The organism is Nocardia sp. CA-084685 (assembly GCF_050955785.1).
Classification (GTDB): domain Bacteria; phylum Actinomycetota; class Actinomycetes; order Mycobacteriales; family Mycobacteriaceae; genus Nocardia.
In genome coordinates this window covers 6948343-7179028 of record NZ_CP192094.1, presented here as the reverse complement: position 1 = coordinate 7179028, position 230686 = coordinate 6948343, and the positions used below count along the sequence as shown (strand labels likewise).

Below are 230686 nucleotides of genomic sequence, written 5' to 3'. Positions count from 1 at the left end.
GCGATTATGCGCCCATCGACTGAAGGCAAGACTCCCGGTCAGAAAGCTGATTTCGACAGATCGCTGGCAGTTGGCGCGGGCACAGCTATTCTGGAGCGACAGTTTTACCGCAACGGATTTCGGCGGCCCCACCCCCTGTCAGTGTTGTTCTGTTGGAGGCTCGAGGCACCTATGTCGATCTTCGAAAATACGCAAAGACGCGACCCCAAACGGTATCTGTGGATACTGGGACTGATCGCTCCCACCTGCTCGGTACTTCCCTCACAACTGGTGGTCCATACGGGCCTCGAAATATTCTGGTGGATCGGCCCGATCATTGTGCTCGTGGTGATCCCGCTGTTGGACTGGGCGATAGGGAACGACGGGAGCAATCCGCGCGACGAGGATTACGAGTCCTTGTCCAACGATCGCTACTACCGGTGGTGCACTTACCTTTTCCTGCCGCTACAGTTCGTCGGCCTGCTCATCGCGGGATACCTGTGGGCCAGACCGGCGCTGAGCGTATCGGACAAGCTGGGTTTGGCCGTGACGCTCGGGTTCGTATCGGGCATCGGAATCAACGCCGCCCACGAACTCGGCCATCGAGTCGAGCGCCTCGAACGGTGGCTGGCGAAAATCGCGCTGGCGCAATCGGGATATGGGCACTTTTTCGTCGAGCACACCCGCGGCCATCACGTGCGCGTCGCGACGCCGGAAGATCCGGCCAGCGCCCGATTCGGCGAATCGCTGTGGGAGTTCCTGCCGCGCAGTATGTTCGGCGGCTTCCGCTCGGCCATCGCTTTGGAGCGCGAACGCCTGTCCCGCAGGGGAAAGCGGTGGTTCAGCTGGGACAATCATCTGCTGCAGGCATGGTCGATGAGTGTCGCGCTGTTCGGCACACTGATCCTGGTCTTCGGGCCTGCGGTGATCCCATTTCTGGCACTGCAGGCGCTGATCGGCGCGGGGCTGCTCGAGACGGTGAACTACGTCGAGCACTACGGCCTGCTTCGTCAGCGTGGTCCCAATGGCAACTACGTGCGCTGTTCCCCGCGTGACAGCTGGAACAGTGACCGTCTGGTGACGAACCTATTCCTGTTCCACCTACAACGTCACAGCGACCACCATGCGAATCCGGGCCGGCGCTATCAGACCCTGCGCAGCTCTGAGCAGGCGCCACAGCTACCTGCTGGCTACGCAAGCATGATCCTGATGGCCATCGTCCCGCCGATCTGGCGCGCGGTCATGGACCGTCGTGTGCTGGCCCACTACGGCGGAGATCTCGAGCTCGTCAACACCAAAACCCGAACCAGACGGCATCTCCTCTCGCTCCGCCGGATACGTCCAGTGACCGCCACATCGGCGGAGCTGACTACTCGCCCGTAGCGGTGCGGTTGCCTATTGTCGGGCGAGGACAGCGGAGTCGAACCATTGTCAATCGAACAGATCGTGAGTCGTGAGCATCTCATCCAGCACCCTTGTCCCCGGGTCCGTTCCGAGTCCGGCTTCGGCCGGTCGCCGAGCCGAGGCTATCCACCGCTTTCTCGTCAAACCCGCCGATGCGGGCATCGCCGGTTCGGTCGACGGCGGCAAGCTACTCGAATGGATCGACAAAGTCGCCTATGCGGCGGCAGCTCAGTGGAGCGGTTGCTACTGCGTTACCGCCTATGTCGGCAATATTCATCTCGACCGTCCGATCGCCGTCGGTGAGCTGGTCGAACTGCATGCGAATCTCGTGCACACCGGGCGCACCAGCATGCATATTCTCGTCAGCGTCTATTCGACCGACCCCACGCGACGCAAGCCGGTGCAGACGGCGCAGTGCCTGACGATCTTCGTCGCGATCGATGACAATCGGCGGACTGTCGAAGTGCCGCAATGGAATCCGACGTCGATTCTGGAACTGGAGCGGCATCGGCAAGCGCGAGCGCGGGTTTCGGTTCGCAAGCGCATCGAGGAGGCCATGGCCGCGCAGCAGTACACGGCGGCGGGTACGGCGCCGAGGTCGATTTTGCGATTCCTGGCCGCGCCTTCGGATATCAATTGGGGCGGTAAGGTGCACGGCGGCCGCACCATGCAGTGGATCGATGAGGCGGCGTATATCTGTGGTGCCGATTGGGTTGGGCAGCATGTGATTACGTCGTATTTCGGCGGGATCCGGTTCTACCGACCGATTGTCATCGGACATATTGTCGAGGTGAGCGCACGGCTGATTCACACCGGGCCGCGCAGTATGCATGTCAGCGTGCATGTGACGTCGACGGATACGCATTCCGATGAACCGGCGCTCGCCGCGCACGGTCTCGCGGTTGTCGTCGCCGTCGATGAGAACGGTAAGGCGCGACCGGTGCGCCAATGGGTTCCGGTTTCCGCCGAAGATGAGGCGCTCGATGCGCACGCGCGGCATCTCATCGAATTGCGTGCCGAGGTGGAGCGGTTCACGCAGGCCAGTGATGTGCCCGCGGACGCCGAACCCAACCATTTCCGGGTGCCGATGCCGTGAGCCGATTGCGGTGGTCCGGCCCACCGGGGCCGCACACGGGCTAGTTGTGTTGGTTGTTGGGGTTCATCGGGCTGTTCGGGTTGGCCGGGTTCCTCGATCAGCTGCTGCCGAAGGTCCCACGGGGGAACAGATGGCGGGGGAATCGCCATGGGTCGTTCCAGCGGCCGGGGAGATCGCAGTCGTCCCAACGACCGGGACTGTGGTTCCAGTCGTCGAAGAAGCCGGGGCAGTCGCAATCCCAATCGTTGTCGTGTGGGTGCCGCACCTCGGTCACGCCGGGTTCGCTGGTGGCCGGGTCAGCCGAGGCGGGAACGGCGAGTGCGGTCAATGGAACCGCCGCGAGGGCGCCGGCCATGGCGACCCGGGTCAATCGGCGGGGAGTCGTTCTCGAGAACACCGTGGATCCTTTCTATCTGCGCGTCCGCGAAGACGCCGTCGTTGCTCGTCGGATAGCCCGGCGACGCAACGATTTGCACGTCCACAGTCGGCCGCACCCGGTCGAATGGCAATGGTGCGAGCACGATTTCAGGAAGATTCATCCTTTGGTATGACGAATCCCCCAGACGGTGGATCTCGGCCTCAGGGATGGACCGGAAATCCGCTGGTTCTAGACTGTTACCGATGAGTAAGTTCTTTGGCTCGGTCGACGAGGTGACATGGCGGCTCACCGACGCCGGATACCTGCCCTCCACCGACATCGCCACCGCGGTGTTCCTCGCCGGCCACCTGGGCAAGCCCCTGCTGATCGAGGGTCCGGCGGGTGTCGGCAAGACCGAGCTGGCCAAGGCGATCGCCACCGCCACCACCTCCGACCTCGTACGCCTGCAGTGCTACGAGGGCATCGATGAGGCTCGCGCGCTCTACGAGTGGAATCACGCCAAGCAATTGCTGCGCATCACCGCCACGGACAACGAGGGCTGGGACAGCACCCGCGACCACGTCTTCACCGAAGAATTCCTGCTGCAGCGTCCGCTACTGGCGGCTATCCGGAATCCGCATCCGACAGTGCTGCTCATCGACGAACTCGACAAGGCCGATATCGAACTCGAGGGACTACTACTCGAGGTCCTGGGTGACTATCAGGTCAGCATTCCCGAACTCGGCACCGTGACCGCCGTCCGCAAGCCTTTCGTCCTAATCACCTCGAACGCCAACCGCGACCTCTCCGAAGCGTTGAAACGCCGCTGCCTCTACCTCCACATCGACTATCCGACAGCGGATTTGGAGCGCGCGATCGTCCGCATGAAGGTCCCCGAGCTCGACCGAACCCTGGATGAGCCGGTAGTGCGAACCGTCGCCGCGCTGCGCGAACTCAGTCTCCGCAAACCTCCCTCGATCGCCGAAACCGTCGACTGGGCAAGAACTCTCGTAGCCCTGGGTGCCCGAAACCTCACCGGCACCATCGTCCGATCCACCCTCGGCGTACTACTCAAATACCAAGCCGACCACCGCATAGCCATCGATCGCCTCCAGCTTCCCGCGGTCGATCCAAGCGAACGCAGACCGTCATGATCGCGGCTGTTTCCACTCGGATCGAACCTCCTTGCTCCGCATGCGGATACCGGCGGGGTATGCGATGCGTCGAACAGGCATGCGTCGGCCATCAACTGCCGCAGCGCTTCTCGGAGCCCCTTGCGGGAACCGGTGGCGATCGCGGAGCCACGCAAGCGGTACGGCTGGCAGCCAAGGTGGTTCGATGCGCCGACGGTCTCGGCTCGGCGCGTGCAGTGGGGAAGCGTTGTGCGCATCGAACATGTGGTGCGGCGGTATATCGACTGCCGCAACACTTCTCGGTATCGGCCCTTTTTGTGTCCACTCACAACGAGGGCGGAAAGCCGACAAAGCCCGCGCCTGTCGATGGCGGAGGTGACGAGTGGTGACGTCATCTGGGCGGCGCAGCTCTGAGCAGGCCATCGACACGATGACCGATCGCCTGGTCGAGTTCGTCGGATTGCTGCGCGACCACGGAATTTCTGCTGGCCCGAGCGAAACCATCGACGCCGCCGAGGCAATGCTCGCGCTCGGTCTACACGACCGGAACCGCCTGCGCTCCGGCATGGCCGCCTGCCTTCTGCGACGCAACGGCCAGCGCGCCGTCTTCGACCAGCTCTTCGACATCTACTTCTTGACTGCCGAGCAACCGGCAACTTCCTCGGCTTCCGTCGACGATCTGCGCGACCGCTTAGTGGACGCACTCGCTCGAGAAGACCGCGCCGCCGTCACCGAACTCGCCCGGCAGGCCCTCACCACACTGGGCGGCTACGGGGGCGTCGGCACCGGCGAGCCCTCGCGCCCGGTCACCACCGCATCGGGCGCGGGCTGGTCATCCTATCTGACCATGAAATCCTTACGGCCGGAACAACTTTCCGACCGCATTGTCGAGCGCATGGGCACCGATCTCGACACCGCCGTCCGCACCATCGAAGCCGACCGCCGCCTGCGCGAATTCCGCGCCGCCGTCCAAACCGAGGCGCGCCTGCGGTCCGCCCAACTCCGCGGCACCGAGTACATCGCCCGCCGTGGCGTCGAATCCAGTACCGACCAGGTCGACTTTCTCGGTGCTCGCGCCCAAGACCTCGCCGAAATGCGCCGCCTGGTAAACCCTTTGGCCCGCAAGCTCGCCACCCGCCTTGCCGCTCGTCGCCGCAAAGCGGTTCGCGGCCAGATTGATATGCGTCGAACTCTGCGGCGCTCGATGGCGACCGGGGGTGTGCCGATCGATCCGGTCCTGCGCGCCCGCAAACATGGTCGCCCCGATCTCGTCGTGCTGGCCGACTTATCCGGCTCCGTAACGGGTTTCGCCGAATTCACCCTGCAACTCGTCCAGGCGCTACAAGACCAATTCAGCAAGGTCCGCAGCTTCGGCTTCATCGATACCTGCGACGAAATCACCGGTTTCTTCACTCCCGGCGAACCCCCTGCCGCTGGCGCGGCCGCTCGAATAGTCCGTGATTCCAATGTCGCTCGCTTCGGCAGCAGCAACTATGGCGAGGCCTTCCAAGGTTTCGTCGACAACTATCTCGACGCCCTCGGCCCGCGTACCTCGTTGTTGATTCTCGGCGATGCCCGCACGAACCGCACCGACCCGAATCTGCCCGCTCTGCAAACAATGGCGGACCGAGCCAGACACGCTTACTGGCTCAACCCCGAACCTGCCCGCTCCTGGTCCACCGGCGACTCCGCCGCGCATGTGTATGCCGACCTCATCACCATGCACGAATGCCGCAATGTGAAACAGCTCGCCGAGGTGATCGGTCGGCTGCTGCCGGCTTGAAGGCTCCGTTCGACGAGCGGACCGCGCGATCCATCGCCCGGCCCCCGCCGTGTTGTATGCGGCGGACCAGGGACCCGGCCCAACAGCTCCGAGCCGACCGCGCCGTTATCTGGCGTGATGACGGTGTCAGCGGAGGATCGGCATAACCGTGTCGACGACGGATTCCGGTGTCGGCAGTGCCGCGACCACGTCGGGTGGGCTCAGTTGACGTTGCAGCGCACGTTGATGCGCCGCACCAACCAAGAGCACAGCGACAGCCCGCAGATTCACCGAGGCGGGCACCCGCTGGTCGGCATGCGGCATTGACAGATGCGCGACAACCGCGTCGACCGCACGGTGCGGCCCGATATCCAACTCCTGGCTGCGCTGCGCGAACTTCGCGCGCAACTCCACATCCGACTGCACCGCGGCCATCACCGGAATGGCATCCAAGAAGAACTCCTCCAATGCCTCGACAAGTACCACCAGCCCCGCCCGCAACTCGGGCCGCTCCTCGACCTCCCCGAGCACATCCTTGACCGGTCGCAAATGCCGCTGAATCACCGCCTGCAACAACCCCATTCGATCCCCGAAGTGATAGAAGATGCTCGACTCGGCCACTCCCGCCCGCTTCGCAACCTCCTTCGTGGACAACCGAGCCACCCCCGCCTCCAACAGGATCTCCTGCGCCGTGACCACAACCGACTCCCGCACCCCCGTCGAAGGCCGCCCCCGCCGCCCCCGCGCACCATCCGCAGCCGTCACCACCGCAACCTCCGCTCCGCACCGGTCAATCCCTTGCAGTATGCCGCACGCGGACGTATTTTCTGAGTATCAACTCAGTAATTATCCGACCAGCGGAGCCCATCCCATGACCAGCACCAAAACCCCCACCACCCAATCCCGCATCCAACGCATCGGCGACACCGTCGTCCGCTTCATCCTCCGCTCCCCACTACACCCCCTACTCAGCAAAAAGCTCCTCATCATCACCGTCTCCGGCCGCAAAACCGGCCGCGAGTACGCCAACCCCGTCGGCTACGCCGAATACGAAGGTCACCTCCTGATCGGCACCGCCGCCACCTGGCGCCACAACCTCATCCCCAACACCCCCGTCCGAATCCTCCTGCGCGGCACCAACCTCCAAGCCACGCACGAAGTAATCACCGACGAACCCCGAGCCGCCACGCTCTACCGCGAAATCCTTACCCAAAACCCAACCCACGGTCGCTTCGCGAAGATCCACCTGGACCCCGACGGCACAGTCAACTCCGCCGACCTCCGCGCTGCGCTTTCTCGAGGCACCGCCATAGTTCGCCTACGCCCCCTATAACCAGGCGAGCCGATGCGGTTGGGCTGGAGTGGGTGTTGGTAATACTCGACCCGCGTTAGTGGTGCCGACGAACTCGATCGAACCGGGCCTACTACTGCATGACGGGGAGGGCGGTCAGCGGCCAGTGTGTTTGTGCTGCCAGGCGGCCAGGGCGAGGCTGGCTACGCCTAGCAGTAGGAGAAGGACGCCGGAAGTCATTAAGCGGGTGGAGATTTGGGAGAGGCGGGTGGAGCAGGAGCGGTTTCGGCGGGTCAACAATGATTGGTACAACGGGAATCTCGTTGATCCGAGTGAAGTGGACCCTGGGGTTTACAACCGTGCTGTTCATCCAGGAGCGGCGTCGTGGTTCAAGGCGGCGGCTGTGGGGATGATCGAGCGGGTGGAGGGATATCTCGCGATCCTTGACGCGCACGGCGTGCGGTGGGTGCGGTTGGATTCCGATGCGCCAGGGAAGATCCTCTACGAGGATTCCAATCAGGTGGTGGCGGTGCAGCATGCCGGCGCCGAAATCCTCTAACTCGCCGGATCAAGACCACCGGGAACTGGTGGGGGCCCTACTCGGGCGATGCCGCCAAGGATTCCCCGTGATCGTCGGTCCAGTTGGGCGGGAGCCCAGTGTGGGGCGGGGTCAGCGGCGGACTTCGGCTATGGGCACTGGTCGGTTTTGGTGTCGGGAAAGTTCGCATGCCTCGGCGATGTAGAACGCTTCGAGTGCGTCGGTGGGTGTGCAGGGGTTGGCGAGTTCGCCGGATACCACGGAGAGGAACGCGGCGAGTTCCTCGGTGTATGCCCGACGGAACCGTTCCATGAATCCGGGGTAGGCGGGGAGACCTGAAGGGACGTAGTCGGGTTCGACAGACGTCAGAGGGGCTCGGTCGTCCAATCCAACGACAGCATTCCCGAGGGAGCCGAGCGCTTCCAGGCGGACGTCGTAGCCCGCGCCGTTGTAGCGGCTGAGTGAGACTGTTGCCAGGGTGTCGTCGTCCAGCCGTAGCTGGACTGCGGCGGTGTCTACATCGCCAGCGGCGGTGAAGAATTGGGCGCCTCGGTTGGTGCCGGTGGCGTAGACCTCGACTACTTCGCGGCCGGTTACCCAGCGGACTATGTCGAAATCGTGAACCCCGCAGTCGCGGAACAAACCTCCGGAACGCGGAATGTATTCGGCCGGTGGGGGCGACGGATCCAGTGTGGTAGCCCGCAGGCTGTGCAGCCAGCCGAGGGAACCGGAGGTGATGGCGGCTCGGGCGGCGCGGTAGCCCGCGTCGAAACGGCGTTGGAAGCCGATTTGGACTGGGACGGTCGAGTTTTCGAGGCGGGTGATGACGTCGAGGGTGCCTTGGATATCGGCGGCTACCGGCTTTTCGCAGAAGACGGGGATGCCCGCGTCGACAGCGCGGGTGATGAGTGCGGGGTGGGAGTCGGTGGCGGTGGCGATGATCAGGCCGTCGAGTGGGGCGGCGAAGAGTGTGTCGATGTCGGGGACGGCTTGAACGCCGAGTTTGGTGGCGGCGGCGTGGGCGCGTTCGGCGTCGGCATCGGCGACGATGACGGTCTCGACGCCGGGTAGGTGTTTGAGTGTTTCGGCATGGGAGGTACCGATCCGGCCGGTGCCTGCCAGGCCCAGCGTGACGGTGTGTGCTGATGTCATCCGCTCTCCTCCTGGTGAAACGCGGTGGCTATAGAAAAGCGTCAGTTGCGCGGTGCTGCGGTCGTCGCGCGAACGACCAATGAGGGTTCCAAGCGACGGCGCACTGGGTCGGTACGGCCGTCGCGGAGGCGTTCGATCAACGCCTCGATTGCCAAGCGGCCCATCTGAGTTCGCGGCTGATCGACGGTGGTAAGGGAAACGTGGCGCAGTGCGGCCAATGAGGTGTTGTCGTAACCGACGACCGAAACATCGTGCGGCACCGAAAGTCCGGCCTCTTCCAGTGCCGACATCGCGCCGACGGCATTGAAGTCGTTGCCGCACACCAGTGCGGTGGGGAAGTTATCCCGAGAGAACAGATTCAGCAGTTTCTGGACCGCCGTGATGCCTCCCGAGTCGGTGTGCTCGCTGGCGATGATCATGGGCTCCAACCCTTTTCGGGCCATCGCGGCACGGTAGCCGCGACGGCGCGCGGCGGAGGTGAAGGCCCCACCGCCGTCGAGATGCACGATTCGGCGGTGGCCGAGCGAGACCAGATGATCCACGGCCAGTGCGGCGCCGATCTCACCGTCATCATTGACGGTATCGACGTCCGCAATGGTCGAGCTGCGCGAGATGAGCACGATCGGGCACTTGTCGGCGGCGTCGCGAATGGCCGCCACCGGTAGTACGGGTGAGAGCAAGATTATTCCGCCGGGGCGGAAGGACAGCAGGCTCTCCAGCGCGGTGCGCTCGCGCGCGGCACTGCGGCGTCCGGTGTTGAGGACCAGTTCCAGGCCCGCGTCCTGCGCGGCCGCGTCCATACCCTCCACGACATCGGCGAAGAACGCATTGCGCAGGTCGGAGACCATGACGCCGATGATGTTGGAGGTCCGGCTGGCCAGCGACCGCGCCATGATGTGCGGCTGATAGCCGAGATCCTTCGCGGCCGCGAGCACCGCGCGACGACGATGTTCGCTGACCTTGGGGGAGTTGCGCATGACAAGGGAGACCAGCGCGCGGGACACCCCGGCACGGGCGGCGACGTCCTCCATGGTCGGTCGCGCCATCTCGCCTCCGTTCCGCATCCCACCGTGCTCCTGCAGTGTCGGACGTTACAAGGTCGGATAGCGCTTATCAATAGAGCGCTCTAATCCGACATTTTCCCCACGGCTAACGTCGGCTATTTGCCGTGGAAGAACGAATTTTCGCAGGTAATGGCGATGAAACAGCGACCGATGCAGTACTTGACACACTATGACCTACGTTACATAGTTGGAGCGCTCCAATAGCGCCAGACACCGAAGGTCGGAGAGCCCGGATGACCCAACCTCGCTATCCGCTACGCATCGCCGCTGCACCGATCTCGTGGGGCGTCTGTGAAGTCCCCGGTTGGGGTCATGTGCTCGACGCGCGGACCGTTCTCGCGGAGATGTCCGCCCTCGGCATCTCCGCGACGGAACTCGGCCCACCCGGTTACCTACCGCGGCATCCAGCCGAATTGTGCGCGCTACTCAATGATTTCGGCATCACCGCGGTCGGTGGCTTCCTCGCCCTCCCACTGCACAGCGACCCGGAACAGGCAATCGAGACCGCCCGCGAGAACGCCGCGCTATTCGCAGCGACGGGTGCCGACGTGATCATCCTCGCGGCCGCGACCGGACTCGCCGGATATGACACGCGCCCAATACTTTCCGGTAGCGAATGGCGGACTCTGATCGAAACCGCCTCCGCTGTCCGGGATGTCGCCGCCGAATTCGGATTGCGCACCACCCTGCATCCCCACATCGGCACCTACGTCGAGAGTGAAGCCGAAGTTGACAGGCTCCTAGCCGATTCCGACCTGGACCTCTGTCTGGATACCGGCCACTTGCTCATCGGCGGCACCGATCCGGTGCGCCTCGCACAGCGCCATCCGGATCGAATCGGACATATCCATCTCAAGGATGTGCGCAACGCCATCGCCGACCGAGTACGCGGCGGCGCAATGGAATACAGCGAGGCCGTACGTCGCGGCATCTACGTCCCGCTCGGCGACGGCGATATCGACATCGAGGCCCTGGTGCGCAGCGTGCAGGCCGCGGGCTATCGCGGCTGGTATGTCATCGAACAGGACACGGCATTGCGCCCGGAGGATTCGGCCGAACTGCCGAGCCGCGACGCCGCCCGCAGTCTGATCCACCTTGCGGGCATAGCTTCCGCGCTGGGCTCAGTTCGAATCTAGATGGGAAGTGATGACGACGATGTCGCTGAAAATAGGCACGGCGTGGTGGCGGCGATCCCGCCGCATGCTGCCGTGGCTGGCCGCGGCCACCCTCCTCGCCGCGTGTACGGGTCCGGGTGCGGACGTTCCCGCGCCGACCCAATCCCCGGTCGCGCAAGGCAAATTGAGGTCGGTCGCGGTGGTGACCCACGGCAGCCCCGGCGACGCCTTCTGGAATGTCGTCAAGAACGGCGCGGAGGCCGCTGGCAAGGATCTCGGTGTCCGCGTCGAATACAACTCCTCGGGTGATCCGGGTCAGCAGGCCGAACTCGTCGATAACGCGGTCGCGCAGGGCGTGGACGGTCTCGTCGTATCAATGGCGAACCCTGAAGCTCTGCGACCCTCGATCGAAAAGGCGGTTGCCGCAGGTATTCCAGTAGTGACCATCAATTCAGGCGAGAGCGAGAGCGCCGAGTTCGGCGCGATCGGCCATGTGGGACAGAGCGAAACGCTGGCCGGACAGGCCGCGGGCAAGCGCCTCGCCGAAGCAGGCCGCAAGAAGTTGCTGTGCGTCATCCACGAGGCGGGCAATATCGGTGCCAATCAGCGCTGTGACGGCGCGACCAAGGCCTTCGGCAATGGCACCACGCTGCAGGTGGATATCAACAATCCCACCGACGCGCAGTCCCGCATCAAAGGCGCTTTGCAGGCCGACAGGTCCATCGACGCCGTGCTGACGCTGAATTCACAGGTCGCCGCCCGCGCGGTGGACGCGGTGAAGGAATCACAATCGTCCGCGACGGTCGCGACCTTCGACCTGAATACCGATGTGGTCGAGGCGCTCAGGGCCGGCAAGCTGCTGTTCGCGGTGGACCAGCAGCAGTACGAGCAGGGCTATCTCCCTGTCGTGCTGCTGCAGTTGTATCGGACGAATCTGAACTCGGTCGGTGGTGGCGCACCGGTGCAGACGGGCCCCGCCTTCGTCGACAAGAACAACGTCGAAGCCGTCGCGGCCCGTGTGGCACTGGGCATGCGCTGAGGGAGTGGATGAAATGATTATTGCCACAAAAGCTTCCGAGGTCGCTCCGAGCGCACCGTCCGACCGGCCGTCGCTGTTGCAGCGAATGGTCGTGCGCCCCGAGATAGGCGCATTGCTCGGCGCCGCATTGGTCTTCGTATTCTTCTCGATCATCACCGACCGCTTCCTCAGTTCACTGGGTGTCGCGACCTGGTTGGACGATTCGTCCACGCTGGGCATCATGGCGGTCGCGGTCGCGCTGTTGATGATCGGCGGCGAATTCGACCTCTCGGCCGGGGTCATGACCGCTTCCACCGCACTGGTCACCGCATTACTCGCGGTGCACGCAGGGTGGAATATCTGGCTCGCGCTGTTGATTTCACTGCTGTTCGCGCTCGCAGTCGGTGCCTTCAACGGCTGGCTCGTGATGCGAACGGGGTTACCGAGCTTCATCGTTACCCTCGGCACTTTCCTTGCGCTGCAAGGCCTCAACCTCGGCGTGACCCGCCTGGTCACCGGAACCGTCCAGATCTCGGGCATTCGAAGTGCCGCCGGATACAACTCGGCGGGCTGGGTCTTCGCATCGACATTGGATATAGGTGATACGCACTTGCAGGCGTCGGTCGTCTGGTGGGTGGTGCTGACCGCGATAGCCGCACTTGTCTTGGTGCGCACCAAGTTCGGCAACTGGATCTTCGCGGTGGGCGGTGCGCTGCCGAGCGCGCGGGCCGTCGGCGTCCCCGCCGATCGGACCAAGATCCTGCTCTTCATGACCACCGCCTTCGCCGGATGGGTTGTCGGATCGTGCAGCATCCTGCGGTTCTCCAGCGTGCAAGCGAATCAGGGCGTCGGGCTGGAACTGCACTACATCATCGCGGCCGTGGTCGGCGGCTGCCTGCTGACCGGTGGATTCGGTTCGGCGATCGGCGCCGCGATCGGTGCGCTGATCTTCGGCATGGCGCGGCAGGGCATCGTTTTCGCGGGGTGGGACAGCGACTGGTTCATGCTGTTCCTCGGCGTGCTGCTGCTGGCCGCGGTGTTGGTCAACAACATATTCAAGAAGCGAGCCGAAAGGGTACGCCGATGAACACAGCATCGCACCGCGATTCGATGGAGGGTGGTGGTCGGGTGACGGGTGGGCCAGCCCTGATCGAAGCGATCGATATCGGCAAGAGCTATGGCGGTGTCGTCGCCCTGCGTGAGGTCTCGACCGTGGTGCATGCGGGCCAGGTCACCTGCATCCTCGGCGATAACGGTGCGGGCAAATCGACCCTGATCAAGGTGCTCGCCGGAGTGCATCAGCACGACCGCGGTGAACTGAAGTTGGACGGCCAGCCGACCCGGTTGTCCTCGCCCCGCGAGGCTTTGGACCATGGCATCGCCACCGTCTACCAGGATCTCGCCGTGGTGCCGCTGATGAGCGTCTGGCGCAACTTCGTACTCGGCTCCGAGCCGACTGTCGGTTACGGTCCGTTGCGACTGCTCGACCGGCGCAAGGGCCGCGATATCGCACGAGAGGCGCTGGCGGATATGGGGATCGAGATCCGCGATATGGAACAGCCGGTCGGCACGCTGTCGGGCGGACAACGCCAGTGCATCGCGATCGCCAGGGCGGTGCACTACGGGGCCAAGGTGCTCATCCTCGACGAACCGACCGCCGCCCTCGGCGTGAAACAGGCCGGTGTCGTACTGAAGTACGTTGTGCAGGCCCGGGATCGCGGGCTAGGAGTCGTCCTCATCACGCACAACCCACACCACGCCTATCCGGTCGGCGATCGCTTCCTACTGCTCAAACGCGGTTCGACGCTCGGCTCGTACGAGAAGTCGGAGATCGACCTGCCGGAGCTGACCAGGCAAATGGCCGGTGGCGCCGAATTGGACGCACTGCAGCACGAATTGCAGCGCGTGGTGACGCCGTGAGGCTGACAACTGCGCAGGCACTGGTCGGCTGGCTGGTCGCCCAGCATTCGGAGACCTTCGATGGTCGCGAAGTACCCCTCTTCCCAGCTGTTTTCGCGATATTCGGGCACGGCAATGTGCTCGGCCTCGGCACCGCGCTGTCCGAGCGTCGCGATGAAATCCCGGTCTGGCGTGGACATACGGAGCAGGGCATGGCGTTGGCGGCCATCGGCTTGGCCAAGGCGACTCATCGCCGCCAGGTCGGAATCGCGACGTCTTCGATCGGTCCCGGCGCGCTGAATATGGTGACCGCCGCCGGCGTGGCACATGCGAATCGCCTTCCACTGCTGTTGCTTCCGGGGGATACCTTCACCAACCGGGCACCGGATCCGGTACTGCAACAGGTCGAACACTTCGGTGACCCAACCATCACCGTCAATGACGCGTTCCGGGCGGTCAGTCGATATTTCGACCGCATCACCCGACCGGAACAACTGATTGCCACGCTGCCGCAAGCGGCCAGGGTGCTGACCGATGCGGCCGATGTCGGCCCGGTGACCTTGGCATTGCCACAGGACGTCCAAGCCGAGACCTATGACTTTCCCGATGCGCTTTTCGAACCGGTCGTACACCGAATCATGCGTTCGCGCCCCGACTCTCGGGCGCTGACCGAGGCAGCACGGGCACTTCGCTCGGCGCGACGTCCACTGCTGGTCCTCGGCGGCGGCGTGCGCTACTCGGGAGCGGGTCGGCTGGTCCTCGAATTCGCTGAGCGGCATGGCATTCCGATCACCGAGACGACCGCTGGTCGCACACTCGTACCGCACGACCACCAGTTGTATGCCGGTCCGCTCGGCATTACCGGCTCGGCATCGGCCAATGCCGCTGCCGCACAGGCGGATCTGGTGTTGGCCATCGGCACCCGACTTCAGGACTTCACCACCGCCTCCTGGACCGTCTTCGCTTCCGACGTCCGGCTGATCACCGTCAATACGGCCCGATTCGACGCCGTGAAGCACGGCGCACTCGCCGTTGTGGGTGATGCTGATGCGACAGTGCGGGAATTGGCTGCGCTACTGACGAATTGGCGTGTCGATGCCGAATGGTCCGAGCACGCGGAAGGACTCCGAACCACCTGGGATACCCACGTCGACAAGCTGCGCGCCCCGACACCGGGTATCCCGACCTACGCCCAAATCGTGGGCGTTGTCAATGAATTGAGCGCGCCCGACGACTACGTCATGACGGCGGCAGGCGGTATGCCCAGCGAGCTGATCGGCGGATGGCGGGCCACCGGCACTGTGCCGACCATGGACGTCGAGTATGGGTTCTCCTGCATGGGTTATGAACTCGCGGGCGCTTGGGGTGCGGCCATGGCGCACGTGCACGGCCTGGTCACCACATTGCTCGGCGACGGCTCCTATCTGATGCTCAACTCCGAGCTGTTCTCCGCGGCCTTCGCTGGCCACCGGTTCGTCGCGGTGGTCTGTGATAACGACGGCTACGCGGTGATCGCCCGACTCCAAGAGGGGCACGGCGGCGACCCCTTCAACAACTTCTACGCCGACTGCCGCACCAACCATGTGCGTCCGCCCCGCGCTGACTTCGCCAGCCACGCAAGAGCATTGGGCTGCGCAGTCTTCACCGCGGCGGATCTGACCGAATTCCGCGGCGCGTACGCGCGGGCCAGGGCAGCGGCCCTGAGCGAGTCCCGCCCGGCCGTTGTGGTCGTGCGCACCCAGCCGTCCGCTTGGACCGATGCGGGCGCGTGGTGGGAGGTCGGTGTGCCGGAGCACCTGGCGGGCCGCGCGGCCTACGACGAGGCGAAAGCGGCGCAGTTGCGTTACCTGAACAGAGCCGAATCAGCGGAGTAGCTGTTCGTGCCTGCGGCCCGAAATTTCCTCGTATGACGACCGCGTGGCACACTTGGTCACGGCCGCATAACTGAAAACCGACCGCTTAGTGCACATTCGGGCCCGAACTGATGCATTTTCTTTGCGAATTCTTAGGTCCGGTCCGCGGCCTGTCACGAGCGTGGTTGCTGGGATTTCAGCGGAGCCCCATGGGTAGCCGAAAGTGTGCGCTGACCGGCCGATCTATGTTCCGTGTCCGCTGTTGATCAGGGTAGCCAGCCCTTCGCAACCGATGTTGCGTTCGCGGCCACATCGCTGCGCCAACGTCGATTTGCTCACAACTACCGCTGCTGGATGTGGCCGAATTCGTCGGATGATGGCATTGTTGATCGCGAGATCGGGCTCATCGAAGTGATTTGCTCGGCTCATCAACAGGAAGTAAGAAGTAAAGAACATGGCTCAAGGCAGTGTGAAGTGGTTCAACAGCGAGAAGGGCTTCGGCTTTATCGCTCAAGACGGAGGCGGCCCTGACGTCTTCGTGCATTACTCGGCCGTTTCCGGCTCGGGTTTCCGGTCCCTCGAAGAGGGCCAGCGCGTGGAGTTCGAGATCGGCCAGGGCCAGAAGGGTCCGCAGGCCCAGGACGTCCGCGCTATCTGATTCAGCGTGACTTAGGAGGCTCGCACCCGGCAGGGGGTGCGGGCCTCTCGTCGTTTCAGGGGATAATTCAGGCGCTCTTGGTGAAGGTGACATGGGTGACCGCGGGGGAGTGCGCCGAACTGATCTCATAGCCCGACAGCGTGCCGAGATCCTCGTAGAGCCGCTCGCCCGCACCGAGCAGAATCGGGACGACCGCGAGATGCATCTCGTCCACTAGACCGGCGCGCAGGAATTGCCGGATCGCCGACGAGCCGCCCGCGAGCCGTACATCCTGACCGTCCGCGGCCTTGAATGCTTGACGCAGAACCTCTTCCGGCGGTTCGTTCACGAAATGGAACGTCGTGCCACCTTCCATCGGCAGTGACGGCCGCGTGTGATGGGTCATCACGAAGGTGTCGTGGTGGTAGGGCGGGTTGTCGCCCCACCAACCCTTCCATTCGTGATCGGTCCACGGACCGCGGATCGGGCCGAACATGTTGCGCCCCATGATGGTTGCGCCGATGTCAGCATCGCCCGCGATCATGAAATCGTTGTCGATGCCCGTCTCGCCGGTATCGGTGCCGTCCCACTGGTGTGCGTAGCGTGTGGCCCACACCCAGTCGTGCAGCCGCAATCCACCCTCGCCGAGTGGGTTCTCGGGTCCCTGATTCGGTCCGGCGACGTAGCCGTCGAGTGAGATCGCGATGTTGTGTACGCGCAACCTGGCCATGATTCCCTCTTTCGGATCTGCTTGCATTTTGCAATCGCTTGTGGACAGCATAGATGCAACTGGTTGTAGAATGCAAGCAGAAATATCGACGGAAGGAGCGCCGCATGCGTGACGAGGGACGTTCGGGCTGCCCGATCAACGCGACCATCGAGGTGATCGGTGATCGGTGGACGCTGCTGGTGCTGCGTGACGTGATGTTCGGCAATCGCCGCCACTTCCGTGAACTGCTTGCCGGATCGGAGGAGGGGATCGCATCCAACATTTTGTCCGACCGGCTCAAGCGTCTGGTCGCGGCCGGACTGCTCAGTCGCGAGGACACGCGTCCCGGCCAGAAGGCCGAGTACCGGCTCACCGAGCCCGCGATCCAACTGGTGCCGATCATGGCTCAGTTGGGCGCATGGGGGCTCCGGCATCGCCCTACGACGAAGCACCTGCGCGTACGCGCCGAACTCCTCGAGGAGGGTGGACCGCAGCTGTGGGCCGAGTTCATGGACGAACTGCGCGAGTCGCACCTCGGGATTCCGCGCCTTGATCCGGACGCCCCGACTGCCACCGACCGGTTGGCGCGCGCTTACGCCGCCGCGGTCGCCGAGGTGTGACGGGCCGACCAGCGGCCTCTCGATGACATCCGTTGTCCGCCAAGGCGACAGGTAAGCGACAGCTGATTCGCGCCCGATGTGTGACGATGAGCGCTGTGCCCGATTGGACCTATCACCCGTTGCGCCCGATGGCGAATGCCTTGCTCGGGGAGCGTCGCGCGCAACTTCTGGCACTGCGATTGCTGGCGGGTGTGATCGCACTGCCGGGCGGCGGGCGGGCGATCGAGCGCGTTTTCGACCATCCGCAGTTGCCCGCCGAATGGGCCGAGCGATTCGGTGCACGGGTTCCGGTCGAGGTCGCGCGGGACGCCATCCGGGTGCTGCCGGTGCAGGGCGCTGGCATCGTCGAGGTCGGGCCGGTGGGCCGCGACGATATCGCGGCCGTGCGTGCCGCCGCACTGGATCGCCGTTGCCGCGTCATCGCGCTGGTCGACGATCCGGAGGTGGGCGAGGCGCTGGAGTCGCACGTTGACCAGGTCATCGTCGGCGAACCTGTTGATCGGCACTACCTGACCGAACTCGATACCGCCGCGGCGGTGACGGCCCTGGCCGATCCAGCCGCCATCGTGCTCGCGACCCCCGGGGTGCTGATCGCGGCCGGACCCAGCTGGTTCAACCGCGTCATCGAGGCCGCGCAATCGACCGCACCACCGCCACCGACGCTGCGCGACGTGCCGCTGGACCCGCGCCGCTGGCCCGCCTGGTGTTGGGGCCTGCTGGTCGGCATTGGCCTGATCGTCGCCGGAATCGGCGCGGCGGCAATCACTTCGGGTCCGATACTGCTCTGGTACGACCGCGACTACCTCGGCACGGATGTGGGTGGGCGTATTCATCGGCGGCGTTGTCATCTCGACCGTCGGACTCACCTTCGTCTTCGTACCGACGGATCTGGGGTTCATGCATACCGATGCCGCCACGCTGGAAGCGGCTAACCCACACCTGCTCCCGTTCATCGCCCACGACCGCGCCGGATTCGGCGGCGCGCTGATGGCGACGGCGGTGGCGATCATAGGGCTCGGGCTGTGGGGCTGGCGACAGGGCGAGGCGTGGGTGTGGTGGACGCTGCTCGGTGCGGCCGTCGCGGGCTCGGCCAGCGCGCTGATGATCCACTTCTTCGTCCACTACACCGCGTTCATCCATCTGCTGCCGGTGTATTTCGGTAGCGCCATGCTTGCTCTGGCGTTGATCTTGGCGCGTCCGTATCTGGCGTATCGCGCCGATTAATACCTTTGGCTCGCGATATGGCGGCCATTCGCTCTGTCGGTCCGAATGTTGCCGGGGTCGTGCGGGCCCTATCTCGGATAGATCTCAGGCTGAATAAAGCATTCTCTTAGAGTTCTCTTAGAAATCTTCTTTTGCTGCGCTAACTATAGTTGGAAAACGCGCGTCCGACCTGCGCTAATGCCGATATGGCCTGATCAGAGACACGTTGGACGGTTGTCCAGGTCACAATTCAAAGCGATATGTAGTCTGCGTCACAATTCGGCAGAATTTCGTAACCGTGTTTATCCGGGCTCCGATGTGCCATGTGTCAGCCAGTTCGACTGGATTAGTTTCGACGAAGAGGAATTTCATGATCCCCGTTATCATCGACACCGGTTCCGCCGCCCTGAACGGGCTGTTCTCCACCGGTAGCGCTGCTCTGCACGGTATTCTCAACACCCTGTGGACGGGTTCTTTCGGCGGCTGATAGTGCTGTCTCGGTCGACTGATTCGACCGATGCCGCCGCCACCGTGACGGCGTGCGACGAGGGAAGGCCTCGCGCTAATGGTGCGTGGCCTTCCTTCATGTTGAGGCACCCGCCTACCGGGGGGTAGGCCGCGGCAGAATCCGGCCAACTAAGCTGGTGCGCGGTAATTGCCGACCCCTTTCCTTCCAGGAGTACCCCACAGTGAGCCAAGCAGGCCGTCCTGTTGTTCTGATCGCCGACAAGCTCGCCCAGTCGACCGTCGACGCGCTCGGTGACGGTGTCGAGGTCCGCTGGGTCGACGGCCCCGACCGTCCGGCGCTGCTGGCCGCGGTGCCCGAGGCGGATGCGCTACTCGTCCGCTCGGCGACCACCGTCGACGCCGAGGTGCTCGAGGCCGGGAAGAATCTGAAGATCGTCGCCCGCGCCGGCGTCGGCCTCGACAACGTCGATGTGCCCGCCGCTACTGAGCGCGGCGTCATGGTGGTCAACGCGCCCACTTCCAACATTCACACCGCCGCCGAGCACGCCGTCACGCTGCTCCTGGCCGCTGCCCGCCAGATCCCGGCCGCCGATTCCACCCTGCGCGAGCGGACCTGGCAGCGCAGCAAGTTCAACGGCGTCGAGATCTTCGACAAGACCGTCGGTGTGGTCGGCCTCGGTCGCATCGGCCAGCTGTTCGCCGCGCGTCTGGCCGCCTTCGAAACCAAGGTGATTGCCTACGACCCCTACGTCTCCCCGGCCCGCGCCGCCCAGCTCGGTATCGAACTGCTGAGCCTGGACGAGCTGCTCGAGCGCGCCGACCTGATCTCGGTGCACCTGCCGAAGACGCCGGAGACCAAGGGCATCATCGGCAAGGAAGCGATCGCCAAGACCAAGCCGGGCGTCATCATCGTCAATGCCGCACGCGGTGGGCTGGTCGATGAGCAGGCGCTCGCCGACGCCATCAAGTCCGGGCACGTGCGCGCCGCCGGTCTGGATGTATTCGACACCGAACCGTGCACCGACAGCCCGCTGTTCGATCTGCCGCAGGTCGTGGTGACCCCGCACCTGGGTGCATCCACCGCCGAGGCGCAGGACCGCGCTGGCACCGACGTCGCCAAGTCCGTACTGCTTGCCCTGGCCGGTGAGTTCGTGCCGGGCGCGGTGAACGTCACCGGTGGCGCCGTCGGCGACGAGGTCGCGCCGTGGCTCGAGATCGTGCGCAAGCAGGGGCACCTGCTCGGTGCGGTGTCCAACGAGCTGCCGGTCAGCGTCGAGGTGCAGGTGCGTGGCGAGCTGGCCGCCCAAGATGTCGCGGTGCTGGAGCTTTCGGCGCTGCGCGGCATCTTCTCCGCGCTGGTCGAGGACCAGGTCACCTTCGTCAACGCTCCCGCCCTGGCCAAGGAACGCGGCATCACCGCCGAGGTCACCAAGGTTTCGGAGAGCCCGAGCCACCGCAGCGTCGTCGACCTGCGCGCCGTCTTCGGCGACGGCAGCACCCTGAATGTGGCTGGCACGCTGACCGAACCGCAGCAGGTACAGAAGATCGTCAACATCAACGGCCGTAACTACGACATGCGCGCCGAGGGCCTGAACCTCGCCGTGCTGAACTACGACGACAAGCCGGGCGCGCTGGGCAAGATCGGCACCAAGCTCGGTGCGGCCGAAATCGACATCCTCGCCGCTCAGTTGAGCCAGGATGTCGACAAGGAGGGTGCGACCGTGGTTCTCCGTGTGGCCCGCGAAGTCCCCGCCGACGTCCAGGCCGCGATCGCCGAATCCGTCGGCGCCGCCAAGATCGTCCAAGTCGACCTCTTCTGACCGCTCTCGGCGCCGCGCACACCCCTATCCGTGCGCGGCGCCGTCACATGTGCCGTGCTCGAATTGTCACGCCGCGCACGTGATTGCCGGAAAACAGTGCGCGGCATGCGAAAACGTGCGCTGCGGCGTCGGCAGCGTTGAGGTGTGCGGGGCGAAGTACGGTGGCGGTTGGCATTACTGAACGGAGCATTGGTGTTATGAAGCTTGCTGTTATTGCTGGGGATGGGATCGGGCCCGAGGTGATCGCGGAGGCGCTCAAGGTGCTAGACGTGGTGCAGCCGGGGGTTGAGAAGACGCAATACGACCTGGGCGCCCGGCGCTATCACGCGACCGGTGAGATTCTGCCGGATTCGGTGCTGCCCGAGTTGAAGCAGCACGATGCGATCCTGCTCGGTGCGATCGGTGATCCATCGGTGCCCAGCGGCGTGCTCGAGCGCGGACTGCTACTGCGCACCCGGTTCGCGCTGGATCACCATGTGAACCTGCGTCCGTCGAAGCTGTACCCGGGCGTGACCAGCCCGCTCGCGGGCAATCCGGATATCGACTTCGTGGTCGTGCGCGAGGGCACCGAAGGCCCCTACACTGGCACCGGCGGAGCGATCCGGGTACAGACGCCGCACGAGGTCGCCACCGAGGTGAGCACCAATACCCGCTTCGGCATCGAGCGTGTCGTCCGCTACGCCTTCGCGAAGGCCCAGGCCCGGCGCAAGCACCTCACCTTGGTGCACAAGAACAATGTGCTGACCTTCGCCGGTTCGCTGTGGCAGCGCACGGTGAACGAGGTCGCGGCGGAGTTTCCGGAAGTGCAGACGGCCTACCAGCACATCGATGCCGCCACCATCCACATGGTCAACGATCCGGGCCGCTTCGATGTGATCGTCACCGACAACCTCTTCGGCGACATCATCACCGACCTCGCGGCCGCGGTCAGCGGTGGTATCGGCCTGGCGGCCAGCGGCAATATCGATGCCTCCGGCACCAATCCGAGCATGTTCGAACCGGTCCACGGCAGTGCCCCCGATATCGCGGGTCAGTCCAAGGCCGATCCGACCGCCGCGATTCTGTCGGTGTCGTTGCTGCTCAACCATCTCGGAAATACCGAAGGCGCCGCCCGCATCGAAGCGGCGGTCGCCAAGGATCTCGCGTCGCGCACGGGTGCGGCATCGACCGTCGAGATCGGAGATCGGATCGCCGCGGCGGTCTGAGGTGTTCTGTCCGGGGCCCGCGCTCGAGCGAGTTCGAGTGCGGGCCTTCCGGATTCGGAAGAACGTGAGGGAGTCCGATGACCGAGCGTCGGGGACCGTATACCGATGTGGATCTGCGTGCTTTGTCGGACGGCGGTAAGGGTTTCGAGCTCGAGGACGGCTGGTTGATCGCCGTCGCGGGCGGTGCGCGTCACGATTTCGTGGTGCAGCGACTCGGGCGGCTCATCGATATCGCGGCCGGAGGGGCCGCGGTGCATGTATTCATCGGTGGTGGTTGGGAAGTCAACACGCCCAGCGGCATTCGCAAGCCCGATATCGTGGTGCTTCCGAGAGATGTCGCGCGGGCTGCGGTTGTCGCCGAAACACCGAGACTGGTTTCCGGTGCGCAGGTGCTGCTCGCTGTGGAGGTCGTCGCGCCGGGCGATGGCAGCGAACGCACCGATCGGGTCAGGAAGGTGCGCGAGTACGCGGCCATCGACATTGCGCAATACTGGATAGTGGAGCATCATCCGGAGGTCCGGATCCACCGAATGTTGCTCGCGGACGGCGCCTTTCGCGCCCGTCCAGTGGTGACGGCAGGAGCCGTATTCAGTGCGGCGATCCGCGCCGATCCACCGTTCAGAGTGAGTTTCGATCCGGCCGTCTTGATCGACATCTGAACTATTCGTGTTCGGTCAGTGCGCCGCCGCCCGCCACGGCGGTGTCTCGAATCGACTCGTAGACGGCACCGGTGGTGCGGGCCACCCGCCGGGAAGATGCTGCGCGACAGGAGCGCTCGCTGAGCCAGGAGCTGCCCAGCCATGCGGAGGTGGCGGCCAATTCGGCGCGGCCGGTGGGCTTGTCGGTACCGGAGCGAACATCGGAGGTGTTACCCAGTTGAGTGACGGGTCGGCCAACCGTAGGCGGGCCAGGGCGGCGGCGGAAGCAGCGAACCTAATTGCGTGCGGCCAGGCCGAGAGAGAGTTGGCCAACCGAGTGGCTTTGAAGAATTCGGCGGCGTCTGCCAGCAGGGCGGTGCTGTTGGGATCGGCGCGTCGGGCGGGTGGGGGATGGGATTGGAGGCGTGGGGCGCGGTTATCTCCTCTGTTGTAAGGGAATTCGGGGTAGCGGGATCAGTGGTGCGGCAGGTCGGGTGGGTTGGGCATCCGGGGTGGGCCGGGTGGCATGGGTATGCGCGGTGGAGTGGGGAATCCAGTTGGCGGGGCGGGGAATCCGGGTGGAGTCGGGGGAACCTGCGGAGTCGGGGGAGCGGGTGGTGTCGGGGGAGCGGGTGGTGTCGGGGGTGTGAGGAACGGGCCCATCGGGGGCATCGGGCCGCTGAAGCGTTGGAAGGCCGCTTGGCGGGAGGTGCCGAGGAGGTCGCCGATCTCGGCCCAGGTGTGGCCTTCTTCGCGGGCCTGTCGGGCCAGGGTGTGCAGGATGTCGTCGACGAGTCGACTGAGATTTCGGGTCGCGGTGAGCGCCGCGAGCACCGGAACGCTGTCCTTGCCCTCCTCTGGACGTAGGACGCCCACGACCAGTTCCGCATTGGCGGACAACAACTTTCCGAGCATCGCCCGCTCGTCCTGCGGGTCGACGCGCTGCTTTTCATCGGACATATGTAAAGACTGACTTGACATGCGGGTAGCCTGTCAAGCCTCGGTTTACATCCTGGGTGGAGCAGGTGATCTTGCCGGTGCCGGCAAGCAGACCCGATCGGCGTGCGAGGTTCGCGAGTACGCCAGCAATAGTCCATCATCAACGTGTCGGCAGCCATCCCGAGTCGCAGTCCGCAGCGGAGGAGTATCCGGATACCGGCGGACAACTTGATTCCGGAGGCTTCCGGCCGACCGAGGGGCAGTGCCATTGGACGAAGACGTTCGAATCCATCTCTCGGTTCTCGACGGTGACGCCTACTCCTGAGTCGTCCGGCGACGTCCGCTCAGGCATCCAGGCGGACCAGCCTTCGGGGTCGGCTTCGATCCAGTCGCACTGCTCACGCTTGAGTCCCGGTTCGGGCGAGAAGGCTGTCTCGAGTGTCTGGCGCACATGCATCGCGCCCGCCGCGGCGAACCGTGACGGGCGCGAATTCCTAAGGGCTCGTTAGTCCGTTCGTCGATGAACAGGAACCAGTGGAACCGCTGCCATCGCCAGCACGGCGGCCAACAGATAGGCGGCAGAGAAGCCGCTCGCCGTGATCAACGCGCCGAAAACCGGTGGTATTGCGGCCATTGCGAGGTTCTGACCAGTGTTCTGGATACCGAGTCCACGTCCGCTCCAGAACGGTCCGGCGATCTCGGCGACCGCAGTGAAAGCCAAACCGTTATCGGAGACCGTGATGACCGACGCGGCGATCAGTAGCGGAATAGCCGCCCACCACACCTGCGTCCATGCGGCAAATGCCAAAGCGCCCATCGAGATAACGGCGGCGATGGCGACGGCGCGCAGCGGTCCCAGTCGGCTGCCGACGCGGTCGGACCAGGCGCCAGCGCCGATTCGCCCTAGGGCGCCGAGGAATTGGGTTCCGGTCACCAGAGCACCTGCTACGGGTAGTGACCAGCCAACGTCATTGTGCAACCACAATAATGCGAAAGTCCATACGGTCCCTTGGGGAATGCACAGCAGCACCGACACCGCATGGATGCGCCACAGCGTGGAATCGCCGAGATAAGGACTGGCCCGGTCCGCCGCGGCACCCGCGGGCCGTGGCGGATCGATGATTCCGATCAGACAGCCAAGGGCGGCAACCCCGGCCATCACCGCGGGCACCAGGATGGCCGCCGAGACACCGTGCGCGGCCGCGACAGCCGGAATGCTGAGCGCGCCGATTCCGACACCGATGGGTTGGGCGGTCTGTCGAATTCCCATGGCCAATCCGCGTCGCTGCGGTGGGAACCATCCGACGATCACCCGCCCGCTGGCGCCATTCGTACTCGCCGCGCCGACCCCGCCCAGGAACAGCAATGCGCCGAGCAGCACGTAATCGGAGACGGTAGCCGCCGCGATGCCCGCGCCGAACATCAGCAGCGGCCCGCTGACCAGTACCTTGTGCTCACCGATCCGGTCGACGACATATCCCCAGGCGATCAGCGTGCACACCAACCCGACGGTCGGCATGGCCACCAGCAGGCCCGCCGTGGCCAGCGGCATGCCATCGGCCGTCAGCGCGGGCAGGAGAAATGGCACCCCGTGGATGAAGACGGCACTGGAGGCCTGGGCGAATACGCCGAGGCCGAGCATCGACCACCGTCGCATGTCGCGCATCTGCGTCACGGTCGTAGCCACCGGTCTCACCTCGAAATCTCAAAATGTGGGAATGAGTTCTCATTGTGTGAACGTCGAGTCTCACCGTACACCCAGTGCGCAAGTGGATTCCGCTGTGGTTCTGTCGAACGGCTCGGATCGCGGGCCGTCGAACCGGCCGCCCAGAACGGTTCCGGACCGCTCGGTCGGGCGCGTTCGAGCAGGTCGAGGGTGGTCGATAGACTGCGGTGCATGCGTCTAGGTCGAATCGCCAGTCCCGATGGAGTCGCTTTCGTCAGCATCGAAGGGGAGGGGAGCGAGAGCGTCGCCAAGGAGATCGCGGAACATCCGTTCGGTACTCCGACATTCACCGGGCGGAGTTGGCCGCTGGCCGATGTGCGCCTGCTCGCGCCGATTCTGGCCAGCAAGGTGGTCTGCATCGGTAAGAACTACGCCGCGCACGCGGCCGAAATGGGCGGGGTCGCACCGGCGGATCCGGTGATCTTCATGAAGCCGAGCACCTCGATCATCGGCCCGAACGCGTCGATCGTATTGCCGCCCAGCTCATCCCAGGTCGACTACGAGGGCGAGCTGGCAATCGTCATCGGCCGCCCGTGCAAGGATGTGCCCGCAGCCCGCGCGCTCGATGTGGTGCTCGGCTACACCGTCGCCAACGATGTGACCGCGCGCGATCAGCAGAAGCACGACGGCCAGTGGACCCGAGGCAAAGGCTACGACACTTTCTGCCCGCTCGGACCGTGGATCGAAACCTCGCTGGACCCTTCGGATCTGGAGATCGTCACCGAAGTCGACGGCGAGGTCCGCCAGCGCAGTCGCACTTCGCTTCTGCTGCACGATATTCCGAAGTTCATCGAGTGGGTTACCACGGTGATGACGCTGCTGCCCGGCGATGTGCTGCTCACCGGCACCCCGGAGGGCGTCGGCCCGCTGCAGGCCGGGCAGAACGTCTCCGTGACCGTCGAGGGCATCGGAACCCTCACCAATCCTGTTGCCGCCAAGCGCTAGTCGAAAGAGAGCCATGACTGAAGTACGGGTCCGCTTCTGCCCGTCACCGACCGGAACGCCGCATGTCGGCCTGGTCCGGACGGCGCTGTTCAATTGGGCGTACGCCCGCCACACCGGCGGGAAGTTCGTCTTCCGCATCGAAGACACCGATGCCGCACGCGATTCCGAAGAATCCTACGGTGCCATCCTGGACGCGCTGCGCTGGCTCGGCCTCACCTGGGACGAGGGGCCAGAGGTCGGCGGGCCCTATGCGCCTTATCGGCAATCGCAGCGACGCGAGCTGCATATGGAGGTCGTGCGGAATTTGCTGGCCGCCGGTGAAGCCTATGAATCCTTCTCCACGCCCGAAGAAGTCGAGCAGCGCCACCGCGCGGCGGGCCGCGATCCGAAACTCGGTTACGACAACTACGACCGCGATCTCACCCCCGACGAGATCGCGGCCCATCGTGCCGCCGGACGCCCGGCGGTAATCCGGCTCCGAATGCCCGACGAAGACATCACCTGGCACGATCTCGTGCGCGGTGAAACCACCTTCAAAGCGGGTACCGTGCCCGATTTCGCACTCACTCGCGGTAATGGCGATCCGCTCTATACGCTGGTTAACCCGGTCGACGACGCATTGATGAAGATCACCCATGTGTTGCGCGGGGAGGACATTCTCTCGTCCACTCCACGTCAAATCGCGCTGTATGCGGCTATGCGCCGGATCGGCGTCGCGGAGTTCACTCCGGAGTTCGGTCATCTGCCGTTCGTGATGGGCCAGGGCAACAAGAAGTTGTCCAAGCGCGATCCGGAGTCGAATCTGTTCGTCCATCGGGATCGGGGATTCATCCCGGAGGGTTTGCTGAATTACCTGGCGCTACTCGGCTGGGGCATCGCGGAAGATCGCGATGTTTTCTCGATGGCGGAGATGGTAGCGGCCTTCGATATCTCGACGGTGAATTCGAATCCGGCCCGTTTCGATCAGAAGAAGGCCGACGCACTCAACGCCGAACACATCCGATTGCTGGAGCCGGGTGATTTCACGCACCGCTTGCGTGAGTTCCTCACCGAACACGGCCACATCGGCGCCGACATCGACGACAAGTTGTTCGCCGCGGCCGCCGAACTGGTACAGACCAGGATTGTGGTGTTGTCCGACGCGTGGGATCTGCTGAGTTTCTTGTTCGCGCCCGCGGAACAGTTCGCGATTGATCCGGCAGCGGGGTCGAAGAACCTCGGTTCCGAAGCGACGCCGGTATTGGATGCCGCCATTGCCGCGCTGGAGCCGCTGACGGCCTGGACCACCCCCGCTATCGAGGATGCGCTCAAAACTTCGCTGATCGATGATCTGGGGCTCAAACCGCGCAAGGCGTTCGCACCAGTGCGAGTGGCAGTGACGGGTTCGCATATCAGCCCGCCGCTGTACGAATCACTGGAGCTGCTCGGCCGCGAGACGAGTCTGGCACGGCTGCGTTCGGCGCGGGAGTGGACCGCGCCGGCCTGAAATTCCCGCTCTGACCGAAAAACAGGGCGTTGACCAGCCGATTTGTAGTAGACCGTATCCGGTTTGGTACTCTACTTCTCGGCTCGGAACAAGGCCTCGGGTCAGCCGGACACGAGGTCGAACGTCCTGGTCATTGGGGTATGGTGTAATTGGCAACACAGCTGATTCTGGTTCAGCCATTCTAGGTTCGAGTCCTGGTACCCCAGCGGAAATGTTGTTCTCCTCTCGGCGCGCGACCGAAAGTTGTTCAGCATCCGGCGATTTGGTCGCCGAGCTTCGGTCGGCTAAGCTAACCGAGCTTCCACTGATCGAAAGATCAACCGGAAAGATCACCCACTGAAATGTGGGCGATCTAGTCCTGGCCCCGTCGTCTAGCGGCCTAGGACGCCGCCCTCTCAAGGCGGTAGCGCGGGTTCGAATCCCGTCGGGGCTACGCAGAATGGGAGGCCCATGCTCATGGAGAGCATGGGCCTTTTCTGCTTCGCATTGTTTGTGGGGGTGAGACCCCCACACCCCCACCCGGAGGGCTTCGCCCCCGGACCCCCGAGTTTGGCCGGGGGCTTCGCCCCGGAATAGCAGGTCAGGGGTGCCGTTGGGTGGGTGTGGCCTTGTTTCCGCGGTGCTGGGGTGCGTTTGTCGTGGCGGCGACTGGTCGATCAGTGTTGTGAGGGGGATCCCAGGTTTTATCCGGAGGGCTTCGCCCCGGACCCTGAGTCTGGCGGGGGCTTCGCCCCGGAATAGCAGGTCAGGGGTGCCGTTGGGTGGGTGTGGCCTTGTTTCCGCGGTGCTGGGGTGCGTTTGTCGTGGCGGCGACTGGTCGATCAGTGTTGTGAGGGGGATCCCAGGTTTTATCCGGAGGGCTTCGCCCCGGACCCTGAGTCTGGCGGGGGCTTCGCCCCGGAATAGCAGGTCAGGGGTGCCGTTGGGTGGGTGTGGCCTTGTTTCCGCGGTGCTGGGGTGCGTTCGTCGTGGCGGCGACTGGTTCATCAGTGTTGTGAGGGGGATCCCAGGTTCCCTCCTGAGGGCTTCCAGCTGGCTGCCTGGAGGGCTTCGCGCTGGATCATCGGTGGGGTCGGAGTTTGCTGCGGAGCATGAGCTCAGGGATGAGTGTTGTGCGGATGTGGCGATGGTTCCTCGTTGCTGGGGCGCTTCGTCTGCTGGAGTGCAGGTTCATTGGCGTGCTGTCGAGCACGTGACCGAGTGGCGGTGGTCCGCGGGAGTGGCTCGAGGGTTTGACGATAGGAAAAAGGCCCTCCAGCGGTTTCGCTGAAGGGCCTTCTGGGGGTGTTCCTATCCGCTCTTGCGGCGGAACTCTCGTTTGTGGCTGGCGTTGCCGTGGGCGGCGGATGCCTTGGAGCGGCCGTCGAGGTGTTCGTTCGATTTGGCGTGGTGCTGGTTTTTGCGCTCCAGGGCTTCCTTGAACTTGCGTTTGACCTCTTCGGTGCTGGGTGCCGCCTTGCCGTTGGAACTTTCCGCTTCCGCCATGTCTGCTCCTCGTCGTCGCGGCCGGGTGGCGCGCCACGGGGCGTCGCCGCGCTGCCATTCTGGTCGAACACGATTGACGCTACTGTGCCGGGTGTGGCGTGTCAGGCGGATTTTTCCCGCGTGGCGCGATCAGTCGAGGGGTTGGGCGGTGGTGCCGCCCACCGGGAGTTGGGGGAGGCCGAGTTTGCGGTGGTCCCAGCTGCGCAGGCGATCCGGGATCACGCGGACCGCTATGCGCTTGTTGAGCATCTGCTCGACGAGTGGGCGGACTTCTTCGCTGTAGGGGCCGGTGTAGCGCTCCCAGACGCTCACGCCGACGGCGAAGAGCTTTTCCGGATCATCGATGATCTCGGCGTGCCCCTCGATGGAGACGCCGCGCAACTGGTCGTAGGTCTGGCCTGCTTCGACCATGCACGTTACGCGCGGGTCGCGGCGCAGGTTCACCGCTTTCTGTGATTTGGCTTTGGTCTCGAACCAGATCTCGCCGTCGATCAGGCCGTACCACATCGCGGTCAAGTGCGGTGCACCGCTCGGGCCGATGGTGGCCAGCGTCGCGATGCGGCTGCGCTGCAGGAATTCGGAAATCTCGGCGTCGGACATGACGATCTGCGCCCGTTGGTTTACTCCCATGCGCACCAACTCTAAAGGTTCGAAACTAGAACGCGTTACAGTCGCTTGTGTAGTGCGTCCGCGGCGGCGACCAGGTCGGCCGCCCAGCGTGCGCCTGGTCTGCGGCCCATGCGATCGATCGGTCCGGATACCGAGACGGCCGCGATGACATGCCCCGCGGCATCGCGCACCGGTGCGGAGACGCTGGCCACACCGCTGGCCCGCTCGGCGGCGCTCTGGGCCCAGCCGCGCTTGCGGACCTCGGCCAGTGCCCGCTCACCGAATACCGCATCGGCCAGGATGATGCGCTGCAGTTCCGTATCCGCCCAGGCGACCAGCACCTTCGCCGCCGAGCCCGCGGTGAGTGGCAGTCGCGCCCCGATCGGCACGGTGTCGCGCAGGCCGACCGGCGGTTCCAAGGCGGCGACGCAGACCCGCGCATTGCCGTCTCGGCAGTAGATCTGAACGCTCTCGCCGGTGATTTCACGCAGACGCGGGAGAATGGCCGCGGCAGCCTCGTGCAGTGGATCGGTGGCCCCGGCGGCGAGTTCGGTGAGTGCTGGTCCGGGCCGCCACAGGCCGTTGTTGTCGCGGGCGAGCAGGCGGTGTACTTCGAGCCCCACGGCGAGGCGATGGGCGGTGGCTCGGGGCAGGCCGGTGCGGGTGCATAGTTCGTTGAGACCGCATGGGTGCTCCGCGACGGCATATAACACTGACACCGCTTTGTCGAGGACGCCGATACCGCTATGCTGTCTCATAGAACGATATTAGCGTCTCGGATACTGAGAAAGCCACTTTGTGGTCCGCTCGCTCCGGACGCGTCGGAAACAGCCGAAAAACTTGTGCAGCCGTGCGCGCGCTCAGCCCGGATCGCGTACCTCGGTTGCTCGTCGGAAAGGTGATCGAGAATGGCCGAGCGCCGCACACTGGCCGAGAAGGTGTGGGAGCAGCATGTCGTCGCCCGCGGAGCGGGCGAGGGCGCCTCCCGGGAGCCGGATCTGATCTACATCGATCTGCACCTCGTACACGAGGTGACCAGCCCGCAGGCCTTCGATGGACTCCGCGCCGCGGGTCGTCCGGTGCGTCGCCCCGATCTCACCATCGCGACCGAGGACCACAACGTCCCGACGATCGATATCGATAAGCCGATCGCGGACCCTATTTCGCGCACCCAGGTCGAGACGCTGCGCCGCAATTGCGCGGAATTCGGTGTGCGATTGCATCCGATGGGGGATCTGGATCAGGGCATCGTGCACGTCGTCGGGCCGCAATTGGGTTTGACTCAGCCGGGGATGACAGTGGTGTGCGGCGATAGCCACACTTCCACGCACGGCGCGTTCGGCGCGCTGGCCATGGGCATCGGCACCAGCGAGGTCGAGCACGTCCTTGCCACGCAGACACTCTCGCTGCGCCCGTTCAAGACCATGGCGATCACCGTGGACGGCCAATTGCCGCCGGGTGTGACGAGTAAGGACCTGATTCTGGCGGTCATCGCCAAGATCGGTACCGGCGGCGGTCAGGGCTTTGTGCTCGAGTATCGCGGCGAGGCCATTCGCGCCATGTCCATGGAGGCGCGAATGACGATCTGCAACATGTCGATCGAGGCGGGCGCGCGGGCCGGCATGATCGCTCCTGACGAAACCACCTATGAATTCCTCAAAGGGCGCCCGCACGCGCCGCAGGGAGCCGACTGGAATGCCGCAGTGGCCGCCTGGGAGGCGCTGAAGACCGATGAGGGCGCCGTTTTCGATGCCGAGGTGCACATAGACGCCGCCTCGCTGACTCCGTTCGTCACCTGGGGCACCAACCCGGGGCAGGGTGCGCCGCTGGGCGAGCAGGTGCCCGATCCCGCGCGGATTACCGACGAGACGGCGCGCGAGTCCGCGGAGAAAGCGTTGCGATACATGGATTTGGAGCCGGGGACTCCACTTCGTGATGTATCGGTCGACACCGTATTCGTCGGATCGTGCACCAACGGGCGCATCGAGGATTTGCGTGCGGTGGCCGGGATTTTGAAGGGCCGCCGCGTCGCCGATGGGGTGCGAATGTTGGTTGTACCGGGTTCTATGCGGGTACGCGCCCAGGCGGAAAAAGAAGGACTGGGCGAGATTTTCACCGCGGCGGGCGCCGAATGGCGTCAGGCGGGCTGCTCGATGTGCTTGGGAATGAATCCCGATCAGCTCGCGCCGGGGCAGCGTTGTGCTTCGACTTCGAACCGTAACTTCGAGGGTCGGCAGGGCAAAGGTGGCCGTACACACCTGGTTTCCCCGCTCGTAGCGGCCGCTACGGCGGTCCGCGGCACCCTGTCCTCGCCTGCGGATCTGGACTGATCGGCGCGCGGACGCCGTTGTGTCCGCGCCGATTCGTTGTTCCACCCGCTGGCGACAGCTTGCAGGTCCCCGAAACGGGAGCCGTAGCCACTACTTGCAGGTCGCTCGAAACGATCAGCGCAAATCGTCTAATGACCCAGGAGAATCAGCAAATGGAAGCCTTCACCGTGCACAAGGGGATCGGAGTGCCGCTGCGCCGATCCAATGTCGACACCGATCAGATCATTCCGGCGGTCTACCTGAAGCGCGTGACGCGAACGGGATTCGAAGACGGACTGTTCGCAGCATGGAGATCGGATCCGGACTTCATTCTGAACACCGAACCGTATAACCGGGGCAGTGTCCTGGTAGCAGGGCCGGACTTCGGCACAGGATCCTCCCGCGAACACGCCGTATGGGCGCTGGCGGACTACGGCTTTCGCGTCGTCATCTCCGCGCGCTTCGCCGACATCTTCCGCGGCAATGCGGGTAAGGGCGGAGTGTTGGCCGCGCAGATGTCACAGAACGATGTCGAAATGCTCTGGAAGTTGCTCGAGGAACAGCCGGGTCTCGAATTGGTAGTAGATCTCGAGGCGCGCACGGTGACAGCCGGAACCGTCGTGTTGCCGTTCGATATTGATGACTACACGCGGTGGCGTCTGCTCGAAGGATTGGACGACATCGGGCTGACACTGCGGCGCAGTGACGTCATCGGCGAGTTCGAAAAGGCAAGGCCAAGTTGGAAACCCACAACCCTTCCAGCGCATATTTCGCAGGCGTAATCACCCGGTAGCGATAGCTGAGTTCGCCTTGGGGCGGTAGCTGGACGTGTGCTAAACCACATGAATTTTGGCGTGGCACATAGACTCTTGCCCAAAGTGGGTTTACCGTGGTACCTAGTCGGTCCGACGACGGGCCATTAGTCTGCGGAGGATTCAATGAACAAGGCGGAACTGATCGACGTTCTGACCGAAAAGTTGGGTACGGACAGGCGCACGGCCACCGCGGCAGTCGAGCATGTGGTCGACACCATCGTGCGCGCGGTGCACAAGGGTCAGAGCGTCACAATCACCGGATTCGGTGTGTTCGAACAGCGTAAGCGTGCGGCTCGCGTCGCGCGGAACCCGCGTACCGGCGAAACCGTGAAGGTGAAGCCCACTTCGGTGCCAGCGTTCCGTCCGGGCGCGCAGTTCAAAGCCGTTATTGCGGGTAAGCAGAAGCTGACCGCGAGCGGCCCTGCGGTAAAGCGCGGCGCGAATGCACCGGTGGCAGCCAAGAAGGCGGCCGCAAAGAAGACGGCGGCGAAGAAGACCGCCGCCAAGAAGACGACCGCTACCAAGGCGCCTGCGAAGAAGACAGCGGCCAAGAAGGCCCCGGCAAAGACGACGGCGCGCAAGGCAACTGCCACCAAGACGGCCGCGAAGAAGGCACCCGCCAAGAAGACCGCTGCCAAGAAGGCGACCCCGGCCAAGAAGTCGACGACCGCGGCCAAGAAGACCACCCCCACTGCCGCCAAGAAGACGGTCGCGAAGAAGGCGCCCGCGAAGAAGTCCGCGGCCAAGAAGGCTCCGGCTCGCCGCGCGCGCTGACGCTGAACGCGCAGTGCCGCCGAGTGATTCGGCTCCGCTAGGCGGAATCACCGGCATAACCGACTCGAAACGGCCCCGAGGTTCGCCCCGGGGCCGTTTCGGCTGTCCAGGTCTGGATTCGGTCCGCAGAAGCGACCGGATGACGGTTGTGCTCCCCCGCAGGGCGTCAGGACTTGACGATGGCGTCCGAGAGTGACCGGTCGAGGTGGTCGGCGGCGACCAGTCGACCAGAGACGAACGACAGCACCCACACACTGCCCTTGCGGTTGCGTGCGGACGGCAGCGTGATGCCGTCCCGATCGGCCCACCACCGCAGCAGATCGGGAATTACCTTGCCCTGACTGCACAGAACGCGCACCGCACGATCCGACACAAGCGACACGGCGCGCTGTCGAGCCTTGTCCGGCGCTGCGGCATAAGCGGTTTCGGAGAAATCCGGTTCGATGTTGATGGGTGCGCCGAGCTTGTCCGCCAGCGGTTCCACCGTCTGGACGCAGCGCTCCGGATCGGCCGAATATATCTCGGATGCACCGAATGCCAGCAGATTCGGGACCAACGCGTCGGCTTGTGCCCGACCGGCCCGCTCCAGCGGACGCTGCTCGTCCGGACCGTCGAATCGGTGCCTGCTGCCCGCTTTGGCATGCCGCACTACAAGCAGTGTGCTGGTGGCGGCAGGCAGCCGGGTGAAGGCGCGCATCACCTGTCGGTCCATCGGATACGACAACTGGTCCATCACCCGGTCCAAGGTGTGCCACGACAGCACATCGACCTCGGAATTGGCGCTGAATTCACCGCCGCGAACCTCCGCGGCCCAATAATCGACCCGCTTGAGTTTCCGGTGACCAGGAATTGGATAGGTGACATGCCCGAGGTAGCGGCCGAGCCGGCAGTCGAGGCCCGTTTCCTCGCGGACCTCACGCACGGCGGCGAGCACCGGCGTCTCGCCCGGATCGAGTTTGCCTTTCGGCAGCGACCAATCCTGGTACTTGGGGCGGTGCACCACGGCGATCTCGATGCTGCTGGATTCAGCGGCCGCTCTGCGCCACAGCACCGCACCCGCGGCGTGAATGTTGGCTGTTACCCGGGGATCCCAGAACGGTCCCCCGTCCATTTCGTATCCCGTCGCACTGCTCACTGCTGATCCGGTCTCCGCACTCGCATCATGAATTCCTGGTGGTCTCGCACTTCGATGCCGTTGCGATCGGCACCGTCGGGCGAGGCATGCCAGCTCCCGTCGGCTTGGAGTACCCAGCAGCGGGTCGTCGGATACAACGCCGAGTCGAATACCGACCCCAACTGCTCGCACAGCTTCGGATCCTTCACCTGCGCCATGACTTCCACACGCCGATCCAGATTCCGGTGCATCATGTCGGCGCTGCCGATCCAGTATTGGTCCTGAGCCTGGAAGTGCATGATCCGCGAATGCTCCAGGAATCGACCCAGAATCGAGCGCACCTCGATGTTCTCGCTCATTCCCTCGACACCGGGCCGCAGACCGCAGATGCCGCGCACCACGATCTGCACCGGTACATCGGCCTGAGAAGCTCGGTAGAGCGCGTCGATGACTTGCTCGTCGACAATTGCATTGGCCTTCATTCGGATTCGCGCCGGGATGCCCTGCTGTGCCAGCTCGATCTCGCGCTGGATCCGTTCGATGATTCCGGCGCGCACACCCTGCGGTGCGACAAGCAGGTTGCGGTAGTTCGCCTTTCGCGAGTAACCGGTCAGTGAATTGAAGAGATCGGTCAGATCGGCGCCGATTTCCGGTGCGGCGGTGAGCAACCCGACGTCCTCGTACAGACGCGCGGTCTTCGGATTGTAGTTGCCGGTGCCGATATGGCAGTAGCGGCGGATGGTCGAACCCTCGCGGCGCACCACCAGGCAGGTCTTGCAGTGCGTCTTGAGGCCGATGAGGCCGTAGACCACATGCACCCCGGCCTGCTCCAGCGCGCGGGCCCATTTGATGTTGGCCTGTTCGTCGAAGCGGGCCTTGATTTCGACCAGTGCGACGACCTGTTTACCCGCCTCGGCCGCGTCGATGAGCGCGTTCACGATCGGAGAGTCACCGGAGGTGCGGTACAGGGTCTGCTTGATCGCGAGCACCTGCGGGTCGGCGGCGGCCTGTTCGATGAAACGCTGCACGCTGGTGGAAAACGAGTCATAGGGGTGGTGCACCAGCACATCGCCCTCGCGCAGCGCCTGGAATACATTGCGAGGGGTTTCGCGCTCGCCGAACGCGGGCGGTGTCGCGGGCACATACGGTGCGTCCTTGAGATTGGGCCGGTCAACGCCGTACACCTGCCACAGGCAAGACAGGTCCAGCAGCCCGGGCACCTGAATCACATCATCTGGATCGACCTCGAGTTCGCGCAACAGCAGATCGAGCATGTGCTCGGTCATATCGTCGGAGACCTCTAGTCGAACCGGCGAACCGAAGCGGCGACGGGCGAGTTCGCGTTCCAGCGCCTGCAGCAGATCCTCGTCGCGATCCTCGTCGACCTCGAAATCAGCATTGCGGGTGATCCGGAACGAGTGGTGTTCGACGACCTTCATACCCGGGAACAGCAGCTCGAGGTGCGCGGCGATCAGTGCTTCCATCGGTAGGAAGGCCGCGACCGGGGAAGCGGAGTCGGTGCGCCGCACGCGAATGAAGCGGTCGACATTGTCGGGCACCTTGACGCGGGCGAAATGCTCACCGCCGGTGGAGGCATCCTTCACCGTCACCGCGAGGTTGAGACTCAGGCCGCTGATGTAGGGGAACGGGTGCGCCGGATCCACCGCGAGCGGGGTCAGTACCGGAAAGACCTGATCCTGGAAGTAGGCCGAGAGGCGTTGGCGCTCATCGTCGTCCAGGTCGGACCAGTCGATGACCGCGATACCCTCCGCGGTCAGCGCGGGCAGAACCGAGTCGAGGAAGACGCGGGCGTGGCGGTCCGCAATCTCCTGGGCGCGTGCCGCGATCAGCTCCAATTGTTCACTGGGCGAACGGCCGTCGGCCGAACGCACCGAAAGTCCGGTCTCCGCACGGCGTTTGAGGCCGGCGACGCGGACCATATAGAACTCGTCCAGATTCGAGGCGAAGATCGCAAGGAATTTCGCGCGCTCCAACAGCGGGAGCGACGCATCCTCGGCAAGCGCGAGCACCCGGGTGTTGAAGTCGAGCCAACTGAGTTCGCGGTTCAGGTAGCGATCACGTGGCAACCGCTGTGCGGCGGCATCCTCGGCTGGCGGTGTCGCGGCGGGCAGTGGGGTCGGCAGCACTTGTTGTTTGACGGTTTCGATATCGCTCATGCCGGCGCCTCGCTGGCACGCGGCAGCGACATGCGCGATGCACGCTGGCTCCGGAATCGCTTGCTTCGCTCACTCACGACAACGATCATCCCTTACGAAGCGGGCCCTGTGCAGCCCGACAGCATCATTGCCGTGTGTATCACGCCTGATGTGGCGACCGGCTAGCACACCCGGCGTACCCGTTCGTGAATGTGAATCGGCCAACCGATGTCGTGCAGGACGGCAGCTGTCGAATCGCCCGCGCCGAGTTCGACGGCGCGGTCCAGATCGTCGGCGGTATCGACGTCGAGCCGCAACCCGGGCCAGTCACCGGGCAGGTCGACCGCGCCCGCGGCGATATGTCGATGCGCCGAGCCGGGGCCGAAACGCGGATCCAGCGGTGCGGCAGTATCGCGGACCAACAGCGCGGCCGTGCCGCTGCCCGTGTGATCGACGACGACGGAGCGGACGCCCACCGGCGCGGTGGTCAGCATGTCCGAGAGTTCGTGTGGGCGCACGGCGGGCAGATCCGCCTGCAGGGCCAACAATTCGATCGGGCCGTGCCGGTGCCGCAATGCGGTGGCCGCGTCGGTAAGTGCGGTATTCAGGCCGTCCGGATCGCTCGCGTCGATGACCTCGCGCCGAGGTTCGGGATGGACCACCACGCCGAGCGTGCGCGCCAGCTCGGCGACGACCGGATCCGGGGTCACCACGGTGACCGATGCGATCCGCGCAACCGCGACGGCGGCGGAGACGGTGTCGGCGAGCATGGCGAGCACCAGCCGGGCCCGGTGTTCCGGGCGCAGCCGATCAGCCAGGCGGCTCTTGGCGCTATCGAGGCTCTTGACCGCGATCACGGCGTGCAACGCATGCATGGTGTTGATCCTTCCATGAGTGGTTCCATGGCATATTGGGCAGATGACGAGGGCGGCAGTGCTGGGCGCGGGATCATGGGGCACCGCGTTCGCGAAGGTGTTGGCGGACGCGGGAACCGACGTCACGATCTGGGCCAGGCGGCCCGAGGTGGCCAAGGCATTGGCCACCGAACATCGCAATCCGTTCTATCTGCCCGATGTGCAACTACCCAGCGTGGCCGCGACCCACGATCACACAGAGGCGCTCGACGGCGCCGATATCGTCGTGCTCGCGGTTCCGTCTCAATCACTGCGCGCGAATCTCGAGACGTGGCGGGACTCGATCGGACCGGATGCCGCGCTGCTGAGCCTGGCCAAGGGCATCGAGACCGGCACGCTGCTGCGGATGAGTCAGGTCATCGGTGCGGTGACCGGGGCCGACGAGAGCCGCATCGCGGTGCTGTCCGGCCCGAATCTGGCCAAGGAGATCGCCGCCGAGCAACCCGCGGCCACCGTGATCGCGTGCAGCGATGCCGCCCGTGCGGCATCGCTGCAGCAGGCGTGCGCCAACGGCTACTTCCGGCCCTACACCAATACCGATGTGATCGGCTGCGAGATCGGTGGCGCATGCAAGAACGTCATCGCGCTGGCCTGCGGCATCGCCTCGGGGATGGGGTTGGGCGACAACTCGATAGCAAGCCTGATCACGCGCGGGCTGGCCGAGATCATCCGACTCGGGGTCGCACTCGGCGCGGAGCCGGTCACCTTGGCGGGGTTGGCCGGGGTCGGCGATCTGGTCGCCACCTGCACTTCGCCGCTATCGCGCAACCGATCGTTCGGGCACGTGCTCGGGGCGGGCGGGTCCATGGAAGCGGCCCAGGAGGCCACCCATGGTCAGGTCGCCGAGGGTGTGAAGTCGTGCACATCGGTTCGTGCGCTCGCCGCCGCGCACGATGTCGAGATGCCACTCACCACCTCGGTGCACCAGGTGTGCCATGAGGGCCTTTCGGTGCGCGACGCGGTCGGCAATCTGCTGGGTCGGCGGATCAAACCGGAGTAGGGGCGAATCCGGGCGCGAGGTTGGTTCGGCATCCATAACGGGTACGGTTCGGTGCATGACGAACCGGATCAGGGTTGCTGTGGTGTTCGGCGGGCGCAGTAACGAGCACGCCGTCTCGTGTGTGTCGGCTGGCAGCGTGCTGCGCAACCTCGATCCGGAAAAGTACGAGGCCGTGCCCATCGGCATCACCCGTGACGGTGCCTGGGTGCTCGGTGGTTCCGAGGTGGCGGCGCTCGGGTTCAAGGACGATGCGCTGCCCGCGGTCGACAGCAGCGGCACCGCGTTGACGCTGGCTGCCGATCCGAGCCGGTCCGGCTCACTGGTCGCGCTCGATGACCCGAGTGCGGCGCTCGGATCGGTGGACGTGGTGTTCCCCATCCTGCACGGCCCGTTCGGCGAGGACGGCACGCTGCAGGGCATGCTCGAGCTAGCGGGGGTGCCCTATGTCGGGCCCGGCGTGCTGGCCAGCGCGGCGGGCATGGATAAGGAATTCACCAAGAAGCTACTCGCCGCGGAGGGGCTGCCGGTCGGGCGGCAGGTGGTGCTGCGGCGTGGGACCGACACGCTCGACGCGGACGATCGGGCGCTGCTGGGCCTACCGGTGTTCGTCAAACCGGCCCGTGGTGGTTCCTCGATCGGTATCACCAAGGTCACCGATTGGAGTGCGTTGGACGCGGCTATCGCGACGGCGCGCGAACACGATCCGAAGGTGATCGTGGAAGCGGGCATTGTCGGACGCGAGGTCGAATGCGGCGTGCTGGAATTCCCGGACGGGCGGGTGGCGGCCAGCGTGGTCGCCGAAATCCGGATGCCCGAGGCCGATGCCACGGTGCCGGAGTTCTACGACTTCGACACCAAATACCTCGACGATGTCTGCGAATTCGACGTTCCGGCGAAGCTGGACGACGATGTCTGCGACAGTGTCAGGGAACTCGCGGTGCGGGCATTCAAAGCGCTCGACTGCCAAGGGTTGGCGCGGGTGGACTTCTTCGTCACGGCGGACGGCCCGGTGATCAATGAGATCAATACAATGCCCGGATTCACCTCGATTTCCATGTATCCGCGGATGTGGGAGGCGACCGGAATCGACTACCGGGCCTTGGTTTCCACGCTGATCGAGACCGCGCTCGCACGGGGTACGGGGTTGCGCTAGAACCGCGTCCGGACTACTCGCCGAGCGTAGTGATTTGGCGGTCGAATCCGGTGTGGGCGACCACCATTCGACTGCACTCGACGAGCAGTCCGGACGCGGCGGCAGGTTGGTGCGGATGGGCGGGAGGTGTGGTTGGTCAGTTCGGCAGCGGTCCGGGATCGATGGGCCGGGTGGGGAGTTTCGCGGTGATCGTGTCCGAAACCCCTTGCAGCGGAGTGGGACCGGAGCCGTCGGGGACGGTCAGTGCGATATAGGTTTCGCGGTCGACGGCGAACCAGGTGCTGGCCTTGGCGGCCGCATCGCGGACCTCGAACCATTGCACGCCATTGACGATCTGCAAGGGCGATGCGCGGTTGAACTCCAACGGTCGTTCCAAACCGCAGCGCAATACGATGGCGTCGCCGCCGTCCTTGCGCTGCCAGGCCCGCGTCGCGGGGGGAGCCGGTTCCACCAGCGTGGATTTGGAGTAGTCGCCGAGATCGACGGGCAGCTCGGGCAGCAGGGCGGTGCACGCGGGTCCGTCGGCGGCGGGTGCCGGCACTGGTCCGAGGACCAGGGGTTCACGTTCGGTCGGCGCGCGGTGGGCCAGCACCGCGGCGACCAGAACGGCGACGACCAGCACGACCGGGAGTGCGACTGCGGTCGCGATGAGCGCGGGCGGGTAGCCGCCGGGTTCGGTTGCGGATTCAGCGCTCGCGGGCTCGGCATCAGCGTCACTGGCTGAGGCTGTTGCGGAGTCGGCGGGCTCGGCATCGGCATGACCGGCTGGGGCCGCTGCGGGCTCGGCATCGGCGGCTTCGGTGGCAATGGCTGAGGTTTTCGCGGGCTCGGTGGGCTCGGCGTTGTTGGCCGGGGCTGAGGCTGTTGTGGAGTCGGCGGGCTCGGCGTCCGCGGCATCGGTTGAAGCTGCTGCGGGCTCGGCATCGGCGACCGGGGAAGAGCTCTCGGCTCCGGGGCGATCGGCAGCGCTGTCCGCAGCCGAATCGGTCGTCCCGTTCGACAGCTCGGCCTTCGACGACTCCGCCTCCGACGAATCGCGGTCCGACGACTCCGCCGACATACTCACCGATCCTTCCTGTTCGCGCTGGTGCGGTCCGGTCACCTGCGGGATGGGTGCCGCGCACCGGCCTGGTAGTACTCGATTGCCCTGGAAAGGGTACCCTCGGGGCGATTTCAGCCAGCACGACGCCGGGAAGGGGCCAGGTCATCAGCGAAAGCACGCGGCCCAGGACAGTGCGTGAGCTGGGGGAGTTCGCACTGATCGAGCGGATCAACACAGGACGGGCGCAGGCGCCCGGTGTGCTGCTCGGCCCCGGTGACGACGCCGCCGTGGTGGCCGCGCCGGACGGTCGGTTCGTGGTCACCACCGACATGCTGGTCCAGGATCGACATTTCCGGCTCGGCTGGTCCGATCCGCGCGATATCGGGCGCAAGGCGATCGCACAGAACGCCGCCGATGTGGTCGCGATGGGAGCCGTCCCGACCGCGTTCGTCGTGGCTTTCGGCTGTCCGGCCGATACGCCCCTGGAGCTGGTGGACGGGCTCACCGACGGGATGTGGGCCGAGGCGGACCGCGCGGGCGGCTCCATCGCGGGCGGCGATGTCGTGCAAAGCCCGCAGTTGGTCATCTCGGTCACCGCCTTCGGCGATTTGGACGGCCGCGCGCCGATCACCAGAGCGGGTGCGCGCGTGGGGGATACGGTCGCGCTGGTTGGTCGCCTCGGCTGGTCCGCGGCCGGGTTGGCAGTGCTGACCGGCGGATTCGATCCGGCAGACGAACTCTTCGCCGAAGCTCTCGCGGCCCATCGGGTCCCACAGCCGCCCTATTCCGCCGTGCTGGCCGTGGTCGCCGATTTCGCTGCGGGAGTGGATAACTCGGGCGCGGCACCGGCGCAAGGAGTGCTCGGCTCGGAGCACATCGGGGTATCGGACCAGACGAATGCGACAGAGTTCGGGTCCGAAGGGATTATTGGATCTCCCACCGAGTTGCCCGCGATACCGACCGCGCTCACCGATATCTCGGACGGATTGCTCGCGGATCTGGGGCATATCGCCGAGGCATCCGGAGTCGCCATCGACGTCCACTCGAAATCATTGCGCGATCCCGCTCTAGCGACAATCGCGCGCGGTCTGGATGCCGATGCGACGCAATGGATTCTGACCGGCGGTGAGGATCACGCCTTTGTCGGAACCTGGCCCGCGCAGCGGGATCTGCCGCCCGGTTGGGTGCCGATCGGACGCGTGCTGGCAGGTCACGGCGTCACCGTCGACGGGGCGCGGCAGCCGGGCAAAGGGGGCTGGGAATCGTTCAGCGGGGTGGACTCGGCATCCGCGCCCGAGCCACGATAGGTTGTGCGGTCATGGGCGCGAAACCACTGACGGAAATCATGGATCCGGGTTGGGCGAAGGCTCTCGAACCGGTTGCGGCACAGATCTCGGCGATGGGCGAATTCCTGCGCGCGGAGAATGCGGCGGGGCGCGGTTATCTACCGGCCGGTGACAATGTGCTGCGCGCCTTCCAACGTCCGTTCGATGCGGTACGCGTATTGATCGTCGGCCAGGATCCGTATCCCACGCCGGGACATCCGATGGGCCTGAGTTTCTCTGTCGCCCCGGATGTTTCGCCGGTGCCGCGCAGCCTGGCCAATATCTTCGCCGAATACAGCAAGGACCTCGGCTACCAAACCCCGTCCAACGGCGACCTGAGCCCGTGGTCGGATCAGGGCGTGCTGCTGCTGAACCGAGTTCTGACGGTTTCGCCGGGCCAGCCCGCCTCGCACCGCGGCAAAGGCTGGGAAGCGGTGACCGACCAGGCGATTCGCGCGCTGGTGGCCCGGGACGAACCGCTGGTAGCGATCCTGTGGGGTCGTGACGCGCAGACACTGAAACCGCAGCTCACCGCGGCCGAGGTGCCCTATATCGAATCCGTGCACCCGTCGCCCCTGTCGGCCTCGCGCGGCTTTTTTGGTTCGCGACCCTTCTCACGAGTGAATGAACTACTCGACGAATTGGGTGCCGAGCCTGTTGACTGGCGCCTGCCCTAGATCCCGGGCGTCGAGGTTAAAAAACAGTAGAGGAGCACGATTTCATGCAGAACAAGACCGTTCGCGGCGCACTGCGCGGTACCACCGCCACGCTGGCCCTGTGCGCGGCCCTGGCCGGCGGCAGTGCGGCGGCGAATGCGGCCGGGTTGCCGCTCGAGCCCGCCACGGAGACCTCCGCGCCGAAGACCGCCGCTCCGGTCGGCGAGGAATTCACCTCCAATGGCTCCTCGACCATCTCGTCCTCGGTGAATGCCAAGGTCGCGTGCCTGCTGCAGAACACCATCAGCGCGCAGGGCAAGTGGGACTGCTGAGGTCCCATTGACCGGGGCTCGCATGAGCCCCAGCGGTAACTGTGCGATCCTCGGATCGTGAGTAATGCGAACAACCTTCTCGATCCGATCCGGCTGCGACTGCGCGGTTCGGATGGGATCGAGCTGGCCGCCGACCAGTTCGGCCCGGCGGACGGCCCGCTCGTCCTGTTTCTGCACGGTGGCGGTCAGACCAGACACTCGTGGAAGCAGACCGGTGCGAAGCTGGCCGCCGCTGGGATGCGGGTCGTCACACTGGACGCGCGCGGCCACGGCGACAGCGCGTGGTCGCCGAACGCCGACTACCGGCGCGCCACGATGGTCGCGGACCTCGTCGCGGTCCTCGAACAGTTGGCCGCCCCCGCCGTCGTGGTCGGCGCGAGTATGGGTGGGATGACCGGCTTGCTCACCACCGCGGATCCGGGCGGCGCCGCGATCACCGCTCTGGTGCTCGTCGATATCGTCGCCCGTCCCGAACCCGCCGGTGTCGCGCGGGTGATCGACTTCCTCGGCAAACATCGCGACGGCTTCGACAGCCTCGAGCAAGCCGCTGACGCGGTCGCCGAATATATGCCGCATCGGCCCAGGCCCAAGAACACCGATGGGCTGCTCCGCAATCTGCGACAGCGCGACGGTCGCTGGTACTGGCATTGGGATCCGGATATGCTCGGCGACCGCGTCGAGGACGCGAGCGAAATGGTGCAGCAGTTGGAGGCAGCCGCGCGGGCCCTCACCATTCCCGTGCTGCTGGTGCGCGGCATGCAGTCCGACGTGGTGACGCCGGAAGGTGCTGCGGAATTCCAGGCTCTGGTGCCGCATGCGCAGCTGGTCGAGATCGGCGGCGCGGCGCATACCGCGGCCGGCGACGACAATGATTCGTTCACCGACGCGGTCGCGAAATTCGTGCTCCAAGTGCGCGATTAACTACCGATTCCGGTAGTCGGGCTTGCGCTTTTCGACGAAGGCATCCACGCCCTCGCGCCCGGCCGGGCTGTTCGCCGCGGCACTGATGGCGTCGCGCTCGTAGTCGAGCTGATCGCTCAGCGTCGACGAATTCGACCGTGCCAGTAGCGATTTGATGCTCGCATAGGCCGATCGCGGTCCGGCGGCGAGGGCTCGGGCCACATTCAGTGCCTCGGCGCGCACCTGCTCGTCATCGACGAGTCGGCTCAGGATGCCGAGACGCACTGCCGTTTCGGCGTCGAGAATCGCATCGGTGAGCAGAATTTCGCGGGCGCGTCCGGCGCCGACGATCCGCGGCAGCGTCCAGGACATGCCGCCGTCCGGGCTCAGCGCGATGCCCGGATACGCCGGGCGCACCTTGGTACTGGGACCGCCGATCGCGATATCCGCCACGCACACCAGACTCATCCCGGCCCCGGCGGCCCAACCCTGCACCCCGGCGACGACGGGCACGATGGTCTCGTCGAGAGCGCGCACGAATTCGTGCAGATCGGTCGCGAGGCCGTAGATATGACCGGCGCGATCCTCGGCTGCCGCGAAGCCGCGCACATTGCCACCCGCGGAGAAGTTCGGTCCGGCGCCCGTCAACAGCACGGCCCCGATCTCGCGGCTCGCGGACCGCAGCGCCTCGGTGCCCGCGTTGATACCCGCGAAGTCCAGCGAAGTGCCGTTCGCGGCGGTCGAGATGGTGATTTGTAGGACGCCGTCGACGACGGTGACGTACTCGGTGTGCGTGGAAGTCATGGCCAGCACATTAGCTCCCCGCCTCGAGCCGACTCCCGGTCAGCGACGCACCATGCGGACTTCGACGGCGGGGGTGAAGGCCTCGATGCGGCTGGTGCCGTCGAGTTCGAACCCGTGTTTGCGGTAAAAGGCCTGGGCGCGGGGGTTCTTCTCGAAGACCCAGAGCGAGCACGGGATGTCGGGTGGGACGGCGGCGCGGATGAGGTCGTGGGCGACGCCGGTGCCGTACCAGGTGGCGCGGACGTAGAGGGCATTGAGTTCGGTTGGGGTGACCGGGGATTCGTCGCGTGACGGGCTCGCACACGAGAAGCCGATCACTTCGTCGTCGACGAGCGCGACATATACGCTGCCCGGATTGCGGACCCGGATGCGTTCCCATTGCTCCGCACGGCGTTCGACCTCGAACGCATCCAGAATGTGGTCGGGGACCAGGCCACGATAGGCCTCACGCCAGCAGGCGATATGGCATTCGGCCAGGCTGTGGACGTATTCGGTGGTGAGCGGGGCTATGCGCCAGGCGGGCTGGGTCATGCAGACCATCGTTGTCGAGGGAGGTCGTCGATGACCAGGGGCCGTGGATGACTACGCCCCGAGCACCTGATGGTGTCGGGGCGTATGTCGGTCTCTGGGGAATCAGCCGCGAACGACCTTGCCCGCCTTCAGGCAGGAGGTGCACACGTTCATGCGGCGGGTATTGCCCGGCGCGACCTGTGCGCGCACGGTCTGGATGTTCGGGTTCCAACGACGGTTGGTACGCCGGTGCGAGTGCGAGACCGACTTCCCGAAGCCGGGGCCCTTGGCGCAGACGTCGCAGACGGCAGCCATAGTCGCGAACTCCTTCATGTCATGTGGGGACTGCCGCACGTCGGCAGCATGTCCGGAAACAATGTCTTAATGCCCTGCCGACTTACGTCAGCCAGCGCGAACCCTCTCGGCCGCGCTAGGCAACCCTGCAAGGGTAGCTGTCGGCGTCCGGATCCACAAAACCGGGTCATGGAATGCCGACCCGTGGGCACACCAGATGGTAATGGATCGGTGTCGCCGATCGACTGTCGGTGTCGCCAGCTAACCTGGCCAACGGTGGCAGAGCCTCGAGCGATCTGCCAGCAGTCGCTTGGGTGCGGGTGGCATGGCGGTGTGAACGATCGCGGAGAGAGGTGGCGGTGCCCGGAGTGCGGGACATGATGGGCGATGACCCCGATGCTGGATTGCCTGCCGTCGCCGGTCCGAATGAACTCAACGGCACGGCATTGCTGCGCTGGGGCCGAATCTGCCTCGAAGTTCTGCAGCAGCGGCGCGAGGAGATCAACGCCCTCAACGTATTCCCCATCGCCGACGCGGACACCGGTACCAACATGCTCGCCACCATGCGAGCGGCGATGCAAACCGCGGATGCCGCCGTGATCTCGGCGCATGGATCCGAGCGGCCGGGTAGTTCTGCGGCTGCCGGTTTTGCTGCGGAGGCCGAGCGGTCCGGCGGTGCCGCGGTGTCGGATGCCCGGGCGGTCGGTGGTTACGCGGCGAATGCCGCAGCGGTCGGCAATGGCGCGAAACCGGTTGCGGGAGTGTTCGGCGGTGCCGCGATATCGGAGCCCTCGGCGGCGTCGCCAGGGAAGTTCGCGGACCGAGCCATCGCCACGAACGGTATCGATCGTCCCGGTCTGTCTGGATCCCCAGGGCGCGGGAGCTCGCGGAACGGCTCCAGCGCAGCACCGCAGGATGGAACTGCGGTGGGGTATCTCGAATCGCTCTCGACGCATGATGTGGCCGCGGCGATGGCGCGTGGAGCGACGCTCGGGGCGCGCGGGAATTCCGGGATCATCCTGTCGCAGGTACTGCGCGGGATTGCCGAGGCGGCGCGCGGTGGGCCGCTGACGGCGCAGACGTTGCCTGCCGCGCTGGCCACGGCATCGGCGCTGGTGCGGGAATCGCTGAGTGTGCCGGTCGAAGGGACCATCCTCACCGTCCTGGAGCGGGCAGCCGAATGCGCCGCGGCCTGCGCGCAGTCCACCGTGGCCGACGTTGCGGTCGCGGCGGCCGACGGTGCCGCCAAGGCGCTCGGTGATACACCCGCCCAGCTCGGCGTGCTGCGCGAGGCGGGGGTGGTCGATGCGGGCGCGCGCGGGTTGGTCGTACTGCTCGACAGTCTGGTCGTGGTGACCCTCGGTGCGACGCCCGCTCGGCCGGAATACGGGCGCGGCGAATTCCTATTCGCTGGTGCCCAGGCGGGTGCTGATCGTGGCACCGCCGCCGCGCAGGTTGATTCCGCTCGGCGAGCCGACGCCGAATCCCTGAACAGAGCCGAACCTCACTTCGAGGTGATGTACCTCCTCTCCGACACCGACGACCAACGAATCGCCCACCTTCGCAACCGCCTCGCCGACCTCGGCGACTCGGTCGTGGTCGTTGGCGACGGCGCGGGCTCGTGGTCCGCGCACGTCCACTGCGCCGATGCGGGTGCCGCCGTAGAAGCGGGTATCGCCACCGGCACCCTCAGCGCCATCCGCATCGAAAGCTTCATCACCGACGCAGCCCCGGCGGTGGCCGCGGATCGCACTGACGCTGCCGTACGGCCTGTTCGTGTTGGACGCGCGGCTGCGTCCCCGCCTGCTGCCGCCGACCGGCACCACGGTCCCGCAGACCGCGCCGTCCTGGCTGTCGCATCGGGGGACGGCGCGGCGGCGCTGTTCGAGGCCGGAGGTGCGGTGGTGCTCGGCGGTGACGGGCCGGTGACCAGTGCGGCACTGCTTGCCGCGATTCGACAGCTGCCGAACCGGGAGGTGTTGGTGCTGCCGAACGGCGCGCTGCCCGCGCACGAGCTGGTTGCGGTCGGCGTTGCGGCTCGTGACGCGCATCGGGACGTGTTGTTGTTGCCGAGCGGGTCGATGGTGCAGGGATTGGCGGCGCTCGCGGTGCACGATTGCGGGCGGATCGCGGTGGACGATGCGTTCGCGATGTCGGAGGCGGCGGCCGCGACGCGCTGGGGATCATTGCGTGCCGCCACCGGGCGAGCGCTCACCATGGTCGGCACCTGCGAGGCCGGTGATGGGCTGGGGCTGGTCGGTCATGATGTCGTGGTGATCGATCGGGATGCGCCGAGCGCGGGACGGACCCTGCTCGACCGGATGCTCGCCTTCGGCGGTGAGCTGGTCACCCTGCTCATGGGGGTGGGCGCCCCGGCCGAACTCGCGGACGAACTGGCCGCGCATATCGCGAACGGCTTCCCCGGCGTCGAGGTGAGCGTGTATTCCGGTGGGCAGCAGGCGGATCTGGTGCAGATAGGGGTGGAATAGGAGTATGGCGACACTCAGCGACCGGCTGGACCACCTGCTCGGCGTGAAGGCGGCCGAGCCCCTTGCCGATGCCTTCGACATGCACACCGTCGAGGATCTGTTGCGGCACTACCCATTACGCTATGCCACTCAGGGGCAGCCGCTCACCCAGGAGCAGCCCGAGGAGGGTGCGCACATCACCGTCATCGGCAGGGTGACGAAAACCGAACTGCGCCCGATGAAGAACCGCAGGGGCCGACTGCTCAAGGTCGCCCTCGACACCGGTTCGGTCGCCCCGATCGATATCACCTTCTTCAACGGCGACAAGGTGAGTTACCTTGTCCGCGAAGGGGTCCGGGCCATGATGTCGGGCACCGTGCACTGGTGGCGCCCGGACCGCTGGAACCTCGCACATCCCGATTATCTGATCCTGCCCGAGAAGGAAGAGGACTCGATCGAGAGCCTCACCTCGGTGCGTGGCGGCGGCGCCTTGCGCGGATTGGCGCAGAGCGCGAAAGGTAAAGGCGGAGTGGATGTCTCGTTCTTCGAACGTGAATACATTCCGGTGTATCCCGCGACCGCCAAGGTGCAGAGCTGGGATCTGCTCGCCTGTGTCCGGCAGGTGCTCGACCAACTCGATCCGATCGACGATCCACTGCCAAGTGACCTGCGCGAGGACCGCGGGCTGCTGAAGATCTCGGACGCGCTGCGCCTGATCCACCTGCCCGAACGCAAGTCCGATATCGAACAGGCCAGGCAGCGTTTGCGTTTCGATGAGGCGCTGGCGTTGCAACTGGTGCTCGCCGAGCGGCGACACGATGCGGAGGCGCGGACGGCCCGGCCGTGTCCCCCCCGATCCGACGGTATCGCAGCCGCTTTCGATACCCGCCTGCCCTTCGAACTGACCGATGGACAGCAAAAGGTGATCGCGGAGATCTCCGACGATCTCGCACGCAGCCATCCGATGCACCGGCTATTGCAGGGCGAAGTGGGTTCGGGCAAGACCATCGTCGCACTGCACGCCATGCTCCAGGTGGTCGACGCAGGTCAGCAATGCGCACTGCTCGCACCGACGGAAGTTCTTGCCGCCCAACACTATCGGTCACTGCGAACGATGCTCGGCGATCTCGGCACCGCGGGTGAACTCGGCGCCGCCGACAACGCGACAAAGGTGGTGCTGGTGACCGGCTCGATGTCGGCGGCGGCGAAGAAGGCCGCGCTACTGGATGCGGTCACCGGCGAGGCGGGCATCGTGATCGGCACCCATGCGCTCATCCAGGACGCGGTGGAGTTCTTCGATCTCGGCATGGTGATCGTCGACGAACAGCATCGGTTCGGTGTGGAACAGCGGGATGCGTTGCGCGCCAAGGCGAAAGCCGGTACCAGCCCGCATCTACTTGTGATGACCGCGACCCCGATCCCCCGCACCATCGCCATGACCACCCTCGGCGATCTGGAGACCTCGACCCTCACCCAGCTGCCCCGCGGCCGCTCGCCGATCGTGTCGAAGGTGGTGCCGCGCAAACAGCATCCGAACTGGGTCGACCGCGCCTGGGAGCGCATCCTCGAGGAGGTCGGCGCTGGACGGCAGGCCTATGTGGTGTGCTCGCGCATCGGCGACGACGAGGAGAATGGTAAGGGCCGCAACGGCAAGAAGTCCGGTAAGGCCGAGGAGAAGGAAGGTCCCACCACGGCCGCCGCGCTCGAGGTCTTCGACATGCTGCGCACCGGTCCGCTCGCGAGCGTGCGCGTCGGCCTGCTGCACGGCAGGCTCCCGACCGATGAAAAAGACCAGGTCATGCGCGCATTCAATGACGGCGACATCGACGTGCTCGTCTGCACCACGGTCGTCGAGGTCGGCGTCGACGTCCCGAATGCGACCGTCATGGTCATCGTGGACGCGGACCGCTTCGGTGTCAGTCAGCTACATCAGTTGCGCGGCCGCATCGGTCGCGGCAAGCATCCTGGCCTGTGCCTGCTGATCACCGACGCGGGCCCCACCGGCACCGCCATGGCGCGCCTCGACGCCGTCGCCGCGACCACCGACGGCTTCGAACTCGCCGTACTCGACCTGCGGCAACGCCGCGAAGGCGACGTCCTCGGCGCCGCCCAATCCGGCACCGCCCGCTCCCTGCGCCTGCTCTCCCTACTCGACGACCTCGAAGTCATCACCGCCGCCCAAGACCTCGCCCGCCAGGTAGTCGAATCCGATCCTGGCCTGCGCCGCCACCCGGGCCTGGCCACCATGATGCACGCCGCCGTAGACGCCGAACGCCTGGAGTACCTGGCGAAGTCTTGATCGAGAACGCGCTGGTGAAGCGGCCCTCTCGGCGTTTGCCTGCATGGCTATGAATTGCCCGGCTAGCGCAGGACTCGGGGGTAGGGGAGATCGGTGCTGGTGTATTCGGTGACTGCGAGGGGGCTGCCGATTTGAGGGAAGGCGCGCTGCGGGCAGGAGGGGCGCTCGCAGACCTTGCAGCCCGCGCCGATCGGCACCGCCGCGGCCGGACTATCGAGTTGTAGTCCGTTCGAGTACACCAATCTGTCGGCGTATTCGATATCGCAACCCAGGCCTATCGCGAAGTCCTTTGTCGCGGTGCCGAATCCGTGGGGGCCCGCCAGTGCGGTGCGCGCGATCCAGAGGTACCGGCGACCGTCCGGCATAGCCGCCATCTGGGTGAGGATGCGGCCGGGATTGGCGAAGGCCTCGTGCACCACCCACAGCGGACAGCTACCGCCGACCCGGGAGAAATGGAAGGCCGTGGCGGACTGGCGTTTCGAGATATTGCCCGCTCGGTCGGTGCGGACCAGAAAGAACGGAACGCCGCGCTGTCCCTGCCGCTGCAAGGTGCTCAACCGGTGGCAGATGGTTTCGAAGCCGACCTCGAAACGCAGGCTGAGCAGATCGACGTCGTAGCGCAGTTCCTCCGCCGACCGCAGAAAGCGGCCGTACGGCAGGACCAGTGCGCCCGCGAAGTAATTGGCCAATCCGATCCGCGCCAATGTCTTGGATTCGCCGGTGAGCGACGGTGTTTCGGCCAGTACGGCATCCAAATCCTTGCCGAACAGCAGAAAACCGAGGGTAGTGGCGATTTGAAATGCGCGCTGTCCGGGACGCAATCGCCGCGCCAGCGTCAGCGTGCGGCTGTCCGGATCGTAATGCCGTTTCGGGATGGACGGATCCGCGCCGTCGCCGCGCACCAGCACGGTGACTCCCGCGCGCTCCTCGGCCACCCTGGCGAGTTGCCGATCGAGCGACCCGATACTGAGACCGCACTCCTCGAAGAGCTGTTCGGCCGCATGATCGAGTTGCGCGATGTGATTGTGGTGGTCGTAGAAGAAATCCCGCACATCCTCATACGGCATGGGCACGCCGGGTGCGCCAGCAGGAGCGGCCACCCGTGCGGAGAGCAGATCGAGTTGATCGGTCGCGGCGCGCAATCGCCGATGCATCGCGACGACGATTCGAGAAACCTCCGGAAGTCGCGTCGCCAGCTCTTCCACCTCTGTCAGTGGCGCGCTGTCACCGCCCGCCGCATCCACCAGTACCTCGTGCAGATCCGAGACCAGCCGGGCATCGGAGTCGGCGGCGAAAAATTGCACGTCGAGGTCGAAGGTGGAGTTGAGCTTCAGCAGCACCGGAATGGTGAGCGGTCGCTGATCGCGCTCGAGCTGATTGAGGTAGCTGGGCGATAGATCCAGGGATTTCGCCAGTGCCGCCTGGGTCATCCGCCGTTCCTCGCGCAACCGTCTCAGTCGGGCGCCCGCGTACATCTTGCGCACCGCAAGATGGTAGCCCTCGCAATTCGCAATCATCGCAAAATGAAGGATTCTCGCCCGCAGAAATCTGCTTTTGCAAGGGATTTTGCCGAAGTTCAATCCTGCGTAGCGTGCGAAGAAGAGCCGCTGGCCCGCCTGGAACCGGAGGATGGATGAAGACCCACATCGTACGCGCTCGCGCCGCCGCCGCGGCCTTTCCACGCACAGAACATTTGGCCACCAGAATTGCCGAGGTCGCCGTCGATCCGGTCGAGGTGACCGCCGAAGTCAGCGCGATGATCGTGAATCGGATCATCGACAATGCCGCCGTCGCGGCGGCCGCCCTGGTCCGTCGCCCGGTGATGAATGCGCGGGCGCAGGCACTCGCACAGCCGTATGCACCGCGACCCGGCCGGTCGGGCGCCATCGTCTTCGGCGCGCCACGCCGGGTCTCGCCGGAGTGGGCCGCGTGGGCGAATGGCGTCGCGGTGCGTGAGCTGGACTTTCACGACACCTTCCTCGCCGCCGAGTACTCGCATCCGGGCGACAATATTCCGCCGATCCTCGCCGTCGCCCAGCACACCGGTCGCAGTGGCGCCGCGCTGATCCGTGGCCTGGCCACCGGTTACGAGATCCAGATCGACCTGGCGCGTGGAATCTGCCTGCACGAGCACAAGATCGATCACGTCGCACATTTGGGCCCATCGGCCGCTGCGGGCATCGGGACCTTGCTGGGCCTGCGGACCGAGACGATCTATCAGGCGATCGGGCAGGCGTTACACACCACCACCGCCACCCGCCAATCCCGCAAGGGCGAGATCTCGAGTTGGAAGGCGTATGCCCCGGCATTCGCTGGGAAGATGGCGGTCGAGGCGGTCGACCGGGCCATGCGCGGCGAGGGTGCACCCGCACCGATCTGGGAGGGTGCGGACGGTGTCATCGCCTGGCTGCTCGGTGGGCCGGACGCCGAATATCAAGTGCCGTTGCCGGGCCCGGGTGAGGCGAAGCGGGCGATCCTCGACAGCTACACCAAAGAGCATTCGGCCGAATATCAGAGCCAAGCGCCCATCGATCTCGCACGTCGGATGCGCGCGCGCATCGGTGATCTCGATCAGATCGCCACCATCGTGCTGCATACCAGCCACCACACGCACGTGGTCATCGGCACCGGTTCCGGTGATCCGCAGAAGTTCGACCCGCACGCCAGCCGCGAGACTCTCGACCATTCCGTTCCTTATATATTCGCGGTCGCGCTACAGGACGGCGGCTGGCATCACGAGCGGTCCTACGCACCCGAGCGCGCACGTCGGGCGGATACTGTCGCGCTGTGGCGCAAGATCTCGACGGTCGAGGATCCGGAATGGACGCGCCGTTATCACGCCACCGACCCGAACGAGAAGGCCTTCGGGGCCCGGGCGGTGGTGACGCTGAACAGCGGCGAGACGATTGGCGATGAACTCGCCGTCGCGGATGCGCATCCGCTGGGCGCGCGGCCGTTCGCGCGCGAGCAGTACATCGCTAAGTTCCGCTCGCTGGCCGAGGGCGTGATCGATCCTGCGGAGCAGGACCGGTTCCTCGACGCGGCGCAGCGCACAGCGGAGTTGGCCCCTGGCGAACTGGATCAGCTGACGTTCACCGTGTCGCCCGAGGTTATCGAGCGGGCACCGCAGGTGCGCGAGGGGATCTTCTGATGTCGGTCCTACTCCCCGCCCCAGATCAGCGCCTGCGCGGCGATCACATCGGTGCCGTTGAAGGTGACGGCCGGCGATCCGTGCAGCAGGTAGCCCCGGTCGAGCAAACCACTGATCCGTTCGCAGAAGGCGGCGTCGTCGACGCCGGTGATCAGTCGATAGCGCAGGGGACGATCCTCGGGCCCATTCCTCGTGGATTCGCTGCGCGATGCTGCACTCATGGGCTCAGCCTAGGACGGTGGCCGCGGTGACAGGACTGCTCGCCGCTGCCACGAGCCCGGCCGATAAGCGCCTGGCGCTGCGCGCCGGGTTGGTCTCCGGACAAATCCAGCGCTGGCCGGGAGCATTCAACCCTCTGGTGGCCAAGCTGATTCAGGAACTCGGCTTCGACGGCGTCTACGTCTCCGGCGCGGTGGTATCGGCCGAACTCGCACTGCCGGATATCGGCCTGACCACCCTCACCGAGGTGGCTGCGCGGGGACAGCAGATCGCGCGAGTAACCGACCTGCCGGTGCTGATCGATGCCGATACCGGCTTCGGCGAGCCGATGAATGCGGCACGCACGGTGACACTGTTGGAGGATGCTGGACTGGCGGGGTGCCATATCGAGGATCAGGTGAATCCGAAGCGCTGTGGTCATCTCGACGGCAAGGCCGTGGTCCCGGTCGATGAGATGGTCCGTCGTGTGCGTGCCGCGGTCTCGGCCCGACGCGACCCCAATTTCATCGTCTGCGCGCGTACCGATGCGCGGGAGACGCGGGGGCTGGCCGCGGCGATCGATCGCGCAAGGGCCTATGCCGACGAGGGGGCCGACCTCATCTTCACCGAGGCACTGGCCGATGCCTCCGAATTCGCGAAGTTCCGTGCGGCAGTGGATATTCCGTTGCTCGCGAATATGACCGAGTTCGGCAAGTCGGAGTTGCTGTCGGCTCGCACGTTGGCGGATCTCGGCTACAACGCCGTCATCTATCCGGTAACCACGCTGCGCCTGGCGATGTTCGCTGTCGAGCGCGGCCTGCGTGAAATCGCAGCCACCGGAACACAATCCGGGCTGGTAGGGCAGATGCAGCACCGGGCGCGGCTCTACGAATTGCTCGACTATCAGCAGTACAACGACTTCGATTCCGGAATCTTCGATTTCACCGTGAGTGAGTAAACGATGACTGAGATCAAAAAGGGTTTGGCCGGGGTGGTGGTCGATACCACCACCATCTCCAAGGTTGTACCCGAGACGAATTCGCTGACCTATCGCGGCTATGCCGTGCAGGATCTGGCGCGGCACTGCAGCTTCGAGGAGGTCGCATATCTGCTGTGGTACGGCGAACTTCCCGATGCCGCCCAACTCCAACTGCTGTGTCAACGTGAACGCGCACAGCGGCGCATCGATCGGTCGATACTGTCGCTCATTCAGACGATGCCGCAGAACTGTCATCCGATGGATGTGGTCCGGACCGTGGTCAGCTATCTCGGCGCGGAGGATGCGGAACTCGATGCCGCACAGGGTGATCGGGCATCGTTGGCGAAGGCGCTGCGGCTTGCCGCGGTGCTGCCCGCAGTTGTCGCCACTGACATGCGCCGCCGTCGTGGACTGGAACCTATTGCGCCACACTCCCATCTTGGTTTCGCCGAGAATTTTCTGAACATGTGCTTCGACAAAATGCCGGATCCGCGCGTCGTGCGTGCTTTCGAGACTTCACTGATCCTGTACGCGGAGCACAGTTTCAACGCCTCTACCTTCGCCGCGCGGGTGGTCACCTCGACCGGATCGGATATGTACAGCGCGATCACCGCCGCGATCGGTGCGCTCAAGGGGCCACTGCACGGCGGTGCGAATGAGGCTGTCATGCGCGCGATGCTCGAAATCGGCGAGCCCGAACGTGCTGCGGAGTGGTTGCGCGCCAAGTTGTCCGGCAAACAGAAGGTGATGGGGTTCGGACATCGCGTGTACACCAACGGCGACTCGCGGGTGCCGACTATGCGAGCAGCCCTGGACCAAGTCGTGCAGGTGACCGGCGGGCAGCGCTGGTCGCGCATGTACACCGCATTGGAGCAGGCCATGGCCGAGGCCACCGGCATCAACCCCAACCTCGACTTCCCGGCCGGACCCGCCTACTACCTGATGGGCTTCGATATCGAGATGTTCACGCCGATCTTCGTACTGAGTCGCATCACCGGCTGGACCGCCCACATCATCGAGCAGTCCGCCGCTAATGCCCTGATCCGCCCGCTATCCGAATATGTCGGAGTACCGCAACGCGAACTGCTGATCGCGGGCTGATCCTGGCGCAACCAAGCGATTGTTTGGTGTAATCGGTGCGATCGAATCGACCGATGTGCCCGATCGCATCGGCACAAGGAAGCGAGCGAACTTCAATGCCGAGCCCCGACGAAATCGTCACCGCCATGTGCCGTAGCTGGGCCGATCCCGACCCGGACCGGATCAGTGCCTTCTTCGCCGAAGACGCCGTCTACCACAACATTCCGATGGAACCCATCAACGGCCGCGCCGCTATCCGCGATTTCATCGCCGGGTTCCTCAACACCTTCGAATCCATTGAATTCGACGTCCACCACCAGGTTGCCGCCGGGAATATCGTCATGAACGAACGCACCGATATCCTGCGCGGCCTCGGCAAAGACACGCCGCTGCCGGTCGTGGGCGTCTTCGAAGTCGCCAACGGCGCCATCACTGCCTGGCGCGACTATTTCGATATGGCCGCCATCAACCGCGCCTTCGGAAACGAGCCCGCGGACCGATAACCGAGGAAACGGCGGAACCGAATCGGTCGCCCCTGCGTCGAATAGGACATCGGGGGTGATATCGATGGCGACGTATGAGGAGGGGTTACGCATGGATCGTTGCTCGGGATGTCATACGGTTTGGCGGCGGGGAGTGAGCGCGCGGTCGCGCATGCGGCCGATGGTGCGCAACGGTGAGAATTGTGAGCGGTACACGCCGCGCCGTCGGCTCCGGCCGTTCCCCGGGACCGAATCTCATTGACAGGCAGCCCGATAGCGCGGCGACCACACCGCGCTATCGGGCGGCGTGGTCGTGTGCGGATGTGGTCGATCGCGCGGTCGGGTGTTCGCATAGGACGACCTGGCCACTGTCGAGTTCGGCGTGGACACCGTTGGGCCAACAGCGGGACGGGCGCGAACCCTGGCGAGCGCGCCCGCCCTCCCGTTTCGAGAGGGCGAGCGCACTATCCGGCTAGCGCACCGCGGCCGCGGCTGTGACGAGATTGCGCAACGACGCCTCCACCTCGACCGGCCCACGCGTCTTCAATCCGCAGTCCGGATTGACCCAAAGTCGTTCGGCGGGAACGGCCTTCAGTGCGGCACGCAGGGCGGCGGTGATCTCCTCCACACTCGGCACCCGGGGTGAGTGGATGTCGTACACCCCCGGTCCGACACCGAGATCGAAGCCAGCGGCAGTCAAATCGTCGAGCACCTCCATATGCGAGCGCGCCGCCTCGATCGAGGTCACATCGGCATCCAATCCGGCGATCGCATCGATGACCTCACCGAATTCCGAATAGCAGAGATGGGTGTGGATCTGAGTGGCATCCGACACCCCGGAGGTTGCCAACCGAAACGCTTCGACCGACCAATCCAGGTACTCGCCCTGATCAGCCACACGCAGCGGCAGCAGCTCCCGCAGTGCGGGCTCGTCGACCTGGATGATCCGAATGCCCGCGGCCTGCAGATCGAGCGTCTCGTCCCGGATCGCCAACGCCACCTGACGTGCCGAATCCGCCAATGGTTGGTCATCGCGCACGAACGACCAAGCCAGAATCGTCACCGGGCCGGTCAGCATGCCCTTGACCGGCTTATCGGTCAACGATTGCGCGTAGCTTATCCAATCCACCGTCATCGGCGCGGGCCGCGCCACATCCCCGAACAGAATCGGCGGCCGCACGCAACGGGTGCCGTAGGACTGCACCCAACCCGCCTCGGTGGCGGCGAATCCGTCGAGCTGCTCGGCGAAGTACTGCACCATGTCATTGCGCTCCGGCTCGCCGTGCACCAGCACGTCCAGGCCGAGTTTCTCTTGTAGCGCAATGACATCCGCGATTTCGGACCGCATCCGTCGCACGTACTCGGCCTGGTCGATCTCGCCCTTGCGCAGTGCCGCACGCGCCAGTCGGATCGTCGAGGTCTGTGGATATGAGCCGATGGTCGTCGTCGGCAGCGATGGCAGCCCCAGCCGCTCGGCCTGCAACGTCCGCCGCTGGTCCGCGGGAGCCCGTCGAGTTGCCTCGGGACCCAGCGTGGCCAGCCGCGCCCGCACCTGCGAATTGTTCGAACGAGGATCGGTGCCCCTAGTCGCGAGAGCGGCACGGACCGTTGCCAATTCATCCCGGATCGCCTCGGGCCCCGCGCGCAGTCCGGTCGCGAGTGACCGCACCTCCGCGACCTTCTCCGTGCCGAACGCCAGCCACGAACGCAGCCGTTGGTCGAGGCCGGTTTCGCTCGCCAAGGTGTAAGGCACATGCAGCAACGAGCAGGAACTCGACACCGCAATGGATTTCGCACATCCCACCAGCGTGCCGAGCGTCGCCAAAGCACTGTCCAGATCGGCCCGCCAGACATTACGTCCGTCGACCACACCCGCCACCAGCAGTTTGTCCATCAGCTCGGGCACCATATCGGGGACTTCAGCCGTGAAATCCACTGCGATACCTTCGATTTCGGTCTCGGCCAAGGCGCTCAACGCCGCACCCGGCCTGCCGAAGTAGGTGGCAACGAGCAGTGCGGGACGATCCGTCGCGCGGGACAGCTCGGCGTAGCTGCGCCGTACGAGTTCCAACTCGTCAGCGCTCAGATCGGTGACCAAGATGGGTTCGTCGAGCTGCACCCACTCCGCGCCCGCCACGGCCAGCAGCCGCAACAGCTCCCGATAGAGCGGCACCAGCTCATCGAGGCGATCCAGTGCCGCACCGCCTGTCGCCTTGGCCAGCTTCAGGAAGGTGATAGGCCCGACCACCACCGGGCGCGCGGGCACCCCCAGTGCGAGCGCCTCCCGCAACTCATCGAGCACCTTCGATGGCTGCAGCGAGAACACCGTCTCCGGACCGATTTCCGGCACCAGATAGTGGTAGTTGGTATCGAACCACTTGGTCATTTCCAGCGGCTCGACGGTGTCGGTGCCGCGTGCCGCCGCGAAATAGCGATCCAGCGGATCGGCGATACCGGCGACCCGGGGCGGCAGCGCGCCGAGCAGCACGGCGGTATCGAGCACCTGGTCGTAATAGGAAAAGGTGCCGACTGGGATGGAATCCAGTCCGGCGCTGTGCAATTCGGTCAGCTGATCGCGGCGCAGGTCAGCGGCGATCGCGTGCAGTCGCGCCGCGTCGATTCGCCCGGCCCAGTAGGACTCGGTGGCGCGCTTGAGCTCACGGTGCGGCCCCACCCGCGGGAGACCGAGAACCGTCGCGGTGAACGGGTTATGTGTAACAGTCACGAATTTCTCCAGTGCTGAGATCGAAGACCATCGCCCTACGAGCTAGCGGAGACCGAGTGACGTGCCGGTGCACCGACGGAGCCCGACAATCACACCAGAGATCCGCGCGCCCAATCCACGAGGCGGTGGCCGCCGGATACGGCGTATCCGACACGGCTGGCAGGTCTTCGGACTTGCGGGCACGGGCCTTCTGGCCGACCCCGTACGGGGCTCACCTACTGGCCGTCGCTTCCCGGGCTGACCGAAGTCGCTACGGCTTGCCCAGTGCTGATGACGGCGGTCGTTCCTGCATACCGCTGCGGGACAGTCCCGGATTCTCACCGGGTTCCCTCTCATCCGCGCACCGGCTACCCGATCCGCGAACTCGACTCCGTAACGCGACGACGGGGCTCCATCTCGTCTACGCACGGCGAACCAGCTGCGTCGACCAGCATAGTCTGTTCAGCCATCCCTTTTGCGTGCGCCAGTAAGCACTGGCGTCTACCACGGAGCGAGATGCTTGCGCGACCGTTCGCGGTCCGTCTCGCGTTCGTGTCGTTGGAGCGCATGTACTCGCAGGCGCGGGACACAACCATCTGGTATGCGTGCAGTGGGTGCTGAATGCCCTGCTACCAGCAACCGCAACGGAGCGAGTCTTGCGAGCGATCGTTCGCGGTCCGTCTCGCGTTCGAGCCGTCGAAGCGCATGCGCCGGAGGCGCGAGTCTCGACGGCTCGGACGCGAGACACAGGGGGCCGCGAACACGCCGCGGCGAAGCCGCGGCCAAATAACACAGCTATGTGTCAGCGGTATGAACACAACTTCGCAAGCATGCTAGGACCGGTTGTGAAGATTCCTGCGAAAGTGACTTCCCTGTCAGTCCACGATTCCGGGACGGGTACCTTAGTTCAATGTTCTCGAAAGTCTTGGTTGCCAACCGTGGCGAGATCGCCATCCGCGCCTTCCGAGCGGCCTACGAACTCGGCATCGGGACGGTTGCGGTCTTCCCGTACGAGGATCGCAACTCGGTCCACCGGTTGAAGGCCGCGGAGTCCTACCAGATCGGCGAACAGGGGCACCCGGTCCGGGCGTACCTGTCGATCGAGGCGATCATCGAGGCGGCCAAGTCCGCGGGTGCCGACGCCATTTACCCCGGTTATGGCTTCCTGTCGGAGAACCCGGACCTCGCGGCGGCCTGCGCCCGCGCGGGCATCACTTTCATCGGTCCATCGGCCGAAGTGCTCGAACTGGCTGGTAACAAGGCCCGCGCGATCGAGGCGGCACGAGCGGCGGGGCTGCCGGTGCTGCGCTCCAGCGCCCCTTCCGCCGATGTGGACGAACTGCTGGCCGCATCCGAGGACCTGGAATATCCGATCTTCGTGAAGGCCGTCGCGGGCGGCGGTGGGCGCGGTATGCGCCGGGTCGCCGATCCGGCACAGTTGCGCGAATCGATCGAGGCCGCGTCCCGCGAGGCGGAGTCGGCCTTCGGTGACCCGACCGTCTTTCTGGAACAGGCCGTGGTCAACCCGCGCCACATCGAGGTGCAGATCCTGGCCGATCAGCACGGCAATGTCATGCACCTGTTCGAGCGGGACTGTTCGGTGCAGCGCCGCCATCAGAAGGTAATCGAGCTCGCGCCCGCCCCGAATCTGGATCCCGCACTGCGCGAGCGCATTTGCAACGATGCGGTGGCCTTCGCTCGCCAGATCGGCTACAGCTGCGCGGGCACTGTCGAATTCCTGCTCGACGAGCGCGGCAACCACGTCTTCATCGAGATGAACCCGCGTATCCAGGTCGAGCACACGGTGACCGAGGAGATCACCGATGTCGATCTGGTGCAGTCCCAGCTGCGCATCGCTGCGGGGGAGAGCCTCGAGCAGCTCGGCCTGAGCCAGGACAAGGTCGCCATTCGCGGTGCGGCCCTGCAGTGCCGGATCACCACCGAGGATCCGGCCAACGGGTTCCGCCCCGACACCGGCCGCATCACCGCTTACCGCACCCCCGGCGGCGCGGGTATTCGTCTCGATGGCGGCGCGAACCTGGGCGCGGAAATCGGCGCCTACTTCGACTCGATGCTGGTCAAGCTCACCTGCCGCGGCCGCGATCTGCCCGCCGCGGTGGCGCGCGCCAGCCGTGCGCTCGCGGAATTCCGCATCCGCGGCGTCACCACCAATATCGGGTTCCTGCTCGCGGTGCTGGATGATCCGGACTTCAGGGCGGGCCGGGTCACCACCTCGTTCATCGATGAACGCCGGCAGTTGCTGACCCTGCGCGGTTCAGCCGACCGCGGCACCAAGATCCTCAACTACCTCGCCGATATCACCGTCAACAAGCCGCACGGTGAGCGTCCGACGACGGTGTATCCGCACGACAAACTGCCCGCCATCGATCTGAGCGTGCCGCCGCCGGACGGTTCCCGTCAGCGGCTGCTGCGCTTGGGCCCCGAAGGCTTCGCGCAGGCGCTGCGTGAGCAGAAGGCCGTCGGGGTCACCGATACCACCTTCCGTGATGCGCATCAGTCGCTGCTGGCCACTCGGGTGCGCACCAATGGTCTGCTCGGTGTCGCCGGACATGTCGCGCGTCTGACACCGGAGCTGCTGTCCGTCGAGGCTTGGGGCGGCGCGACTTACGATGTGGCGCTGCGCTTCCTGTTCGAGGACCCGTGGGAGCGGCTGGCGGCACTGCGCGAGGCGGTACCGAATATCTGTCTGCAGATGCTGCTGCGCGGACGGAATACGGTCGGTTACACGCCGTACCCGGAGCAGGTGACGCGCGCGTTCGTGCAGGAGGCGACCGACACCGGTATCGACATCTTCCGTATCTTCGACGCGCTCAACAATGTCGATCAGATGCGCCCGGCCATCGATGCGGTGCGCGAAACCGGTACGGCCATCGCGGAAGTCGCGATGAGCTATACCGGCGATCTGTCCAACCCGGACGAAAACCTCTACACCCTCGACTACTATCTCAAGCTCGCCGAGCAGATCGTCGACGCGGGTGCGCATGTGCTGGCCATCAAGGATATGGCGGGTCTGTTGCGCGCCCCGGCTGCCGCGACCCTGGTTTCCGCGCTGCGCAGCAACTTCGACCTGCCGGTGCACGTGCACACCCACGACACTCCAGGCGGTCAGCTGGCCACCTACCTCGCCGCCTGGCAGGCCGGTGCGGACGCGGTCGACGGTGCGAGTGCCGCCATGGCCGGAACTACTTCTCAGCCAGCGCTTTCCGCGATCGTGGCGGCCGCGGCGCACAGCGAATACGACACCGGTCTCAACCTGCAGAACGTCTGTGATCTGGAGCCGTACTGGGAGGCGCTGCGAAAGGTATACGCGCCCTTCGAATCCGGGCTGCCCGCGCCGACCGGCCGGGTCTACACCCACGAGATTCCGGGCGGTCAGCTGTCGAATCTGCGTCAGCAAGCCATCGCGCTCGGTCTCGGTGACCGCTTCGAAGAGGTCGAGGCGAAATACGCTGCGGCAGACCGACTGCTGGGCCGTCTGGTCAAGGTCACTCCGTCCTCGAAGGTGGTCGGTGACCTCGCGCTCGCACTGGTCGGCACCGGTGTCGACATCGAAAGTTTCGCCGCCGATCCGGGCCGCTACGACATTCCGGATTCGGTAATCGGTTTCCTGCGTGGCGAACTCGGCAATCCGGCGGGCGGCTGGCCTGAGCCGTTCCGCAGTCGGGCGTTGGCCGGGCGCGGCGCGGCCAAGCCGGAGACCGCGCTGACCCCGGCGGACGAAGCCGGACTCGCCGGTTCCTCCGAAGAGCGCCGCGCCACGCTCAACCGGCTGCTGTTCCCCGGCCCAACCGCCGAATTCCTCGCCCACCGGGAAAAGTACGGCGACACCATGGGCCTGTCGGCAAACCAGTTCTTCTACGGATTGCGCCGCGGTGAGGAACACCGTGTGCAATTGGAGAAGGGCGTCACCCTGCTCATCGGACTGGAGGCCATCTCCGAACCCGATGAGCGCGGTATGCGCACGGTCATGTGCATCATGAACGGCCAACTGCGCCCGGTGGCCGTGCGCGACCGATCCATCGCCAGCGATATCCCGGCCGCTGAGAAGGCTGATAAGAACAACCAGAGCCATATCGCTGCCCCGTTCGCCGGTGTGGTGACACTTGCCGTGTCCGAAGGCGATTCGATCGCGGCGGGCGATACCGTCGGCACCATCGAGGCGATGAAGATGGAGGCAGCGATCACCGCGCCGCGCGGGGGCATCGTCGGGCGCGTCGCGATCGGCAAGGTACAGCAGGTCGAAGGCGGTGACCTGCTGGTCGAACTCACGGTGCGCGAGTCCGCGGCCGAATGACCCGGATCGTCGCGGGTACCGCGGGCGGGCGCCGGCTACGCGTCCCGCCCGCGGGCACCCGCCCCACCTCCGATCGGGTGCGCGAGGCCCTGTTCAGCGCCCTCGACGCCCGCATCGATTTCGACGGCCTCCGTGTACTCGACCTCTACGCCGGGTCCGGTGCACTGGGCCTGGAGGCCCTCTCCCGCGGCGCCACCCACGCCCTACTCATCGAGTTCGACCGCAAGGCCGCCGCCATCGTGCGCGGCAATATCGCCGACCTCGGTCTGCCGGGTGCCGAACTCCGCATCGGCTCCGTCGCCACCGTCCTGGCGGGCGGCGGCGCGGGAAAGTACGACGTGGTCTTCTCCGATCCGCCCTACGACGTCGACACCGCGACGGTCACCGCCGACCTACGCGCCCTCGCCGAACACGACTGGATGGCACCGGACGCCCTCGTCGTAGTCGAGCGTTCCATCCGCTCACCCGAGATCGTCTGGCCCGCAGGCTATATCCCCGCCAAGCCGCGCAAGTACGGCGAAACCCGCATCGAACTAGCCGAGTTCGCCCCGGAGTAACTCCGCCATCGCGGCATTCGAGGCCACGATCCGGCCTCCTGATACCGTCTGTCCATGGCAGAAGCGTTGTGCCCGGGCTCGTTCGACCCGGTGACCAATGGACATATCGACGTCTTCGCGCGGGCCGCAGCCCAGTTCGACGAGGTCGTGGTGACCGTCATGATCAATCCCAAGAAACAGGGGATGTTCAGCGTCGAGGAGCGCATGGAGATGCTGCGCGAGGCCACCGCGCACCTGCCCAATGTCCGGGTGGATTCCTGGCAGGGGCTGCTGGTGGATTTCGCCAAGCAGGAGGGCATCGGCGCGATCGTCAAGGGTCTGCGCGATGCTACCGACTTCGGCTACGAACTGCAGATGGCGCAGATGAACAAGAAGCTCAGCGGCGTCGACACCTTCTTCATCGCCCCCAACCCGGCCTTCAGCTTCCTGTCCAGCTCACTGGTCAAGGAAGTGGCGACCTACGGCGGCGATGTCACCGATATGCTTCCGGCCGCCGTCCACAAGCGCCTGCTCGATCGCCTCGCGGAACGCAAAGGCTGAACGCCCCAACGAAATCCGCCCCGGTTCCGAAGAACCGGGGCGGACTCGTGATAAAAGCTCAGAAGACCAACCCGCGCAGGGCGAGGAAGCGCATACCGCCCACCGCAGCGGTGATGGCCAGAATGGCCGCGGCCTGGAACGTACCGCCCATACCAGGCATCCACACCTCGAGCGCGGCGAGTGCGGCGGTGGTGATCCCGAGTCCGACCAGCGCGAGCCCACCACCCTCCCACTGTGCGGTGAACCAGCCGACCCGCCCCGCCGCGTGGAAGGTGAGTTGACGGTGCATTTCGTTGGCGATCACGGTGCTCACGACCGAGCCCGCGATATTGGCGACCAGGGGGCCGACGCCGTGCATCGCGAAGAACAGCAGGACATAGGCGACATTGCTGGAACCGCCGACCAAGGCGAAGCGGATCAGCTGAGCGAGCGCGCGGTCGCCACGCAGATACTGCATCAACTGGGCGAACCGAGCTGCAGTCGCCGACTGCAGCACCGGGTACGGTCCCACCCACGGCGTGTACAGACTGCTTGTCGGCAGAACCGCCGTCCGCGGTAGTTCCAGTACGGTCATTGTCTTTCCGATCCCACACGAGCCTTCGGTACGGACAACCGCGATGGTTATCGCAATCCGCCCGGTCGGCCTCCTCTATCTCCACAGTCCCGGTCAGGGCCTGCGATCCGCTTAAGAAGATCTTGTTTTTCGACCTTCATGGATAAATGTAGCACCAAGTGGAGGCATATCCTCCACTTGTTTTTGTGGCGTACGAGACACCTACACGACACACCGGTGGGTGACTCGGCAGGAGCCGTGACGAGGGGCACACTGGGCTGACGGCGGAGAGTTTCGCCGTAGGTCTGCAGGAGAGTGGGGTAGGAGCATGTATCGCGTATTCGAAGCCCTCGACGAGTTGGTCGCCATCGTCGAAGAAGCGCGCGGCATCCCGCCGACCCGCAGCTGCATCGTGCCGCGCGGGGACGTGCTCGAACTGCTCGACGACGTGCGCGATGCGTTGCCCGGCGAACTCGACGATGCCCAGGATGTGCTCGATCATCGCGACAAGATCGTCTCCGACGCTCGCGCCGCCGCCGAGAAGACCGTGACCACCGCCAATGACCAGGCTGACCAGACCATTGGATCGGCCCGCGAGGAAGCCGACCGCATTCTCGCCGACGCCAAGGCCCACGCCGATCGCATGGTCGCCGAGGCCAGCGCACATGCCGAGCACCTGGTGAATACCGCGCAGGCCGAGGCCGACCGCATCGTCGCCGACGGCAATGCCGAATTCGAGGCCGTCACCGGTCGCGCCCGTATCGAATCCGAGCGGATGATCGAGGCGGGTAAGGACTCCTATGACCGTTCGGTCGCCGAGGGCGTGGTCGAGCGCGATCGCTTGGTCGCGCAGACCGAAGTGGTGCGTGCCGCACATGCCGAATCAGCCAGATTGATCGACCGCGCGAACGAAGAGGCCGACCGGATGCGCGACGAATGCGACCACTATGTCGACAGCAGGCTCGCCGACTTCGAGGAGACCCTTAATTCCACCCTGCGGACCGTGCGCGGCGGACGTCACCAACTGCGCTCCGGTGCGGGCGCTCCCGACTACACGGCCGACTACCGCCGCTGACAGTTTGGGCGCTGGCCTTGCCCTCGCGTATTGTGGAGTGGTTGCCCATTTCCCCTCGAATGTGAAGTGAGTTCGTGATGTCCGCCCGTTCCGGTCCCGATTCGCGCCATCGTTCGGCCTCGCGTCGCGCGCCGGACGCCGGATTCGTGCTGGATGTCATCAGCCTGGGCCGTCGCCCCGGCACGATGAAGGAACTGCATCGCGTCGTCACCGCCGACGAGCGGGTCGGGCTGGACCTGATCGCCATTCCGGTGGGCGCCGAAGTGAATCTCGATCTGCGACTGCAAGCGGTGTCCGAGGGTGTGCTCGTCACCGGAACGGTCGCCGCGCCGACGGCGGGGGAGTGCGCGCGCTGCCTGGAACCGTTCACCGACACCGTGGAAATTCAGCTCACCGAACTGTTCGCCTACCCGGACAGTGCGACCGAGCAGACCACCGAGGACAACGAGATCTACCGCATCGTCGACGACAAGATCGACCTGGAACTGGTGATCACCGACGCGATCGGACTCGAACTCCCGCTGCAGCCGCTGTGCACTCCGGACTGCGCGGGCCTGTGCCCAGAATGCGGTGTCCGGATGGCGATTGCGGGTTCCGGCCATGGGCATGAGATACTTGACCCTCGCTGGGCCGGATTGGCGAAGTTCGCCGCCGAGTCGCCCGGCAATGGCAGCCCCGATTCGGGTGCAACCAACACAGACCATTAAGACCGAGACAGTGCTGCCGTACCGGCAAGCAATAGGACAAGAGGAGAAGTAGTCGTGGCCGTTCCCAAGCGCCGGATGTCCCGTTCCAACACCAGGTCGCGGCGCAGCCAGTGGAAGGCCACCGCGCCGACCCTGATCACGTGCCCGAACCGCGCCTGCGGCGAGAAGACGCTGCCGCATATCGCGTGCCCCTCCTGCGGCACCTACAAGGGCCGCCAGGTCACCGCTGCTGTCTGATCGTTCGACCTGTCGTATAGACGTGACCGCCAGCAAGGACGAACCCGGCGCGTCCGGAGAACATGCGAGCCTGCTCGCGGCGCTCGGCGTCGACGTGCGGGCCGATCTGCTGCGACTGGCGCTGACGCACCGGTCGTATGCGTATGAGAACGGCGGGCTGCCGACCAACGAGCGTCTGGAATTCCTCGGCGACTCGGTCCTCGGCCTGAGTATCACCGAGCGGCTCTACCACGAGCACCCGGACAAGTCCGAGGGCGAACTGGCCAAGCTGCGGGCGAGCGTGGTGAATATGCACGCGCTCGCCGAGGTGGCGCGCGGGCTCGGCGAGGGCGGCCTCGGCGTGCATCTGCTGCTCGGTAAGGGCGAAGAGCTCACCGGCGGCCGGGATAAGCCGAGCATTCTCGCCGATGGCATGGAGTCGCTGCTCGGCGCGGTCCATCTCGAGCACGGTATCGATACCGCGCGCGAGGTGGTGCTGCGCCTGTTCGCCGACCTGCTCGAGCGCGGCCCCCGGATGGGCGCCGGACTCGACTGGAAGACCAGTCTGCAGGAGCTCACTGCCGAACGTGGCCTCGGTGTGCCCAGCTATGAGATCACCTCGACGGGCCCCGACCACGATAAGGAATTCACCGCGACCACTGTGATCGGCGGTCGTCCGTACGGTCAGGGCGTCGGCCGCTCCAAGAAGGAAGCCGAGCAGAAGGCCGCGGGCGCCGCCTATCAGGCGCTGACCGACAGCATCTGATTTGCGGTGCCTGCGGCGCTGCGTGTGCACGGCCCCCTGGTGTCTCGCGTGCGAACGGCCGAGACTCGCGACTTCGTCGCATGCGCTTCGGGCACTCGGACGCGAGACGGGCCGCGAACGATGCTGGTAAGGCTCGCGCGCGGTGGTTGGCAGTGCGGTCCACCTCCTCATGTCGATTAGGAGTCCTCATGCCAGAGCTACCCGAGGTCGAGGTGGTCCGGCGCGGACTGGCCGCACATGTTGTCGGGCGGGTCGTCGAATCCGTCGCAGTGACCCATCCCAGGTCGGTGCGCCGTCATCTCGAGGGTGCGGACGATCTGACGGCCCGGCTGAAGGGGCTGCGGGTTGTCGCGGCCGAGCGACGTGGCAAATATCTGTGGCTCACCTTCGACGATCCGGATACCTCCCTGGTCGTCCATCTCGGCATGAGCGGGCAGATGCTGATTCGGCCCGCCGATGCTCCGGTGGAGAAGCACGCGCATATCCTCGCGACCCTCGACGACGGCACGCAATTGCGCTTCGTCGATCAACGCACATTCGGCGGCTGGGCGCTCGCACCGCTGGTCGAGGTCGACGGCACCTTCGTGCCAGAGCCCGTCGCGCATATCGCCCGGGATCCGCTCGACCCGCGCTACGACCCCGAGGCCGTGGTGGCCGTGGTGCGCGCCAAACAAACCGAGATCAAGCGGGTGCTGCTGGATCAGACCGTGATCTCCGGCGTCGGCAATATTTATGCCGACGAATCGCTGTGGCGGGCCGAGATCCACGGCAACCGGCTCGCATCCGGTCTGACCAGACCCGCCGTGCGCACGCTGCTCACGGCGGTCGGTGTGGTGATGGAAGAGGCGCTCGCGGCCGGTGGCACCTCGTTCGACGCGTTATATGTCAATGTCAACGGCGAATCCGGCTACTTCGAACGTTCGCTCGCGGTCTACGGTCGTGAGGACGAACCCTGCCGTCGCTGCGGTGCACCCATCCTGCGGGAAAAGTTCATGAATCGTTCTTCCTACTCCTGCCCGCGCTGCCAACCGAAGCCCCGTCGCCGTTAGAGTTGGCGAGCTACCGTTCTTTTAGGCGGTTCCGCCGAAGCCGACCGGCCGTGGAGGAAGGACTTATGCGCAAGCTCACCTACTACGTCGCTTCGACTATCGACGGGTTCATCGCCACCGAGGAGGGGTCGGTCGACTTCTTCCCGGTAGGTGGCGATCACGGCCCGGCGATCACCGCGCAGTACCCCGAGACCCTGCCGACGAAAGTGCGCGAGTCCCTCGGCATCGATCAGCGCAACCGCTACTTCGACACCGTGCTGATGGGTCGCAAGACTCACGATTTCGGCGTGCGGACCGGAACCTCCAGCCCGTATTCGCATCTGCGTCAATTCGTCGTATCGACGACGCTGCCCGAGAGCCCGGATCCGTCGGTTGAGCTCATCTCGGGCGATCCGCTCGCCACCGTGCGAGAGTTGAAGCGGGACAATGGACTCGGGATCTGGCTGTGTGGCGGCGGGGAATTGGCGCAGGTGTTGCTGCCGGAGATCGACCAGATCTTCCTGAAGCTGTATCCGGTAGTGCTCGGCCGTGGCCGTTCGCTGTTCGGTTCCGGTCCGCGCCTGCCCGAGGCGGCCCGCTTCCGGGTGATCACCAGCCGGGTGTTCGAGGACGGCGTCGCCTTCGTGAAGTACAGCCGGATTCGATAACTCCTGTGGCGGAAGGCGATTCGCGTGTCGCTACGGATCCGGGAAATGCGCCGGGTCCGGTGGAGGCGCTGCGCGAGATCGGCTTCTGGCTGGAACGCGCACGGGCGCAAACGCATCGGGTGAAGGCGTATCGTCGGGCCGCCGACATCGTTGCGCAGCTGTCCGAGGACGAGCGGGCGACCCATCGCGCGGCGCACACGTGGCAAGAACTCGCGGGGATCGGACCGAAGACCGCCGCCGTGATCGAGCAAGCGTATTCCGGTGCGGTACCGGACTATTTGAGCGAACTACGCAACGCCGCGCAGCCGATCGGGGCGCCGGGCAGGCCGATGCGGTCCCAGTTGCGCGGTGATCTGCACACCCACTCCGACTGGTCCGACGGCGGCAGTCCGATCGCGGAGATGATGGGCATCGCGGCCGCGCTCGGGCACGAATACTGTGCGCTGACCGATCATTCGCCGCGGTTGACCGTCGCCAATGGACTTTCGGCCGACCGGTTGCGGCGGCAGTTGGATGTGGTCGCGGAGCTGAACGAACGAGTCGCGCCATTCCGAATTCTTACCGGCATCGAGGTGGACATCCTCGATGACGGGACCTTGGATCAGCAGAGCGATCTGCTCGCCGAACTCGATATCGTTGTCGCCAGCGTACATTCGCATCTGCGTGCCGGCAGCGAGACCATGACCAAGCGCATGGTGTACGCGGTCGCGAATCCGAATGTGGATGTGCTCGGCCACTGCACCGGCAGACTGATCGCGGGGCAGCGCGGTCTGCGGCCGGAGTCGAGTTTCGATGCCGAACTCGTCTTCGAAGCGTGCCGGAGTTACGGGACGGCGGTGGAGATCAACAGCCGTCCCGAACGGCTCGATCCGCCGTCGCGACTGTTGCGGATGGCGGTCGAGATGGGGTGCTATTTTTCGATCGATACCGATGCGCATGCCCCTGGTCAGTTGGACTGGCTGGGTTACGGCTGCGAGCGCGCCGTCGCGAATGAGGTTGCGGTGGAACGGGTTATCAACACCTGGCCAGCGGAGAAGCTGCTCGCCTGGACGCGATCGGCCGCGGGGGACGTGGTTTGAGCGTCGCTTCGGCGCGAGCGGGCCGAACTGTCCGGAGGTGATTTCGGCAGACGCAGCTGAGCATCGGGTTAACTGTTGCCGAACACTCGTGCGGGGATCTGGGAGGATGCCCGATGACATTCGAGAATTGGTTGATACAGAGATCTTTTGGGGGTGGCGGTGGGCGGCTTTCCGATCGAAATCGTGCTCGGACTCATCGGTATCGCGGTGCCGATCGCCGCGTTTCTGTGGGAGTTCGTCTTCGTCGGACGTAAGGAACTCGGCTATCGGGTCCAGATGGATACGCCGGTCACCGGTGAGATCGAATCGGTCTTTCCCGGTGTGCTGCCGCAGCTGCGCCCGGCGCAAGACGGTGTGAGTCCGCCGCTGAAGGATCTGTCGGTGGTGCTGGTCCGCATCGAAAACAGCGGCGCGACACCGATCGACACGCATGACTACCAAGCGCCGGAGGCGGGCCGAATCGGCCTGCACCTGAACTTTTCACAGCGGCGGGTCATCGGTATGGCGGTGACCGAGTTGAGCGAACAGGGCCTGGCTGATTCGCTGGGCCGTGATTCGGGTATCGCGGTTCGCGAGGATACGGTCGGGCATATCGGTGCCATCGATCTGCCGAGAGTGCCGCTCAATCGCGGCGATCACTACAAGATCCTGGCCATCCTGCAACGGTCGGAGGGTACGGGAGAGTATCCGGATCCGGTGCTGAGCGGCGGTATCAAGGGTGGACGGATCATCGAAACCCAGAGTCGCACCGGCATTTCGCGAGTGATGGTGGCGCTCACGGCCTTCCTGGTCGCGGTGATCATCGTCCAGCTCCTGGTCTCCGTGCTCGCCCCCGATCCGACGCCATTGGATTGTGCCGCAGGAAAACTCACCGTAGTTGGCTCCTCCGCTTTCGAACCGGTCATTCGCGATGCGGCCGCTCAGTATGGGAAGCGTTGCACCGGAGCGGAATTCACCTTCGGCTTCGAGGGCACCGAACGTGGTCTCGACCGGCTCGCCGAGGAGGGCAAGGACGAATCCGATCTGATCACGATCAGCGACGGGCCAAAAGGTGATGGCTACCATCCGCTGCTGCACCGCCCGTTGGCGCTGTCGCTGTTCACCATGATCGTGCACAGAGATGTCGGTGTCACCAACCTGTCGGTCGGCCAGATCCAGGATCTGTATCAGGGCCGGATCACCAACTGGCGCGATGTCGGCGGTGCCGATCTGCCGGTCGTGCTCGTCAATCGGATCCCGGGATCGGGCACTCGAAATACGCTGGAGCGCAGGGTGCTCGGCGGTCCGCAGCCGGATAGGCCGCATGTCAGCTGCGTCGCGATCAAGGATGGCGCACCCGCGACGGCCAGATATTGTGATGTGCAGGTCACCAAAGACATGCACAGGGCAGTCAGCGATATCCCGGGTGCGATCGGCTACAGCGAGTCCTCCGAGGCGGTGAAGGCGGGAGCCACGCCCCTCACCATCAATGGCGTAACGCCGGGTCGTGACGCTGCCGTCAACCGCAGCTATCCCTTCTGGGGCGTCGAATACGCCTACAGTTACGGCGAACTCCCCGGCGATTCGCTAGGCGCGAGCTTCCTGCACTTCTTGACCGACCTGACCGGCAAGGATGTGCTGCGCGAGCACGGCAACGAGCCGTGCGGTGAGCTTCCCGATCGGGCCCGCTGCCTGCCGTCTTCGTGACGTTGTCACAAATGTCGCGGCTATCTCGTCCCACTCGGGTAAGCAATTTCGAGAGAGGACGACCCATGTCACGTATGAAGCTCGCCGAGGCGGCGCCGGAGATCTACCAGGCCTGGTACGCCGCCGAGCAGGCAATCCGGCGCGGACCACTGGATTCGACGGTGCGGGAACTGGTGAAGATCCGCGTTTCCCAGATGAACGGCTGCCTGTTCTGCATCGATATGCACACCACCGACGCGCGGATGGCGGGCGAGACCGAACAGCGGATCTACTACCTCAATGCCTGGCGTGAGTCGGTGAAGTTCACCGAGGCCGAACGAGCCGCCCTCGCCTACGCGGAGGCGGTCACCAGACTCGGTGAAAACGGTGTCAGTGATGAGATCTGGGCCGAGGTGGAGAAGAACTTCGACGAGGGTGCGCGGGCCGGTCTGGTCGCGGTCACCGCGATGATCAACCTGTGGAACCGGATCGGGGTGCCGCTGCGCATGCAGCCCGCCTCGGCGGCCGAGTCGTGAGTCATTCGGACGAGGGCATGATCGGTCTGCTGAAGTAGTCCTCGACCGGGACCGGACCGGTGTAGCGTCGGCAACCGCACTGCACCCATACGGGCCCGCCGTAGGTCTTGCGGACCAGCTCGGCATGGCAGGTGCCCGCCTCTGGATCGTGCAGCGACAGGTCGTGGCCACAGCCGCACCGGGCTACCGCGGTTCCAGCGGGCGAGCGCCTGCCGAACCGACCGACGGCCCAGCCGGCACCGGCGATTGCGGCCCCGACAGCAAGGGTGATGGGATCGAACATGCGCATATTATATGTATGCGTATAACGAGTCGGAAGGGCAATCGAGTACCGGATTCTTTCGCTAGCCGGTATCAATAGTCTGGTAAGCCCGCTTGGCAAGGCCGGATAATGGCCTATTTCATCCCAAAGGCTGAGATTTCAGACCGACTGCGTGGTTTGAGCAACCAGAAATAAGGTACGTCTATTGGCGGCCCCCCTGTTTACGCCAAACGGCGTGACCAGGCCAACCAAGCCTTCATGGACGGCGGTGCAGGCTCCAGTCTCCACCTCCGCCGCGGCGGCCAACACGTTCGGCGCCCAGTGCACCGAAGTGCTGGGTGGATGTGCACAAGGTTGTCCCTGGAAGGATGGTCATGAGCGCAGGTCTAATCGCGCCGAATTCGGCGCCCATTGCCGCTTCGGATTTGCTGTCTACCGATCACGTCGGTGAACGATTCCGCATTGCGATGGTTGTTCCGCCATACTTCGACGTACCGCCGAAGGCCTATGGCGGAGTCGAGGCCGTAGTCGCCGATTTGGTCGACGCATTGGTCGCACGCGGGCACGACGTGACATTGTTCGGCGCCGGTGAACCCGGTACCACGGCGAAATTCGTTCCGGTGTGGGATCGCGCATTACCCGAACGGCTCGGTGAGCCGTTTCCCGAGGTCGTGCACGCTCTGAAGGTGCGAAGGGCGATCGAACAGGTCGCCGCCACCTCCGGCGTGGATCTGGTGCACGACCACACCTTTGCCGGACCACTGAATGCCCCGGCGTATATGGGACTGGGCTTGCCAACCGTGGTGACCGTGCACGGCCCGGTCGACGAGGGCGACTGCTACCACTACTACCGTGAATTGGGCCAGGAAGTATCGCTGGTCGCCATCAGTGACCGGCAGCGCGAATTGGCGCCCGATCTGAATTGGGTCGGTCGCGTGCACAATGCACTGCAGGTCGACCAGTGGCCGTATCAAACCGAAAAAGGCGACTACGCGCTGTTTCTCGGCCGATTCACCGCGACCAAGGGCACGCATCTGGCATTAGAGGCCGCGCACGCGGCCGGTATTCCGCTGGTGCTCGCTGGCAAATGCAGTGAGGCCGCCGAGCGGGCGTATTTCGAGAAAAAAGTGCGCCCGCTGATCACCGAGCGTGATCACCTTTTCGGACTCGCGGATGCGCAGGCCAAGCGCAAACTGCTCGCGAATGCGCGCTGCCTGCTGTTCCCGATCGACTGGGAAGAGCCGTTCGGCATGGTGATGATCGAGGCGATGGTCTGCGGCACACCGGTTGTCGCGCTCCGCGGCGGCGCCGTTGCCGAGGTCGTCGTCGATGGCGTGACCGGCCGGATCTGTGATGATCCGTCCGAACTGCCCGCGGCGATTGCCGAAGCGAGCCAGCTGGATCCGGCCGCGTGCCGTGCGCACGTCGAGGCCAACTTCGGCGCTGGCACGCTGGGGCGCGGCTACGAGCAGGTCTATCACCAGCTCCTGCGTTCGCGGCGTCTTGCGCGCGCGGCACTGCTACTCGATGAGACGGTGCCGGTTCGTATTCCCGCCAGCGAACGCGTATGACCGCAGACGCAGGCGTCGCGTCGAATCCCGCACCGCTGAATTCCGGTGAGCCGACCGGTCTCGGCGGTTGCGGCAGTTCGGTGACCTTGGTCGAGGGCGGAACCTTCTGCCTGTCGAATCGGCTCGGTGATGTCGAACCGGGGCACCCGCACGGATTGTTCTTCCGCGACGCCCGCGTCATCTCCCGCTGGGAACTGCTGGTGGATGGCAAACCCGCCGAATCACTATCGGTACTCAGCCCGGAGGCGTTCGCCGCCAGATTCGTGCTGCGCCGGCCACCGCAGGCAGGACAGGCCGACAGCACCCTGCTCGTGGTGCGCGAACGTCTCATCGCCGATGGCATGCACGAGATTCTGACCCTGGAGAATATGGGCCGCGAGGCCACCGCGGCCACCTTGGAGCTGCATGTCGACGCGGATTTCGTTGATCTGTTCGCGGTCAAGGAGGGCCGTGTGGCGCACGGCCGCGCCGAAGTGACTGTGGCCGAAGGCGAGTTACTACTGCACGACCGCACCGATCGGATGCGCGGGCTCACGGTCTCGGCGACCGTCGAGCCCGCTGTGCTGCCCGGCACCCTGCTCTGGCGGGTGGTCGTGCTACCCGGCGAACGCTGGCAGACCGAGATCGTGGCCCAGCCGACCGTCGGCAATCAGCGTGTCCAGGCGCCATTGGCGCCGGGCGAACACCACGGGCTCAGCGCACCGAGCCGCAAGATGGCGGCATGGCGACACACCGCGACGAAAATTACTGCCGCGGATCCGGTGCTCACCCAGGTGCTCCGCCGCTCGGAAAGCGACCTGGGCGCCTTGCAGATTCACGACGAATCCGGCGAGGGCCGTCCGTTCGTTGCCGCGGGTGCGCCGTGGTTCATGACCCTGTTCGGCCGCGACAGTTTGCTCACCGCGTGGATGGCGCTTCCTTTGGAAGTGGATCTCGCGTTGGGCACACTGCAGCAGTTGGCCGAGGCGCAAGGTCAGTGCGTCGATCCGCTCACCGAGGAGGAGCCAGGACGGATCATGCACGAGATGCGGCGTGGCCCAGCCAGCGGGCATGTGCTCGGTGGCCATACCTATTACGGAACCGCCGACGCCACACCGCTTTTCATCATGTTGCTCGCGGAATGTCATCGGTGGGGTGCGGATCCGGAGGCGATCGAGGACCTGCTGCCCGCCGCCGACGCCGCGGTACGGTGGATCACCGATTACGGCGATCGCGACGGCGACGGTTTCATCGAATATCGCCGCGCCACCGATCGCGGCCTGGTCAACCAGGGTTGGAAGGACAGTTTCGACGGAATCAACGATGCCGCAGGGCATCTCGCTGAGGCGCCGATCGCGCTATGCGAAGTGCAGGGTTATGCGTATGCCGCACTGCTGTCCCGCGCGGAGTTGGCCGAGGCCTTCGACGATCAGCGCGCCGCGACCCGGCTGCGCGAGCGTGCCGCCGAACTACGCGGCAAATTCGCCGAACAGTTCTGGCTGCCGCAACAGGGGTGGTACGCCGTCGCACTCGACGGCCGCAAACGGCAGGTCGATGCGTTGACAAGCAATGTGGCGCATTGTCTTTGGACCGGCATCGCCAATGACGAGCACGCCGCCGAAATGGTTCGGCGCCTATCCGGACCCGAAATGGATACCGGCTTCGGGCTGCGCACACTCGCCTCGTCGATGGGCGCCTACAACCCGATGAGCTATCACTGTGGATCGGTCTGGCCGCACGATACCGCGATCGCCGTCGCGGGCTTGCTGCGCTACCGGCAGGTGCCGGGCGCGGTCGAGCTCGCTACCCGGCTGGCGGGCGGATTATTGGATGCGGCAACATCTTTCGGTGGTCGGCTGCCCGAGCTGTTCTGCGGATTCCCGCGCGATCAGTTCGCGGCACCGGTCCCGTATCCCACCTCCTGCTCACCGCAGGCGTGGGCCAGCGCGGCACCGCTATTGCTGGTGCGCTCCTTCCTCGGACTCGAGCCAGCCGCGCCGTCGCGCAGCCTCACTGTCAGACCGCAGCTGCCGCCGCAGTGGGGCACGGTCACACTGAGTGAGCTGCGGTTGGGTTCGGCGACGGTGGATCTCGAGGCCGAGGGAGATCAGGTCACCACGGCGCGGCTGCCCGATGATTGGCAGATCACGCGATGAACGGCGCTGAATCGGGTAGTCCATCACCGCAAGGACATTGGTTTGCTTCTCCACTGAATACCAACAGGCTGGAGGTGCACAATGCAGACATCACTGGATCGCCGGGATCTGTGGAGCACTCAGCACCGTGATTGCAGTGCCGAGCCCATGGATCTCGATCTCGACCTTGCGCGTTTCATCTGCAGTACGCATGCGGGCCATGGTCCGGACTGCCACCAGTATCTCGCCGCATCGGCGTATTGCTTCGCCCGCGTCGAGGACACCTGAACGAAATCGGCCGAGCGCCCATTCCTGGGGCATTCCTGCGGATTCGGCGGAGGCCGTCCAGGAATGAGCGCTCGGGTCACTGGCCTCGGAACGGGTACTGCGTGTCGAGATCGAGGTTCAGCTCGACCACATTGACGCGCGGTTCACCGAGGAAGCCGAGGGTGCGGCCGTCGGTGTGCGCATCGACAAGACCGCGTACCTGATCTTCGGAGATATTGCGGGCCTTCGCGATTCGCGCCACCTGAATGGCCGCGTACTCCGGCGATATGTGCGGGTCCAGACCACTGCCGCTGGCGGTGACCGCATCGGTCGGCACCGGGGTGTCTTTCGAGGCATCGCCGATGATCGGGACGATCCGGCCGACCGAATAGTCCTCACCTGGCTCGGCGCATTCAACCGTTACGCCCTTGTAGGTGGACCGGAACGGTTCGGCCGGGCACGCCTGGTTGACGCTTACCACCTGCACCGGATGCGAGACCTCACCGTCGGCGTCGCGCGGCCCGATCACCGAAAGCACCGCGCCGACGCCATCCTTCGTGCAGAACGGACGGCTGCCGTCGACCCCCTCCCGGTCGCCGACCGCCTTGCTGCGCGCGCATACGGTGGACAGCAGGCTCAACGTCACATTCGCAGGATCCGCGTCGATCGTGTCGACGATGCTCTCCGGGCCGAGATTGGAAGCAGCGGTGGCCAGCGGGTTATAGCCGTCGCCCGCTGCCGACGGACGGCTCTGGAAGTACTGCACCAGCGCATTGCCGTCCTTATCGGTGAACGATTGCCCGATGATGCCGCTGCCGACGACCTTGCCGTCGGACTCGATCAGCGAACCTTCCGCCTTATCGTGCAGACCGGGCAGCTGCGCAACCGCGAAAACCCCCAGCGGATAGACGATTCCGGTGATCGCGGTAAGCACAAGCAGCGCGCGTAGCGCGGCCAGATGCTGCCGGAACCAAGTTGACATACGCATATCAGGACATCCCGGGGAGGAGTTGGACGAGCAGGTCGATGAGCTTGATGCCGATGAACGGTGCGACAATGCCGCCGAGACCGTAGATCGTCAGGTTGCGGCTCAACAGTTTCGACGCATTGGTAGGCGTGTAGTTCACGCCCCGCAGTGCCAACGGGATCAACGCGATGATCACCAGTGCGTTGAAGATGACCGCCGACAGGATCGCTGACTGTGGGCTGGCCAGTCGCATGATGTTGAGGGCGTCGAGGCCGGGGAACAGTGTGATGAACAACGCGGGCAGGATCGCGAAGTATTTGGCGATGTCGTTGGCGATCGAGAAGGTGGTCAGGGCACCGCGGGTGATGAGCAGTTGCTTGCCGATTTCGACGATCTCGATGAGCTTGGTCGGATCCGAGTCCAGATCGACCATGTTCCCGGCTTCCTTGGCCGCCGAGGTGCCGGTGTTCATCGCGACACCCACGTCGGCCTGGGCGAGTGCGGGAGCGTCGTTGGTGCCGTCACCGGTCATCGCGACCAGTCGACCGCCATCCTGTTCCTTCTTGATCAGGGCCAGCTTGTCCTCGGGCGTCGCCTCGGCGAGGAAGTCGTCCACACCGGCCTCATCGGCGATCGCCTTGGCGGTCAACGGGTTATCGCCGGTGATCATGACAGTGCGGATGCCCATGCGGCGCATCTCGTCGAAACGCTCCCGCATGCCCTGCTTCACAACGTCTTTCAGGTGGATGACACCGAGTACCCGGGCCTTGCCGTCGTTGACCTCACCTACGACCAGTGGTGTGCCGCCGGATGCGGAGACGCCGTCCACGATCACGCCGATCTCGTTCGGTACATCGCCACCTTGTGCGCGGACCCATTCGACGACGGCGCTGGCGGCGCCTTTGCGCAGCTGATGACCCCTGGCCAAGTCCACGCCCGACATCCGGGTCTGCGCGGTGAACTCCACCCAGGTCGCGCCGGTCAGCTCGCCCGGTGTGCGCTCGCGCTTATTGAACGCCTGCTTGGCGTACACGACGATGGAGCGGCCCTCGGGGGTCTCGTCGGCCAAGCTGGACAGCTGCGCGGTATCGGCCAATTCGTCGGCCGCAACGCCAGGCACCGGAACGAATTCCGCGGCTTGGCGGTTACCGAGGGTGATGGTGCCGGTCTTGTCCAGCAGCAGGGTGTTGACATCGCCTGCGGCCTCGACGGCGCGGCCGGACATGGCAAGCACATTGCGCTGCACCAGGCGGTCCATACCCGCGATACCGATTGCCGAAAGCAGGGCGCCGATGGTGGTCGGGATCAGGCAGACCAGCAGCGAAACCATCACGATTCCGGTCACCCCGTGCAGGTCGAGTGCCGATGTATCGGCCACGCCAGGGTTATTGGATTTGGCGAAGATCGCCAGCGGCTGCAGGGTGACCACCGCGAACACGAAGATGATCGTGAGCGAGGCGAGCAGGATGTTCAGCGCGATCTCGTTCGGCGTCTTCTGCCGACTCGCGCCTTCGACGAGGGCGATCATCTTGTCGATGAAGCTCGCGCCCGGTTCCTGGGTGATCTTGACGACGATCCGGTCCGAGAGCACGGTGGTGCCACCGGTCACGGCCGATCGGTCACCGCCGGATTCCCGGATGACCGGGGCGGATTCACCGGTGATGGCCGACTCGTCCACCGAGGCAATGCCTTCCACGACATCGCCGTCGCCGGGGATGATCTGCCCTGCCTCTACGACGACATAGTCGCCGCGCTGGAGCGCGGGCGCGGCGACACTCTCCTCGACGACTCGCGCGCCGGGCGACCATTCGACCAGTCGACGAGCCATCGTGTCGGTCTTGGCTTTGCGCAGCGTATCGGCCTGAGCCTTACCGCGGCCCTCGGCGACCGCTTCGGCAAGGTTGGCGAAGATCACGGTGAGCCACAGCCACACCACGATCGCCCACGCGAAGAACGAGGGATCGGCGATCGCGAGGATCGAAGACCAGATGGCCCCGATCTCGACGATGAACATCACCGGGTTGCGCCACATGGTGCGCGGGTCGAGCTTGCGTGCGGCATCGGGTAGGGAGGTCAAGAGCATCTTCGGGTCGAGTGCGCCACGCGGGACGCGGCCACCTTTGTGCTCGGCCTGTTTCCTCGCCGCGTCGGAGATGTCGGCAGTGGTCACTTCGGTAGTGGGACTGGTCATTTCAGTGGATTCCTTCAGCGAGCGGCCCGAGTGCGAGTGCGGGCAGGAAGGTCAACGCGACCAGGATCACGGTGACGCCGACGACCATGCCGACGAACTGCGGCCGGTGTGTCGGCAATGTGCCGATCGACTCGGGGGTCTGCCCCTGCTGGGCGAGCGAACCGGCCAGCGCGAGCACGAAGATCATCGGCAGGAAGCGGCCGAACACCATAGCCAGGCCGAGGGCGGTGTTGTACCACTCGGTATTGCCGCTCAGACCCGCGAATGCGGAGCCGTTGTTGTTGGCGGCGGAGGTGAAGGCATACAACACTTCCGAGAGCCCGTGTGGCCCGGAGTTGAGCATGCCCGCGCGTTGTCCGGGCATTGCCATCGCGGCCGCTGTACCTACGAGCACGATGAGCGGGCTGATCAGGAAGTACGAAGCGGCGAGCTTGATTTCGCGCGGCGTGATCTTCTTGCCGAGGTATTCCGGTGTGCGGCCGACCATGAGACCCGCGACGAAGACGGTGATCACCGCGAGAATGAGCATGCCGTAGAGACCCGAACCGGTACCGCCGGGTGCGACTTCACCGAGCTGCATGTTGAACATCGTCATCAGGCCGCCGAGGCTGGTGTACGAGTCGTGGAAGGAGTCGACGGCACCGGTCGAGGTCAGCGTGGTCGCGGTGGCGAAGGTGGCGGAATCTGCGACGCCGAAGCGTGTTTCGATGCCCTCCATGGACGCGCCGATCGCGGTGGGCACGGTCCCGTGGTGCTGCAGCTGGAAGAAGTTCTGCAAGGTCACGCTGATCAGCGCGATCGTGCCCATCACCGCCACAATGGCGTAGCCCTGCTTCTTGCTGCCGACCATGCGACCGAAGGTGCGCGGCAGTGCGAAGCTGATCACCAGCAGCAGGAAGATCTCGAGCCAGTTGGTCCAGGTGGTCGGGTTCTCGAAGGGGTGTGCGGAGTTCGCGTTGTAGAAGCCGCCACCATTGGTGCCGAGCTCTTTGATGACTTCCTGGCTGGCCACGGGGCCGCCGGTGATGGTCTGCTCGGTGCCGTTCAGCGTCTGCGCGACCTGATCGTGCAGATGGAAGTTCTGAATCGCGCCGCCGGCGATGAGCACGATCGCGAAGATGAATGCGAACGGCAGCAGGATGCGAATGGTGCCGCGGACCAGATCCACCCAGAAGTTGCCGAGATCGCCGGTGTGGCGGCGCGCGAAGCCGCGCACCAGTGCGACCGCCACCGCGATACCGACGGCCGCCGAGACGAAGTTCTGCACCGCGAGACCGGCCATCTGCACAAGGTGCCCCTGTGTCGATTCGCCGGAGTAGTTCTGCCAGTTCGTATTCGTCACGAAGCTGATCGCGGTGTTCCAGGCCAGCGCCGGTGTCATCTCGGTGCCCGGATCGTTCAGGTGCAGCGGCAGCTTGCCCTGGATCAGCTGGAAGAAAAACAGGAAGAGGACGCTGACCGCGGAGAACGCCAGCACACTGCGGGCATACACGCCCCAGGTCTGCTCGACCTCGGGCTGCACGCCGATGGCCTTGTAGATCACCCGCTCGGCGCGGGAGTGTTTCTTGGCGTTGTAGACCCGGAACATGTAGTCGCCGAGCGGCACATGGACCAAGGCGAGCGCGATGATCAGGGACGCCAGGAGGGCGATCCCCGCTGTGGTCGTGTTCACCTAGAACCTCTCGGGGAAAAGCAGTGCCGCGACCATGTAGACAGCGACGAGAACGGCGAGAATCAAACCGATCAGGTTCGCGATCACAGCTTCTCCACCCCCCGCTGGATCAGGCCCAGCAGCGCGAAGATCGCCACGGTGAGCACCGTGAACACCACGACAGACATTTACACAACCTCCATTGGCGCTCCCCGCATGGAGCGCGACAGGGTGAGTCAAGCGGTCGTTCGAGCTGGTGCGGAGCCCGTTTACGGCTCCTTATCGCCCCTTGGACGAGCATTGACGCTTCGTTTACGCGGTGGTGCGGGCGGTGAAAGGATGCCGTCAAGGTAGGCGGCCAACCCGTCAACACACCGTAAAGATCCAGATAGGCCGCCGATACGGGAGTAGAAATTCATCGTCCGGCGTGCGGGGGATTCCAGCCCGACCGGGTTCCTATTGTTTCGGTGAAAGGATCGTCATGTCGGCTGTCACGGTCGCGGTGATCATCGGATTCATTTGTTGCGCGCTGATCATCCGCGCACTGGCGACGATGGGGCGGGATTCGGATATCACGACCGAACGGGTACGGATCTTCGGCGAAACGCCGTATCGCGCGATGATAGACGAGTGAAACGCGGCCAACTGCGCATCTACCTCGGTGCGGCACCGGGGGTCGGTAAGACCTACGCCATGTTGGGCGAGGCCCATCGCCGGCTCGAACGTGGCCGCGACGTGGTAGCCGCGGTAGTGGAGACACACGGCCGCGCCAAGACCACGGAACTACTGGCGGGCATCGAGCGGATTCCACCGCGCATGGTGGCCTATCGCGGCACGACGCTGCCCGAACTCGATGTCGAAGCGGTGCTGCGCCGCGCACCGGCGGTGGTGCTGGTCGACGAACTCGCCCACACCAACGCGCCCGGTAGCGCACACGCCAAGCGCTGGCAGGACGTCGAGGATTTGCTGGCCGCGGGCATCGATGTGATCTCGACGGTCAATGTGCAGCATCTGGAGAGCCTCAATGATGTGGTCGAGCAGATCACCGGCATCCAGCAGAAGGAAACCGTGCCCGACGCCGTGGTGCGCAGCGCCGACCAGGTCGAACTGGTCGACATCACGCCGGAGGCCTTGCGGCGCAGGCTCTCTCACGGCAACGTGTACGCCGCCGACAAGGTCGACGCGGCGCTGCGCAACTACTTCCGACCCGGCAATCTCACCGCCCTGCGCGAATTGGCGCTGCTGTGGCTGGCCGACCAGGTCGACGCCGCATTGGCGAAATACCGGGCCGACCACAAGATCACCGAGCTGTGGGAGGCGCGCGAACGTGTCGTCGTCGCGGTGACCGGCGGCCCCGAATCGGAGACCGTGGTGCGCCGGGCCAGTCGCATCGCCAGCAAATCCAGTGCCGACCTGGTCCTGTTGCATGTGGTGCGAGGCGACGGACTTGCCGGGGTATCGACGGAACGGCTGACGCGGCTGCGCGAATTCGCGGCGAGTCTGGATGCCTCGCTGCATACGGTCACCGGTGACGATGTGCCGAATACGCTGCTGGAATTCGCCCGCGAGGTGAACGCGACCCAGCTGGTGCTCGGCACGTCCCGGCGCTCGCGCTGGGCGCGGATGCTCGACGAGGGAATCGGCTCCGCCGTGGTGCAGGCATCCGGCAAGATCGATGTGCACATGGTTACCCACGAGGAGGCCAACCGTGGGCTGCGCCGCCATTCGCTGGTGCCGCGCCAGCCGATCCGCGCCTGGCTCGCGGCGGTGCTCGTGCCGGTGGCGGTCTCGGCCGTCTGTTCCGCCTTTCTGGACGGGTATCTGCAGCTCGGCGGGCTGAGCGCGGTGTTCTTCATCGGCGTCGTCGCAGTGGCGCTGCTGGGTGGCGTTGTGCCGGCGGCACTTTCGGCGCTGCTGTCGGGCATGTTGTTGAACTGGTTCTTCGTCGATCCGCGCTACAGCCTGACCATCGCCGAACCGGACAGTTTCGTCACGGTGGTGGTATTGCTGATCGTCGCGGTGGCGGTCGCCGCGCTGGTGGACGTGGCCGCCAAACAGACCAGGCAGGCGCGTCGGGCCTCACAGCAGGCCGAATTACTGACCCTGTTCGCCGGTGCCGTGCTGCACGGAGCGGATCTGCCCAAGCTGCTGGAACAGGTGCGCGAGACCTACGGGCTGCGCGCGGTCAGCATGCAGTGCGGTGACGAGGTGATCGCGGCGGTCGGCACAAATCCGCCGCAGCGGGCGTCGGAGGCCGAAACCGCGATTCAGGCGGGCGACGCGACGAGTTGGCTGCTGTTGGCCGGACGACCGCTGGCCGCGACCGACCGCCCGGTGCTCAACGCGGTCGCCAACCAGGCGGCCGGGCTGGTTCGCCAGTCCCGATTGGCCGAGGAGGCCAGCGCCGCCGCGGCACTGCTCGAGGCAGACCGGTTGCGCCGGGCGCTGCTGTCCGCGGTGAGTCACGATCTGCGCACACCGTTGGCCGGGGCCAAGGCCGCGGTTTCCAGCCTGCGCAGTGACGACATCGAGTTCTCGCCCGAGGACACCGTCGAATTGCTGGAAACCATCGAGGAATCGGTGGATCAGCTGACCGCACTGGTCGGCAATCTGCTCGACTCGTCGCGGCTGGCGGTCGGTGTGGTGCAGCCGCAGTTCCGACGGGTGTACATGGACGAGGTGGTGCACCAGGCGCTGGTGAGCGTCGGGATGGGTGCGCGCGGACTCCGGCGTGCGGCAATGGATCGGGTGAAGGTGGAGGTCGGCGAGGTTTCGGTGCGGGCGGACAGTGGCCTGCTCGAACGGGTGCTGGCCAATCTGATCGACAATGCGCTGCGGCATTCAACGCGTGATACACCCGTTCGGGTCACCGCGGAACGCGGTGGCGACTGGGTGTCGATCGCCGTGGTCGATGTCGGTCCCGGCGTTCCGCCGGGCACCGAGGAGCAACTATTCGAGCCGTTCCAGCGGCTCGGCGATCGCGACAACACCACGGGCGTCGGGCTCGGCCTGTCCGTGGTGCGCGGCTTCGTCGAGGCGATGGGCGGCACCGTGCACGCCGAACCGACACCGGGCGGAGGATTGACGATGATCGTTGACCTGCCCGCGGATGAAACCGAGGTGAGCAGCTGATGATGAGCACAACGACACCGCGGACCGCACAGGGAGTCGTGATGACCGACAAGAAGAAGGAAGCGCCGTCGACCAAGGTCCTTGTGGTCGATGACGAACCGCAGATCGTGCGCGCACTGCGCATCAATTTGTCGGTGCGCGGCTATGAGGTGATCACCGCGGGCACTGGTGCGGCGGCCTTGCGCGCCGCGGCCGATAAGCATCCCGATGTGGTCATCCTGGATCTTGGCCTGCCCGATATGGACGGCATCGAGGTATTGGCCGGACTGCGCGGCTGGTCCGTGGCCCCGGTGATCGTGCTCTCGGCGCGTACCGATTCGACCGACAAGGTGGAGGCGCTGGATGCGGGCGCGGACGACTATGTCACCAAGCCGTTCGGCATGGACGAGCTGCTCGCTCGGCTGCGGGCCGCGGTACGGCGCGGCGCGACCGATACCGATACCGTCGACCCGGTGGTGGTGACGTCCTCGTTCACCGTGGACCTGAGCGCGAAGCAGGTCACCAGGAACGGTGATCCGGTGCACCTGACCCCGACGGAGTGGGGCATGCTCGAGATGTTGGTGCGCAATCGCGGCAAACTCGTCGGGCGGCGCGAGCTGCTGCGTGAGGTATGGGGGCCGTCGTATGCCACTGAAACGCATTATCTGCGGGTGTATCTCGCACAATTGCGGCGCAAACTCGAGGTCGACCCGTCGAATCCGAAGCATCTGCTGACCGAGGCCGGAATGGGGTACCGCTTCCAGGAGTGATGTCTCGCAGATCACCGGCTCGAGTGGCCATTCGCGGAAGGGCTCGCGCTCGCGTGGCGTTGGCGGGGGTGAGTGTTCCGTTTCGAGAATGGCAGGATCAGACCATGGCTGACCAGACCCCCGCATCCGTGACGACGACCGAGCCGACCACCCTGTGGGTCGAGCGCACAGGGACGAGGGCGTACACCGGTCGCAGCTCGCGCGGTGCCGAGGTATTGATCGCATCGCAGGGCGTGCCCGGAGCGTTCACCCCGGGTGAACTGCTGAAAATCGCGCTGGCGGGCTGCTCCGGATTGAGCGCGGACTTCCCGCTCTCGCGCAAGCTCGGCGATACCTTCGACGCGACAATTCGAGTCTCCGGCGACGCCGACCGTGAGAACGAGGTGTACCCGCAGCTCGACGAGGTGTTCGAGCTGGACCTCAGCGAATTGGACGAGCAGGCACGCGAGCGACTGCTGGTCACCGTGCAGCGCGCCATCGACAAGGTCTGCACCGTCGGCCGGACGCTCAAGGCCGGTGCGAAGGTCACACTGACATTCGATATCGACGCCACCGACGCGTGATGCCGGAATCGGTTCGGCTCAGCGCATGGGTGCACGGCTACGTGCAGGGCGTCGGCTTCCGCTGGTGGACGCGCTCGCGGGCATTGGCACTCGGCCTGGTCGGACACGCCACCAACGCCCGCGACGGTCGGGTGCACGTGGTGGCAGAAGGGCCGCGACCCGCATGCGAAATGTTGCTGGATCTTCTTCGTTCCGGAGATACTCCTGGTCGGGTCGACCTCGTTGTGGAAAGCTGGGAGCCCGCGCGGGGAGATTTGTCCGGATTCGAGGAGCGGTAGTGGTTTCGACGACCGAGCGATGTGATCGTTGAGTACGGCAGGTCCGGGAGCGGGAGACGACGCGGGGCGGACTCAGCCCGATCCGGAGCCGGGGTCGTCGACGCCCGACGTGCCCGAGTCCGGCGGGTATGCGGAGTTTGAAAGCACGCCATCGCAACCGTTTTCACCGGGGAGTGGGGCCCGCTCGGAAGGTGCCGAGTCTGGTTCTGCAAGTCCTGGGTCTGACGCGGCGGGCGGCGGCTCTGGTTCGCAGGGCGGCGGGGCTGGTTCGCCGGGCGACGGGCCGGTTCAGCCTGGCGCCGAGCCGCGGCGGTTCAGTAGCCCGCCGCAAAGAGGCAGTATCCAGCGGCAAGAGCCCGGTATCACCCAGCCGCGTCCGCCGACGGTGGCGGAGGCGCGGGCGCGTGACAAGGCACGTAAGCACGCCGAGGAGGCACAGCGGGCCGCGACGGCCGCCGCCGAGCAAAAGAAGCGCACTCGCAAGCGCGTGCTCATCGGCGGTGTCGCCATTGTCGGTGTCGCGGGTTTGGTCGGGGGCGGTTATCTCGCATATCGCGCGCTCACCAAACCCGATCAGGTGACCGCCTATTGCACCGTGATCGATCAAAACGGTCAGGAGGTCACCGCGCCCGACGACGACTGCGAGGTCGCCTCGACCGCCGTCGGCTCCGGGACGACCGGCGCGTACACCGGCAGCAACGGGATCTTCATCTACAACGGGCACCAGTACCGCTACTACTACGGCGGCAACAACACCGTCGGCAAACCGCCGTCCGGTGGAACCACCGTGCAGCCCAAGGGTACTCAGATCTCGACCAAGAGCGGCAGCACCGTCACCCGCGGCGGTCTCGGGACCAGCAGCAAGAGCGGCGGAGGTTCGTAATGCGACGCGTGCGCGCTACACCGCGGCCCGGCTGGCAGCAGATCATCGAAGGCCAAGGCCTGGTCTACGGCTCGCCCGGCCGGGATGCGAGCGGTCTGCCCCGGCCGTACTGGGATGAATCGGTGCACTACGAGTTCGAGATGTCGGAAATCCTCGCGTTGGAGGCCGACGTCGAACTGCTGCATTCGATGTGTCTGAAAGCCGTCGAGCATGTCGTGCTCACCGAGCGGTACAAGGATTTCGGTCTGCCCGAATGGAGTTGGGGACCGATCGCCGAATCCTGGAAGCGTAACGACCCGTATGTCTATGGACGCTTCGATCTGCGCTATGACGCGCGCCGCCCGGCGAAGCTGTTGGAGTACAATGCCGATACGCCGACCTCGCTGTTGGAGGCGGCAATTGTGCAGTGGCACTGGCTCACCGCGCTCTATCCCGACGGCGATCAGTGGAATTCCCTGCACGAGAAGCTGGTCGAGCGCTGGACCGAGCTGCGCGACATCCTGCCGTCTGCACAACTGCATTTCACCTGGTCCGGTGCGGACGCCACCGGTGAGGACAATGTCACCACCGCGTATATGCAGGAGACCGCGGCAGAGGCCGGATTCGACACCATCGCTTTACCGATCGAGGAGGTCGGATTCGATAGCGAGCTGGAGCGTTTCGTCGATCTGGCCGAGGGGTCGATCGATGCGATTTTCAAGCTCTATCCGTGGGAATGGGTGCTCGACGACGATTTCGGTAAACGCGTGGTCGCGCGCCTGCCGCAGACCATGTGGGTCGAGCCGCTGTGGAAGACCCTGCTGAGCAATAAGGCGATACTCGCGATCCTGTGGGAGATGTATCCAGGGCACCCGAATCTGTTGCCGGCCTATCTCGATCAGCCCAATGAGCTCACCGAGTACATTCGCAAGCCGAAGCTCGGGCGCGAGGGCGCGAATATGACCATTGTCGGCGCGGGCCTGGAGACGGCCACCGGCGGCGTGTACGGCGAAGAGGGCTTCGTCTATCAATTGCTCGACCCGCTACCGGAATTCGACGATATGCGCCCGGTCCTGGGCGCCTGGATCGTCGGCGACAACGCGGCCGGACTCGGGATCCGCGAAACCGCCGGATTGATCACCGACGACGGCTCGGCCTTTGTCCCGCACCGCATTACGCAGTAACTACGCGACCTCACCTCGGAAGGATCACGATGACCGCAGTTGCCCTCGAATCGGGTTACTGGAACTCGCTCGGCACCGGCGTTGGAGCCATCGTCTGCTACGCCATTGTCGGCTTGGCCCTCATGCTCGTCGGCTTCTACGCCATCGATCTGACCACACCCGGCAAGCTGCGTGCGCTGGTCGCCGCGGGTAAGCCCAATGCCATCATCGTCACGGCCGCGGGCATGGTCAGCATGGCCTTCATCGTTGTCCTGGCGACCTACGCTTCGGCGGGCAAGCTTTCCGAGGGGCTCATCGCGGCCAGCGTCTATGGGCTGGTCGGCATTATCGCGCAGGTGATTTCGGTGCGGGTCATCGAGCGCGCACTCGGCATCGATATCGGCGCGGCGTTGGCATCCGATGTCTACACCACCGAGGTTCTCGTGGTGGCCGCCGCGCATTTCGCGCTCGGCCTGGTTGTCGCCTTCGCCATTCTGTAGATCCTGGGGGGGCGGTCCCGGAGGTCAGTTGTCGTAGGAGGCGACTCCTACCGGCCCGACCCCGAGACAGAGGTCGAGTCCTGTGGTGCGAGGACTGATTCGGAGCATGGAACCGCTCCCGACCACTCGAACGTAGACCGTGTTCAACCCTTCGCGAACCGGCGCGCCCACGGGCTCGCCGTGTTCGAAAGAGACGGTAATCCGTCCATCTTCATTTGCCAGATAGTTGAGCTGCACAGTCCATTCATGTTCGAGCATCGGCCCGTCCAGCGGAATATCGCTCGGCTGCGGGCCCCGAATCCGATACCCACAGCCACCCTCGGGTCCAGGCAGAACACTGCGATTCCACCAAACCGCCGCCGCCACGATCTCTCCACTATCGGTAATCATCCGCAGCCGCGGTGTCGAATCAGCAAACGTATTCGGCTCAGCGACCGGCGCAAGCACCCGACTGACCAGATTCTGCGGATAGGCCGTCGGATTCAACACATCCCACGGCACCTCCTGCTCCAGCAGCGGCACCGCATCCGCCCCCGCCAACGCCGCCTTCACATTCGTCACATACGTCTTGGTCGGATTAATCCGCCAAGACTTCACAAACGCCGCAGTAGACCAGAGACTGCTCACCAGAAACACCGCCCCCAATACCGCAGTGACCCGCGGACCAGGCACGAATACCGGTATGCGACTACCCATTCCGGGAATCCACCTGGTCATCCGGCCGCCGACCGCGAACAGCGCACGAGCACGGCCATGTATCGCGGGGAGCTGTCGACGCGAATCTGCGAGCCGCCCAGGAGTGTGGTCCTTCGGGGTGGTCGCATCGCATCGCGAGTCGGGAAGCACCGCGGCAGCGTGGCCGCGTGTACCCGCGAACAGCGCACGAACGCGGCCTTGTCCAACGGGGGCGCGGCGACGCGAACCAGCATCACGATCTCTGGGGCGCTGCCCACGCGCGAGATCGCGAAAGCCGGGAAGCATTTCAGCGGCGTGCGTATCAGGAAGCGAATCCGGAGCATGGTCGCGCGGTTGAGCACGCAATATCAGTGCACCCGCTGCGGTCGAAACCACTGCGATATCGGCGAAATAGCGCAGGGACTGCATCAGTTCGCCTGCGGTATTCGGTCCGCTGCGGGCCAAGGCGACCGGCAGTTGTGCGACGAGTACATATACCGCCGCTGTCAGCCATACCGGCCCCACACGAATCCGGGCACGCATGGAAAGCAATACGAGCGCACACAACGCGACCCACGCCGACACCACCGCCCAGCCTGGCGGATCCGCCCACGGCGTCGACGGGAGCCAGCGCTCCCAACTCCACGGTCCGCCGAACAGCGTTGGCACAATCCCCAATGACGTTGCGTCGGGCAATAAGTCACGCAACTCCGCCGGGCTGGTCTGCACCGCCGAAACGTCCACCACCGTCAGATATGCGGCAAGCCAACAGGCGATCACCACACCGGAGCCAGTCCACAGCGCCACCCCACGCCGCGCCACCACGCGCAGCGCGGATCCGAGACCGTCGACGTGCCGAACGAGCACGACTACGGCGAATGCCGCAAACGGAACGATCACCGACTTCTCGAAAAACAGCAGCGCCACCCCAAGCACCACGACCGCCGATACCGCATATCGCCGCCGCCCTGTCTCAACCAGCCGCACCGCATCACCGATCACCCAGGCGAGCGCGAATTGCAGCGGCAGCGCATTGAGCGCGGCGGCCCACCATGCGTATGCGGGCAGCGTCAGCGGGCAGAACAGATAGAACCCCAACGGCACGAGAATCGCCCAGCGGACCCCGGCGAGCACGACCAGCATCCGTACCACCGCCACCGACGCCACCAACTGCAGCACCACCAGCGATACCAGCGGCCCTGCCCACGTCAACGGGGCAACCCTGGTAACCACCCAAGCCGTAGCAAACGCCAACGGCATGAAATGCCCGTCATGGTTGTACAACAGCAAATCCGCGGACCACAGCGAATAACTTCCCGCCCGCCCCACCAAAATCAGATCATCCCAATAGAAAAACCCGCTCCCCGCCACCCACCCGCGAACTGCCAACTGCACCACCACGAGACACGCGGCCACCCCGAGCACAACCCGCCCCGCCCCAACCCTGCGCGCAGGCGCGACGTCGACCAAGTCCGGCACGGCGACGGTATCCATGTCACCCCACCGTAGTGTCACGCCCTGGCCGCGCGACAACTTCGCGCCGCGGACCGCGTGCTCTTTCGCGCCCGCGGTCGCGTTCTCCGGCGCCACGTACCGATTCACCGGGCGGAATGTGCGCGAGAGGTGAATCCGTGCGCGGAGCAGCTCGCGAGATTGCGGGCGGGCATAGCAGCCGCCGAGCATGCGCGCGTCGGCGGCTTTGGACTATCGGCGCGACGGGTCTGGCACGGTCATGCGCCGAGGGCTCGGGCCAGGTGTGGCCAGGAATCGTGGAGGTCGGTTTCGAACTGGCCCCAGGTGTGTGAGCCCTCGGGGCGGTTGACATGGATGGCGGGGAGTCCGAGCTCGCTGAGCCGGTCCGCGAACGCATCCGTGCAGGAGCTGGCGATGGCCTCGATGGGCGGGAAGCCGAGTCCGCCTTCATCGATCGCGCCTGGGGTGCCGGTGGCGGCCGAAAGGTAGATCGTCTTGCCCGCCAACGCACTCGCATTGGCGAACGCGTCGTGCGTTCGCCAAATCCCTTGGCCCAGCTCACCCCACATATTCACCGGATTCGCGCCGCCGCGGATCACCTGCGCGCTGACCATCGCCACCCCGAGCGCATCCGACGTCCACGGACATCCGCTGTAGGCCGCCACCGCGCTGTACACATCGCGCGCCTGGATCGCCAGATCCACCGCTGACCCCGCACTCATCGACACACCTGCGATCGCATTGCGTCCGGTGCTGCCGAGCCGGGTATCCATAACGGCAGGGAGTTCTCGCGAGAGATAGCTCTGCCAGCGGTTCCGGCCGACTGCCGGATCGTCGCTGATCCAGTCGGTGTACATGCTGTAGGCGCCGCCGATCGGCAGCACCACGTTGACATGTTTATCAGCGAAGAACTGCCGGACATCGGTATCGTCCCACCACGAAATGCCATCGGTGCCGCCACCGATCCCGGTGAGTAGATACAGCGTCGGCGCGGGACCGCCCGCGGCTCGAATCACCCTGTTGCTCACCACCCGGTCCATCGCGGGGGAATACACGTCGACTTGCGAGACCGAACCGTCCAGCGGTGTCTCGCCAACCACGTGCGGCGCCGCCACCGCAGGGGGAACGGATATGACAGAAATTGCGAAACCGGCCACCAGCGCACTCACGAGCGAGGCCAAATACCTTGAAGCCCTCACGATTCCGTAGTACCACCAGAGATCAATACGCAAACCCAATGCGTGCCAACACCTTCGAGATGCTCGCCGCGACCTGACTGGTTGTCAGTGAGTGTGTCGTCCGAAGCGGCCCGATTCGAAACCGGTCAGCATGCGGAAGGCGAGGACGGCGCCCCACGGGCCGATGACCCAAATCGGCCATGGGTAGGTGAATTCGCCGACACTGAGCGAGATCGCGGCCCAGATGGTGAGCACCAGGACACTCACTCCGAGCCATGAAGTACCCTCGATCTGCTGCCAGATCGGGAAGCGGCTCATCGAATTCTTTTGCACGGCAGACTCTTTCGGCAATTTCGGCAGATCCGAGAGCACGAGCTGCAGATCGTCGCGAACGCCGGTCTCATAGACGCGGGCGACGCGCTGATCGTATTCGGCGAGGTCGATTCGCCCGTCGGCCATATGTCGTCCGAGCAGCCGCACAACCTTCTCGCGCTCCGCATCGGAGGCCCGAGTACCAGGCGAGATTTCCATGTCCAGTTCCTAACGACTAGATCCATATTCCACATTGGAATGTGAAATCAGAATGCACCCTCCAATGTGGAATGTCAACCCTTGTGCGGAGGAAGTGGTCGTGCTCGGCGGAGTTCGGGCGTTGCCACCTCAGTGCGCTCGGCTACGCGGTGTGCAGCCTATGACCTGCGGTGACGCCGACCGGATTGCTCGTTTCGCCGCTGCGCCTGTTGTTCTCCCCGGTTCGGCTGATGTGGTTCGCCGGGGTGTACGCCGGATAGCAGGTGGCGGTGTGCACCGGAACTTTCGTCCCGGAGCATGCCGGTCGGCTGGCGGTAGTTCTGTTGTTCGCCGTACCGGGTGGCGGGTGGTTCTTCCCGGCGATCGCTAGACGGCTCCGACCGGCGCGGGTCCGCCGAGTTGCCGCGGCGGTCCTGTGTTGGTGCGCCTGGTTCGTCCCGGGGCGACTCGGTGCGGCGTCGGTTGGGTCTGCCCCGACTTGGGGACGGTTCGTCCCAGCTCTCACTCGAAGGCTCGGACTGACGGGGATCCACACCGGCTACATGGTGGGTGTACGTGGGTATGTGTGGTTCGTAAGGTGGCTGACCGTGGTGTTCGGTCGGTGCTGCGCTACGGCGGGCGGACGATGGCTCCACCCTGTCATCGGCCGATGATTCGTATCGGGATGCACGCGATCGCCTGATACGGCGTGCTGATGGATCGTCCCACTGGTCGCTTGGCGGTGCGTTCCACTGATCGCTCGATGCGTCGCCCCGATGGTCGTTCAGTGAGGTGTTCCAGTGATTGCTCGGTGTTGTGCCGTGTTGGGGGCTTTGGTGGTTGTCCCACTGGCTGCTCGGTGGTGTGTCCCAACGATCGCCCGCTGGTGCGTCCCAGCCGTCACTCGGTCTTATGCCCGCATGAGCCTCCGACTGTGCCTCCCGCCGATCGTTCGTTCTTCGGCGGGTATTCGACGGCTGGTCGCGGCGTCGGGTCGACGGTTCGTCGGAGCGTTCGGCTGGGTTCCGAGGATCTTGGGAGCGTTGGGATGCGGCGGCCCTGCGGCGGGTGGGCGGTGGAGGGTCTTGGTCGGATGATGGGTCGCGGCGGCCTGATCGGCTGGGCCGAGGCGGGTCCACGTGGTCGGGTGTATTGCGGCGCTTAGTCGCTAGCTGGTGTGCCCCAGTGGATTCGCGGGACGACGCGGTCGGATGATCGCGTTGGAGGGCCTCGGGATCGACCACCGGCAGCTCCCGGGTAATGCGGTCGGAGGTCTCGCCGCGTTCCCGGAAGGCGGCAACGATGCCTTGGTTGTGCAGCCAGGCGCCCGGGTCGTACCGGTCTCGGGGATCCAGCTCTGGAACCGCGTGTTCCAGGAGGTCGAGCAGGTCACCGCGGCCACCGCCGAGGGCGGCGCGAATGGCGGGGAAGGTGGTGGCGCGGAAGGCCCAGTCCCATTCGTAGGCCGGGTGGGTACCGCTGGAGTCGTGGCCGTGGAAGACCAGATCACCGGAGCGGGTGATACGAGCTCGCACCGATATGGCGTCGGATTCGATGAGGAAACCGCGGATGTCGGTGCGGGCGCGGGTGGCGGCGTGGTCGGCGGCCTTTATCTCGAACCAGGCCGTCGTGAGACCGGTAAGCGCGAGTACGGCGGCGAAGGCGACTTGGCCCCAGACATCGGACAGATCGTTTTTCCGACTGACCTCACACGCATACAGAAACACCAGGCTCCCCGCGACCAACGTCGCGATGCGCGTCAGCCGCAGCGCCGTCGGATGACGGATCAGACCGAGCGCGGTGCTGGTCTTGTCCGATGACATGCTGTGCACTCCAACTAACGGTCCGCTGGCGAATCAGACAGGATCGTATGCGCCCCGGCACGCCGGCGATACCGCAAGGACAAACCGGTCAGTCCGGGGAGTCGGGGTGCCCGCCGAGTCGAGGAAGACGAGTGATATCGCGCGGCTCGCATCGGCTGCTCCGCCCGCATCCCCAACCGCGTGGCCAGGGAGAACACCGGGCTCAGCACCAAAGGGCTCATCGATGTGAATCATCCTGGAAGCCAAGCGGTTGCTGATGCTCGTACCGGACTCGCTCGCCGAGATCGCTGCACGCCCGCCGCCCTCGCCACACGCGGAACGCCTGAGGTGCGAAGGCCGACAAGAGGTGCGAAACTGACACGCGGCCAGCAAATGTGGAGCACACCGAAATGCGGGACATCGGATGCGGAGTCGATAACCTACGCAGGGTGTCCGCCCGCTTACGGGGTAACCGATGCCAGACGGATACCATGGCTGGTCGCCCCGACGGGACGACCAATTGTCCGACAACCGCGCAGGGAAGGGTCGTCGAACTTGCACCTGAAGAGTCTGACGTTGAAGGGGTTCAAGTCCTTCGCGTCCGCGACGACCTTGCGTTTCGAGCCGGGCATCACCTGTGTGGTCGGCCCGAACGGTTCCGGTAAATCCAATGTCGTCGACGCACTCACCTGGGTAATGGGCGAGCAGGGTGCGAAGGCGCTGCGCGGCGGCAAGATGCAGGATGTCATTTTCGCCGGTACTTCCGGACGCGCGCCGCTCGGCCGCGCTGAGGTCACGCTGACCATCGACAACTCCGACGGTGCGCTGCCGATCGACTACGCCGAGGTTTCCATCACCCGGCGCATGTTCCGTGACGGCGCGGGCGAATACGAGATAAACGGCAGCTCGTGCCGCTTGATGGATGTGCAGGAACTGCTCAGCGACTCCGGCATCGGCCGGGAAATGCACGTCATCGTTGGGCAGGGGCAACTCTCGGCGATTCTGGAATCGCGTCCCGAGGACCGCCGCGCCTTCGTCGAAGAGGCCGCCGGTGTGCTCAAGCACCGCAAGCGCAAGGAGAAGGCGGTCCGCAAGCTGGAGGCGATGCAGGCCAATCTGGCCCGCCTCACCGACCTCACCACCGAGCTGCGCCGTCAGCTCAAACCGCTCGGCAGACAGGCCGAGGTTGCCCGGCGCGCCCAGACGGTACAGGCCGATCTGCGCGACGCGCGACTGCGGCTGGCCGCCGACGACCTGGTCACCCGGCGCAACGAGCTGGAAAGTCAGCAGAGCAAAGAAGCGTACGCGCGCGAACAGCAGATCACGGTGCAGACCGAACTCGATGCCGCCAATGCCGCACTCGCACAGCAGGAATTCCAGCTGTCCCGGCTGACCCCGAGCGCCGAGGCCGCCGCGCAGATCTGGTTCCAGCTGTCCGCGCTGGCCGAGCGGGTCAACGCCACCATCCGCATCGCGGGCGACCGAGCCCGCAACCTGCACACCGAAATACCCGTCGGCAGCGGTCGCGATCCGGAGCAGCTCGAGGCCGAGGCCGAACGCGTGGAGGCCGAGGAGGCCGAACTGCGCGAGGCCGTCGAAATCGCCGCCGAAACCCTGGAGGCCGCGCGCGAGGCACTCGCCGAACGCGAGCAGGCCGCCAAGGCTGCCGAGCAGGCACATCTGGCCGCGGTGCGCGCTATCGCGGACCGTCGTGAGGGTCTGGCGCGGTTGTCCGGCCAGGTCGAAAACCTGCGCACCCGATCGCAGTCGGTGGATGCGGAGATCACCCGGCTCACCGTCGCGATCGGCGAGGCCCGCCAGCGCGGTGCGGCAGCCCAGGCCGAATTCGAAACGGTCCAGGGCGAACTCGGGGAACTCGAGGCCGGTGAAGCCGGTCTGGACGCCCAGCACGAGCACGCGGTGCAGGCCCTCGAACTCGCCGATCAGCGCGTCACTGAACTGCGCGAACAGGATCGCGACGCCAGCAAGCGGGTGGCCTCGCTGAGCGCCCGCATCGAAGCGTTGGGCATGGGTTTGGCGCGCAGGGACGGCGCGGCCTGGCTGGTCGAGAATCGGGCACAGGGCCTGCTCGGGCCGCTCTCCGGGCTGATTCGGGTGCACGGCGGTTTCGAGGCCGCGGTCGCCGCGACCCTCGGCCCGCTCGCCGACGCCGTTGCCGCCGATACCGGAGATTCCGCACACGCCGCGGTCCGGGCGCTGAAGCAGGCCGATGGCGGCCGCGCCGCGCTCGTCTTCGATGCCGCGGCTGCGCCGATCACCTCCGATGGCGTACTGCCCGGCGGGGCGCGCTGGCTGGCCGACGTGGTCGACGCACCCGACAACGTGCGCGGCGCCATTACCGCGCTGACCGCCGGTGTCGCCGTGGTCGACGATCTCGCCGCCGCCACCGAATTGGTCCGCGCTCGGCCGGAACTGCGCGTGGTCACCCGCGACGGTGATCTCACCGGAACCGGGTGGGTGCTCGGCGGATCCGATCGCGCACCGAGTCAGCTGGAAATCCAGGCCGATATCGATACCGCCAAGGCCGATCTGGTCGCCGCCCAACGCCGGGCCGAGGAGCTGGAGGCGGCCCTGTCCGGTGCATTGGCGGAACAAACCGACCGCAAGGATGCCGTCGACCAGGCACTGCTCGCACTGCATGAATCCGATCAGGCCCTGGTCGTGATCTACGACCGTCTGGGGAGGCTCGGTGAGGTGGCGCGCACCGCCCAAGCCGATATCGACCGGCTCACCGGCCAGCGCGCGGAAACCGAGTCGGGTAGGGAAGAGGCGCTGTCGGCGCTGGCCGATCTCGAAGAACGGCTGCGTCGTACCGAACTCGAATCCGAGGTCGACGACGACGGCATGGGCGCGGCGGGCACCGAATCCGCCGGACGCGACCGGGAGGAAGCCGCCGCCGCATTGGCCGAGGCACGATCCATGGAAGTGGAGGCTCGCCTGACCGTGCGCACCGCCGAGGAACGCGCGGAATCGGTTCGCGGCAAAGCGGATTCGTTGCGCCGGGCGGCACGTGCCGAACGTGAGACCAGGGCTCGCGCCGAACGTGCACAGGCCGCGCGCAAGCAGGCCGCCGAAGTCGCCGCCGCGGTTGCCGAATCCGGTGCCAAGGTCGCCGCCGAACTGGAATCCGTTGTGGCGCAGGCCGGTGCGCGCCGCGACGAACTGGTGCGCCGCCGCACCGAATGTGCCACCCAGGTCGAACAGATCAAGGAGCGGGTCCGCGCGCTGACCACCCAACTGGCCCAACTCACCGACGCCGTGCACCGCGACGAGGTCGCCAAAGCCCAAGCGGCGCTGCGCATCGAGCAGATCGAGGCGACCATCGCCGAACAGTTCGGCATCGCACTGGCCGACTTGATCGCCGAATACGGTCCGGATGTGCCGATGCCGCCATCGGATCTGGAATGGCAGGAGTACGAACAGGCCAAGGAGCGCGGCGAACAGGTGACCGCGCCCGCACCGATGCCGTTCGACCGCAAGTCCCAGGAGCGCCGCGCCAAGCGTGCCGAGAAGGACCTTGCCACCCTCGGCAAGGTGAATCCTCTTGCGCTGGAAGAATTCGCGGCGCTCGAGGAGCGCTACAACTTCCTCGCCACTCAGCTGGAGGATGTCAAGAGTGCGCGCAAGGATCTGCTGGATGTGGTCGCGGAAGTCGATGCGCGCATCCTGCAGGTGTTCACCGAGGCGTACGAGGATGTCGAGCGCGAATTCGTCGGCGTCTTCGCGAAACTGTTTCCGGGCGGCGAGGGCAGGCTGGTGCTCACCGATCCATCGGACATGCTGACCACCGGTATCGAGGTGGAGGCGCGTCCGCCCGGCAAGAAGGTCAAACGACTGTCGCTGCTGTCCGGTGGCGAAAAGTCGCTTACCGCGGTTGCCCTGCTGGTGGCCATCTTCCGCGCCCGCCCCTCACCGTTCTACGTGATGGACGAGGTCGAGGCCGCGCTGGACGACACCAATCTGCGCCGCCTCATCGGTCTGTTCGAGCAGCTGCGCGAGAAGAGTCAGCTGATCGTCATCACCCACCAGAAGCCGACCATGGAGATCGCCGACGCCCTCTACGGCGTCAGCATGCGCGGTGACGGCATCACGCAGGTGATCAGTCAGCGGCTTCGCGGGGAGAACCTGGCTCCGGTCGGCGCGGCCAGCTGACGAACCCCTTGTGATCGTCGCCTTTTCGACCTGACTGCCATAGCGCACTCGTCCTCGGGATCCGCATCTGCGCGCCCAGTGCGGATCCCGACGACGTGGGTCAGTGTGCGGCGGCGAGCCGGTCGCGGTCCTGTTGGGCCTTGATCTGGGCGGCACCGGTTGTGTCGAGCCAGGATTCGAGGGTATTGAGGGCCGGGTAGATCTCCCGGAGCGCGGGGATGTCCGCGTGCCAGCCGCCGCCGGATTCGTGCAGCAGCCGCCAGGTGTTGCCGATCTGTTCGCCGAGGGCATCGGCTTCGGCCTCGGTGACCTCGTGGTAGCGCACCGGATATCCGGTGGCTCGGGTGATCGCGGCCAGGGCTGCGACGGGAGTGAGTGCGTCACCGGCCAATTCGAGGGTTCGGCCGTGGAAACGATCCGGGTCAGCGAAGGCGAGTGCGGCGAAGGCCGCGATATCGTCGATCGCGATCATCTGCACCGGCTTGTCCGCCGGGAACAGATGCTTTTGCACGCCGTCGACAATGCCGTCCACCGGACTGCCACGCAGGACATAGTTCTCCATGAAGCGCACCGGACGCAACAAGGTATAGCGCAGACCGCTGGCCGCGGTGGCCTCCTCGATACTGCCCTTTCCGGCCTGGCCCCAGGCGGCCTCATCGGTCATCGAAGCGACACCGGTGAATACGATCTGGTCGACGCTCGCACGTTTGGCCGCGTCGATCACCGCGAGGCCCCGGGTAGCTTCCAACTCCGCATTCCAACCATTCGGACCGAAAGCGGCAGGGGGCACCAGAAATACGCCACGCGCTCCGGCAACGGCCGCGTCGAGTGTTGCGGGAGTGTCGAAGTCACCGGTCACCAATTCGGCGCCGGCATCGGCCAATGCACGGGCCGCGGGGGCCTGTGGATCCCGGACCAGCGCGCGCACCGCGATACCGTCGGCCAGCAGTCGGCGCGCGGTCGCGCCGCCCTGCTTGCCGGTTGCGCCGGTGACCAGGATTGGGTTCTGCTGAAGGGACATACTCGCCTTCTCTGCTCGATACAATCGGGTCGGATAACCCGTATTTGGACGATATGGGTGCGATCGCCCGCTTGGCCAGGTCCAGGAAACGGAAGGCCGTAACGAAATGTCTGCTTCGCTGTCCGCTCCGGCGCCTGCCGCGGGCCCCGCGCGGGCCGATGCCCGCCGCAATCGCGCGCTGGTGCTGGCCGCCGCGCAGCGTGCCTTCGCCGAACAGGGCATCTCGGTCTCACTGGCCGAGGTCGCCCGCAGGGCCGGGGTGGGCGCGGGCACCGTCTATCGGCATTTCCCCACGAAAACCGATCTGCTGGAAGCGGTTATGCAACAGCGCGTCGACCGGCTCGCGACACTGGCCGCCGAATATCTCGACGCGCCGGATCCCGGTGCCGCATTCTTCGCGATCTGCACCGAGGTGGTCATCTCGTCCCCACGCAGCCAGGCGCTCTGCGATATGGTCCAGTCCGATGACGGCTGGCCGAAGGCGCTGCTACGCAGCGCGGGCGACCGCTTCCATCATGCGCTCGGCGCGCTGCTGACCGCCGCGCAGCGCCAGGGTGCGGTCCGTGCCGATATCGAAATCGGCGATGTACTGGACCTTTTCACGGGATGCGTCGCGATCCAACGACGTCAGCGCCCCGGCCGGCCGATGATCAAGGCGGTCGCGATCATGCTCGATGCGATGCGCGCGAACCCCGTAACGAAACCTGATTCCGAGCCCAAGCCTCGTAACGAAACGGGTCCTCGTAACGAAACTCCGCACTGTCCGATATGCGGTACCGAAATCCGTCCCACCGGCACCGGCCGCCCGGCCCGATACTGCTCGGCGGCCTGCCGTCAGAAGGCGCACCGTCAACGAACTACCCGCGCGGCGCTCACCGAGGCAGCCTCGCGGCGATAACACCACCGAATCGGCCCAGCGACCGACTGCCCGGGGCCGGACGTGGCTATTGGCATCGGTCGGCGACGGGGCTAGAGCAGATCGCTCACATCATCCGGTACGTCGACGGCGTATTTGCGCAAGATGTCCATCGAGATCACTTCCAGGGCGTTTTCATGGGTGGCCGCCAGCACCACGGGCGCGGCAACACCATCCTCGTGGGCGTGCAACCAGCGCACGGCCACCACACACCACCGGTCTCCCGGCTGCAGGCCCGGGAAGTTGTTCTCCGGACGCGGCGTACTCAGATCGTTGCCTATGGACGCCTGGTGTTCGAGAAATTCAGCCGTGACGACGGTGCACACGGTATGGCTGCCCAGATCCTCCGGCCCGGTACTGCAGCAGCCATCCCGGTAGAAGCCGGTGAGAGGATCGGTGCCGCACTCTTCCAGCGGCCCCCCAAGCACGTTTCGATCGGTCACGTCGCCGATACTATTGTCCCTTCGCGAGAAGTTCCGCAGGACAAGAAATCTCGGGGGTTGTGTGTCGGGTCCAGGACGCTGTGGTAAGGCGAAGGATCCGGTTCTGCAAGGATGGTCGGCGTGAGTTCCGAAGCCTGGATCCTGATCGCCGTTGTCGCCGCCTTGCTGGTGGTGGCGTTTGTCGCTGGATTCATCCTGTACAAGCGCCGACGCGTCACTCTGACGCCACCCGTCGCCGACAAAGAAGTGACCGACCGGTCGGGTGGATACGCGGCCTCCGGTGGCTTCAACTTCAGTCAGGGCGGCATGGCCACCGCGACACGCCCGGAGCCCGCACCGATCGAACGAACCGATACCGAGGGGCAACCCCATATCGGCGACGACGCGGCGATTCCACGTGACGCGCCGAAGCGTGGCATTACCAATGTGCCGCTGCCCGAGGGCGATGTCGAAACCGCGGAGTCCGCACCGGTCGAAACCGATTCCGCGGGCACGCCGGCCGAATCCGCAACGGCCACGGTCGATTCGGACACCGCGGTCGATTTGGACGAGGTAACCGCCGAACCCGGAACCGCCCCGCCCACCAGCACCGATGGCGCCCCGCGTGCGGACACCGCCACCTCCGCGGCCCCAGGAACCGCCGCGCCGACCGACACCGCCGCGCCGACGGAGACTGCTGCGCCGACGGAGACTGCTGCGCCGACGGAGACTGCTGCGCCAACGGACACCGCCGCGTCGACCGACACCGCCGCGCCGAGGGACACCGCCGCGCCAACGGACACCGCCGCGCCAACGGACACAAAACCGGCTCCTCCTGCGGACACCACCCCGCCCACTCCCGACAAAACCTCCGTAGAAACGGCCCGCGAACCTCGCGCCGCCGACGCGGCGACCACGCCCGCCCTCGAGGAAATCGAGCCGATCGCGGGCCGCCTGGTTCGCCTGCGCGGCCGCTTGTCCCGCTCGCAGAACGCCGTCGGCAAAAGCCTGCTCGGTCTGCTCGGCGGCGGCGACCTCGACGACGATTCCTGGGAAGAGGTAGAGGACACCCTGGTCCTCGCCGATCTGGGCACCGCGAGCACCACGGCGGTGGTGGAGCGGTTGCGCGAGGAGATGGCCGCACGCAGCGTCCGCAATACCGAACAGGCCCGCGCCGTACTGCGCGAGGTATTGATCGAGGCGCTACGTCCCGAACTCGACCGCTCGGTGCGTGCGCTCCCGCACGACGATCACCCGTCGATCCTGCTGGTCGTCGGCGTCAACGGCACCGGCAAGACCACCACGACCGGCAAACTCGCCCGCGTACTGGTCGCCGACGGCCGCCGGGTCCTGCTCGGCGCCGCCGACACCTTCCGGGCCGCCGCCGCCGACCAGTTACAGACCTGGGGTGAGCGGGTCGGTGCGGATACGGTTCGCGGCAAGGAGGGCGCGGATCCGGCCGCGGTCGCGTTCGATGCGGTCAGTGCGGGTATCGAGCGCGGCGTCGATGTCGTCATGATCGATACGGCCGGCCGGCTGCACACCAAGACCGGGCTGATGGACGAGCTCGGCAAGGTCAAGCGCGTTGTAGAGAAGAAGGCCGCCGTCGACGAGGTCCTGCTCGTCCTGGATGCCACCGTCGGGCAGAACGGCCTCATGCAGGCGCGGGTCTTCGCGGACGTCGTCGATATCACCGGCGTCGTGCTCACCAAGCTGGACGGAACTGCCAAGGGCGGCATCGTCTTCCAGGTGCAGCACGAACTCGGTGTTCCGGTGAAACTGGTCGGCCTCGGCGAGGGGGCCGACGACCTGGCGCCCTTCGAACCCGGCGCCTTCGTGGACGCGTTGCTCGGCTAGTTTCGCGCCTCGATCCTGCCTCTCGGAAACAGCTGTCGGTTTGCTCCGACCTGGATCGCACACCGGCGATGAAACCTCTGTGTACGCCAGGAAACGTCGTAGCAACACAACTGCCCCACGCGTTCACTTAGGCGAAACACGGCATCATCACGGATGAAACACCGAATGAGGACCCTTCTGTGCAGGTCCAATTGCCGGAGTCGGCTGGGCCCGAGATGAGGAGGACATTAAGGTGGCTTTTCCCCTTACCGGTGCACCGGACACCGGTGACACCGCATGGATGCTGGCCAGTTCAGCGCTCGTGTTGTTGATGACGCCCGGCCTGGCGTTTTTCTATGGCGGCATGGTCCGTTCCAAGAACGTGCTCAACATGATCATGATGAGCATCAGTGCCATGGGCTTGGTCGGCGTGCTGTGGTCGCTATACGGATACTCGACCGCGTTCGGTGACAACAAGTTCGGCGTGATCGGCGATCCGGCGCAGTTCTTCGGACTCAAGGGTCTGATCGGCGGCAATTCGGTTGCCGAGGTCAAGGACGCGAGCGGCGCTGTCACCACTGCGGCAGTGAACATCCCGCTCGCGGGCACGATCCCCGCGACCGTGTTCGTCGCGTTCCAGTTGATGTTCGCGATCATCACCGTTGCCCTCATCTCGGGTGCGGTCGCCGACCGCCTGAAGTTCGGCTCCTGGCTGCTGTTCGCCGGTATCTGGGCGACTGTCGTGTACTTCCCGGTCGCGCACTGGGTCTTCGACTTCGACGTCAAGGACACCGACGGCAATGTCGTGCACGAAGGCGGCTGGATCGCGAACAAACTGCTCGCGGTCGACTTCGCCGGTGGTACCGCGGTCCATATCAACGCCGGTGCGGCGGGCCTGGCCCTGGTGCTGGTGCTCGGCAAGCGCAAGGGCTGGCCGAAGACCCCGTTCCGGCCGCACAATCTGCCGTTCGTGATGCTGGGCGCGGGTCTGCTGTGGTTCGGCTGGTTCGGCTTCAACGCCGGTTCCGCGGTTTCCTCCGGTGGTCTGGCCGGTTCGACCTTCATCACCACCACCCTCGCGACCTGCGCGGCGATGCTGGCCTGGCTGCTGGTGGAGAAGATCCGCGATGGCAAGCCCACCTCGCTGGGTGCGGCCTCGGGTGTGGTGGCCGGTCTGGTCGCGATCACCCCGTCGTGCTCCTCGGTCAACGTGGTCGGCGCCCTGGTGATCGGCTTCGTGGCGGGTGCGCTCTGTGCGCTGGCGGTCGGCCTGAAGTTCAAGTTCGGCTTCGACGACTCACTCGATGTGGTGGGCGTGCACCTCGTCGGCGGCGTCATCGGCACCCTGATGGTGGGTCTGGTCGCCGCTCCGGAGGCGGGCGCTGGCAAGACCGGCCTGTTCTACGGCGGCGGGTTCGACCAACTGTGGCGTCAGGCCATCGGTGCCGGTGCGGTACTTGCGTTCTCCTTCATCGCGAGCCTGATCATTGCCTATATCGTGAAGTTCACCATTGGGCTGCGCGCCAGCGAGGAAGCCGAGTCGGTGGGCATGGACGAGTCCGAGCACGCTGAAACGGCATACGATTTCGCTGCTGTGGGTGGCACGGCACGTACCGCCGTCAAGGAGGCATGACGACATGAAACTGATCACCGCAATCGTCAAACCGTTCACTCTCGAGGACGTCAAATCCGGGCTCGAGCAGGCTGGTGTGCTGGGCATGACCGTCAGCGAGGTACAGGGCTACGGCCGCCAGAAGGGGCACACCGAGGTCTACCGCGGCGCGGAGTACTCGGTGGATTTCGTGCCGAAGGTTCGGGTCGAGGTTGTCGTGGACGATGCCTCCGTCGACAAGGTCGTCGAAGTGATCGTCGAGGCTTCCCGCACCGGCAAGATCGGTGACGGCAAGGTCTGGGTGACCCCGGTGGAGTCGATCATCCGAGTACGGACGGGCGAACGCGGTACCGACGCTCTCTGATCGGAAAATCGAAATCGAGCGGCGGCCCCGCTCCCACCGGATAGCCCGGTCGGGGCGGGGCCGTACGCATTTGGATGGACGGTGGGTTTGTGGGTAGTCACGAGCAAGACGGCAGACAGGTATCCGGGGATGCCGGCACGAACGTCTCCAATGGCGCGACCGACCTGGTCAGGGCACGCAATCAATTGCTCGAGGGCGGACTGCCCCGTAATCCGCGGCTGGACGCGGAATCCCTGCGTTCGGCGCTGGTCGATCTGTTCGAACTCTGGCTGAGCACCAAGGGCGCCGAGCTCGGCATCGGCCACGACAGCGGTCTGGCCGTGGTCGCCGTCGGCGGGCTCGGTCGCAAGGAGATGCTGCCGTACTCCGATCTGGATCTGGTGCTGCTGCACGATGACGTCGATCCCACGCGGGTGGCCGAGGTGGCCGATCAGCTCTGGTATCCCCTGTGGGATGCGCATATCAAGCTGGACCACAGCGTGCGCACCGTGCCGCAGGCATTGCGGGTGGCCTCCGACGATCTCATCGCGGCCCTCGGCATGCTCGAGGCCAGGCACATCGTCGGCGATATGGAGTTGAGCAATCTGCTGATCGGCGGGGTCCGGCGGGAGTGGCGGACCGGAATTCGATCGCGCTTCGACGAATTGATCGAACAGGCCGAGACCAGATGGCAGCGCAGCGGTGCGATCGCCCATCGCGCTGAACCCGATCTGAAGAACGGGCGCGGCGGGTTGCGCGATATCCAACTGCTCGACGCACTGGCCATCGCGCAGCTGACCGATGCCATGCCGGGGCTGGGACCGGATGTGCCCGGCGGTGGTCTGAAGCAGGCGCGGCGCCGTTTGCTGGATGTTCGCACGGAGCTGCATCGGGTGGCGGGCCGGGCCCGCGACCAACTGCGAGCCCAGGATGCCGACGAGATCGGCGCGGCCCTGCGCATCGGTGACCGTTTCGATCTGGCTCGCACACTGAGCGATTCGGCGCGGACGGTGAGTTATTCCGTCGATGTCGGTCTTCGTACCGCCGCCAATGCGCTACCGCGTCGTGGCCTCGCGCGACTGCGGCGCATGCCGGTTCGTCGACCACTCGATGAGGGGGTGGTCGAACACGCGGGGGAGGTCGTTTTGGCGCGGGACGCGCGGCCGCAGCGCGATCCCGGACTGATCCTGCGGGTGGCCGCGGCGTCGGCGCAGACCGGGCTGCCGATGTCCGCGACCACGCTGAATCGACTCTCCGAGGATGCGCCGGAACTGCGCGAACCCTGGCCCAAGGATGCGGTCAACGACCTGTTGATCCTGCTCGGAGCGGGTCGCGGCGTCATTGATGCGGTCGAGGCGCTGGACCGAACGGGCTTGTGGGGCAGGCTGCTTCCCGAATGGGGAGCGGTGCGCGACCTGCCGCCACGCGATGCCCTGCACACCTGGACCGTGGACCGGCACCTGATGGAGGCGGTCGCATACGCGAGCGCGTTGAGCACTCGCGTCGCCCGTCCCGACCTGCTGATGCTGGGTGCGCTGCTGCACGATATCGGCAAGGGCCGCGCCGGTGACCACAGCATTGTCGGCGCCGAACTGGCCACCCATATCGGACGGCGTCTCGGCCTGTGGCCATCGGATGTGCGGACGCTCAGCGCCATCGTGCGCCACCATCTGTTATTGCCCGACACCGCGACTCGGCGCGATCTGGCCGATCCCGATACCGTGCAATTCGTCGTCGATGCACTCGGCGGCGATGTGCAACTACTCGAATTGCTGCATACCTTGGCCGAGGCCGATTCGCTGGCCACCGGCCCCGGCGTGTGGGGCGATTGGAAGGCATCGCTGATCGGGGAACTCGTGCGCCGCTGCCGCCTGGTCATGGCGGGAGATCAGTTGCCCGAGCCGGCACCGATCGCACCGGAACTGCTGGCGAAGGCCGCCGCGGGCGGCGTACACGTCGATCTGCGGCCCGGCGAGGGCAAGTACACCTACACGGTCACGGTGATCGCACCGGATACGCCGGGACTGCTGTCGGATGCCGCCGGGGTGTTGGCGCTGCATTCGCTGCGGGTGCTCTCGGCGATCGTTGGCGGCGAAGGTTCCTCGGCCATCAATACTTTCGTGGTCTCCCCGAAGTTCGGCGATCCGCCGGACGGCGGATTGCTGCGACAGGAACTGATCCGCGCGACCGCGGGCGATCTGGATCTGTCCGCGTTGCTGGCGAAGCGGGAGCGCGAGGCGACCGGGGCTGGCCCGAGCCAGTACGCGCAGGCGCAGCCCCGGGTGATCTGGTCGGCGACATCGACCCCGGGCCAGGTTGTCCTCGAATTGCGTGCCGAGGACCGGATCGGCCTGCTCAGCCGGTTGGCCGCGGCGTTTGCCGAATGCGGTGCCGATGTGCGCTGGGCCAAGGTGGTGACCATGGGTTCCGCGGTGGTCGACGCCTTCGGCCTCGACCTCGGCGTCGACATTCCGGAACGGCGCGAAACCATCGAAAAGGCGGTTCTGGGCGTGGTCCCGCGGCCCGCCCCCAAACCCCCGGAGGGAGTCGGCCCACCCGGTGGCATTCGGTCTCCTGACCAGGATGATTGACATTTGCGCATGATTTGCTGAAAGCGTATGCGGCGGGCCCGCCGCACCCTACGATCAGAGCGTCTGGCTATCGCGAGCACGAGGGGAGCAGGTCGGTGGCAATTGAAGTCGTTTCCGCGTCGATGATGACGAGTGACGAAACCACGCATATGGCGCGCTGCGTCGGCGGTGATCGGTGGGTGGTCTCGTGGCTGCCCGGCCGGACACTGTCCGGACAGCAAGCTGTGACCGCTATGACGATTGCCACCACCGTTGCCACCCACGATGTGCCGACGGGTCCGGACTGGGTCATGCTCGACGACCTGGCCCTCGAGCTCGGTCTCACCGGTCGAGAGGCGGTTTTCATGGTTGCTCAGGAGAACCACGACTACCGCAAGACCACAAGACCGCGCCGCCGCGCGTTGGATTAACCGAGCACCGCTTGCGCACACATGTGGGCAGTCCCATTACCCTGGGGTATCAAGTGACGTCCCACGAGATCAGGAGCGCGATCGGTGTTCGAATCCCTGTCCGACCGGCTTACCGGTGCCCTCAAGGATCTTCGCGGTAAGGGGCGTCTGTCACCGGCCGACATCGACGCTACCTGTCGTGAGATCCGCCTCGCCCTGCTCGAAGCCGACGTCGCGTTGCCCGTGGTGCGCGGTTTCATCGCGAAGATCAAAGAGCGGGCCAAGGGTGCGGAGGTTTCCGCCGCTCTTAATCCGGCCCAGCAGGTAGTCAAGATCGTCAACGAGGAGCTCGTCGGCATCCTCGGCGGCGAAACCCGCAGGCTGACCCTCGCCAAGAATCCGCCGACGGTGATCATGCTCGCCGGTCTGCAGGGTTCCGGTAAGACCACCCTTGCGGGCAAGCTCGCGAAATGGCTGAAGGGGCAGGGCCATCAGCCGCTGCTGGTGGCCTGTGACCTGCAGCGCCCCGGCGCGGTCACCCAGCTCCAGGTGGTCGGTGAGCGCGCGGGCGCGCCCGTTTTCGCGCCGCATCCCGGCACCTCCATCGGCCGCGGCGAGAATCCGCTCGGCATTTCGGCGGCCGACCCGGTCGCGGTGGCCGAGGCCGGTGTCGAGGAGGCGCGCAGCAAGCAATATGACGTCGTCATCGTCGACACCGCCGGTCGCCTCGGTATCGACGCCGAGCTGATGGCGCAAGCCGCTGGCATTCGCGATGCGGTCAAGCCCGACGAGACGCTGTTCGTGCTCGACGCGATGATCGGTCAGGACGCGGTCAATACCGCGGAGGCCTTCCGCGACGGCGTCGGCTTCACCGGTGTCGTTCTCACCAAGCTCGACGGTGACGCTCGCGGTGGTGCGGCGCTGTCGGTCCGGAATGTGACCGGCTCACCGATCATGTTCGCCTCCACCGGTGAGAAGCTCGAGGACTTCGACGTCTTCCATCCCGACCGGATGGCCTCGCGCATCCTCGGCATGGGTGACGTACTGAGCCTCATCGAGCAGGCCGAACAGGTCTACGACCAGCAGCAGGCCGAGGAAGCCGCCCGCAAGATCGGCAGCGGCGAGATGACGCTCGAGGACTTCCTCGACCAGATGCTCGCCATCCGCAAGATGGGACCCATCGGCAATCTGCTCGGCATGCTGCCCGGTGCGGGCCAGATGAAGGATGTGCTGGCCCAGGTCGACGATAAACAGCTCGACCGGGTGCAGGCGATCATCCGCGGTATGACCCCGGCCGAACGCGCGAACCCGAAGATCATCAACGCATCTCGGCGGCTGCGCATCGCCAACGGCTCCGGCGTACAGGTCTCCGAGGTCAACCAACTCGTCGACCGCTTCTTCGAGGCGAAGAAGATGATGGCGATGATGGGCCGCCAGATGGGCCTGCCAGGTTCGCGCCGCGGCAATACGAAGAAGGGCAAGAAGGGCAAGAAGGGTGGGCGCGGACCGACGCCACCCAAGATGCGCGGAGGGTTCCCCGGTATGCCCGGTATGCCCGCCGGAATGCCGGATCTGTCCGGTATGCCCGCCGGACTGGACCAGTTGCCCCCCGGCCTCGAGGGTTTCGACCTGTCCAAGCTGAACTTCCCCAAGAAGTAGGCATCGCCAACTTTCGCGGTGTCGTTGCAGCGCAAGGCAACCAGCCGTCCGCCGTGCCGCGCTGATTCCATGCTTTGAACCGGGCGCCCTCCGCGCGTTGGGTGCCCGGCTGACTAACGCCAGTCGGGAGTGGTTGCCGGTGTGCGTGGGGCTATGTGCGCTCGAACTGGCACCCGGTCTTGGAATCGGGCACCGTCTACAACGGGTGCCGGGTTCGAACGCGGCAGGCCCGGATTGACATCGGCTGGGAGCCGTTGCCGGAGTGAGCGGGCCGGGTGATCGTCAAGGGGCGTGGGCAGTAGGTTGGACGGTGCCGATGAGGGTCGAGGAGGTTGCTGTGCATCTGCGGGGTGTGGTTCTCCCTGATGACGAGATGCGTGACCTGTGGGTACACGATGGGCTGGTGTCCTTCGAGCCCGTCGTGGGGGCCGAAACATTATGCGGCACAGGGTGGATCGTGCCCGGCCTCGTCGATGCGCACTGTCACGTCGGGATCCGGTACGGCGGGGGACACGAGGAGCGCGCGGGGGCTATTGCCCAGGCCGAGACCGAGCGGGACGCGGGGGCGTTGCTGCTGCGCGATGCGGGCTCACCCATCGATACGCGCTTCATCGACGAGCATGAGGAGCTGCCCCGGATCATCCGTGCGGGCCGCCATATCGCCCGGCCACGGCGGTATATCCGGGAACTCGGTATCGAACTCGACGATGAGCGTGATCTGCCGGAGATCGTCGCCGAACAGGCGCGATTCGGCGACGGCTGGGTGAAGATCGTCGGCGACTGGATCGACCGATCGGTGGGCGATCTGCGACCGCTGTGGAGCGATGCGATCCTGAAGGAGGCGATCGACGCCGCGCACGCCAATGGCGCACGGGTGACGGCGCACGTCTTCGGCGAGGACGCGCTGCCCGGCCTGATCAACGCGGGCATCGATTGCCTCGAACACGGCACCGGCCTCACCGACGAGACCATCGAGTTGATGGTCGAACACGGCACCGCGCTGGTCCCGACGCTGATCAATATCGACACCTTCCCCGAAATCGCCGACAGCGCAGGCAAATTCCCCATCTATGCCGCACATATGCGCGATCTGCACGCACGCGTCCGGCGCACGGTCGCCAATGCGCACGATGCGGGCGTTCCGATTTTCGCGGGCACCGATGCGGGCGGCTCCATCCGGCACGGTCGCATTGCCGACGAAATCGCCGCGCTGTCCGGAGCGGGGTTGTCGAAACACGACGCGCTCGGCGCGGCCTCCTGGAATGCCCGCACCTGGCTCGGCCGACCGGGCATCGAGGCCGGCGCGCCGGCGGATTTCGTTGTCTACCAGGAAGATCCGCGCATCAATCCGGCCGCGCTCGCCGAGCCGCAGTACGTCATCCTGCGCGGGCGCCTCGTTAAAACCCACAATCCCGTAACCGGCCACCGCTGACCAACCGCAGCGCGCGCAGGCTAGCGCTCATGCGAGGTCGGTGTGCGACCGACTCCCAGGTCAGGGCATTGATGTGGCCAAGATCGGGAGGGCGGGGCGGTGCGCGCGTAGGGTCGGGTTATGACCATTCGCCTCGGCTACCAGATGCCCAACTTCAGTTACGGCCAGCCCGTCAGCGAACTCTTTCCGACCGTGGTCGCGCAGGCCAGGGAGGCCGAATCCGCGGGTTTCGACACGGTCTTCGTGATGGATCACTTCTATCAGCTGCCCGGTCTCGGTGAGCCGAGTGAGCCGATGCTGGAGGCCTACACCACGCTGTCCGGAATCGCCGCGTCTACCGAACGAATTCAGTTGTCGGCGTTGGTAACCGGCAACACCTATCGCAATCCCGCACTGCTCGCCAAGACCGTCACCACCATGGATCTGGTGAGCGGCGGACGGGCCGTGCTCGGCATCGGCGCCGGTTGGTTCGAGCTCGAACATCAGTCCTACGGGTTCGAATTCGGCACCTTCACCGAGCGCTTCCAGCGGCTCGACGAGGCGCTGCGGATCATTACGCCCATGCTGCGTGGTGAGCACTCGACCTTCGACGGCAAGTGGTACCACACCGAAAACGCCATGAACGAGCCGCGGCTGCGCAACGACTTGCCGATCCTGCTCGGTGGTGGCGGCGAGAAGAAGACCTTCGCACTAGCCGCCCGCTTCGCCGACCACATAAACATCATCTGCAACGCCTCCGAGCTGCCCCGCAAGATCGAGGCACTGCACCAGCGCTGTGCCGAAAACGACCGTGATCCGAGCACTTTGGAGATCAGCTACCTCTGTTTCCTGATGATCGACGAAGACGGCGACCGTGCACGCAAACAACAGCAGGATTTGCTGCGCGGCATCGGCGTCGACCTGTCCACGCTCTCGGAGGACGAGCGCAAGCAGACCATCGCCGACCGCCAGTTCGTCGGCAGCCCGGCCGACGTCGCCGAGCAACTGCAGACCAGGGTCCTCGACCAAGGTGTGCAGGGCCTCATCGTCAACATGGTGACAAACGGCCACGAGCCGGGTGCGGTGGATCTCGCCGGTCGCACGCTCGCCCCGCTGGTCCGCTGAGCGGTTGACCTGAGCGCCCATTTCCTGGCCGAATCCCGGGCATCCCGCGAATCGTGCTCAGGATTGGGCGCTCACGCTAAAGCGATGCTCAGGTTAAAGTTGACTGATAACGGTCGCGGGCGACGGAGATCGGACGGATATGACGATGAGCGCCGAGGTTGCGATGATTCATCCCCTGGGGCCAATGACTGTGGAAGACTGGCTGGCCGAAGAGCAGCCGTCCGATGGATCTCGACTCGAACTCATTCTGGGGTACCTCCACATGACGCCAGCGCCCGGCGGTCCGCATCAGTATGCGTCGTTGGAATTGGCGATTGTGTTGCGCGACGCGCTACGGGCTGCGGGACGTACGGATTTGAATGTACTGCCAGCGGTGGCTGTGCGGATCAGCACGGCTTTCCGTACTGGGATCATTCCCGATATCGCTGTGGTGAATGTCGATTTCAACCACTCCAGCTTCGCGCCCGAGGACCTAGTGCTTGCCGTCGAGGTGTGGTCTCCGGGTAATACCCGTGAGGAGCGGGATACAAAGATCGCCGGATACGCGGCCGCACGTGTTCCGTATCTTTGGGTTGTGGAGTTGCCCGAGGACAAGCCAGCACGCTTCTGGGGCTATCGGCTCGGTGAGAGCGGATACCGCCAGGAGGTATACGCCGCGGCGGGCGAGACGGTCGTGGCTCCCGGACCCGTTCCGATCACCGTCGAAACGGCAGATCTGCGCTAGGGTGCGCCGGGTCGACGCCGTACATTCCGGGCCGGGGTCGTGCTGCTGCGCTACGAACCACGTGATCGTCAGCTCAGCAGGTTCGCGATCACCCCGATCACGCTGCGAATACCGCCGACAGTGGCGCGCGCGAGACCAGGCGTCAGCAATTCCATGGTCGCGTCACCGCCGACGTCGGCGGCTGTCTCGGCAACCACGCCCCGCTTGCGCCGACGCCGACTCCTGAAGATCCCCATGTTGTGATTATCCGAGGCAGGCGGTCGATCGTTTCCGGACGACGCGATTTCAGGAGCGGGGGACCGGTCTGGCAGAATGGACCATCGTCCTTCCTGGACAAGTGTCAGCCCGTCTCCGGTTACGCACCGCGCGGCGGTCACACACTCCAAGCGCAAAACCGGGCTCGCAGACCGTGCGGGTCGCTGAATTGCGCCGTGACCAACCACTGAAAGGCAGATCAGCACATGGCTGTTCGCATCAAGCTCACCCGTCTCGGCAAGATCCGCAACCCGCAGTACCGCGTGGTCATCGCCGATGCTCGCACCCGTCGTGACGGCCGTGCCATCGAGAACGTCGGCAAGTACCACCCGAAGGAAGAGCCGTCGCTGATCGAGATCAACTCCGAGCGCGTGCAGTACTGGCTGGGTGTCGGCGCGCAGCCGACCGAGGCAGTGCAGCGGCTGCTGGAGATCACCGGCGACTGGCAGAAGTTCAAGGGCCTGCCGGGCGCCGAGGGCACCCTCAAGGTGAAGCCGGCGAAGACGTCCAAGCTGGACCTGTTCAACGCCGCGCTGGCCGCCGCCGATAACGAGCCGGTCGCCGAGGCCGTCACCCCCAAGAAGAAGGCCGCCAAGAAGGACGAGGCCGCCGAGACCGAGGCTGCCGAATAATGTCGGCAGTCGTCGCCGATGCCGTGGAACATCTGGTTCGCGGCATTGTCGCCAATCCGGATGACGTCCGGGTCGAGCTGATCACCGGCCGCCGCGGACGCACCGTCGAGGTGCACGTCAACCCCGATGATCTGGGCAAGGTGATCGGTCGCGGTGGTCGTACCGCGACCGCGCTGCGCACCCTGGTCGCCGGCATCGGCGGCCGGGGCATCCGGGTCGACGTGGTCGATACCGACGCTTAATGGAACTCGTCGTGGGCCGGGTCGCCAAATCGCACGGTGTGCACGGCGAACTGGTGGTCGAGGTACGCACCGACGATCCCGACGCGCGTTTCGCACCCGGTGTGCGGCTGCGCGGGCGAGCGGCGCGATCCAACGAAGTCGGTGAGTTCACCGTGGAGTCGGCCCGAGAACATTCGGGCCGACTCCTCATGCAACTCGTCGGGATCTCCGACCGCACCGCCGCCGATGCGCTGCGCGGCACGCTGTTCGTCGTGGACAGTGCGGAGCTGCCGCCTTCGCAGGATCCGGACGAGTTCTACGACCACGAGTTGGAAGGCCTGACCGTCCAGCTCACCGATGGCACCGTTGTCGGCAGGGTTACCGAAGTGCTGCATTCGGCCGCGGGAGAACTGCTTTCGGTGCGCGCCGCCGATGACGGCAGGGAAATCCTCATCCCGTTCGTCACCGCGATCGTGCCGACGGTGTCGCTTGCGGATCAGCTGGTCGTCATCGATCCGCCCGAGGGTCTGCTCGATCCGGAGTAGCGAATCGCCGGAAAAGAGGACAGCATGAAACTCGATGTCGTCACGATATTTCCGGAGTATCTGGAGCCGCTGCGAACGGCATTGCTGGGCAAGGCCATCGACAAGGGCCTGATCTCGGTGGCCGTGCACGATCTGCGGCGCTGGACCCACGACGTGCACAAATCCGTCGATGATTCGCCCTACGGCGGCGGCCCTGGAATGGTCATGAAGCCGACGGTCTGGGGCGATGCCCTCGACGAGGTATGTCCCGACGATGCCCTGCTCGTGGTGCCGACGCCCGCCGGCGTGCCCTTCACCCAGGCCACCGCGCAACGTTGGGCGACCGAAAAACACCTGGTATTCGCTTGCGGTCGTTATGAAGGTATCGATCAACGCGTCTTCGACGATGCCGCCCGCCGGGTACGTGTCGAAGAGGTCAGCATCGGCGATTACGTCCTCATAGGCGGGGAAGCCGCAGTCCTTGTCATGGCTGAAGCCGTAGTCCGCCTACTTCCTGGCGTACTCGGCAATCAGCAATCCCACCAAGAGGATTCGTTCTCCGACGGACTGCTCGAGGGGCCGAGCTATACGCGCCCCGTCTCCTGGCGCGGCCTCGAAGTGCCGCCCATCTTGCTGTCCGGTGATCATGCGAAGGTCGCCGCGTGGCGGCGTGAACAGTCGCTTGCACGGACCCGCGAACGGCGTCCGGATCTGCTCGAGGAATAAAACTACAGACTCGACGCCCTATCGAATGTATCGTTAGTTAACGGCACATTAATCAACGGCGAACGGTAGGTGGCTATGGTGACAGCGGCTCGCTTCGGGACGGTGCGTCGAGCGGTGGTCTCGACTCTGATCGGTGGCGCGATGATGGTCCTATCGGACCTAGCCGCGCCCGAAATCGTCGAAGCCAGAGTCGCCGCCGATCGGGACACGCATGAGCCCGATGCTGGCCGTAGCCGCAACAGCGCAGGTCAGCGCGGCCGCAGCAGCAACCACGGGCAATACAAAGGCCGCAACGAGCGCCCATGCCAGTACACCCCCGAAGGCGTCTGCACCGGCGGGCGCTGACGAGGTTCGGTCATCATGTCGCGCACAGATTCGCACGCCGCGCATCGAATCGCCCGAGATTCCGTGCGCGGCGTGCGAATTCGTGCGCGGGAGCTCGCTGGTCAGGGCAGCAGGCCGAGGCGGCGGGCGGTGACGACAGCCTCGTGGCGGGAGTGCGCGTCGAGTTTGGTCATCGCGTTGCGCAGATAGCTTTTGACTGTTTCCGGGGAGAGCGAAAGGCGATGGGCGGCTTCGTGATTGGTGCAACCGAGCGCGATCTGGGACAGCACGTCTAGTTCCCGACGGGACAGGCGCGGGGCATCCTCGGGCGGGTCGCCGACCAGGAGTCGGGTGAGGCGTTCGCACACCGAGTGCAGGCGCTCGCGTAGGCGCGCGTCCTCGGCCGAGCGTGCCGCACCGCGCAGTTCGGCATTGATCTCACGCAGTTCCTCGGCGACCGCGGGTGCGGTCTCGGGCGCGGGAGTGGTCATTTCCAGCAGGCGCAGGCGACGGTCCACCTCGTCACGGATGGTGATCTCGGTGGCCAGGCGTCGGCTGGCCGCGACGACCAGGTCGGCGGTGCGATCGCCGAGCGGGGTGCCGCCGCGGTTTGCGGCGTACAGCACCGCGCGCGAGCGATCGTCGACTACCACGGGCACCGCGAGCACCGAGCGGATGCGTTCGCCGGAGACCGGGCCGTCGTAGTGGTGGGTGATATCGGAGGCGCTGCGGTAGTCGGCGACCGAGGCGGGACGGCGCATATCCATGACCCGTCCGCCCAGCCCGGAGGTGCGCAGCACGGTCAGTCCGCGCAGGCCATTGGTGACGGTGCCGACGAATTCGGTGAGCAGCAGCGCGTCGTCGTGCACTTCGCCGCCGAAAACCACCGGCACGCCCGCCTTATTCGCCACCCAGCGGATCTCGGCGCGCAGCGCATCGCCGTCGCGCGGGCGCAGCAGCGCGGTGGTGTGGGTCAAAAGACTCACCCCTTTTCGGGGGTAGTGCCGAACGTGATGTGACCCACATCCTATTGGAGATCGAGGTGGCGTGGATCACCGATGAGGAGAGGCGAGATGACCGTGGACCTGAACGCGCGCGTGCGCGAGCTACTGCAGACCTACGACGGACCCGATATCAGCGCGGCGGATATGCTGTGCGACCGGCACCCGGCCGATCGGGTCGCGTTCACCATTGTCGACGCCGACCTGACCTCGACGGACCTGACCTACGGTGAACTTCGCGAACGCTCCCAGCGCTGCGCCGTCGCCCTGGCCGACCTCGGCGTCCAACCCGGCGACCGTGTCGCCACGCTCATGTCGAAATCCGCCGACCTGGTGGTCGCGCTGCTCGGCATCTGGCGGCGCGGCGCGGTCCATGTCCCGCTGTTCACCGCTTTCGCCGCACCCGCCATCGCCTTCCGACTGGCCGCGAGCGGCGCGACGATCGTCATCGCCGACATCGATCAGGCGACAAAGCTGGTACCGAGTGACGACATCCCGGCTGATCCGCCATGGCGCGTCGTCATTGCCGGGGATGGTCCGGAATCCGCTCGCGTGCAGGTGCCCGATGCGAGTTCCACTCAGGCGACCACTGCGCCGATGCCCCCACTGCGTTTCGCGGATCTGCTTGCCACGCACTCCGTGGACGACCCGCGAGCGGCTGCCGTGGCCGTCGGCGGGGACGGGCTGTTGGTGCAGTTGTTCACCAGTGGCACGACGGGTACGCCGAAGGGGGTGCCGATTCCGGTGCGAGCGCTCGCGGCATTTCATGCCTATCAAGAGTTTTCACTGGAAGTGCGCCCAGACGACGTCTATTGGAATGCGGCGGATCCGGGTTGGGCGTACGGACTGTACTGGGCGATTCTGAGTCCGCTGGCCTCCGGTATCCGCAGCCTGCTGCTGCATGCCGCCTTCTCCGCGCCGCTGACCTGGCAAGTTCTCGAGCGATTCGGCGTCACCAACTTCACCGCCGCGCCGACGGTCTACCGTGCGTTGCGGGCCGACAGCGCCTGCGCCCCTACCGATCTTCAGTTGCGGCGGGCCTCGTCCGCGGGCGAACCGCTGACTCCGGATGTGGTGACTTGGTCGGTCGAAACCCTCGGCGTGGCGGTGCGCGACCACTACGGGCAGACCGAGCACGGCATGCTCATCTGCAATTCCTGGCACGACGCGCTGCGAGTAGAGGCTCCCGCGGGCTCGATGGGGCGGACAATGCCGGGTTGGCATTGCGCGGTGCTCGCCGACGATGCAGACGTCGAAGCGCCAATCGGTGAACTGGGCCGAGTCGCGATCGATACCGAACACAGCCCGCTGCTGTGGTTCCTCGGCTACCTCGACGCTCCGGAGCGCACTGCGCAGCGCTACACCGCCGACGGGCGCTGGTATCTGACCGGGGATGCCGGATCCCAGGATGCGGACGGTTTCTTCCACTTCTCCGCCCGCGACGACGATGTCATCATCATGGCCGGGTACCGCATCGGTCCGTTCGAGGTAGAAAGCGTGCTGGTGCTGGATGAGCGGGTGGTCGAGGCCGCGGTGGTCGGCATGCCCGACGAATTACGTGGTGAGGTGCTCGAAGCATTTGTGGTGTTGCGCAACGGTTTCGAAGGTAGCGCCGAACTCGAGACGGAATTGCAGACTCTGGTGAAACGCAAATTCGCCGCACACGCGTATCCACGAAAGGTGCATTTCGTGAACGCTTTACCCAAGACGCCCAGCGGCAAGGTGCAGCGGTTCATATTGCGACAGCAGGGGGTTCGGTGATGTCCGCACCCGCAAGTTACGCATCTGGCAGCGCGGAAACCCCGCTCCTCGGCGATACCATCGGCGATGACTTCGACCGCATGGCCGCAGCCTATGCGGACCGGGAAGCGTTGGTGGACTGCTCATCCGGCCGCCGCTGGACCTATCGCGAACTCGCGGCCGCGGTCGACCAACTTGCCACAGGATTGGCCGAGCGCGGTATCGTCAAGGGTGACCGGGTCGGTATTTGGGCTCCGAACTGCGCCGAATGGTTCCTCACCCAGTATGCGACCGCGAAACTCGGTGCGATTCTGGTCAATATCAATCCGGCCTACCGCACCAGCGAACTGGAATACGTGCTGCGCCAAGCCGGGGTGCGCACGCTGATCGCCGCGCCGGAATTCAAGACATCGAACTACGTCGCCATGATCGAGCAGGTCCGCCCGAATTGTCCTGGCCTGGAGCAAGTTCTGGTACTCGGCTCCCCTGAATGGGATGCGGTGGCACAGACCGCTATCGATGCCGAACGACTGACGGCGATCGCCGCGACACTGTCGATGGACGACCCGATCAATATCCAATACACCTCCGGCACAACGGGTTTTCCCAAGGGCGCGACGTTGAGCCACCACAACATCCTGAACAACGGCTACTTTGTCGGCGAACTCTGCGGCTATACCGAACAGGACCGGATCTGCGTGCCGGTCCCGTTCTACCATTGCTTCGGCATGGTTATGGGCAACCTGGCGAGCACCAGTCACGGTGCGGCCGTGGTGATTCCGGCTCCCGCATTCGATCCGATCGCAACCCTGGATGCGGTCGCGGCGGAGCGGTGTACCTCACTCTACGGCGTACCGACGATGTTCATCGCGCTACTCGCGGAACTGGATTCGGGTAAGGACGTCGACCTGTCCAGCCTGCGCACCGGCATCATGGCCGGATCGCCCTGCCCGGTCGAGGTGATGAAGCGGGTGATCGATCGCATGGGCATGCGCGAGGTGTGCATCTGCTACGGCATGACCGAAACCTCCCCCGTATCGACCCAGACCCGCCGCGATGACGGCATCGACCGCCGCACCGCGACGGTCGGCCGGGTCGGCCCCCATCTCGAGGTCAAAATCGTCGACCCCGCAACTGGTTTGACCGTGCCGCGCGGTGAACCCGGGGAACTGTGCACCCGCGGTTACTCGGTCATGCTCGGCTACTGGTCCGAACCCGAGAAGACCGCCGAGGCCATAGATGCCGCCCGCTGGATGCACACCGGCGATATCGGCGTCATGGATGACGACGGATACCTCGCCATCACCGGCCGGATCAAGGACATGGTGATCCGCGGCGGTGAGAACATCTACCCGCGCGAGATCGAAGAATTCCTCTACACCCATCCGGACATCCTCGACGCCCAGGTGATCGGTGTCCCCGACCCGAAGTACGGCGAGGAGCTGATGGCCTGGATCCGAATGAAGGACGGCACAACACCATTGAACGCCGACGCGGTCCGCGCCTTCTGCGCCGGCAAGCTCGCCCACTTCAAGATCCCGCGCTATGTGCACATCGTCGACGAATTTCCGATGACCGTGACCGGGAAGATCCGCAAAGCCGAAATGCGCGACCTGGCTGCGGAACTGCTCGTGTCTTCGGACCGCGACGACATCTTGTGAGCACATGTCGGGGACGTCGGAACGAGCTCGACTGCCGGTTCGCGACGAAGTCGTCGAGCACCGCACGACCGGCAGCAGTCCCCGGGGGCGGGAAGAATAAGTCCGGGTCTCATCCGATGCTCCGGACCAGTGCTGACACCGCGCAATTCGGTCATCCGCAACCCGGTTTACCTGGGCGTGGGCCGCTTGTCAGGCGACAACGGTAGTGTCTCGGGCGTGACGACAGCGCCCGAGATCGCCAGTTCAGCGACGAACACCGACACGACCGCCGCCACACCGGCCGCGACCACAGCTCTGGCCAGCGTGGGCCGGCGCATCGCCGATGAGCTCGGCGTGCGCGAGACCCAGGTCCGGGCCGCCGTCGAGCTGCTGGATGCGGGTTCCACGGTGCCCTTCATCGCGCGGTACCGAAAAGAGGTCACCGGTGGCCTCGATGACGCCCAGCTCCGCCAGCTCGACGAGCGCCTGACCTACCTGCGCGAACTCGACGAGCGCCGCGGCACGATCATCGAATCCATCAAGGGCCAGGGCAAACTCGATGACGCGCTGCTCGGGCAGCTGATGACCGCCGAGACCAAGGCCCGCCTCGAGGACATCTACCTGCCGTACAAGCCGAAGCGGCGCACCAAGGCGCAGATCGCCCGCGAGGCCGGTCACGAACCCGTCGCCGATGCGCTGATCGGCGATCCGACCACCGATCCCGCCCAGTACACCGCCGAACAGCTCGACGGTGCCCGCGCCATTCTGGTCGAGCGTTTCGCCGAGGACGCCGATCTGGTCGGCGAACTGCGTGAGCTGATGTGGAACCGCGGCCAGGTCAGCTCGAGCGTGCGGCCGGGCAAGGAGGAGGCGGGCGCTAAGTTCGCCGACTACTTCGAGTTCAGCGAGCCGTTCACCAAGCTGCCCTCGCACCGGATCCTCGCGCTGCTGCGCGGAGAGAAGGAAGAGATCCTGCAGCTGCAGCTCGAGCCCGACACCGAGGAGTTGGCGCCCGGCGAGCGCTCGGTCTACGAGGGCCGCATCGCGGTGAAGTTCGATATCGCCGATCGCGGCCGGGCCGCCGATACCTGGTTGCTGGATACGGTGCGCTGGGCGTGGCGCACGAAACTGCAAGTGAGCCTTGGTATCGACACCCGCATGCGGTTGCGTCAGGCCGCCGAGAAGGACGCCGTCGACGTTTTCGCCGCGAACCTGCGCGACCTGCTGCTGGCCGCTCCCGCGGGTACCCGCACCACCATGGGGCTGGACCCGGGCTACCGTACCGGCGTGAAGGTCGCTGTCGTCGACGCCACCGGCAAGGTGGTCGCGACCGAGGTCATCTACCCGCACAAACCGCAGGGCCAGACCGAGAAATCCCTCGCAGTACTCGGCGCGTTGGTCGCCCGCTTCGGCGTCGAACTCATCGCCATCGGCAACGGCACCGCCTCGCGCGAGACCGATGCCCTTGCCGCCGAACTTATTTCCCGGATTCCGGAGCACAAGCCGACCAAGATCGTGGTCTCCGAGGCAGGCGCGTCGGTGTACTCCGCATCGGCGTATGCCTCGCAGGAACTACCGGATATGGACGTCTCGCTGCGCGGCGCGGTTTCCATCGCCCGTCGTCTGCAGGACCCGCTGGCCGAGCTGGTGAAGATCGACCCGAAGTCCATCGGCGTCGGTCAGTATCAGCACGATGTCTCCGAAACCCTGCTGGCCCGCTCGCTGGGCGCGGTGGTGGAGGATGCGGTGAACGCGGTCGGTGTCGATGTGAACACCGCATCGGTGCCGCTGCTGTCGCGGGTTTCCGGTATCGCCAATTCGATCGCCGAAAGCATTGTGTCGCACCGTGATCAGCACGGCCCGTTCCGCAGCCGCACCGCGCTGCTCGACGTGCCGCGCCTGGGTCCCAAGGCCTTCGAACAGTGCGCGGGCTTCCTGCGCATCCGCGGCGGCGACGATCCGCTCGATACCTCCGCCGTGCACCCCGAGGCCTATCCGGTGGTGCGGCGCATCCTGGAATCGACCGGGCGCGGCATGTCGGAACTGATCGGCAACACCACCACCTTGCGCGCGCTGCGGCCCGCCGATTTCACCGATGAGAAGTTCGGTATCCCTACCGTCACCGACATCATCTCCGAACTCGAGAAGCCGGGCCGCGACCCGCGTCCGGAATTCAAGACGGCCGAATTCGCGGCGGGCGTGGAGAAGGTCGCGGATCTGCGGCCGGGCATGGTGCTCGAGGGGGTAGTCACCAATGTGGCCGCATTCGGTGCCTTCGTCGATGTCGGCGTGCACCAGGACGGCCTCGTGCACGTCTCGGCCATGTCGCACAACTTCGTCAAGGATCCGCGCGAGGTCGTGAAGTCCGGTGATGTCGTCAAGGTGAAGGTGCTCGAGGTCGATGTCGCACGTCAGCGCATCGGGCTGTCGCTGCGGTTGGACGATGAGCCGGGCGTAGCGGCCAAAGGCGACGGTGGCCGCGGTCGTGGCCAAGGCGGTCGGAGCGGGCAGGATCGTGGGGGACAGCGGCAGAATGGTCAGGGCAGGCAGCAGGGCCAGGGCCGACAGCAGAATCAGGGCCGCAACCAGGGCAACCAGCGGCGCAACGCGCCCGCACCGAGCGGTTCGATGGCGGATGCGCTGCGGCGGGCCGGGTTCGGGCAGTAAGGGCGATACGGGCGGAGGTTTGTAGGAGGCCATGCGACGGTGGCTCGAAGACGATGTGATCGGGCACGGCCGCCTTCCGCTGCTGTGTTTCCTCCTCGGGTTCATTGTCGGCTTCCTGCTGATCCGGCTCAGCGTGCGGTTGATCCGCAAGCAGGTCCGCTGGTGGCCCGGTAATTTGCGCTCCGGTGGTGTGCACATCCACCACATGGTGTTCGGGGTCATCCTGGTGCTGCTGTCCGGCATCGGGATGGTCACCATGTACGCGAGTGCCACTACACTCACCGCGAGCCTGCTCGCCGCCGTCTTCGGTGTCGGCGCGGCCCTGACCCTCGACGAATTCGCGCTGATCTTCTATCTGCGCGATGTGTACTGGGAGGAGCAGGGCCGCACCTCGGTGGACGCGGTCTTCGTCGCGCTCGCGGTGACCGGACTACTGCTGCTCGGATTCCATCCGCTGTGGTTGCTGGATATCAATGACTTCCGTCGCGATGCCAGCGCCGGAGTCCGCACCTTCATCGTCCTGTTCGCCGTGGTGAATCTCGGGCTGGCGGCAATCGTTATCGCGAAGGGCAAGATCTGGACCGGGCTGTTCGGCATGTTCTTCCTGCCCCTACTCGTAGTCGGCGCATTCCGCCTGAGCCGACCGGGCGCACCGTGGGCTCGTTGGCGTTATCCAGGCAGGCGGCGGCTCATGTATCGGGCGATCGTCCGCGAACGTCGGTACCGACGCCCAATGATCCGCGCGAAGATCTTCGTACAAGACCTCGTTGCCGGAAAACCCGACGTCGTCCACGTCCGCGAGGCCGCCGAAGCCGAATTGGCCCGCACCGTCGTCCCCGCACCCCCCGCCCCCGCCCATTGGCACCTGCCCGCCGTGTCCGACCACTCCCATCGCGACTGATCGTTGCGCCTTCCCAGCGCAACTGCACCGTGTCTCGCGTTCACGAGAATGCGCTGGTGCATGGACCGAATCCGCCAGCACCGCTTGCTGTTCCGGCTGCGCTGACGCCTCCCATATCGCTCGTCGGCGACGAGCCGAAGGCCTGGCTCGGGCCGCTGGGTTTGGCCGGGCTCCTCCTCGCATCGTGGGCCCTGCGCCCGACCAGACCACTTGCGGTTTGATGGGAGAGGAATCGGTCACGGGAAATCCGTCATGCCGTCTCGCGGCCGCGGTGCACCGCGCGGCCATCGGGTGAGCGGGGCCCGATTTTTCCCGCGACCCGCCGATCTGGCACAATGCACAGGTTGCCCTGGGTGCATTCGGCCCACGGAGCACCCCTTATTCGGAGTATGAACCGGTCGAGCACGCCAGTGCCGCCAGGGTCCTCTGCTCGCGCAAACATCAGAAGGATGAAATGAACACCCTTGACTTCGTCGACGAAAAGTCGCTGCGCAGCGACGTCCCCGACTTCCGTCCGGGCGACACGCTCAACGTGCACGTGAAGGTCATCGAAGGCTCGAAGGAGCGCATCCAGGTCTTCAAGGGCGTCGTGATCCGGCGTCAGGGTGGTGGCATCCGCGAGACCTTCACCGTCCGCAAGGTGTCGTTCGGTGTCGGCGTGGAGCGCACCTTCCCGGTGCACAGCCCCAACATCGACCACATCGATGTCGTGACCCGCGGTGATGTCCGCCGTGCCAAGCTGTACTACCTGCGCGATCTGCGCGGCAAGGCCGCCAAGATCAAGGAAAAGCGCTGACCTACTAGCGGCACCGCTCGGCACGAAAGTTCTTCAGCTAGCCCGGCATCGGACGTCCGTTCCGGTGCCGGGCTAATCTGTTCGGCGTGGCAGACGAAAGTGGGTCGATGACGGTGTCCGATTCGGACGACGAGGGCGTGAGCCGCCGCTCACGACGCTCCAAGCGCAAGCAGCGCCCCTTCTGGCAAGAACTGCCGGTCCTCATTGTCATCGCCGCGGTAATCGCGGCACTAATGGTCAGTTTCGTTGGGCGCCCGTACGTCATTCCGTCCCAGTCGATGGAAGAGACGTTGCTCATCGGCGACCGCATCTACGTGGAGAAGCCGAGCTACTACTGGGGCGAGCCGCAGCCCGGTGATGTCGTGGTGTTCGTCGGCCCGCCCTCCTGGAACACCCGCTACCAGTCGATCCGGTCCAGCAATGTCGTCGTGCGCGGCGTGCAGAACTTCTTCTCTTTCTTCGGACTCGTGCCGCCGGATGAGAACGATCTGGTGAAGCGGGTGATCGCCGTCGGTGGCCAGACCGTGCAGTGCTGTGACGCGCAGGGGCGGGTCATGGTGGACGGCAAGCCCTTGGACGAGCCGTACGCCCTGAACGACTACCCGTGGTACCCAGGTCAGCAGAACGCGACCTACCCGGCGGGGCGGGTATTCGGCCCGGTCAAGGTGCCCGAGGGCAACCTGTGGGTGATGGGCGACAACCGCAACCAGTCCGCCGATTCACGCGCCCACGTCAGCGATAACCTGCAGGGCACCGTCCCGATCGACAATGTGCGTGGCAAGACGGTCTTCAAGATCTGGCCGCCCACCCGGATCGGTCCGGTGAAAACACAGGATCCCCAGACGAACTGATCAGTGCGAGCCGCAGGATAATTGGATGGTGGGGCACGATCGAGTGGCTAGGGCTAATGGCGCGACTCCGGGCAACGGGTGGCCGCCGCGTGTCGTGATGCGTCGAGCCGGTGGATTGCGCACGCTGGAGGCCGCGCTGATCCGCAGCGGGCTCGGCCCGGTCGCCGGTGTCGATGAGGCCGGGCGCGGCCCCTGTGCGGGACCGCTGGTCGTTGCCGCCTGTCTGCTTGCTCCCAAGGCCTACGACCGGCTGGCCGGACTCGACGATTCCAAGAAGCTCACCGAATCTATGCGCGAGGAGCTGTACCCGGTTATCACCCGGTTGGCGCTGGCCTGGAAGGTCGTCGTCATCCCGGCCTGGGAGATCGATTCGATCGGCATCCATGTCGCCAATATCGAGGGCATGCGCCGCGCGATCGCCGGACTCGGGCAGGCACCAGGGTATGTGCTGACCGACGGATTCCGGGTGCCCGGAATTCCGGTGCCGTCGCTGCCGGTCATCGGCGGAGACGCGACTGCGGCTTGTATCGCGGCGGCTAGCATCCTGGCCAAGGTGACCAGGGACCGAATGATGGTCGAGCTGGACGAGCGGTTCCCCGGCTATGGATTCGCCGCGCACAAGGGTTACAACACGCCCGAGCACACGGCCGCGCTCGAGCGGCTCGGACCGAGCAGTGAGCACCGGCGATCCTGGCGCAATGTGCGGCTGGCAGCGGGGTTGCGACCGGTAGCCGCGGCGGAGTACGCCGACGCGGAACTGGCCGATGAGGTTTTGCTGGAGGGCGTCGAACCGGATAGCCGAGTGGCTACCGACGCGGCGCATGCGCGATGATGATGTCAGCAGACGCAGTGCGGCGAGAAGGAGGACGTCCCACCCGATGAGTGCCGAGGACCTGGAGAAATACGAAACCGAGATGGAGCTCTCGCTATACCGGGAGTACAAGGACATCGTCGGTCAGTTCTCGTACGTGGTGGAGACCGAGCGCCGCTTCTATCTGGCCAACTCCGTCGAATTGCGGCCGCAGAACGCCGACGGTGAGGTCTACTTCGAGGTGCGCATGAGTGATGCGTGGGTGTGGGATATGTATCGGCCCGCGCGCTTCGTGAAGCATGTTCGGGTGATCACGTTCAAGGACGTGAATATCGAGGAGCTGGAGAAGCCGGATCTGCGGTTGCCCGAATAGGCGCTCCGATCCGCCGGTGGGTGCTCGCCCCAATAGCATTGGGCACCGACAAGTAGGTGGAGTACGAGTGCTGGATGCCTGGGTTGTCCACAGCTGAGCCGGTATCCACAGGTTTTCTGTTCGCGCTGGTCGCCGTTGTCGGCCGTGGGCGTGGTCCGGGCACGCTGAGCCGGTGGCAGAAAACCAGGCGCTCGGCGCACAAGGGGAAGAACTGGCGGCCCGATTCCTGCAGGCCGCCGGGATGGAGATCATCAGCAGGAATTGGCGGTGCAAGTACGGCGAACTGGATCTGATCGCCCGGGACGGGCGCGTGACTGCCTTCGTCGAGGTCAAAACGCGAACCGGAACGAAGTTCGGCACGCCCGCCGAGGCGGTCACCTTCGATAAGCAGCAGCGGATCAGGCGGCTGGCGCTGGTATGGCTGTCCGAACAGGACGGTCGGTGGCGCGATATCCGCTTCGACGTGATTTCGGTGCTGCTGCACCGCGGCCACCGACCGGTGATCGATCATCTGAAAGCGGTGTTCTGATGGCGCTGGGGGTGGCGTATTCGGTCGCGGTGAACGGGGTGGACGGCCAGCTGGTCGAAATCGAGGCGGATATCGGGCAGGGCCTGCCCTCGGTGCACCTGGTCGGCCTGCCCGATACCGCACTGCAGGAATCCCGTGACCGGGTGCGCTCCGCGGTGGCGAATATCGGGGAGAAGTGGCCGGATGGGCGCGTGATCCTGGCACTGTCCCCGGCGACACTGCCCAAAATCGGCAGCGTTTACGATCTTGCGCTCGCGATCGCGGTGCTGGACGCGGCCGGCGCGGTCCCCTCCGATCGGCTCGGAAAGACCGTGCTGCTAGGGGAATTGGCACTGGACGGGCGTGTCCGCCGGGTGCGCGGCATCCTGCCCGCGGTGCTCGCGGCACGCAATGCGGGTTGGACGCGGGTAATCGTGCCGGAATCCGCACTGGCCGAAGCCGGTCTCGTCGATGGCATCGAGGTTTTCGGTGCCACGAGCTTGCGCACCGTCGTCGCGTGGCTGCGCGGTGAGGGCGGTCTGGTAGAGCCCAATGGCATGCTGCCCGACACGGTGCGCTGCGGCGGCGATCTGAGCGACGTGGTTGGTCAGGATGAGGCCCGGTGGGCATTGGAGGTCGCCGCGGCCGGCGGACACCACCTGCTGCTCACGGGGCCGCCCGGAATCGGTAAAACCATGCTGGCGCAACGTCTTCCGGGCCTGCTGCCGCCACTAACCGAATCCGAAGCGCTCGAGGTGACGGCCATCCATTCGGTCGCGGGTGCGCTCTCCGACGACGCTCCGCTGATCACCATGCCGCCCTTCGTCGCTCCTCATCACTCGACCTCGGCCAGCGCCATGGTCGGCGGTGGATCGGGGACCGCACGCCCGGGTGCCGTCAGCCGTGCTCATCGCGGGGTTCTGTTCCTCGATGAATGTGCGGAGATAGGGACCAAGGTCCTGGATGCGATGCGAACTCCCCTGGAAGAGGGCGAAGTTCGCATCGCGCGCCGTGACGGTGTGGCTCGCTATCCGGCCCGTTTCCAACTGGTCTTGGCCGCGAATCCCTGCCCATGTGCCCCCGCCCGCGATGTCGACTGCATCTGCGCCCCGCTCGCGCGCCGCCGATACCTCGGCAAATTGTCCGGGCCGTTGATGGATCGCATAGACATCTGGGTTCAAATGCACGGCCACTCGGGAGCATCGTTCGCCGCCGAGGAAGCCGAAAGCAGCGAGGTCGTGCGCCGTCGAGTCGCGGCCGCACGGCAAACCGCAGTACAGCGTTGGGAGGACTACGGCTGGTCAACCAACGCCGAAGTCCCCGGCCACATTCTGCGCCAACGTTTCCGACTTCCCCACGAAGCAACCGCCCCCATCGAAGCCGCCCTCCGTCTGGGCCGTCTCTCTGCCCGCGGCGCCGACCGCGCGCTCCGCGTCGCCTGGACCATCTGCGACCTCCGCAACGCCGACCAACCCAGCGCCCAAGACGTACTGGCCGCGTTGAACTTCCGTCAACGGGGTTCCCAATGAGCGGGGCAACTGGAGCCGAGCGCCTGATCGACGGTGAGATTATGAGGTGTGTTGCGTCAGACATCCGCAGCGGTGCAAACGCCTCGGGGTACGCAGGCACAGCGCACATCGGTGCGACCGCTTCGGATCTCGCGGCGACGGCAGCGAGCTGCCCTGCTGCCGCTGGGTGTCCGGGCGAGCCGACGGGCGATGTCTCCAATTGTGCAGCATCGACGGCGTGTGGCGACCGTCCTGCGGCCGGTACCACGCGCACCTCGGTGGGCAGCGGGTCTCGTGCGACGCGAGCGGTCGTTGCGCCCGGAAGCCCGGAGACTGCGGCGGGCGGTGCGTCCGCCACCGCCAGGTGTGCGATCGAGTCGATGGCCACCTCGGATTGCCGAGCTGCCGTTGCCTGTGGCAGTGCTCCTACCACAGGTCCGCTGGGGGGCGACAGCCCGTGTGCCCCAGGTGATTCGGACGTTGCCTCGGATCGCGTAGCGGACGGCGGATCTATTGCCTCAGCGAATGGCGCTGCGGCAACGAGAACCGCGCATGCCTCGCTGGAAAGTGATACGTATCCGGTCGCATTGGTGGTCAGCAGGGTGGATGCGCCGGGCTGTGGCCGGACTGGCAGCACGCCTCGTCCGGGGCATGGGGTAGTGGATCTCGATGGTTGGGTTTCGAGCGGATCGGAGTTGGCGGTTCCCCGTGGGGATGTTGATGAGCGGCGGTTGGCTTGGGCGTATTTGTCTCGGGTGGTTCAGGGGCCGTGTGCGGCGCTGTCATCGTTGATCGAATCGGTGGGGGTGGTGGAGGCGGCGCGGGCGGTACGGGAGTGTGAGCTGCCGGAGCCGTTGCTCGGTGCGACCGCTAAACGAAGGGAGATCGATTGTGCGGCAAGGGATCTCGAGCTGATCGAGCACTTGGGTGGTCGGTTGGTGACTCCGGATGATCCGGAGTGGCCGGCCTGGCGAATGCTCGGACTCCGCCAACTAGAGCCCGGACGCGATCGTGACGGGGCGGCGCCGTTGGCGCTATGGGTGCGTGGGCCGCGATCGTTGTTGGAGTCGAGCGAGCAGGCGATCGCCGTAGTCGGGGCGCGCTGCAGCAGCGGATACGGCGAGCATGTCACCGGCGAGATCGTCGGGGACCTGGCCGCACAGGGCTGGACAATCGTGTCCGGAGCCGCCTTCGGTATCGACGGTATGGCACATCGCTGCGCGCTAGCCATCGGCGCTCCGACGATCGCCGTCCTTGCCTGCGGCGTCGATCGCCCCTATCCCGCCCAGCACGAGCGACTCTTGGCCGAGATCGCCGAAACCGGTTTGGTAATCAGCGAATATCCGCCGGGTACCGTTGCCCACAAGAACCAGTTCCTGGCCCGCAATCGCCTGATCGCCGCGCTGGCGGACGGCGTCCTCGTCGTAGAAGCGGGACTACGCAGCGGCGCTCGAAATACCGTCAAATGGGCCCGCCGCCTCGGCCGTCCCGCCCTCGCCATCCCCGGTCCGGTCACCGCCGCGTCATCGGCAGGCTGCCACCGCATGATCCGCGAAGGCGAGGCCCTGCTGGTCACCCGCGCCGAAGAGGTCATCGATGAAGCAGGGCCACTACGTCTATCACTTCCAACCACCCAGTCGTCCGACCCCAGCGACCGATTGAAAGGCGAGGAAGCCTCGGTCTACGCCGCCCTCCCCGGAATCGGCTCCCGCCAACCCCGCGCCATCGCCGAAGACTCCGGCCTGGACCTCTCCATCGTCCGTGCCATCCTCCCCGCACTCGAACTCGCCGGCCTAGTAGGTATGGACGAAAACGGCTGGCACCGAACCGCAAATCGTCAGAGCCGATGAAGGATTCAGGCGCCGACCCGATCGCTGCGCGCGCTACGCCCGGGAGTGCCTGCACCTGCGCGGCGAGGTGCTCGTACCGCGCGGCACGAGGTGTGTGCTCGCCCGTGACGAGTAACTGTGCCCGTCCGGGAGGCGGATCGTACGTCGGGCACCGAACCTCGAATCCAGCGAACGGGCGCTAGATGATCGGCCTGGCTCCGCAGCGCGCAGACCCACGTCCATGCCGTGTGGGAAATGGTCCTTTCATGGCGAGGAAGATTGCGTCTGGAAACCGGTGCTTCGCCACGATGGGGCGAGGCGGTGACGTGGCAGACCGTGTCTACGGCGGTAAACCTACGGTGTCGCGGCGTGCTTACTTGCCAAGTGGGGTTGGGGGCGGTGACGGTAGGGGGATGGAGTTGCCGGAGGATCTCGAGGCGTTGCTGGCGGAGTATGAGCGGCATTTGCGGCTCGGGCGGAATCGGTCGGTGCATACGGCACGGGCGTATGTGGGGGATGCGCGGTCGTTGTTGGGGCATTTGGTCGCGCGATCGGCGGATTCGGCGGTGCGGGAAGTGGATTTGGCATTGTTGCGGTCGTGGTTGGCGGCGCAGTCGGCCGGTGGGGCGGCGCGGACGACCATGGCGCGGCGGGCATCCTCGGCGAGGACGTTCACCGCGTGGTTGACCAGCATTGGGCGGCTAGCGATCGATCCGGGGTTGCGGCTCGGGTCGCCGAAGGCGCATCGGGCGTTGCCCGCGGTACTCGGTACGCAGCAGGCTGTCGCGGCTATGGATGCTGCGGAATCGGGTGCGGTGCAACGCGATCCGATGGCATTGCGGGATCGGCTGATTGTGGAGTTGCTGTACTCGACAGGAATTCGGGTCAGCGAGTTGTGCGGTCTGGATCTCGACGATATCGATCGGGAACGGCGGCTGGTCCGCGTTATCGGTAAGGGCAATAAGGAGCGCTCGGTGCCCTTTGGAGTACCAGCCGACGAGGCGATCGCGAATTGGCTGCAGTACGGTCGCCCCGCACTCGTGACAGCGGACTCCGGGCGCGCCCTACTGCTCGGCCGTCGCGGTAAACGGCTCGACCAGCGACAGGCCAGAACGGTTGTCCACGAGGTCGTTTCGGCAATTCCGGGCGCACCGGATTTGGGCCCGCACGGCCTGCGGCATTCGGCCGCAACCCATCTGCTCGAGGGGGGTGCGGACCTGCGCGTAGTACAAGAACTTCTCGGCCACGCCAGTATGGCGACCACCCAGCTCTACACTCATGTCTCCATCGAGCGCCTGAAGAAGGTCCATGATCAAGCTCACCCCCGCGCCTGACGGGCCGCAGAAGGGCGGAGGAGGACCGGCGCCCGGTCGGGGCGAGGCGCGCTGTCCGGGCCGGAATCATCGGCCGAGCCGTGCGTGGCTGCCGATACGATCGGTGGACGATCATCGGACTGGAGCCTCTGGTTGGTGCGTTGGCCTTATTGCGCGGGCAGAATCGCGACCAAGCTTGCTCCGGTTCCTGAGTGCCCACCGGAGCGGCGGACGGGAATGCGTACGACCGCCATGATCGGGGCGAAGGTGTCTCCTGGCGCGATCGGCTGAAGTCGCTCCTCCGCTTGCTGCGGCCGCACCTCGCTGTGCGGGTGTACGCAGCCCACCAGTGGTGTGCGAACTCGATGCGGCTCTCCCGTGGGCCCGGTGAAATTGTGAAACGCGTTCTCATGGCAGTAAGTGCTGTAGCAATGACGAAATGACAGCTATTCTGACACGAGTTCTAGTTTGGAGGGTTCGTGAACACCGCACGATTTGTCGACAGGTTCGGTGCGTGCCGCACTGCTGTCTCGGGGTCGGGCCGATGAGTACACATACCGTGCTGGGCAAGGAAGTGCGGATGCCGGTGCGGATTCGGCTTGCGCGTGCCTTCATGGCGACCTACGCGGTATCGGCGGCCGCCGCCCAGCGACTCATCGACTATTCCGGCCTGCAGATCCTCCGGCTGCCGGGCGGTCGCGCGATGTGCACGCTCGTTTTCGTCGATTACGTCGACGGCGACCTCGGGCCGTACAACGAGTTCGGTGTGTCGTTCATGGTCCGGCACCACACCGCTGGGCACACCAGCGCGCTCGGTGATCTGCGCGCGCTTTCCACCGGTGGCGCGGGTGTCTTCATCCATCGCCTTCCCGTCGACGGTGAATTCACCTTGGCCGCGGGCCGAGGTATCTGGGGTTTCCCGAAGGAAATCGCCGATTTCGGCGCACAGCACGAGGGCAGCGTGCGACGTGGGGTACTGCGTCAGAACGGAGTGTTGATCGTCGACCTCGCCATCCGCCCTGGGCTCGCGGTTCCCCAGCGCCGCAGCGGCTCCTCCTTCGATGCGTACTCCCATATCGACGGGATCACCCGCTGCACGCCGTGGCAGATGGAGCCGTCCGGCATGCGCGCGCGGCCCGGTGGCGCCGAACTGTCCCTCGGCGAGCACGCCTGGGCCGACGAATTGCGCTCCCTCGGATTACCCAAGCGTGCACTCATGGCCTCCACTGTTGATCGGCTCGCGATGACCTTTCACGACGCCATACCCGTCTGACCGGGGGCGCTGCACCCGCAGGAGTGATCTTCGTGGACGATGACCATGCCGGTAGTTAACCTGACGTAGCGGAGCGTTCGTATGCGGCAGGAAACCGACCAGCGATGGAGAGGTGCCCGTGAATTCCGACGACGACCATGGCGCAGTCCGAGCCGAGGCGGCATGACCCTCCCCAACCCCGCCGAGGAATCCGAGGACGGGGAAGACGAGATCGACTATCGCTTCACCCTCGCAAACGAACGCACCTTTCTGGCCTGGATGCGCACCTCGCTCGGTCTGCTCGCGGGCGGTGTCGCGGTGCACACACTGGTGCAGCCGTTGCGGATGTCGGGATTGCGCCGCACGCTCGCGATGAGCTGCATCGTGCTCGCCGTGATCATCGCGGTCGGTGCGTACGGGCATTGGCGGCGCGTCGGTCGGGCCATGCGAAGCGGTGAACCGCTACCCGAGACGATCATGGTGCCGATTCTGTCGGCGGGTATCGCCGTGGTGTCGGTATTCGCGTGCGTGGTGGTGTTGTTCCGATGAATGCCAGGAGTTTGGCCGCCGAACGCACCGCATTGGCGTGGCGGCGCACCGCCGTTGCCGCGATGGTCGTCGCGGCGCTTTTCCTCAATCATTCCGCGATGCAGGGGTGGCGCGCGGTCGCCCTCGCACCGACCGGCGCGGCGATCACCATGGCGGTCGTTGCTGTCCTGTCTTTTTCACGCAATCGCGCCTTGCATCAGGGACGCTACGGCCGTGGCGGGGGAGCCATTGCCGCGACAGCGCTGGCGGTGCTGGCCGTCGCATGCGTCGCGGCCGCAATAGGTTTTACGGATCCACGGCCCTAATGCGTTGCGGGCCGGACATGTTCGGCGGACAACCACAGGAGGATGGATATGAGCACTGCGACTGAGCCGAGCGAATTCATTGTCGCCGAGCAGCAACGAGCGCGTGGCGCACTGCCCACTGATACGGCCGATCTCGCGGATGCGGACCGCGGCTTCATAGCGGCACTCGAGCCCGGAGAGGTTCGCGCCTCCGATGGAAAGTTGGTGTGGGACAACGACTCCTACGGGTTTCTGCAGGGAAGCTGCCCAGCGTCGGTCAATCCGAGCCTGTGGCGGCAGTCCGGTCTGGTTGTCAAGCAGGGGCTGTACGAGGTCGCGGCCGGTATCTACCAGATCCGCGGGCTCGACCTGTCGAATATGACGCTGATCGAGGGCGGCACCGGCGTGCTCGTGATCGATCCACTGATCTCGGCGGAGACCGCTGCGGCGGGCTTGGCGCTGTATCGCGCGCACCGGGGCGATCGACCGGTGACCGCATTGATCTACACCCATTCGCACGCCGACCATTTCGGCGGTGCGATGGGTGTGACAACGGTCGACGACGTTGCGGCAGACCGCTGCCCGGTGCTCGCACCGGCCGGATTCCTCGAACACGCGGTTGCCGAAAACATCTATGTGGGAACGGCGATGGGACGTCGATCTGCCTATATGTACGGCGCCGCGCTGCCACGCGGGCCGAAGGGCCAAGTCGGCGCGGGTCTCGGACAGACCACCTCGCTCGGCACGATCACCTTGATTCCGCCGACGGTGGATATCACCAGCACTGGTCAGGAAGAAACGATCGACGGGATCCGGATCGTCTTCCAGCTCACCCCGGGCACCGAGGCGCCCGCCGAGATGAACTTCTACTTCCCCGATATGCGCGCGCTGTGCATGGCCGAAAACGCGACGCACACAATGCACAACCTGCTGACACTGCGTGGCGCGCTGGTGCGTGACCCGCGCGTGTGGGCCAAATATTTGACCGAGTCGATCAATCTGTTCGCCCGTAATTCTGACGTGGTCTTCGCCTCACATCACTGGCCGACCTGGGGAACCGAGCGGCTGGTGGAATACCTTTCGCTGCAACGAGACCTGTACGGCTACCTGCACGATCAGACGGTGCGCAGGCTCAATCAGGGCTATTTGGGTGCTGAGATCGCCGAGATGATGGAGCTGCCACCGGCGATCGCCGATGCGTGGCATACGCACGGGTATTACGGCTCGGTCAGCCACAATGTCAAGGCCATCTACCAGCGGTACATGGGGTGGTTCGACGGTAATCCGGCGCATCTGTGGGAGCATCCGCCGGTCGAATCCGCGCGGCGCCATGTGGAATTCATGGGCGGTGCCGAGGAGGTGCTGCGCAAGGCGCAAACCGCCTACGACGCGGGCGACTACCGGTGGGTCGCGCAGGTTGTCAACTACGTCATCTTCGCCGACCCGGCCAACGAGGCGGCGAAAACATTGCAGGCCAACACCTTCGAGCAACTCGGCTATGGCGCGGAGAACGCCACCTGGCGCAACTTCTACCTCAGCGGAGCATATGAGCTGCGCAACGGCTCGTTCGGCACGCCGACGACGAATGCGCCCACGATGGTCGAGGCGCTGACCATCGAGCAGATCTTCGATGCGATCGCGCTGCGCATCAACGGACCGAAGGCGTGGAATCTGCGCGTGGTGATCGACTGGCACGTTACCGACGAAAAACGCACCTACCGCCTCGAACTGCGCAACGGCCTGATGGTCCACTACGACAAGCCCGACGGCGCCGACTTACCCGATCCGGACGCGTCTTTCACCTTGACGCGGGCGATTCTGATTCGGGCCTTGTTGATAGGCGGAAATCTCGGCGCACTGGTCGCCGCGGGCGATATCGCCATTGCCGGGAATCCCAGCGGGCTGAACGTGCTGGTCGGTGTAATCGACGCGCCGGATCCGAACTTCGCCATCGTCACCCCGTGAGATTGTGCCGCGACTTCGTGTGCTGATCGACTAAACCGCTCGACCTGCGAGGTCCCGGCACGTATGGTCGGCGACCATGTCCACGGATGCCATCGACAATTCCGTACCTCTGCGCGAGCGCCTCCGCATCGCCCTGTCTGCTGCGATGAAGACCCGCGACCGCACCGCGATCTCCGGACTGCGCTCAGCCCTCGGCGCCATCGATAACGCCGAAGCCATCGATACCGCGGACATCGCGGCCGGTGCCATCGAGACCAGCGCGGTCGGACTCGGTGCCGCCGAAGCTCGCCGCCGCGATCTCACTGAGGCCGATATCGAACAGATCGTCCGTGCCGAAATCGCCGACCGCCAGCAAGCCGCCGCCGAATACGACACTCTCGGACGCTCCGATCACGGCGACCTGTTGCGCGCCGAAGCTGCCGCACTCGAGGCACAGCTCTAGTACCCGACGAGGCCCTCTCGAGCGTGCCGACATAGGGAGTGAGGCTTGGGTGGCGCCTGAGCAATTGATCGTCGTATGCGGTATCTGACGTCGAAGGTTGTTGTGCGTGTGGGGATTGGGGGGTGACGTCTGGGTGGTGGCTGAGCGCGTCGTCGTATGCGGTATCTGACGTCGAAGGTTGTTGTGCGTGTGGGGATTGGGGGGTGACGTCTGGATGGTGGCTGAGCGCGTCGTCGTATGCGGTATCTGACGCCGAACGCTGTTGTGCATGCGGGGATGGAGCGTGACGCTTGGGTGGTGGCTGAGCGTTTGTCGTCGCAGGCGGTACCTGTGACCGAATGCTGTTGTGCGTGTGTGGATTTGGGGGGGTGATGTCCGGGTGGTGGCTGAGCGTTCATCGCCGCACGCGGTACCCGACGCCGCACGCTCTTGCACATGCGGGGGTTGGAACGCGACGCCTGGATGGCGGCCGAGTGATTCATCGTCGCTCCGCTTCCGTGCTGCCCGCCCCATCCAGGCAAATCGCGCTGCCTGGCGTGGATCTCGCGCATCGGCATGCCGCGGTGCGCTGAGCCAGGTGCGCAGTGGAATTGCGTGCGGCGAATTCGGTCATGCTGCAATGGAATCCGCTGTCCTGAGCCGGTCGTTTGCGGATCCTCAGGCGGAGATCGGGAGCGTATCGATGTACTTTCCGGCGATGATCCGCTGAATGGCTCGTACCACGGGTCCGCCGAGCCGGACGTACCAGGCCCCGGGCCGGGAGAAGGCCGTCACCAGGCCATAGACGGCATCATCGGTCGGGTCGTATTCGACAGCGAATAGTTCCTCGCCGATCTCCGGATGTCCGGGCAGCGTGCCGTAGGCAAAGCCGCGCCGGTCGGGTTCGTCGAGGACGTACACGACCCGGCACGGTGCCGTGATACCGACCGGTCCAAGGCCCAACCGCACCGTCAGCCGCGTCCCCGGCTCCGCGGTCGGCGTGTCTGCCTCCCGAAAGATGCCGGTGCCCTTCTGCATTCGATACGTCAGGATCTCCGCACCCGCGCGCTCGAACAGCGCCCGCCCGGATCCGATGCGGCGGCGCAGCCGAAACCGGTGATAGCCCGCAGGAAGCACCTCCTTCGTCGCGCCGACCTCGGTATAGGTGAACGGCGGATCTCCGAGCGCATATCCCATAACCCGATCCTCGTCCGGGAGCCGCCACGACGGAAGTGTGCCCGCCGAACCTGCTACTCGGCCGGGTGGATCAGATGTCCGTAGCGTGGAGATCTCCCGCTGGGGCGGAAGCGGTTCCTCGAGTGCGGGGGCGGAAGTCAAGTCACCGGCTTGAGTCGCAGGGGAGTGGAGTGCAGTAGTCCCAGTGGATCGATGTACGCACGGCGGCTGTGCCCACTCTCGTCTCGTCTCGCACCCCAATGCAGGCACGCCGCCGCCCCGCAACCTTCGTGTCCTGCCTCCAAGGTGCCGATTCGCGCTCCACGTGCAACTCGTAGGCCCACCGAGACCTCGGCTTGTACCGGCTCGTATGTCGTTCGAAGACCGCCGGGGTGGTCGATCGACACAACTGGTTTGCCCGCGACCCTTCCCGCGAAGACCACGATTCCCGCACCGGCCGCGAAAACCGCCTGCCCAGGTGCACCTGCCAGATCGACCCCGCGATGCCCGGGTAGCCAGTCCTGCGCCGGTCTGTCGAATTGCCGCTCGACCGCAGGTCGCGGTTGCATCGGCCAGCCGAACTCTTCGTGTGGAGCAGCCGAAACAGACTGCTCCGCAACGAGTCCGAGCAGAGCGATGATCCCGAGGACGATCGAAATCAGTCGCCGATGATAGATACCCCCGACCCTGCCGAGGCGATTCATCCGAGATCAGCGCGTCAGCGGGAGCGGAGCCTGCTCAACCGAACTCAGCAGCCGCGACAGCAGATCGCAGAGAACCCGCGGCAAGGAACTCGCCGACCCGGTACCGCCCCCACGCGCGATATCGATGGTGAGCGGCGTTGCACCGTCGTCGAAGATCTGCGTCTGCGCCCCGCCTGCCGAACGCATGTCGAATGCACTACCCACATCGAGCATGTCGGGTGTGCGGTCCGCGCGGAGTACGTCGGGTGCGATGTTGCCCCGGGCTGCATCCGGCGCGACGTTTACCGGCTGCGAGTCAGGCGTGACATTTACGCCAAGCGCACCGGGCGCGATATCCACCCGGGCTGGACCCGGCGTGATTCTCGAACCCAGCACGCTAGGCGCGACATTCACAACGAGCGGCGCAACCCGAAGCGGATCCGGCACCCGAGCCAGTCCGCCACCCGCCGGACATGCCGAACCCGTGCGGTCCCCGATCACGACCTCCATTCCCAGGAAACCGCCATCAAGCCCAGCGGTTGCCAGAGAACCCCAAGGCAGCACCGCAGTAGCAGCGCCGTTCGATGGTGCTGCCGAAACCGGCTGCGCCAGAAGCAGTGACAGCAGGAACAGCGGTGGGATGAGCATGGTTATCGAGATTGCTATGCGATTCATGCTTCAAGCGTCGGCCGCGCACGGCGCCCGCGGGCCCCGGCTTCGGCGAGTGTGGACAATTTGCTCGGTTGTGGAGATGACTCGTTTCGATCCATGACAGGGCGATTTAGAAACTGACCCCTCAGCCCGTAGACTGGTCGAGCGGTCTGTGCATGCACGGACCGACTTCGCGCGCCACCCCGTGCTTGTTCGTAACGGCGCTGTTCGAACCGGAGCTCGACTTCGTGACTCGGCAGTGCATGCGGAGCAGGGAATCATCGGCTGGTCCTGATCCTCGCGATCGGGTCCGATGATTCGGAGGCGCCAGGGCGGCGGATCACCGATTCGCCGCGGCAACCGGCAACGAAAGAGAGATACGCCCACCATGGCTGTCGTAACAATGAAGCAGCTGCTCGACAGCGGCGCACACTTCGGACACCAGACCCGGCGCTGGAACCCGAAGATGAAGCGGTTCATCTTCACCGACCGCAACGGCATCTACATCATCGACCTGCAGCAGACGCTGACCTACATCGACAAGGCCTACGAGTTCGTCAAGGAGACCGTCGCCCACGGTGGCACCGTCCTCTTCGTCGGCACCAAGAAGCAGGCCCAGGAGTCGATCGCGGCCGAGGCGACTCGCGTCGGAATGCCCTACGTCAACCAGCGTTGGCTGGGTGGCATGCTCACCAACTTCTCCACCGTGCACAAGCGCCTGCAGCGCCTCAAGGAACTCGAGGCGATGGAGCAGACCGGTGGCTTCGAGGGTCGCACCAAGAAGGAAATCCTCATGCTCACGCGTGAGATGAACAAGCTGGAGCGCACCCTCGGCGGTATCCGCGATATGGCCAAGGTGCCCTCGGCCATCTGGGTCGTCGACACCAACAAGGAGCACATCGCCGTCGGCGAGGCGCGCAAGCTGAACATCCCGGTCATCGCGATCCTGGACACCAACTGCGATCCCGATCTGGTCGACTACCCGATCCCGGGTAACGACGACGCGATCCGTTCCGCCGCTCTGCTGACCAAGGTCGTCGCCTCCGCGGTGGCCGAGGGTGTGCAGGCGCGGGCCGGTATCTCCTCCGGTGACGAGAAGCCGGAAGCCGGTGCGGGCGAGCCGCTCGCCGAGTGGGAGCAGGAGCTGCTCGCGCAGGCCGCCCCCGCCGCGAGCGAGGCCGAGGCTGCCGCCGAGGCCCCCGCCACCCCGGCCGACGCCTGATCGTCGCAGTGCTTGATGGCGATGGCGGCGGTGGCCTGCGTGGTTACGCAGGCCACCGCCTCCAGCCCATCGCCATCATCGCCGAGCGTCTGTTCACCTTGCCGACCTCTCCTGAACAGGAGCGGTCGGCAAGGTGGTGTTACCACCCGAAACAACACACAGGAGGATCGCCACCCATGGCGACATACACCGCCGCTGACGTGAAGCGGCTGCGGGAGCTCACCGGCTCCGGGATGATGGACTGCAAGAATGCGCTGGTCGAGACCGACGGCGATTTCGACAAGGCCGTCGAGGTGCTGCGCATCAAGGGTGCCAAGGATGTCGGCAAGCGTGCCGAGCGCGCCACGGCTGAGGGTCTCGTCGCCGCCAAGGACGGCGTGCTGATCGAGATCAACTCCGAGACCGACTTCGTCGCCAAGAACGCCGAATTCCAGGGTCTGGCGGACAAGATCGTGACCGCCGCCGCGGCCGCCAAGCCGGCCGACCTCGACGCCCTCAAGGCGCTGGACCTGGGCGGCCAGACCGCCGACGATGTACTGCAGGCGCTGGCCGCCAAGATCGGCGAGAAGCTCGAGCTGCGTCGGGTCGCGTCCTTCGACGGCCCCGTCGCCGTCTACCTGCACAAGCGGGCCACCGATCTGCCGCCGGCCGTCGGCGTGCTGGTCGAGTACCAGGGCGAGGGTGACGCCGCCGCCGAGGCCGCGCGTGCGGTCGGCATGCAGGTCGCCGCGCTCAAGGCCAAGTACCTGACCCGCGAGGAGGTACCGGCCGACGTGGTGGAGAACGAGCGCCGCATCGCCGAGCAGACCGCCAAGGAAGAGGGTAAGCCCGAGGCCGCGTTGCCGAAGATCACCGAGGGCCGCGTCAACGGCTTCTTCAAGGATGTCGTTCTGCTGGAGCAGGCGTCGGTCACCGATTCGAAGAAGACCGTCAAGGCGCTGCTGGACGAGGCCGGTGTCACCGTGACCCGCTTCGCCCGCTTCGAGGTCGGCCAGGCCTGATAACGCCCGTGAACCCCTCGTGCTCCGGATACGGTGTACGGGGGGTTTCGGCTGTCCGGACGTTATCCGTTCATCCGCAATTTCTCAGCCTGACCGGGCGAGTTCGTTGCGTCCGAGGGGGTCTTCTACCCACATCGAATCCGAGTAGGGCAGGATAAGGGCGCTCCGTATTGAGCTTCCGCGTTGCCATCCGGCCCACGTGCTGTGTCGACAGACCGAAATCTATCGCCGAAGGAGACGAACACCCATGACCGACCCCGGGACGGACCGCCCAGGATATCGCCGGGTGCTCCTCAAATTGGGTGGGGAGATGTTCGGCGGCGGCAAGGTCGGGCTCGACCCCGATGTGGTGCAGACGGTCGCCGAGCAGATCGCCGAGGTGGTCTCCAGCGGTGTTCAGGTGGCCGTGGTGATCGGCGGCGGTAACTTCTTCCGCGGCGCCGAACTCGAGGAGCGCGGTATGGAACGCGCCCGTTCGGACTATATGGGCATGCTCGGCACCGTGATGAACAGCCTTGCGCTGCAAGACTTTCTGCAACAGCAGGGCGTCGACACCCGTGTGCAGACCGCGATCACCATGGGCCAGGTGGCCGAACCTTATCTGCCGCTGCGCGCCAAGCGGCATTTGGAAAAGGGCCGCGTTGTCATCTTCGGCGCGGGCATGGGCATGCCCTACTTCTCCACCGACACCACCGCCGCCCAGCGCGCACTGGAGATCGACGCCGATGTAGTGCTGATGGCCAAGGCCGTCGACGGGGTCTTCACCGCGGACCCCCGGGTCGACGAGAGCGCGACCATGTACACCGAAATCACGCATAAAGAGGTCATCGAGCGTGACCTGAAGGTCGCCGACGCGACGGCCTTCAGCCTGTGTATGGACAACCAGATGCCCATGCTGGTGTTCAATTTGTTGACGAAGGGCAATATCGCCCGTGCGGTCGCCGGTGAGAAGATCGGCACATTGGTTCGGTCCTGACCCCGCGCCCGCGGATCATGACGATGACGACGCTGTGGAGGAAACGGTCGTGATTGAAGAAGCGCTCTTCGACGCCGAGGAGAAGATGGAGAAGGCCGTCTCGGTGGCGAAGGACGACCTCGGTTCCATCCGTACCGGTCGGGCGAATCCGGGGATGTTCCAACGGATTGTCATCGACTACTACGGTTCGCCGACCCCGATTACCCAGGTGTCCAGCATTTCCGTGCCCGAGCCGCGGATGGTGGTGATCAAGCCGTACGAGCAGTCGACGCTCGGCGCGATCGAAACCGCGATCCGCAATTCCGATCTCGGTGTCAACCCGACCAACAACGGTGACATCATTCGGATCTCGGTCCCGCAGCTCACCGAGGAGCGCCGCCGTGAACTGGCCAAGCAGGCCAAGGGCAAGGGCGAGGACGCCAAGGTCTCGATTCGAAATGTCCGCCGCAAGGCCATGGACGAACTGTCGCGGATCCAGAAGGATGGCGAGGCGGGTGAGGACGAGGTCGGGCGCGCCGAAAAGGAGCTCGACAAGACCACCGCGAAATATGTCGGCCAGGTCGATGAACTGGTCAAGCACAAGGAAGCTGAACTGCTCGAGGTCTGAGGTCCGAGGCCGGATCTTGCGGGCCCGCCCGGGCGGGGGACGAACGGAACGACGAGTTGAGCGACGGGACAATCGTGGCCGAGAACGCCGCCGCGACCGGTGCGGCCGAGGAGCCGAGGCCGGGCAACGGCACAGTTGATGCGACGGACGGGCGCGCGGTCGACGCCGCGATTCCCGAAGCCGCACCTCCCGAACCCGTGCGTACCGACTCCGCGTCGTCCGAGGCTGAGCGCTGGGGATCCTCGACGCCTGTGGCCTCGACCGGTCGGCCCGCGACTCCGGGAGACGCGACTGCCGTACCCTCGGGACCGACGACTCCCGGCCTCGCGGCCGTTGGGCCTGTGACACCTGGACGTGCGGCCGATGGGCCCGCGACCCCTGGGCGTGCGGCCGGTGGGCCTACGACACCTGGGCGTGCGGTCGACGAGCCCGCGGCCCTTGGGCGTGCGGCCGGTGGGCCTGCGACTTCTGGATCCGCTGCCGATGGGCCTGCGACCCCTGGGCGTGCGGGCGATGGGCCCGCCGCCCTTGGGCGTGCGGCCGATGGGTCTGCCACTTCTGGATCCGCTGCCGATGGGCCCGCGACACCCGGATCCGCGGCTAACAGCTCCGCGACACCCGGATCCGCGGCTAACAGCTCCGCGACACCCGGATCCGCGGCTAACAGCTCCGCGACACCCGGATCCGCGGCTAACAGCTCCGCGACACCCGGATCCGCGGCTAACAGCTCCGCGACACCCGGATCCGCGGCTAACAGCTCCGCGACACCCGGATCCGCGGCTAACAGCCCCGCGACACCCGGATCCGCGGCCAACAGCCCCGCGACTCCAGAAACCGCCACCGATGGCCCCTCGACCTGGGAACCGGCGACGCCCGGCTCCGAAAGCGACACATCCGCGATCTCCGAATATTCGACCGCCTCAGTGAATCCCGCCGTCCAACAAGAGAACTCGGCGGAACCACCAGCCCCCGCCTCGCGCGCCGGCCGCAATCTGCCCGCCGCTTTGGCCGTCGGCTTCGGCCTCGGTCTGTCGCTCATCGCGATTCTGCTGTTCGTACCGAAGGTATTCATCGGCGTCGCGGCCGCGGGAGTCGGTGTGGCCACCTGGGAGGTCGCCAAGCGGCTGCGGGAGGCGGATGTCCTGGTCCCGCGGATTCCGCTCATCGTTGGTGGTCAAGCGGTGTTCTGGCTCGGCTGGCCGTGGGGTGCCAGCGGTGTGGCGGGCGCCTTCGCCGCGACCACGCTGATCTGTATGGTGTGGCGTCTTTTCGATCACGGCTTGCAGACGGCGCCGCGAAACTTCTTGCGCGACACCGCGATCACGATCTTCACCCTGGCCTGGATCCCGCTGCTCGCGTCGTTCGCGACGCTGCTGCTGCTCGAGCCCGACGGCAATCTGCGGGTGCTGACCTTCATGATTCTGGTGGTCTGCTCCGATGTCGGCGGCTACGTCGCGGGTGTGCTGTTCGGGAGGCATCCGATGGTGCCCGCGATCAGTCCGAAGAAGTCCTGGGAGGGCTTCTGCGGTTCGCTGGTGTTCAGCGTGATCGGCGGCCTGCTCACGGTCACCCTGCTGTTGGAAGCCAATTCGATGATCGGCGTGGTACTCGGCGTCGGCCTGGTATTGGTCGCGACCGTGGGTGATCTGATCGAATCCCAGGTCAAGCGGGAATTGGGCATCAAGGATATGGGCACTTTGCTGCCCGGCCACGGCGGCATCATGGACCGCCTCGATTCGATGCTGCCGTCGGCCTTCGTGTCCTGGTTGGTGCTGTCCACTTTGATCTGAGTCAGCGTCCATTCTCGAGCTGAATCCGCGGATCCCGCGGAATCGACGAATGGGTGGTGCGGGCGAACCGCGTACTATCGCTTGGCCGCCCGCCGCAGCTGAATGATCCGCACCCCGCCGACCAGTGCCATCACCAGCGCGCCCGCGATCACCGACAGCAGCACCAGGATGCCGACCGGTAGGGAGAAGCTCCAGAAGAACAGATCCACCCGTTGTTGTTCGAGGTTCTGCAGGATGAAGATCAGCAGCACGATCCCGATCAGCGTCGCGGCGACCAGGGCGACCCAGGTGTCACCGGTCCGGCTCTTTCCCAGCGACTTGCGACCGGTCGGCTCCACCGTCCGACGGTCGGTCGGCTCGACCGTCTCACGCCCGGTCGACGCAGGTGCGACATCTTCGGTGCGCTCCGGCTCGGACGACTCGGCGTGACTGGTCATACTTCGATCATTACCGATCGCTATCGCTGGTGCACGCATTTCTACGCGGTGACCGGTATGTCGTTATGTCGATGCACGAGGCCGCTCACCGAGTCGATCGGACGTGACCTTCGTCGCGTCGGGCGTCGTGATCGTCACCTTCGGTCCGGTCCGCACACCCAGGATGGGACACTGGAAGGACTATGACCGTTTCGCTGCCCCTCGTCTTCGATGCTCCGCGCCGTGGCATGCCGCCGCGGCACCTCGCCGACCTCGATGCCGACGGGCGCAAGGTCGCGGTCGAGGAACTCGGTCTGCCGAAGTTCCGTGCCGATCAGATCGCGCGCCAGTATTACGGCCGTCTGCAAGCCGATCCGGAGCAGATGACCGACCTGCCCGCCGCGGTGCGCGAAAAGATCGGCGCGGCGCTGTTTCCGCCGCTGATGTCGGTGGTCAAGCATGTCGCGTGCGATGGCGGCGAGACACGAAAGACCCTGTGGCGCGCCGGCGATGGCACCCTACTCGAGAGCGTGCTGATGCGCTATCCGGACCGCGCCACGCTGTGTATTTCCAGCCAGGCAGGCTGCGGTATGGCGTGCCCGTTCTGCGCCACCGGCCAGGGCGGCCTCAACCGCAACCTTTCTACGGCGGAAATTGTCGACCAGGTCCGTGCCGCGGCCGCGGCCATGCGCGATGGCGAGGTGTCGGGCGGTCCGGGCCGCCTGTCCAATATCGTCTTCATGGGTATGGGCGAGCCGCTGGCCAACTACAAGCGGGTGGTCGCCGCGGTTCGCCGCATTACTTCACCCGCGCCCGATGGCTTCGGTATTTCTCAACGCAACGTGGTCGTGTCCACCGTCGGCTTGGCTCCGGCCATTCGCAAGCTCGCCGACGAGGACCTCTCGGTCACTCTCGCGGTGTCGCTGCACACGCCCGATGACGAACTGCGTGACACCCTGGTGCCGGTGAACAACCGCTGGGCCGTCGCCGAGGTGCTCGATGCCGCTCGCTACTACGCCGACAAGAGCGGCCGTCGGGTGTCCATCGAATATGCGCTGATCCGCGATATCAATGACCAGCCGTGGCGCGCGGATATGCTCGGCGCCAAGCTGCACAAGGCCCTTGGCTCCCGGGTGCACGTCAATGTCATCCCACTGAACCCGACGCCGGGCAGCAAGTGGGATGCCAGCCCGAAACCCGTTGAGCAGGAATTCGTTCGGCGCGTCAACGCCCAGGGCGTTCCGTGTACGGTGCGCGATACGCGGGGCCAGGAAATCGCCGCCGCCTGTGGGCAACTCGCTGCCGAAGGTTAGCTCGTCCGGGGCGAGGACCCCGAGATGAGGGAGGCACTTGGTCGGTGCGGATCGCTGCGGTCGGTCGAATTGGCCGACATCGTGATCCAGCTGCGCGCGTTGCCGGAGCTGGTGTAGGGGTCCGACCTCCGGCGGCCTCCGCCAACTGGGTCGCAATCACTGAGCCGATCGTCGCAACTGAGCGGTCAAGGCCGCCAACCAGCTTGTCGTCGGCGGCACCTACGCCCTGGTAGCCGAGGCGATCCTGCTGATGGAGAACCTGGGCGCGGATGCCGAAAAGGGCTTGGACGTGCTGGCGGGCGGACTCGTGGGCAGCACCATCCGCGAACTCGAGCGTGCATCCATGCGGTGCGGGTCAGTGGCCGCCCGGCTCGAGCAGTTCGCGGCCCTCGTCGGCCTTGACTCGGCGGTGTTCGGCAACGATGAGTCCGCCGCCGCAGATCAGGCAGACGACCGCGGCGATGCCTGCGATGATGGCCCAACCGGCGAATCCATAGCCTGCGGCGGTGAGGGTAAGGGCGGCGGCGACTACGCCGAGCAGTACCAGGATGACGCCGGGCCAGTTGTGGGTGTCGGCGATCAATTCGCCCGCGTGGTTTCTGGTGTTGCGTGCGCGGTCCGGGAAGTCGGAGCGCAGCCGGTCGGATTCGGGCTGGTCGGATCCAGGAAACATGGCGTCCTCTCCGTTCGGATGGATCGTCGTGTTCAAGCGGATACCCCGGATGTTGGGGATCAATCAGGGGTGTATCGGGCATCTCGACGGGTACCGCGAATCCGACTCTGCTTGCGATGAAGATGAATAGGAGGACAACCATGACAACCGCGCGTGAACTCATGACCGAGGGCGTGCAGTGTGTGCGATCCAGCGATTCGGTGCTCGAGGCCGCCAAGCTGATGAAACAGCTGAGTGTGGGCGCGTTGCCGATCTGCGGTGAGGACAATCGGCTCAAGGGCATGCTCACCGACCGCGACATCGTGGTGAAGGTGCTCGCCGAGAACAAGGATCCACTCGGCGTCAAGGCCGGAGAACTGGCCGAGGGCACACCGATCACGGTGCAGGCGAGTACCGATGCCGATGAGGTGCTCAATGTGATGTCGGTGCATCAGATCCGCCGGGTGCCGGTGCTCGACGGCGACCAGTTGGTGGGCATTGTGGCGCAGGCCGATGTGGCCGTCGCGCTCGGCAATGCCGATACCGGCGGCGTGGTAGAGGCGGTGTCGACGGACTGACCCGACCTGCGAATCGACTCGGCTCCAACTCGTCCGCACTGCCCCGGCCTCAGGTGTGACTGTGCGGCTTGCGGGTATGCGCGGACGAGAGGAGCCGCGGTGGCTCCGTCCCCAATCGAGGAGGTACGCAATGGCCACCGGTCAGAAGGAAGACGTCGTCACGCTCTTGCTGGCACAGCACGAACTGATCAAGGGCCTGATCGAAAAAGTACAGCTTGCGCAGGGTGCGGCCAAGCGCGAGCCGTTCGAGGAGTTGGTCCGGGCGCTGGCCGTGCACGAGAGCGCCGAAGAGGAAGTGGTGCATCCGGCATCACGGCGCGCATCGGTGTCCGCCAGCGTTGTCGATGACAGGTTGCACGAAGAGCAAGAGGCCAAGCGCGTGCTGGCCGAGCTCTACGACCTGGGCGTGCAGCACAAGGACTTCGATACGAAGTTCCGCTCCTTCGCCGAATCGGTAATCGAACATGCCGATCTGGAGGAGAAGGAGGAATTCGACCAGCTGCGCCAAGAGCTCTCAGCCAGTGAGAGTGCGGTGCTCGCCGATGTCGTGCGGGTCGCCGAGGCCGTCGCCCCGACCCGGCCGCATCCGGAGGCGGGCGAGTCGGCACTGGTGAATATCGTTGCCGGACCGCCACTGGCGCTCTTCGACCGGATTCGCGACGCGGTGCGCGATTGGCGCCGCAAGACCGAGGGGTGAGCGGCGTGACCGACGCGACGAACAAAAACGGCGCATCGAACGAGAAGCAGCGCCAGCTGGATCGATACCGGGTGGATCGCGAACAGGGGAAGCTGACCACACAGCAGGGTGTACGGGTGGACAGCACCGATGACGCCCTGAAAGTGGGGGAGCGCGGATCGACGCTGCTCGCCGATTTCCATGCCAGAGAGAAGATCACCCACTTCGATCACGAGCGGATTCCCGAGCGGGTGGTCCATGCCAGAGGTGCGGGTGCCTACGGACACTTCCGGCCCTACGACGGCTGGCTCGGCCAATTCACCACCGCCCGATTCCTCACTGATTCGAGTGTGGAAACGCCGGTGTTCGTGCGATTTTCGACCGTCGCTGGTTCGCGCGGATCCGCCGATACCGTGCGCGATGTGCGTGGTTTCGCGACGAAGTTCTATACCGCCCAGGGCAATTACGATCTGGTCGGCAATAACTTCCCGGTGTTCTTCATCCAGGATGGAATCAAATTCCCGGACTTCGTACATGCGGTGAAACCCGAGCCACACAACGAGATTCCGCAGGCCGCCTCCGCGCACGACACCCTGTGGGACTTCGTCGCGCAGCAACCGGAGACGCTGCATGCGATCATGTGGCTGATGTCGGACCGGGCACTGCCGCGCAGCTATCGCATGATGCAGGGCTTCGGCGTGCACACCTTCCGGCTCGTCAACAGCGAAGGTCGAGGCACCTTCGTGAAGTTCCACTGGACACCGAAACTGGGCGTGCACTCGTTGGTGTGGGACGAATGTCAGCAGATCGCCGGACGTGATCCCGACTTCAACCGACGCGATCTGTGGGACTGCATCGCGGCAGGCCAGTATCCGGAGTGGGAGCTGGGCGTGCAGCTGGTCTCGGACGAGAATGAATTCGGCTTCGACTTCGACCTCCTCGATGCGACGAAAATCATTCCGGAGGAGCAGGTTCCGGTGCAGCCGGTGGGGCGTATGGTGCTGGATCGCAATCCGGACAACTTCTTCGCCGAGACCGAGCAGGTGGCCTTCCACACCGCCAATCTGGTGCCCGGCATCGATTTCACCGGTGATCCGCTGCTGCAGTTGCGTAACTTCTCCTACCTCGACACGCAGCTGATCCGTTTGGGCGGGCCGAATTTCGCCCAGTTGCCGATCAACCGGCCGGTCGCGGATGTGCGCAATCACCAGCAGGACGGCTTCGGCCAACACGCCATCCCGCAGGGCGAGGCCGCGTATACCAAGAACACCATCGGTGGGGGTTGTCCGGCATTGGCGGACACCGAAATGTTCCGGCACTACGCCGAGCCTCTCACCGGTTCAGCTATTCGACAGCGCGCCAGCAGTTTTCGGGAATACTACCGCCAGCCACGAATGTTCTGGCGCAGCATGTCACCGCCGGAGGCCGATCACATCGTCGCCGCCTTCGCCTTCGAGCTCGGGAAGGTGGAGCGGGTGGCCATCCGGGCCAGGGTGCTCGAACATCTGGTGCAGATCGAACCAGAGCTGGCCGAGCGGGTCGCGGGTGAGCTGGGTATGCCGGTACCGCAACCGGACTCGAATGATCGGGACGCGATGGTATCTCCCGCACTGTCGCAACTGAATACGGTCACCGACACCATCGCGACCCGTAAGATCGCGATCCTGGCCGCCGACGGTGTGGACACACTCGGTGTACGCCGCATCAACTCGTGGTTGACCGAGCGTGGCGCGATCCCCGAAGTGCTCGCGCCGCATGCCGGTACGTTGGGCGGTGACGGCAGTGACGGCGAAACCCTGGCGGTGGACCGTTCGCTGGCGACCGTTGCTTCGGTGCTCTACGACGCGGTGCTGGTCGCGGGTGGAAAGCGATCCGCCGACACGCTGGCGGGCAATGGCGCGGCGGTGCACTTCGTGCTGGAGGCGTTCAAACACGTCAAAGCGATCGGCGGCTTCGGCGACGGTGTCACGCTGCTGCGAGTCGCCGGTGTCGTATCCGATACCGATCACGACACGCTAGCGGGTGTTTTCACCACGAACGCGAGCGGTGCGGGCGTGACCGAGGACTTCATCGAGGCTTTCGCGAATGCGGTTGCCCGGCACCGAGTCTGGAACCGGGCGACCGTCGCGGTACCGGCCTAGCGGTCTCGGTCAGCTCAGGGCGGGCTGGATCTCCTTCTCCCAAGCGGTGAAGAAGCCATCCAGATCGGGCCCGATCTGTTGGACGTACAGTTCGTCGACACCGGCATCGAGGTACTGCCGAAGTTGGCGGATATGGCGCTCCGGATCGGGCCCGGTGGCGAAGTGGTCACGGGTGGATTCGCGATCGATCAGGATCATCGCGTCCTCGAAATCGCGTGGGCGCGGCAGTGTTTGGGAAAGCTGGCCCGGCAGTAGCTCATTGGCCCAGAGGCGGTGCGCGGCGTCCAGGCCCGACTCCTCGTCGCGGGACCAGCTGACCTTGGCGCCCGCCTGTACCGGTTTCGCGCCGCCGCTCGCGGTGCGGAAGGTGTCGACCGCATCGGCATCGGGCAGTACGGTGCAGAAGCCGTCGCCGATCCGCGCCGCCAATTGCGTTGCCTGCGGGCCGAATCCGGAGATGTAGATCGGCACCGGAGCATCGGGCAGCGTATAGATTCTGGCGTCCTGCACGGTGTAGTACTCGCCGCGGTGGTTGACGTTACCGCCGCGGTGCAGTCGCCGAATCAGCTGGACCGCTTCCTCCAGCATTTCGAGCCGGACGGTGGGCGATGGCCACGGATCGCCGAGAATGTGCTCGTTGAGCGCTTCCCCGCTGCCGACGCCGAGAACGAAGTTGCCGCCGAGTTGGACGGCGGCGGTCGCGGCGGCCTGCGCGATGATTACGGGATGGATGCGGACGGTGGGGCAGGTGACCGCCGTGGTAATCGGCAGGTCGGTTGCCTCCGAGAGCGCCCCGATGGTGCCCCACACGAAGGGACTGTGGCCCTCGGCGTCATTCCAGGGATGGAAATGGTCGGAGATCCACAGCCGTTCGAACCCAGCCTGTTCGGCGCGTTTGGCCTGCTCGACGAGTTCTTTCGGCCCGAACTGTTCGCTGGCTAAAAAATATCCGAAGGTGACCATGTCGGGCGCTTACCCAGGTTCGCCGATGATATTCGACGCATGCGAACGGGCCCCGGATCGAGATGACCGAGGCCCGTTCGACAGGTGGAGCTAGCTGCCACTGTGGCTGTGCTGGCCGCCCTTCTGCTTGGCCGCCGTCGGCTGCGCCTGTGCGCCCTTACGACCGGCCTCGTGCGGGTCTGCGGCGTTTTCCTGGCCGAAGCTGCCGGTGCTGGCCTTTCCGCCCTTGCTGGCCTGCTCCTGGGTGTCCTTGCGATTACCGAACTGCCCGGGGTTCTTCGGATCTGCCATGATCGGCACTCCTTTTCGGTAGTGGGAACTATCTGCGGCCCCGGTTCGGACCACATCTGCGACCTACCCCGGATCGAGCCGACTAATCGGGTTGATGTGTGGCGTTTTCGCGTCCCGAAAAGCGGTGTTTGCCAGTGGCATTCGCGGGTAGGCCGCATGCGGGGGTATCGCCGATCCGACCTCGCGGAGGCTACGATGAGCAGCGTTATCGATCCGACCTCGGTATGGCTGACAGGTACGGTGGCCTGGTTCGACGAACAGCGTGGGTTCGGCTTCATCGAACCCGATGGTGTCCGGCAGTGGCCGGTGTTCGTCGAGTACAGCCATATCGATGTGCCGGGCTATCGCGCACTCACCGAAGGTCAGCTGGTGCGTTACCGGTGCGATCCCGGGGCACAAGGTCGCGCGGCCGCGGTCGTGCGTCCATACCTGCCGCAGGACAGCTTGTTGTGATCGCGGCACATCGACCACCGCGAGCGGTCGAGTTATCCGACGACCGACTTCATCCAGTCGATGACGGCGGTCTGATACTGCGCGGTGTTGCGTGCGAGATTCACCGAATGTCCACTGCCGGGCAGCACGAACGTGCGCAACCGCGCGGCCGGACTGAAAAACGCCGCCTCCGCGGCCTGCAGGGTCGCGCTATCGGCGCAGATCGAATAGGCGGGTCCGCATGACAGCCGGTCCACACTGCCATTGACCAGCATGACCGGAGCGGTGATCGAACTCGACATTCCGGGCAGCGTGGAGGTGAGCCCGTCGGGATATTCGGTCAGCGAGAAGGTTTCCTTGGTCGCTTCGTCGATCGCGAGCACCTGTGGATCGAAATTATCCGGTCCGAAGAAATCAGCGGCCCGGGTGCCCGGCCGGGTCACCAGATAGCCCGAATCGTATCCCCGGCTGGCGAATACGGGATCCCGCACCGCCTGGTAGTAGGTGCTGATCACACCGAGGACGTCCGGCACGCTCAGGGTGTGCGAATATCCGGTGAGCAGCACACCGTCGACATCGTGATAAGTGGTGGCCTCCATGACCGAGGTGCCCGAACTCAGCGAATGACCAGCGGTGACGACCTTGCCGAACGGTTGTGCCCCCGCGAGTCCGTGGCGCAGGCCCTGCACGATGTTGTGCAGGGCTTCCGCCGTCGCGGTCGCGGTCAGTGACATGCTCGGCGGGCGGGTGCTCGAGCCGTTACCGAGTCGATCGGCTACCAGCGTCGCGTAGCCCGCGGCGTTCATCGCGCGCCGGAAGTTGTAAGTCTCTGGCGCGTAAGGGAAGTCCCAGTAGGTGTGGTTGTAATTGGAGCCCGCCATCAGCACCATGACGGTGTCGGTCGGCCGATCCGGCAGGCACAGCGTCGCGCCCAAGCTCCCCTGCGGTACTGGGAAGGAGATCTCCTGACAACGGTCGGGTGCGGCCGCCGGATCGGCACCGGCCGCCCCCGGTACCACACCGAGCATTGTCGCCGCCGCGGTGGCGGCCACCAGCATTCGGGCGTAGAGCTTGTTCGTCACCGCGTTCCCTCCGAATGGGAAATATCTTGCGCCGCGCCATCTTCTGGCGAATCACCATACCGCACACGAAGATCCGTAGCTATGGGGTTGCGTGGCGGAGATGCGATCTACGATGCACAGCATGGGTTCGCGCGGTGTGCATTTCGTGGGCAGCTTTCCGGGGACGAGTACGGAAGACGCTATGCGTGCGATGCTCGATGCCGCGGGAACGCGGTTACGCACGCTCCCTACTGGGGAAACGCGCCGCTATGAGTTCTACATTCAGCCGATCATCGAGGATCTGGTGGCGCAGGGCGCGTTGGAAGTGAAGAAGTCGGGTACGTGGCGGTCGAGTAGAGAACGCACCATTCATCGCGTCCCCTCCGGTCGCGAGCTGACCGGCGACATGATGGACCTCGGTTATCTCGCCGAGGCCGAGGAGGCGCTTCCGATATTTCGGGAGTTACGCGCGGCGCGCGAGCTGCCCGAATTGACCCTGCAGATCGGGATGCCGACCGATTTGACCCTGGCGTTCATCGCCATGGGCATATCCGGAGTCAGGTCGCACCGCAAGGCATTCCGGGACGCGACCGTCCGCCATATCGCGGCCATCCACGAACTGGTCGGTACCGACGTGGTCGTGCAATTGGAGGCCACCGCCGAAATGGTGATCATGGCGAAGACGCAACCGTTGCACCAGCGGGTGGAAGCGACATTGCGCCTTGCCGAGGGGATTGCCACACTGGCCGAATCCGCCCCTGCGGGAACGAGATTCGGCGTGCATCTGTGCGTCGGCAGCATGCGCAACAAGTCCCGGGTCCGCATGCGTGATCTGCGCCCCTTTGTGGAGCTGGCTAATTCCGTTGTCCGGCAATGGCCTTCGGATCGTCCGCTGACCTATCTGCATGGTCCGCTCGCGGCGGGCGATATCCCGCCGTCGGCGGATCCGGCGTTCTACGCACCCCTCGCGGACCTGTCCCTCCGAGCAGGCACGAATTTCTATGCGGGATTCGTCCACGACACTCCCACGGTGGCAGAGCAGGGCGAGACCTTACGGTTGATCGAGAAGGCTCTGGGCAGACCGGTGGACGGTGTCGCGAGTGCGTGTGGACTCGGTCGCCGTCCGCGTCCGATCGCCGACGCGCTCGCGGCACGCGCCGATACGCTCGCCGCGACCTAGGGCTTGCGGCCGATTCCGCCCAGGATCACCAACTGGGTGCTCGGCAGGTCGTCGTCGAGCCATTCCTGCACCGGCACCAGACCGGGCTCGACCACTTCGAAACCGTCCAGGTAGGCGGCCACCATTTCCGGTGTCCGAAATTGCACCTGTGCCGAACTCCCGTCAGTGTCTCCGGTCGACCGCGCTACGAAGTCCGGCTGCGTGTGGACGGATCCGTGGGTGAAGGCCAGCATGCTTCCCGGCGCCATTTCATCGCGCAAGCGCGCGATGATATCCGCCGGATGCTCATCGTCCATCACGTAGTGCAGCACGCCGACGATCAGGATCGCGACCGGCTCGTCGAAGTCGATATGTCCCTCGGACTTCGCCTTCTCGATGATCTCGTCCGTACGGCGGATATCACCGAGTATCGATGTGACACCGGATGCGCCGGACAACAGCGCATGCGTGTGCACGTGCACGACCGGGTCGTAGTCGATCATCACCACGCGGGCCGTTGGGTCGATCTTCTGTGCTATCTCGTGCACATTGGGCGAGAATGGGATACCGGCACCGATGTCGATGAACTGCCGAATTCCGGCCTCGGCCGCGTCTTCCACAGCTCTGAGCAGGAATTTGCGACTGAACCAAGCCGTCGTCTTGGTGTCCGGCGCGACCGCGAGCATGCGCTCGGCGACGCGCTGGTCCACCGTGTAATTGTCCTTACCGCCGAGCAGGAAGTTGTACACCCGAGCTGCGTTCGGCTTGGATGGATCGACGCCCGCCGGTGCCCGATCGGCCTCAGCCACCGCACCTCCTAGATGTCCTTCGACACATCGTAACAACGTCTGGTCGTTTGTCCGTGTGGATCGAACTGCGCCGCTGGATCGCGGTGAATCCTTTGTGTGGGTTTACACCTCTCATACTTGTGTCGGCAACACGGCCGGCACGAGATCGGGAGGTATGTCGTGATCATTGCCGCGATTGTTGTTGGGGCACTGCTCATTTGCGCGTGCAGTATCACCGTGCTTCGACGGTGGAGCCGGTCGCGATGACCGAAGTGTGCTGGCCCGACGAACATCTCGTCGCCGCGGCGCGGGCGGGTGATATCGAGTCGATCACCACGCTGGTGTCCGGATCGCATCCGCATGTGCGTCGATTCGCGTATTCGCTGTGCGCGTCGCCGGAGGATGCCGAGGATGCGGCGCAGGAAGCGTTGATCATTCTGTATCGCAAGATCGGGACACTGCGGGCATCAGGTGCGTTGGCCTCGTGGATGTTTCGGATTGTGCGCAATGAATGTCTGCGTCAACTGCGGTGGCATATGCGTCGGGCCGAGCCGATTCCCCAATCGACCATCGCGTCGGCGGAGGAGGAGGCGATCAATCGCCTGGAGGCCGAGCGGGTGGCCGCGGCGATCGCGGCACTGCCCGGCGATCAGCGGCGGGTGCTGATCATGCGGGATGTGCAGGGGTACAGCGGTCGAATGGTCGCGGATCTGCTGGGCCTGAGCACCGCGGCGATGAAATCACGGCTGCATAGGGCGCGTGCGGCGGTGCAGCAGAGTTTGGAGGTCGGCAATGCGGAAAGTATCGCGTAGCGATTCCGTGCGGGGTGATGGTCGGGCGACCGGCGGGCATGAGTTCGCCAGTGCGTCGCTATCACGCCATTTGACCCGTGGCGCAATCGGGTTCGGCGCTGTAATCGGTTCCTTCGCCCTGATGCCAGCGGTCGGCCTCGTTAGCCTGCTGCTGCTACCGGTCGGCCTCGTCGCATTGCGCGGCTGCCCGACCTGCTGGGCGATCGGCCTGCTCCAGACTCTCTCCCGCGGCCGATTGCAGCGCTCGTGCACCGACGGAACCTGTCAACTTGTCACCACGAAACCCGGGGCGACATAACCACTTCCGCCGAAATGCAGCCGCACCCGGCGGGTGCGGCTGCATCAATGGTCGGGGTTCGGCGCCATCCCGTCGAGCGCAGTCGAATTGCGGTGTCGGACGGCGTGCCGGGCCATCTTTCGACTGCGCTCGGCGCGCAGCCGGGCCTGCACTAGGTGCGGTTCTTGGCGGGCCGGTTGGCCGCGGCGCGGCGTTCGGCCTGTTGGGTTTTGATGCGCTCGTTTTCCTCACGCACCGCGGCGTAGTTCTCGCGCTCGCGGATCAGCCATTCTGGTGGGTCGGCGAGTAGCGCGGCGATTTCCTCGGCGTTCATCGCATCGGAGACTTCGGCGCGGGCCAGGCCGGTATTGGAAACTCCGAGTTTGCGGGCGACGATATCGCGGGGGAAGGGGCCGGTCTTGCGCAGTTCGGTCAGCCAGGCCGGAGGGTTGGTGCGCAACTGTTCGAGTTCGGCGCGCGAGATCGGGGAGTTGCGGAATTCCTCGGGCGTCGCCGGAAGGTAGATGCCGAGCTTGTTCGCCGCGGTAAGCGGCTTCATGGTCTGCGGTTTCTTATCCGGGCTCACCGGTACAGACTATCCGGCCCAGTGCCACCCTCAGACCACCCGCCTCGCTGGTCGACAGCCCCCATGGCAATACCCTGATACGAATGAACCCCGAGTCCATCGACGTGACCCGCTTGCGCTGGTTTGTCGCGGTTGCCGAGGAACTGCATTTCGCCCGCGCGGCGAAATCGCTGCACATTTCGCGGCAGAAGTTGAGTCACACGGTGATCGACTTGGAGCAGGAACTCGGGACCAAACTTTTTGTGCCCGGTGCGCAACCGACGCAGTTGACCGAGGCCGGACAGCAGTTGCTGCACGATGCCAGGGACATCATCACGCGCGCCGAAGAAGAGCCCGAACCGGTGGCCCCGGAGGATGTGGCACTGCGGGTCGGCTTCGTACCTGGCGTCACGGTCTCCAAATGGACGCGGATCTGGGCTGAGCGGTTTCCGGACACCCGGCTCGAGGTGATCGCGGTCCCGATGGGCGAACAACTCGCCGCGCTGCGCGACGGGCGCGTCGACGCTTGCTTCGTCCGGCTACCCATCGATCGCGAAGGTCTCAACGCGATTCCGCTCTACCGGGAGCTTCCTGTCGTCGTGCTGCCCAAGGATCACACCTTGTCGCTGTTCGAACAGGTGGGCATGGGCGATCTGGATGGCGAACGAATCCAGGACTCGAGCGATATCGATGCGATCGCGAGCACCATCGAATTGGTCGCGGCCGGTGTCGGCATCGCCATCGTCCCGCATTCCATTGCCCGTCTTTACGCCCGCCGCGACCTCGTCTACCGGACGATGATGGGCGTCCCGGATACCGAAATCGCCCTGGCCTGGCCACTCGCGCAGACCACCGACCTGGTCGAGGACTTCGTCGGTATCGTGCGTGGCCGCTCGGAACGCAGCTCACGCACCCAGGCTCAGCGCAAGAAGGCCGAGCCGAAGAAGAGCACCGCAAAACGCTCGACAAAACACGTGGTCAAGAACACCGGAGCCAAGAAAAAGCCCGCCAAGCGACGAGGGCGTTAGGCGGGCGGATCCCCGAGCGAGTCGATATCTTTCGGTGCGGACTACCGAGGCTTGCGGCGCAGGATCGAGTCGCGGATCAAGATGCCCGCGATCGCGGCCGCGAAACCAACCAGGAACACGTCCTCGATGTGGCCCTTGTGGTTGCCGATCGTCATGGCCACCAGGATTACGCAGACGATCCAGCCCGCGACGCGGAAGGTGCGGCGCGATTCCCCGCTCCAGCCCCATTCGGCGGACGGAACCTCGGCGGTATCCACGTGGGTGACGATTGCGCGGTCACTGGTGGGTTCGAGTTCCGTGGCGGCCACGATCGCTCCTTAGCTCGGTGTGGGCGTTGCTGTCGATATCGTGGCATACGACTGCTCGTCGTAGCCAGCAGGGCCGTGTTCGATCGGCGGGCGGTGCCCTCTGTGGTTACGTGGGCTACCGCCTGCGGGCGCGTCGCCAGGCCCGCTGCCACAATGGGGCCGTGTCCGACATCGTGAGAGTCCTTCTGCTCGGCAGCACCGGTTCCATCGGTACCCAGGCGCTCGAGGTGATTGCCGCCAACCCCGACAAGTTCGAGGTGGTCGGCTTGGCCGCGCGCGGCGGCAATACCGAGCTGCTCGCGGCGCAGATAGCCGCCACTGGGACCCGCAATGTCGCGGTCGCCGATCCGGCCGCGGGCACCCGACTCGATCTGGCACTGAGCGGTCCCGGCGCGGTCACCGAACTGGTGCGCCGCACCGAGGCTGATGTCGTACTCAACGCATTGGTCGGTTCGCTCGGTCTGGAGCCGACCCTTGCGACGCTGCAATCGGGCACGCGGCTGGCGCTGGCGAATAAGGAATCCCTCGTCGCGGGCGGCTCGCTGGTGACGCGCGCCGCCGCACCCGGCCAGATTGTGCCGGTCGACTCCGAACATTCCGCGCTCGCCCAGTGCCTGCGTGGCGGTCGGGCCGATGAGGTGGACCGGCTGGTGCTGACCGCGTCCGGCGGTCCGTTCCGTGGCTGGAGCACCGAAATGCTGGAATCGGTGAATCCATCCGAGGCGAAGGCGCATCCGACCTGGTCGATGGGTCTGATGAATACGCTGAATTCGGCCTCGCTGGTGAACAAGGGCCTCGAACTGATCGAGACGCATCTGCTGTTCGGGGTGCCCTACGACCGGATCGATGTCACGGTGCATCCGCAGTCGATCGTGCACTCCATGGTCACCTTCAAAGACGGCTCCACGTTGGCCCAGGCCAGCCCGCCGGATATGAAGCTGCCGATCGCACTGGCCCTCGGCTGGCCCGACCGTGTGCCCGGCGCGGCCGCCGCCTGCGACTTCAGCACCGCGTCGACCTGGGATTTCGAGCCGGTGGACAATGCGGTATTCCCGGCGGTCGAGCTGGCCAGGCAGGCTGGCACCGCTGGCGGCAGCGTCACCGCGGTCTACAACGCGGCGAATGAGGTTGCGGTGCAAGCCTTCCTGGACGGGTCAATTCGTTTCCCGGCTATCGTGCGCACGGTCGCCCGCGCGGTCGAGGCAGCCGATCGGTGGCGCGCCGAACCGGAGACTTTGCAAGACGTACTCGCCGCCGACACCTGGGCCCGCGACTACGCGCGAACGCTCGTCACCGCCGATCGAACCGTATAGGGCGCGCCGTAGGACGGCGGCCTGGCAGACTTACCGGAGAGGGTTTGTCGGCGTCCGGTTACTGTGGTCGGGGTGCTCGCGGCGCGGACGGACGCGCCTGTGCGGGTAATCGCGGCCGCTGCGGGCGGCCGCACTTCATTTGAGGCGAGCTGCGCAACGCAGGAGGGCTGTACAGCAAATGGTGTTCGCGTTGGGGTTCGTTCTGTTCGCCCTCGGCATCACGATATCGATCGCACTGCACGAATGCGGGCATATGTGGGCTGCCCAGTCCACCGGCATGAAGGTGCGACGCTATTTCATCGGCTTCGGTCCGAAGATTTTCTCGTTCCAGCGCGGTGAAACCGAATACGGCCTCAAGGCGCTCCCGCTCGGCGGCTTCTGCGATATCGCGGGCATGACCGCATTGGACGAACTCGCACCCGAGGATCTCGACCGCGCCATGTACCGCCAGGAGACCTGGAAGCGCCTGGTCGTGATGTTCGGCGGGATCGCGATGAACTTCGTGCTCGGCTTCCTGCTGCTGGTCGTGCTCGCGATCGGCTGGGGCCTGCCGCGCTTCGACCAGCCGCCGGCCACCACCATCGGCGCGATGAAATGTGTCGCCCAGCAGAATCCGGACAAGTCACTTGCCGACTGCCAGGGCACCGGTCCAGCGCAGCGGGCCGGCATGCAGCGTGGTGACGTGGTCAAGGCCGTCAACGGCGTCAAGGTAACGAGCTGGCCGCAGTTCACCGCCGAAACCCAGAAGCAGACCGGTCCGTTCACCTACACCATCGAGCGCGACGGTAAGCCCAAGACCATCGAGGTCACTCCGGAACGCGTCACGCGCTATCCCGAGGATGGCGGTCCGAGCCGCGAGGTCAGTGCGGTCGGCGTCGGTTCGGAGTACTACGAACCGCTGAAGTACAACGCGCTGGCCGCGATTCCGGCCGCGGGTGCGTACACCGGGCAGATGTTCGTGCGCACGGTCGAGTCGCTGGCTCAGATGCCGCAGAAGGTTTCCGCGCTGTGGACCGCGGTGACCGGTGGTGAGCGCGATCCGGAGACTCCGGTCAGTGTCTACGGCGCGAGCAAGATCGGTGGTGAGACCGCGGAGCGCGGCCTGTGGGGCGTGTTCATCCTGGTTCTGGCCAGCCTGAACTTCTTCCTCGGCGCCTTCAACCTGTTGCCGCTGCTGCCGCTGGACGGCGGGCATATCGCGGTGGTGCTCTACGAGAAGATCCGCAATACCGTCCGCGGCTGGAAGGGGCTGGCGCCGGGCGGTCCGGTCGACTATCTGAAACTGCTTCCGGTGACCTACGTCGCAGTGGTGATCGGCGGTGCGTATATGGTGCTGACGCTGGTCGCCGACATTGTGAATCCGATCCAGTTGTTCCGCTGACGCGCTAACCTGTCGCGGTTGTGCCGCGATAACTACCGCGCACGCCGGATTGCTGGCAATTCGGGGCATCTGTGTGTCATGACCCATGTCACGGCCCTCACAGGGTGAGCAGCCGCGGCACGCGGCTAAGCTCGGTAGGCGAACGGCCCGAAAAAGTACGCACGAAAGTAGGCAGCCGAAAGTGACCAGCACAATCGGATTGGGGATGCCGACCGCACCCGCGGCCGTTCTCGCGCCTCGCCGCAAGACCCGCCAATTGATGGTGGGCAATGTGGGCGTCGGCAGCGAGCACCCGATTTCCGTGCAGTCGATGACCACCACCAAGACCCATGACGTCAACGCCACCCTGCAGCAGATCGCCGAACTGACGGCCTCGGGCTGCGATATCGTGCGCGTCGCCTGCCCGCGCCAGGAGGACGCCGACGCATTGGCGACCATCGCGCGCAAGAGCCAGATCCCGGTGATCGCGGATATCCATTTTCAGCCGCGTTATATCTTCGCCGCCATCGATGCGGGTTGTGCCGCGGTGCGCGTAAACCCGGGCAATATCAAGGAATTCGACGGTCGGGTCGGCGAAGTGGCCAAGGCCGCTGGGGCGGCTGGCATCCCGATTCGCATCGGCGTGAATGCCGGTTCGCTGGATAAGCGGATGTTGGAGAAGTACGGCAAGGCGACCCCGGAGGCGCTGGTCGAATCGGCGCTGTGGGAGGCGAGCCTGTTCGAGGAGCACGGTTTCGGCGATATCAAGATCTCGGTCAAGCACAACGATCCGGTGGTTATGGTCGAGGCCTACCGCCAATTGGCCGCACAGTCGGATTACCCGCTGCATCTGGGTGTGACGGAGGCCGGTCCGGCGTTCCAGGGCACCATCAAGTCCGCTGTCGCATTCGGTGCGCTGCTGTCCGAGGGCATCGGTGACACGATTCGGGTGTCGCTGTCCGCGCCGCCGGCCGAGGAGGTCAAGGTCGGCGGGCAGATCCTGCAGTCGCTGAACCTGCGCCCGCGCAAGCTCGAGATCGTCTCCTGTCCGTCCTGCGGCCGCGCCCAGGTCGATGTGTACACCTTGGCCAATGAGGTGAGCGCAGGTCTCGAGGGCATGGCGGTGCCGCTGCGCGTTGCGGTGATGGGCTGTGTGGTGAACGGTCCGGGTGAGGCGCGCGAGGCCGACCTCGGTGTCGCCTCGGGCAACGGCAAGGGCCAGATCTTCGTGAAGGGCCAGGTCATCAAGACCGTGCCGGAGGCGCAGATCGTGGAGACCTTGATCGAAGAGGCCATGCGCATCGCCGAGGAAATGGGCGAGACGGCCGACGCGGGCGAACCCGTCGTCACCGTCGGGTAGCAGCAGTTCCCGAGTAGCCGTACCAGAGTCGCCCGATTCGTGGCAGGCTGTCGATGTGCGGAGTCTGCTGGAGCCGGCGCGACGGGCCAAGGATGCCCCCGCGCGTCAGCTCGCGAACCGGGATCTGGCACAGGTGTTGCGGGTGCTGGATAGTGATCCGATCGCCTCGTGCATGGTGGCGGCGCGGTTACAGGAATTCGGTTTGGATACCGGCGTCGGGCACAGCGAACTGTGGAGTCGGGGTGGTCCGTCGGACTCGCTGTGCTTCTCCGGTGCGAATCTGGTGCCCCTGCGCGGTGATGAGGATGCGTTGCGCGCCTTCGCCGCGCGGGCGGTGCGGTGGCCGCGGGTGTGTTCGTCGGTGGTCGGCCGTCAGGAACTGACGCTGCCGCTGTGGGAGATGTTGTCCGCGCATTGGGGACCCGAACGCGAGCTGCGCGGTGCGCAGCCGCTACTAGCCCTCGGCCAGCCCGCGCTGGCCACCGCCGATACCCAGGTTCGCCGAGTCCGGCCGGATGAGTTGGAGCGTTATCTCCTCGCGGCCATCGCCATGTTCATCGAGGAGGTCGGCATCGATCCGCGCGCGGGCGACGGTGGCCGCGGCTATCGCCGCCGGATCCAGAGCCTGATCGAATCCGGCCGCGCCTGGGCGCGTTTCGAGGACGGCGAAGTGGTGTTCAAGGCCGAGGTCGGATCGCTGTCCCGGCGTACCGGACAGATCCAGGGCGTGTGGGTACATCCCGAACGGCGCGGCGCTGGTCTCGGCACCCGCGGTACGGCTGCTGTGGCGAATGCGGTGGTGGCCTCGGGCCGCACCGCCAGTTTGTATGTGAACGACTACAACAACATCGCCCGCCGGGCCTACAGCCGAGTCGGGTTCCGGCAGATCGCCACCTTCGCGACCGTTCTGCTCGACTGAACGCTGCGCCGAACATCGGTGTGCCACAGCCGTTTGCCCGGCGTTGACTATACGATCGGTCCCGATGTCGACTCGCATGCTCATTACGCTGGCCGTCGCGGCATTCGCGGCGGTGGGATCCGGCTGCTCGGCCAGCCCGCAGGGACCGGTGCCCGCGGCCGATACCTTCTTGGCCGCCGTCGCCGCCCACGACATCGATGCCGCGGCCGAACTCACCAGTCAACCCGAGAAGGCAACCTCCGCACTGCGTTCGACTTGGGGCGAGTTGCAGGCCGAGAAACTGACCGCGCATACCGGGGCGGCCAGGGTCACCGGCGATACCGCGACCGTCGACTACACCTACGAGTGGCATCTGCCCAAGGACCGGATCTGGAAATACACCGGCCAATTGCAGATGGGCCGCAGTGACGGCCGCTGGATGGTGCGCTGGAGCTCCTCCGATATCCATCCCAAACTCGGCGATACCCAGACCATGGCACTGCGCGCCAATCCCGCCCCGCGCGCCAGAGTGAACGAGCAGTCCGGCAGCGATGTACTGGTTCCGGGCAAGGTATCTCGGATCGCGTTCACCGTGGCCTCCGCCCCGGATCCGGGTTACACCGCGAACTCGCTCGCGGCGGCGCTGAACCGCTTCGACCAGCGGCTCACCCCCGGGTCGATCCTGAATGCGGCGCGCGCCGCCAAGGGCGAGTACACCGTCGCGCTGTTGAGCGAGTACGAGTACGACCAGGTCAGTGCCGACCTCATCGGCCTGCCCGGGGTCACGCTGACCCAACAGTGGGATTTGGTCGCTACCGACCGGGATTTCGCACCCGATCTGCTCGCCCAGGTTCGCAAGACGGTCATCGCGGAGGTGGACGGCAAGGCGGGTTGGAGCGTTATCACCATGAACGCCAACGGTGCTGATACCGACGTACTCACCGAAGTACCCTCACAACCCGCACCGTCGTTCTCGCTCAGTATCGATCGCAATGTGCAGAACTCGGCACAGCGGGCCGTCAACGGCCGCGAGGAACAGACCATGATGGTGGTGCTGCGGCCCTCGACCGGCGCGATTCTGGCTGTCGCACAGAACAGGGCGGCCGACCGCGACGGTCCGGTGGCCACCATCGGCCAGTACCCGCCGGGCTCGGTCTTCAAGACGGTGACCGCGGCAGCGGCCATGTCACTCGGAAAGGCGACGCCCGAAACGTTTTTGCCATGCCCGAGCCGAATTGTGGTAGGGGAGAGGACAATTCCGAACTACAATCTCTTCCAACTCGGTGACGTTCCGATGGCCACCGCCTATGAGCGATCCTGCAATACCGCATTCGCGAAGTTGGCCAGTGAACTGCCCGGCGACGCGCTGCACGATACTGCCGCGAAACTCGGTGTGGGACAGTCATATACGGTTCCGGGCCTGCCGACCGAGTCGGGTTCGGTGCCACCGTCCGACGATATGATCCAGCGCACCGAGGACGGTATCGGCCAGGGCAAGGTGGTGGTGAGTCCGTTCGCAATGGCGGTGCTCGCCGCGACCGTCGCGCACGGGTCCGCTCCGGTACCGTATCTGATCGCCGGACGGACCACCGAGATCAAGGGCGACCGTCCGGCCATCGGTGCGGAGGTAATCGACGGCTTGCGCATGATGATGCGCAAGGTGGTCACCGGCGGAACCGCCGAACGCATTGCCGACCAGGGCGAGGTGTACGGCAAGACCGGAGAGGCCGAGGTCGACGGCGGCTCGCATTCATGGTTCGTCGGCTATCGCGGGGATCTGGCCTTCGCGACATTGCTGGTCAAGGGCGGCAGTTCGGATCATGCGGTCACGGTGACGCGGGATATGCTCGCCGCCCTGCCCGCGGGCTACTGAACCCGCCTGGAGTTGGTGCGACTGGTCGCCTCCGGCGGCGTGCCCCGATCGGGCATCTCGTAACGCAGTGTGGTGGAACCGATTCGGATGACATCACCGTCCGCGAGTGCGGTATCGGCGCCGATCGGCACACCGTTGACGTAGACGCCATTGGCCGAATCCCGATCCCGAATGAAGATCCGGTTATCGCGCGGCACGATGCGCGCGTGCTTGCGGCTGACCCGGGCATCGTCGAGCACGATGTCGTTATCCCACTCGCGGCCGATCCGCAGCCCGGTCGCCGGTATGGCGATCGCCTCCCCATCACCAACCCGCAGCCAGGCCTGCCGCAGCAGATCGGGCAGATCCCGCTTGGTCGCCCCGGGTGAGGAGGAGACCGTCGGCAGTGCCTGCTGGCTGCGGATCGCCTGCTCCAGCGCCAGGGTGCGCGGATCCGGATCGATGCCCTGCTCGTCGGCGAGGTTGCGGCGGATGCGCAAACAGGCGGCGAGTGCGTCGGCCTGGCGGCCCGCGCGGTAGAGCGCGGAGATGAACAGTCGCCAGAGTCGTTCGTTCACAGCGTGTTCGGCGGTCAATGCGGTCAGTTCGCCAAGGACCGCGCCCTCGCGACCACACGCTATATCCGCATCGAGGCGGTCGGCAATAGCATTCAACCGGCGTTCGTCCATGTCGGTGGCGAAATTGTCGGCGAATCGCAGGCCACGCAATCCGGCGACCGTCTCACCGCTCCACTGCGCGAGCGCGTCGGCGAAACATTCGGCCGCGGTTTCCAGATCGCCGGTGGTGAAGGCCAGCGAGCCCTGGGTCCTGGCCCGCTCGAACCGACCGACATCGCATTGGTCCTCGGCGATATCGAGGAGGTATCCGGCGTGCACGGTGCGCAGGACTGACCTGTCGTCCACCCCGGCCGAACGCAGAATCGTGCGCAGATTCGAGACGTAGGCGTAGAGGCCGTCGACGGAGCGATTCGGCATCTCCTCTTCCCAGATGCTGTTCGCCAGTGTGGTTTTCGCAACGGCATTGCGGCGGTTGATGACGAGCATGGCCAGCAGCGCGCGCAGTTTGGCGCCGGGCAACGCTATCGCCTGATCGTCGACCAGCAGGCGCACCGGTCCGAGCACTCGAAGGTCGAGCGCCGGTCGATTCGAGCCCGCAGAGGCCACGAGATTCCCTCCGAACGCAATCCGCTTCCGGGCCGCCGCTGCCCCACGGCTGTTTCACCGACGGAAGGTCACGCGATGGGATTCAGCATACGCACTGATGGCGCGCCGTGCCCGCAACGACTACGCCGTCGGCGAAATGACTGCGCGCCGTATCGAATTCGGATCGATAATGGGATCGTCCGCCGCCGCGGTGGATATCGTCGGCGATCTTGTTGGAGTTGACCGGATGGATGATGTACTGCTGACCCCGCCCGATGCGGCTGAAGTGGCGCTGCTGGCCAGCGGTGTGGTCGCCGCGGCGTCCGATGCGGACGGGCTGACTCCGCTGCAGCAGTTGCTGATCCCGTCGCTGTTCCTGTCGATGACCGGACATCGAGTCGAGCTCGACACGCTGCCGCCCGTCGATGCCGAGACCTTCGCGGTCGGGCTGGCCCGGCGCAACCGGATCTTCCGGGAGCGAATCGTGCAGACCATGCTGCTGTCCGCGCTGGTGGTGCGGCCGTTGCCGCCTGCCGTCGCGACCAAGCTGCGGGAGTTCGCCGACGCGCTCGAGGTCGACGACGACATGATCGCGGTGGCACAGAAGTACGCCGAGGGCGCGATCGAACTCGCGGCGGTCGACTTCGACCGCAACGGTTATCTCGGCGGGTTGGACCCGAGCCGGTTGACCGCACTGCATACCGAAAGTCTGGATTCGTCCTGGGGACAGGTCAGCGACGATCCGGCCTTGGCCGCGCGCTGGGCCACCCTGCGCGAGTTGCCCGTCGGCACGCTCGGGCGCGGCGTCGCGGATTTCTATGCCGACCGCGGTTTCGTCACCCCGGGCCTGCCGGGTTCCGCGCCGCCGCTGCTCGCCCAGCACGACTGGGTGCATGTGCTCGCTGGATATGGCACCACGCTGGAGAACGAGATCGAGGTATTCGCCTTCATGGCGCGCGCCAATGACGATCCGCGCGCGTTCAGCCTGCTCGCCATGGTGATTTCGCTCTTCGAGACCGGCTACCTGCATGCCGGAGCCGGATTATTCGAAGCCAACCAAGGACATCTGAGCACCGCCGGCATGGCGACGCGTCTGGGCGATGCCATGCGCCGCGGCGCGCTCACCCACGGCAGCCACGATTTTCTGGACCTGGACTGGTTCACGCTGGCTGATCGCCCGATCGCGGTGGTGCGCAACGAGATCGGGTTGACCGCGAAGGCACCCGAGGCTGTCGCCGCAGGCTCTGTGGGGGCTTGGGAGGCGGGCGGTATCACGCCATATCAGCTGCACTCGGCTGCGGCTGCCGCGGAGACCGAAGGGCGAATCCACGTCCCTTGGCATCCGGACCCGACGCGCGACTGACCCGATGCGCGACTGACCCGATGCGCATACCCTGCGCGGATTCGTCACCACATCCGTCGGCGCGCAGTACACGTGCCGAACTGCGGATGCGGCCGATGCCTGTGGTGACGCTGTCGAGCATGCTCGGGCAACTCCTTGGCGCGCTCTACATGCATACGGTTGAGCGATGTGACGATGTAACCGGGCCGCATCGACGCGATTCGTCAGGCGCGGTTCAGGGTCGCCGCTAAGTGGTGGGTCAGTGGTTCGCCTACCGCAGCCATGCGCAAGGTGTATTCGATGGTGTCGCCGGTCAATACGATCGAACGGCCGAGGGCGGTTACCATTTTCGCGGTGCTGCTGCGGCCGATGCTGGTCGATTCGAATTCCATCCGCAGTTCGCCGTCGACAACGGTGAGGCTCCCCTCACAGATCTCGGTGATGCCGGTCGGGTGGGCCAGGATCAGCTCGACATGATCCGGACGCGGACAACGCAGATACCCGGTTTCCGCATGCATCGGCCGGCTGCCGTCGGCGGCGCGGGTGCGCTGCCGGTAGGTCAGGAACGGTCGGCCGAGGTGGCCGAACTTGATTTCCTCGACATAGTCGAATGACTCGATGGTCGGGTACTCACCGTGCCCTGGTCCGCGCCATATGCCGAGCAATGGAGCGAGCGGAGCGATATCCGGATGGGGGGCGACGGAAGGTTGGGGGGCGACCACGCGCGACAGCTTAAACCTGTCGGATCCGGGGTGTTCCGATACCGTCGAAATTCCATCAAGCTAAGGTTAGCGTCGCCTAATCGCCAAATGAGGGTTGCGAGTGGCTGGAAAGGATGAAGAAGTTGAACGCACGCCTTAGTGAAACGCGCCGCAACGGTGCCCGGCGGTCGCGGACCCGCAACGGTCTGCTGCGCGCATCGGTGCTCGGCGCTGCCCTGGTCGTGGCCGCGGCATGCTCGGATTCGAAGTCGTCGAACGATGAAGTGGCCGCCCTCGACGGCAATCATTACGCGCAGACCAACCTCGCCGCCAACAATGCCGAATACAAGGCGCAGTACACCTTTCCTGACATGGTGAACGCGTGGGGACTGGCCGATCGCCCCAAGGGGGCGGGCGGGCATTTCTGGATTGGCGCGGGCGGCAAGTCCTTTCAATTCGTCGGCGATGTCAGCGCGTCCGCGGATCCCAAGGTGCAGAAGCTGTTCCAGGATCCGCTGAAGATCGTCACGATTCCGGGCGCGGATGCCGACACCTCGGATAAGAGCATCGGCAAGACCACCGGTGTCGTCTTCAATGGCGCTCCCATCACCTCCGATCTGTTCGTGGTGCGTGACCAGCCGGTGGATGTCGACGGTGCGCTGGTACCGCTGACCGGTTCCTCGCGGTTCATCTTCGCCACCGACTCCGGCAAGATTTCGGCCTGGACCGAGCAGGGGCCAGAGGGTGCGATCATCCGGCACGACGGTCCGGCGAATCTGGTCTTCGACGGCGAATCCGAGGGCATGGCGTTCTTCGGCATCGCGCTCACCCCGTCCGGTGACAAATTGCTCGCCGCCGACTTCGGCGAGAACCCGCAGATCCGCACGTTCGACAAGGACTGGCAGCTGATCCCGACCGTCGGCTTCGCCAACCCCTTCGCCACCGGCGATCAGATCGATGCGGCCGCACCGGAGAAGGGCAAGAAGGCCAAGCCGGGCGATCCCGCGCCGTTCAACGTGACCACCATCGGCAGCCGCGTATTCGTCTCCTACGCCGACACCAAGCCCGATGAGCAGGACGCGTCGAAGTTCGACAAGGCCGAAGAGGATTCGCTCGACAAGGACCAGGAGAAGGACGCCAAGGGCAAGCCCGCCAAGGGCAAGGTCGCGGAATTCGACGGCAACGGCAAGTTGGTCCGCGTCCTCGACGATAACGGTCGCCTCAATGCGCCGTGGGGTGTCGCGGTGGCTCCGGCGAACTTCGGTCCGCTCAGCGGCAAGTTGCTGGTCGGCAACTTCGGTGGCCTCGGCCATGTGCTCGCCTACGACGACGCCACCGGCAAGTTCGTCGACTACCTGCGCGATGAGAAGGGCCAGCCGGTCGAGATCGAAGGTCTGTGGGCACTGATGTTCGGCAATGGCGAGAGTCTCGGCGACGCCGATTCGCTGTACTTCACCGCGGGACCGGATGACGAGAAGGAAGGTCTGTTCGGCAAGCTCCGCTTGAAGTAACCCTTACGTAGGCGAAGGCGGTTCCCGGTCGGGGACCGCCTTCGTCGTATGCACTACACGGCATCCGGGGTTGGCGGGCTCCAACGTTCGGACCAGCTCCAGAGTGGTTGTAGCGCTGCGGTGAGTTCGAGGCCCGCTGGGGTGAGTTCGTAGGTTTTGTCCGCGTTCTTGATGATCACGCCTGCGGTCTGCAGGTGTTGCAGGCGGGTCGAGAGCATGCTCGACGAGCAGTTGCCCATGCGGCGGCGCAGTTCGAGGAAGCCGAGGCGGCCCGGTTCCAATTCCCACAGGACGCGCAGGATCCAGCGTTGGCCGATGAGCTCCATGGTGGCCAGCACGGGTGCGTGCGCCGGGTCGTTTCGCCCGCGCGACGGCTTGGCTCCATTTGCACTTCTCATTTCGAACTACCATAGTGATTCTAAATTAGAAGCGTTGCTGTGGGTGAGCGAGAGGTAGCTGGTGGGCGACTCGACGGAACGACGGATTGTGCTGATCACCGGCGCGTCGCGGGGGATAGGGGCCGAGACGGCGAAAGTGCTGGCGGCCGGTGGTGATCACGTGATCATCAACTATCGGGAGAAGCGCAAGCGTGCCCAGATGATCGCCGATGAGATCGGTGCGGTCGGTGGCAGTGCCTCGATCGCCGGTGCGGATATCGCGGACGCGGATGCCGCCGCGGCGCTTATCGCCGATGTGGTGGCGGAATTCGGTCGGCTGGATGTGTTGGTGCTCAATGCATCCGGCGGTCTCGAGCGCAATACCGCGCCGGATTACGCAATGGCATTGAACCGTGACGCGCAGGTCCGGTTGGTGCTAGCAGCCTTGCCGCACCTGCCACCCGGCGGCCGGATCGTCTTCGTGACCAGTCATCAAGCCCACTTCCACGGCCGCAAACCCGTGCCAGCGGACTATGAGCCGATCGCCGCGAGCAAGCGTGCGGGTGAAGATGCCTTGCTCGCAATGATTCCGGAGCTGGCCGAACGCGGCATCGGGCTGAATGTGGTGTCCGGCGATATGATCGATGGCACGATCATTGTCCGCCTACTGGAACGCCGTAATCCCGAGGCGGTTTCGGCTCGCCGTGATCACGGTGCGCTGCCGACCATCGAGGAGTTCGCCGCCGTCGTCGGCGAGGCCGCGAGTGCCGCAATCGAATCCGGTCGCACGCTCTATGTCGGCGGCGCGGACTATCTCGCGGACGGCCTGACCCCGGACATACTGGCCTAGTCGAGGCGTTCCCGTCCGGACCATAGCCTGGGTTACTGCGTATTTGCCGCGAACGCTCGTGTCTGTAACAAATTGATATCGCCGATTCGGCTCGCGAGCGCGGATCTGGGTCGATAATCGAAGGCGTCGCGTGTGGTCGTGCGGGGCGGAAGCGGCGTTGCTGGTCGGGAGGTTCGCCGACGGTGGCGCGTTCCGACGTCAGCGGGAGGCCCAGATGAGGAATGTCGAAAACAACCGGATCGTTCCGGAGCGGGATATGTTGCTGGCCGCATGCCGGGGACTACCGCACGAGGATCATCCGATCTTGGAGGCGGCCGGGGAATTGGCGCAGCTACACGAAATTCGCGAGCGAACGCCGGTGTGCGAGATGGCCAAGCTGGATCGGCGGCGCGACCAACTGGTGCGGTCGATAGATCTGTGGGTGGCGCTGGTGATACCGGTGCCGAGCTCGCAGGCACAGTTGCACTCCGAAACCGTCGGACAGCTGGTGGATCGGCTGGCCAGGCTGGCCACGGAGGCCTTCGTGCCGCTGTCCGCGGCGCCGGAGGCCGTCTTCTATGAGGCGTGGGTGCAGCTCAACGAACTGGCCGATAGCTATCAGGATCTCGTCGACGGACTATGTGATGGCGCCCGCCGACTGCCTGGGGGCTAGCGGCCGCGTCCGAAGAGTCGGAACGAACGCGCCGGGCGACGCGGCAGGGTGGCGTAGACCATCGTCATATCGGCGAAGACCTCCGCTTCCCGTTCGCGGTCGGCGCCGAAATGCTCGCGGCCGAGTACGTGCTTGATGGACGACGGTGAGATGGACGACAGCAGTGCGGCCAGCGATGGTGTGATCGGCTCGCCTGCCTCCCTACCTTGCTTGCCGTGCCCGAACAGCATGTGGCCGATCTCGTGCAGGATGATGTGATCCGCATTGCGCTCGGTGGCGGAGGCGTCGTAGACGATGATGTCGTCGTGACCGCGCGCCACCCAGAGTCCGCTGCCACGACACCCGACATCCGCGAGCGCGGCCGCGGGGATCGCCTGCAGTGAGATGGAACGACCACGGTGCGCGGCGACACTTGCGAGGTAGGCGGACAGATTCCAAGGACTGGGGAGGGGTACGGTCCGCGCTGCTTCACGGAATCGGGCTTCCATGCTGGTCATCGGGGCATACATTACTCACCCCGTGCGTGGTAGTCACCTCGCGAATCGGACATTCCGTCGAAACCGATAGCCACGCTACCTAATTCGCGCACCTCAGCGACGCTGTTCTCGAGCTGGCAGACACCTTGGTGGGATTCGGCGCCCCCTCGGAGTCGCCGTGGCGACACCCAGGGGTGGTATCGAAATCTCGACGGTGCGGCGAGATTGGACGGCGACTGAATCGCCGGTACGACGGCGATGCGCCCGATTTCGGTGGGCAGGGGACGAGAGCGAGCGAGATCGACCATGCGGTACGTAGGCGAAGTGTGCGGAAAGCAGTACCGGCTCCGGTTGTGTGCGACATGCTGAGAACAGCCGGTTCCCCACCGACGAGCACGGTTGACGCGCAGGATGGGAGCGTGCAGATGAGCATCGGTAGCGACGCGGTATCGAGCACCGTCCAGCAGGAACGTGGCGCCGGGGAAACCCGCCGCCTGAGCAGCGAGCGGCTGGTGGACGCGCCACCGCCGCGTAGGGCGACGGTGGCGCAATGGTGGGCGCTGACCTGTCGCCTGGTCCGGCCGTCCTGGCGCAACGGTGAGCTGATCACCGCACTGCTGGCGCCAACGGTCTTCACCGTCGGCTTCTATGTGCCGCTGAATTTCGTCATGACTGTTAAGGGGCACGGACTGAGCAGCTATGCCCAGTTCCTCACGCCCATGATCGTCATGCAGGCGGTCGCCTTCTGCGCCATCACGGCCGCGTTCCGGGCGGCCTCCGATGCCAAGGACGGGCTCAATACGCGGTTCGGATCGATGGCGATGGTTTCGGCGGTCCCGCTCGCGGCGCGGGTCACGGCCGCGATGTACCGTGCCGCGGTCTCGCTGACCGCGGCTCTGGTGTGCGCCCATGTGATCGGCTTCCGCTTCTATGGAAGCTGGTGGGATACAGCCGGTTTCATCGGGTTCGCGATGCTGATAGCACTGGCGCTGTGCCTGGGCGCGGATCTGCTGGGCAGCGTGACCAAGAGTCCAGAGGCGACTACCCAGGCGCTCATCCTGCCGCAGTTGATCCTCGGCATGGTCTCGACCGGATTCGCGCCGGCCCGCCAATTCCCGAGCTGGATCCAGGGTTTCGCACGCAACCAGCCGGTCTCGCAATACGTGTATGGGCTGCGGGCACTGGCCGGTGACCCATCGGGTCACGCGGGGGTGGTCGGCTGGTCGATCTTCGGGCCCGCGCTGGCCTGGGCGCTCGGCACCGTCGTGGTGTTCGGCGTCGGAGCGGTATTCATTTCGATACGGAGGTCGTCATGACTCGAGTACTGGATCCTCCGGCGTTGCCCAAGGTCACCGGTCGGACCGAGACATGGCGTTTGCTGATCCCGCAGACGATGATCCAGACCAAGCGGCTCTTGGTGCGCTGGTGGCGTGACCCGTTGACCGTCGTGCAGTCGCTCGTCTTTCCCGGGCTGCTGCTTTTCGTATTCAATACCGTTCTCGGACAACAGATTTCATCCGTCACCGGCGAGAATGCGCTCTACGGTTCGGTGCCGATGGTGGCGCTGGTCGGCGTGATGTCCGGTTCAGTGGCCGGCGCCATCACCCTCGGACGCGAGCGCGACGAGGGTCTGTTGGCCCGCTTCTGGGTGCTTCCGGTGCACCGCGCATCCGGAATCACCGCGCGCATCGTTGCGGAGGGGATCCGGATCCTGCTGTGCACCGCGGTGATGTACGCGGTGGGGGTGGCGCTCGGCTTCCGATTCCATCAGGGGCTGCTCGCTGGTATCGCGCTGTTCGGTGTGCCGCTGCTGTACGGTATCGCCTTCGCCACCTTGGTCACCGCAGTGGCGGTGTTTAGTGCGAAAGCCGCACTGGTGGAGGCGGTTTCGCTCGGCTCGTCGCTGCTGATGTTCTTCAGTACCGGGTTCGTGCCGCTGTTCGCCTACCCGGCGTGGGCCAGGCCGATCGTGCGACATCAGCCGATGTCCTACGCCATCGACGCCATGCGTGGACTATCCCTGGGTGGCCCGGTGCGTGATTCGCTATTGGCCACCATCGCCTGGTGTGTCGGTGGGCTCGTCGTCTTCTCGATTCCCGCGGCGGTCGGCTATCGGCGGGCCAGCCGCAGCTGATCAGCTCATCTCTTTGGCGGCCTTGTCGATCAGCGCCATGGAGTCGCGCGGGCTGAGCGCCATGGCGCGCAACTGGTCGAAAATAATGCCGAAGCGGCGGATCTGAGGATGGCCCTCGATCAGTTGATCGCCCGCGATGCCCTCGACGTACACCAGCTCCGGATCGGCCGGATCCTTGAAGTCCAGCAGCGTGAAGGATCCGGCCATGCCCGGATGCACCCCCGCGCTGAACGGAAGTATCTGCAGGATGACGTTTTTCATCTGCGAATCGTCGAGCAGCCGCTTCAGCTGTGCCTTCATGACATCGGGGCCACCGACCATCCGCCGGATCGCCGCCTCATCGAGTACCACCCACAGCTCTAATGGATCCGGTTTGGTGAGGTGCATGGCCCGATCCATCCGCGCCCGCACATTGTGCGACACCGTATCGCTGTCCAGCTTGGGCATATTGGTGTCTATGACCGCCCCGGCGTACTCAGAGGTCTGTAATAGCCCTGGGATATAGGAGGTTTGGTAGTGCCGAGCCGAGAGCGCCTCGGACTCGAAGTTGATATAGGCCGCGTGTACCTCGGTCAGCGTCGCCTCGTACGGGCGGGACATGCCGGGTTTGAGCGCGTCCGAGAGGAGCTCGAGCGCATCGGTGCGCTGCTGTTCGGTGACGTCGTAGAGATCCAGCAGCGCCATCAGCGTGCGCCGCTGCGGGCGCGCCTGCGCTGTCTCGATGCGGTAAAGCGTGGTGATATTGATGCCGGTCTTGCCGCTGACATCCTCTTTGCTGAGTCCCGCGTGTTCGCGCATCTCGGTCAGTAGTACCGATAGCCGCCGCAAACCCGCGGTGAGGACTGTGCGCTTGCCTGCCATGACAACCCTTTCGCCCGGCGCACCCGATAGCACTCTTGCGTACATGTCTGTAGTAGGTGCCCGCCACACACCGCAAATATGCAATCGCAGCGTGGTGAGAGACTACCGCCATTTGCAGTAACGAAGTTCGGAGTTTTCGGTGCGATACGCCTCCTAGCGGCAGATCGCGGTCGATGGCCGGATCTGTGGGGTGCTCGTCCTTGTCGTCGCGGCGCCCGCCTACTCGAGACTGGGTGCATGGGTTCGGCGGAGCGCGGCGACATCGTGGTGGCGGTTTCGGATGGTGTGCTGCTCGATGTGGCCGGGCCGGTGCAGGTACTGCACTGGGCCGGACATCGGATCAGGTTCGCCTCGCCGGACGGACGCGCGGTGTGCACGGATGTGGGCGCGCCGCTCGGGAGGGCCACCCCGGCGCCGAATTGGCGCGCGCACTTGCCGAACATCTGGTGGTGTTCCTGCGCAGACCCGGTGAGCAATCCCAGTTCGGCGTCCGCAACAGCATCGGAACGCCGGCCGCCGCCGGACTGCGTCGAGGGGGGCGACACCGTGGTCGCGGATCCAGGGGGGCGACCACAGTCTGGCGCCATGGCCGAACGCGCCGCACTCAGTGAACGTCATCTGACGCGGTTGTTCACCAAAGAGATCGGGATATCGCCGGGCCGGTATGTCGAGCAGGTGCGGGTGGCGGCTGCCCAGGCATTGCTCGAATCCTCAACCGATGGGGTGGCCACCATTGCGCGGCACTGCGGCTTCGGTTCCGAGGAGACGATGCGGCGCATCTTCTCGAAATTACTCGGCATAACGCCCACCGATATCGACACCGCTTTCACACGCTGTAGCGAAATCTTTTCGAATTCAGCACTGCACGAATAGATCAGGAGTGACCCATGCCCATTTCACGCCGCACTGTCCTCGGAGTCGGGTTGGTCGGTGCCGCGCTGCTGTGGTCGTGACCCGCTGCGGCGCAACCAAATTCGCTTTCCTTACCCACGACTGTGCTGGCTCGCACCGCAGCGGAATTGGTCACGCGGGAGCTGGCGACACCGCTACGCAATCACAGTGTGCGCGGTTTTCTTTTCGGGCGCGCGCTCGCCGAGCAGGCCGGTATGCGCCCCGGCACGGACTACGACGAAGAACTGATGTTCCTGATTTGTGTGCTGCGCGATATCGGCCTTGCCGAAATAGCCAACGGTGCGCAGCGATTCGAAATGGACGGCGCGGATTTCGCCGCAAAGTTCCTCGAGGACTGCGGCCTCACCGATGGGCGAGTGATGTCGTGTGGGACGGGATCGCCGCGCATACCACCGGGCTGAGCGAGTCGCCGGTCTACCGGCGTCGGCCTCCGGCGGAACTCTGGATCGCGGTGTCGGGCATCGGGATCGACATCGCGGCCGGCCCGGCCGATTTGCCGCCGGGATACGCCGATCGGGTGCACCGCCCGTATCCGCGACTGGGTGGTATGCGTGCCCACCGCGGCCATCGAGGCGCAGACCGTCGCCGATCCGAACAAGGCGCCCCTGGGCACACTGCCCCGCGAGATCCTGCGGCTGCGTCACCCGAAGCTGGCGCAACCAACATGGGAGACGATCTTCGTGTCCAGCGGGTGGGATGACTAGTTATCTCGCGACTCTCGGGCCGTAGGCGGCGATCGCATACTGCCCACGCACCACGCGATGATGTGGCAAACTCTTGGCCACCGGTTCAGCGCCCGGCGAGTATCGAGCGTGAAAGTCGTTGTCAGCAGCTGTGTGTGGACTCGCTACTCGGTGATCGGGTCGTGACCGCAGCAATGAGAACGCACTCTTGCGTTCTTGCATTTGTAAGAGCATGATCCAGCTACGCTAGTTGTGAAGAACCGATCCGATGACCGGGATTACCGAATCGAGAGCCAATCATGTTGGTACAAAGCGCGTTGGTGTCGGGTGAATTCGGAGTACGGCGATGAGCGCGCCTACGGTGGGGGTGCTGCCGACCGCTCCGCAGATATTGTGCGCATTCCAGGGACGACGTTTTCAAGATCGTGAATTACTGCGTTCCGCACACGCTCTCGCCGAACTGCACGCACGCCGTGCCGAGATTCAGGATATGAACCTCGTGGCCGAAATCGATTGCCGTCGCAGTGAGCTCGTCGACGATATCAATGAGTGGATTGCGCAGGAGATCCCGCAGCACCGCAATGGTGCCTCGCTACATACCGAGAGCCTCGGCGCGGTGGTGGATCGGATGGCGCGCAGCTGGGTAGATGCCAACACCGCTATCGATGTCGATGGTGCGCGCAGCGACAATACCCATAAACACTGGTACCACTTGGCGGAACTCGTTGACGGCTACACTGATCTGGTAACCGACGTGGCCGGTGGCCGCCGCCGTTTGCCCGAACAATGAAGTCCTGACGGCGACCATCGTCTGCAATAGTGACACTGCCCCGACAGCGTTACTGCTCAATTGGCGACGTCCCGGGTCCTCGTTATCCGACCAATGGCCCGACCCGGAAGCTCACGTCGCCGGCACAGTGACGGCGGGCGCAACGGGGCGCCCTGCCCGGCGTGCCGCGTGGTCGACTGGCGCGGCACGCCCGCCGCGAATTCGCCTCCGCTGGCGAATTCAACAGTGTGCGAACTCATTCGGTAACCATCCAGACCGCTGCCGCCGCAACGCGAATATCGATCGTGTCGTGTGCGCGCAGTGTGGCGAGCAGATCGACCCACGGTGTCGACCACCCGAAGCGATTCCCGCACTGCTGGGTCAGCGTCACCGCGGCAAGCAGGCTGGCCAATTCGTCGCTACGGGATAGCGCGTCCGCGATGGCGAGCATTGTCTCCGGCCGCGCGGTGCGCAGCGCGCTCGGCAAGGTTGCCTTCAGTCGTTGCGCGGGATGGTCGACCAGCGCGCCGGTCGCGAGTGCACCCGATTGCTGAATCAACCGCGCGGTCGGTTTGCTTTCTGTCCAGCGGATTTGGGCCAAATACAGATCGATGGCCGCTGCGCGCCAGAACGGCTCGATCGACAACCGATCGGCGAGCGTGCCGGCCGCGGACCTGGCCGCATCGGAGCGTTTGGCGGCCGCGCCGAGGGTGGTGGTCAGCCCGACCAGGCGCTGAAGGGCGGGTAGGTCACGTCCGGGAATGACGCGATCGCCCGCTGCGAGTAGCCGATCGACTACGGTCGTCAGCGCCGAATCATCTGCGGCGGTAGCGATGGTGTCGACGAGCGCTTGCGCGGCAGGTAACCACAGCCCGAGTTCATCGAGGTCGCAGATGCGGTGCGCCAGCATTATCGCCGTATCGGGCGGACTCCAGCGGCTCCAGCGGTGCAGTACCGGGATTGCCCGGGTGGCGAGTCGACTGTCGGTGCCGCCCGCTATCCGCCGGATAAGCTCGGCCGTGCGGTGGCGCTGGACGATTGGTAGCAGTTCCGGTCGCAAGTTCAAGATTTCATCCGCGACCGTCGGATCGGCTGCGGCATCGGCGAATATCCGCCAGGCGGGGTCGGTGTCCAATAGCCAGCGGCAGGCGAAGACTACGGCGCGACGAACATCGCGGTGCTGATCCGGCTGCGTCCACAGCGTCTGGATCACATCCATCGCATCGGGGGTGTGCAGTTCGGCGAGCAGCCGGACGCCTTCCTTGCGAGCGGTGATCTTGGGGGAGTCGATGAGTGGTGCGACAGCGCTTGCGACCTGATGGGGGCCGAGGCTTTTGGCGCAGGTCGCGATGCTGCTCACCGCGACACGCGCACGATCGGTATCGACATGGCGGGCCAGCAGCTCGATCGCCGCCTCTGGTTGGTCACTGCGTCCCAATGCGGTGAGTGCCGCCTCGACGATCGGTAGATCGGGGTGCTCGGTGTATTCCGCGAGGCGGTCCGCGCTGCCCGGCAGCCGACCCAAAATCCTTACCGCCCGTACCCTCTCGTATTGCGATGACTTCTTCGACTCGAAGTGGCTGGTCAGCAGTCGGGCATACGATTCGACCTGCCGTGGGGTCCAGCGGTCGAATCCGGAGTAGAAATCGGGCACCAAGCGCACTTTCGGCGATGCGAAGCGTCCGGGCGTCGCGGAGCCGAGGAGCGAATCGAGCAGATCGGTGCGGCGGGTCGCGATCAACCGCTGCACGATGTCGAGCGTGATCAGTGAGCGGTCCCGGTTCAGCAGGGTGATGAGGGTCCGGTCGCGAGTGATCGGATTGCTCAGTGCCAGCCGCACCGCCCGCCGGACCACCTGGTCGTCGCGAGCTCCGCATGCGCGGATCAGCAGTTGTTGCAGGGCAGGAATCTTCCAAGCGCGCTTGTTCAGACCATCGGCCAGATCGAGGGGCAGGCGCCATTCGTCGCGGGCGGCGTCATTGTCGATTCGTCGGCGCAGCGCCGCGAAGACCCGGTGTTCCGTGCCATGCGGCAGTGATCGGTCCAGGTCGTCGAGATCGGGGAAAATCGCGTGGGTCGCAAGGCTTTCGATCAGGCGCAGTGCGGAGTCGGTGAACGATGGGTCGTCGATTTCGACGCCGCGTCGTAGCAGAGTTCGTGCCAGTCCGGAGATGGTGGTCCTGGTCGGGTACGAGCAGTCGCGCGCCTGCAGTGCATCGGTGCCGAGTTGTTCCAGGGCAGTGAGGTGTTCGGTGCGCAGCAGTGAGGGCGGAAGGTGGTTGATCGCCTGCAGCGCGGTGTAGCGCACCGGGTCCTGCTCATTGCGCAGGCGGCGCAGGGATTCGAGCATGGTGGCGACGGTCGCTGGATCGCGGGTGCCCGCGGCCGCTGTGATGAACAGCGGGTATGCCTGCGCCCGCTCATCCGTGGTCGGGCGTCGAATCGCCTCGGCCAGTACCGGTTCGGCTTGGTCCCAGGGCAGGCGAGCCGTCAACCGTTCGCGGACCGCGCGCACATCGGACCCGCCGGGCCGGTCCAGGAGCTCGCGCGCGAGGGTCGTACGTTCCTGGTGTGGTAGGGCATCGAGCGCGGTCATCGGGACTTGGTCCGGATCGACACCGGGCCGGGCGAAGACCTGTCGCACCACGACGGTGCGGCGGTGCGGCGCAAGGGCGCGCAGAAACCGATCGCGCTGGTATTCGGAGTAGACCGTGCCCAGTGCCACCAGCCGATCGTCGGGAAGTCCGCTCAGCGCCCGCCACAGGGCGGTGCCACTCAGGCCGGTGCCGTTCCCGGTTGGATCGAGAATCAGCTCGACGACCCGGAGCGCGTCGTGCCGGGCGAGTTGTCCGGCCGCCGAACTCAGTTCATGGATCGAGGTGTACCGGACTGCTCGGGTAGCCAGGGCGAGCAGCCGATCCGGGTGGCGCTGTGCGGCCGGGACGGCTCCGGCCGCGATCCACCGCCACAGATTCGGCCAATCCGACTCGCCCGCTTCCGCGGCCAATCCTTCGACATGGTCGAGGACCGCGTCGATATGCCTGCGGCCCAATGCTGCCCAGTTCACGACCGCGTAATCGAGTTCGGGCAAATACTTGGCGACCACCGGAGCTGAGCAATTCGGCAGTACTCGCGCGGCCTCGGCATCGCCGAACCAGCGTCGCACCTCCGGAAGCAGGGGATCGGCCAGTTCGGACCGCTGACCGTAGCCGAGGGCCCGATACATGGCTCGCCGTATCCGCCGTGACATCCGCGGCAGCCACTCGATCAGCACCTCGGGCTCGACACCCGTCCGCACCAGCCCGACGATCGCTCGCGTGCCGAATTCCGGTCCGCCCGAATCGAGTTCGACCAGCAGATGCGCATGGTCGGCGATGATCGCGGCCATGCGAATCGCGATGACCCGCTCGTAGTACCCACGCTCCGACAGGTCGGCGAGCAGCTGCCCGAGCTCGGGCGTCCCCACCAAACGCAATGCCCCCGCCGCGATCGCACGCTGTCGCTCGGGCGCCGGCAACGCTTCGATATCCCGCAACAGTTTCGTCGCCTGTACCACCTCGATTTCCCCCTACTATCGCGCCACTGTTCAGATCGTGCTGTGAGAATAGGTCCGATGCATCGGATAGCGCCGAACGGGCGGGACCGAGGTTACACACCTCGCTTCGAACGCGCATTCGAATATATGTGTAGCGCCCCTGGAACGGAACCCTTTTCACATTGCCGGTAGAGACAGCTCGACCGAGCACATCCGCACCGGCCCGAACGCTCGGTATGGGGCTATCGTGGCTCGCAGACGATTGCAGGCCGTTCTCGGGGATTTCGTGAGTGAGGGTTACCGATGTCGTACAGTCCGCCGCCGGAACCGACCACCCCCGCCTGGCATCCGGGCGCGGCGAATCCCGGCCCGAACGCCGGATACTCCGCGCCCATTCCGCCGTCGGGGCCGAATCCTTATCAGCAACAACAAGTGTGGGTGCATACCAACGATCCTGGATGGCGAGGCGGCCCACCGACGGATGATCGGCGGCAGAGACCATGGTTCGCGCTAGCGTCGGTGGCACTCGGCATCGTTGGTTGCGTACTCCCGTTCCTGCCGATCGACCTGACCGGCGTGCGACCGCTGATCGGCCTCCCGTTCGCGATGCCCGGACTCGTCCTCGGGATCGTCGGCTGCACTGGGCGCCACCGCGCCAAGGGGTTGGCGGTTACCGGAATCATCCTGTCCGTCCTTGCGCTCACCGCCGAGTTCCTCATGCTGCCACAGCTGTTTTGAGCAGGCTTCCGTATTGAGACCTGTGGTCACTATCAGGAAGTGGCGATGACAGTGCTGGCGATCAATGCGGCCGCCAAGCCGATGATCTGGCTTGCGCGCAGTCGCTCCCGCAGCGCGGACACACCCAGAATTACCGGGACTACGGGATAGAGCGAAGACAGCACGACTGCCACGGCAAGATATTGGGTCCGGGCCGCGAAGAGATAGGACACCAGCGCTACGGCGGCAAGGATGCCTGAACATGCGGCCAAGAGGTCGTCCCGATGTCGTTGGGCTGGTGCGGTATCCGCGAATTCGGATGCCAGCTGCCATGCGAGCAGGGCGACGAGGACGACGGCCGCGGCCCGGCCCGCCGTCACCGGCCAGATCCCGGCCTCGGGCGCGGCTTGTGCCAGCGCCAGATACTGCACGGCGATGCCGAGACCGGCGATCAGTCCGTCACCGATGGCCGCACCGGCAATCGGACCGCTGCCGGTGCTGCCGCCCGCGACGAGCCAGAGGGCGGGCAGCGCGAGCACGATCCCGGCCCACGCCAATGCTGTCGGATGTTCACCGAGCACGACCGTTCCGATGAGAACCGGCAGCGCGACACCGCCGACGGCGCTGACCGGGACGACCACCGACATTGCCCCGCGGCTGATTCCGCGGAACAGGAAGGTCATCGCGATACCGGTACCCACGCCGGACAGCGCTCCCCAGCCCAGATCCGTCGGCTGCGGCACCCCGTGGGAGACGAACGGCGCAACGATCGCGGTCCCGACGAACCCGCCGAGCTGGCCGAACAAGGCAACACGTCCGAATCCGACGCGCCGTGATACGACCCCGCCCACGAAATCCGACAGCCCGTAGCTCAACGCGGAAACCAACGCCAGGAGCGTGCCCACGATCAGATTCGCCGGTCGTTGTGCATGACTCATGCGTAGTCCGGAGGCCGGACCGATGTCAACGTGGCGCGGCACCTGCGGCCCGATCACTACCGTCGGCGAACTCTGATTCGGTGCCGATTATGTTTCGGGGCAGAGAACTTGTGTTTTGCGGTGTGCCGTGAATACGCGACTTCGCCTGTCAGGCAGGATATTCGCTGCATCGATCGAGCGACAGGCGGACGGCATGGCAGCGGAATTTCCCTTCGCGCAACTGACTCCCAATCAGCTGAGCTATTCCGAACGTGACGAGCGGTACCGGCGGCTGCATGCGTGGCCCGAACCCAGCTATGACCATGATTCCGGGCTGCGCATGGTGTGGCGCTACGACGATGTACGAGAACTGCTGGAAGCCAGCGCCCCGGAGATCTCGAATGCGCGATCATTACAACCGCTGGTGGGTTTCGGGCGCATTGCCGTGAATCCGCGTGCCGTTGGTCATCTTTGTCGGCACCTGCTCCCGCTGCCCGCGAAGGCTACGGCGGACCTGACCAACGATGCCCTGCACCAGCGGGTGTGGGCCGCCATGGCTGGTCCGACCGGATACTTCACGGTGCCTGCGCACACGCGATCCGAGCGGGCCGAGTCGCTCGCCGAGCATTTCCGTCAGTCGCTACCAGCGGCGGCAACCGAACCGCTCGACGTGACCGCGATGTCGATCACCTACGCCAGCCGCATCATCGGCGAAACTGTCGGTCTGCCACCACGGGATTGGTCCGCGGTGGCGGATTGGAGCGGTGCGCAGTCGGGGCTGCTCGGTCGGTGGATGCGCGGACGCGAGTTGGCCGACGCGGTCGGCGCACTCGGCCGGCTATTCACGGTCAGCGGCATGGCGGTGGCGCACAGCCGACAGCACGTCACGGGGTTTCCCCGGCACCTACGTGCGGCTGGTATTCCGCCCAGAGTGGCCGTCTCCGCGGTCGCGAATTCGCTGGCGGCTGGTGTGCATACCATCAGCGGCACCATCCAGCAGGGCCTGCTGCGGCTGCTCGGCGAACCGGATCGGCAGTGGTGGAAGCTGCTCGGCGAACCAGCTGGTGTCACCCGCGTCGCGGCCAAGATACTGCAGCTCGACCCCGGGCTGGTGGGATGGAAACGGTATGTCGTGCGTCCCATCGCTTTGCGAAGCGGTACAACGCTCCCGCGAGGACCGGTGCTGGTACTGATGGCCGCCGCCAATCGCGATCCCATGGCCTTCGCTGATCCATTGGGCTTGGACAGCACCGGAAAAGCTCCACTCACCTTCGGATTCGGTAGGCACATCTGTCCTGGAAGGCAATTGGCCCAGCTAGCGGTGGAAGTCTTTCTGCGCGAACTGCACAGCCGGGCACCGCACGCGCAACTGGTGTCGCCGGGACAGTCGCCTCGAATCCGTCCCGCCGACCTTTTGTTCAGCGGAGCGGATATCGTTATTCGTTGAGGTGATCGGAGTGTCGATATGAGATGCGACGAACTGCACGTGACCGGCGTCGATGAATGGACCGCCGTGGCCAACAGCATCGTTCCGATGGACCACCGGTACCGAGATCGCAACCAGTGGCAGGTCACGCTGATCACGCAGCACACGACGAGCTACAGCCTGCTGCGCTGGGATCAGCCGGGGGACCGACAGGCCTTCCGCACGCCGTCACACATCCGCCGGATGCCTGCCGAGGATTTCTACTGGCTGGTGATCCCGGAGCGCGGCTCGTTCAGTGTCGCCGATGATCGCGAAATAACTTGTGTCGCACCGGGACAGGCGGTACTGACGGGATTGGACCAGCTGCTGCGATTGTGGGTGCCCAGCTCGATGGCATTCGGCTTCCAGATCCCACGCACCGACGTCGACCACGCGATAGCACCGCTGGGTACCCGCCGACCGGTGTTCGACCTCGAATCCGGACTCGGCCGCATCGCCCGGACCATGATCCGCGAAACCCACGCCGAACGATCCCGGCTCACCGGTCGGCAATTCAATGCGGTCTGCGACCGGACCACCGAACTGCTGTGCATGATGGCCGTTGGTGATCGCAGCCCGCAGCGGGCGCATCTGGCCGAGACGGCCGAGGCGGTGCGCCGGTATGTGCGCGACAATATCGGGGTCGCCGATCTGCGGCTGGCCGCGGTGGCGCGGGCGCTGAGCTGGTCGCCACGGCAGTTGCGCACCGCGCTCGAGCACGCCGGAACCACGTATCGTGAAGTGCGCCAGGATGAATCATTGCGTGCGGCGCGCGCCATGCTCGAAAACCCGGGCACGACACTGACAATCGGTGAGATCGCCGCGCGCAGCGGATTCACCGTTACCTGGTTTTCCGCCGCGTTCAAGACGCGATACGGCGAAACTCCGAGGGAATTCCGCAAACGCCGGCTGGCCGAGACCCTCGACCAGCCGACACCGGCGGTCATTCGGATGGATACAACCGCACCGGCAGCGTCAGCGGGCCCGCGGTAAGGATTTGCGGGCTGACCGGAAGTGACGCCGAGTCCTGCGTCAGATGTAACAGCGGGAAGCGGTTGAACAGCGTGGACAGCGCGATACGCGCTTCCAACCGGGCCAGCGGAGCGCCGAGGCAGATATGCGGACCGCGCCCGAAGGCCAGCTGACCGCGGTGATCATGATCGATGTCGAAGACATCGGCATTCGGGTAGTGCTGCGGATCCCGCCCGACACCGCCGTACCAGATGACGATCGCCCCCTTCGGCAGGTCGACGCCCGCGATGGTGACATCCTGCTGGGCATAACGGAGATTGGCGCTGTACACCGGCGACCGATATCGCAGTGCCTCCTCGACCACATCCGCCCAGCGGTCCTGGGTGAGGGCCTTGTCCAGTTGCCGGGGGTTCTCAGTGAGCGCGATGATCGCGTTGGCCAGCAGGTGGACGGTTGTCTCGTGTCCGGCCACGATCACCAGCCACAGCATGTTGACCAGCTCGTCGGTGGTCAGATTGTCGGTGTTGGCCGCAATCAAGGCGGAGGTGAGGTCGTCGCCCGGCTCGCGCCGTTTACCCTCGATGAGCTCGGTGAAGAATGCGATCATCTCCCCCATCGCCGTCTGCATCTGCTCAATGGTGCTGGTGTGCGACACGATCGTGGTGGACCAGTCCCGGATTCGGCCCCGGTCCGCCTTCTCCACACCGAACAGTTCACAGATCACCCGCACGGGGAACGGGGTGGTGAATCGCGGGACGAGGTCGAATTCGCCCTGTTCGTCGGCGAAGTCATCGATGATTTCGTTGACGATCTGATGAATCCGGGGCTCTAGCCCGGCCACCCGAGCTGGTGTGAATGCGGCGCTGATCGTCTTGCGTAACCGCCGATGGTCCTCGCCGTCCTTGTTCAGCATATGGTCGATATCGGTCAATGCGCGCATCGGCCAATCCGCCGGAATGGTGCCGTCGTGCAGCGCCGGGCACTTCTGGGCGTTCTTGCTGAAGATCGTGCCGTCACCCGCGAGGACCTCGCTCACCGCCTGGTAGCTCACCGCGCTCCAGGCCGCGACGCCGCCGGTCAACTCGATCGGAACAAGTGGCCCCCGTCGAGCGATTCGCTCATAGGTTTCGAGAACCGTTTCTCCAGCGGTGGGCAGCTGGATGACCGACTCGGTCATACTGTCTCCAATGGTGTGATCGAAGAATGGCACCCGGACCATCCGAGTTCGTGCCAGGTCAGTGTCGATCACCCCGCCGCGCGGTAGCGGGCCGATCGATATCCTCTGCCCTGCAACGCAATTCCGCCGCGATCGGAACATAACTCCGGCGCGGAGGACCTTTCGACACACGCGTGGCAAGCTGTTCTCGATGAGCAAGCTCAATTGGAGCCATAACACCTACTACCAACGGTTTCTCATGCGGCAGCTGCCCGCCCCGTGTACTCGGGTGTTGGACGTTGGTTGTGGGGCTGGGGCATTCGCGGGAGAACTTGCGCGGCGGGCCGAGCACGTCGATGCGATCGATCGGTCACCGGTGATGATCGATGCCGCGAAGCGGGCGACGCCGGACAATGTCCGCTGCATTCTCGGGGATGTGCTGACGGAGCCGCTGGCCGGTGATGCCTATGACGCGATCGTCTCGATCAGCACGTTGCACCATGTGCCGCTCGACGAGGTGCTGCCGGTGTTGGCGCGCGCAGTGCGGCCGGGCGGCGTGCTCGCCGCTGTGGCATTGCCCCGGCCCGATCTGCTTCGGGAATTGCCCGTCGAGTTGACGGCGGTAATCGGGCATCGATTGTTCGGCATCGTGTTTCGGATTCTTCGGGCGCGCGGGCGGGGCAGTTGGTATGCGGTCGAGGCGACCCATGATGTCATGCCGGTTGTGCTCGATCCGCCACTGACGACGCGGCAGGTGCGGGCGCGGGTCGCGACGATTCTGCCCGGTGCGCGGGTGCGGCGGTTGGTCTTTTGGCGCTACTCGCTGGTGTGGCGCAAACCCGCCTAGACCGCGGCCGCGCGCTTGGCCTCGCGGCGCTGTCTGCGGCGAATGCGGTAGCGGCGGATCCGGCTCGCCAGTAGATACACCAGGATCAGGCCGATCACCAGCAGTGTGCCCGCGCAGATGGCCGCCACGACGGGGTGGAAGATCGCGATGGTGACGATGCCGCCAACGGTCAGATCCTCGACGAGACTCATCACGATATTGCTAGCGGGCTCCGGCGAGGTATTGATCGCCATCCGTGTTCCGGCCTTCACGAGATGGCTTGCCAGGGCAGTGGTTGCGCCGACCGCGCCGGCCGCCAGTTGGGGTAGCGATCCGTCCTGGCCTGCGAGCAGTGCCGCGACGACCGCACCCGATGCCGGGCGCACGATGGTATGCACCGCATCCCAGAAGCTGTCGAGATAGGGGACCTTATCCGCGACGGCCTCGATGAGGAACAACACACCGGCCGCGATCAGCACATCGGTGCGCTGCAGCGCCTCGGGCACGTCATCGGAGAGACCGGTCACGCCGAATAGCCCGAGCAGCAGGACCACCGCATAGGCATTGACCCCGCTCGCCCAGCCCGCGGTAAAGATCAGGGGCAGTGCTGACATGGGGCCATCGTATGGCGCTCAGCGCAGTACGGAGCGAGCCCGCAGCCGACCGAGCACGACCAACGCGACCAGTGTCACCGCCGACAGCGGACAAGTACTCGCGGCGAATCGAATACCGCATCCGCCGAGACCGTTGCACTCGCAGTCGCGCAGGCGTCGGAAGCCACGGACCACTGCTACGCCTGCGCGCGAGCCGATTCGGGAATTCTCACCGCGCTGCCGACACCGCAAACCGACACCAGCAGAACGGGCTGACCTCGTAAGGGTGCGTCAGCGCACCTGAGGTGCGACCTTCGCCCCGAGCAATTCGATGTTGTGCAGCACCGTTTCGTGCGGCAGCGTGCCGACGCTGGTGTGCAGCATGAAGCGGTCCAAGCCGAGGGTGTCGCGGATATCGGTGATCTTTTCGGCGACGTAGTCCGGCGTGCCGACGAAGAGAGAACCGCTCTGGGAGCGCAGTGCGTCGAACTGTGCGCGGGTCATCGGACCCCAGCCGCGTTCGCGCCCAATGGTGCTCATCGCCGCGGCATACGGCTCATAGAAATCGGCGACGGCCTGTTCGTCGGTATCGGCGATATAGCCGTGCGCGTGCACGGCCACTGGCTGCTTCTCGCGGCCGCCCTCTTCGAGCGCGCGGTGGTACAGGTCCACCAGCGGCTTGAAGCGTGCCGGCTGACCGCCGATGATCGCGATCGCCAACGGTAAGCCGAGCAGTCCGGCGCGAACCACGGATTCCGGACTGCCACCCACCGCGATCCAGACCGGCAGCGGCCGGTTGTCGGTGCGCGGGTAGATCACCGCATCGCGCAGCGCGGCACGGAATCTGCCGTTCCAGGTCACCGGTTCGTCCGCGCGAATGTGCAGTAGCAGCGCCAGCTTCTCCTCGAACAGCTCGTCGTAGTCGCTCAGGTCGTAGCCGAACAGCGGAAAGCTCTCGGTGAACGAACCGCGCCCGGCCATCAGCTCGGCGCGACCGTTCGAGAGTCCGTCCAGCGTGGCGAAATCCTGGTACACCCGTACCGGATCATCGGAGCTCAGCACGCTTACCGCGCTGGTCAGCTGAATGCGCTCGGTCCGAGCCGCGATCGCCGCCAGCACCACCGCGGGCGCGGATGCCGCGAAATCCTTGCGGTGATGTTCGCCGACTCCATAGACATCGAGTCCGGCGCGCTCGGTGGCGACCGCCTCGTCGACCACCTCGCGCAGCCGTTCGGCCGCGGTTGGCGCCGATCGGTCGCCGACCGGGTACAGCTCCGCGAAAGTCGTGAGTCCCAGTTCCACAGCTCGAGTCCTGTTCATGTGTAGTTTCTATGTCAACCACTAGACTAAACGGACCGTGGTCCGGAACTATTCCTTCTGCTGACCGCGCGTTCGCGCGCGGGCACGGACAGTGCACGCTGACCGGTGCGGATAGTCTTGTTCCATGTCAGTGCGTACCCGCCAGCCGCTTGTTCCCGGCACGCTCTCGCCCACCCGTGAGGTTCCGCGCTCGATCGTGCGTCCGGAGTATGCGTGGAAGAAGACCGTGAACGAAGGCAGCGAACCCTGGGTGCAGACGGCCGAGACCATCGACAAGATGCGGATCGCGGGCAAGATCGCGGCGCAGGCACTCGAAGAGGCGGGCAAGGCTGTCGCGCCCGGTGTCACCACCGATGAGCTGGACCGGATCGCGCACGAGTACATGTGCGACCACGGCGCATACCCATCGACCTTGGGCTACAAGGGTTTTCCGAAGTCGTGCTGCACCTCCCTGAACGAGGTGATCTGCCACGGCATTCCGGATTCGACGGTGATCCAGGACGGTGACATCGTCAACATCGATGTGACCGCGTATATCGACGGCGTGCACGGCGACACCAATAAGACCTTCCTGGCCGGTGATGTCGACGAAGAGGTGCGGCTACTCGTCGAGCGCACGCACGAGGCGACCATGCGGGCTATCAAGGCAGTCCGGCCGGGCCGGGCACTCAATGTGATCGGGCGCGTCATCGAGTCCTACGCCAACCGATTCGGCTACGGCGTCGTGCGCGATTTCACCGGGCACGGCGTCGGCCCGACCTTCCACAGCGGTCTGGTCATCCTGCACTACGACCAGCCCGCCATCGAATCGGTCATCGAGCCCGGCATGACCTTCACCATCGAGCCGATGATCAACCTCGGCGGTATCGACTACGAGATCTGGGACGACGGCTGGACCGTCGTCACCAAGGACCGCAAGTGGACCGCGCAATTCGAGCACACACTGGTCGTGACGGACACAGGCGCCGAAATTCTCACCTTGCCGTGAGGGGTGGGTCGGGCGGTTCGAGGCTCGCGCTGTTGGGTCGTGACGGACATAGGCGCCGAAATTCTCACTTTGCCGTGAGGGGTGGGTCGGGCGGTTCGAGGCTCGCGCTGTTGGGTCGTGACGGCCCTCCGCTGACGGAGCCGGCACGTTGAAGGGCGCATTGCTGATCGCTGGGACCACCTCCGACGCCGGGAAAAGCGTTGTGGTGGCCGGACTTTGCCGGATGTTGGCCCGGCGGGGAATACGAGTCGCGCCGTTCAAGGCGCAGAACATGTCCAACAACTCGGTGGTCGCCCTCGACGGCGGCGAGATCGGTCGCGCGCAGGCACTGCAGGCGGTGGCGTGTGGGCTCGAGCCGAGTGTGCGGTTCAACCCGGTCCTGCTCAAACCCGGCAGCGACCGACGCTCCCAACTCGTGGTGCGCGGCAAGGCAATCGGCACCGTCGGCGCGCGCGACTACTTCCAGCATCGCCAGGATCTACGGGAAGTCGTTGCCACCGAACTGGATTCGCTGCGCACCGAATTCGATGTGGTGATCTGCGAGGGCGCCGGTTCGCCCGCCGAAATCAACTTGCGCGCCACCGATCTGGCGAATATGGGTCTTGCGCGGGCGGCACGACTACCGGTGCTCGTTGTCGGTGATATCGACCGCGGCGGCGTGCTCGCGCACCTGTTCGGCACCGTTGCGGTACTGGAACCCGAAGACCAGCAACTGATCTCCGGCTTCATTGTCAACAAGTTCCGCGGCGACGTCGCGTTGCTGCGACCCGGCCTCGACCGGCTCACCGAGCTCACCGGACGCCCGACCCTCGGTGTCATCCCCTACGCGGACGAACTGTGGATCGACGCGGAGGACTCGCTCGGCACCATCGCCGACGCACCGGTCGGTCGCCCCAGTCCGCCGCGCGGCACCGAATGGCTCAGGGTCGCCGCCATCCGGCTGCCGCGCATCTCCAATTCCACCGATGTCGAAGCGCTGGCCTGTGAGCCCGGTGTAGCGGTGCGCTGGGTGAGCGACCCGTCCCGGCTTGCCGATGCCGATCTGGTGGTCCTGCCGGGCAGCAAGGCAACCGTCTCGGATCTGGAGTGGTTGCGGCGCACCGGAATTGCTGACGCGCTGCAGGCAAGGTCCGCGGTAGGTCGGCCGATCCTCGGCATCTGCGGCGGCTATCAGATGCTCGGCAGTCGCATCGTCGACCGAGTGGAATCGGAAGTGGGGACGGTCGCGGGGTTGGGTCTGCTCGATCTGGAGATCGAATTCGCCGATCCGAAGGTGTTGCGGCGCAGCACCGGACGAGGTAATGGAATTCCCGTGCGCGGCTACGAGATTCACCATGGTCGTGTCGAGCGCAGCGGCGATCCGACCTGGCTCGAGCTGGACAGTAAACCCGAGGGCACGGTGCGCGGTGCGATCTGGGGCACTCACCTGCACGGTTTATTGGAATCGGATGAGTTCCGTCGCTCCTGGCTCCGCGAGGTCGCCGCCCACGCCGGGCGGCACGGTTTCGTCGTCGCCGACGATACCTCGGTAGCCGCGATCCGCTCGTCCCAACTGGACCTACTCGCCGACTTGATCGAACGGCACCTCGATATCGCCACCATCGAACGTCTGCTCAACGACGGCGCACCTGCCGATCTGCCCGCCATCGTCTCCGGTCTGGGAATCGGCAGCATCCCGCTCTGACCAGCGCGGACAACAATCGAAATGCTTATATTCCTGACTCGCGGGTAACTGACACGCGGTCCCGTTCAAGTCGGGCGTGTACCGTACTCCGGCATGAAATCTCGGCGGATCACGGTCGGTGACCAGTCATGGACCGTACGGGTCGACGGCCCGGAGTCTCGGCACAGCGTGCTGCTGTTGCCCGATGCCGGTGATCCGGTCGACGTCTACGATCAGGTGTGCGCGCGTCTGCACACCTCGGACCTGCGCACCATCGCGGTGGAATCGGTAGCGGACCTGGATCCGGCGGGTGTGCACGCCATCCTCGACGAACTCGGCATCCCCTGGGTGAATGTCGCCGGACGCGGCGCGGGCGCGCAGCTTGGCTGGCAGGTCTGCGCGGGTGGTTTCGGCCGGTTCATCAGCCTTGTCGTCGCCGATCGTGGGCATCCCGCGATACCAGCAGCCGATGGCACCGTCGCGGACCCGACGTGTCGGCCGGTAGAGGTCGCCGCCACCGTGCTGGTCACCAAGAACATGCCGCGTTCGGTCGCCGATGCCTCCGGTCGTTACGTCTACGGCGAGTTCCGGGTGGTGGAGATCGACGTCGACAATGTGGCGACAGAGGCCGACCACGAATTGGCCACCGAGATCGTGCTACGCACCAGCCTCTGGTGAACCGGCGGTCTTCTTGCGGAAGGCCGCTAGTGACTGCTTGCAGGTCGCTCGAAATGGGCCGCTAGTGACTGCTTGCAGGTCGCTCGAAATGGGCCGCTAGTGACTGCTTGCAGGTCGCTCGAAATGGGCCGCTAGCGACTGCTTGCAGGTCGCTCGAAATGGTCAGCCAACCAGTCCAGCCAGCTGTCGAGTTCGGCGAAGGCCTTGGCCAGCGGTTCGGCCGAGGACAGGAAGACATCGTGGCGCGCGCCGTCGATCGGGACGATATTGGTCCGATCACCCAGACAGCCCGACCAGCGCTGAATCTGGCGCACATCGAGCACCGCATCCGCCACATCGACGGCCGGACCGTATCTGCGCGCGAATTTCGTGATGCGCGAACGCAGAATCAACGCGGGCACGCCGACCGACAGGCCCGACTGCAGCTTGGCATGCCCATTGCGGATTGCACGTAACCAGCCCAAGCGGACCGGGAAGCCCGCCAGCGGTTTCCAATCCAGGTTGTAATGCCATTCGCCCGCGACGCTGTAGTGCAGGCTGTCGCCGTAGGAGCTGATCTTGGCGCCGGGTAGTTCGAACATCGACCGGAACCGGCCGAGCAACTTGATCGCCGGGGTGCCGATGGTCCGGTAGTACGTGGGGCCCTGCAGGTCGAACCAGGGACTGTTGAGCACCAGACCGACGATTCCCGATTCGGCCGTGCCCTTGGTCTTGTTGAGCCGGTCCAGCCAGAGCGGCACGATGAGTCCGCCGGTCGAATGCGCGACCAGCAGCACGTTATCGCCCGCCTCTTCCTGGACGATGCGCAGCGACTCGTTCAGTTCGGCGTCGTAGAGCGCCAGATCGGTGACGTAGTGCGGCGTCTGGCCGTCGCGCAGCGAACGACCACACTTGCGCAGATCCAGCGCGTAGAAGCGATGCCCGCGCCCGGCGAAGTGTTCGGCCAGATGCTGCTGGAAGAAATAGTCGGTGAAACCGTGTACGTACAGCACCGCGGGCTCGGTCGCGGCGGCCCCGGTGTCGGGGGTGTAGCGAACGAGGGTCGCCACGGCCTCACCCTCACCATCGGGGTCCGGGCCGAGCGGCAGCGTGCGCTGTTCGTAGCCCGCGCCGAGGACATCGGGCTGCCACCGCTCGGCCGCCAGAGCGGTGATATCGGACACGCTGAGCGAGGCTTCATTCGTCACAACGATCAATGTAGGCGACGTCAGCGCCGTTTCGAAGATCGAAGCCCGGAAGGAATCTACGTCACATTCGTCAGGTTCGTTGCCGGGCTTCGAACAGGTGAGGTGCACAATTGGGCTAGGTGAACGGCGGGTAACCTACACCCCGCCGAGTCACGCAGGACTCGCAACAACCACATAGCGCCCGTGCCCAGCAGGCCCACCGTGGGGGTGGGCGTGCGCAGAAGGACAAGGAAGTCGATCTACCCGTGCCGAACGCTGCCATGACTGAAAAGACCGATGTAGTACTCATCGGTGCCGGCATCATGAGTGCCACTCTCGGCGCACTGCTTCGGCAGCTGCAGCCGGAATGGTCGATCTCTCTATTCGAGCGGCTGGACGCGGCCGCCGCTGAGAGCAGCGATCCGTGGAACAATGCGGGCACCGGACACTCCGCACTGTGCGAGCTGAACTACAGCCCGCAGAATCCGGACGGTTCGGTCGATATCAGCAAGGCCATCGATATCAATGAGCGGTTCCAGGTCTCGCGCCAGTTCTGGTCCTATGGCGTGGAGAACGGCATCCTCGGCGATCCCTCCGCCTTCATCAACCCCATCCCGCACGTCAGCTTCGTGCACGGTGCGGACAACGTCGACTACCTGCGAAAGCGGTACGAGGCGTTGTCGCGGCATCCGCTGTTCTCGACGATGGAATACATCGACAGCCCCGACGAATTCGCCAAGCGGCTGCCGCTGATGGCCAGGGGTCGCGACTTCTCCGATCCGATCGCGCTGAACTGGACCAACGAGGGTACCGATATCGACTTCGGTTCGCTCACCAGCGAACTGCTTGCCTACCTCGGCCGCTCCGGTGTCGATCTTGCCTTCGGTAACGAGGTGCGCAATCTGACCAAGCAGTCCGACGGTTCCTGGCTGGTCAGGGTGCGCAACCTGCGTACTCGCCAAACCCGAACGCTCATCAGCAAATTCGTCTTCGTCGGCGCCGGTGGCGGTGCGCTGCCGCTGCTGCAGAAGGCGGGCATCAAGGAGGCCAAGGGTTTCGGTGGCTTCCCGATCAGTGGTCAGTTCATCCGCTGCACCAACCCGGATCTGATCTACAAGCACGAGGCCAAGGTCTACGGCAAGGCGGCCGTCGGCGCGCCGCCGATGTCGGTGCCGCACTTGGACACTCGCATTATCAAGGGTCGTCCCGGCCTGCTGTTCGGCCCGTACGCCGGATGGACGCCGAAGTTCCTCAAGGATGGTAAGAACACCGATCTGTTCAAGTCGGTCAAGCCGAACAATATCTTCTCCCTGCTCGGCGTCGGCGTCACCGAACTCGGCCTGACCAAGTACCTGATCAGCGAGCTGCTCAAGTCCGAGGCGGGCAAGGTGGCCACACTGGAGGAGTTCATTCCGCGCGCGGATGGGCACGACTGGGAGCTGATCACCGCGGGGCAGCGCGTACAGGTCATCCGGCGCAAGGGCGCGGGCGGTGTGCTCGAGTTCGGCACGGCGGTTATCGCCGCCGAAGACGGCACCATTGCGGGTCTGCTCGGCGCGTCGCCCGGCGCGTCGACGTGTGTGAGCGCCATGATCGACGTGCTGCAGCGCTGCTTCCCGAGTGAGTACGCCGATTGGTCGCCCAAGCTGAAGGAAATGGTGCCTTCGCTCGGCGTGAAGCTCTCGGAGAACCAGGCGCTGTTCCAGGAAGTCTGGGATTGGTCGACTAAAACGCTGAACCTGAACGGTGTGTCGGACAACACGCGAAAGCACACCGCGGTGTGAGCGGCGGGGTCCGGAGGCGGTAGTTCGCGTAACCACGCAGGGCCCGTGAACATCGCGAATCGGGCACCGCGCGGTGCTGAGCGACGGGCCGGGAAGCGGTGGTTCGCGTGAACACGCAGGGCCCCGCGACATCGCAAATTGGACACAGCGGTCGCGCCGAACGCGCAGTTGTGATAGCAAGACGCGATGATGTCAACGGTTGCACTCAAACGGTCCTGGGCGCTCGATCTCGACACCGCCACCCTTTATCAGCTGTTGAAGCTTCGCGTGGAAGTCTTTGTCGTCGAGCAGAAGTGCGCGTACCCGGAGTTGGACGGCCTCGACCTGCTGCCGGAGACGCGCCATTTCTGGCTCGATGACGAGGGCGAGATCATCTCGACGCTGCGGCTGACCGAGGAGCACGAGAACGGTGTGAAGTCGTTCCGTATCGGCCGGTTGTGCACCTCGCCTCCGGCGCGCGGGCACGGCTACACCACCCGGCTGGTGCAGGCCGCGCTCGCCGAGGCGGGTTCGGCGACCGTGCGCCTGAGTGCCCAGACCTATCTGGTCGACATGTACGCGAAATTCGGCTTCAAGCCCGATGGCGACGAGTTCGAAGAAGACGGCATCATGCACCTGCCCATGCGTAAGGGCTGAGCACCGGCGCTCTTCGAGCGGTCGCATAGGTCGTGGCTAGATAGGGCGTGGCTTGTGCGAGGTTGTCGCTGGGTATGCGAGACGTCGCCCAGTTGCGGGGCGGTGGAGGGCGCTGTTCGGCGGCGCGAATAGAGTTTGGGGCGTGTCATTGCCCCGAACCGAAAACGCGCCGCATACCCCTTCGCTGACCGGGACGCGTCCCGGTGCCGATGGTGACGCGGGCTTTCCGTTCTCGGCGGTGGTGGGGCAGGAGCGGTTGCAGCTGGCATTGATCCTGTGTGCGGTGCATCCCGGGATCGGCGGCGTATTGGTGCGCGGGGAGAAAGGGACCGCGAAATCGACCGTGGTGCGGGCGCTTGCGCAATTGCTGCCGCCCATTGTCGATGAGACGGGTGCCCGGCCCGCTCGGCTGGTCGAGTTGCCGGTGGGGGCCACTGAAGACCGGGTGGTCGGTTCTTTGGATCTGGAGCGCGTGTTGCGCGATGGTGAGCATGCGTTCCGGCCCGGACTGTTGGCGGCCGCGCATCACGGCGTGCTCTATGTCGACGAGGTGAATCTGCTGCACGACCACCTGGTGGACGTGCTGCTCGATGCCGCCGCGATGGGTCGGGTGCATATCGAGCGTGATGGGGTTTCGCATTCGCATCCGGCACGGTTCGTGCTGGTCGGCACCATGAATCCCGAGGAGGGTGAGCTGCGCCCGCAGCTACTCGACCGATTCGGGCTCACCGTCGATGTCGCGGCCTCACGGAATGTGGACGTGCGGATGTCGGTGGTGCGGCGTCGGCTGGACTACGAGGCGGACCCGGCCGGATTCGCCGCGCGCTATGCCGCGGCCGACCGGGAGGTGGCCGAACGGATTCTGACCGCCCGCGAGCGGGTCGCATCCGTCGCCCTCGATGATGTGGAGTTGCGGCGAATCGCCGCGCTGTGTGCGTCATTCGATGTGGACGGGATGCGAGCCGATCTGGTGGTGGCCAGGACCGCGACTGCTCATGCGGCCTGGCGTGGGGCGGATGCCGTGGCCGAGGCGGATGTGCGGGTTGCGGCCGAGTTGGCGCTGCCGCATCGACGGCGGCGGGATCCGTTCGATGAGCCGGGGATCAGTGAAGCGCAGCTGGACGAGGCGATGCGTGCTGCGGGGGAAGAGGCGGAAAAGCCCAGTGAGCGTGCGGAATTGGAGCAGGGCGGGGATCTGGACGGCGGTCGTTCGGACGATGGTGGTTCGCGTGGTCTGGACAGTGGCCCCAGCGGTGCCGATGACGCCGGCGCCGATGGCGGTTCGGATAGTGCGTTGAACAAGGCGGACGATCCGGACGGTGGTCCCAGCAATTTTGGCCCGGATGATCGAGGCCCAGAAGATGATCCAGACGGCGGTCCCGGCAACGGCGGTTCAGGCGCTCCTGACCCCGACAACGGCGGTCCGGATGCGCCGGGCGGCGGGCAGTCACCGTCCGCGCGCGAGGGTCGTATCGGCGCACCGGCGACATCCGTTGTGACACCGCCTCGTTGGGAAGTACTGGGCGTCGGCGAGGGCGCGGCGGGCCGCCGCTCGCGCGCGCAGACCAGGCAGGGACGCATGGTGCGCTCCAGTACCGATACTTCCGGCGGCCTGCATCTGCTCGGCACCGTATTCGCCGCCGCACCGCACCAGCATGCCCGCGGCCGAGCCGAAGGACCGTTGAAGTTGGCCGCCGATGATCTGCGCGGTGCGTATCGCGAAGGGCGCGAAGGCAACCTGGTGGTGTTCGTGGTCGATGCCTCGGGATCCATGGCAGCGCGCGACCGTCTCTCGGCGGTTACCGGCGCGGTCGTCGCTTTGCTGCGCGATGCCTACCAGCGGCGGGACAAGGTCGCCGTGATCACTGTGCGCGGTCGAGAAGCCGAACTCGTCTTGCCACCGACCTCCTCGGTGGATATCGCGGTGCGACGCCTGTCCGGTATCCGCACCGGCGGCAAAACTCCGCTCGCCGCAGGTCTTTTGAAGGCCCGCGAGGTCGTGCACCGCGAGCGCGTCCGCGATCCGCGCCGCCGCCCGATGCTGGTCCTGCTCACCGACGGCCGCGCCACCGGCGGCGTCGATCCGGTGCCGCGCGCCCGCGCCGCCGCGAACCTGCTTGCCGCCGAGGCCATCACCTCGATGGTCGTGGACTGTGAACGCGGCATGATCCGCCTCGGCCTCGCCGCCGACCTGGCCCGTACCCTTCGTGCCGGTTACCTCCAACTGGCCGAACTGACCGGTGACTCGGTCGCCGCCGTCGTCCGCGCCGGGTCCGGCCGCCCCGGCTCGACGCGAGCCGCATGATCGTGGCGGGCGTTGTGGACGTTCTGATCAATGGGCTATCAAGGAGTTTCGATGCCTAAGGGTGTGCCGGAGACGGTTCCGGATGATGGGCTGACGACGCGGCAGCGGCGGAATCTGCCGGTGGTTGCGGTGCATACCGGGCCGGGCAAGGGGAAGTCGACGGCTGCGTTCGGGATGGCGTTGCGCGCATGGAATCAGGGCTTCGATATTGCGGTATTCCAGTTCGTCAAGAGTGCCAAGTGGAAGGTGGGGGAAGAGGCGGCTTTTCGTACGCTCGGTCGTCTGCACGAGGAGACCGGTGTCGGCGGGCCGGTTGAATGGCACAAGATGGGCGAGGGATGGTCGTGGACCCGTAAACAGGGCACCGATGAGGACCACGCTGCCGCTGCACTGGCCGGTTGGCGCGAGATCGCGCGCAGGCTTCAGACCGAACAGCACCGCTTCTACGTCCTCGACGAATTCACTTACCCGCTCAAATGGGGTTGGGTCGATGTCGACGAGGTCGTCGAAACCCTCCGCGACCGCCCCGGCAACCAACACGTGGTCATCACCGGCCGCGATGCCCCCCCGGCACTCCTGAGTGCCGCCGACCTCGTCACCGAAATGACGAAAGTCAAACACCCCATGGACGCGGGTCGCAAAGGCCAACGAGGCATCGAATGGTGACCTCACCGCTCGGGAAGGCGTTGGTAGGGGGCGGCACTCGACGTTTGCCTGCACCAGTGCATCACTCGATCTACCGGAACCTGTCGTGAGCACAGGACAGGTTCCGGCGGTGGTGATCGCCGCGCCCGCTTCGGGCAGTGGGAAGACGACGTTGGCGACCGGTTTGATCGGGGCGCTGCGGCGGGCGGGACATCGGGTGGCGCCGTTCAAGGTGGGCCCGGACTACATCGATCCGGGATATCACGGGCTGGCGGCGGGGCGGCCCGGTCGCAATCTCGATCCGGTGCTCGTCGGTGCGGAACGTGTTGTCCCGCTGTACCGCCACGGTGCCGAAGGGTGTGATCTGGCTGTGGTCGAGGGCGTGATGGGCCTGTTCGACGGCCGCATCGATGCGAACCATGCCGCACCGATCGCCGAGGGCTCCACCGCACAGGTAGCTGGAATACTGGGTGCCCCAGTGATTTTGGTGGTCGATGCGCGCGGCCACAGTCAGAGCCTTGCCGCCCTCCTGCACGGTTTCGCTACCTTCGATACCGCGATCCGCCTGGGCGGCGTCATCCTGAACCGAGTCGGCAGCGAACGCCACGACCAGGTACTACGTGCCGCCTGCGACCGAGTCGGCCTCCCGGTCCTCGGATCACTACCACGAATGGCCGAACTCGAGGTTCCGTCCCGCCATCTCGGCCTCATCCCCGCCGTCGAACACGGCCACGCCGCCACCGCCGCCGTCGAAGCGATGACCGAGCTCGTGGCCGCCCACGTCGACCTTCCCACCGTCGCCCGCCTCGCCCGCTCGACCACAACCGCCCCAGCCTGGGATCCGGTAACCGCGATCCGCGAATCCGAAGACTCGAACGCTGCGGCCGCGCCGAGCGTAGACGAAACGACCGCTGTAGACGTGACCAGCGCGCTTGCCGCGAGTCATTCGAATGCCCAGGCTCCCAATGGCACTGCCGTCGGGCCTGCTGCGCGAGGCGGTGCGGCGGCGAGTGCAGTCGCAGCACGCGCGAGTCGTGCGACGCCGACATCCACACGCGGCCAGGGTGCGGCCACCGGGGCTTGGCTCGATCCCGTGATCGCGATGGCTGGCGGCCCTGCGTTCACGTTCGGGTATGCCGAGCATAGGGAACTGCTGGAGGCCGCGGGCGCACGGGTTGTGGTCTTCGACCCGATGCGCGACGAACTTCCCACGGGGACAGCCGCTCTGGTACTACCCGGTGGGTTTCCAGAGGAGCATGCGGCGGCATTGGCGGCCAATGATCGGCTGTTGGCGCAGGTCGCCGAGCAGGCCGGAATGGGCCTTCCGGTGCATGCCGAATGTGCCGGACTGCTGTATCTCTGCCGCTCGCTGGATGGCCATCCGATGGCCGGTGTGGTCGATGCGACAGCTGAATTCGGCCCCCGCCTGACCCTCGGCTATCGAGATGCCGTGGCACTGGCCGATTCCGCCCTGTGGCGCACGGGAGAACGGGTACGCGGCCACGAATTCCACCGCACCCGCATCGTCACAACCGGCACTGACACTCCCGCCTGGGGTTGGCATACCGCAGGTGAACGCATCCGCGAGGGCGCTCTCATCCACCACGTTCACGCCTCCTACCTGCACACCCATCCGGCCGGAAACCCCAGAGCAACATGTCGTTTCGTTGCGGCAGCGGCCGACTACGCCCGTATCCGTGCAACCGCCTGAGAGCCCTGGGCCGGGTCCCGCGGCACCGGTGTTACGGCCTGACTCGCTTGCGGCTCAGCTCGACCGGGGAGCAGATCCGCACGGCCCGGTGGCGCCGCCGTTCGATGCCAAGGCAGCGCCAGCGGGCTATCCGCGTGCACCCGAATTGGCAGTTGGCCTCGGATTTCGACCCGGCACATCGAGCGAACGAATTCTCGATGCGCTGCGAGAAGTACTGGGCGACAGGCCTATTGCCTGTCTCGCGACCATCGATCGACGTGTCGAGGAACTCGGTGCTGCCGCCGACCGCCTCGGCGTCTCGATCCGCACCTTCACCGCGGCCGAACTCGCACGGGTCGAGGTACCGAATCCCTCCTCACGCACCCAGGACGCTCTCGGCACCGCCAGCGTCGCCGAGGCCGCCGCGCTACTGGCCGCCGACGGTCCGCTTGTAATACCCAAGCGGACCGTCGACGGAATAGTGATCGCAGCCGCTGATCACCACTGCCGTAACGAGAGTCAGGACACCTTTCCCAATTCGATCGGCAGCGACAACGGGCCGACGGTGAAGAACGACGGCGAGTAGGGAATCTCGTCCGGGGCGATGGTCAGCCGCAGGTCAGGCAGTCGTCCGTAGAGCGAAGCGAGGGCGAGTCGGCTCTCCAGTCGGGCCAGCGGTGCACCGATGCAGTAGCGCGGTCCGTGCCCGAAGCCGAGATGTCCGGTCTGCTCGCGGGTGAGGTCGAATTGGTTCGCGGTCTCGCCGTACTGCTCCGGATCGATTCCGGTCGCCTGATAGACCACACCGACCGCGCTCCCCTTGGGAATGGGCACACCCGCGATCGTCACATCGGTCAGCGTGAACCGGTAGCTGGTCATCATGACCGAGTGGCGGTACCGCAACGTCTCCTCGACCACGTCGGCCCAACGATCTTCGGCCTTGGCCAAGGCGAGCTGATCGGGATTCCGATGCAGTGCGACAACGGCGTGACCGAGCAAATGCACTGTGGTCTCGTGACCGGCGATCAGCATCAGCCAGAGCACGCCGACCAATTCATCGGTGGTGAGCCGATCACCCGCATCGCGTGCCTGCACCAGATCCGAGGTCAGGTCGTCGCCGGGTTCCTGCTGCTTGCGCTGCACCAGTTCGTGCAGGAATGCCCCGAGTTCGTTCTGGGTCGCGAATGCCACCTCGGGCGGGGTGGTGTGCGCCAACAGGGTGGAGGTCCATTTCCGCAGCCGTGGCCGGTCCGCTTCGGCAACGCCGAACAATTCGGCGATGACCGCCATCGGCAGTGCGTCGGTGAAGTTGGGCACCAGGTCCACCCCGTCGCCCGCCGCGATCACCTCGTCCAGCAGTCCATCGATGATCTCCTGGACGCGTGGCTCCATCGCCTGCACGCGCCGAGGCGTGAACCCCTTGCTGACCAGACCACGCAACCGACGGTGATCCTCGCCATCCTTCGTCGCCAGGTGGTCGCCTTGGACGATGGCGCGCAGCGGCCAGTCCTCGGGGATCGAGCCGTCGTAGAGCGCGGGCCAATGCTTCGGGTCTCTGGCGAAGGTCTTGTTGTCACCGGCGAGGATCTCCGCAACGGCTTTGTGCGTCAAGGCCAAATACGCGGGCACACCGCCCGGGAATTCCACTTCGACCACCGGAGCGGTCTGCTGTAGCCGGATGCAGGTGTCGAGCGGGCTTTCGTCGGCTGCGGGGAATGCGGGAAGACTTGTCATGATGACCCCTCGGGCGGTGCCGACCCGTTGGCACGGGTATGGACGATCGGTCGCGTCTGCGACCAGACAAAGCTTCCGGCGAATCATCCTGTTCAGCAGGATGTTTCGCCGGTTGCGGCATCGTGCCAGGCATCCGGCGCGCCCGCCAGCATGACATTTCTCAACCGGGGGAAGCCGATCGAATCCGCGCCGATCCCGTGCACCGGCGTGGTTTAGTGGGCTGATGGAGATCCGAGGTATCGACAATGTGCTGGTTCCGGTCGGTGACCTGGATGCCGCGGTGTCGTTCTACGGTGCCGTCCTGGGTCTGGCGGTGAAGTTCACGCTGCCGGAGCAGGGGATTGCGGTATTCGATATCGGGGGTGAGGTGGCCGGTGTGATGGCTCGCGTGGATCCGCGGGCGGGGGAGGCCGGGCTGTCCGGAATGCGGCTGTGGTTGGAAGTGCCGGATGCGTTGGTGGCGACGGCCGAGCTCGAAGGGCGCGGCGTGCAGGTGGTCAGCGCGCCGTTCGAGGTCGGAACCGGTTGGAGCGTAGAGGTTTGCGATCCGTGGGGGAATGTGATCGGGCTGACCGACTACCTGAAACGTCCCGAACTGGCTCGCCCGACGAGCTGAAACCGTTGTGCCCTTCGGCCCCGCACGCTGTGTCATTGTCGCTACGGGCGCGGGTGGGCACGTACGAGCACGCGCCCACCGAAAACCCTACGGCGCGACCGAACCCCAGTCTGCGAACCCGGTTGGATCGTGGCGCCCGAGACTCCCGTGTTCGAACAGGCCCCACCCCTCGGAATCCCCGCAACGTGCGTGCGCGACATGGTCGATGACCCCGAACGGAATGCGCCCCGCGATGGCCGGATCGCTGAGGTCGTAACTGCTGCTCGAGGTCCAGTCGCGCCCCATCCATCGACCGTGCAACCAGTCCGGATCCCCGCCGTAGCCGCAGCCGACGTGCAGCGGGATATTGGTGACGGTCCGGACCTCGACCTCGACCGGCTTACCGTCGGGGGTGGTCAGTTCCAGCCGGGCTCCGATGGGATGACGTGTGCCGGACCGGTATTCGATGTGATAGCGCGGCCAGCCAAGCTGTTCGGTGCGGCCGTCGGGGAAGATGCGCACGGCGTCGTTGAGGGTGCGCTTGCCGTCGGGCTCCTCCTGCAGGATCAGCACGATGGCGAAATCGTCGAAGCGCAGCGGCACGTACATCCACCAGAATCCGCCGGACGGTTCGGCGGCGGCCCGGCCCGGCGGCTCGGGTTCGCCGACCGGGCGGATGCCCCAGGAGCGATCCCTCGTGCCCATCCAGACGGCCGGGTCGACCGTGAGGTCGGCGCCGTCGACGTGCAGCGTCCCCTCCCAGGAGCCGACCTGTGCGAACCGGGTCGCCTGGATGATCGGGCGGTTGCCGTTGAGGATCAGATGCGGTTGTTCCTCGACGGCGGGGAACGATCCGTGCCAGGTGAGGTCGAAGCCGAGGTCATCGTGCTCGCAGATCACTCGGATCCGCTGCAGGGGCTCCTGCACCTCGATGCGGTAGCCGCCGACGCGCAGGTCGACGCCGCGATCGCCGAGCGCGTCGGAGAAGCGGACCGCGCGCTGGATATCACCGCGCCGGACGCAGGCATATGCGTCGATCACCCCGAGGTTCGGATACACCCCGCCGCCGGTGACGAAGAAGGTGCCGCCGTCGCGGTCGTGACCATTGAAATAGTTTCTGTCGTAGAAGTTCCGGTCGCTGCTGGCGACTCGGGACATGGACAGGTGGGTTTGGTGGATCGGGTATTCGTCGAGGGGGGAAGGCATCGTCAATCCCATTCGTAGGTTCCGTCGAGCAGCGCCTCGAGGCTTGCTCGGTGCATCACGTAGTCGTCGCGGTCCGGGGTGTCGGTGTCCTCGCCGAAGTGGATCATCCGACGCTTGACCCTGGCCATCACAATCGCGTGCCGCAGCGCGGCGTACACGATGTAGAAGTCGAGGTCGCGAACCGAATATCCGGTGAGCTCTTCGTATTTCGCGACGACATCGGCGCGGCGCAGGAAGTCCGGCAGTCCGGGCTGGTCGAAGCGGGTGGCAAGGTCCTGGAAGAAGCGGTGAATGAAGATCACCCAGGCGATATCCAGTTCGCGCGGGCCGAGCCCGGCCATCTCCCAATCGAGTACACCGACCGGGGTGAAGCCGTCGTACAGGATGTTGCCCGGTCGCGAATCGCCCCAACTCAGCACGTCCGGACCGGGATCGGCGGGCCAGTGCGCGTCGAGCCAGTCGAAGGTCCGCTCGATCAGGGGAATCGAATAGCCGTCATCGGCCAATGCCCAGCGGTACCAGTTGCGGTGCCACTCGACATGTCGGCGCAGCGCTTGCCCCGGACCGTCCAGCATCGGGAATCGCTGTGCCGGATCCGGGATTTCGTGTACCTTCGCAATGACCTCGACGGTCTTCGCGGTCAGTTCGGCCCGCTGCTCGGGACTCGCGTCGAATAGCCAGCCGATGAACACATACGGCGGATTGTCCGAAGGCACCCGACCCTCGATCCGGCGCATCACGAAAAACTTTGTGCCGAGCGGTTTGTCGTCGGTTTCCAGCCAGCACAGTTCGGGGACGGGCACCGCAGCGGCGGCCGCGACCCCGGCCATGATCTGGTACTGCAGCTCCAGGTCGTAGTTTTCGAAGACCGGGAAGGAATCGGCCTCCGGTGTCATCCTGGCCACGAACGAACCGCCGTCGGCGCGCCCGTCCACACTCCATTGCGCATCGAACAGCACCGTCGGACTCGACATACCCGCCCCCTGCGGCCGCGACAGCGCCGAAATCCTGGGCGGGTGGTCCGCGTGGACCTTGCCGCCCAGCCACCGGGACAGGTCCTCGGCGAAGGTGTCGAGGTCCCGCGCGCTGACGGTCAGCTGCCGTCGCGCGGTGGGATCGGGATCGTCGGCCATTCTTTGTCCTCCTGACGGATGTGCCTGCGGAAACTGTAACGCGTTCTAGTCGGTGCTTACCGCAGAAATTCGAAGAAATCGAGCGACCCTCACTAGGTGATATTCGGTATTGACAATCCGCTGCACCAGGTGGAGGTCATACTTCGGGCGGAGTCGCGTACGCCGACAGGTGGGGGTGGGAATCGGGGTTTTCCTGGAAGCGGTCGAGTTCCCGCGCCGATACCGTCGGTTGACCTGGAGTCGTGAGAGGGAGGGACTGGCGTGAGCGAGCGCTTGCGAGTGAACCATCGGCGCAGGGTGTCTTCGCGCACGACGGAATCGAGCGTCGGCGAGGCGCAGTCGTGAGCGCGGCCGGTACAGCGGTTCTCGATCGGGAAGACAGCGTCACACCGCCCGAGCCGACGGCCCGGTGGAATCCGTTGACCAGGATCGCGTTTCGGTTCTCCTTCGTCTATTTCGGCCTGTTCTGTCTACTGTTCACCCAGATTCCGTTCGCCTTCGCCGGGTTGCTCGCCGAATCGCTGCCCGACGATGCGGTGCTCTGGGAATTTCGCGCCTTGCGTCCGATAATCGAACCGGCCGGACGACTGTTCTTCGATACCGATGTCGTGCTGCGCGAGGATTCGGGCAGCGGCGATCAATACTTCATCTGGACATTCGTCTTCTGCGTACTGATCGCCGCCGCGGTGGCGACCCTCGCCTGGACAGCGCTGGACCGGCGCAGACCGAACTATCGGCGGCTACAGGCCTGGTTCCTGCTCCTCATCCGGATGTGCCTGGGCGGGCAGATGCTGCTCTACGGATTCGCCAAGGCGATTCCGACGCAGATGCCGGAGCCGACGCTGGCCGAACTGCTGCAGCCCTACGGTGCATTCAGCCCCGCTTCGGTGCTGTGGAATCAGGTCGGAAGTTCACCCCCCTACGAAATTCTGCTCGGCTGCGCTGAACTGCTCGGCGGACTGCTGCTGTTTCTGCCGAGGACCGCGACGGTCGGCGCCATGCTGAGCCTGGTGAGCCTGGCGCAGGTGTTCGTGCTCAATATGACCTTCGACGTGCCGGTCAAGATCCTGGCCTTCCACCTCATGCTGCTGAGCATGGTGCTGCTCGCACCGCAGGCGCGGCGGTTGGCGAATGTGCTGGTGCTGAATCGGCCGTCCGAACCCGCCACGCAGCCGGATCCATTCCGCGGCAACCGAACTCGCCGGATCGCGATCGCTCTGCAAGTCGTCCTGGCGGTGTGGATGGCATCGGGTTTCGTGCACACCGGCCTGAAGTACTGGAACGAGGGCGGCGGTGGCAGCCCGAAGCCGCCGCTGTACGGGATCTGGACGGTATCGGAATTCACCCAGGACGGTGTACCGGTGCCGCCGCTGACCACTGATCGAACTCGTTGGCAGCGTGTTGTTTTCGATGTGCCGGGAATGACCTACCAGAAGATGGACGGCAGCCTTGTACCCGCCGTTCCCACTGTGGATACCGCCGCCCACAAGATCTCGATATCCGCACCGCCGGAGCGGCCGGACGCGCAACCCACCCACATCGCCGACTTCACCTTCGAACAGCCAGCGCCCGACCGTCTGACGCTCAGCGGGCAGTTGAACGGCCGGCCGGTGACCATCACCTTGCTGCATGTCGATCCGAACAGCTTCCCGCTGCGCGGCCGTGGGTTCAACTGGGTGCAGGACTATCCATACTTCCGCTGAACCCCTTGTCCGACATCAATCCCCGGCTACCCCGATATCTTCGTTCCAGAGCAGCGGTTCATCCGCGATGAATTCGGTCATCAGGTCGATGCAGCGCCGGTCGTCGAGCACGGTCACCACAACGCCGTGCTCGGCCAGCCAGTCCTGTCCGCCGCGGAAGGTCTGCGCTTCCCCGATGATCACCGCGCCGATCCCGAACTGGCGCACCAGACCGCTGCAGTACCAGCACGGTGACAGGGTGGTCACCATGATGGTCGAGCCGTAGTCGCGACGGCGACCCGCATTGCGGAACGCATCGGTTTCGGCGTGCATGCTGGGATCACCGGACTGCACCCGCCGATTGTGCCCGCGCCCGAGCAGGGTGCCGTCGGCCGCGAACAGGGCCGCGCCGATCGGAATCCCGCCTTCGGCCCGGCCGCGCAGTGCCTCCGCGTAAGCCACCTCGAGCAGTTGCTCCGGCTGTGTCATGGCTCCACCCTGCCGGTCTGGTTGCTCCAGTGCGTGTCGGTGCAAGTCGGTTCGGCCGAAGCCGTCCCGAGCCATCCGATCACGCCGCCCGACCCCCAGCGATTCATGGGCCGAAGTATAGGGAGGCCGACCGAGGCGGGTGATTGCCGGGCGCGTGCATGCAGGACGTAGGCTCGAACATTGTGCCGAACACGTCAGTACCTACCGATGACCAGCCGGAAATCAATCCGGCCGACCGTCCCGCGAGTGATCCGAACTACCTGGTCGGGCTCGATCTCAATGGACGACGCGTCGTCGTGGTCGGCGGCGGGACGGTGGCGCAGCGCAGGCTCGGGTTGTTGATCGCCTCCGGGGCGGACGTGCACGTCGTCAGTCGCGAAGTCACCCCGGCCGTGGAGGGGATGGCTACATCGGGGCAACTCACACTGACATTGCGCGCCTACGTCGACGGCGATCTGGACGGTGCCTGGTACGCGATCGCATGCACCAATGAACCCGAGACCAATGCGGCCGTTGTCGAGGAGGCCACCCAGCGACGGATCTTCTGCGTGCGCGCCGATGTGGCCAGACTGGGCACGGCGGTAACTCCGGCGACCGCGCGCCACGACGGCCTGACGCTCGGCGTGCTGGCCGGTGGACAGCATCGGCGATCCGCGGCGGTGCGCAATGCACTGCTCGAGGCGCTGCAATCAGGTGTGGTGAACGATGATTCGACGCCGATCACTCCGGGTGTCGCGCTGGTCGGCGGCGGTCCCGGTGATCCGGATCTGATCACGGTGCGCGGCCGCCGCCTGCTGGCCCGCGCGAATCTCGTTGTCGCCGACCGGCTCGCACCGCCGGAACTACTCGCCGAACTCGGTCCGGACGTCGAGGTGATCGATGCGGCCAAGATTCCCTACGGACGGGCGATGGCGCAGGAGGCGATCAATTCCGCGCTGATCGAGGGCGCCAAGTCGGGCAAATTCGTGGTGCGGCTCAAGGGCGGCGACCCGTATGTATTCGGGCGCGGCTATGAGGAACTCGAGGCCTGCGTCGAAGCGGGCATCCCGGTGACCGTGGTCCCCGGCATCACCAGTCCGATCTCCGTGCCCGCCGCCGCGGGCATTCCGGTGACCCATCGCGGCGTCACCCATGAATTCGTGGTGGTCAGCGGCCATGTCGCACCCGATCATCCGGACTCCCTCGTCGACTGGCCCGCGCTGGCCCGCCTGCGCGGCACCATCGTGCTCATGATGGCCGTCGAGCGCATCGAACAATTCGCGACGGCCCTCATCGAGGGCGGCCGGCCTGCCGATACCCCGGCGACGGTGATCCAGGAGGGCACCCTGCGTACCCAACGTATCCTGCGCGCCGACCTCGGCACTGTCGCCGCTCGCGTCCGCGACGAAGCTATCCGCCCACCCGCGATCGTTGTGATCGGGCCCACTGCGGGCTTCTCCGCCGATGCCGCCGAACCGCAGGCCAACTCCGCTGCCGGATAACGCATCCTCGGATCGACGAATCATCGCGTCGATGCTGTTCGATGAGCTCACCTCGGTTCGTTCCGGCTTCATCGTTGCAGCATCCGGGCCGCGATATTCGATGGCACAGCCGATCGGCTGCCGCAACTGGAGGGTTTCACAACCGCCCAGTGACTTTGGCTATGACAAGATGAATCGCGGCCGCGGGAGCGGAGACGTGGGTTCCGGATCAATTACAGTGGCTCACCGTGCTCGATAATCCCCCTGCGAAGACGCAGTACCCGGTGACGCAGCGGGCCTTCGGGCTCGCCATTCTCGTGCTGAGCGGGCTGCAGCTGATGGTTGTTCTCGACGGCACCGTGGTCATCTTCGCCCTGCCTCGACTGCAAGAGGAAATGGGCATGACCAGCGCGGGCGGCGCGTGGACGGTCACCTCCTACGGTCTGACCTTCGCGGGGCTGATGCTGCTCGGCGGGCGACTCGGGGATGCGTTCGGTCGCAAACGCATGCTGATCGTGGGCGTCGGCATGTTCACGATCGCCTCGCTGATGTGCGGATTGGCGCAGAGTCAGGCCATGTTGATCGCGGCCCGCGCCGTGCAGGGTGCAGGCGCGGCGATTGCGGCGCCGACGGCATTCGCACTGGTCGCGACCACTTTTGCGCCAGGTAGGGCGCGCAATCAGGCCATTGCGATCGTCGGCTCGATGGTCGGTATCGGCTCGGTCGGCGGTCTGGTGGTCGGCGGTGCGCTGACCCAGCTGTCCTGGCGGTGGATCTTCCTGATCAATGTGCCCATCGGCGTGCTGATCATCCTCGGTGCGCTGTCCCAACTCGCCGACACCGAACACCACCGATCCGCACTCGATATCAAGGGCGCGGTCCTCGGCACCCTGGCCTGCGCGTCGATAGTGTTCGGCGCGACCGAGGGGCCGGAGTTGGGGTGGGGTAGTCCGGCCGTAATAGGTGCGCTGGTGGCGGGCGCGGCGCTGCTGATCGTTTTCGTGGTCGTGGAGCGCACTGTCGATGATCCGCTGCTGCCGTGGTCGCTGTTCGACAGCCGCGATCGGGTCACCACCTTCCTACTGATCTTCCTGGCCGGTGGCGTACTCGGCGCGATGACCTTCTTCGTCGCGCAGTTCCTGCAGAATGTGCTTGGCTACGGACCGCTGGTGGCGGGTATCGCATCGATCCCGTTCACCATCGGCATCGGCATCGGCGGCGCGGTGGCCTCCAAGGCGGCGCTGTTCGTCGCACCGCGCTGGTTGGTATGCGGCGCGGCATTCGTGCTGTCCGCCGGACTGCTGGTCGGCTCGCAGCTCGACGGAGGCGTGAATTACCTGACCACTCTGCTGCCGCTGTTGATCGTGATCGGCTTCGGTGTCGGCGTGGCAATGGTGCTGGCGCCGCTGTGCGTGCTCGTCGGCGTGCCAGCCTCCGATATCGGCCCACTGTCCGCGGTGGGGCAGATGTTCATGAACCTGGCGACTCCGGTCTTCATCGGTCTACTCACTCCCATCGCGGCATCACGCACCATGTCGATGGGCGGGCGCACCGGCAAGGCGGCCGATATGAACGAGGCCGAGATCGTCGCTCTCGGCAGCGGATACACGCTGGTGCTCGCGGTCTGCTCGCTGGCCGCGGTGCTGGCTGGCTTCATCGCGCTGACTCTGCGCTATACGCCGAGACAACTGGCCGAGGCACAGCACGCGCAAGAGGAGTCGCAGCGTACCGGCTCCATGCCGGTGGTGCCGCGGACGGGGCCGCTACCTGTCATCCGTCGCTCTGACTACAGTGGCTGACTGTGCCAGACAATCCCGCTACGATGCCGTATCCGGTGACGCGGCGGGCCTTCGGCCTGGCGATTCTGGTGCTGAGCGGGCTGCAATTGATGGTCGTGCTCGACGGCACCGTGGTGATTTTGGCCTTGCCCCGTCTACAGGACGAACTGGCATTATCGAGTTCCGGTAGTGCCTGGATGGTCACCGCATACGGTCTGCCGTTCGCGGGTTTGATGTTGCTCGGCGGCCGGATCGGCGACTCGTTCGGGCGCAAACGCATGTTCATCGTTGGCGTCGCGCTGTTCACACTGGCGTCGCTGCTGTGCGGTCTCGCGCAGAACGCGGGCATGCTGATCGCGGCGCGCGCGATCCAGGGCACCGGCGCCGCACTCGCGGCCCCGACCGCACTCGCCCTGGTCGCGACCACTTTCGCGCCCGGCCGGGTACGCAACCAGGCGATCGCGATCTTCGGATCGATGATGGCGATCGGCTCGGTCGGCGGACTGGTGGTCGGCGGCGCGCTCACCGAGGCGAGCTGGCGCTGGATCTTCCTCATCAATGTGCCGATCGGTGCGCTGATTCTCTCGGGTGCGGTGCTGCGGCTGCGCGACACCACCCACCACCGACTATCCCTGGACGTGCGCGGGGCCGTACTCGGCACCCTCGCGTGTGCGTCCCTGGTCTTCGGCGCGACCGAAGGGCCCGAATTCGGCTGGGACAGTCCGGTCATCATCGGTTCCATTGCCGTCGGTCTGGTGTTGTTGATCGTCTTCGTCCTCGCCGAACGGTGGGTGGAGAACCCGCTACTGCCCTGGTCGCTCTTCGATAAGCGCGATCGGGTCGCCACCTTCGGCGCCATCTTCCTGGCCAGCGGAGTGTTGGCCGCGACAACCTATTTCGCGGGTCTGTTCGTGCAGAATGTCGTCGGATACAGCCCGCTGGTCGCCGGGGTCGCGTTCGTCCCATTCACCATCGGTGCTGGTATGGGCACCGCCACGGCTTCGCAGCTGGCGATGACGGTCGCGCCGCGTTGGTTGTTGAGCGGTGCCGCGGCGCTGCTCGTCGTCGGGCTGCTGTTCGGCTCGACGCTCGAACGGGGCGTGCCGTACTGGCCGACGCTGTTGGGGCTGTTCATCATGATCGGCTTCGGCATCGGGGTAGCCGTGGTGATCGTCCCGCTGTGCGTATTGGTCGGTGTCGGGCCGAAGAATATCGGCCCGCTCTCGGCGGTCGGCCAGATGTTCATGAACCTCGGCACACCCTTCGCGATCGGTCTGCTCGCGCCGGTCGCGGCCTCCCGCACAGTGTCGCACGGCGGGCGGATGGGTAAGCCCACCGATATGACGCCCGCCGAGCTGGATGCCCTCGGAAGTGGTTACACGCTGGTACTTTTCGTCACCGCCATCGGCGCACTGCTGGTCGGCCTGGTGGCACTGACGCTGCGCTATACGGCGGCCGAGGTCGGCCAGGCACAGCATGCGCGCGAAGAGGCCGGGCAGGGCTGAACCCCGCCCGGCGAGCTCATAGGCGACCGGCGACCTTGCGTGGGGTCACCCGGACGATCACGCGGGGTCCGTCGTTGACAGAGGCGGGGTTGAATTCGGCGTAGGGCATCCCGTTGTAGCGGTGCGACAGCTTGTCCGGCAGTGCCCTGTCCGGATCGGGGGTGATCGTGGCGATGCCGCGAATCTCCGCGTACACGTAAGGGTTGTCCGGCGGATTGATCATCACCGTGATCCGCGGATCACGGGCCAGGTTCTTGCCCTGCTGCCGATCCACCGTCGTGGAGAACAGCAGCTCGTCGCCATCGCGCTCGAGCCAGATGACGGTCAGGTGCGGTTGTCCGTTCGGTCCGTTCGTGGCCGCGGTCGCGAAGACCTTCGACTCGTCCAGGTACTTCTTCAATTCCTCGGAGAGCACAGCTGTCATGGCTTGGTGAAACGCTCGCCGAGGCGGGAACATTCCCGATCCGATCGAAATCACTTGTCGGTCCTGGAGTTCGAGTCGGCGGTCAGATCGCGGATGAGTAGTGCGGTATGTAGTGAGGTGCGCGATTCGCCGTCCTCGAGGTCGACATCGAGAATCCGCTCGATGCGGGCGAGCCGGTCATAAAGGGTCGGTCGGCTGATATTGAGCCGCTTGGCGAGCTCGGTCTTATTACCAGCGAGGTCTAGGAATTGTCGCAATGTGCGCGTCAGATCGGTGGCATGCCGAATGTCGTAGCGCAGCAACGCACTCAGTTCCGTTTCGGCGAAGCTCTGCACACCCGGTTCATCGCGGATCAGCGAGAGCAGTCCGCGCAGGCGGATATCGCCGCTGCGATAGAACGGTCGCGGGCGATCCGACGCCGATGACTCCAGCGATAACGCGACCTCGGCGATGTGCGCCGCATGCGCCAATTCGCGCGCGGTGTCCAGTAACGAACCTGCTTGCGCGCCAACGCCTATGACCGCCCGGCGCACCCCATCCACGCGTCGCACTTCGGCGATGATCGCCGAGCAGACGGTGCGCAGCGTGTCGTCGAGGTCGGCGCTGCGCGCGATCGCGAGCAGCATGGCGACCCTGTCGCCGTGTTCGGGCGCGGTCAAGGCGGTGGCCTTCGACAGTCCGAGGCCGTGGGTGACCGCGTCGAGCACGCCCGCGCTGCGGCGTTGCCTGGCGACCTGATCGGATTCGGCAAGGACGGCAACGTCGATCGTGAGCGGAACATACTGCACGCGCCGGGTCAACAGCCCCAGCGCCGCGGCCCTGGCCTGCGCATCGCGTTCGTCGAGGACGCGGCCGTTGACCATATCGTCGATGAGTCCGGTCTGCGCCTGACGATATAAGCCGAAGCGATCCTTCTCGATCATCCGGTGCAGCGTCAGTGTTTGTCCGGCACGCTCGAGCACCATGCGGGCGCGCGGCGTCGCGACCCGGCTCGAACGCAGGATCAGCCGACCCCAGCGCTGGGTATGCGGGCCGACCTGCACCACATCCCAGCCCTGCGGCAGCAGTCGCGAGGTGGTCTCCCAGTCCTGCAGAATCGCCGAGGTGCTGGTGTGCCGGGCGGTCATGGCCAGCACCCGGTGCGCCAGATCCTCCAGTACGACCGAGGAATCGAGCATGTTCGCCGCCGTTTCGACGATTTCGGCCAGCGCGGCGCGGCGCACGCTGAGCTCGGTGAACGTCTCGTGTACGGTGCGCGCGAATTCGAGTTCGGCGTATTGGTCGGCCACGATCACCCGATGCACGGCCTCGGTGATTTCGACGAAGCGAGTGACACGATGTAGTGCTATGACCGGGAGTCCCAGTGCGTCGGATGTCTCGGTGACGATCGGCGGCATCTGCGGCACGGCCGCGCCGAGTTCGATGACCAGTCCGGCCACCCCAGCGGTGGCCAGCGAATTCAGATACGCGACCGTCGACTCGTCACTTCCGGTCAATGCCAAGCCGGTGGTCAGCATCAGCTCCCCGCCGACCAGCAATTCGGCGACATCCGGCAGGTCGCTGACGTGCACCCACCGCACCGGCCGATCCAGCGCAGCCGCACCGACGACCTCCGGTTCGCCCGCGCGCACGACCGGCATCGTCAGCACATCGGCGACAGACAGCAGCATCCGACGAATCGTAATAGGAAATCCGATATCGAATACAGAACGTCGGGCTGAAATCCGGTCTCGATGGTGCAGAGTCGGAACCACGACACCATCGGAGCGAATCGAGGAGATATGCAGACAATCGCGCACTGGCTCGACGGCAAACCCTTCGCGGGCACGAACTCCGCGACCGCGCCGGTGACGAATCCGGCGACCGGGGTGGTGACCGGGCAGGTCGCATTGGCCGGTGTCGAGGATGCCAGGGCGGTGATCGCGTCGGCCAAGGCGGCATTCCCGGACTGGCGTGACACCTCGCTGGCGCGTCGTACGCAGATCCTGTTCCGCTTCCGCGAACTGCTCAACGAGCGCAAAGAAGAACTCGCCGAGCTCATCACCGCCGAACACGGCAAGGTGCACTCCGATGCGCTCGGCGAGGTGAACCGCGGCTTGGAGGTGGTCGAATTCGCCTGCGGTATCCCACATTTGCTCAAAGGCGGATTCACCGAAAACGCCTCGACGAAAGTGGATATCTTCTCGATTCGCCAGCCGTTGGGACCGGTCGCGGTGATATCGCCGTTCAATTTTCCGGCAATGGTGCCGATGTGGTTCTTCCCGATCGCGATCGCGGCCGGGAATACCGTGGTGCTCAAGCCGAGTGAGAAGGACCCGTCGTCATCGCTGTGGCTCGCCGAGCTGTGGCACGAAGCCGGTTTGCCCGCAGGGGTTTTCAATGTGCTGCAGGGCGATAAGGTCGCCGTCGACGAACTGCTCGACAATCCCTCTATCAAGGCCGTGTCGTTCGTCGGCTCCACACCCATCGCGAAGTACGTCTATCAGCGCGGCACTGCCAGCGGTAAGCGCGTGCAGGCGCTCGGCGGGGCCAAGAACCACATGGTGGTGCTGCCCGATGCCGATCTGGATCTGGCCGCCGATGCCGCGGTGAATGCCGGATTCGGCTCCGCGGGGGAGCGTTGCATGGCCATCAGTGTGGTGCTGGCGGTCGGTGCGGTCGGAGACGAACTCGTCACCAAGATCATCGAGCGGGCCGAGACCATCAGGACCGGTGACGGCTCCCGCGATACCGATATGGGCCCGTTGGTGACCCGTGAGCATCGCGATCGAGTCGCCGCCTACATCGATGCGGGCGAAACAGCCGGTGCCAGTGTCGTTCTCGACGGCCGCGGCGTACAGGCCGATGGCGAAGCGGATGGATTCTGGCTCGGGCCGACGGTTCTCGATCATGTGGCCACCGATATGAGCGTCTACACCGACGAAATCTTCGGGCCGGTCCTATCGGTCGTGCGCGTCGACGGCTATGACGACGCGCTGGAACTCGTCAATGCCAATCCCTACGGCAACGGAACCGCCATCTTCACCAATGACGGCGGCGCGGCCCGGCGCTTCCACAATGAGGTGGAGGTCGGCATGGTCGGCATCAATGTGCCAATTCCGGTTCCGATGGCCTACTACAGCTTCGGTGGCTGGAAGAACTCGCTGTTCGGTGATTCGCATGCGCACGGCATCGAGGGCGTGCACTTCTTCACGCGGGGCAAGGCCGTCACGACGCGTTGGCTCGATCCCAGCCACGGCGGACTCGAACTCGGATTCCCCCAGAACAAATAGCTCGCAGGAGAATTCGATGACCTTGCCGAATGGATCGGCGCCCGAACTCAACCGGCAGGCCGTCGACCGTGCCTACGAACTCGACCGCCGCCACGTATTCCACTCGTGGTCCGCGCAGGCGCAGCGCACGCCCATGACCATCACCGCGGCTCAGGGATGCTACGTATGGGACGGCGACGGCAATCGTCTGCTCGATTTCTCCTCACAGTTGGTGAACACCAATATCGGCCACCAACATCCGAAAGTCGTTGCCGCGGTGCAGGAGCAGGCCGCCAAGTTGTGTACCATCGCACCGCAGCACGTCAACGATGCCCGCTCCGAGGCCGCCCGGCTGATCGCCGAGCGGACACCGGGCGAGCTCGACAAGATCTTCTTCACCAATGGCGGCGCCGATGCCGTCGAACATGCGGTTCGGCTGGCGCGCTTGCATACCGGCCGCTACAAGGTGCTTTCGCGCTACCGCTCATATCACGGCGGCACCGATACGGCGATCAATCTCACCGGCGATCCGCGGCGTTGGCCCAACGATCACGGCAATAGCGGCGTAGTCCACTTCTTCGGTCCATTTCTGTACCGCTCGCAATTCCATGCGAGCACCGAAAACGAGGAAGCCGAACGGGCTTTGGCGCACCTCGAACAGACCATTGTGTTCGAGGGGCCGGAAACTATCGCGGCGATCGTGCTCGAATCCATTCCTGGCACAGCGGGAATCATGGTTCCACCGCTCGGGTATATGGCGGGTGTCCGGGCGCTATGCGATAAATACGGCATCGTCTTCATCGCCGATGAAGTGATGTCGGGGTTCGGACGCGCCGGAAAGTGGTTCGCCATAGCGCACTTCGAGGGTGTTGTCCCCGATCTGTTGACCTTCGCCAAGGGCGTGAATTCCGGTTATGTTCCGCTCGGCGGCGTCGCGATCAGCCCAGCCGTCGCGGCGACTTTCGACGATTGTCCGTATCCGGGCGGACTGACCTACTCGGGTCATCCGCTCGCGACGGCAGCCGCGGTCGCGACCATTACTGCGATGCGGGACGAGCGAATCGTGGAGAACGCCGCCGATATCGGTACCCGCGTCCTCGGACCCGGCCTGCGCGAGCTCGCCGAACGCCATCCCAGCATCGGTGAGGTGCGCGGAACCGGAGTTTTCTGGGCACTGGAACTGGTGCGCGACAAGCGAACTCGCGAACCGCTCGCACCGTACGGCGGCACCAGCACGGCCATGAACGAAACGATCGCCGCCGCCAAAGCGGCGGGCTTGCTGCTCTTCGTCAACTTCAACCGAATCCACGTCGTTCCACCGTGCATCATCGACGAGGCCGAAGCCAAAGAGGGACTGGACATCCTCGATCGCGCATTGGCTGTCGCCGACGGGAACACCATCTAGCGATCCTGCGCACTACGCCGAGAGCGCCGACTGGTCTCGGGACGACACGGGTAATTCGTGGAGTGCGTCCAAACCACGCTCTGACGCAGGACGGGTACGGGCTGTCGGACGCTCGGAAGCGTTTGGCCCGAATATTCGGGGAGGCAAGGGAACCCGAGGGCGTAGCCTGCCCTCGGGTTCCTTGGTGCCACCCAAATTCGCGCACCGGATCGGTGGGATCGGATCAAACTCATTACGACGTGTCATACGATTAGACCATCTTCCATTGTGGCTGGAAGAACGGGATTTGAACCCATATCTCGTCGCGATTTATGTCCTCTCCTCATGATGGGGTGTTCGGCGGCGAATGCTCAATCTGGAGCGAGAGTCTGAGATTCGGGCTGCCTCTACCGAATTGGGCTATCCGGACCTGTGCCCGGAGCGGGATTCGAACCCGCACTGTCACCGTGTCTTCAGGCTTATCTTCAGTTTGAGTTTGCGCTCTTGCGCTTCCCCCGCACGCGGCGGGGGAGTATGTGGGGTCGGGGTGGTTGTGCGCCCCCGACCGGTTCAGCGGAAGAGGTAGCGGAAGATCACATCACCGGTCTTGCGGTCGGTGACCTGGCTCCCATTGGCCTCCTCGCGGGCGAATTTCACTGCCTGCTGAAGCTTTTCGATGCGCTCGGCCAACTCGTTGACCCGGCGAGCCGGCAGCGCACCGGAGAACTTCACCGTGGTCCAGTAGCCGATCGCGATGTCCTCGTAGTACACCTCGACTTGCGCCGGATGCTTCTCGGTCGCCTCGGCCTTGACGTGGTTGCGCGGCACCTTCTTGGTGCGGATGGTGCGCACGGCGTCGGTGCGCCAGGTGTCGGACGAATCGTCGAACGCCCAGGCCTCGGCGGCGTCGAGCACCGGCAGCTTCTTGACGAAGGTGTGCAGGTCGGCCAGTTGCTTCTCCAGGAACAGCAGGTACGACACCGGTACGGCGGCCAGCAGGGTTTCCTCGTCGACGCGTACATCGGCCTTGGCCTCGCAGTTCGCCCAGTCCTTGGTCGCCGTCACATCGAACAGCCGGGTGAGCGTCGCGGCCGTCTGACGCAACACCTCCTCGGACTTCACCTGCACCCGTGTCGACTCCGGTGGAAGCTGTTCGCCCTCTTCATCTTTCGGCTGATAGGTGCGTGCGATACCGGACAGCAGCCCCGGCTTCTGCAGTTGACTCTGGGTCTGCGCCAATTCGCGCAGCGCACCGCTCTTGACGCCCTTCTCGACTGCGATGATCTGATTCAACTTCGTCATCGATTACCTCCCCGTGCGCCCCTCGACGCCGTCACATTCCTTGTGCGGCCCTGCATTTCGGATTTCCCCCCGCCGCTCGCCATACACTACAGACCGAACATTTACCGCGCATCCGAGTTTTCGCGCGTGGGACCGGATCGCCCGTGCCCGACTGCGTCATTCGCGGCAGCGCGCTCAACCCCGACGGGGCAGACCGCGCCGAACGGGCTCTCGAAGCAGCAGGTCATCCGGGTGGCACTCGCGACATCGACACTGCGAGGCACACGGCACCGGCACGCTGAGCCGGTGTCCGTAAGCGGCCGCGACGCCACCGTCGACGGACCCGTCGCCCGACAAGGTCGAGCGTCCCGGTGAAGAGTCGGCGGCGCGGCCGCGGCAGCCACTCGATCACCACTGCGGGCTCGGCATCCGCACCCGCCAGTGTCTGAGCGTGCCGCCGACGACCGGCAGAAGGGGCGGGTCGGGAAATTGGTCAGTGGCCACGTGGATTTCGGCGGGCGGGAACGGTCGTGGTGTCGCCTTGGTGTTCGCCCCCGCCAGTGCCCCGAGCGTGCCGCCGACGACCGGCAGAACAGCCCGGGTCGGAAAACTGGCAGCGACCACATGGATTTCAGCGAGCGGGTGTGGGAACAATCGTGGTGCCGTCTCGGTTGGGACCGGGCATGACAACGCTTGGATTGATCGGTAGCGGGAATATCGGCGGCACGCTGGCCCGGTTGGCGGTCGCGGCCGGACTCGATGTCGTCGTCAGTAACTCACGCGGGCCGGAGACGCTGGCGGAGCTGGTGGCCGAGCTCGGGCCACGGGCACGTGCCGCCACCGCCGCGGAGGCGGCCGCAGCGGGTGACATAGTCGTGGTCACCGTACCGTTGAAGAACTATCGGCAGGTTCCGGTGGAGCCGCTGGCGGGCAAGGTCGTCATCGACACCAACAACTACTACCCGGACCGCGACGGCACCTTCCCCGAACTGGAGGACGGCACCACCACCAGCAGCGAACTGCTGCAGCGCCACTTGCCGACATCGAAGGTCGTCAAGGCCTTCAACAACATCTTCTATCCCCATTTGGCCGCCCTCGCCCGCACTTCCGGCGCCCCCGACCGCTCGGCCCTCCCCATCGCAGGCGATGACACGGACGCGAAAAAGGCCGCCACCGAACTACTCGACACCCTCGGTTACGACACGGTCGACGCTGGCTCCCTGGCCGAAAGCTGGCGCTCGCAGGTGAACACCCCCGTCTACGGCAACCCCTACGCCGAAGCCCTCCCCTTCTGGGACCACCCCGCCGCCCCCGCCCCCGCCGAAAAGATCCGCACCGCGTTAGCCGCGGCGCAGCGCTGAGCGCCACGCCGAACTTCCGTCGCCCGGCGCGGGCGGTGTCGCATATCCAGTGAACGTCGCACATAGGTCGCAACTTATGTGCGACGCTCACCGGGTCTGCGCCAACTGCTGTCATTCGGGCTCGCTTGCGCTCGCGCCCAGTGTGTGCGCCTTGGGGGTTCGGTTATGCACAGGGCGCGAGTTGTCCACAATCCGTAGATTGGGGCTTTCGGCTGGGTGGAGTTGGTCGAGAACATCGTGGCGTGGACGTACCTCGAACAATTTCCCGGCGCAATGCGCTGAAAGCCGGATTCACCGGACGTGAGCTGGGCAGGCGACCTTGGCGGCGGATGTGTCGGGGGCAGTACCTGAGTGCCGCCGATATCGGTGAACTGACTACTGAACAAAGGCATCTGGTGCTCACCGGTGCTGTCGCCGCGGGCTCCAGTTCGGCTGCCGTCGTCAGCCATGTCTCCGCGGCTGTCGTGCATGGTCTGCCCGTGTGGTCGATTCCGTTGGCACGCGTTCATTTGACCCGCGATCGAAGAACCGGGGCGCGCAAGGGTAGTCGGGTCATGATGCACGCCGCGTCCATCGAGCCGGACGAGGTCGTGCAGATCGGCGATCTGCGAGTGACGACGGTGGCGCGCACGATCGTCGACCTGGCCAGAACGGTGCCGTTCGAACAGGCTGTCGTGGTGGGGGACGGCGCACTGCGTCTCGGGCGCACCAGCCGTGCCGAACTAGCGGAACAACTGCTGCGGGCTCGCGGACGCCCGGGCTGCCCGGCCGCGCGCCGCGTCATCGATTTCCTCGACGGCCGCGCCGAGAGCCCCGGCGAATCGCGAAGCCGGGTCGTCTTGTGCACCGCTGGACTGCCGACACCGGAACTCCAGCCGACCATTCTGGATATCAACGGCGGATTCGTCGCCCGAGTCGACTTCCTGTTCCCGGCACTGGGTGTGATCGGCGAATTCGATGGAATGATCAAGTACCACAACAACTCCCGCCCGGGCTCGCCCGAATCCATCGTGATCGCCGAAAAGCTCCGCGAGGACGCCCTGCGCGCCCTCGGTTGGGCGGTCGTCCGCTGGACCTGGCCCGACCTGGACACCCCGGACCGTTGGCTGACCCGACTGGCCCAGGCCGCTGCCTTCGCCCACCGCATCCGCCGCGCCGGCACCTGGCGTCCCACCGAGCGCGGATGACCGAGGTAACCACCGGTATCCGTGAGCACCTACGCATCGCCAGCGCACTTCGCACACACGGCGCGGAGCCTGTTGCGCGACCTGTGCGCATCAAGTCTCAAACGACGTCCCGGACGAACACACCGATTTTCCCGCTCCGACGGTATCCACGCAGCGGATCGGACTCCTGTTGCCGAATTGTCGCGGATTCAACCGTGCCACAGGTCATGCCCCTATTTCGACGGCCTGGCGCGCAGTCATGCTGAGCCGGAAGTGTTTGATCCCCCGAGTATGGCGTTGATGTCAGGGAACAGCCGCCCGGGGGCACATTCGGCACCAGGCTTCGCGACAGGTATGCGACGTGCACTGGTCCTGTGCCAGCGACGGTCATCTGTGTCGCAAGGCGTATGTCAGCTGGTGATGATGAGGAGTTCGGTGGCGGAGGCGATTTCGGTGCGCAGGCCGGACTTGGTGGCGACGCGGGCTACGGCGCGGATATCGGTGGGGTCGGCGCGAGTAAGGACTAGCGCACGGGCGAGGAGGCCCTTGTGGTGTTTGTTGAAGTGGCTCACCACGGTTCGGGAACCGTCCGGGTGTTCGGTGAGAACATTGGCTGTGATGGCATCCGGAACGCGGCCGAGCTGCTGGTAGGTGCCCGAGCGCAGGTCGATGACGAGTTCACCGGCAGCCTCGGCGACCAGGGCGTCGGGCAGGACATCGCGCCAGATGGCGGAAAGCGTCGGTAGGCCGGGAAGTTTGGAACCGCCGGAGAGCCGGTAGGCGGGAATGAGGTCATCGGCGCGGACAGCCCCGAACAGTGCGGAGCCGATGCCGAGGCGGGCGTAGGCCTTGGCGCGTTGGACCTTGGTGAACGAGCGGGCATTCAGGGCGTCGTAGAGCACGCCGGTGTAGCGCTCCAGTGCGGGCCGGGTGGCGGAGGTACGTAGCGTCGCATTGCGCACTATCTCGGTATCAGCCCCCTTGCCGAGCCCGAGCACCGCACGCGAGGCGTCCGGGTCGGCGGCCAGCTTGACGACCTCGTCGATGAGGCGGTCGCGCACCGTCGTGAGCTGCGGCATCGCCAGCGAATCCAGCTCCAGCGGCGCGTCGGATCCGCCATCGGACTTGGTTTCGGAAGGAGGCAGCAGCACCAGCACGAGCGGATACGGTAATGCCTTGCAGACATTGTCCGGCCAGCGACTACCCTGTCGTTCCGTGATCACCCGCCTCTCCCACCTGTTCCTGCGTACCCTGCGCGACGATCCCGCCGACGCCGAGGTGCCCAGTCACAAACTCCTCGTCCGCGCCGGATATGTGCGGCGCATCGCACCTGGCGTGTACTCGTGGCTGCCGCTGGGCCTGCGGGTGCTGCGGCGGGTCGAACAGGTCGTGCGGGAAGAGATGAACGCCATCGGCGCGCAGGAGATCTCGCTGCCCGCGCTGCTGCCGCGCGAGCCGTACGAGACCACCAAACGGTGGACCGAATACGGCGACGGCCTGTTTCGGCTGCAGGACCGCAAGGGTGCGGACTATCTGCTCGGGCCCACGCACGAGGAGCTGTTCGCGCTCACCGTGAAGGGTGAATACAACTCGTACAAGGATCTCCCGGTCACGCTGTATCAGATCCAGACCAAGTACCGCGATGAGGAGCGCCCTCGCGCGGGCATCCTGCGCGGGCGCGAATTCATCATGAAGGATTCCTATTCCTTCGATCTCGACGAGGACGGACTCGCGGCCAGCTACAACGCGCACCGCGAGGCCTATCAGCGCATCTTCAACCGGCTCGATGTCAAGTACGTCATCGTCGCGGCCACCTCCGGTGCGATGGGCGGCAGCGCGTCGGAGGAATTCCTCGCGGACAGTCCGGTCGGCGAGGACACCTATGTGGTGTGCCGGGAGTCTGGCTATGCGGCGAATGTAGAAGCGGTGGTCACGCCCGCTGCCGAGCCGCAACCCATCGATGGCCTGCCCGCGGCCGTAGTACACGACACCCCGAACACCCCGACCATCGCGACGCTGGTGGACTGGGCAAACAATGCGGGCATCTCCGCGAGCCCCGTCACCGCGGCCGACACCCTGAAGAACATCATGGTCAAGCTGCGCCACCCGGACGGTAAGACCGAACTGCTCGGCATCGGTGTTCCGGGCGACCGTGAGGTCGACGACAAGCGCCTCGCCGCCGCGGTCGAACCCGCCGAGGTGGAACTGCTCACCGAGGCCGATTTCGCCGCCAACCCGTTTCTGGTCAAGGGTTACATCGGCCCGAAGGCATTGCAGGCCAACGGTGTTCGCTACTTGGCCGATCCACGCATCGGCACCGGAACCAGCTGGATCACCGGCGCCGACGAGCCGGGCAAGCACGTCGTCGGCTTGGTCGCGGGCCGCGATTTCACCCCCGACGGCACCATCGAGGCCGCCGAGGTGCGTGACGGCGACCCCTCACCCGACGGGCGCGGTGTCCTGGTGTCCGCGCGCGGCATCGAGATCGGCCACATCTTCCAGCTGGGGAATAAGTACACCGACGCGTTCGAGGTCGATGTGCTCGGCGAGAACGGCAAGCCGGTGCGGCTCACCATGGGCTCCTACGGCATCGGCGTCTCCCGCATGGTCGCGGTGATCGCCGAACAGCAGCACGACGAGAAGGGGCTGCGCTGGCCGCGTGAGGTCGCACCGTTCGACGTGCATGTGGTGATCGCGAATAAGGACGACTCCTCGCGTGCGGGCGGCGAACAGGTTGCGGCGCTGCTGGATTCAGCCGGACTCGAAGTCGTCCTCGACGACCGCAAGGCCTCGCCGGGTGTGAAGTTCAAGGATTCCGAGCTGATCGGCGTCCCGCTGGTCGTGGTCGTCGGCCGCGGCTGGGCCGAGGGCAAGGTCGAAATCCGCGACCGCTTCACCGGTGAATCCAACGAGGTCCCGGCCGATTCGGTGGTCGAATCGGTGCTCGCGCAGGTCCGCGGCGGACAGTAGCTTCACTTCGATAAGCGATAGGGAAGCCCGGTCGACCGAGTCCGGTCGACCGGGCTTCCCGTCTTCGCGCGGACCTACGGTTCCGTAGGCACGATTCGTGTCGCGTGTTAATCCCAGACCCCCTCCTGGCTGCTGTTACCCGCTGGTAAGTTAGCGGCATGACGAGCACCGACGCGTTGTTGTTCAACCCCACCCGCTATGACCCGAAGCAGTTCGATGCCGAGACGCGGCGGCTGCTCAGGGCAACCATCGAGTGGTTCGAGTCGCGGGGCAAACGGCAGCTGCTCGCCGATGACGCGGATGCGGTGTGGGTGTCGGATTTCCTCGAGTTCGTCAAGAAGGAGCGCCTGTTCGCGACCTTCCTGACTCCCGCCGCCTACGCCGACGGTGATGCGAACAGGCGGTGGGACGGTGCGCGCAATGCGGCGCTGTCGGAGATCTTCGGCTTCTACGGTCTGGCGTACTGGTACGCCGAGCAGGTCACCATCCTGGGTCTCGGTCCGATCTGGCAGAGCGGGAACGAGGACGCCAAGAAGCGCGCGGCCGCCGATCTCGCCGACGGTCAGGTGATGGCATTCGGTCTGTCCGAGCGCGACCACGGCGCCGACATCTACAACACCGATCTGATCCTGACGCCGACCGAACCGGGGAGCGCGGATGCCGAGGCCGGAATCCTGTTCCGCGCCAATGGCGTCAAGTACTACATCGGCAACGGCAATGTCGCATCGATGGTGTCGGTGTTCTCCCGCCGCGCTGATGTCGAGGGCGCGGATGGATACGTGTGGTTCGCCGCTGACAGCCGCCACGAAAACTACGAGCTCATCGACAATGTCATCCACGGTCAGCTCTATGTCAGCACCTTCGCGCTGCACGACTACCCGGTGACCGCCGCCGACATTCTGTCCACCGGGCCTGAGGCCTTCTCTGCGGCGCTGAACACCGTCAATGTCGGTAAGTTCAACCTGTGCCACGGCAGCATCGGCATGGTCGAGCACTCGTTCTACGAGGCCATCACGCACTCCAACAACCGTATTCTCTACGGCCAGCCCGTCACCGAATTCCCGCATGTGCGTACCAACTTCGTGGATGCGTATGCGCGAATCGTCGCGATGAAGCTGTTCAGCGACCGCGCTGTCGACTATTTCCGCAGCGCCAGCCTCGAGGACCGCCGCTACCTGCTGTTCAACCCGATGACCAAGTCCAAGGTGACCTCCGAGGGCGAGACCGTCATGACGCTGCTGCTCGATGTGCTGGCCGCCAAGGGATTCGAGAAGAACACCTACTTCGCGCAGGTCGCGCGCTATATCGGCACGCTGCCCCGGCTCGAGGGCACGGTGCACGTCAATGTCGGGCAGATCTTGAAGTTCATGCCGAACTACCTGTTCAATCCGAAGGACTACCCGGAGATCGGCACCCGCCTCGATGCGGCCGACGACGAGTTCTTCTTCCGGCAGGGCCCGGCCCGTGGCGCGGGCAAGGTGCAGTTCGCCGACTGGACCCCGGTATACGAAAAGCACGCCGACCTGCCGAATGTCGCACGCTTCTACGAACAGGCCCAAGCGCTGCGCGCCCTGCTGACCACGGCTGCTCCCGATGCCGACCAGCAGAAGGACCTGGACTTCATGCTGACCATCGGCCACCTGTTCTCCCTGGTCGTCTATGGCCAGCTGATTCTGGAGCAGGCCGCCATCACCGGCCTGGACCGCGACATCGTCGAGCAGATCTTCGACTTCCAGATCCGCGACTTCAACGGCCACGCCACCACGCTCTACGGCAAGCCGTCGGCCACTCCCGACCAACAGGCCTGGGCCGCCTCCGCCCTCCGCCCTCCGGTCACCGACCGCCCCCGCTTCGACCGCGTCTGGACCGAAGTCGCCGCCTATGACGGCGCTTACGAAATGCGGGCGTAGTCACTCGTACCAGCCGCCACCTCGCACAGTTGACACGTCGCTCGAGGTTTGGGCGCCGTGCAGGTTGGCCGCCGGAGCGCATGGCTTGGCGTGCCGCGCGAGCGTGCGTGCTTGCGCATGAACCGGTGTGCCGGGTGCGAGCCGGTGTGCCCGGGTGCGAGCTGTTGCGCCGGGCGCGAACTGGTGTGCCGGGTGCGAGCTGTTGCGCCGGGTGCGAACTGGTGTGCCGGGTGCGAGCTGTTGCGCCGGGTGCGAACTGGTGTGCCGGGTGCGAGCTGTTGCGCCGGGCGCGAACTGGCGCGCCGCTCCACGCACTGGTGCGCCGCGCATGAACTGGTGCGCCGCGCATGAACTGTTGTGCTGGGCGCGAGCTGGTGTGCTGGGCGCGAACCGGCGCCGGGCGCATGAACTGGTGTGCTGGGCGCGAGCCGGCGCGGCGCGCGCGAGCCGGCGCGCTTCGCGCGAGCTGTTGCGCCGCCCCACGCACTGGTGCGCCGCGCATGAGCTGTTGTGCTGGGCGCGAGCTGTTGTGCTGGGCGCGAGCTGTTGTGCTGGGCGCGAGCTGTTGCGCCGGGCGCGCACTGGTGCGCCGCGCATGAACTGGTGTGCCGGGCGCGAACTGGTGTGCCGGGCGCGAAGTGGTGTGCTGGGCGCGAACCAGTGCGCCACGCATGAACTGGTGTGCTGGGCACGAACCGGCGCGCCGCGCACGAACTGGCGCGCCGCGCACGAACTCGCTGACGTGCGCGGCGTGCGAAAGACGTGCGTGGCGGGCGGTTAGGTCTTGCCTGGGAAGGCGACCGTGGGTGGGTTGGCGCCGAGGATGGCTTGCCAAGTGGCCAGGCGCAGGGCGCATTCGGTGAGGGCGTCAACCCCTGTCCGGCGCAGCGATTCGGAACTTCCGTTCTCGACGACCGCGCGCCAGGCGACGGCGGTGTCGGTTTCCACCGTGACGGCCAACTTCGCAGCCGGGATCGGATCGTTCACCGGGAACGGTGTGGTGTAGGCCGCGTCCGGCGCCGGCACCGTGACTCCGGCTGCCTTCAACGCATCGATGGTGGCATCGCGGCGGGCACGGTGGGCGGCGGTGTCTTGTGCGACCAAGCGGGTTCGCTCGGCGGAGGCGTAGGCCGCGATCAAGCCGAAGGCGTACACCGCGGCGTACTCGGCCCGCAACGCATCGAGCAGGGCTTGGCGTTCGGCTTCGGTCATGCCCGCATCCCTGTCTGGGTATGGTCGGCCGCGCGCATGGAAGGTGCCACCGCTCGGCATGCGGGGTCGGTTGTCTTCGCGCCCATATAGTCGAGCAGGGCTTGGCGTCCGGCTTCGGTCATGCGCTCATCTCTGGCTGGGGGAGTTGTATCGTGCGCACTGTGCGGCGTGCGGAGTCGGTCGTATTCGCGTGCCCGGCTTCGAACCGAGCATGGTGTTCGGCACGAATCATGCCAGCAACACCCCCGCCTGCGCCGCGCATGACGCGCTGATCGAGGCCAATAGCCCTGCACGATAACCGGATTGGGTGCGGGCGAGATCACCAGCGGACTGCTGCGACTTGGCCAGCCGAGTGCGCAACTCGTCGATACTCGGCGGTGTGGTGGACGATGCGGATGCGCCCGATGCGGCAGGGGAAGTGCCGGAAGGGGGCGGGGTGACGTCGCGGGTTCGGTGCGTCGGCGTGGTGCCGTCACTGTAAACGCCGATCACACGGTTGATTTCGGCACGCAGCGCATCCGCGTGTGCGGTGCGCTGGTCCGCGATCACGGTCAATTCCGCATGTCGCTGCGGCGTCACCGCAATTGCCGCCGTCGCGGCCGCGGCGTCCGCACGCGCCAGGATCTCTTGTGCGGCAAGCGGATCGGGCTGATATACCGTCTTATCCGTACATCCGGCCACCGCACCGACTGCTAGCACACCCGCGGTCGTGCCGCCGGCAAGCCGCAATGCGGTGCGGCGGTCGACGACGCCGGCGCTGCCGTGCTGGGATTGTTGCCGGTCGTTGGGGATGCCGGAAGTGCACCCGGCGCGCGGCGGGGCGGGGAGGCGGATTGGCACGGCACTATCGTGCCAGATTCGCCTGGCACGGCCGACCGAGCGTCTGCCGTGCGGTCGGCGTGACACCCCGGCGCCGTGTCGCGGGCGCGTGGCCAGGAAACTTGCTCGAGGCCGTTGGTCCTTTACACTCTCGAGGCGCGTTACGCTAGATCTTCGGTAGAGAATTTTCCCGCCGTCTGACAACTGAACCAGGAGCCGCCCCACATGCCCATGCCGACTGAGGAAAGGGTGAGCCAGCTCGTTGCTGGACTCGTCGAGCGCCGAGGATTCGACCTCGAGGGTGTCGAGATCTCGACGGTGGGCAAGCATGTGGATGCCCAGGCTCGGGTGAAGGTGATTGTCGACAGCGATGCCGTTTCCGATCTCGACACCATTGCCGGACTGAGCACCGAACTCTCCGAGGCCCTCGACAATGCCGGCGATTTCGGCGAGACGCCCTATCTGCTCGAGGTGACCAGCCCTGGCATCGACCGCCCGCTCACCGCCGACCGCCACTGGCGTCGCGCCCAGGGCCGCAAGGTGCGGATCAAACTACGCACCGGCGCCCCGTCGCCGGATCCGAAGTCATCGGACAAGTTCGAGGCCAGGGTCGGCGTCCTCACCGATGACACGGTGGCGCTGGTGCTCGGCGGGAAGAACAAGCCGCACCGGGTGACGATTCCGCTGGCCGATATCGCCGAGGCCGTCGTCCAGGTGGAATTCAATCCGCCCGGCGCGCGGGAACTGGAACTCGCGGGCGGAGTCGCGCCCGGTCGTCCGCGGCCGGGCCAAGAGGAAGCGGTGGATCCCACCGCCGATGTCCGAGGAACAACCGATGTACCAACCGAATCAGTAGAAGCGTCCGATTCGCCGACCGAAGGGATCGTGGAATGAACATCGAAATCGAAGCCCTGCGCGCGATTGTCGCCGATAAAGGGATCTCGATCGAGACCGTGATCTCCGCGATCGAGTCGGCACTGCTCACGGCCTACCGCCATACCGAGGGCCACCAGCCCAACGCGCGCATCGATATCAACCAGAAGACCGGCGTGGTCCGAGTGATGGCGCGCGAACTCGACGTCGACGGCAATGTCATCTCCGAATGGGACGACACCCCAGAGGGTTTCGGCCGGATCGCGGCGACCACCGCGCGCCAGGTGGTGCTGCAGCGGTTGCGCGATGCCGAGAACGAGAAATCCTTCGGCGAATTCTCCACCCACGAGGGCGACATCGTGGGCGGTGTGGTGCAGCGCGATGCCCGCGCCAATGCCCGCGGCACCGTCGTGGTGCGCATCGGCAGCGAACTGCACGGCACCGAGGGACTGATCCCGCCCGCCGAGCAGGTGCCCGGCGAAAGCTATGAGCACGGCGACCGCATCAAGTGCTACGTCGTCGGTGTCTCCCGCGGCCCGCGCGGCCCGCAGATCACCCTGTCGCGCACCCATCCGAATCTGGTGCGCCGACTGTTCGCACTCGAGGTGCCCGAGATCGCCGATGGTTCGGTGGAGATCGTCGCGGTCGCCCGCGAGGCCGGACACCGCTCCAAGATCGCGGTGCGCACCACCGTGCCCGGCGTCAATGCCAAGGGGGCGTGCATCGGCCCGATGGGTCAGCGCGTGCGCAACGTGATGAGCGAATTGGCGGGGGAGAAGATCGACATCATCGATTACGCGGATGATCCGGCGACCTTCGTCGGGAATGCGCTCTCGCCTTCGAAAGTTGTATCGGTCACGATCGTGGATCCAGAAGCCCGCGCCGCGCGCGTGGTCGTCCCCGACTTCCAGCTTTCGCTCGCGATCGGCAAGGAAGGGCAGAACGCCAGGTTGGCGGCCCGCCTGACCGGTTGGCGGATCGATATTCGCAGCGATGCCACCCCGGATGCGGGCAGCGGCAGTGTGCGGACGGAGGCGCATCGGAGTTGATCGATCCCCGCCGATCGAGCCCGCCGGATGACAGGTTCGTAACTTCGACGGGGGCGGGGTTCGGTGTTCCGAGCGGGACAGCGGTAGAGTGGTGTCAGGTTCAGCCCGAGCCTTCGGTTTCTTTGTTCGAACGCACCACCGAGCAAGTCCCGGCGCACCGACGTCGAGCGGCTCCGGTGCGGACGTGTATCGGATGCCGAAAGCGCGAGTTGGCCGTCGATCTGTTGCGGATCGTGGCGCAGGACTGTGAGACCGGTGACGGTTCCGAAGTTGTTGCGATAGTCCCCGATCCGTGGCGCAGACTTCCCGGACGGGGTGCCTGGCTGCACCCCGTTTCGGTTTGTTTACGCACCGCAGAACGACGCCGAGCATTCGGCAGAGCACTACGAGTGTCCGGACAACTGGATATCTCAGCCCTGGAGAAGTACCTCGAGAACAGGCACGAGCACTCATGAGCACACCGTGAAGCACCAACGATGAACGTCCATCGGAGATAACCCGAGGTCGTGCGGGCCCGCCTTCCCTAGGCGGAGGCACTGCTCGACCTCTCAGTGAGGAGAGCAGTGGCAGGCAAGGCCCGCGTGCACGAGTTGGCCAAAGAACTCGGTGTCACGAGCAAAGAACTACTCGCAACGCTCAAGGAGCAGGGCGAGTTCGTGAAGTCGGCGTCCTCGACGGTGGAAGCACCCGTCGCACGTCGGCTGCGCGAGTCGGTCGCGGGGAAGTCCGCCCCGTCGAACGGCACCGCGAAGTCCGGGGCTCGTCCCGGCCCGGCATCCACTCCGGCCGCGAAGCCCGCCACAGGTGGCGGTCCGCGTCCGGGTCCACGTACCCCGTCCCCCGCGCAGGCGGCGTCCCCGGCGGCTCCGGCCGCTCGTGAGACCGCGGCTCCGGCCGCGCGTCCGTCCGACGGTGCCCGGCCCGGCCCGGCCGCGCGTCCCGGTCCGGCCAAGCCGCCCGCCCGGGAAACCGCTCCGGTCCAGGAGACCCCGGCGGCTCCGGCCGCGAAGGCCGCCCCGGCACCGAGCGCT

The 230686-nt window shown here is 65.4% G+C and carries 214 protein-coding genes, 3 tRNA genes, 1 pseudogene and 1 riboswitch (1 of these 219 cut by a window edge); of the genes and pseudogenes, 151 read left to right on the top strand and 67 right to left on the bottom strand.

Annotation, left to right across the window (positions count from 1 at the left end):
• Window positions 1–171 precede the first annotated feature (171 nt).
• A complete protein-coding gene (locus ACQP2U_RS31920; protein ID WP_433710832.1) occupies window positions 172–1362 on the top strand; it encodes an alkane 1-monooxygenase in 1191 nt (396 codons plus the stop codon).
• Window positions 1363–1507: 145 nt separating this feature from the next.
• Window positions 1508–2479, top strand: coding sequence for an acyl-CoA thioesterase (locus ACQP2U_RS31915; RefSeq protein WP_397032701.1), 972 nt, complete (start codon window positions 1508–1510; stop codon window positions 2477–2479).
• 97 nt (window positions 2480–2576) lie between these two features.
• Here the strand turns inward: ACQP2U_RS31915 and ACQP2U_RS31910 are convergent, their stop codons facing one another.
• Complete coding sequence (locus ACQP2U_RS31910) at window positions 2577–2876, bottom strand: hypothetical protein (protein ID WP_433710831.1); 300 nt, start codon at window positions 2874–2876, stop codon at window positions 2577–2579.
• Between the two features lie 224 nt (window positions 2877–3100).
• Between ACQP2U_RS31910 and ACQP2U_RS31905 the strand changes: the two genes are divergently transcribed.
• Both ACQP2U_RS31905 and ACQP2U_RS31900 read left to right on the top strand, forming a co-directional pair.
• The gene (locus ACQP2U_RS31905) at window positions 3101–3991 is read left to right on the top strand and encodes an AAA family ATPase (protein WP_433710830.1); all 891 of its coding nucleotides are present in this window, start codon (window positions 3101–3103) and stop codon (window positions 3989–3991) included.
• Between the two features lie 364 nt (window positions 3992–4355).
• A complete protein-coding gene (locus ACQP2U_RS31900; RefSeq protein ID WP_433710829.1) occupies window positions 4356–5753 on the top strand; it encodes a vWA domain-containing protein in 1398 nt (465 codons plus the stop codon).
• Window positions 5754–5879: 126 nt separating this feature from the next.
• On the opposite strand, the gene ACQP2U_RS31895 is transcribed toward ACQP2U_RS31900, so the two are convergent.
• Window positions 5880–6497 (bottom strand): TetR/AcrR family transcriptional regulator, encoded by a 618-nt coding sequence (locus ACQP2U_RS31895; protein WP_433710828.1) that lies wholly within the window; start codon window positions 6495–6497, stop codon window positions 5880–5882.
• A gap of 106 nt (window positions 6498–6603) precedes the next feature.
• Here ACQP2U_RS31895 and ACQP2U_RS31890 point away from each other — a divergent pair, with 106 nt between their 5' ends.
• Window positions 6604–7065: a nitroreductase/quinone reductase family protein gene (locus tag ACQP2U_RS31890; protein ID WP_433710827.1), complete on the top strand. Its 462-nt coding sequence runs from the start codon at window positions 6604–6606 to the stop codon at window positions 7063–7065.
• A 226-nt stretch (window positions 7066–7291) separates the two neighbouring features.
• Window positions 7292–7582 (top strand): hypothetical protein, encoded by a 291-nt coding sequence (locus ACQP2U_RS31885; RefSeq protein WP_433710826.1) that lies wholly within the window; start codon window positions 7292–7294, stop codon window positions 7580–7582.
• Window positions 7583–7693: 111 nt separating this feature from the next.
• Here ACQP2U_RS31885 and ACQP2U_RS31880 read toward each other — a convergent pair whose 3' ends face one another.
• The gene (locus ACQP2U_RS31880; RefSeq protein WP_433710825.1) at window positions 7694–8713 is read right to left on the bottom strand and encodes a Gfo/Idh/MocA family protein; all 1020 of its coding nucleotides are present in this window, start codon (window positions 8711–8713) and stop codon (window positions 7694–7696) included.
• 41 nt (window positions 8714–8754) lie between these two features.
• On the bottom strand, window positions 8755–9759 hold the full coding sequence (locus ACQP2U_RS31875) for a LacI family DNA-binding transcriptional regulator (RefSeq protein WP_397032461.1): 1005 nt from the start codon (window positions 9757–9759) through the stop codon (window positions 8755–8757).
• Between the two features lie 251 nt (window positions 9760–10010).
• On the opposite strand from ACQP2U_RS31875, the gene ACQP2U_RS31870 reads away from it, so the two are divergent.
• The 6 genes from ACQP2U_RS31870 (at window position 10011) to ACQP2U_RS31845 (ending at window position 16320) form a co-directional block, all read left to right on the top strand.
• Complete coding sequence (locus ACQP2U_RS31870) at window positions 10011–10913, top strand: TIM barrel protein (RefSeq protein ID WP_433710824.1); 903 nt, start codon at window positions 10011–10013, stop codon at window positions 10911–10913.
• Between the two features lie 10 nt (window positions 10914–10923).
• On the top strand, window positions 10924–11931 hold the full coding sequence (locus tag ACQP2U_RS31865) for a sugar ABC transporter substrate-binding protein (protein ID WP_433710823.1): 1008 nt from the start codon (window positions 10924–10926) through the stop codon (window positions 11929–11931).
• 13 nt (window positions 11932–11944) lie between these two features.
• Window positions 11945–12997: an ABC transporter permease gene (locus ACQP2U_RS31860; RefSeq protein ID WP_433710822.1), complete on the top strand. Its 1053-nt coding sequence runs from the start codon at window positions 11945–11947 to the stop codon at window positions 12995–12997.
• Entirely contained in the window at window positions 12994–13830 is an 837-nt protein-coding gene (locus tag ACQP2U_RS31855; protein WP_433710821.1) for an ATP-binding cassette domain-containing protein, read from the top strand. The genes ACQP2U_RS31860 and ACQP2U_RS31855 overlap by 4 nt, the downstream gene beginning before the upstream one ends.
• Window positions 13827–15683, top strand: a complete 1857-nt coding sequence (iolD, locus tag ACQP2U_RS31850; protein WP_433710820.1) for a 3D-(3,5/4)-trihydroxycyclohexane-1,2-dione acylhydrolase (decyclizing) — start codon at window positions 13827–13829, stop codon at window positions 15681–15683. Before ACQP2U_RS31855 ends, iolD begins: the two co-directional genes overlap by 4 nt.
• A 433-nt stretch (window positions 15684–16116) precedes the next feature.
• Window positions 16117–16320 (top strand): cold-shock protein, encoded by a 204-nt coding sequence (locus ACQP2U_RS31845; RefSeq protein WP_040693519.1) that lies wholly within the window; start codon window positions 16117–16119, stop codon window positions 16318–16320.
• A 67-nt stretch (window positions 16321–16387) separates the two neighbouring features.
• Here ACQP2U_RS31845 and ACQP2U_RS31840 read toward each other — a convergent pair whose 3' ends face one another.
• Window positions 16388–17029, bottom strand: coding sequence for a dihydrofolate reductase family protein (locus ACQP2U_RS31840; RefSeq protein WP_433710819.1), 642 nt, complete (start codon window positions 17027–17029; stop codon window positions 16388–16390).
• Between the two features lie 104 nt (window positions 17030–17133).
• Between ACQP2U_RS31840 and ACQP2U_RS31835 the strand changes: the two genes are divergently transcribed.
• The 6 genes from ACQP2U_RS31835 (at window position 17134) to ACQP2U_RS31810 (ending at window position 22983) form a co-directional block, all read left to right on the top strand.
• Window positions 17134–17628, top strand: coding sequence for a winged helix-turn-helix transcriptional regulator (locus ACQP2U_RS31835; RefSeq protein ID WP_433710818.1), 495 nt, complete (start codon window positions 17134–17136; stop codon window positions 17626–17628).
• Window positions 17629–17714: 86 nt separating this feature from the next.
• On the top strand, window positions 17715–18560 hold the full coding sequence (locus tag ACQP2U_RS31830) for a hypothetical protein (RefSeq protein WP_433710817.1): 846 nt from the start codon (window positions 17715–17717) through the stop codon (window positions 18558–18560).
• Window positions 18526–18852, top strand: coding sequence for a hypothetical protein (locus ACQP2U_RS31825; RefSeq protein ID WP_433710816.1), 327 nt, complete (start codon window positions 18526–18528; stop codon window positions 18850–18852). The genes ACQP2U_RS31830 and ACQP2U_RS31825 overlap by 35 nt, the downstream gene beginning before the upstream one ends.
• Before the next feature lie 668 nt (window positions 18853–19520).
• Window positions 19521–21119: a phosphoglycerate dehydrogenase gene (gene serA / locus ACQP2U_RS31820; protein WP_433710815.1), complete on the top strand. Its 1599-nt coding sequence runs from the start codon at window positions 19521–19523 to the stop codon at window positions 21117–21119.
• Between the two features lie 197 nt (window positions 21120–21316).
• The gene (locus ACQP2U_RS31815) at window positions 21317–22324 is read left to right on the top strand and encodes a 3-isopropylmalate dehydrogenase (RefSeq protein WP_433710814.1); all 1008 of its coding nucleotides are present in this window, start codon (window positions 21317–21319) and stop codon (window positions 22322–22324) included.
• Between the two features lie 77 nt (window positions 22325–22401).
• Window positions 22402–22983, top strand: a complete 582-nt coding sequence (locus ACQP2U_RS31810) for a Uma2 family endonuclease (protein ID WP_433710813.1) — start codon at window positions 22402–22404, stop codon at window positions 22981–22983.
• A gap of 453 nt (window positions 22984–23436) precedes the next feature.
• Here ACQP2U_RS31810 and ACQP2U_RS31805 read toward each other — a convergent pair whose 3' ends face one another.
• Both ACQP2U_RS31805 and ACQP2U_RS31800 read right to left on the bottom strand, forming a co-directional pair.
• Window positions 23437–23922 carry a hypothetical protein gene (locus ACQP2U_RS31805; RefSeq protein WP_433710812.1) on the bottom strand — a complete coding sequence of 162 codons (486 nt, stop codon included), beginning with the start codon at window positions 23920–23922 and terminating at the stop codon, window positions 23437–23439.
• A gap of 484 nt (window positions 23923–24406) precedes the next feature.
• A complete protein-coding gene (locus tag ACQP2U_RS31800; protein WP_433716644.1) occupies window positions 24407–25567 on the bottom strand; it encodes an MFS transporter in 1161 nt (386 codons plus the stop codon).
• A 231-nt stretch (window positions 25568–25798) separates the two neighbouring features.
• Here ACQP2U_RS31800 and ACQP2U_RS31795 point away from each other — a divergent pair, with 231 nt between their 5' ends.
• The 4 genes from ACQP2U_RS31795 to ACQP2U_RS31780 all read left to right on the top strand — a co-directional run bounded on the left by ACQP2U_RS31795 (window position 25799) and on the right by ACQP2U_RS31780 (window position 28491).
• Window positions 25799–26572, top strand: coding sequence for a fumarylacetoacetate hydrolase family protein (locus tag ACQP2U_RS31795; protein ID WP_040693506.1), 774 nt, complete (start codon window positions 25799–25801; stop codon window positions 26570–26572).
• Between the two features lie 13 nt (window positions 26573–26585).
• Window positions 26586–28058 (top strand): glutamate--tRNA ligase, encoded by a 1473-nt coding sequence (gene gltX / locus ACQP2U_RS31790; RefSeq protein WP_433710811.1) that lies wholly within the window; start codon window positions 26586–26588, stop codon window positions 28056–28058.
• 134 nt (window positions 28059–28192) lie between these two features.
• Window positions 28193–28264: transfer RNA gene (locus ACQP2U_RS31785), tRNA-Gln, on the top strand.
• Between the two features lie 154 nt (window positions 28265–28418).
• A tRNA-Glu gene (locus tag ACQP2U_RS31780) sits at window positions 28419–28491 on the top strand.
• An 857-nt stretch (window positions 28492–29348) separates the two neighbouring features.
• Here the strand turns inward: ACQP2U_RS31780 and ACQP2U_RS31775 are convergent.
• The 3 genes from ACQP2U_RS31775 to ACQP2U_RS31765 all read right to left on the bottom strand — a co-directional run bounded on the left by ACQP2U_RS31775 (window position 29349) and on the right by ACQP2U_RS31765 (window position 30910).
• On the bottom strand, window positions 29349–29543 hold the full coding sequence (locus ACQP2U_RS31775; protein WP_397032438.1) for a DUF5302 domain-containing protein: 195 nt from the start codon (window positions 29541–29543) through the stop codon (window positions 29349–29351).
• Between the two features lie 129 nt (window positions 29544–29672).
• Window positions 29673–30173 (bottom strand): pyridoxamine 5'-phosphate oxidase family protein, encoded by a 501-nt coding sequence (locus tag ACQP2U_RS31770; RefSeq protein ID WP_397032436.1) that lies wholly within the window; start codon window positions 30171–30173, stop codon window positions 29673–29675.
• Between the two features lie 35 nt (window positions 30174–30208).
• Window positions 30209–30910: an IclR family transcriptional regulator gene (locus ACQP2U_RS31765; protein WP_397032435.1), complete on the bottom strand. Its 702-nt coding sequence runs from the start codon at window positions 30908–30910 to the stop codon at window positions 30209–30211.
• A gap of 150 nt (window positions 30911–31060) precedes the next feature.
• Here ACQP2U_RS31765 and leuC point away from each other — a divergent pair, with 150 nt between their 5' ends.
• The 3 genes from leuC (at window position 31061) to ACQP2U_RS31750 (ending at window position 34050) form a co-directional block, all read left to right on the top strand.
• Window positions 31061–32482 carry a 3-isopropylmalate dehydratase large subunit gene (gene leuC, locus ACQP2U_RS31760; protein ID WP_433710810.1) on the top strand — a complete coding sequence of 474 codons (1422 nt, stop codon included), beginning with the start codon at window positions 31061–31063 and terminating at the stop codon, window positions 32480–32482.
• Between the two features lie 152 nt (window positions 32483–32634).
• Window positions 32635–33243, top strand: a complete 609-nt coding sequence (gene leuD, locus ACQP2U_RS31755; RefSeq protein WP_397032431.1) for a 3-isopropylmalate dehydratase small subunit — start codon at window positions 32635–32637, stop codon at window positions 33241–33243.
• Window positions 33244–33399: 156 nt separating this feature from the next.
• Entirely contained in the window at window positions 33400–34050 is a 651-nt protein-coding gene (locus ACQP2U_RS31750; protein ID WP_397032430.1) for an HU family DNA-binding protein, read from the top strand.
• A 166-nt stretch (window positions 34051–34216) separates the two neighbouring features.
• Here the strand turns inward: ACQP2U_RS31750 and ACQP2U_RS31745 are convergent, their stop codons facing one another.
• From ACQP2U_RS31745 to cofC, 3 genes are all read right to left on the bottom strand, one after another.
• Window positions 34217–35161 carry an NUDIX hydrolase gene (locus tag ACQP2U_RS31745; RefSeq protein WP_433716643.1) on the bottom strand — a complete coding sequence of 315 codons (945 nt, stop codon included), beginning with the start codon at window positions 35159–35161 and terminating at the stop codon, window positions 34217–34219.
• Window positions 35162–35181: 20 nt separating this feature from the next.
• Entirely contained in the window at window positions 35182–37341 is a 2160-nt protein-coding gene (locus tag ACQP2U_RS31740; protein WP_433710809.1) for an RNA degradosome polyphosphate kinase, read from the bottom strand.
• Between the two features lie 161 nt (window positions 37342–37502).
• Window positions 37503–38195 (bottom strand): 2-phospho-L-lactate guanylyltransferase, encoded by a 693-nt coding sequence (cofC, locus tag ACQP2U_RS31735; protein ID WP_433710808.1) that lies wholly within the window; start codon window positions 38193–38195, stop codon window positions 37503–37505.
• Window positions 38196–38238: 43 nt separating this feature from the next.
• Between cofC and ACQP2U_RS31730 the strand changes: the two genes are divergently transcribed.
• Both ACQP2U_RS31730 and ACQP2U_RS31725 read left to right on the top strand, forming a co-directional pair.
• Entirely contained in the window at window positions 38239–39234 is a 996-nt protein-coding gene (locus ACQP2U_RS31730; RefSeq protein ID WP_433710807.1) for an NAD(P)H-dependent glycerol-3-phosphate dehydrogenase, read from the top strand.
• Window positions 39235–39289: 55 nt separating this feature from the next.
• Window positions 39290–40387 (top strand): D-alanine--D-alanine ligase family protein, encoded by a 1098-nt coding sequence (locus ACQP2U_RS31725; RefSeq protein WP_433710806.1) that lies wholly within the window; start codon window positions 39290–39292, stop codon window positions 40385–40387.
• Between the two features lie 136 nt (window positions 40388–40523).
• Here the strand turns inward: ACQP2U_RS31725 and ACQP2U_RS31720 are convergent, their stop codons facing one another.
• A complete protein-coding gene (locus ACQP2U_RS31720) occupies window positions 40524–41195 on the bottom strand; it encodes a DUF3515 domain-containing protein (protein ID WP_433716642.1) in 672 nt (223 codons plus the stop codon).
• A 425-nt stretch (window positions 41196–41620) separates the two neighbouring features.
• Between ACQP2U_RS31720 and thiL the strand changes: the two genes are divergently transcribed.
• The 4 genes from thiL to ACQP2U_RS31700 are packed head-to-tail and all read left to right on the top strand — an operon-like array spanning window position 41621 to window position 44663.
• Window positions 41621–42736 carry a thiamine-phosphate kinase gene (gene thiL, locus ACQP2U_RS31715; RefSeq protein WP_433710805.1) on the top strand — a complete coding sequence of 372 codons (1116 nt, stop codon included), beginning with the start codon at window positions 41621–41623 and terminating at the stop codon, window positions 42734–42736.
• 11 nt (window positions 42737–42747) lie between these two features.
• Window positions 42748–43431, top strand: coding sequence for a uracil-DNA glycosylase (locus ACQP2U_RS31710; RefSeq protein WP_364341828.1), 684 nt, complete (start codon window positions 42748–42750; stop codon window positions 43429–43431).
• Between the two features lie 44 nt (window positions 43432–43475).
• On the top strand, window positions 43476–43742 hold the full coding sequence (locus ACQP2U_RS31705; RefSeq protein ID WP_040693471.1) for a hypothetical protein: 267 nt from the start codon (window positions 43476–43478) through the stop codon (window positions 43740–43742).
• A 57-nt stretch (window positions 43743–43799) separates the two neighbouring features.
• Window positions 43800–44663: an alpha/beta fold hydrolase gene (locus tag ACQP2U_RS31700; RefSeq protein ID WP_397032421.1), complete on the top strand. Its 864-nt coding sequence runs from the start codon at window positions 43800–43802 to the stop codon at window positions 44661–44663.
• Here the strand turns inward: ACQP2U_RS31700 and ACQP2U_RS31695 are convergent, their stop codons facing one another.
• The 3 genes from ACQP2U_RS31695 to rpmB all read right to left on the bottom strand — a co-directional run bounded on the left by ACQP2U_RS31695 (window position 44664) and on the right by rpmB (window position 46271).
• Complete coding sequence (locus ACQP2U_RS31695; RefSeq protein WP_433710804.1) at window positions 44664–45446, bottom strand: enoyl-CoA hydratase/isomerase family protein; 783 nt, start codon at window positions 45444–45446, stop codon at window positions 44664–44666. It abuts the gene before it with no gap.
• A gap of 39 nt (window positions 45447–45485) precedes the next feature.
• Complete coding sequence (locus ACQP2U_RS31690) at window positions 45486–45977, bottom strand: N-acetyltransferase family protein (RefSeq protein WP_433710803.1); 492 nt, start codon at window positions 45975–45977, stop codon at window positions 45486–45488.
• A gap of 102 nt (window positions 45978–46079) precedes the next feature.
• Entirely contained in the window at window positions 46080–46271 is a 192-nt protein-coding gene (gene rpmB / locus ACQP2U_RS31685; RefSeq protein ID WP_011210730.1) for a 50S ribosomal protein L28, read from the bottom strand.
• Window positions 46272–46603: 332 nt separating this feature from the next.
• Between rpmB and ACQP2U_RS31680 the strand changes: the two genes are divergently transcribed.
• Both ACQP2U_RS31680 and recG read left to right on the top strand, forming a co-directional pair.
• The gene (locus tag ACQP2U_RS31680; RefSeq protein WP_433710802.1) at window positions 46604–48739 is read left to right on the top strand and encodes a DAK2 domain-containing protein; all 2136 of its coding nucleotides are present in this window, start codon (window positions 46604–46606) and stop codon (window positions 48737–48739) included.
• A 4-nt stretch (window positions 48740–48743) separates the two neighbouring features.
• Entirely contained in the window at window positions 48744–51017 is a 2274-nt protein-coding gene (gene recG, locus ACQP2U_RS31675; RefSeq protein WP_433710801.1) for an ATP-dependent DNA helicase RecG, read from the top strand.
• A gap of 62 nt (window positions 51018–51079) precedes the next feature.
• On the opposite strand, the gene ACQP2U_RS31670 is transcribed toward recG, so the two are convergent.
• Complete coding sequence (locus tag ACQP2U_RS31670) at window positions 51080–52501, bottom strand: short-chain fatty acyl-CoA regulator family protein (protein ID WP_433710800.1); 1422 nt, start codon at window positions 52499–52501, stop codon at window positions 51080–51082.
• A 149-nt stretch (window positions 52502–52650) separates the two neighbouring features.
• Between ACQP2U_RS31670 and ACQP2U_RS31665 the strand changes: the two genes are divergently transcribed.
• The gene (locus ACQP2U_RS31665; RefSeq protein WP_433710799.1) at window positions 52651–54168 is read left to right on the top strand and encodes an MmgE/PrpD family protein; all 1518 of its coding nucleotides are present in this window, start codon (window positions 52651–52653) and stop codon (window positions 54166–54168) included.
• Between the two features lie 8 nt (window positions 54169–54176).
• Here ACQP2U_RS31665 and ACQP2U_RS31660 read toward each other — a convergent pair whose 3' ends face one another.
• Window positions 54177–54389, bottom strand: a complete 213-nt coding sequence (locus tag ACQP2U_RS31660; RefSeq protein WP_433710798.1) for a DUF1737 domain-containing protein — start codon at window positions 54387–54389, stop codon at window positions 54177–54179.
• A gap of 26 nt (window positions 54390–54415) precedes the next feature.
• On the opposite strand from ACQP2U_RS31660, the gene prpB reads away from it, so the two are divergent.
• The 3 genes from prpB (at window position 54416) to ACQP2U_RS31645 (ending at window position 56928) form a co-directional block, all read left to right on the top strand.
• Window positions 54416–55324 (top strand): methylisocitrate lyase, encoded by a 909-nt coding sequence (gene prpB, locus ACQP2U_RS31655; protein WP_433716641.1) that lies wholly within the window; start codon window positions 54416–54418, stop codon window positions 55322–55324.
• Between the two features lie 3 nt (window positions 55325–55327).
• A complete protein-coding gene (locus tag ACQP2U_RS31650) occupies window positions 55328–56446 on the top strand; it encodes a bifunctional 2-methylcitrate synthase/citrate synthase (RefSeq protein WP_433710797.1) in 1119 nt (372 codons plus the stop codon).
• A gap of 95 nt (window positions 56447–56541) precedes the next feature.
• Window positions 56542–56928: a nuclear transport factor 2 family protein gene (locus tag ACQP2U_RS31645; protein ID WP_397032405.1), complete on the top strand. Its 387-nt coding sequence runs from the start codon at window positions 56542–56544 to the stop codon at window positions 56926–56928.
• Window positions 56929–57379: 451 nt separating this feature from the next.
• Here ACQP2U_RS31645 and metE read toward each other — a convergent pair whose 3' ends face one another.
• Window positions 57380–59632 (bottom strand): 5-methyltetrahydropteroyltriglutamate--homocysteine S-methyltransferase, encoded by a 2253-nt coding sequence (gene metE, locus ACQP2U_RS31640; protein ID WP_433710796.1) that lies wholly within the window; start codon window positions 59630–59632, stop codon window positions 57380–57382.
• 141 nt (window positions 59633–59773) lie between these two features.
• Window positions 59774–60002, bottom strand: a riboswitch (cobalamin riboswitch).
• Window positions 60003–60521: 519 nt separating this feature from the next.
• Between metE and ACQP2U_RS31635 the strand changes: the two genes are divergently transcribed.
• From ACQP2U_RS31635 to coaD, 3 genes are read left to right on the top strand one after another with little or no spacing between them, the layout of a single operon-like run.
• Window positions 60522–63926 (top strand): pyruvate carboxylase, encoded by a 3405-nt coding sequence (locus ACQP2U_RS31635; RefSeq protein ID WP_433710795.1) that lies wholly within the window; start codon window positions 60522–60524, stop codon window positions 63924–63926.
• Complete coding sequence (rsmD, locus tag ACQP2U_RS31630) at window positions 63923–64483, top strand: 16S rRNA (guanine(966)-N(2))-methyltransferase RsmD (RefSeq protein ID WP_433710794.1); 561 nt, start codon at window positions 63923–63925, stop codon at window positions 64481–64483. The genes ACQP2U_RS31635 and rsmD overlap by 4 nt, the downstream gene beginning before the upstream one ends.
• Before the next feature lie 54 nt (window positions 64484–64537).
• Window positions 64538–65023, top strand: a complete 486-nt coding sequence (coaD, locus tag ACQP2U_RS31625) for a pantetheine-phosphate adenylyltransferase (RefSeq protein ID WP_433710793.1) — start codon at window positions 64538–64540, stop codon at window positions 65021–65023.
• A 58-nt stretch (window positions 65024–65081) separates the two neighbouring features.
• On the opposite strand, the gene ACQP2U_RS31620 is transcribed toward coaD, so the two are convergent.
• Window positions 65082–65597 carry a GtrA family protein gene (locus ACQP2U_RS31620; protein WP_397032395.1) on the bottom strand — a complete coding sequence of 172 codons (516 nt, stop codon included), beginning with the start codon at window positions 65595–65597 and terminating at the stop codon, window positions 65082–65084.
• 307 nt (window positions 65598–65904) lie between these two features.
• Here ACQP2U_RS31620 and ACQP2U_RS31615 point away from each other — a divergent pair, with 307 nt between their 5' ends.
• The 9 genes from ACQP2U_RS31615 to ACQP2U_RS31575 all read left to right on the top strand — a co-directional run bounded on the left by ACQP2U_RS31615 (window position 65905) and on the right by ACQP2U_RS31575 (window position 73316).
• Entirely contained in the window at window positions 65905–66651 is a 747-nt protein-coding gene (locus ACQP2U_RS31615) for a DivIVA domain-containing protein (protein WP_433710792.1), read from the top strand.
• 77 nt (window positions 66652–66728) lie between these two features.
• The gene (locus tag ACQP2U_RS31610) at window positions 66729–67358 is read left to right on the top strand and encodes a YceD family protein (protein ID WP_433710791.1); all 630 of its coding nucleotides are present in this window, start codon (window positions 66729–66731) and stop codon (window positions 67356–67358) included.
• A gap of 54 nt (window positions 67359–67412) precedes the next feature.
• Window positions 67413–67595 carry a 50S ribosomal protein L32 gene (rpmF, locus tag ACQP2U_RS31605; protein WP_014987105.1) on the top strand — a complete coding sequence of 61 codons (183 nt, stop codon included), beginning with the start codon at window positions 67413–67415 and terminating at the stop codon, window positions 67593–67595.
• A gap of 22 nt (window positions 67596–67617) precedes the next feature.
• The gene (rnc, locus tag ACQP2U_RS31600) at window positions 67618–68340 is read left to right on the top strand and encodes a ribonuclease III (RefSeq protein ID WP_397032390.1); all 723 of its coding nucleotides are present in this window, start codon (window positions 67618–67620) and stop codon (window positions 68338–68340) included.
• 188 nt (window positions 68341–68528) lie between these two features.
• Window positions 68529–69389: a bifunctional DNA-formamidopyrimidine glycosylase/DNA-(apurinic or apyrimidinic site) lyase gene (gene mutM, locus ACQP2U_RS31595; protein WP_433710790.1), complete on the top strand. Its 861-nt coding sequence runs from the start codon at window positions 68529–68531 to the stop codon at window positions 69387–69389.
• A 65-nt stretch (window positions 69390–69454) separates the two neighbouring features.
• Window positions 69455–70036, top strand: a complete 582-nt coding sequence (locus tag ACQP2U_RS31590) for a dihydrofolate reductase family protein (RefSeq protein WP_433710789.1) — start codon at window positions 69455–69457, stop codon at window positions 70034–70036.
• A gap of 5 nt (window positions 70037–70041) precedes the next feature.
• Window positions 70042–71115, top strand: coding sequence for a PHP domain-containing protein (locus ACQP2U_RS31585; RefSeq protein ID WP_433710788.1), 1074 nt, complete (start codon window positions 70042–70044; stop codon window positions 71113–71115).
• A gap of 153 nt (window positions 71116–71268) precedes the next feature.
• Window positions 71269–72801, top strand: a complete 1533-nt coding sequence (locus ACQP2U_RS31580; protein ID WP_433716640.1) for a PstS family phosphate ABC transporter substrate-binding protein — start codon at window positions 71269–71271, stop codon at window positions 72799–72801.
• Window positions 72802–72866: 65 nt separating this feature from the next.
• Window positions 72867–73316, top strand: a complete 450-nt coding sequence (locus tag ACQP2U_RS31575) for a carboxymuconolactone decarboxylase family protein (RefSeq protein ID WP_397032382.1) — start codon at window positions 72867–72869, stop codon at window positions 73314–73316.
• 1 nt (window position 73317) lies between these two features.
• On the opposite strand, the gene ACQP2U_RS31570 is transcribed toward ACQP2U_RS31575, so the two are convergent.
• The gene (locus ACQP2U_RS31570; RefSeq protein WP_433710787.1) at window positions 73318–73599 is read right to left on the bottom strand and encodes a hypothetical protein; all 282 of its coding nucleotides are present in this window, start codon (window positions 73597–73599) and stop codon (window positions 73318–73320) included.
• Window positions 73600–73952: 353 nt separating this feature from the next.
• On the opposite strand from ACQP2U_RS31570, the gene ACQP2U_RS31565 reads away from it, so the two are divergent.
• The 3 genes from ACQP2U_RS31565 (at window position 73953) to ACQP2U_RS31555 (ending at window position 77551) form a co-directional block, all read left to right on the top strand.
• On the top strand, window positions 73953–75149 hold the full coding sequence (locus tag ACQP2U_RS31565; protein WP_433710786.1) for a glycosyltransferase family 4 protein: 1197 nt from the start codon (window positions 73953–73955) through the stop codon (window positions 75147–75149).
• Window positions 75146–77284, top strand: a complete 2139-nt coding sequence (locus ACQP2U_RS31560; protein ID WP_433710785.1) for an amylo-alpha-1,6-glucosidase — start codon at window positions 75146–75148, stop codon at window positions 77282–77284. Before ACQP2U_RS31565 ends, ACQP2U_RS31560 begins: the two co-directional genes overlap by 4 nt.
• Window positions 77285–77365: 81 nt before the next feature.
• Window positions 77366–77551 carry a hypothetical protein gene (locus ACQP2U_RS31555; protein WP_433710784.1) on the top strand — a complete coding sequence of 62 codons (186 nt, stop codon included), beginning with the start codon at window positions 77366–77368 and terminating at the stop codon, window positions 77549–77551.
• Between the two features lie 76 nt (window positions 77552–77627).
• On the opposite strand, the gene ACQP2U_RS31550 is transcribed toward ACQP2U_RS31555, so the two are convergent.
• Genes ACQP2U_RS31550 through ACQP2U_RS31535 form a run of 4 tightly spaced genes read right to left on the bottom strand, consistent with a single transcriptional unit; the run spans window position 77628 to window position 82447 of the window.
• Window positions 77628–78518 (bottom strand): potassium-transporting ATPase subunit C, encoded by an 891-nt coding sequence (locus ACQP2U_RS31550; RefSeq protein ID WP_433710783.1) that lies wholly within the window; start codon window positions 78516–78518, stop codon window positions 77628–77630.
• Window position 78519: 1 nt separating this feature from the next.
• A complete protein-coding gene (kdpB, locus tag ACQP2U_RS31545) occupies window positions 78520–80688 on the bottom strand; it encodes a potassium-transporting ATPase subunit KdpB (protein ID WP_433710782.1) in 2169 nt (722 codons plus the stop codon).
• A 1-nt stretch (window position 80689) separates the two neighbouring features.
• A complete protein-coding gene (gene kdpA / locus ACQP2U_RS31540; RefSeq protein WP_433710781.1) occupies window positions 80690–82360 on the bottom strand; it encodes a potassium-transporting ATPase subunit KdpA in 1671 nt (556 codons plus the stop codon).
• Window positions 82361–82447 carry a potassium-transporting ATPase subunit F gene (locus ACQP2U_RS31535; RefSeq protein WP_328413265.1) on the bottom strand — a complete coding sequence of 29 codons (87 nt, stop codon included), beginning with the start codon at window positions 82445–82447 and terminating at the stop codon, window positions 82361–82363. It abuts the gene before it with no gap.
• A 373-nt stretch (window positions 82448–82820) separates the two neighbouring features.
• Between ACQP2U_RS31535 and ACQP2U_RS31530 the strand changes: the two genes are divergently transcribed.
• From ACQP2U_RS31530 to ACQP2U_RS31495, 8 genes are all read left to right on the top strand, one after another.
• Complete coding sequence (locus tag ACQP2U_RS31530) at window positions 82821–82973, top strand: hypothetical protein (RefSeq protein ID WP_433710780.1); 153 nt, start codon at window positions 82821–82823, stop codon at window positions 82971–82973.
• Window positions 82970–85471 (top strand): ATP-binding protein, encoded by a 2502-nt coding sequence (locus tag ACQP2U_RS31525; protein WP_433710779.1) that lies wholly within the window; start codon window positions 82970–82972, stop codon window positions 85469–85471. The genes ACQP2U_RS31530 and ACQP2U_RS31525 overlap by 4 nt, the downstream gene beginning before the upstream one ends.
• Before the next feature lie 41 nt (window positions 85472–85512).
• Complete coding sequence (locus tag ACQP2U_RS31520) at window positions 85513–86220, top strand: response regulator (RefSeq protein WP_433716639.1); 708 nt, start codon at window positions 85513–85515, stop codon at window positions 86218–86220.
• A 104-nt stretch (window positions 86221–86324) separates the two neighbouring features.
• The gene (locus tag ACQP2U_RS31515) at window positions 86325–86783 is read left to right on the top strand and encodes an OsmC family protein (RefSeq protein ID WP_397032363.1); all 459 of its coding nucleotides are present in this window, start codon (window positions 86325–86327) and stop codon (window positions 86781–86783) included.
• A complete protein-coding gene (locus ACQP2U_RS31510) occupies window positions 86783–87061 on the top strand; it encodes an acylphosphatase (RefSeq protein ID WP_327101153.1) in 279 nt (92 codons plus the stop codon). Before ACQP2U_RS31515 ends, ACQP2U_RS31510 begins: the two co-directional genes overlap by 1 nt.
• Window positions 87062–87446: 385 nt before the next feature.
• Complete coding sequence (locus tag ACQP2U_RS31505) at window positions 87447–87944, top strand: hypothetical protein (protein ID WP_433710778.1); 498 nt, start codon at window positions 87447–87449, stop codon at window positions 87942–87944.
• Complete coding sequence (locus ACQP2U_RS31500; RefSeq protein ID WP_433710777.1) at window positions 87944–89107, top strand: glutathionylspermidine synthase family protein; 1164 nt, start codon at window positions 87944–87946, stop codon at window positions 89105–89107. The genes ACQP2U_RS31505 and ACQP2U_RS31500 overlap by 1 nt, the downstream gene beginning before the upstream one ends.
• Before the next feature lie 29 nt (window positions 89108–89136).
• Window positions 89137–89586, top strand: coding sequence for a DUF350 domain-containing protein (locus tag ACQP2U_RS31495; RefSeq protein ID WP_433710776.1), 450 nt, complete (start codon window positions 89137–89139; stop codon window positions 89584–89586).
• 24 nt (window positions 89587–89610) lie between these two features.
• On the opposite strand, the gene ACQP2U_RS31490 is transcribed toward ACQP2U_RS31495, so the two are convergent.
• From ACQP2U_RS31490 to ACQP2U_RS31480, 3 genes are all read right to left on the bottom strand, one after another.
• A complete protein-coding gene (locus ACQP2U_RS31490; protein WP_433710775.1) occupies window positions 89611–91863 on the bottom strand; it encodes a hypothetical protein in 2253 nt (750 codons plus the stop codon).
• Between the two features lie 128 nt (window positions 91864–91991).
• Window positions 91992–92933, bottom strand: coding sequence for an alpha/beta hydrolase (locus tag ACQP2U_RS31485; protein WP_433710774.1), 942 nt, complete (start codon window positions 92931–92933; stop codon window positions 91992–91994).
• A gap of 84 nt (window positions 92934–93017) precedes the next feature.
• Window positions 93018–93443, bottom strand: coding sequence for a DUF1707 SHOCT-like domain-containing protein (locus ACQP2U_RS31480; RefSeq protein WP_433710773.1), 426 nt, complete (start codon window positions 93441–93443; stop codon window positions 93018–93020).
• A gap of 1190 nt (window positions 93444–94633) precedes the next feature.
• On the opposite strand from ACQP2U_RS31480, the gene ACQP2U_RS31475 reads away from it, so the two are divergent.
• Together ACQP2U_RS31475 and smc are read left to right on the top strand one after the other, a co-directional pair.
• Window positions 94634–95242: a hypothetical protein gene (locus ACQP2U_RS31475; protein ID WP_433710772.1), complete on the top strand. Its 609-nt coding sequence runs from the start codon at window positions 94634–94636 to the stop codon at window positions 95240–95242.
• A 537-nt stretch (window positions 95243–95779) separates the two neighbouring features.
• Window positions 95780–99397: a chromosome segregation protein SMC gene (gene smc, locus ACQP2U_RS31470; protein ID WP_433710771.1), complete on the top strand. Its 3618-nt coding sequence runs from the start codon at window positions 95780–95782 to the stop codon at window positions 99395–99397.
• A 100-nt stretch (window positions 99398–99497) separates the two neighbouring features.
• On the opposite strand, the gene ACQP2U_RS31465 is transcribed toward smc, so the two are convergent.
• Window positions 99498–100418 carry an NmrA family NAD(P)-binding protein gene (locus ACQP2U_RS31465; RefSeq protein WP_433710770.1) on the bottom strand — a complete coding sequence of 307 codons (921 nt, stop codon included), beginning with the start codon at window positions 100416–100418 and terminating at the stop codon, window positions 99498–99500.
• Window positions 100419–100524: 106 nt separating this feature from the next.
• Between ACQP2U_RS31465 and ACQP2U_RS31460 the strand changes: the two genes are divergently transcribed.
• Window positions 100525–101316 carry a TetR/AcrR family transcriptional regulator gene (locus ACQP2U_RS31460; RefSeq protein ID WP_433710769.1) on the top strand — a complete coding sequence of 264 codons (792 nt, stop codon included), beginning with the start codon at window positions 100525–100527 and terminating at the stop codon, window positions 101314–101316.
• A 71-nt stretch (window positions 101317–101387) separates the two neighbouring features.
• Here the strand turns inward: ACQP2U_RS31460 and ACQP2U_RS31455 are convergent, their stop codons facing one another.
• Entirely contained in the window at window positions 101388–101777 is a 390-nt protein-coding gene (locus ACQP2U_RS31455; protein ID WP_019048221.1) for a DUF2237 family protein, read from the bottom strand.
• Window positions 101778–101888: 111 nt separating this feature from the next.
• On the opposite strand from ACQP2U_RS31455, the gene ftsY reads away from it, so the two are divergent.
• The 9 genes from ftsY (at window position 101889) to ACQP2U_RS31410 (ending at window position 113446) form a co-directional block, all read left to right on the top strand.
• Window positions 101889–103613, top strand: a complete 1725-nt coding sequence (ftsY, locus tag ACQP2U_RS31450; protein WP_433710768.1) for a signal recognition particle-docking protein FtsY — start codon at window positions 101889–101891, stop codon at window positions 103611–103613.
• Window positions 103614–103845: 232 nt separating this feature from the next.
• Entirely contained in the window at window positions 103846–105225 is a 1380-nt protein-coding gene (locus ACQP2U_RS31445) for an ammonium transporter (RefSeq protein ID WP_397032340.1), read from the top strand.
• Between the two features lie 4 nt (window positions 105226–105229).
• On the top strand, window positions 105230–105568 hold the full coding sequence (locus tag ACQP2U_RS31440) for a P-II family nitrogen regulator (protein WP_040868325.1): 339 nt from the start codon (window positions 105230–105232) through the stop codon (window positions 105566–105568).
• A gap of 89 nt (window positions 105569–105657) precedes the next feature.
• Window positions 105658–108138, top strand: coding sequence for a [protein-PII] uridylyltransferase (locus ACQP2U_RS31435; RefSeq protein ID WP_433710767.1), 2481 nt, complete (start codon window positions 105658–105660; stop codon window positions 108136–108138).
• A 95-nt stretch (window positions 108139–108233) separates the two neighbouring features.
• Window positions 108234–108548: a hypothetical protein gene (locus ACQP2U_RS31430; protein WP_433710766.1), complete on the top strand. Its 315-nt coding sequence runs from the start codon at window positions 108234–108236 to the stop codon at window positions 108546–108548.
• A gap of 84 nt (window positions 108549–108632) precedes the next feature.
• Entirely contained in the window at window positions 108633–110186 is a 1554-nt protein-coding gene (gene ffh, locus ACQP2U_RS31425; protein ID WP_433710765.1) for a signal recognition particle protein, read from the top strand.
• Between the two features lie 316 nt (window positions 110187–110502).
• Window positions 110503–111618: a metal-dependent hydrolase family protein gene (locus tag ACQP2U_RS31420; RefSeq protein WP_433710764.1), complete on the top strand. Its 1116-nt coding sequence runs from the start codon at window positions 110503–110505 to the stop codon at window positions 111616–111618.
• Between the two features lie 120 nt (window positions 111619–111738).
• On the top strand, window positions 111739–112722 hold the full coding sequence (locus ACQP2U_RS31415; RefSeq protein WP_397032330.1) for an LLM class F420-dependent oxidoreductase: 984 nt from the start codon (window positions 111739–111741) through the stop codon (window positions 112720–112722).
• Window positions 112723–112906: 184 nt separating this feature from the next.
• Window positions 112907–113446 (top strand): Uma2 family endonuclease, encoded by a 540-nt coding sequence (locus tag ACQP2U_RS31410; protein ID WP_433710763.1) that lies wholly within the window; start codon window positions 112907–112909, stop codon window positions 113444–113446.
• Window positions 113447–113514: 68 nt separating this feature from the next.
• On the opposite strand, the gene ACQP2U_RS31405 is transcribed toward ACQP2U_RS31410, so the two are convergent.
• The gene (locus ACQP2U_RS31405; protein ID WP_433710762.1) at window positions 113515–113682 is read right to left on the bottom strand and encodes a hypothetical protein; all 168 of its coding nucleotides are present in this window, start codon (window positions 113680–113682) and stop codon (window positions 113515–113517) included.
• A gap of 225 nt (window positions 113683–113907) precedes the next feature.
• Between ACQP2U_RS31405 and rpsP the strand changes: the two genes are divergently transcribed.
• The 5 genes from rpsP to ACQP2U_RS31380 all read left to right on the top strand — a co-directional run bounded on the left by rpsP (window position 113908) and on the right by ACQP2U_RS31380 (window position 116149).
• Window positions 113908–114333 (top strand): 30S ribosomal protein S16, encoded by a 426-nt coding sequence (rpsP, locus tag ACQP2U_RS31400; protein ID WP_364341737.1) that lies wholly within the window; start codon window positions 113908–113910, stop codon window positions 114331–114333.
• A complete protein-coding gene (locus ACQP2U_RS31395) occupies window positions 114333–114575 on the top strand; it encodes an RNA-binding protein (RefSeq protein ID WP_040693288.1) in 243 nt (80 codons plus the stop codon). Before rpsP ends, ACQP2U_RS31395 begins: the two co-directional genes overlap by 1 nt.
• Window positions 114575–115099, top strand: a complete 525-nt coding sequence (rimM, locus tag ACQP2U_RS31390; RefSeq protein ID WP_433710761.1) for a ribosome maturation factor RimM — start codon at window positions 114575–114577, stop codon at window positions 115097–115099. The genes ACQP2U_RS31395 and rimM overlap by 1 nt, the downstream gene beginning before the upstream one ends.
• A gap of 24 nt (window positions 115100–115123) precedes the next feature.
• Window positions 115124–115804 (top strand): tRNA (guanosine(37)-N1)-methyltransferase TrmD, encoded by a 681-nt coding sequence (gene trmD / locus ACQP2U_RS31385; protein ID WP_397032322.1) that lies wholly within the window; start codon window positions 115124–115126, stop codon window positions 115802–115804.
• A gap of 75 nt (window positions 115805–115879) precedes the next feature.
• Entirely contained in the window at window positions 115880–116149 is a 270-nt protein-coding gene (locus ACQP2U_RS31380; RefSeq protein WP_433710760.1) for a hypothetical protein, read from the top strand.
• 101 nt (window positions 116150–116250) lie between these two features.
• Here the strand turns inward: ACQP2U_RS31380 and ACQP2U_RS31375 are convergent, their stop codons facing one another.
• A complete protein-coding gene (locus ACQP2U_RS31375) occupies window positions 116251–117105 on the bottom strand; it encodes a LuxR C-terminal-related transcriptional regulator (protein WP_433710759.1) in 855 nt (284 codons plus the stop codon).
• Between the two features lie 96 nt (window positions 117106–117201).
• Between ACQP2U_RS31375 and ACQP2U_RS31370 the strand changes: the two genes are divergently transcribed.
• The 17 genes from ACQP2U_RS31370 (at window position 117202) to ACQP2U_RS31290 (ending at window position 136558) form a co-directional block, all read left to right on the top strand.
• Window positions 117202–118890, top strand: coding sequence for an AMP-binding protein (locus tag ACQP2U_RS31370; protein ID WP_433710758.1), 1689 nt, complete (start codon window positions 117202–117204; stop codon window positions 118888–118890).
• Window positions 118890–120530, top strand: coding sequence for an AMP-binding protein (locus ACQP2U_RS31365; RefSeq protein WP_433710757.1), 1641 nt, complete (start codon window positions 118890–118892; stop codon window positions 120528–120530). Before ACQP2U_RS31370 ends, ACQP2U_RS31365 begins: the two co-directional genes overlap by 1 nt.
• Window positions 120531–120764: 234 nt before the next feature.
• A complete protein-coding gene (locus tag ACQP2U_RS31360; RefSeq protein ID WP_433716638.1) occupies window positions 120765–123176 on the top strand; it encodes a Tex family protein in 2412 nt (803 codons plus the stop codon).
• A gap of 31 nt (window positions 123177–123207) precedes the next feature.
• Window positions 123208–124077 carry a hypothetical protein gene (locus ACQP2U_RS31355; RefSeq protein WP_433710756.1) on the top strand — a complete coding sequence of 290 codons (870 nt, stop codon included), beginning with the start codon at window positions 123208–123210 and terminating at the stop codon, window positions 124075–124077.
• A gap of 454 nt (window positions 124078–124531) precedes the next feature.
• A complete protein-coding gene (gene rplS, locus ACQP2U_RS31350; protein WP_011210681.1) occupies window positions 124532–124873 on the top strand; it encodes a 50S ribosomal protein L19 in 342 nt (113 codons plus the stop codon).
• 107 nt (window positions 124874–124980) lie between these two features.
• A complete protein-coding gene (gene lepB, locus ACQP2U_RS31345; protein WP_433716637.1) occupies window positions 124981–125724 on the top strand; it encodes a signal peptidase I in 744 nt (247 codons plus the stop codon).
• A 25-nt stretch (window positions 125725–125749) separates the two neighbouring features.
• Complete coding sequence (locus ACQP2U_RS31340) at window positions 125750–126556, top strand: ribonuclease HII (protein WP_433710755.1); 807 nt, start codon at window positions 125750–125752, stop codon at window positions 126554–126556.
• Between the two features lie 46 nt (window positions 126557–126602).
• Window positions 126603–126908 carry a DUF2469 domain-containing protein gene (locus ACQP2U_RS31335; protein WP_011210678.1) on the top strand — a complete coding sequence of 102 codons (306 nt, stop codon included), beginning with the start codon at window positions 126603–126605 and terminating at the stop codon, window positions 126906–126908.
• Between the two features lie 172 nt (window positions 126909–127080).
• A complete protein-coding gene (locus ACQP2U_RS31330) occupies window positions 127081–127437 on the top strand; it encodes a YraN family protein (RefSeq protein ID WP_433710754.1) in 357 nt (118 codons plus the stop codon).
• Window positions 127437–128945 carry a YifB family Mg chelatase-like AAA ATPase gene (locus tag ACQP2U_RS31325; protein ID WP_433710753.1) on the top strand — a complete coding sequence of 503 codons (1509 nt, stop codon included), beginning with the start codon at window positions 127437–127439 and terminating at the stop codon, window positions 128943–128945. Before ACQP2U_RS31330 ends, ACQP2U_RS31325 begins: the two co-directional genes overlap by 1 nt.
• Window positions 128946–129655: 710 nt before the next feature.
• Complete coding sequence (gene dprA, locus ACQP2U_RS31320; RefSeq protein ID WP_433710752.1) at window positions 129656–130774, top strand: DNA-processing protein DprA; 1119 nt, start codon at window positions 129656–129658, stop codon at window positions 130772–130774.
• A 392-nt stretch (window positions 130775–131166) separates the two neighbouring features.
• A complete protein-coding gene (locus ACQP2U_RS31315) occupies window positions 131167–132087 on the top strand; it encodes a tyrosine recombinase XerC (RefSeq protein WP_433710751.1) in 921 nt (306 codons plus the stop codon).
• A gap of 523 nt (window positions 132088–132610) precedes the next feature.
• Window positions 132611–133339 (top strand): acetoacetate decarboxylase family protein, encoded by a 729-nt coding sequence (locus tag ACQP2U_RS31310; RefSeq protein ID WP_433710750.1) that lies wholly within the window; start codon window positions 132611–132613, stop codon window positions 133337–133339.
• 162 nt (window positions 133340–133501) lie between these two features.
• A complete protein-coding gene (locus ACQP2U_RS31305) occupies window positions 133502–133867 on the top strand; it encodes a YidH family protein (RefSeq protein ID WP_433710749.1) in 366 nt (121 codons plus the stop codon).
• Window positions 133864–134172 (top strand): DUF202 domain-containing protein, encoded by a 309-nt coding sequence (locus ACQP2U_RS31300; protein ID WP_433710748.1) that lies wholly within the window; start codon window positions 133864–133866, stop codon window positions 134170–134172. The genes ACQP2U_RS31305 and ACQP2U_RS31300 overlap by 4 nt, the downstream gene beginning before the upstream one ends.
• Window positions 134173–134220: 48 nt before the next feature.
• Window positions 134221–136116 carry an alkyl/aryl-sulfatase gene (locus ACQP2U_RS31295; RefSeq protein ID WP_433710747.1) on the top strand — a complete coding sequence of 632 codons (1896 nt, stop codon included), beginning with the start codon at window positions 134221–134223 and terminating at the stop codon, window positions 136114–136116.
• Between the two features lie 76 nt (window positions 136117–136192).
• Window positions 136193–136558, top strand: a complete 366-nt coding sequence (locus tag ACQP2U_RS31290) for a hypothetical protein (protein WP_433710746.1) — start codon at window positions 136193–136195, stop codon at window positions 136556–136558.
• Between the two features lie 657 nt (window positions 136559–137215).
• Here the strand turns inward: ACQP2U_RS31290 and ACQP2U_RS31285 are convergent.
• The 3 genes from ACQP2U_RS31285 to ACQP2U_RS31275 form a co-directional block, all read right to left on the bottom strand.
• Window positions 137216–137734, bottom strand: coding sequence for a DUF1990 family protein (locus ACQP2U_RS31285; RefSeq protein ID WP_433710745.1), 519 nt, complete (start codon window positions 137732–137734; stop codon window positions 137216–137218).
• Window positions 137735–137871: 137 nt separating this feature from the next.
• Entirely contained in the window at window positions 137872–138417 is a 546-nt protein-coding gene (locus ACQP2U_RS31280) for a M23 family metallopeptidase (protein WP_433710744.1), read from the bottom strand.
• A 6-nt stretch (window positions 138418–138423) separates the two neighbouring features.
• Window positions 138424–139071, bottom strand: coding sequence for a hypothetical protein (locus ACQP2U_RS31275; RefSeq protein ID WP_433710743.1), 648 nt, complete (start codon window positions 139069–139071; stop codon window positions 138424–138426).
• Between the two features lie 364 nt (window positions 139072–139435).
• Between ACQP2U_RS31275 and rpsB the strand changes: the two genes are divergently transcribed.
• The 5 genes from rpsB (at window position 139436) to ACQP2U_RS31250 (ending at window position 144643) form a co-directional block, all read left to right on the top strand.
• Window positions 139436–140269, top strand: coding sequence for a 30S ribosomal protein S2 (gene rpsB / locus ACQP2U_RS31270; protein ID WP_364341686.1), 834 nt, complete (start codon window positions 139436–139438; stop codon window positions 140267–140269).
• Window positions 140270–140445: 176 nt separating this feature from the next.
• Window positions 140446–141270, top strand: a complete 825-nt coding sequence (gene tsf, locus ACQP2U_RS31265; protein WP_433710742.1) for a translation elongation factor Ts — start codon at window positions 140446–140448, stop codon at window positions 141268–141270.
• A gap of 247 nt (window positions 141271–141517) precedes the next feature.
• Window positions 141518–142246 carry a UMP kinase gene (gene pyrH / locus ACQP2U_RS31260; protein WP_364341682.1) on the top strand — a complete coding sequence of 243 codons (729 nt, stop codon included), beginning with the start codon at window positions 141518–141520 and terminating at the stop codon, window positions 142244–142246.
• Between the two features lie 49 nt (window positions 142247–142295).
• Window positions 142296–142853: a ribosome recycling factor gene (frr, locus tag ACQP2U_RS31255; RefSeq protein ID WP_397032287.1), complete on the top strand. Its 558-nt coding sequence runs from the start codon at window positions 142296–142298 to the stop codon at window positions 142851–142853.
• A 923-nt stretch (window positions 142854–143776) separates the two neighbouring features.
• A complete protein-coding gene (locus ACQP2U_RS31250; RefSeq protein ID WP_397032285.1) occupies window positions 143777–144643 on the top strand; it encodes a phosphatidate cytidylyltransferase in 867 nt (288 codons plus the stop codon).
• A gap of 74 nt (window positions 144644–144717) precedes the next feature.
• On the opposite strand, the gene ACQP2U_RS31245 is transcribed toward ACQP2U_RS31250, so the two are convergent.
• Window positions 144718–145080, bottom strand: coding sequence for a LapA family protein (locus ACQP2U_RS31245; protein ID WP_433710741.1), 363 nt, complete (start codon window positions 145078–145080; stop codon window positions 144718–144720).
• A gap of 182 nt (window positions 145081–145262) precedes the next feature.
• Between ACQP2U_RS31245 and rlmN the strand changes: the two genes are divergently transcribed.
• Window positions 145263–146372 (top strand): 23S rRNA (adenine(2503)-C(2))-methyltransferase RlmN, encoded by a 1110-nt coding sequence (gene rlmN / locus ACQP2U_RS31240; protein ID WP_397032282.1) that lies wholly within the window; start codon window positions 145263–145265, stop codon window positions 146370–146372.
• Window positions 146373–146565: 193 nt separating this feature from the next.
• A pseudogene (locus ACQP2U_RS31235) lies at window positions 146566–146688 on the top strand (2-hydroxy-3-oxopropionate reductase); the annotation flags it as partial.
• A gap of 39 nt (window positions 146689–146727) precedes the next feature.
• On the opposite strand, the gene ACQP2U_RS31230 reads toward ACQP2U_RS31235, so the two are convergent.
• Complete coding sequence (locus ACQP2U_RS31230; RefSeq protein WP_397032281.1) at window positions 146728–147045, bottom strand: hypothetical protein; 318 nt, start codon at window positions 147043–147045, stop codon at window positions 146728–146730.
• Window positions 147046–147185: 140 nt separating this feature from the next.
• On the opposite strand from ACQP2U_RS31230, the gene ACQP2U_RS31225 reads away from it, so the two are divergent.
• From ACQP2U_RS31225 to ACQP2U_RS31215, 3 genes are all read left to right on the top strand, one after another.
• The gene (locus tag ACQP2U_RS31225; protein WP_397032279.1) at window positions 147186–147602 is read left to right on the top strand and encodes a CBS domain-containing protein; all 417 of its coding nucleotides are present in this window, start codon (window positions 147186–147188) and stop codon (window positions 147600–147602) included.
• 130 nt (window positions 147603–147732) lie between these two features.
• The gene (locus ACQP2U_RS31220; protein ID WP_433710740.1) at window positions 147733–148299 is read left to right on the top strand and encodes a hemerythrin domain-containing protein; all 567 of its coding nucleotides are present in this window, start codon (window positions 147733–147735) and stop codon (window positions 148297–148299) included.
• Window positions 148300–148304: 5 nt separating this feature from the next.
• Complete coding sequence (locus ACQP2U_RS31215) at window positions 148305–150419, top strand: catalase (RefSeq protein WP_433710739.1); 2115 nt, start codon at window positions 148305–148307, stop codon at window positions 150417–150419.
• Between the two features lie 9 nt (window positions 150420–150428).
• On the opposite strand, the gene ACQP2U_RS31210 is transcribed toward ACQP2U_RS31215, so the two are convergent.
• Window positions 150429–151382 (bottom strand): TIGR03557 family F420-dependent LLM class oxidoreductase, encoded by a 954-nt coding sequence (locus tag ACQP2U_RS31210; protein WP_433710738.1) that lies wholly within the window; start codon window positions 151380–151382, stop codon window positions 150429–150431.
• 90 nt (window positions 151383–151472) lie between these two features.
• Window positions 151473–151673 (bottom strand): hypothetical protein, encoded by a 201-nt coding sequence (locus tag ACQP2U_RS31205; RefSeq protein ID WP_397032271.1) that lies wholly within the window; start codon window positions 151671–151673, stop codon window positions 151473–151475.
• 195 nt (window positions 151674–151868) lie between these two features.
• Here ACQP2U_RS31205 and ACQP2U_RS31200 point away from each other — a divergent pair, with 195 nt between their 5' ends.
• Window positions 151869–152126 carry a cold shock domain-containing protein gene (locus ACQP2U_RS31200; RefSeq protein WP_433710737.1) on the top strand — a complete coding sequence of 86 codons (258 nt, stop codon included), beginning with the start codon at window positions 151869–151871 and terminating at the stop codon, window positions 152124–152126.
• 32 nt (window positions 152127–152158) lie between these two features.
• Here ACQP2U_RS31200 and ACQP2U_RS31195 read toward each other — a convergent pair whose 3' ends face one another.
• Window positions 152159–153187, bottom strand: a complete 1029-nt coding sequence (locus tag ACQP2U_RS31195) for an alpha/beta hydrolase (protein ID WP_433710736.1) — start codon at window positions 153185–153187, stop codon at window positions 152159–152161.
• A gap of 121 nt (window positions 153188–153308) precedes the next feature.
• Between ACQP2U_RS31195 and ACQP2U_RS31190 the strand changes: the two genes are divergently transcribed.
• Complete coding sequence (locus tag ACQP2U_RS31190; RefSeq protein ID WP_433710735.1) at window positions 153309–154346, top strand: hypothetical protein; 1038 nt, start codon at window positions 153309–153311, stop codon at window positions 154344–154346.
• Here ACQP2U_RS31190 and ACQP2U_RS31185 read toward each other — a convergent pair.
• On the bottom strand, window positions 154343–155134 hold the full coding sequence (locus ACQP2U_RS31185; protein ID WP_433710734.1) for an SAM-dependent methyltransferase: 792 nt from the start codon (window positions 155132–155134) through the stop codon (window positions 154343–154345). The genes ACQP2U_RS31190 and ACQP2U_RS31185 overlap by 4 nt on opposite strands.
• A 242-nt stretch (window positions 155135–155376) precedes the next feature.
• Between ACQP2U_RS31185 and ACQP2U_RS31180 the strand changes: the two genes are divergently transcribed.
• Window positions 155377–155925, top strand: coding sequence for an RNA polymerase sigma factor (locus ACQP2U_RS31180; RefSeq protein WP_433710733.1), 549 nt, complete (start codon window positions 155377–155379; stop codon window positions 155923–155925).
• 449 nt (window positions 155926–156374) lie between these two features.
• Here ACQP2U_RS31180 and ACQP2U_RS31175 read toward each other — a convergent pair whose 3' ends face one another.
• Window positions 156375–156788 (bottom strand): DUF5997 family protein, encoded by a 414-nt coding sequence (locus tag ACQP2U_RS31175; protein WP_397032261.1) that lies wholly within the window; start codon window positions 156786–156788, stop codon window positions 156375–156377.
• A gap of 83 nt (window positions 156789–156871) precedes the next feature.
• On the opposite strand from ACQP2U_RS31175, the gene ACQP2U_RS31170 reads away from it, so the two are divergent.
• The gene (locus tag ACQP2U_RS31170; RefSeq protein ID WP_433710732.1) at window positions 156872–157795 is read left to right on the top strand and encodes a LysR family transcriptional regulator; all 924 of its coding nucleotides are present in this window, start codon (window positions 156872–156874) and stop codon (window positions 157793–157795) included.
• Window positions 157796–157836: 41 nt separating this feature from the next.
• On the opposite strand, the gene ACQP2U_RS31165 is transcribed toward ACQP2U_RS31170, so the two are convergent.
• Window positions 157837–158103, bottom strand: coding sequence for a DUF2631 domain-containing protein (locus tag ACQP2U_RS31165; protein ID WP_397032257.1), 267 nt, complete (start codon window positions 158101–158103; stop codon window positions 157837–157839).
• Window positions 158104–158264: 161 nt separating this feature from the next.
• Here ACQP2U_RS31165 and dxr point away from each other — a divergent pair, with 161 nt between their 5' ends.
• The 5 genes from dxr (at window position 158265) to ACQP2U_RS31140 (ending at window position 164907) form a co-directional block, all read left to right on the top strand.
• Window positions 158265–159416: a 1-deoxy-D-xylulose-5-phosphate reductoisomerase gene (dxr, locus tag ACQP2U_RS31160; RefSeq protein ID WP_433710731.1), complete on the top strand. Its 1152-nt coding sequence runs from the start codon at window positions 158265–158267 to the stop codon at window positions 159414–159416.
• Window positions 159417–159594: 178 nt separating this feature from the next.
• The gene (locus ACQP2U_RS31155) at window positions 159595–160797 is read left to right on the top strand and encodes a M50 family metallopeptidase (RefSeq protein ID WP_433710730.1); all 1203 of its coding nucleotides are present in this window, start codon (window positions 159595–159597) and stop codon (window positions 160795–160797) included.
• Between the two features lie 181 nt (window positions 160798–160978).
• Window positions 160979–162136: a flavodoxin-dependent (E)-4-hydroxy-3-methylbut-2-enyl-diphosphate synthase gene (gene ispG / locus ACQP2U_RS31150; protein WP_433710729.1), complete on the top strand. Its 1158-nt coding sequence runs from the start codon at window positions 160979–160981 to the stop codon at window positions 162134–162136.
• Between the two features lie 55 nt (window positions 162137–162191).
• Window positions 162192–163055 (top strand): GNAT family N-acetyltransferase, encoded by an 864-nt coding sequence (locus ACQP2U_RS31145; protein ID WP_433710728.1) that lies wholly within the window; start codon window positions 162192–162194, stop codon window positions 163053–163055.
• A 64-nt stretch (window positions 163056–163119) separates the two neighbouring features.
• Window positions 163120–164907, top strand: a complete 1788-nt coding sequence (locus ACQP2U_RS31140; RefSeq protein ID WP_433710727.1) for a penicillin-binding transpeptidase domain-containing protein — start codon at window positions 163120–163122, stop codon at window positions 164905–164907.
• Here ACQP2U_RS31140 and ACQP2U_RS31135 read toward each other — a convergent pair.
• The gene (locus ACQP2U_RS31135; protein ID WP_433710726.1) at window positions 164901–166070 is read right to left on the bottom strand and encodes a BTAD domain-containing putative transcriptional regulator; all 1170 of its coding nucleotides are present in this window, start codon (window positions 166068–166070) and stop codon (window positions 164901–164903) included. The genes ACQP2U_RS31140 and ACQP2U_RS31135 overlap by 7 nt on opposite strands.
• A 97-nt stretch (window positions 166071–166167) precedes the next feature.
• Between ACQP2U_RS31135 and ACQP2U_RS31130 the strand changes: the two genes are divergently transcribed.
• Window positions 166168–167412, top strand: a complete 1245-nt coding sequence (locus tag ACQP2U_RS31130; RefSeq protein WP_433710725.1) for a hypothetical protein — start codon at window positions 166168–166170, stop codon at window positions 167410–167412.
• A 203-nt stretch (window positions 167413–167615) separates the two neighbouring features.
• Here ACQP2U_RS31130 and ACQP2U_RS31125 read toward each other — a convergent pair whose 3' ends face one another.
• Window positions 167616–168122, bottom strand: coding sequence for a peroxynitrite isomerase (locus ACQP2U_RS31125; RefSeq protein ID WP_433716636.1), 507 nt, complete (start codon window positions 168120–168122; stop codon window positions 167616–167618).
• 176 nt (window positions 168123–168298) lie between these two features.
• On the opposite strand from ACQP2U_RS31125, the gene ACQP2U_RS31120 reads away from it, so the two are divergent.
• Window positions 168299–169603, top strand: coding sequence for a TIGR03118 family protein (locus ACQP2U_RS31120; RefSeq protein ID WP_433716635.1), 1305 nt, complete (start codon window positions 168299–168301; stop codon window positions 169601–169603).
• Between the two features lie 53 nt (window positions 169604–169656).
• On the opposite strand, the gene ACQP2U_RS31115 is transcribed toward ACQP2U_RS31120, so the two are convergent.
• The gene (locus tag ACQP2U_RS31115; RefSeq protein WP_433710724.1) at window positions 169657–170001 is read right to left on the bottom strand and encodes a winged helix-turn-helix transcriptional regulator; all 345 of its coding nucleotides are present in this window, start codon (window positions 169999–170001) and stop codon (window positions 169657–169659) included.
• A 61-nt stretch (window positions 170002–170062) separates the two neighbouring features.
• Between ACQP2U_RS31115 and ACQP2U_RS31110 the strand changes: the two genes are divergently transcribed.
• Window positions 170063–170830: an SDR family oxidoreductase gene (locus tag ACQP2U_RS31110; protein ID WP_433710723.1), complete on the top strand. Its 768-nt coding sequence runs from the start codon at window positions 170063–170065 to the stop codon at window positions 170828–170830.
• Window positions 170831–171044: 214 nt separating this feature from the next.
• Window positions 171045–171482, top strand: a complete 438-nt coding sequence (locus ACQP2U_RS31105; protein ID WP_433710722.1) for a DUF4254 domain-containing protein — start codon at window positions 171045–171047, stop codon at window positions 171480–171482.
• On the opposite strand, the gene ACQP2U_RS31100 is transcribed toward ACQP2U_RS31105, so the two are convergent.
• Window positions 171479–171979: a hypothetical protein gene (locus ACQP2U_RS31100; protein WP_433710721.1), complete on the bottom strand. Its 501-nt coding sequence runs from the start codon at window positions 171977–171979 to the stop codon at window positions 171479–171481. The two genes, ACQP2U_RS31105 and ACQP2U_RS31100, sit on opposite strands and share 4 nt — an antisense overlap.
• 404 nt (window positions 171980–172383) lie before the next feature.
• Between ACQP2U_RS31100 and ACQP2U_RS31095 the strand changes: the two genes are divergently transcribed.
• Complete coding sequence (locus ACQP2U_RS31095) at window positions 172384–173274, top strand: ABC transporter permease (protein ID WP_433710720.1); 891 nt, start codon at window positions 172384–172386, stop codon at window positions 173272–173274.
• The gene (locus ACQP2U_RS31090) at window positions 173271–174092 is read left to right on the top strand and encodes an ABC transporter permease (RefSeq protein WP_433710719.1); all 822 of its coding nucleotides are present in this window, start codon (window positions 173271–173273) and stop codon (window positions 174090–174092) included. The genes ACQP2U_RS31095 and ACQP2U_RS31090 overlap by 4 nt, the downstream gene beginning before the upstream one ends.
• Here ACQP2U_RS31090 and ACQP2U_RS31085 read toward each other — a convergent pair whose 3' ends face one another.
• Complete coding sequence (locus tag ACQP2U_RS31085; RefSeq protein WP_433710718.1) at window positions 174093–174998, bottom strand: helix-turn-helix domain-containing protein; 906 nt, start codon at window positions 174996–174998, stop codon at window positions 174093–174095.
• 192 nt (window positions 174999–175190) lie between these two features.
• Between ACQP2U_RS31085 and ACQP2U_RS31080 the strand changes: the two genes are divergently transcribed.
• From ACQP2U_RS31080 to ACQP2U_RS31065, 4 genes are all read left to right on the top strand, one after another.
• The gene (locus tag ACQP2U_RS31080) at window positions 175191–175826 is read left to right on the top strand and encodes a helix-turn-helix domain-containing protein (RefSeq protein ID WP_433710717.1); all 636 of its coding nucleotides are present in this window, start codon (window positions 175191–175193) and stop codon (window positions 175824–175826) included.
• Window positions 175827–175948: 122 nt separating this feature from the next.
• Window positions 175949–176266 carry a hypothetical protein gene (locus ACQP2U_RS31075; protein WP_433710716.1) on the top strand — a complete coding sequence of 106 codons (318 nt, stop codon included), beginning with the start codon at window positions 175949–175951 and terminating at the stop codon, window positions 176264–176266.
• Window positions 176267–176416: 150 nt separating this feature from the next.
• The gene (locus ACQP2U_RS31070) at window positions 176417–176569 is read left to right on the top strand and encodes a hypothetical protein (RefSeq protein ID WP_433710715.1); all 153 of its coding nucleotides are present in this window, start codon (window positions 176417–176419) and stop codon (window positions 176567–176569) included.
• A gap of 325 nt (window positions 176570–176894) precedes the next feature.
• Complete coding sequence (locus ACQP2U_RS31065; protein ID WP_327101072.1) at window positions 176895–177338, top strand: DUF4254 domain-containing protein; 444 nt, start codon at window positions 176895–176897, stop codon at window positions 177336–177338.
• 235 nt (window positions 177339–177573) lie between these two features.
• Here the strand turns inward: ACQP2U_RS31065 and ACQP2U_RS31060 are convergent, their stop codons facing one another.
• Window positions 177574–180873 (bottom strand): hypothetical protein, encoded by a 3300-nt coding sequence (locus ACQP2U_RS31060; RefSeq protein ID WP_433710714.1) that lies wholly within the window; start codon window positions 180871–180873, stop codon window positions 177574–177576.
• A 282-nt stretch (window positions 180874–181155) separates the two neighbouring features.
• Between ACQP2U_RS31060 and ACQP2U_RS31055 the strand changes: the two genes are divergently transcribed.
• Window positions 181156–181590 carry a DUF4190 domain-containing protein gene (locus ACQP2U_RS31055; RefSeq protein ID WP_433710713.1) on the top strand — a complete coding sequence of 145 codons (435 nt, stop codon included), beginning with the start codon at window positions 181156–181158 and terminating at the stop codon, window positions 181588–181590.
• 32 nt (window positions 181591–181622) lie between these two features.
• Here ACQP2U_RS31055 and ACQP2U_RS31050 read toward each other — a convergent pair whose 3' ends face one another.
• Window positions 181623–182507, bottom strand: coding sequence for an EamA family transporter (locus ACQP2U_RS31050; protein WP_433710712.1), 885 nt, complete (start codon window positions 182505–182507; stop codon window positions 181623–181625).
• Between the two features lie 193 nt (window positions 182508–182700).
• On the opposite strand from ACQP2U_RS31050, the gene ACQP2U_RS31045 reads away from it, so the two are divergent.
• Entirely contained in the window at window positions 182701–183933 is a 1233-nt protein-coding gene (locus tag ACQP2U_RS31045) for a hypothetical protein (protein ID WP_433710711.1), read from the top strand.
• A gap of 18 nt (window positions 183934–183951) precedes the next feature.
• Window positions 183952–184944, top strand: coding sequence for an AraC family transcriptional regulator (locus ACQP2U_RS31040; protein ID WP_433710710.1), 993 nt, complete (start codon window positions 183952–183954; stop codon window positions 184942–184944).
• Here the strand turns inward: ACQP2U_RS31040 and ACQP2U_RS31035 are convergent.
• Complete coding sequence (locus ACQP2U_RS31035; RefSeq protein ID WP_397032219.1) at window positions 184895–186100, bottom strand: cytochrome P450; 1206 nt, start codon at window positions 186098–186100, stop codon at window positions 184895–184897. The two genes, ACQP2U_RS31040 and ACQP2U_RS31035, sit on opposite strands and share 50 nt — an antisense overlap.
• Before the next feature lie 190 nt (window positions 186101–186290).
• Here ACQP2U_RS31035 and ACQP2U_RS31030 point away from each other — a divergent pair, with 190 nt between their 5' ends.
• A complete protein-coding gene (locus ACQP2U_RS31030) occupies window positions 186291–186926 on the top strand; it encodes a class I SAM-dependent methyltransferase (RefSeq protein WP_433710709.1) in 636 nt (211 codons plus the stop codon).
• On the opposite strand, the gene ACQP2U_RS31025 is transcribed toward ACQP2U_RS31030, so the two are convergent.
• Complete coding sequence (locus tag ACQP2U_RS31025; protein ID WP_433710708.1) at window positions 186923–187519, bottom strand: DUF4126 domain-containing protein; 597 nt, start codon at window positions 187517–187519, stop codon at window positions 186923–186925. The genes ACQP2U_RS31030 and ACQP2U_RS31025 overlap by 4 nt on opposite strands.
• A gap of 270 nt (window positions 187520–187789) precedes the next feature.
• Complete coding sequence (locus tag ACQP2U_RS31020; RefSeq protein WP_433716634.1) at window positions 187790–188800, bottom strand: LLM class flavin-dependent oxidoreductase; 1011 nt, start codon at window positions 188798–188800, stop codon at window positions 187790–187792.
• A gap of 142 nt (window positions 188801–188942) precedes the next feature.
• On the opposite strand from ACQP2U_RS31020, the gene map reads away from it, so the two are divergent.
• From map to ACQP2U_RS31005, 3 genes are all read left to right on the top strand, one after another.
• Window positions 188943–189806, top strand: a complete 864-nt coding sequence (gene map, locus ACQP2U_RS31015; protein WP_433710707.1) for a type I methionyl aminopeptidase — start codon at window positions 188943–188945, stop codon at window positions 189804–189806.
• Between the two features lie 148 nt (window positions 189807–189954).
• Window positions 189955–191490, top strand: coding sequence for a cobyric acid synthase (locus tag ACQP2U_RS31010; RefSeq protein ID WP_433710706.1), 1536 nt, complete (start codon window positions 189955–189957; stop codon window positions 191488–191490).
• 93 nt (window positions 191491–191583) lie between these two features.
• Window positions 191584–192147, top strand: a complete 564-nt coding sequence (locus ACQP2U_RS31005; RefSeq protein ID WP_433710705.1) for an alpha/beta hydrolase — start codon at window positions 191584–191586, stop codon at window positions 192145–192147.
• A gap of 131 nt (window positions 192148–192278) precedes the next feature.
• On the opposite strand, the gene ACQP2U_RS31000 is transcribed toward ACQP2U_RS31005, so the two are convergent.
• Window positions 192279–193334, bottom strand: coding sequence for an alpha/beta hydrolase (locus tag ACQP2U_RS31000; protein ID WP_433710704.1), 1056 nt, complete (start codon window positions 193332–193334; stop codon window positions 192279–192281).
• Window positions 193335–193594: 260 nt separating this feature from the next.
• Here ACQP2U_RS31000 and mqo point away from each other — a divergent pair, with 260 nt between their 5' ends.
• The 6 genes from mqo to ACQP2U_RS30970 all read left to right on the top strand — a co-directional run bounded on the left by mqo (window position 193595) and on the right by ACQP2U_RS30970 (window position 200959).
• Window positions 193595–195097: a malate dehydrogenase (quinone) gene (gene mqo, locus ACQP2U_RS30995; protein WP_397032205.1), complete on the top strand. Its 1503-nt coding sequence runs from the start codon at window positions 193595–193597 to the stop codon at window positions 195095–195097.
• A gap of 186 nt (window positions 195098–195283) precedes the next feature.
• Entirely contained in the window at window positions 195284–195733 is a 450-nt protein-coding gene (locus tag ACQP2U_RS30990) for a GNAT family N-acetyltransferase (RefSeq protein ID WP_397032203.1), read from the top strand.
• A gap of 184 nt (window positions 195734–195917) precedes the next feature.
• On the top strand, window positions 195918–198038 hold the full coding sequence (locus tag ACQP2U_RS30985; protein ID WP_433716633.1) for a VWA domain-containing protein: 2121 nt from the start codon (window positions 195918–195920) through the stop codon (window positions 198036–198038).
• Between the two features lie 51 nt (window positions 198039–198089).
• Window positions 198090–198704: a cob(I)yrinic acid a,c-diamide adenosyltransferase gene (gene cobO / locus ACQP2U_RS30980; protein WP_433710703.1), complete on the top strand. Its 615-nt coding sequence runs from the start codon at window positions 198090–198092 to the stop codon at window positions 198702–198704.
• 85 nt (window positions 198705–198789) lie between these two features.
• On the top strand, window positions 198790–200394 hold the full coding sequence (locus ACQP2U_RS30975; RefSeq protein ID WP_433710702.1) for a cobyrinate a,c-diamide synthase: 1605 nt from the start codon (window positions 198790–198792) through the stop codon (window positions 200392–200394).
• Window positions 200381–200959 carry a cobalamin biosynthesis protein gene (locus ACQP2U_RS30970; protein ID WP_433710701.1) on the top strand — a complete coding sequence of 193 codons (579 nt, stop codon included), beginning with the start codon at window positions 200381–200383 and terminating at the stop codon, window positions 200957–200959. The genes ACQP2U_RS30975 and ACQP2U_RS30970 overlap by 14 nt, the downstream gene beginning before the upstream one ends.
• Here ACQP2U_RS30970 and ACQP2U_RS30965 read toward each other — a convergent pair.
• Window positions 200893–202107 carry a cytochrome P450 family protein gene (locus tag ACQP2U_RS30965; protein ID WP_433710700.1) on the bottom strand — a complete coding sequence of 405 codons (1215 nt, stop codon included), beginning with the start codon at window positions 202105–202107 and terminating at the stop codon, window positions 200893–200895. The genes ACQP2U_RS30970 and ACQP2U_RS30965 overlap by 67 nt on opposite strands.
• A 223-nt stretch (window positions 202108–202330) precedes the next feature.
• Here ACQP2U_RS30965 and ACQP2U_RS30960 point away from each other — a divergent pair, with 223 nt between their 5' ends.
• The gene (locus tag ACQP2U_RS30960; protein WP_433710699.1) at window positions 202331–202723 is read left to right on the top strand and encodes a VOC family protein; all 393 of its coding nucleotides are present in this window, start codon (window positions 202331–202333) and stop codon (window positions 202721–202723) included.
• Window positions 202724–202810: 87 nt separating this feature from the next.
• Here the strand turns inward: ACQP2U_RS30960 and ACQP2U_RS30955 are convergent, their stop codons facing one another.
• The gene (locus ACQP2U_RS30955) at window positions 202811–203908 is read right to left on the bottom strand and encodes a hypothetical protein (RefSeq protein ID WP_433710698.1); all 1098 of its coding nucleotides are present in this window, start codon (window positions 203906–203908) and stop codon (window positions 202811–202813) included.
• A gap of 2 nt (window positions 203909–203910) precedes the next feature.
• On the bottom strand, window positions 203911–205041 hold the full coding sequence (locus ACQP2U_RS30950) for a phosphotransferase family protein (protein ID WP_433710697.1): 1131 nt from the start codon (window positions 205039–205041) through the stop codon (window positions 203911–203913).
• A gap of 341 nt (window positions 205042–205382) precedes the next feature.
• On the opposite strand from ACQP2U_RS30950, the gene ACQP2U_RS30945 reads away from it, so the two are divergent.
• The gene (locus ACQP2U_RS30945) at window positions 205383–206744 is read left to right on the top strand and encodes a DoxX family protein (protein ID WP_433710696.1); all 1362 of its coding nucleotides are present in this window, start codon (window positions 205383–205385) and stop codon (window positions 206742–206744) included.
• 15 nt (window positions 206745–206759) lie between these two features.
• Here ACQP2U_RS30945 and ACQP2U_RS30940 read toward each other — a convergent pair whose 3' ends face one another.
• The gene (locus tag ACQP2U_RS30940) at window positions 206760–207212 is read right to left on the bottom strand and encodes a nucleoside deaminase (protein WP_433710695.1); all 453 of its coding nucleotides are present in this window, start codon (window positions 207210–207212) and stop codon (window positions 206760–206762) included.
• A gap of 221 nt (window positions 207213–207433) precedes the next feature.
• Here ACQP2U_RS30940 and cobA point away from each other — a divergent pair, with 221 nt between their 5' ends.
• The 3 genes from cobA (at window position 207434) to ACQP2U_RS30925 (ending at window position 211955) form a co-directional block, all read left to right on the top strand.
• The gene (gene cobA / locus ACQP2U_RS30935; protein WP_433716632.1) at window positions 207434–208693 is read left to right on the top strand and encodes a uroporphyrinogen-III C-methyltransferase; all 1260 of its coding nucleotides are present in this window, start codon (window positions 207434–207436) and stop codon (window positions 208691–208693) included.
• 227 nt (window positions 208694–208920) lie between these two features.
• Window positions 208921–210471 carry an MFS transporter gene (locus ACQP2U_RS30930; RefSeq protein ID WP_433710694.1) on the top strand — a complete coding sequence of 517 codons (1551 nt, stop codon included), beginning with the start codon at window positions 208921–208923 and terminating at the stop codon, window positions 210469–210471.
• Window positions 210472–210473: 2 nt separating this feature from the next.
• Window positions 210474–211955 (top strand): MFS transporter, encoded by a 1482-nt coding sequence (locus tag ACQP2U_RS30925; RefSeq protein ID WP_433710693.1) that lies wholly within the window; start codon window positions 210474–210476, stop codon window positions 211953–211955.
• A 16-nt stretch (window positions 211956–211971) separates the two neighbouring features.
• On the opposite strand, the gene ACQP2U_RS30920 is transcribed toward ACQP2U_RS30925, so the two are convergent.
• Window positions 211972–212379 (bottom strand): PPOX class F420-dependent oxidoreductase, encoded by a 408-nt coding sequence (locus ACQP2U_RS30920; RefSeq protein ID WP_433710692.1) that lies wholly within the window; start codon window positions 212377–212379, stop codon window positions 211972–211974.
• Window positions 212380–212429: 50 nt separating this feature from the next.
• Window positions 212430–214049 carry a PucR family transcriptional regulator gene (locus ACQP2U_RS30915; protein ID WP_433710691.1) on the bottom strand — a complete coding sequence of 540 codons (1620 nt, stop codon included), beginning with the start codon at window positions 214047–214049 and terminating at the stop codon, window positions 212430–212432.
• Between the two features lie 111 nt (window positions 214050–214160).
• On the opposite strand from ACQP2U_RS30915, the gene ACQP2U_RS30910 reads away from it, so the two are divergent.
• Together ACQP2U_RS30910 and ACQP2U_RS30905 are read left to right on the top strand one after the other, a co-directional pair.
• Window positions 214161–215651: a CoA-acylating methylmalonate-semialdehyde dehydrogenase gene (locus ACQP2U_RS30910; RefSeq protein WP_433710690.1), complete on the top strand. Its 1491-nt coding sequence runs from the start codon at window positions 214161–214163 to the stop codon at window positions 215649–215651.
• A 16-nt stretch (window positions 215652–215667) separates the two neighbouring features.
• Window positions 215668–217035 carry an aspartate aminotransferase family protein gene (locus ACQP2U_RS30905; RefSeq protein ID WP_433710689.1) on the top strand — a complete coding sequence of 456 codons (1368 nt, stop codon included), beginning with the start codon at window positions 215668–215670 and terminating at the stop codon, window positions 217033–217035.
• Window positions 217036–217303: 268 nt separating this feature from the next.
• Here ACQP2U_RS30905 and ACQP2U_RS30900 read toward each other — a convergent pair.
• The 3 genes from ACQP2U_RS30900 to ACQP2U_RS30890 all read right to left on the bottom strand — a co-directional run bounded on the left by ACQP2U_RS30900 (window position 217304) and on the right by ACQP2U_RS30890 (window position 218919).
• A tRNA-OTHER gene (locus tag ACQP2U_RS30900) sits at window positions 217304–217441 on the bottom strand.
• 143 nt (window positions 217442–217584) lie between these two features.
• Window positions 217585–218316, bottom strand: coding sequence for a hypothetical protein (locus ACQP2U_RS30895; RefSeq protein WP_433710688.1), 732 nt, complete (start codon window positions 218314–218316; stop codon window positions 217585–217587).
• Between the two features lie 387 nt (window positions 218317–218703).
• Window positions 218704–218919: a hypothetical protein gene (locus ACQP2U_RS30890; RefSeq protein WP_433710687.1), complete on the bottom strand. Its 216-nt coding sequence runs from the start codon at window positions 218917–218919 to the stop codon at window positions 218704–218706.
• 59 nt (window positions 218920–218978) lie between these two features.
• Between ACQP2U_RS30890 and ACQP2U_RS30885 the strand changes: the two genes are divergently transcribed.
• Together ACQP2U_RS30885 and ACQP2U_RS30880 are read left to right on the top strand one after the other, a co-directional pair.
• Window positions 218979–219656 (top strand): NADPH-dependent F420 reductase, encoded by a 678-nt coding sequence (locus ACQP2U_RS30885; protein ID WP_433710686.1) that lies wholly within the window; start codon window positions 218979–218981, stop codon window positions 219654–219656.
• Window positions 219657–219898: 242 nt separating this feature from the next.
• Window positions 219899–220843, top strand: coding sequence for a hypothetical protein (locus ACQP2U_RS30880; protein ID WP_433710685.1), 945 nt, complete (start codon window positions 219899–219901; stop codon window positions 220841–220843).
• Between the two features lie 389 nt (window positions 220844–221232).
• On the opposite strand, the gene yaaA is transcribed toward ACQP2U_RS30880, so the two are convergent.
• Window positions 221233–221979, bottom strand: coding sequence for a peroxide stress protein YaaA (yaaA, locus tag ACQP2U_RS30875; protein ID WP_433716631.1), 747 nt, complete (start codon window positions 221977–221979; stop codon window positions 221233–221235).
• A 58-nt stretch (window positions 221980–222037) separates the two neighbouring features.
• Between yaaA and ACQP2U_RS30870 the strand changes: the two genes are divergently transcribed.
• The gene (locus ACQP2U_RS30870) at window positions 222038–223792 is read left to right on the top strand and encodes a proline--tRNA ligase (RefSeq protein WP_433710684.1); all 1755 of its coding nucleotides are present in this window, start codon (window positions 222038–222040) and stop codon (window positions 223790–223792) included.
• 158 nt (window positions 223793–223950) lie between these two features.
• Entirely contained in the window at window positions 223951–225702 is a 1752-nt protein-coding gene (locus ACQP2U_RS30865) for an acyl-CoA dehydrogenase (RefSeq protein WP_433710683.1), read from the top strand.
• Between the two features lie 777 nt (window positions 225703–226479).
• Here ACQP2U_RS30865 and ACQP2U_RS30860 read toward each other — a convergent pair.
• Together ACQP2U_RS30860 and ACQP2U_RS30855 are read right to left on the bottom strand one after the other, a co-directional pair.
• Complete coding sequence (locus ACQP2U_RS30860; RefSeq protein ID WP_433710682.1) at window positions 226480–226914, bottom strand: ferritin-like domain-containing protein; 435 nt, start codon at window positions 226912–226914, stop codon at window positions 226480–226482.
• 228 nt (window positions 226915–227142) lie between these two features.
• Entirely contained in the window at window positions 227143–227754 is a 612-nt protein-coding gene (locus tag ACQP2U_RS30855) for a hypothetical protein (RefSeq protein ID WP_433710681.1), read from the bottom strand.
• Window positions 227755–227958: 204 nt separating this feature from the next.
• On the opposite strand from ACQP2U_RS30855, the gene rimP reads away from it, so the two are divergent.
• The 4 genes from rimP to infB form a co-directional block, all read left to right on the top strand.
• Window positions 227959–228627, top strand: coding sequence for a ribosome maturation factor RimP (gene rimP, locus ACQP2U_RS30850; RefSeq protein ID WP_433710680.1), 669 nt, complete (start codon window positions 227959–227961; stop codon window positions 228625–228627).
• Window positions 228624–229655: a transcription termination factor NusA gene (nusA, locus tag ACQP2U_RS30845; protein WP_364392403.1), complete on the top strand. Its 1032-nt coding sequence runs from the start codon at window positions 228624–228626 to the stop codon at window positions 229653–229655. The genes rimP and nusA overlap by 4 nt, the downstream gene beginning before the upstream one ends.
• A 122-nt stretch (window positions 229656–229777) precedes the next feature.
• On the top strand, window positions 229778–230110 hold the full coding sequence (locus tag ACQP2U_RS30840; protein ID WP_433710679.1) for a YlxR family protein: 333 nt from the start codon (window positions 229778–229780) through the stop codon (window positions 230108–230110).
• 108 nt (window positions 230111–230218) lie between these two features.
• Window positions 230219–230686, top strand: the 5' end (the start) of a protein-coding gene (gene infB / locus ACQP2U_RS30835) for a translation initiation factor IF-2 (RefSeq protein ID WP_433710678.1). Its footprint extends 2565 nt past the window's final position; 468 of the gene's 3033 nt are visible here — the first part of the coding sequence; the start codon lies at window positions 230219–230221; its stop codon lies off the right edge, out of view.

Coding starts and splice junctions, on each gene's coding strand:
- ACQP2U_RS30905 (WP_433710689.1), top strand. CDS start 215,668: ATGACCTTGCCGAATGGATCGGCGCCCGAACTCAACCGGCAGGCCGTC.
- ACQP2U_RS31220 (WP_433710740.1), top strand. CDS start 147,733: ATGGCCACCGGTCAGAAGGAAGACGTCGTCACGCTCTTGCTGGCACAG.
- ACQP2U_RS31510 (WP_327101153.1), top strand. CDS start 86,783: ATGCCGGAATCGGTTCGGCTCAGCGCATGGGTGCACGGCTACGTGCAG.
- ACQP2U_RS31365 (WP_433710757.1), top strand. CDS start 118,890: ATGTCCGCACCCGCAAGTTACGCATCTGGCAGCGCGGAAACCCCGCTC.
- ACQP2U_RS31045 (WP_433710711.1), top strand. CDS start 182,701: ATGGCAGCGGAATTTCCCTTCGCGCAACTGACTCCCAATCAGCTGAGC.
- rimM (WP_433710761.1), top strand. CDS start 114,575: ATGGAACTCGTCGTGGGCCGGGTCGCCAAATCGCACGGTGTGCACGGC.
- ACQP2U_RS31745 (WP_433716643.1), bottom strand. CDS start 35,161: ATGGACGGGGGACCGTTCTGGGATCCCCGGGTAACAGCCAACATTCAC.
- ACQP2U_RS31575 (WP_397032382.1), top strand. CDS start 72,867: ATGTCACGTATGAAGCTCGCCGAGGCGGCGCCGGAGATCTACCAGGCC.
- ACQP2U_RS31040 (WP_433710710.1), top strand. CDS start 183,952: ATGAGATGCGACGAACTGCACGTGACCGGCGTCGATGAATGGACCGCC.
- ACQP2U_RS31845 (WP_040693519.1), top strand. CDS start 16,117: ATGGCTCAAGGCAGTGTGAAGTGGTTCAACAGCGAGAAGGGCTTCGGC.
- tsf (WP_433710742.1), top strand. CDS start 140,446: ATGGCGACATACACCGCCGCTGACGTGAAGCGGCTGCGGGAGCTCACC.
- rlmN (WP_397032282.1), top strand. CDS start 145,263: ATGACCGTTTCGCTGCCCCTCGTCTTCGATGCTCCGCGCCGTGGCATG.
- ACQP2U_RS31530 (WP_433710780.1), top strand. CDS start 82,821: ATGTCGGCTGTCACGGTCGCGGTGATCATCGGATTCATTTGTTGCGCG.
- ACQP2U_RS31440 (WP_040868325.1), top strand. CDS start 105,230: ATGAAACTGATCACCGCAATCGTCAAACCGTTCACTCTCGAGGACGTC.
- ACQP2U_RS31690 (WP_433710803.1), bottom strand. CDS start 45,977: ATGACCCAGCCCGCCTGGCGCATAGCCCCGCTCACCACCGAATACGTC.
- ACQP2U_RS31205 (WP_397032271.1), bottom strand. CDS start 151,673: ATGGCAGATCCGAAGAACCCCGGGCAGTTCGGTAATCGCAAGGACACC.
- ACQP2U_RS31200 (WP_433710737.1), top strand. CDS start 151,869: ATGAGCAGCGTTATCGATCCGACCTCGGTATGGCTGACAGGTACGGTG.
- ACQP2U_RS31170 (WP_433710732.1), top strand. CDS start 156,872: ATGAACCCCGAGTCCATCGACGTGACCCGCTTGCGCTGGTTTGTCGCG.
- ACQP2U_RS31660 (WP_433710798.1), bottom strand. CDS start 54,389: ATGAGTGCAGCATCGCGCAGCGAATCCACGAGGAATGGGCCCGAGGAT.
- ACQP2U_RS30965 (WP_433710700.1), bottom strand. CDS start 202,107: ATGACAAGTCTTCCCGCATTCCCCGCAGCCGACGAAAGCCCGCTCGAC.
- ACQP2U_RS31080 (WP_433710717.1), top strand. CDS start 175,191: ATGGGTTCGGCGGAGCGCGGCGACATCGTGGTGGCGGTTTCGGATGGT.
- ACQP2U_RS31865 (WP_433710823.1), top strand. CDS start 10,924: ATGACGACGATGTCGCTGAAAATAGGCACGGCGTGGTGGCGGCGATCC.
- rpsP (WP_364341737.1), top strand. CDS start 113,908: ATGGCTGTTCGCATCAAGCTCACCCGTCTCGGCAAGATCCGCAACCCG.
- ACQP2U_RS31695 (WP_433710804.1), bottom strand. CDS start 45,446: ATGACTTCCACGCACACCGAGTACGTCACCGTCGTCGACGGCGTCCTA.
- ACQP2U_RS31275 (WP_433710743.1), bottom strand. CDS start 139,071: ATGAATCGCATAGCAATCTCGATAACCATGCTCATCCCACCGCTGTTC.
- ACQP2U_RS31005 (WP_433710705.1), top strand. CDS start 191,584: ATGAAATCTCGGCGGATCACGGTCGGTGACCAGTCATGGACCGTACGG.
- ACQP2U_RS31410 (WP_433710763.1), top strand. CDS start 112,907: ATGACTGTGGAAGACTGGCTGGCCGAAGAGCAGCCGTCCGATGGATCT.
- ACQP2U_RS31095 (WP_433710720.1), top strand. CDS start 172,384: ATGAGCATCGGTAGCGACGCGGTATCGAGCACCGTCCAGCAGGAACGT.
- ACQP2U_RS31225 (WP_397032279.1), top strand. CDS start 147,186: ATGACAACCGCGCGTGAACTCATGACCGAGGGCGTGCAGTGTGTGCGA.
- ACQP2U_RS31310 (WP_433710750.1), top strand. CDS start 132,611: ATGAGTACACATACCGTGCTGGGCAAGGAAGTGCGGATGCCGGTGCGG.
- ACQP2U_RS31370 (WP_433710758.1), top strand. CDS start 117,202: ATGACCGTGGACCTGAACGCGCGCGTGCGCGAGCTACTGCAGACCTAC.
- trmD (WP_397032322.1), top strand. CDS start 115,124: ATGAAACTCGATGTCGTCACGATATTTCCGGAGTATCTGGAGCCGCTG.
- ACQP2U_RS31805 (WP_433710812.1), bottom strand. CDS start 23,922: ATGTCCGATGAAAAGCAGCGCGTCGACCCGCAGGACGAGCGGGCGATG.
- ACQP2U_RS31560 (WP_433710785.1), top strand. CDS start 75,146: ATGACCGCAGACGCAGGCGTCGCGTCGAATCCCGCACCGCTGAATTCC.
- ACQP2U_RS31460 (WP_433710769.1), top strand. CDS start 100,525: ATGTCTGCTTCGCTGTCCGCTCCGGCGCCTGCCGCGGGCCCCGCGCGG.
- ACQP2U_RS31245 (WP_433710741.1), bottom strand. CDS start 145,080: ATGACCAGTCACGCCGAGTCGTCCGAGCCGGAGCGCACCGAAGATGTC.
- ACQP2U_RS31285 (WP_433710745.1), bottom strand. CDS start 137,734: ATGGGATATGCGCTCGGAGATCCGCCGTTCACCTATACCGAGGTCGGC.
- kdpB (WP_433710782.1), bottom strand. CDS start 80,688: ATGACCAGTCCCACTACCGAAGTGACCACTGCCGACATCTCCGACGCG.
- ACQP2U_RS31190 (WP_433710735.1), top strand. CDS start 153,309: ATGGGTTCGCGCGGTGTGCATTTCGTGGGCAGCTTTCCGGGGACGAGT.
- ACQP2U_RS31480 (WP_433710773.1), bottom strand. CDS start 93,443: ATGGAAATCTCGCCTGGTACTCGGGCCTCCGATGCGGAGCGCGAGAAG.
- ACQP2U_RS31340 (WP_433710755.1), top strand. CDS start 125,750: ATGGTGGGGCACGATCGAGTGGCTAGGGCTAATGGCGCGACTCCGGGC.
- ACQP2U_RS31665 (WP_433710799.1), top strand. CDS start 52,651: ATGAAGACCCACATCGTACGCGCTCGCGCCGCCGCCGCGGCCTTTCCA.
- ACQP2U_RS31570 (WP_433710787.1), bottom strand. CDS start 73,599: ATGTTCGATCCCATCACCCTTGCTGTCGGGGCCGCAATCGCCGGTGCC.
- ACQP2U_RS31100 (WP_433710721.1), bottom strand. CDS start 171,979: ATGACCAGCATGGAAGCCCGATTCCGTGAAGCAGCGCGGACCGTACCC.
- ACQP2U_RS30915 (WP_433710691.1), bottom strand. CDS start 214,049: ATGCTGCTGTCTGTCGCCGATGTGCTGACGATGCCGGTCGTGCGCGCG.
- ACQP2U_RS31090 (WP_433710719.1), top strand. CDS start 173,271: ATGACTCGAGTACTGGATCCTCCGGCGTTGCCCAAGGTCACCGGTCGG.
- ACQP2U_RS31730 (WP_433710807.1), top strand. CDS start 38,239: ATGACGAGGGCGGCAGTGCTGGGCGCGGGATCATGGGGCACCGCGTTC.
- ACQP2U_RS31590 (WP_433710789.1), top strand. CDS start 69,455: ATGCGCAAGCTCACCTACTACGTCGCTTCGACTATCGACGGGTTCATC.
- cobO (WP_433710703.1), top strand. CDS start 198,090: ATGCCTAAGGGTGTGCCGGAGACGGTTCCGGATGATGGGCTGACGACG.
- ACQP2U_RS31725 (WP_433710806.1), top strand. CDS start 39,290: ATGACGAACCGGATCAGGGTTGCTGTGGTGTTCGGCGGGCGCAGTAAC.
- ACQP2U_RS30860 (WP_433710682.1), bottom strand. CDS start 226,914: ATGACCGAAGCCGAACGCCAAGCCCTGCTCGATGCGTTGCGGGCCGAG.
- ACQP2U_RS31825 (WP_433710816.1), top strand. CDS start 18,526: ATGCATACCGATGCCGCCACGCTGGAAGCGGCTAACCCACACCTGCTC.
- ACQP2U_RS30960 (WP_433710699.1), top strand. CDS start 202,331: ATGGAGATCCGAGGTATCGACAATGTGCTGGTTCCGGTCGGTGACCTG.
- ACQP2U_RS31065 (WP_327101072.1), top strand. CDS start 176,895: ATGAGCGCGCCTACGGTGGGGGTGCTGCCGACCGCTCCGCAGATATTG.
- ACQP2U_RS31155 (WP_433710730.1), top strand. CDS start 159,595: ATGGTGTTCGCGTTGGGGTTCGTTCTGTTCGCCCTCGGCATCACGATA.
- ACQP2U_RS31475 (WP_433710772.1), top strand. CDS start 94,634: ATGATCGCGTTGGAGGGCCTCGGGATCGACCACCGGCAGCTCCCGGGT.
- leuD (WP_397032431.1), top strand. CDS start 32,635: ATGGAAGCCTTCACCGTGCACAAGGGGATCGGAGTGCCGCTGCGCCGA.
- ACQP2U_RS31210 (WP_433710738.1), bottom strand. CDS start 151,382: ATGGTCACCTTCGGATATTTTTTAGCCAGCGAACAGTTCGGGCCGAAA.
- ACQP2U_RS31815 (WP_433710814.1), top strand. CDS start 21,317: ATGAAGCTTGCTGTTATTGCTGGGGATGGGATCGGGCCCGAGGTGATC.
- ACQP2U_RS31650 (WP_433710797.1), top strand. CDS start 55,328: ATGACTGAGATCAAAAAGGGTTTGGCCGGGGTGGTGGTCGATACCACC.
- leuC (WP_433710810.1), top strand. CDS start 31,061: ATGGCCGAGCGCCGCACACTGGCCGAGAAGGTGTGGGAGCAGCATGTC.
- ACQP2U_RS31130 (WP_433710725.1), top strand. CDS start 166,168: ATGGCGCGCCGTGCCCGCAACGACTACGCCGTCGGCGAAATGACTGCG.
- rpmB (WP_011210730.1), bottom strand. CDS start 46,271: ATGGCTGCCGTCTGCGACGTCTGCGCCAAGGGCCCCGGCTTCGGGAAG.
- ACQP2U_RS30865 (WP_433710683.1), top strand. CDS start 223,951: ATGACGAGCACCGACGCGTTGTTGTTCAACCCCACCCGCTATGACCCG.
- ACQP2U_RS31395 (WP_040693288.1), top strand. CDS start 114,333: ATGTCGGCAGTCGTCGCCGATGCCGTGGAACATCTGGTTCGCGGCATT.
- ACQP2U_RS31770 (WP_397032436.1), bottom strand. CDS start 30,173: ATGGGAGTAAACCAACGGGCGCAGATCGTCATGTCCGACGCCGAGATT.
- mqo (WP_397032205.1), top strand. CDS start 193,595: ATGACTGAAAAGACCGATGTAGTACTCATCGGTGCCGGCATCATGAGT.
- ACQP2U_RS31495 (WP_433710776.1), top strand. CDS start 89,137: ATGACCGCAGTTGCCCTCGAATCGGGTTACTGGAACTCGCTCGGCACC.
- ACQP2U_RS31775 (WP_397032438.1), bottom strand. CDS start 29,543: ATGGCGGAAGCGGAAAGTTCCAACGGCAAGGCGGCACCCAGCACCGAA.
- ACQP2U_RS31890 (WP_433710827.1), top strand. CDS start 6,604: ATGACCAGCACCAAAACCCCCACCACCCAATCCCGCATCCAACGCATC.
- ACQP2U_RS31840 (WP_433710819.1), bottom strand. CDS start 17,029: ATGGCCAGGTTGCGCGTACACAACATCGCGATCTCACTCGACGGCTAC.
- ACQP2U_RS31800 (WP_433716644.1), bottom strand. CDS start 25,567: ATGCGCGACATGCGACGGTGGTCGATGCTCGGCCTCGGCGTATTCGCC.
- ACQP2U_RS31645 (WP_397032405.1), top strand. CDS start 56,542: ATGCCGAGCCCCGACGAAATCGTCACCGCCATGTGCCGTAGCTGGGCC.
- ACQP2U_RS31355 (WP_433710756.1), top strand. CDS start 123,208: ATGCGACGGTGGCTCGAAGACGATGTGATCGGGCACGGCCGCCTTCCG.
- ACQP2U_RS31620 (WP_397032395.1), bottom strand. CDS start 65,597: ATGACCGTACTGGAACTACCGCGGACGGCGGTTCTGCCGACAAGCAGT.
- ACQP2U_RS31765 (WP_397032435.1), bottom strand. CDS start 30,910: ATGAGACAGCATAGCGGTATCGGCGTCCTCGACAAAGCGGTGTCAGTG.
- pyrH (WP_364341682.1), top strand. CDS start 141,518: ATGACCGACCCCGGGACGGACCGCCCAGGATATCGCCGGGTGCTCCTC.
- ACQP2U_RS31305 (WP_433710749.1), top strand. CDS start 133,502: ATGACCCTCCCCAACCCCGCCGAGGAATCCGAGGACGGGGAAGACGAG.
- rsmD (WP_433710794.1), top strand. CDS start 63,923: ATGACCCGGATCGTCGCGGGTACCGCGGGCGGGCGCCGGCTACGCGTC.
- ACQP2U_RS31335 (WP_011210678.1), top strand. CDS start 126,603: ATGAGTGCCGAGGACCTGGAGAAATACGAAACCGAGATGGAGCTCTCG.
- rpsB (WP_364341686.1), top strand. CDS start 139,436: ATGGCTGTCGTAACAATGAAGCAGCTGCTCGACAGCGGCGCACACTTC.
- ACQP2U_RS31025 (WP_433710708.1), bottom strand. CDS start 187,519: ATGTCAGCACTGCCCCTGATCTTTACCGCGGGCTGGGCGAGCGGGGTC.
- ACQP2U_RS31905 (WP_433710830.1), top strand. CDS start 3,101: ATGAGTAAGTTCTTTGGCTCGGTCGACGAGGTGACATGGCGGCTCACC.
- ACQP2U_RS31180 (WP_433710733.1), top strand. CDS start 155,377: ATGACCGAAGTGTGCTGGCCCGACGAACATCTCGTCGCCGCGGCGCGG.
- ACQP2U_RS31615 (WP_433710792.1), top strand. CDS start 65,905: ATGTATCGCGTATTCGAAGCCCTCGACGAGTTGGTCGCCATCGTCGAA.
- ACQP2U_RS31550 (WP_433710783.1), bottom strand. CDS start 78,518: ATGCGTATGTCAACTTGGTTCCGGCAGCATCTGGCCGCGCTACGCGCG.
- ACQP2U_RS30990 (WP_397032203.1), top strand. CDS start 195,284: ATGATGTCAACGGTTGCACTCAAACGGTCCTGGGCGCTCGATCTCGAC.
- ACQP2U_RS31105 (WP_433710722.1), top strand. CDS start 171,045: ATGAGGAATGTCGAAAACAACCGGATCGTTCCGGAGCGGGATATGTTG.
- ACQP2U_RS31055 (WP_433710713.1), top strand. CDS start 181,156: ATGTCGTACAGTCCGCCGCCGGAACCGACCACCCCCGCCTGGCATCCG.
- ACQP2U_RS31515 (WP_397032363.1), top strand. CDS start 86,325: ATGGCTGACCAGACCCCCGCATCCGTGACGACGACCGAGCCGACCACC.
- ACQP2U_RS31635 (WP_433710795.1), top strand. CDS start 60,522: ATGTTCTCGAAAGTCTTGGTTGCCAACCGTGGCGAGATCGCCATCCGC.
- ACQP2U_RS30940 (WP_433710695.1), bottom strand. CDS start 207,212: ATGACACAGCCGGAGCAACTGCTCGAGGTGGCTTACGCGGAGGCACTG.
- ACQP2U_RS31035 (WP_397032219.1), bottom strand. CDS start 186,100: ATGACCGAGTCGGTCATCCAGCTGCCCACCGCTGGAGAAACGGTTCTC.
- ACQP2U_RS30910 (WP_433710690.1), top strand. CDS start 214,161: ATGCAGACAATCGCGCACTGGCTCGACGGCAAACCCTTCGCGGGCACG.
- ACQP2U_RS31280 (WP_433710744.1), bottom strand. CDS start 138,417: ATGAATCGCCTCGGCAGGGTCGGGGGTATCTATCATCGGCGACTGATT.
- ACQP2U_RS31380 (WP_433710760.1), top strand. CDS start 115,880: ATGGTGACAGCGGCTCGCTTCGGGACGGTGCGTCGAGCGGTGGTCTCG.
- ACQP2U_RS31030 (WP_433710709.1), top strand. CDS start 186,291: ATGAGCAAGCTCAATTGGAGCCATAACACCTACTACCAACGGTTTCTC.
- ACQP2U_RS31870 (WP_433710824.1), top strand. CDS start 10,011: ATGACCCAACCTCGCTATCCGCTACGCATCGCCGCTGCACCGATCTCG.
- ACQP2U_RS31520 (WP_433716639.1), top strand. CDS start 85,513: ATGACCGACAAGAAGAAGGAAGCGCCGTCGACCAAGGTCCTTGTGGTC.
- lepB (WP_433716637.1), top strand. CDS start 124,981: ATGACGGTGTCCGATTCGGACGACGAGGGCGTGAGCCGCCGCTCACGA.
- cofC (WP_433710808.1), bottom strand. CDS start 38,195: ATGCATGCGTTGCACGCCGTGATCGCGGTCAAGAGCCTCGATAGCGCC.
- nusA (WP_364392403.1), top strand. CDS start 228,624: ATGAACATCGAAATCGAAGCCCTGCGCGCGATTGTCGCCGATAAAGGG.
- ACQP2U_RS31295 (WP_433710747.1), top strand. CDS start 134,221: ATGAGCACTGCGACTGAGCCGAGCGAATTCATTGTCGCCGAGCAGCAA.
- recG (WP_433710801.1), top strand. CDS start 48,744: ATGGCGACACTCAGCGACCGGCTGGACCACCTGCTCGGCGTGAAGGCG.
- ACQP2U_RS31140 (WP_433710727.1), top strand. CDS start 163,120: ATGTCGACTCGCATGCTCATTACGCTGGCCGTCGCGGCATTCGCGGCG.
- ACQP2U_RS31835 (WP_433710818.1), top strand. CDS start 17,134: ATGCGTGACGAGGGACGTTCGGGCTGCCCGATCAACGCGACCATCGAG.
- ACQP2U_RS31555 (WP_433710784.1), top strand. CDS start 77,366: ATGCAGACATCACTGGATCGCCGGGATCTGTGGAGCACTCAGCACCGT.
- ACQP2U_RS31315 (WP_433710751.1), top strand. CDS start 131,167: ATGGAGTTGCCGGAGGATCTCGAGGCGTTGCTGGCGGAGTATGAGCGG.
- ACQP2U_RS31610 (WP_433710791.1), top strand. CDS start 66,729: ATGTCCGCCCGTTCCGGTCCCGATTCGCGCCATCGTTCGGCCTCGCGT.
- ACQP2U_RS31705 (WP_040693471.1), top strand. CDS start 43,476: ATGCAGAACAAGACCGTTCGCGGCGCACTGCGCGGTACCACCGCCACG.
- ACQP2U_RS31830 (WP_433710817.1), top strand. CDS start 17,715: ATGAGCGCTGTGCCCGATTGGACCTATCACCCGTTGCGCCCGATGGCG.
- ACQP2U_RS31085 (WP_433710718.1), bottom strand. CDS start 174,998: ATGTACGCAAGAGTGCTATCGGGTGCGCCGGGCGAAAGGGTTGTCATG.
- ACQP2U_RS31405 (WP_433710762.1), bottom strand. CDS start 113,682: ATGGGGATCTTCAGGAGTCGGCGTCGGCGCAAGCGGGGCGTGGTTGCC.
- ACQP2U_RS31795 (WP_040693506.1), top strand. CDS start 25,799: ATGCGTCTAGGTCGAATCGCCAGTCCCGATGGAGTCGCTTTCGTCAGC.
- ACQP2U_RS31230 (WP_397032281.1), bottom strand. CDS start 147,045: ATGTTTCCTGGATCCGACCAGCCCGAATCCGACCGGCTGCGCTCCGAC.
- ACQP2U_RS31860 (WP_433710822.1), top strand. CDS start 11,945: ATGATTATTGCCACAAAAGCTTCCGAGGTCGCTCCGAGCGCACCGTCC.
- ACQP2U_RS31740 (WP_433710809.1), bottom strand. CDS start 37,341: ATGAGCGATATCGAAACCGTCAAACAACAAGTGCTGCCGACCCCACTG.
- ACQP2U_RS31465 (WP_433710770.1), bottom strand. CDS start 100,418: ATGTCCCTTCAGCAGAACCCAATCCTGGTCACCGGCGCAACCGGCAAG.
- ACQP2U_RS31500 (WP_433710777.1), top strand. CDS start 87,944: ATGCGACGCGTGCGCGCTACACCGCGGCCCGGCTGGCAGCAGATCATC.
- rplS (WP_011210681.1), top strand. CDS start 124,532: ATGAACACCCTTGACTTCGTCGACGAAAAGTCGCTGCGCAGCGACGTC.
- ACQP2U_RS31750 (WP_397032430.1), top strand. CDS start 33,400: ATGAACAAGGCGGAACTGATCGACGTTCTGACCGAAAAGTTGGGTACG.
- ftsY (WP_433710768.1), top strand. CDS start 101,889: ATGGTCGGCGTGAGTTCCGAAGCCTGGATCCTGATCGCCGTTGTCGCC.
- ACQP2U_RS31565 (WP_433710786.1), top strand. CDS start 73,953: ATGAGCGCAGGTCTAATCGCGCCGAATTCGGCGCCCATTGCCGCTTCG.
- gltX (WP_433710811.1), top strand. CDS start 26,586: ATGACTGAAGTACGGGTCCGCTTCTGCCCGTCACCGACCGGAACGCCG.
- ACQP2U_RS31420 (WP_433710764.1), top strand. CDS start 110,503: ATGAGGGTCGAGGAGGTTGCTGTGCATCTGCGGGGTGTGGTTCTCCCT.
- ACQP2U_RS31810 (WP_433710813.1), top strand. CDS start 22,402: ATGACCGAGCGTCGGGGACCGTATACCGATGTGGATCTGCGTGCTTTG.
- ACQP2U_RS31325 (WP_433710753.1), top strand. CDS start 127,437: ATGGCGCTGGGGGTGGCGTATTCGGTCGCGGTGAACGGGGTGGACGGC.
- ACQP2U_RS31875 (WP_397032461.1), bottom strand. CDS start 9,759: ATGGCGCGACCGACCATGGAGGACGTCGCCGCCCGTGCCGGGGTGTCC.
- ACQP2U_RS31920 (WP_433710832.1), top strand. CDS start 172: ATGTCGATCTTCGAAAATACGCAAAGACGCGACCCCAAACGGTATCTG.
- ACQP2U_RS31115 (WP_433710724.1), bottom strand. CDS start 170,001: ATGAGAAGTGCAAATGGAGCCAAGCCGTCGCGCGGGCGAAACGACCCG.
- ACQP2U_RS31415 (WP_397032330.1), top strand. CDS start 111,739: ATGACCATTCGCCTCGGCTACCAGATGCCCAACTTCAGTTACGGCCAG.
- ACQP2U_RS30920 (WP_433710692.1), bottom strand. CDS start 212,379: ATGACAGCTGTGCTCTCCGAGGAATTGAAGAAGTACCTGGACGAGTCG.
- coaD (WP_433710793.1), top strand. CDS start 64,538: ATGGCAGAAGCGTTGTGCCCGGGCTCGTTCGACCCGGTGACCAATGGA.
- ACQP2U_RS30885 (WP_433710686.1), top strand. CDS start 218,979: ATGACAACGCTTGGATTGATCGGTAGCGGGAATATCGGCGGCACGCTG.
- ACQP2U_RS31880 (WP_433710825.1), bottom strand. CDS start 8,713: ATGACATCAGCACACACCGTCACGCTGGGCCTGGCAGGCACCGGCCGG.
- ACQP2U_RS30950 (WP_433710697.1), bottom strand. CDS start 205,041: ATGGCCGACGATCCCGATCCCACCGCGCGACGGCAGCTGACCGTCAGC.
- ACQP2U_RS30955 (WP_433710698.1), bottom strand. CDS start 203,908: ATGCCTTCCCCCCTCGACGAATACCCGATCCACCAAACCCACCTGTCC.
- map (WP_433710707.1), top strand. CDS start 188,943: ATGTCAGTGCGTACCCGCCAGCCGCTTGTTCCCGGCACGCTCTCGCCC.
- ACQP2U_RS31290 (WP_433710746.1), top strand. CDS start 136,193: ATGTCCACGGATGCCATCGACAATTCCGTACCTCTGCGCGAGCGCCTC.
- ACQP2U_RS31710 (WP_364341828.1), top strand. CDS start 42,748: ATGGGCGCGAAACCACTGACGGAAATCATGGATCCGGGTTGGGCGAAG.
- ACQP2U_RS30895 (WP_433710688.1), bottom strand. CDS start 218,316: ATGACGAAGTTGAATCAGATCATCGCAGTCGAGAAGGGCGTCAAGAGC.
- rimP (WP_433710680.1), top strand. CDS start 227,959: ATGCCCATGCCGACTGAGGAAAGGGTGAGCCAGCTCGTTGCTGGACTC.
- ACQP2U_RS31050 (WP_433710712.1), bottom strand. CDS start 182,507: ATGAGTCATGCACAACGACCGGCGAATCTGATCGTGGGCACGCTCCTG.
- ACQP2U_RS31300 (WP_433710748.1), top strand. CDS start 133,864: ATGAATGCCAGGAGTTTGGCCGCCGAACGCACCGCATTGGCGTGGCGG.
- mutM (WP_433710790.1), top strand. CDS start 68,529: ATGCCAGAGCTACCCGAGGTCGAGGTGGTCCGGCGCGGACTGGCCGCA.
- ACQP2U_RS31855 (WP_433710821.1), top strand. CDS start 12,994: ATGAACACAGCATCGCACCGCGATTCGATGGAGGGTGGTGGTCGGGTG.